174 protein-coding genes, 1 tRNA gene, 5 pseudogenes and 1 riboswitch (1 of these 181 running past the window's edge) are annotated in these 202,020 nt (G+C 72.2%); of the genes and pseudogenes, 94 read left to right on the forward strand and 86 right to left on the reverse strand.

Annotated features, from left to right (window positions below; translation table 11 throughout):
- Positions 1-1,036, reverse strand: the 5' portion of a protein-coding gene (locus ACF09C_RS29310; protein WP_392095797.1) for a GAF domain-containing protein. 245 nt of this gene lie to the left of the window's left edge; the window shows 1,036 of its 1,281 coding nt (coding positions 1-1,036); the start codon lies at positions 1,034-1,036; the stop codon falls past the left edge of the window.
- A 188-nt stretch (positions 1,037-1,224) separates the two neighbouring features.
- Positions 1,225-1,330: riboswitch (ZMP/ZTP riboswitch) on the forward strand.
- A 29-nt stretch (positions 1,331-1,359) separates the two neighbouring features.
- Between ACF09C_RS29310 and ACF09C_RS29315 the strand changes: the two genes are divergently transcribed.
- Positions 1,360-2,214: a bifunctional 5,10-methylenetetrahydrofolate dehydrogenase/5,10-methenyltetrahydrofolate cyclohydrolase gene (locus ACF09C_RS29315; RefSeq protein ID WP_392095798.1), complete on the forward strand. Its 855-nt coding sequence runs from the start codon at positions 1,360-1,362 to the stop codon at positions 2,212-2,214.
- A 137-nt stretch (positions 2,215-2,351) separates the two neighbouring features.
- Positions 2,352-2,948, forward strand: a complete 597-nt coding sequence (locus ACF09C_RS29320) for a hypothetical protein (protein ID WP_392095799.1) — start codon at positions 2,352-2,354, stop codon at positions 2,946-2,948.
- Between the two features lie 90 nt (positions 2,949-3,038).
- Here ACF09C_RS29320 and ACF09C_RS29325 read toward each other — a convergent pair whose 3' ends face one another.
- Both ACF09C_RS29325 and ACF09C_RS29330 read right to left on the reverse strand, forming a co-directional pair.
- The gene (locus tag ACF09C_RS29325; protein ID WP_392095801.1) at positions 3,039-4,382 is read right to left on the reverse strand and encodes an SWF or SNF family helicase; all 1,344 of its coding nucleotides are present in this window, start codon (positions 4,380-4,382) and stop codon (positions 3,039-3,041) included.
- Entirely contained in the window at positions 4,379-7,360 is a 2,982-nt protein-coding gene (locus tag ACF09C_RS29330; RefSeq protein ID WP_392095803.1) for a DEAD/DEAH box helicase, read from the reverse strand. The genes ACF09C_RS29325 and ACF09C_RS29330 overlap by 4 nt, the downstream gene beginning before the upstream one ends.
- A gap of 263 nt (positions 7,361-7,623) precedes the next feature.
- Between ACF09C_RS29330 and ACF09C_RS29335 the strand changes: the two genes are divergently transcribed.
- The 3 genes from ACF09C_RS29335 (at position 7,624) to ACF09C_RS29345 (ending at position 9,570) form a co-directional block, all read left to right on the forward strand.
- On the forward strand, positions 7,624-8,694 hold the full coding sequence (locus ACF09C_RS29335; protein WP_392095805.1) for a fatty acid desaturase family protein: 1,071 nt from the start codon (positions 7,624-7,626) through the stop codon (positions 8,692-8,694).
- A 16-nt stretch (positions 8,695-8,710) separates the two neighbouring features.
- The gene (locus ACF09C_RS29340; protein ID WP_362429302.1) at positions 8,711-8,893 is read left to right on the forward strand and encodes a hypothetical protein; all 183 of its coding nucleotides are present in this window, start codon (positions 8,711-8,713) and stop codon (positions 8,891-8,893) included.
- A 131-nt stretch (positions 8,894-9,024) separates the two neighbouring features.
- Positions 9,025-9,570 (forward strand): MOSC domain-containing protein, encoded by a 546-nt coding sequence (locus tag ACF09C_RS29345; protein WP_392095807.1) that lies wholly within the window; start codon positions 9,025-9,027, stop codon positions 9,568-9,570.
- A 48-nt stretch (positions 9,571-9,618) separates the two neighbouring features.
- Here the strand turns inward: ACF09C_RS29345 and ACF09C_RS29350 are convergent, their stop codons facing one another.
- From ACF09C_RS29350 to ACF09C_RS29360, 3 genes are all read right to left on the reverse strand, one after another.
- The gene (locus tag ACF09C_RS29350; RefSeq protein WP_392095809.1) at positions 9,619-10,458 is read right to left on the reverse strand and encodes a hypothetical protein; all 840 of its coding nucleotides are present in this window, start codon (positions 10,456-10,458) and stop codon (positions 9,619-9,621) included.
- Between the two features lie 100 nt (positions 10,459-10,558).
- Positions 10,559-10,864, reverse strand: coding sequence for a hypothetical protein (locus ACF09C_RS29355; RefSeq protein WP_392095811.1), 306 nt, complete (start codon positions 10,862-10,864; stop codon positions 10,559-10,561).
- A gap of 180 nt (positions 10,865-11,044) precedes the next feature.
- Positions 11,045-11,683 carry a class I SAM-dependent methyltransferase gene (locus ACF09C_RS29360; RefSeq protein ID WP_392095812.1) on the reverse strand — a complete coding sequence of 213 codons (639 nt, stop codon included), beginning with the start codon at positions 11,681-11,683 and terminating at the stop codon, positions 11,045-11,047.
- A gap of 151 nt (positions 11,684-11,834) precedes the next feature.
- Here ACF09C_RS29360 and ACF09C_RS29365 point away from each other — a divergent pair, with 151 nt between their 5' ends.
- From ACF09C_RS29365 to ACF09C_RS29385, 5 genes are all read left to right on the forward strand, one after another.
- A complete protein-coding gene (locus tag ACF09C_RS29365; RefSeq protein WP_392095814.1) occupies positions 11,835-12,770 on the forward strand; it encodes an MHYT domain-containing protein in 936 nt (311 codons plus the stop codon).
- Positions 12,771-12,907: 137 nt separating this feature from the next.
- Positions 12,908-15,760, forward strand: coding sequence for a nitrate- and nitrite sensing domain-containing protein (locus ACF09C_RS29370; RefSeq protein ID WP_392095816.1), 2,853 nt, complete (start codon positions 12,908-12,910; stop codon positions 15,758-15,760).
- Complete coding sequence (locus ACF09C_RS29375; protein ID WP_392095818.1) at positions 15,757-16,191, forward strand: roadblock/LC7 domain-containing protein; 435 nt, start codon at positions 15,757-15,759, stop codon at positions 16,189-16,191. Before ACF09C_RS29370 ends, ACF09C_RS29375 begins: the two co-directional genes overlap by 4 nt.
- A gap of 13 nt (positions 16,192-16,204) precedes the next feature.
- Positions 16,205-16,621 carry a DUF742 domain-containing protein gene (locus ACF09C_RS29380; protein ID WP_392095820.1) on the forward strand — a complete coding sequence of 139 codons (417 nt, stop codon included), beginning with the start codon at positions 16,205-16,207 and terminating at the stop codon, positions 16,619-16,621.
- A complete protein-coding gene (locus ACF09C_RS29385; protein ID WP_362429275.1) occupies positions 16,602-17,219 on the forward strand; it encodes an ATP/GTP-binding protein in 618 nt (205 codons plus the stop codon). Before ACF09C_RS29380 ends, ACF09C_RS29385 begins: the two co-directional genes overlap by 20 nt.
- A gap of 106 nt (positions 17,220-17,325) precedes the next feature.
- Here ACF09C_RS29385 and ACF09C_RS29390 read toward each other — a convergent pair whose 3' ends face one another.
- Positions 17,326-17,751 carry a PPOX class F420-dependent oxidoreductase gene (locus tag ACF09C_RS29390; RefSeq protein WP_362429272.1) on the reverse strand — a complete coding sequence of 142 codons (426 nt, stop codon included), beginning with the start codon at positions 17,749-17,751 and terminating at the stop codon, positions 17,326-17,328.
- Between the two features lie 185 nt (positions 17,752-17,936).
- Between ACF09C_RS29390 and ACF09C_RS29395 the strand changes: the two genes are divergently transcribed.
- The 3 genes from ACF09C_RS29395 to ACF09C_RS29405 all read left to right on the forward strand — a co-directional run bounded on the left by ACF09C_RS29395 (position 17,937) and on the right by ACF09C_RS29405 (position 21,128).
- Positions 17,937-18,341, forward strand: a complete 405-nt coding sequence (locus ACF09C_RS29395; RefSeq protein WP_392095822.1) for a roadblock/LC7 domain-containing protein — start codon at positions 17,937-17,939, stop codon at positions 18,339-18,341.
- An 85-nt stretch (positions 18,342-18,426) separates the two neighbouring features.
- The gene (locus ACF09C_RS29400; RefSeq protein ID WP_392095823.1) at positions 18,427-19,440 is read left to right on the forward strand and encodes a DUF6397 family protein; all 1,014 of its coding nucleotides are present in this window, start codon (positions 18,427-18,429) and stop codon (positions 19,438-19,440) included.
- 140 nt (positions 19,441-19,580) lie between these two features.
- The gene (locus ACF09C_RS29405) at positions 19,581-21,128 is read left to right on the forward strand and encodes an ATP-dependent DNA ligase (protein WP_392095824.1); all 1,548 of its coding nucleotides are present in this window, start codon (positions 19,581-19,583) and stop codon (positions 21,126-21,128) included.
- Between the two features lie 2 nt (positions 21,129-21,130).
- Here ACF09C_RS29405 and ACF09C_RS29410 read toward each other — a convergent pair whose 3' ends face one another.
- A complete protein-coding gene (locus ACF09C_RS29410; RefSeq protein ID WP_392095825.1) occupies positions 21,131-21,658 on the reverse strand; it encodes a DUF6328 family protein in 528 nt (175 codons plus the stop codon).
- Positions 21,659-21,724: 66 nt separating this feature from the next.
- Between ACF09C_RS29410 and ACF09C_RS29415 the strand changes: the two genes are divergently transcribed.
- From ACF09C_RS29415 to ACF09C_RS29430, 4 genes are all read left to right on the forward strand, one after another.
- Positions 21,725-22,168, forward strand: a complete 444-nt coding sequence (locus tag ACF09C_RS29415) for a hypothetical protein (RefSeq protein ID WP_392095827.1) — start codon at positions 21,725-21,727, stop codon at positions 22,166-22,168.
- Positions 22,169-22,448: 280 nt separating this feature from the next.
- Entirely contained in the window at positions 22,449-23,225 is a 777-nt protein-coding gene (locus ACF09C_RS29420; RefSeq protein ID WP_392095829.1) for a polysaccharide deacetylase family protein, read from the forward strand.
- Positions 23,226-23,629: 404 nt separating this feature from the next.
- Positions 23,630-24,340: a hypothetical protein gene (locus ACF09C_RS29425; protein ID WP_392095831.1), complete on the forward strand. Its 711-nt coding sequence runs from the start codon at positions 23,630-23,632 to the stop codon at positions 24,338-24,340.
- Entirely contained in the window at positions 24,337-24,708 is a 372-nt protein-coding gene (locus ACF09C_RS29430; RefSeq protein ID WP_392095832.1) for a peptidase inhibitor family I36 protein, read from the forward strand. The genes ACF09C_RS29425 and ACF09C_RS29430 overlap by 4 nt, the downstream gene beginning before the upstream one ends.
- Before the next feature lie 79 nt (positions 24,709-24,787).
- On the opposite strand, the gene ACF09C_RS29435 is transcribed toward ACF09C_RS29430, so the two are convergent.
- The 7 genes from ACF09C_RS29435 to ACF09C_RS29465 form a co-directional block, all read right to left on the reverse strand.
- Complete coding sequence (locus tag ACF09C_RS29435; RefSeq protein WP_392095834.1) at positions 24,788-25,963, reverse strand: globin domain-containing protein; 1,176 nt, start codon at positions 25,961-25,963, stop codon at positions 24,788-24,790.
- Positions 25,964-26,063: 100 nt separating this feature from the next.
- On the reverse strand, positions 26,064-26,516 hold the full coding sequence (locus ACF09C_RS29440; protein WP_392095836.1) for an RrF2 family transcriptional regulator: 453 nt from the start codon (positions 26,514-26,516) through the stop codon (positions 26,064-26,066).
- A 63-nt stretch (positions 26,517-26,579) separates the two neighbouring features.
- Positions 26,580-27,416, reverse strand: coding sequence for a hypothetical protein (locus ACF09C_RS29445; protein WP_392095838.1), 837 nt, complete (start codon positions 27,414-27,416; stop codon positions 26,580-26,582).
- 116 nt (positions 27,417-27,532) lie between these two features.
- Positions 27,533-27,928 carry an SHOCT domain-containing protein gene (locus tag ACF09C_RS29450; RefSeq protein ID WP_392095839.1) on the reverse strand — a complete coding sequence of 132 codons (396 nt, stop codon included), beginning with the start codon at positions 27,926-27,928 and terminating at the stop codon, positions 27,533-27,535.
- Positions 27,929-28,203: 275 nt separating this feature from the next.
- Complete coding sequence (locus ACF09C_RS29455; protein ID WP_392095841.1) at positions 28,204-28,659, reverse strand: peroxiredoxin; 456 nt, start codon at positions 28,657-28,659, stop codon at positions 28,204-28,206.
- A 96-nt stretch (positions 28,660-28,755) separates the two neighbouring features.
- Complete coding sequence (locus tag ACF09C_RS29460) at positions 28,756-29,325, reverse strand: PadR family transcriptional regulator (RefSeq protein ID WP_392095843.1); 570 nt, start codon at positions 29,323-29,325, stop codon at positions 28,756-28,758.
- A 41-nt stretch (positions 29,326-29,366) separates the two neighbouring features.
- A complete protein-coding gene (locus ACF09C_RS29465) occupies positions 29,367-30,569 on the reverse strand; it encodes an FAD-dependent monooxygenase (protein ID WP_392095844.1) in 1,203 nt (400 codons plus the stop codon).
- A gap of 197 nt (positions 30,570-30,766) precedes the next feature.
- Between ACF09C_RS29465 and ACF09C_RS29470 the strand changes: the two genes are divergently transcribed.
- The 4 genes from ACF09C_RS29470 (at position 30,767) to ACF09C_RS29485 (ending at position 34,012) form a co-directional block, all read left to right on the forward strand.
- Positions 30,767-31,294: a TetR/AcrR family transcriptional regulator gene (locus tag ACF09C_RS29470; protein ID WP_392096063.1), complete on the forward strand. Its 528-nt coding sequence runs from the start codon at positions 30,767-30,769 to the stop codon at positions 31,292-31,294.
- A 62-nt stretch (positions 31,295-31,356) separates the two neighbouring features.
- Entirely contained in the window at positions 31,357-32,151 is a 795-nt protein-coding gene (locus tag ACF09C_RS29475; RefSeq protein ID WP_392095845.1) for an ArsR/SmtB family transcription factor, read from the forward strand.
- Positions 32,152-32,295: 144 nt separating this feature from the next.
- A complete protein-coding gene (locus tag ACF09C_RS29480) occupies positions 32,296-33,651 on the forward strand; it encodes an Ig-like domain-containing protein (RefSeq protein ID WP_392095846.1) in 1,356 nt (451 codons plus the stop codon).
- A 55-nt stretch (positions 33,652-33,706) separates the two neighbouring features.
- Positions 33,707-34,012, forward strand: a complete 306-nt coding sequence (locus ACF09C_RS29485; RefSeq protein WP_392095847.1) for a CU044_2847 family protein — start codon at positions 33,707-33,709, stop codon at positions 34,010-34,012.
- 106 nt (positions 34,013-34,118) lie between these two features.
- Here ACF09C_RS29485 and ACF09C_RS29490 read toward each other — a convergent pair whose 3' ends face one another.
- The 4 genes from ACF09C_RS29490 to ACF09C_RS29505 form a co-directional block, all read right to left on the reverse strand.
- On the reverse strand, positions 34,119-36,620 hold the full coding sequence (locus ACF09C_RS29490) for an ATP-dependent Clp protease ATP-binding subunit (RefSeq protein ID WP_392095848.1): 2,502 nt from the start codon (positions 36,618-36,620) through the stop codon (positions 34,119-34,121).
- 168 nt (positions 36,621-36,788) lie between these two features.
- Entirely contained in the window at positions 36,789-38,240 is a 1,452-nt protein-coding gene (locus ACF09C_RS29495; protein ID WP_392095849.1) for a threonine/serine exporter ThrE family protein, read from the reverse strand.
- A gap of 104 nt (positions 38,241-38,344) precedes the next feature.
- A complete protein-coding gene (locus ACF09C_RS29500) occupies positions 38,345-39,007 on the reverse strand; it encodes a response regulator (RefSeq protein WP_392095851.1) in 663 nt (220 codons plus the stop codon).
- Complete coding sequence (locus ACF09C_RS29505) at positions 38,982-40,154, reverse strand: sensor histidine kinase (protein WP_392095852.1); 1,173 nt, start codon at positions 40,152-40,154, stop codon at positions 38,982-38,984. Before ACF09C_RS29505 ends, ACF09C_RS29500 begins: the two co-directional genes overlap by 26 nt.
- Before the next feature lie 174 nt (positions 40,155-40,328).
- Between ACF09C_RS29505 and ACF09C_RS29510 the strand changes: the two genes are divergently transcribed.
- A complete protein-coding gene (locus ACF09C_RS29510) occupies positions 40,329-42,617 on the forward strand; it encodes an MMPL family transporter (protein WP_392095853.1) in 2,289 nt (762 codons plus the stop codon).
- Positions 42,618-42,728: 111 nt separating this feature from the next.
- Here the strand turns inward: ACF09C_RS29510 and ACF09C_RS29515 are convergent, their stop codons facing one another.
- Positions 42,729-44,396 (reverse strand): PHB depolymerase family esterase, encoded by a 1,668-nt coding sequence (locus ACF09C_RS29515; protein WP_392095855.1) that lies wholly within the window; start codon positions 44,394-44,396, stop codon positions 42,729-42,731.
- 194 nt (positions 44,397-44,590) lie between these two features.
- Here ACF09C_RS29515 and ACF09C_RS29520 point away from each other — a divergent pair, with 194 nt between their 5' ends.
- A complete protein-coding gene (locus ACF09C_RS29520) occupies positions 44,591-45,100 on the forward strand; it encodes a tetratricopeptide repeat protein (protein ID WP_392096065.1) in 510 nt (169 codons plus the stop codon).
- Between the two features lie 31 nt (positions 45,101-45,131).
- Here ACF09C_RS29520 and ACF09C_RS29525 read toward each other — a convergent pair whose 3' ends face one another.
- Together ACF09C_RS29525 and ACF09C_RS29530 are read right to left on the reverse strand one after the other, a co-directional pair.
- Positions 45,132-45,449 (reverse strand): cupin, encoded by a 318-nt coding sequence (locus ACF09C_RS29525; RefSeq protein WP_392095856.1) that lies wholly within the window; start codon positions 45,447-45,449, stop codon positions 45,132-45,134.
- 143 nt (positions 45,450-45,592) lie between these two features.
- A complete protein-coding gene (locus tag ACF09C_RS29530) occupies positions 45,593-46,882 on the reverse strand; it encodes an amidohydrolase (protein WP_392095858.1) in 1,290 nt (429 codons plus the stop codon).
- Between the two features lie 124 nt (positions 46,883-47,006).
- Here ACF09C_RS29530 and ACF09C_RS29535 point away from each other — a divergent pair, with 124 nt between their 5' ends.
- The 3 genes from ACF09C_RS29535 to ACF09C_RS29545 all read left to right on the forward strand — a co-directional run bounded on the left by ACF09C_RS29535 (position 47,007) and on the right by ACF09C_RS29545 (position 48,571).
- The gene (locus ACF09C_RS29535) at positions 47,007-47,348 is read left to right on the forward strand and encodes a DUF5713 family protein (protein WP_362427973.1); all 342 of its coding nucleotides are present in this window, start codon (positions 47,007-47,009) and stop codon (positions 47,346-47,348) included.
- A 349-nt stretch (positions 47,349-47,697) separates the two neighbouring features.
- Complete coding sequence (locus ACF09C_RS29540) at positions 47,698-48,288, forward strand: RNA polymerase sigma factor (RefSeq protein WP_392095860.1); 591 nt, start codon at positions 47,698-47,700, stop codon at positions 48,286-48,288.
- On the forward strand, positions 48,260-48,571 hold the full coding sequence (locus tag ACF09C_RS29545; RefSeq protein WP_392095862.1) for a hypothetical protein: 312 nt from the start codon (positions 48,260-48,262) through the stop codon (positions 48,569-48,571). The genes ACF09C_RS29540 and ACF09C_RS29545 overlap by 29 nt, the downstream gene beginning before the upstream one ends.
- Before the next feature lie 95 nt (positions 48,572-48,666).
- Here the strand turns inward: ACF09C_RS29545 and ACF09C_RS29550 are convergent, their stop codons facing one another.
- The 3 genes from ACF09C_RS29550 to ACF09C_RS29560 form a co-directional block, all read right to left on the reverse strand.
- Positions 48,667-50,316 (reverse strand): acyl-CoA dehydrogenase family protein, encoded by a 1,650-nt coding sequence (locus ACF09C_RS29550; RefSeq protein WP_392095864.1) that lies wholly within the window; start codon positions 50,314-50,316, stop codon positions 48,667-48,669.
- Positions 50,300-50,917: a TetR/AcrR family transcriptional regulator gene (locus tag ACF09C_RS29555; RefSeq protein WP_392095865.1), complete on the reverse strand. Its 618-nt coding sequence runs from the start codon at positions 50,915-50,917 to the stop codon at positions 50,300-50,302. The genes ACF09C_RS29550 and ACF09C_RS29555 overlap by 17 nt, the downstream gene beginning before the upstream one ends.
- Positions 50,918-51,021: 104 nt before the next feature.
- The gene (locus ACF09C_RS29560) at positions 51,022-51,606 is read right to left on the reverse strand and encodes a TMEM165/GDT1 family protein (protein ID WP_392095867.1); all 585 of its coding nucleotides are present in this window, start codon (positions 51,604-51,606) and stop codon (positions 51,022-51,024) included.
- A 301-nt stretch (positions 51,607-51,907) separates the two neighbouring features.
- Here ACF09C_RS29560 and ACF09C_RS29565 point away from each other — a divergent pair, with 301 nt between their 5' ends.
- From ACF09C_RS29565 to ACF09C_RS29575, 3 genes are read left to right on the forward strand one after another with little or no spacing between them, the layout of a single operon-like run.
- On the forward strand, positions 51,908-52,546 hold the full coding sequence (locus ACF09C_RS29565) for a TetR/AcrR family transcriptional regulator (protein ID WP_392095868.1): 639 nt from the start codon (positions 51,908-51,910) through the stop codon (positions 52,544-52,546).
- The gene (locus ACF09C_RS29570) at positions 52,543-53,973 is read left to right on the forward strand and encodes an MFS transporter (protein ID WP_392095870.1); all 1,431 of its coding nucleotides are present in this window, start codon (positions 52,543-52,545) and stop codon (positions 53,971-53,973) included. The genes ACF09C_RS29565 and ACF09C_RS29570 overlap by 4 nt, the downstream gene beginning before the upstream one ends.
- 58 nt (positions 53,974-54,031) lie before the next feature.
- Positions 54,032-55,135 carry a PP2C family protein-serine/threonine phosphatase gene (locus ACF09C_RS29575; RefSeq protein ID WP_392095872.1) on the forward strand — a complete coding sequence of 368 codons (1,104 nt, stop codon included), beginning with the start codon at positions 54,032-54,034 and terminating at the stop codon, positions 55,133-55,135.
- Positions 55,136-55,180: 45 nt separating this feature from the next.
- On the opposite strand, the gene ACF09C_RS29580 is transcribed toward ACF09C_RS29575, so the two are convergent.
- Both ACF09C_RS29580 and ACF09C_RS29585 read right to left on the reverse strand, forming a co-directional pair.
- Positions 55,181-56,029, reverse strand: a complete 849-nt coding sequence (locus tag ACF09C_RS29580) for a hypothetical protein (RefSeq protein ID WP_392095874.1) — start codon at positions 56,027-56,029, stop codon at positions 55,181-55,183.
- A gap of 293 nt (positions 56,030-56,322) precedes the next feature.
- Positions 56,323-56,746, reverse strand: a pseudogene (locus ACF09C_RS29585) (cupin domain-containing protein).
- 52 nt (positions 56,747-56,798) lie between these two features.
- On the opposite strand from ACF09C_RS29585, the gene ACF09C_RS29590 reads away from it, so the two are divergent.
- Positions 56,799-57,800, forward strand: coding sequence for a GlxA family transcriptional regulator (locus tag ACF09C_RS29590; protein ID WP_392095875.1), 1,002 nt, complete (start codon positions 56,799-56,801; stop codon positions 57,798-57,800).
- Between the two features lie 14 nt (positions 57,801-57,814).
- On the opposite strand, the gene ACF09C_RS29595 is transcribed toward ACF09C_RS29590, so the two are convergent.
- The gene (locus ACF09C_RS29595; protein WP_392095877.1) at positions 57,815-58,399 is read right to left on the reverse strand and encodes a nucleosidase; all 585 of its coding nucleotides are present in this window, start codon (positions 58,397-58,399) and stop codon (positions 57,815-57,817) included.
- Positions 58,400-58,478: 79 nt separating this feature from the next.
- Between ACF09C_RS29595 and ACF09C_RS29600 the strand changes: the two genes are divergently transcribed.
- Complete coding sequence (locus ACF09C_RS29600) at positions 58,479-58,682, forward strand: cold-shock protein (protein WP_362008885.1); 204 nt, start codon at positions 58,479-58,481, stop codon at positions 58,680-58,682.
- A gap of 24 nt (positions 58,683-58,706) precedes the next feature.
- Here the strand turns inward: ACF09C_RS29600 and ACF09C_RS29605 are convergent, their stop codons facing one another.
- From ACF09C_RS29605 to ACF09C_RS29615, 3 genes are all read right to left on the reverse strand, one after another.
- Positions 58,707-59,075, reverse strand: a complete 369-nt coding sequence (locus ACF09C_RS29605) for a hypothetical protein (protein ID WP_392095878.1) — start codon at positions 59,073-59,075, stop codon at positions 58,707-58,709.
- 81 nt (positions 59,076-59,156) lie between these two features.
- On the reverse strand, positions 59,157-60,566 hold the full coding sequence (locus ACF09C_RS29610; RefSeq protein ID WP_392095880.1) for a VWA domain-containing protein: 1,410 nt from the start codon (positions 60,564-60,566) through the stop codon (positions 59,157-59,159).
- Positions 60,563-61,432, reverse strand: a complete 870-nt coding sequence (locus ACF09C_RS29615; protein WP_392095882.1) for an AAA family ATPase — start codon at positions 61,430-61,432, stop codon at positions 60,563-60,565. The genes ACF09C_RS29610 and ACF09C_RS29615 overlap by 4 nt, the downstream gene beginning before the upstream one ends.
- 296 nt (positions 61,433-61,728) lie before the next feature.
- Between ACF09C_RS29615 and ACF09C_RS29620 the strand changes: the two genes are divergently transcribed.
- Both ACF09C_RS29620 and ACF09C_RS29625 read left to right on the forward strand, forming a co-directional pair.
- A complete protein-coding gene (locus tag ACF09C_RS29620) occupies positions 61,729-62,928 on the forward strand; it encodes a PP2C family protein-serine/threonine phosphatase (RefSeq protein ID WP_392095883.1) in 1,200 nt (399 codons plus the stop codon).
- A 194-nt stretch (positions 62,929-63,122) separates the two neighbouring features.
- A complete protein-coding gene (locus tag ACF09C_RS29625; RefSeq protein WP_392095885.1) occupies positions 63,123-63,491 on the forward strand; it encodes a luciferase family protein in 369 nt (122 codons plus the stop codon).
- 7 nt (positions 63,492-63,498) lie between these two features.
- Here ACF09C_RS29625 and ACF09C_RS29630 read toward each other — a convergent pair whose 3' ends face one another.
- On the reverse strand, positions 63,499-63,987 hold the full coding sequence (locus ACF09C_RS29630; protein ID WP_392095887.1) for a PaaI family thioesterase: 489 nt from the start codon (positions 63,985-63,987) through the stop codon (positions 63,499-63,501).
- A 225-nt stretch (positions 63,988-64,212) separates the two neighbouring features.
- On the opposite strand from ACF09C_RS29630, the gene ACF09C_RS29635 reads away from it, so the two are divergent.
- The 4 genes from ACF09C_RS29635 to ACF09C_RS29650 all read left to right on the forward strand — a co-directional run bounded on the left by ACF09C_RS29635 (position 64,213) and on the right by ACF09C_RS29650 (position 66,672).
- A complete protein-coding gene (locus ACF09C_RS29635) occupies positions 64,213-65,118 on the forward strand; it encodes a YhjD/YihY/BrkB family envelope integrity protein (RefSeq protein ID WP_392095888.1) in 906 nt (301 codons plus the stop codon).
- 106 nt (positions 65,119-65,224) lie between these two features.
- Positions 65,225-65,725, forward strand: coding sequence for an NUDIX domain-containing protein (locus ACF09C_RS29640; RefSeq protein WP_392095889.1), 501 nt, complete (start codon positions 65,225-65,227; stop codon positions 65,723-65,725).
- 173 nt (positions 65,726-65,898) lie between these two features.
- Entirely contained in the window at positions 65,899-66,117 is a 219-nt protein-coding gene (locus ACF09C_RS29645) for a hypothetical protein (protein ID WP_392095890.1), read from the forward strand.
- 57 nt (positions 66,118-66,174) lie between these two features.
- Positions 66,175-66,672, forward strand: a complete 498-nt coding sequence (locus ACF09C_RS29650) for a peptidylprolyl isomerase (RefSeq protein WP_392095892.1) — start codon at positions 66,175-66,177, stop codon at positions 66,670-66,672.
- Positions 66,673-66,729: 57 nt separating this feature from the next.
- Here the strand turns inward: ACF09C_RS29650 and ACF09C_RS29655 are convergent, their stop codons facing one another.
- Both ACF09C_RS29655 and ACF09C_RS29660 read right to left on the reverse strand, forming a co-directional pair.
- Complete coding sequence (locus ACF09C_RS29655) at positions 66,730-66,984, reverse strand: type B 50S ribosomal protein L31 (RefSeq protein ID WP_362008853.1); 255 nt, start codon at positions 66,982-66,984, stop codon at positions 66,730-66,732.
- A 91-nt stretch (positions 66,985-67,075) separates the two neighbouring features.
- Positions 67,076-69,571 carry a SpoIIE family protein phosphatase gene (locus ACF09C_RS29660; protein WP_392095894.1) on the reverse strand — a complete coding sequence of 832 codons (2,496 nt, stop codon included), beginning with the start codon at positions 69,569-69,571 and terminating at the stop codon, positions 67,076-67,078.
- A gap of 137 nt (positions 69,572-69,708) precedes the next feature.
- On the opposite strand from ACF09C_RS29660, the gene ACF09C_RS29665 reads away from it, so the two are divergent.
- From ACF09C_RS29665 to ACF09C_RS29675, 3 genes are read left to right on the forward strand one after another with little or no spacing between them, the layout of a single operon-like run.
- A complete protein-coding gene (locus ACF09C_RS29665; protein WP_392095896.1) occupies positions 69,709-69,996 on the forward strand; it encodes a hypothetical protein in 288 nt (95 codons plus the stop codon).
- Between the two features lie 40 nt (positions 69,997-70,036).
- Positions 70,037-70,546: a DinB family protein gene (locus ACF09C_RS29670; protein ID WP_392095898.1), complete on the forward strand. Its 510-nt coding sequence runs from the start codon at positions 70,037-70,039 to the stop codon at positions 70,544-70,546.
- 52 nt (positions 70,547-70,598) lie between these two features.
- A complete protein-coding gene (locus ACF09C_RS29675; RefSeq protein WP_392095900.1) occupies positions 70,599-70,865 on the forward strand; it encodes a hypothetical protein in 267 nt (88 codons plus the stop codon).
- A gap of 7 nt (positions 70,866-70,872) precedes the next feature.
- On the opposite strand, the gene ACF09C_RS29680 is transcribed toward ACF09C_RS29675, so the two are convergent.
- Both ACF09C_RS29680 and xylA read right to left on the reverse strand, forming a co-directional pair.
- Positions 70,873-71,085 (reverse strand): DUF4287 domain-containing protein, encoded by a 213-nt coding sequence (locus tag ACF09C_RS29680; protein ID WP_392095901.1) that lies wholly within the window; start codon positions 71,083-71,085, stop codon positions 70,873-70,875.
- Between the two features lie 126 nt (positions 71,086-71,211).
- The gene (gene xylA / locus ACF09C_RS29685; protein ID WP_392095903.1) at positions 71,212-72,384 is read right to left on the reverse strand and encodes a xylose isomerase; all 1,173 of its coding nucleotides are present in this window, start codon (positions 72,382-72,384) and stop codon (positions 71,212-71,214) included.
- 145 nt (positions 72,385-72,529) lie between these two features.
- Here xylA and xylB point away from each other — a divergent pair, with 145 nt between their 5' ends.
- Positions 72,530-74,017, forward strand: coding sequence for a xylulokinase (gene xylB, locus ACF09C_RS29690; protein WP_392095905.1), 1,488 nt, complete (start codon positions 72,530-72,532; stop codon positions 74,015-74,017).
- A 66-nt stretch (positions 74,018-74,083) separates the two neighbouring features.
- Here the strand turns inward: xylB and ACF09C_RS29695 are convergent, their stop codons facing one another.
- Together ACF09C_RS29695 and ACF09C_RS29700 are read right to left on the reverse strand one after the other, a co-directional pair.
- Complete coding sequence (locus ACF09C_RS29695; RefSeq protein WP_392095907.1) at positions 74,084-75,013, reverse strand: universal stress protein; 930 nt, start codon at positions 75,011-75,013, stop codon at positions 74,084-74,086.
- 70 nt (positions 75,014-75,083) lie between these two features.
- Positions 75,084-75,713 (reverse strand): hypothetical protein, encoded by a 630-nt coding sequence (locus tag ACF09C_RS29700; protein ID WP_392095908.1) that lies wholly within the window; start codon positions 75,711-75,713, stop codon positions 75,084-75,086.
- A 136-nt stretch (positions 75,714-75,849) separates the two neighbouring features.
- Here ACF09C_RS29700 and ACF09C_RS29705 point away from each other — a divergent pair, with 136 nt between their 5' ends.
- From ACF09C_RS29705 to ACF09C_RS29715, 3 genes are all read left to right on the forward strand, one after another.
- Positions 75,850-76,806, forward strand: coding sequence for a carbohydrate kinase family protein (locus tag ACF09C_RS29705; RefSeq protein WP_392095909.1), 957 nt, complete (start codon positions 75,850-75,852; stop codon positions 76,804-76,806).
- A gap of 86 nt (positions 76,807-76,892) precedes the next feature.
- Positions 76,893-77,870, forward strand: coding sequence for a tellurite resistance/C4-dicarboxylate transporter family protein (locus ACF09C_RS29710; protein WP_392095910.1), 978 nt, complete (start codon positions 76,893-76,895; stop codon positions 77,868-77,870).
- 64 nt (positions 77,871-77,934) lie between these two features.
- The gene (locus tag ACF09C_RS29715) at positions 77,935-78,531 is read left to right on the forward strand and encodes a hypothetical protein (RefSeq protein WP_392096067.1); all 597 of its coding nucleotides are present in this window, start codon (positions 77,935-77,937) and stop codon (positions 78,529-78,531) included.
- Positions 78,532-78,591: 60 nt separating this feature from the next.
- Here the strand turns inward: ACF09C_RS29715 and ACF09C_RS29720 are convergent, their stop codons facing one another.
- Complete coding sequence (locus ACF09C_RS29720; RefSeq protein ID WP_392095912.1) at positions 78,592-79,986, reverse strand: serine hydrolase domain-containing protein; 1,395 nt, start codon at positions 79,984-79,986, stop codon at positions 78,592-78,594.
- 178 nt (positions 79,987-80,164) lie between these two features.
- On the opposite strand from ACF09C_RS29720, the gene corA reads away from it, so the two are divergent.
- Both corA and ACF09C_RS29730 read left to right on the forward strand, forming a co-directional pair.
- Positions 80,165-81,250 (forward strand): magnesium/cobalt transporter CorA, encoded by a 1,086-nt coding sequence (gene corA, locus ACF09C_RS29725; protein WP_392096069.1) that lies wholly within the window; start codon positions 80,165-80,167, stop codon positions 81,248-81,250.
- A gap of 295 nt (positions 81,251-81,545) precedes the next feature.
- Positions 81,546-82,727, forward strand: a complete 1,182-nt coding sequence (locus ACF09C_RS29730; RefSeq protein ID WP_392095914.1) for a Cmx/CmrA family chloramphenicol efflux MFS transporter — start codon at positions 81,546-81,548, stop codon at positions 82,725-82,727.
- Here the strand turns inward: ACF09C_RS29730 and ACF09C_RS29735 are convergent.
- A complete protein-coding gene (locus ACF09C_RS29735; RefSeq protein ID WP_392095915.1) occupies positions 82,663-84,039 on the reverse strand; it encodes an NAD(P)/FAD-dependent oxidoreductase in 1,377 nt (458 codons plus the stop codon). The genes ACF09C_RS29730 and ACF09C_RS29735 overlap by 65 nt on opposite strands.
- 175 nt (positions 84,040-84,214) lie before the next feature.
- Between ACF09C_RS29735 and ACF09C_RS29740 the strand changes: the two genes are divergently transcribed.
- The 9 genes and pseudogenes from ACF09C_RS29740 to ACF09C_RS29780 all read left to right on the forward strand — a co-directional run bounded on the left by ACF09C_RS29740 (position 84,215) and on the right by ACF09C_RS29780 (position 94,606).
- A complete protein-coding gene (locus ACF09C_RS29740; protein WP_392095916.1) occupies positions 84,215-86,728 on the forward strand; it encodes a SpoIIE family protein phosphatase in 2,514 nt (837 codons plus the stop codon).
- 80 nt (positions 86,729-86,808) lie between these two features.
- Positions 86,809-88,326 (forward strand): carboxylesterase/lipase family protein, encoded by a 1,518-nt coding sequence (locus ACF09C_RS29745; protein ID WP_392095917.1) that lies wholly within the window; start codon positions 86,809-86,811, stop codon positions 88,324-88,326.
- A gap of 99 nt (positions 88,327-88,425) precedes the next feature.
- Positions 88,426-88,770, forward strand: coding sequence for a hypothetical protein (locus tag ACF09C_RS29750; protein WP_392095918.1), 345 nt, complete (start codon positions 88,426-88,428; stop codon positions 88,768-88,770).
- A 157-nt stretch (positions 88,771-88,927) separates the two neighbouring features.
- Positions 88,928-89,719: a hypothetical protein gene (locus ACF09C_RS29755; protein WP_392095919.1), complete on the forward strand. Its 792-nt coding sequence runs from the start codon at positions 88,928-88,930 to the stop codon at positions 89,717-89,719.
- Positions 89,720-89,867: 148 nt separating this feature from the next.
- On the forward strand, positions 89,868-91,274 hold the full coding sequence (locus tag ACF09C_RS29760) for a serine hydrolase domain-containing protein (RefSeq protein ID WP_392095921.1): 1,407 nt from the start codon (positions 89,868-89,870) through the stop codon (positions 91,272-91,274).
- 238 nt (positions 91,275-91,512) lie between these two features.
- Complete coding sequence (locus ACF09C_RS29765; RefSeq protein ID WP_392095922.1) at positions 91,513-92,223, forward strand: tRNA-dependent cyclodipeptide synthase; 711 nt, start codon at positions 91,513-91,515, stop codon at positions 92,221-92,223.
- Positions 92,213-93,397: a cytochrome P450 gene (locus ACF09C_RS29770; protein ID WP_392095924.1), complete on the forward strand. Its 1,185-nt coding sequence runs from the start codon at positions 92,213-92,215 to the stop codon at positions 93,395-93,397. The genes ACF09C_RS29765 and ACF09C_RS29770 overlap by 11 nt, the downstream gene beginning before the upstream one ends.
- A gap of 352 nt (positions 93,398-93,749) precedes the next feature.
- Positions 93,750-94,022 (forward strand): annotated as a pseudogene (locus ACF09C_RS29775) (alkaline phosphatase family protein); the annotation flags it as partial.
- Positions 94,023-94,087: 65 nt separating this feature from the next.
- Positions 94,088-94,606, forward strand: coding sequence for a hypothetical protein (locus tag ACF09C_RS29780; protein WP_392095926.1), 519 nt, complete (start codon positions 94,088-94,090; stop codon positions 94,604-94,606).
- Positions 94,607-94,611: 5 nt separating this feature from the next.
- Here ACF09C_RS29780 and ACF09C_RS29785 read toward each other — a convergent pair whose 3' ends face one another.
- Together ACF09C_RS29785 and ACF09C_RS29790 are read right to left on the reverse strand one after the other, a co-directional pair.
- Complete coding sequence (locus tag ACF09C_RS29785; RefSeq protein WP_392095927.1) at positions 94,612-95,601, reverse strand: MBL fold metallo-hydrolase; 990 nt, start codon at positions 95,599-95,601, stop codon at positions 94,612-94,614.
- 103 nt (positions 95,602-95,704) lie between these two features.
- A complete protein-coding gene (locus ACF09C_RS29790) occupies positions 95,705-96,490 on the reverse strand; it encodes a LysR family substrate-binding domain-containing protein (protein ID WP_392095929.1) in 786 nt (261 codons plus the stop codon).
- A gap of 79 nt (positions 96,491-96,569) precedes the next feature.
- Here ACF09C_RS29790 and ACF09C_RS29795 point away from each other — a divergent pair, with 79 nt between their 5' ends.
- Positions 96,570-96,974 carry a DUF5997 family protein gene (locus tag ACF09C_RS29795; protein ID WP_392095931.1) on the forward strand — a complete coding sequence of 135 codons (405 nt, stop codon included), beginning with the start codon at positions 96,570-96,572 and terminating at the stop codon, positions 96,972-96,974.
- On the opposite strand, the gene ACF09C_RS29800 is transcribed toward ACF09C_RS29795, so the two are convergent.
- The 6 genes from ACF09C_RS29800 to ACF09C_RS29825 all read right to left on the reverse strand — a co-directional run bounded on the left by ACF09C_RS29800 (position 96,922) and on the right by ACF09C_RS29825 (position 100,663).
- On the reverse strand, positions 96,922-97,761 hold the full coding sequence (locus tag ACF09C_RS29800) for an SGNH/GDSL hydrolase family protein (RefSeq protein WP_392095932.1): 840 nt from the start codon (positions 97,759-97,761) through the stop codon (positions 96,922-96,924). The two genes, ACF09C_RS29795 and ACF09C_RS29800, sit on opposite strands and share 53 nt — an antisense overlap.
- Before the next feature lie 69 nt (positions 97,762-97,830).
- Entirely contained in the window at positions 97,831-98,367 is a 537-nt protein-coding gene (locus tag ACF09C_RS29805; RefSeq protein ID WP_392095933.1) for an NUDIX hydrolase, read from the reverse strand.
- Between the two features lie 120 nt (positions 98,368-98,487).
- Positions 98,488-99,318: a DUF5995 family protein gene (locus ACF09C_RS29810; protein ID WP_392095934.1), complete on the reverse strand. Its 831-nt coding sequence runs from the start codon at positions 99,316-99,318 to the stop codon at positions 98,488-98,490.
- Positions 99,319-99,341: 23 nt separating this feature from the next.
- Entirely contained in the window at positions 99,342-99,920 is a 579-nt protein-coding gene (locus ACF09C_RS29815; RefSeq protein ID WP_392095935.1) for a hypothetical protein, read from the reverse strand.
- A gap of 63 nt (positions 99,921-99,983) precedes the next feature.
- Positions 99,984-100,235 (reverse strand): DUF3817 domain-containing protein, encoded by a 252-nt coding sequence (locus ACF09C_RS29820; protein WP_392095936.1) that lies wholly within the window; start codon positions 100,233-100,235, stop codon positions 99,984-99,986.
- Complete coding sequence (locus tag ACF09C_RS29825; protein WP_392095937.1) at positions 100,232-100,663, reverse strand: hypothetical protein; 432 nt, start codon at positions 100,661-100,663, stop codon at positions 100,232-100,234. Before ACF09C_RS29825 ends, ACF09C_RS29820 begins: the two co-directional genes overlap by 4 nt.
- 85 nt (positions 100,664-100,748) lie before the next feature.
- Between ACF09C_RS29825 and ACF09C_RS29830 the strand changes: the two genes are divergently transcribed.
- On the forward strand, positions 100,749-101,090 hold the full coding sequence (locus ACF09C_RS29830; protein ID WP_392095938.1) for a PadR family transcriptional regulator: 342 nt from the start codon (positions 100,749-100,751) through the stop codon (positions 101,088-101,090).
- Entirely contained in the window at positions 101,087-101,797 is a 711-nt protein-coding gene (locus ACF09C_RS29835; RefSeq protein ID WP_392095940.1) for a permease prefix domain 1-containing protein, read from the forward strand. The genes ACF09C_RS29830 and ACF09C_RS29835 overlap by 4 nt, the downstream gene beginning before the upstream one ends.
- A 30-nt stretch (positions 101,798-101,827) precedes the next feature.
- Here the strand turns inward: ACF09C_RS29835 and ACF09C_RS29840 are convergent, their stop codons facing one another.
- Entirely contained in the window at positions 101,828-103,162 is a 1,335-nt protein-coding gene (locus ACF09C_RS29840) for a cytochrome P450 (protein ID WP_392095942.1), read from the reverse strand.
- Between the two features lie 121 nt (positions 103,163-103,283).
- Between ACF09C_RS29840 and ACF09C_RS29845 the strand changes: the two genes are divergently transcribed.
- From ACF09C_RS29845 to ACF09C_RS29865, 5 genes are all read left to right on the forward strand, one after another.
- Complete coding sequence (locus ACF09C_RS29845; protein WP_392095944.1) at positions 103,284-103,877, forward strand: cysteine hydrolase family protein; 594 nt, start codon at positions 103,284-103,286, stop codon at positions 103,875-103,877.
- Positions 103,878-103,899: 22 nt separating this feature from the next.
- Positions 103,900-104,229 (forward strand): ArsR/SmtB family transcription factor, encoded by a 330-nt coding sequence (locus ACF09C_RS29850; RefSeq protein WP_392095945.1) that lies wholly within the window; start codon positions 103,900-103,902, stop codon positions 104,227-104,229.
- Complete coding sequence (locus ACF09C_RS29855) at positions 104,226-104,663, forward strand: DUF5990 family protein (RefSeq protein WP_392095947.1); 438 nt, start codon at positions 104,226-104,228, stop codon at positions 104,661-104,663. Before ACF09C_RS29850 ends, ACF09C_RS29855 begins: the two co-directional genes overlap by 4 nt.
- A 115-nt stretch (positions 104,664-104,778) precedes the next feature.
- Positions 104,779-105,225, forward strand: a complete 447-nt coding sequence (locus ACF09C_RS29860) for an SRPBCC family protein (RefSeq protein ID WP_392095948.1) — start codon at positions 104,779-104,781, stop codon at positions 105,223-105,225.
- Positions 105,226-105,465: 240 nt separating this feature from the next.
- Positions 105,466-106,341 (forward strand): endo alpha-1,4 polygalactosaminidase, encoded by an 876-nt coding sequence (locus tag ACF09C_RS29865; protein ID WP_392095950.1) that lies wholly within the window; start codon positions 105,466-105,468, stop codon positions 106,339-106,341.
- Here the strand turns inward: ACF09C_RS29865 and ACF09C_RS29870 are convergent.
- Entirely contained in the window at positions 106,320-106,973 is a 654-nt protein-coding gene (locus ACF09C_RS29870; RefSeq protein ID WP_392095951.1) for a flavodoxin family protein, read from the reverse strand. The two genes, ACF09C_RS29865 and ACF09C_RS29870, sit on opposite strands and share 22 nt — an antisense overlap.
- Before the next feature lie 100 nt (positions 106,974-107,073).
- On the opposite strand from ACF09C_RS29870, the gene ACF09C_RS29875 reads away from it, so the two are divergent.
- Positions 107,074-107,418 carry a MerR family transcriptional regulator gene (locus ACF09C_RS29875; protein WP_392095953.1) on the forward strand — a complete coding sequence of 115 codons (345 nt, stop codon included), beginning with the start codon at positions 107,074-107,076 and terminating at the stop codon, positions 107,416-107,418.
- Here the strand turns inward: ACF09C_RS29875 and ACF09C_RS29880 are convergent.
- The gene (locus ACF09C_RS29880) at positions 107,400-108,341 is read right to left on the reverse strand and encodes an AraC family transcriptional regulator (protein ID WP_392095954.1); all 942 of its coding nucleotides are present in this window, start codon (positions 108,339-108,341) and stop codon (positions 107,400-107,402) included. The two genes, ACF09C_RS29875 and ACF09C_RS29880, sit on opposite strands and share 19 nt — an antisense overlap.
- Before the next feature lie 101 nt (positions 108,342-108,442).
- Between ACF09C_RS29880 and ACF09C_RS29885 the strand changes: the two genes are divergently transcribed.
- The gene (locus ACF09C_RS29885) at positions 108,443-109,342 is read left to right on the forward strand and encodes an MBL fold metallo-hydrolase (protein ID WP_392095955.1); all 900 of its coding nucleotides are present in this window, start codon (positions 108,443-108,445) and stop codon (positions 109,340-109,342) included.
- On the opposite strand, the gene ACF09C_RS29890 is transcribed toward ACF09C_RS29885, so the two are convergent.
- Both ACF09C_RS29890 and ACF09C_RS29895 read right to left on the reverse strand, forming a co-directional pair.
- The gene (locus ACF09C_RS29890; RefSeq protein ID WP_392095956.1) at positions 109,339-112,476 is read right to left on the reverse strand and encodes a glycoside hydrolase family 3 N-terminal domain-containing protein; all 3,138 of its coding nucleotides are present in this window, start codon (positions 112,474-112,476) and stop codon (positions 109,339-109,341) included. The two genes, ACF09C_RS29885 and ACF09C_RS29890, sit on opposite strands and share 4 nt — an antisense overlap.
- 97 nt (positions 112,477-112,573) lie before the next feature.
- Positions 112,574-113,557 carry a LacI family DNA-binding transcriptional regulator gene (locus ACF09C_RS29895; RefSeq protein ID WP_392095957.1) on the reverse strand — a complete coding sequence of 328 codons (984 nt, stop codon included), beginning with the start codon at positions 113,555-113,557 and terminating at the stop codon, positions 112,574-112,576.
- Positions 113,558-113,916: 359 nt separating this feature from the next.
- Here ACF09C_RS29895 and ACF09C_RS29900 point away from each other — a divergent pair, with 359 nt between their 5' ends.
- Complete coding sequence (locus tag ACF09C_RS29900) at positions 113,917-115,827, forward strand: ricin-type beta-trefoil lectin domain protein (protein ID WP_392095959.1); 1,911 nt, start codon at positions 113,917-113,919, stop codon at positions 115,825-115,827.
- An 86-nt stretch (positions 115,828-115,913) separates the two neighbouring features.
- Here ACF09C_RS29900 and ACF09C_RS29905 read toward each other — a convergent pair whose 3' ends face one another.
- The gene (locus ACF09C_RS29905; protein WP_392095961.1) at positions 115,914-116,579 is read right to left on the reverse strand and encodes a Tat pathway signal sequence domain protein; all 666 of its coding nucleotides are present in this window, start codon (positions 116,577-116,579) and stop codon (positions 115,914-115,916) included.
- A gap of 294 nt (positions 116,580-116,873) precedes the next feature.
- Between ACF09C_RS29905 and ACF09C_RS29910 the strand changes: the two genes are divergently transcribed.
- From ACF09C_RS29910 to ACF09C_RS29920, 3 genes are all read left to right on the forward strand, one after another.
- Entirely contained in the window at positions 116,874-117,545 is a 672-nt protein-coding gene (locus tag ACF09C_RS29910) for a TetR/AcrR family transcriptional regulator (protein ID WP_392095962.1), read from the forward strand.
- Between the two features lie 306 nt (positions 117,546-117,851).
- Positions 117,852-118,520 carry a DUF6230 family protein gene (locus ACF09C_RS29915; RefSeq protein WP_392095964.1) on the forward strand — a complete coding sequence of 223 codons (669 nt, stop codon included), beginning with the start codon at positions 117,852-117,854 and terminating at the stop codon, positions 118,518-118,520.
- A gap of 2 nt (positions 118,521-118,522) precedes the next feature.
- Entirely contained in the window at positions 118,523-118,939 is a 417-nt protein-coding gene (locus ACF09C_RS29920) for a DUF6114 domain-containing protein (protein WP_392095965.1), read from the forward strand.
- Between the two features lie 78 nt (positions 118,940-119,017).
- On the opposite strand, the gene argG is transcribed toward ACF09C_RS29920, so the two are convergent.
- Genes argG through ACF09C_RS29935 form a run of 3 tightly spaced genes read right to left on the reverse strand, consistent with a single transcriptional unit; the run spans position 119,018 to position 122,373 of the window.
- On the reverse strand, positions 119,018-120,463 hold the full coding sequence (gene argG / locus ACF09C_RS29925; protein WP_362413424.1) for an argininosuccinate synthase: 1,446 nt from the start codon (positions 120,461-120,463) through the stop codon (positions 119,018-119,020).
- 51 nt (positions 120,464-120,514) lie between these two features.
- Positions 120,515-121,108 (reverse strand): phosphatase PAP2 family protein, encoded by a 594-nt coding sequence (locus tag ACF09C_RS29930; protein WP_392095967.1) that lies wholly within the window; start codon positions 121,106-121,108, stop codon positions 120,515-120,517.
- The gene (locus tag ACF09C_RS29935; RefSeq protein WP_392095969.1) at positions 121,105-122,373 is read right to left on the reverse strand and encodes a diacylglycerol kinase family protein; all 1,269 of its coding nucleotides are present in this window, start codon (positions 122,371-122,373) and stop codon (positions 121,105-121,107) included. Before ACF09C_RS29935 ends, ACF09C_RS29930 begins: the two co-directional genes overlap by 4 nt.
- A 235-nt stretch (positions 122,374-122,608) precedes the next feature.
- Between ACF09C_RS29935 and ACF09C_RS29940 the strand changes: the two genes are divergently transcribed.
- The gene (locus ACF09C_RS29940) at positions 122,609-123,115 is read left to right on the forward strand and encodes a MarR family winged helix-turn-helix transcriptional regulator (protein WP_392095970.1); all 507 of its coding nucleotides are present in this window, start codon (positions 122,609-122,611) and stop codon (positions 123,113-123,115) included.
- A complete protein-coding gene (locus ACF09C_RS29945) occupies positions 123,112-123,615 on the forward strand; it encodes a MarR family transcriptional regulator (RefSeq protein WP_392095972.1) in 504 nt (167 codons plus the stop codon). Before ACF09C_RS29940 ends, ACF09C_RS29945 begins: the two co-directional genes overlap by 4 nt.
- Here ACF09C_RS29945 and ACF09C_RS29950 read toward each other — a convergent pair.
- Together ACF09C_RS29950 and ACF09C_RS29955 are read right to left on the reverse strand one after the other, a co-directional pair.
- Positions 123,587-124,966 carry a glycerophosphodiester phosphodiesterase gene (locus ACF09C_RS29950; protein ID WP_392095974.1) on the reverse strand — a complete coding sequence of 460 codons (1,380 nt, stop codon included), beginning with the start codon at positions 124,964-124,966 and terminating at the stop codon, positions 123,587-123,589. The genes ACF09C_RS29945 and ACF09C_RS29950 overlap by 29 nt on opposite strands.
- An 87-nt stretch (positions 124,967-125,053) precedes the next feature.
- Positions 125,054-125,797 (reverse strand): VOC family protein, encoded by a 744-nt coding sequence (locus ACF09C_RS29955; RefSeq protein ID WP_392095976.1) that lies wholly within the window; start codon positions 125,795-125,797, stop codon positions 125,054-125,056.
- A 95-nt stretch (positions 125,798-125,892) separates the two neighbouring features.
- Here ACF09C_RS29955 and ACF09C_RS29960 point away from each other — a divergent pair, with 95 nt between their 5' ends.
- From ACF09C_RS29960 to ACF09C_RS29970, 3 genes are all read left to right on the forward strand, one after another.
- Positions 125,893-126,333, forward strand: a complete 441-nt coding sequence (locus ACF09C_RS29960) for a hydrolase (protein ID WP_392095978.1) — start codon at positions 125,893-125,895, stop codon at positions 126,331-126,333.
- 107 nt (positions 126,334-126,440) lie between these two features.
- On the forward strand, positions 126,441-126,848 hold the full coding sequence (locus ACF09C_RS29965; protein ID WP_392095980.1) for a YciI family protein: 408 nt from the start codon (positions 126,441-126,443) through the stop codon (positions 126,846-126,848).
- 8 nt (positions 126,849-126,856) lie between these two features.
- Entirely contained in the window at positions 126,857-127,999 is a 1,143-nt protein-coding gene (locus ACF09C_RS29970; RefSeq protein WP_392096071.1) for an RNA polymerase sigma factor, read from the forward strand.
- Between the two features lie 29 nt (positions 128,000-128,028).
- On the opposite strand, the gene ACF09C_RS29975 is transcribed toward ACF09C_RS29970, so the two are convergent.
- Positions 128,029-128,724 carry an MOSC domain-containing protein gene (locus ACF09C_RS29975; protein WP_392095982.1) on the reverse strand — a complete coding sequence of 232 codons (696 nt, stop codon included), beginning with the start codon at positions 128,722-128,724 and terminating at the stop codon, positions 128,029-128,031.
- Between the two features lie 273 nt (positions 128,725-128,997).
- Here ACF09C_RS29975 and ACF09C_RS29980 point away from each other — a divergent pair, with 273 nt between their 5' ends.
- Positions 128,998-129,294 (forward strand): antibiotic biosynthesis monooxygenase, encoded by a 297-nt coding sequence (locus ACF09C_RS29980; RefSeq protein ID WP_392095983.1) that lies wholly within the window; start codon positions 128,998-129,000, stop codon positions 129,292-129,294.
- 66 nt (positions 129,295-129,360) lie between these two features.
- Here the strand turns inward: ACF09C_RS29980 and ACF09C_RS29985 are convergent, their stop codons facing one another.
- The gene (locus ACF09C_RS29985) at positions 129,361-130,401 is read right to left on the reverse strand and encodes a VWA domain-containing protein (protein WP_392095985.1); all 1,041 of its coding nucleotides are present in this window, start codon (positions 130,399-130,401) and stop codon (positions 129,361-129,363) included.
- A gap of 201 nt (positions 130,402-130,602) precedes the next feature.
- Here ACF09C_RS29985 and ACF09C_RS29990 point away from each other — a divergent pair, with 201 nt between their 5' ends.
- Positions 130,603-131,835 (forward strand): serine hydrolase domain-containing protein, encoded by a 1,233-nt coding sequence (locus tag ACF09C_RS29990; protein WP_392095986.1) that lies wholly within the window; start codon positions 130,603-130,605, stop codon positions 131,833-131,835.
- A gap of 55 nt (positions 131,836-131,890) precedes the next feature.
- Here ACF09C_RS29990 and ACF09C_RS29995 read toward each other — a convergent pair whose 3' ends face one another.
- From ACF09C_RS29995 to ACF09C_RS30005, 3 genes are all read right to left on the reverse strand, one after another.
- The gene (locus tag ACF09C_RS29995; protein ID WP_392095987.1) at positions 131,891-132,454 is read right to left on the reverse strand and encodes a hypothetical protein; all 564 of its coding nucleotides are present in this window, start codon (positions 132,452-132,454) and stop codon (positions 131,891-131,893) included.
- A 36-nt stretch (positions 132,455-132,490) separates the two neighbouring features.
- Positions 132,491-132,943, reverse strand: a complete 453-nt coding sequence (locus tag ACF09C_RS30000) for a hypothetical protein (protein WP_392095989.1) — start codon at positions 132,941-132,943, stop codon at positions 132,491-132,493.
- Positions 132,944-133,153: 210 nt separating this feature from the next.
- Positions 133,154-133,804: a DUF4360 domain-containing protein gene (locus tag ACF09C_RS30005; protein ID WP_392095991.1), complete on the reverse strand. Its 651-nt coding sequence runs from the start codon at positions 133,802-133,804 to the stop codon at positions 133,154-133,156.
- A gap of 471 nt (positions 133,805-134,275) precedes the next feature.
- Between ACF09C_RS30005 and ACF09C_RS30010 the strand changes: the two genes are divergently transcribed.
- Complete coding sequence (locus ACF09C_RS30010) at positions 134,276-135,385, forward strand: PP2C family protein-serine/threonine phosphatase (protein ID WP_392095993.1); 1,110 nt, start codon at positions 134,276-134,278, stop codon at positions 135,383-135,385.
- A gap of 7 nt (positions 135,386-135,392) precedes the next feature.
- On the opposite strand, the gene ACF09C_RS30015 is transcribed toward ACF09C_RS30010, so the two are convergent.
- The 3 genes from ACF09C_RS30015 to ACF09C_RS30025 all read right to left on the reverse strand — a co-directional run bounded on the left by ACF09C_RS30015 (position 135,393) and on the right by ACF09C_RS30025 (position 141,665).
- A complete protein-coding gene (locus ACF09C_RS30015; RefSeq protein WP_392095995.1) occupies positions 135,393-137,909 on the reverse strand; it encodes a SpoIIE family protein phosphatase in 2,517 nt (838 codons plus the stop codon).
- Positions 137,906-140,080, reverse strand: coding sequence for a SpoIIE family protein phosphatase (locus ACF09C_RS30020; protein ID WP_392095996.1), 2,175 nt, complete (start codon positions 140,078-140,080; stop codon positions 137,906-137,908). Before ACF09C_RS30020 ends, ACF09C_RS30015 begins: the two co-directional genes overlap by 4 nt.
- 106 nt (positions 140,081-140,186) lie before the next feature.
- A complete protein-coding gene (locus ACF09C_RS30025) occupies positions 140,187-141,665 on the reverse strand; it encodes a glutamate--cysteine ligase (RefSeq protein ID WP_392095998.1) in 1,479 nt (492 codons plus the stop codon).
- Between the two features lie 312 nt (positions 141,666-141,977).
- On the opposite strand from ACF09C_RS30025, the gene ACF09C_RS30030 reads away from it, so the two are divergent.
- The gene (locus ACF09C_RS30030) at positions 141,978-144,995 is read left to right on the forward strand and encodes a BTAD domain-containing putative transcriptional regulator (RefSeq protein ID WP_392096000.1); all 3,018 of its coding nucleotides are present in this window, start codon (positions 141,978-141,980) and stop codon (positions 144,993-144,995) included.
- A 66-nt stretch (positions 144,996-145,061) separates the two neighbouring features.
- On the opposite strand, the gene ACF09C_RS30035 is transcribed toward ACF09C_RS30030, so the two are convergent.
- The 10 genes from ACF09C_RS30035 to eccD all read right to left on the reverse strand — a co-directional run bounded on the left by ACF09C_RS30035 (position 145,062) and on the right by eccD (position 170,791).
- On the reverse strand, positions 145,062-146,546 hold the full coding sequence (locus ACF09C_RS30035; RefSeq protein WP_392096002.1) for a hypothetical protein: 1,485 nt from the start codon (positions 146,544-146,546) through the stop codon (positions 145,062-145,064).
- A 52-nt stretch (positions 146,547-146,598) separates the two neighbouring features.
- Positions 146,599-162,510 carry a hypothetical protein gene (locus ACF09C_RS30040; RefSeq protein WP_392096004.1) on the reverse strand — a complete coding sequence of 5,304 codons (15,912 nt, stop codon included), beginning with the start codon at positions 162,508-162,510 and terminating at the stop codon, positions 146,599-146,601.
- 9 nt (positions 162,511-162,519) lie between these two features.
- Positions 162,520-162,837 (reverse strand): WXG100 family type VII secretion target, encoded by a 318-nt coding sequence (locus ACF09C_RS30045; protein WP_392096006.1) that lies wholly within the window; start codon positions 162,835-162,837, stop codon positions 162,520-162,522.
- Complete coding sequence (locus tag ACF09C_RS30050; protein WP_392096007.1) at positions 162,834-163,337, reverse strand: YbaB/EbfC family nucleoid-associated protein; 504 nt, start codon at positions 163,335-163,337, stop codon at positions 162,834-162,836. The genes ACF09C_RS30045 and ACF09C_RS30050 overlap by 4 nt, the downstream gene beginning before the upstream one ends.
- 93 nt (positions 163,338-163,430) lie before the next feature.
- The gene (locus ACF09C_RS30055; protein WP_392096009.1) at positions 163,431-166,346 is read right to left on the reverse strand and encodes an AAWKG family protein; all 2,916 of its coding nucleotides are present in this window, start codon (positions 166,344-166,346) and stop codon (positions 163,431-163,433) included.
- Positions 166,347-166,409: 63 nt separating this feature from the next.
- Positions 166,410-166,934 (reverse strand): type VII secretion system-associated protein, encoded by a 525-nt coding sequence (locus ACF09C_RS30060; RefSeq protein WP_392096011.1) that lies wholly within the window; start codon positions 166,932-166,934, stop codon positions 166,410-166,412.
- 51 nt (positions 166,935-166,985) lie between these two features.
- Positions 166,986-167,330, reverse strand: coding sequence for a WXG100 family type VII secretion target (locus ACF09C_RS30065; protein ID WP_362413369.1), 345 nt, complete (start codon positions 167,328-167,330; stop codon positions 166,986-166,988).
- 52 nt (positions 167,331-167,382) lie between these two features.
- Positions 167,383-167,727: a hypothetical protein gene (locus tag ACF09C_RS30070; RefSeq protein ID WP_362413367.1), complete on the reverse strand. Its 345-nt coding sequence runs from the start codon at positions 167,725-167,727 to the stop codon at positions 167,383-167,385.
- A gap of 205 nt (positions 167,728-167,932) precedes the next feature.
- Positions 167,933-169,390: a type VII secretion protein EccB gene (gene eccB / locus ACF09C_RS30075; protein WP_392096013.1), complete on the reverse strand. Its 1,458-nt coding sequence runs from the start codon at positions 169,388-169,390 to the stop codon at positions 167,933-167,935.
- Positions 169,391-169,399: 9 nt separating this feature from the next.
- The gene (eccD, locus tag ACF09C_RS30080) at positions 169,400-170,791 is read right to left on the reverse strand and encodes a type VII secretion integral membrane protein EccD (RefSeq protein WP_392096015.1); all 1,392 of its coding nucleotides are present in this window, start codon (positions 170,789-170,791) and stop codon (positions 169,400-169,402) included.
- 240 nt (positions 170,792-171,031) lie between these two features.
- Here eccD and eccCa point away from each other — a divergent pair, with 240 nt between their 5' ends.
- A complete protein-coding gene (gene eccCa, locus ACF09C_RS30085; protein ID WP_392096017.1) occupies positions 171,032-174,988 on the forward strand; it encodes a type VII secretion protein EccCa in 3,957 nt (1,318 codons plus the stop codon).
- Positions 174,989-175,277: 289 nt separating this feature from the next.
- Here the strand turns inward: eccCa and ACF09C_RS30090 are convergent, their stop codons facing one another.
- A complete protein-coding gene (locus tag ACF09C_RS30090; RefSeq protein ID WP_392096019.1) occupies positions 175,278-176,474 on the reverse strand; it encodes a S8 family serine peptidase in 1,197 nt (398 codons plus the stop codon).
- Positions 176,475-176,593: 119 nt separating this feature from the next.
- On the reverse strand, positions 176,594-179,878 hold the full coding sequence (locus tag ACF09C_RS30095) for a right-handed parallel beta-helix repeat-containing protein (RefSeq protein WP_392096073.1): 3,285 nt from the start codon (positions 179,876-179,878) through the stop codon (positions 176,594-176,596).
- Between the two features lie 305 nt (positions 179,879-180,183).
- Here ACF09C_RS30095 and ACF09C_RS30100 point away from each other — a divergent pair, with 305 nt between their 5' ends.
- The 3 genes from ACF09C_RS30100 to ACF09C_RS30110 all read left to right on the forward strand — a co-directional run bounded on the left by ACF09C_RS30100 (position 180,184) and on the right by ACF09C_RS30110 (position 183,335).
- Positions 180,184-180,588 (forward strand): hypothetical protein, encoded by a 405-nt coding sequence (locus ACF09C_RS30100; protein ID WP_392096021.1) that lies wholly within the window; start codon positions 180,184-180,186, stop codon positions 180,586-180,588.
- 201 nt (positions 180,589-180,789) lie between these two features.
- A complete protein-coding gene (locus ACF09C_RS30105) occupies positions 180,790-182,535 on the forward strand; it encodes an aminotransferase class I/II-fold pyridoxal phosphate-dependent enzyme (RefSeq protein WP_392096023.1) in 1,746 nt (581 codons plus the stop codon).
- Complete coding sequence (locus ACF09C_RS30110) at positions 182,532-183,335, forward strand: phosphatidate cytidylyltransferase (RefSeq protein ID WP_392096024.1); 804 nt, start codon at positions 182,532-182,534, stop codon at positions 183,333-183,335. The genes ACF09C_RS30105 and ACF09C_RS30110 overlap by 4 nt, the downstream gene beginning before the upstream one ends.
- A gap of 33 nt (positions 183,336-183,368) precedes the next feature.
- On the opposite strand, the pseudogene ACF09C_RS30115 reads toward ACF09C_RS30110, so the two are convergent.
- Positions 183,369-183,556 (reverse strand): annotated as a pseudogene (locus ACF09C_RS30115) (SAM-dependent methyltransferase); the annotation flags it as partial.
- Between the two features lie 198 nt (positions 183,557-183,754).
- Entirely contained in the window at positions 183,755-184,540 is a 786-nt protein-coding gene (locus ACF09C_RS30120; protein WP_392096025.1) for an alpha/beta fold hydrolase, read from the reverse strand.
- A gap of 313 nt (positions 184,541-184,853) precedes the next feature.
- On the opposite strand from ACF09C_RS30120, the gene ACF09C_RS30125 reads away from it, so the two are divergent.
- The 4 genes from ACF09C_RS30125 to ACF09C_RS30140 all read left to right on the forward strand — a co-directional run bounded on the left by ACF09C_RS30125 (position 184,854) and on the right by ACF09C_RS30140 (position 189,975).
- The gene (locus ACF09C_RS30125; protein ID WP_392096075.1) at positions 184,854-185,387 is read left to right on the forward strand and encodes an AAA family ATPase; all 534 of its coding nucleotides are present in this window, start codon (positions 184,854-184,856) and stop codon (positions 185,385-185,387) included.
- A gap of 893 nt (positions 185,388-186,280) precedes the next feature.
- Positions 186,281-186,967 (forward strand): NAD(P)H-binding protein, encoded by a 687-nt coding sequence (locus tag ACF09C_RS30130; protein WP_392096026.1) that lies wholly within the window; start codon positions 186,281-186,283, stop codon positions 186,965-186,967.
- Between the two features lie 579 nt (positions 186,968-187,546).
- Positions 187,547-187,620: transfer RNA gene (locus ACF09C_RS30135), tRNA-Met, on the forward strand.
- 1,212 nt (positions 187,621-188,832) lie between these two features.
- Positions 188,833-189,975 (forward strand): hypothetical protein, encoded by a 1,143-nt coding sequence (locus ACF09C_RS30140; RefSeq protein ID WP_392096027.1) that lies wholly within the window; start codon positions 188,833-188,835, stop codon positions 189,973-189,975.
- Positions 189,976-190,278: 303 nt separating this feature from the next.
- Here the strand turns inward: ACF09C_RS30140 and ACF09C_RS30145 are convergent, their stop codons facing one another.
- The gene (locus ACF09C_RS30145) at positions 190,279-190,830 is read right to left on the reverse strand and encodes a hypothetical protein (RefSeq protein WP_392096029.1); all 552 of its coding nucleotides are present in this window, start codon (positions 190,828-190,830) and stop codon (positions 190,279-190,281) included.
- 518 nt (positions 190,831-191,348) lie between these two features.
- On the reverse strand, positions 191,349-192,152 hold the full coding sequence (locus ACF09C_RS30150; RefSeq protein WP_392096031.1) for a tetratricopeptide repeat protein: 804 nt from the start codon (positions 192,150-192,152) through the stop codon (positions 191,349-191,351).
- A gap of 849 nt (positions 192,153-193,001) precedes the next feature.
- Between ACF09C_RS30150 and ACF09C_RS30155 the strand changes: the two genes are divergently transcribed.
- Complete coding sequence (locus ACF09C_RS30155) at positions 193,002-193,742, forward strand: 2OG-Fe(II) oxygenase (RefSeq protein WP_392096077.1); 741 nt, start codon at positions 193,002-193,004, stop codon at positions 193,740-193,742.
- A 48-nt stretch (positions 193,743-193,790) separates the two neighbouring features.
- On the opposite strand, the pseudogene ACF09C_RS30160 reads toward ACF09C_RS30155, so the two are convergent.
- A pseudogene (locus tag ACF09C_RS30160) lies at positions 193,791-194,135 on the reverse strand (transposase family protein); the annotation flags it as partial.
- A 142-nt stretch (positions 194,136-194,277) separates the two neighbouring features.
- Entirely contained in the window at positions 194,278-195,102 is an 825-nt protein-coding gene (locus ACF09C_RS30165; protein WP_392096033.1) for an MBL fold metallo-hydrolase, read from the reverse strand.
- 276 nt (positions 195,103-195,378) lie between these two features.
- Here ACF09C_RS30165 and ACF09C_RS30170 point away from each other — a divergent pair, with 276 nt between their 5' ends.
- From ACF09C_RS30170 to ACF09C_RS30180, 3 genes and pseudogenes are all read left to right on the forward strand, one after another.
- Positions 195,379-195,606 carry a hypothetical protein gene (locus ACF09C_RS30170; RefSeq protein WP_392096034.1) on the forward strand — a complete coding sequence of 76 codons (228 nt, stop codon included), beginning with the start codon at positions 195,379-195,381 and terminating at the stop codon, positions 195,604-195,606.
- 242 nt (positions 195,607-195,848) lie between these two features.
- Positions 195,849-196,616, forward strand: a pseudogene (locus ACF09C_RS30175) (transposase).
- Positions 196,617-197,028: 412 nt separating this feature from the next.
- Complete coding sequence (locus ACF09C_RS30180) at positions 197,029-197,526, forward strand: YfbM family protein (RefSeq protein WP_392096036.1); 498 nt, start codon at positions 197,029-197,031, stop codon at positions 197,524-197,526.
- A 257-nt stretch (positions 197,527-197,783) separates the two neighbouring features.
- Here the strand turns inward: ACF09C_RS30180 and ACF09C_RS30185 are convergent, their stop codons facing one another.
- Entirely contained in the window at positions 197,784-198,230 is a 447-nt protein-coding gene (locus ACF09C_RS30185) for a winged helix-turn-helix transcriptional regulator (protein ID WP_392096038.1), read from the reverse strand.
- A 111-nt stretch (positions 198,231-198,341) separates the two neighbouring features.
- Between ACF09C_RS30185 and ACF09C_RS30190 the strand changes: the two genes are divergently transcribed.
- The 4 genes from ACF09C_RS30190 to ACF09C_RS30205 all read left to right on the forward strand — a co-directional run bounded on the left by ACF09C_RS30190 (position 198,342) and on the right by ACF09C_RS30205 (position 201,459).
- The gene (locus ACF09C_RS30190; protein ID WP_392096039.1) at positions 198,342-199,052 is read left to right on the forward strand and encodes a DsbA family protein; all 711 of its coding nucleotides are present in this window, start codon (positions 198,342-198,344) and stop codon (positions 199,050-199,052) included.
- Positions 199,053-199,092: 40 nt separating this feature from the next.
- On the forward strand, positions 199,093-199,464 hold the full coding sequence (locus ACF09C_RS30195; RefSeq protein WP_392096041.1) for a DoxX family protein: 372 nt from the start codon (positions 199,093-199,095) through the stop codon (positions 199,462-199,464).
- A 69-nt stretch (positions 199,465-199,533) separates the two neighbouring features.
- Positions 199,534-200,196: an NAD(P)-dependent oxidoreductase gene (locus tag ACF09C_RS30200; RefSeq protein WP_392096043.1), complete on the forward strand. Its 663-nt coding sequence runs from the start codon at positions 199,534-199,536 to the stop codon at positions 200,194-200,196.
- A 54-nt stretch (positions 200,197-200,250) separates the two neighbouring features.
- Positions 200,251-201,459 carry an ISAs1 family transposase gene (locus ACF09C_RS30205; RefSeq protein ID WP_392096045.1) on the forward strand — a complete coding sequence of 403 codons (1,209 nt, stop codon included), beginning with the start codon at positions 200,251-200,253 and terminating at the stop codon, positions 201,457-201,459.
- Positions 201,460-202,020 lie beyond the last annotated feature (561 nt).

Consider the following 202,020-nt stretch of genomic DNA (forward strand, 5'->3'; position numbering starts at 1 on the left):
GTACCACGCCGGGGGCGCGGGATGCGGGCAACAGCGGCCCCGCGTAGTCGGCGAGGGCCGCCGACACCGCCCCTGAGCCCAGGCGCCGGTCCACCGCCGCGAAGTCCGCGTCGACCTCACCCGCAAGGCGGTACGGGCGCGAGCGCAGCAACTCGGGCCCCAAGAGCCCGCGCAACCGGGACATCTCCGCCCGCAGCGTGACCGGGGTGACCGACTCGTCCTCGTACAGCAGCGTGAGCAGTTCCTCGCCGCCCACCCCCTCCGGGCGATGGGCAAGGACCACCAGGATCTCGCTGTGGCGCCGGCTCAGCCGCAGCCGGCGGCCCGCCACGACCAGCGCCGCCTCGTCCCGGCCGAGAGCCGCCAGGCGCGGCCGCTCCGCCGCGGCCGGCGGAGCGAGCAGGGCCAGCTGCGACTCCGCCGCCCGCGCCACGGCCTGGACGAAGGCCAGACTGTGCGGATGGGCCAACCGGTCCCCGCCGGTGATGTCGACCGCGCCGAGCAGCCGCCCGGTCCGCGGATCGTGTACGGGAGCGGCGGCACAGGTCCACGCCTGCACCGGCCGCTGGAAATGCTCGGCGCTGAACACCTGCACCGGGCGGTCCACCGCGATCGCCGTCCCCGGAGCGTTCGTCCCGGCCACCGACTCCGACCAGCGCGCCCCGGCGACGAAGTTCATGGCCCGTGCCCGCCGCAGCGTCCCGGGGTGGCCCTCCACCCACAACATCCGGCCCGCCGCGTCGCAGACCGCCAGGAGATGTTCGCCGTCCGCCGCGTACGTGCCCATCAGCTCCCGGATCACCGGCATCGCGGCCGACAGCGGATGCCCCGCGCGGTGGTCGGCGAGCTCGTCGTCCGCGAGCTCCACACAGGCCGCGCCGTCCGGACTCACCCGGGCCCGCGCGGAGCGCCGCCACGACTCCGCGACCAGCGGCCGCACCGGCGGGAGGCGGACCTGGCCGCCGCTGGTGAACACCTCGTGCGCCCGCCGCAGCGCCCCGGCGTCCGGCTCGGCCGCCACCCACGCATCGCTCAACTCGGCCTCCACGTCGAGGTCCCCTGGACCGGACGGGTCCGCCGCCCCGAGGGTCCGCCGGTCCCGTCCGCCGTCATCGTGGTCATCGTCGTGCGCGCCGGGGCCGCCGACAAGCGTCCCGGCACCCTGGCATATGCGCCGTGTCCGAACACCGCTCTGGGGCCCCGCCCGGGCCTCACGTAGAGTAGGGCTCGGGCCGTGACTGGCGCTTGAGGTGGATCACCACCGGGGAGCGGCCCGCGGACCCCGCGCACCCGCGCGGATCCGACACTGCCGTGCGCCTGGGCGATCACCCTGTCCTCGACGACGCCCAGGAGTGGCCCATGTCCACCAGCACCGCCTCCCTCATGGACGGCACCGCCCTCGCCCGCCGCACGGTCGAGGAGACCGCCGCCCGCGCCGCCGAGATCACCCGCCGCACCGGCGTCACGCCCTGTCTCGCCACGGTCCTCGTCGGCGCGGACCCCGCCTCCGTGACGTACGTGAAGATGAAGCAGAACCGCTGCGCGAAGGCCGGAATCCGCTCCCGCCACGTCGAACTGCCCGCCGAGACGACGACCGAGGAACTCGTCGCCGCGATCACCGCGCTCTCCCAGGACCCCGACGTCCACGGCATCCTGCTCCAGCACCCGGTCGGCCCGCACATCGACGAGCGGGCCGCCTTCGAGGCGATCGACCCGGCCAAGGACGTCGACGGCGTCACCATGTCCTCGTTCGCCGCCATGGGCTTCGGGCTGCCCGGCTTCGTCTCCTGCACGCCGGGCGGCATCATGCGGCTGCTCGACGCCTACGACGTCGATCCGCGCGGCAAGCGCGCCGTCGTCGTCGGCCGCTCGGCCATCCTCGGCAAGCCCGCCGGCCTGCTGCTCCTCGGCCGCGACGCCACCGTCACCTACTGCCACTCGCGCACCACCGACCTGTCCGCCGCCGTCCGCGAGGCGGACATCCTCGTCGCGGCCGTCGGCAAGCCCCGGTTCATCCGGGGCGAGGACATCAAGCCCGGCGCCGTCGTGATCGACGCCGGCTACAACCCGGGCAACGTCGGTGACGTCGACTTCGACACCGCCGCCGAGCGGGCCTCCCTCATCACCCCCGTGCCGGGCGGTGTCGGCCCCATGACGATCGCCGTGCTCCTCGCCCAGACCGTCGAGGGAGCCGAGCGCCAGCTGGGCCTGTAGGCGGAGAACCCCATAGCACGCCAGTGGGTTCCCAATGGCCCGTACAGGCAAGGGAAGTGTCACGGTTCTGTACGGGCCACGCTTCAACTCGGAATCGAAGCAACCCTGTTGAGGGTTCCCGGGTGACCCTGGTCACCATGTCCCCGTACTCCGGCGAGAATGCGCCGTCGTTCACCCGGTACCTCGTCGTGCCGCTCCTCGTCCTGGTCGCGGCCGTCGCCTTCGTGGTCCGCCAGGAGGGCCAGAGCCACTGGGACGCGACCACGCGGGAGGGGGCCGGCGCGACCGTCGGCACGCGCGTGGGCCCGACCGCCGACGGCGGGTCGGCCGCCGGCGACCAGCTCGCCGCGCAGGGCGGAACGGCCGGGAGTGCCGCCGCCGTCGCGTACCACCACCTCAAGCCGGGGGAGTGCTTCGACATCGACCGGGCCGCCCCCGGCTCCGTCGTGCGGCGCGGTTGCGACCGGCCGCACGACGCCCAGCTCGTCGCCGTGGTCCGGCTGACCGGCGAGCACCGCACCGACCGGCAGATACGGGACGCGGCGGCCGCCCTGTGCCGCGAGCCGCTCCGTCGCAAGGCCTCCGCCCAGCCACGCGGCACCCGCTGGACCACCTTCGTCCAGTACCCGTACCGCTCCGGCTACCTCCTCGGTGCCGACACCGTGGCGTGCAGTCTCACCGCGCACGCCGCCCCCGGCGCAGCCGCCCGCCCGCTCACCGCCCGCCTGCGCTGACGCCCGCCGTGCGGAGGCCCGTCGTGCGGAGGCCCGCCGTGCGGAGGCCCGCCGCGGGGAGGTCCTCAGTCGCTCCGGGCGTGCGTTGGGTCAGGCCTCCCGCGCCGCCAGGCCCGCGAGCGCCGCGGCGGGGTCCTGGTCGGCGGGACCCGCCGGGACCCAGGCGCCGCGCTCCTTGCGGAAGGGCCACCAACGGCCGTCCTCGCCGAGGCGCAGCTGCGCCTCCTCGCCGACCACGGTCCAGCGCGCCGCCCCGGACTGCCGGAGAACGGGCCTCTCGGCGTCCTCCCAGGCCTCCGCGAGCACCGCCCGCGCACGGTCCAGCACCTCCGGACCGGGCGTCCACTCCTCGTCCAGTACGGAGAGGGCGGCGGCGCCCCCGAAGCGCCACGCGCGCGTGGCCGGGCCGAGCCCCGCCGTGCGCCGCCCCGCGCCCTCCGCCAGCCGTGCCGCGACCCAGGACGGGGGAGTTCCGAGGGCCGCCATCCGCACGGCGTCCTGAGCGGGCGTCAAGGACGGTTCCGGCCGCCACGATCGACCATGACCTGGCCCGAGCGCCTCCGCCAGCATCCGGTGGGCGCGCGCGGCCGCGTCCGCCGCGAGGAACTCCAGCGCCGCCGGATCGAGCCCCGGCGCCGGCTCCGCCTCGGTGTCCAGCGAGGGCGGCCCGCCCGGGGCGGCGGGGAGCACCGGGGGAGCGGGCAGCGGCGGCAGGATGTCCCGCGCGGCGAACGCCTCCTCGGCCGGAACGCCCTCGGCGGCCGCTTCTTCGGCGGAGCTCCGGGTGCCCGGAGCCGTGGCCGTCGCCGCCCGCGCCGCGCTCCGCTCCTGCAACGCGTCCACGAGCGCCCGCTCCCCGCGCCCCCGCATCAGGAGCAGCACGAACGGGTCCTCGTCCAGCAGCCGCGCCACCTGGTAGCAGAGCGCGGTCGTGTGCGGGCAGTGGTCCCACGCCTCGCAGCCGCACTCGGGCTCCAGATCGCCGATGCCCGGCAGGAGTTCGAGCCCTGCGGCCGCCGCGTCCTCCACCAGGTGCGGCGGCATCTCGTGGTCGAGCAGCGCCGCGATGTGCCCAGCGCTCTCCACCGCGAGATCGAGCAGCCGGTCCCAGTCGTCCTCCGAGAGCTCCTGGAGGAGGACGTCGCTGCGGTAGGAGGAACCGTCACGGTCCTTGACGACCGTGGTGATCCGGCCGGGCCGCACCGACACCGCGCCCACGGCGCCGGCGCGTGCCTGCCGCCGCCCCTGCTTGAGCTGCTGTCCGTCGAGCGCCGTGTCCTCCAGGGCCTTGAGCCAGGCTAGGCCCCACCAGGTGCGGGCGAAGGCGGACCCCCGGGCGGGCGGCAGCGCGGCGAACGTCCGCTCCTCCTCCTGCCGGCCGTGGGCCTCGCGGTCACCGTCGTGTCCGTCGCCGAATCCGTAGTCGTCGCTCATCGACCGTCCTCCCCGTTCGCGTCCTTGCCCCCGTGGCCGCCCTCGTCCCCGTTCCCGGTGTCATCCCCGCGCAGCCTGACGAGGTCGGCCAGCTCGGCGTCGGTCAGTTCGGTCAGCGCCGCCTCGCCCGAGCCCAGCACCGAGTCGGCCAGCGCCCGCTTGCGCAGCAGCATCTCCGCGATCCGGTCCTCGACCGTGCCCTCGGCGATCAGCCGGTGGACCTGCACCGGCTGGGTCTGCCCGATCCGGTACGCACGGTCGGTGGCCTGGGCCTCGACGGCCGGGTTCCACCAGCGGTCGTAGTGCACGACGTGCCCGGCCCTGGTGAGGTTGAGGCCGGTGCCCGCCGCCTTCAGCGACAGTAGGAAGACCGGCACCTCGCCGGACTGGAAACGGGCGACCATCGCCTCGCGCTCGGCGACCGGCGTGCCGCCGTGCAGGAACTGGGTGCGCACGCCCCGCGCCGCCAGATGGCGCTCCAACAGCCGTGCCATCTGGACGTACTGAGTGAAGACCAGCACGCTCGCGTCCTCGGCGAGGATCGTGTCGAGCAGTTCGTCGAGCAGCTCCAGCTTGCCGGAGCGGCCCTGGATCCGGGGGTCCTCCTCCTTGAGGTACTGCGCCGGGTGGTTGCAGATCTGCTTGAGCCCCGTCAGCAGCTTCACCACAAGGCCGCGCCGCTCCATCCCGTCCGCCTCGGCGATCGCGGCGAGCGTCTCGCGCACCACGGCCTCGTAGAGCCCCGTCTGCTCCCCGGTCAGGGAGACCGCACGGTCGGTCTCGGTCTTCGGCGGCAGCTCGGGCGCGATGCCCGGGTCGGACTTCCGGCGCCGCAGCAGGAACGGCCGGACCAGCGCGGCCAGGCGCTCCGCAGCGGCCGGGTCCTCGCCGCCCTCGACGGCCGAGGCGTAGCGGGACCGGAAGGTGCCGAGCCGGCCGAGGAGACCGGGGGTCGTCCAGTCGAGGATGGCCCACAGCTCGGAGAGGTTGTTCTCGACCGGGGTGCCCGACAGGGCGACGCGCGCCTTCCCACGGAGCGTGCGGAGCTGCCGGGCGGTGGCCGAGTACGGATTCTTGACGTGCTGGGCCTCGTCGGCGACGACCATGCCCCACGTGCGGGCGACCAGCGGTTCGGTGTCGAGCCGCATCGTGCCGTACGTCGTGAGCACGAACTCGTCGTCCGCCAGGCCCTCCAGAGCGCGAGCGGGGCCGTGGAAGCGGCGCACGGGCGTGCCGGGCGCGAACTTCTCGATCTCCCGTTGCCAGTTGCCCATGAGCGAGGTCGGGCAGACGACGAGCGTGGGGCCGGCCGCCGACGGGTCGGTCCGCCGGTGCAGATGAAGTGCGATGAGCGTGATGGTCTTGCCCAGGCCCATGTCGTCGGCGAGACAGCCGCCGAGCCCGAGCGAGGTCATCCGGTGCAGCCAGTTGAGCCCGCGCAGCTGGTAGTCGCGGAGCGTCGCGGCGAGCGCGGCCGGCTGGGGAACCTCCTGCGGGCCGCCCTCCGGGTCGTCGAGACGGGCGCGCAGCTGCTCCAGCCATCCGGTCGCCCGGACCTCGACGCGCCTGCCGTCCACCTCGGTGGTCCCGGTGAGCACGGCTCCGAGCGCGTCGACCGGGGTGACCTTGCGGTCCTGCGAAGCGCGGGCGCGGCGTACCTCCGCGGGGTCGACGAGGACCCACTGGTCGCGCAGCCGGACGACCGGCCGGGCGGCCTCGGCGAGCAGGTCGAGTTCGGCACGGGTGAGGTCCTGGTCGCCGAGGGCGAAGCGCCAGTTGAAGGCGAGGAGGGCGTCGGCGGAGAGGAAGGAGGGGAGCCCGGAGGAGCGCCCGGTTTCCGCGCCCGCACCGGCATCGGTCCCGGCGTACGGCTCGGTCCCGGCGTACGGGTCCGTGGCGGCGTGAGGACCGGTCTCGGCGTACGAGTCGTCGGCGCTGTGCCGGCCGGCCTCGGCGGGGTCGTCCGCCGGGCCGATCTCCGCGTGGGCGGTGAGCCGGTGAGCCAGGTCGCGCGGCCAGTGGAGCTGCACGCCGGTCGCGGCGAGCGCCCGGGCCGCAGGACCGAGAAGCTCCGTGACCTCGTCGTCGGCCAGCTCGACCGCGTCCGGCACGGCCGCCGAGAGCAGCGGCGCCAGCGGTGGCCAGGCCCGCGCGGCGCGGCGCAGCGCGAGCAGCGCGTCCATCCGGGCGCGGGGCCCGAACGCCGCGGCCGCGGGGCCGGAGCCGGCCCAGACCTCCGCCGCGTCCGCGACCAGCGCCGGGTCGGCGACGCCGTGCATCTGGAGCACGGCGCGGAAGGCCGGGGCTTCCTGCTCGCTCAGCCCGGGCAGCTCGAGACGCAAGGAGAGCCGTACGCCCGCGTCGTGACCGGCCGCCACGTCCGCCGCCCAGACCCGCTGCGCGGGCAGCTCCTGAGGCTCGTCGGCCGCGAAGGCGGGCCCGCCCGCGGCCAGTGGGGCTGCCGGGGTGCGCGGCAGCCCGTCCACGACCGCGTCCACGAAGGCACGCAGCAGCCCCTCGGGCTCGGGGAGCCGCAGCGGCCCGTCACCGGGAAGCGGTACGGCATGGGCGGCCGGCGGCATCGACGCGGCGAGGGACCGGAGGTCGGCCAGCTCGTCGGCGCCCAGCGGTCCCGCCCGCCACGCGTCGCGGTCGGTGCCGGTGAGGCCGGGCAGCAGCAGCCCCTGCGCCGCGAGGCGCAGCGCGAGGAGGGAGGCGGCGCCCCAGAACGCCGCCGCGGGCGAGGCCTCGTCGGAGAACCGGGCGCGGGTGAGGAGCGGCAGGGCGTCCCGTACGGGTACGAGTACGGCCGGAACCGTCCGGGGCCGTACGTCGTCGGCCACCACGGTCAGGTGATCGGCCGACGTCGGCGGGTGCTCGGGGGACCAGAAGGCGATGCGGCCGGCGCGCGGCGGGTCGGCGGGCAGGAAGACGGTGGAACAGCGGACGAGTTCATCGAGCCTCAGGGACGGCGACAACACATTCCTCAAATTTGACTACTGGGCCGAGCGGCCGAGGGTACAGGAACCCCGGGCCCACCCGGGAGCGGAAACGCGGTGACCTGGCTCACGTTCCGGGCGCCCGCGCCAGACGGTGGAGCCAGCCCTACCTTCGGCCCCCGGGAATCCCCCCGGGATCTCGGGGGGTGACGCCATGGCTGCGGAGGATCACCGATCCGTACGTTCGAGGGAGTCCGGGCGGCACGTGCCCGGGCCTCCGCCCACGGACCCCGGAGCCCGTCATGCCCCAGGCCACCGCAACGCTCCCCACCCCTCGTACCGCGACCGCCGGCCGTGGCAGCGAGTTCGGGCCACTGCTGCGCACCATCAAGGAACAGGGGCTCCTGGAACGGAGGACCGGCTGGTACGCGCGCGGCATGGCGGTCAACTTCCTGGGACTCGCCGCCGTGGCCGCGGGCCTCGTCCTGCTCGGACCCTCCTGGTGGGCCCTCCTCCTCGCCGTACCCCTCGCCCTGCTCTCCGCCCGCGTGGCCTTCGTCGGCCATGACGCGGGCCACGCGCAGATCAGCGCGGACCGGCGCCGGAACCGGATCATCCAGCTCGTCCACGCCAACCTGCTGCTCGGGATGAGCCAGGAGTGGTGGAACGACAAGCACAACCGCCACCACGCCAACCCCAACCACCTCGACAAGGACCCGGACGTCGCGGCCGACGTCCTCGTCTTCGCGCAGGCCCAGACCACCGACCGCACCGGATTCCGTCGCTGGCTCACCCGCCACCAGGCCTGGCTCTTCTTCCCCCTGACCACCCTTGAGGGCATCGCCCTCAAGGTGTACGGCTTCCAGGCGCTGTTCTCCCAGGACGGGCCCTTCCGCACCCGGCGCGAGCGCCTCGTCGAAGGCGCCCTCCTCCTCGCCCACGTCGTCGGCTACACGACCCTCCTGCTGCTCACCCTCACGCCCGTCCAGGCCCTCGTCTTCGCCCTGGTCCACCAGATGCTCCTCGGCCTCCACCTCGGGATGGCCTTCGCGCCGAACCACAAGGGCATGGAGATGCCCGACGCCCACCCCGACGGCGACAGCTGGGGCCACCTGCGCCGCCAGGTGCTCACCTCGCGCAACATCAGGGGCGGGTTCCTGACCGACTGGTTCCTCGGCGGGCTCAACTACCAGATCGAGCACCACCTCTTCCCCAGCATGCCGCGCCCGCACCTTCGACTCGCCCAGCCCGCCGTGCGTGCGCACTGCCGTACGGTGGGTATCCCCTACACAGAGACCGGTTTCGTCGAGTCCTACCGACAGGCGCTCGGACATCTGCACGAGGTCGGCGAGCCGCTGCGCTCGGCAGCGTGAGAAGGAGGCGTCGCACATGTCGACACGGACGAAGGTCGTCATCGGGGGAGTGGCCGTGGGCCTCCTCCTGATGCCCCTCATCGGGTTCTGGCTGTCCCTGCTGGTGGTCCTCGGCGTACCCGCCGTGGCCTACCTGGCCCTCGACCCCGGTCAGCGGCGCCGGCTCCGCCGGATCTCCCGCAAGGAACTCCACCGCTGACCCGGGCCGCGATCCTCGGAGCGCGTCTGGCGTAGCCTCGTGGATGATCATCCGCACGCGGTCACCCGCGTGCGGTCCGCCGCATGCCTGTCTGCGTGCGGTCATCGCATCGGAGGAGGGGGCTCCATCTCATGAGCGACGCCGGCGTCACGACGGTCAGCAGCAACGGTGTCTACGCGTTCACCAAGCCGAACCGCGACAGCATCACGCTGCTCGCGGGCCTCGGTGTCGAGGGGGATGTGCACGCCGGCGTGACGGTCAAGCACCGCTCCCGGGTGGCCCAGGACCCGACCGCGCCGAACCTGCGCCAGGTCCACCTGATCCACGCCGAACTCTTCGACGAGGTCGCCCGAGCCGGGTTCGACGTCGTCCCCGGAGCCCTCGGCGAGAACATCACGACCCGGGGCATCGATCTCCTCGCGCTCCCGACCGGGACGCTGCTGCACCTCGGTGCCGAGGCCGTCGTCGAGGTCACCGGCCTGCGCAACCCCTGCGCCCAGATCGACACCTACCGGCACGGTCTGCTCAAGCAGGTCCTAGGCCGCGACGAGGACGGACGGCTCGTCCGCAAGGCCGGGATCATGAGCGTCGTGCTGGCGGGCGGCGAAGTCCGTCCCGGCGACCCGATCCGGGTCGAGCTGCCCGCCGAGCCGCATCGCCCCCTGGAAAGGGTCTGATCGGGCAGGCTGCTCTCAGGGGCGGGGCGGGGCGGGGCGGGCGGGGCGTCAGGAAGGACGGACCGCCATCGCGTCGAGGGCCTCCAGGAGCGCGGGCAGCTTGGTGCCCCGGGCGACCGGGAGGACCTCGCGCGGCTCGTCGTCCAGGAGGACGAAGGCCATGTCGTCGGTCCGGGCCACCAACGACCAGCCGGGCCCGTCGGCCCGGAGCATCCGCGCCTCGCCGGTGGCGAAGGCGGAGCGGACCCGGCCCACCGGCGGCGCCTCCTCGAGATAGCCGCGCAGCTCGGCGAGCGCGCGACGCACACCGTCGTAGGGGTCGCGTACGGAAGCGGTCTCCTCGGCGGCGTCCGCGGGAGCCGCTGAATCGCTGCTCTCACCATCGCCCCCGCCCGACTCCGCGGGTGAGGCGTCCTCGTCCAGCTGCGCCCGCCAGTCCGCCCACTGCAGCGCGACCTCGTCGGCGCCGAGCCGCCGCTGCGCGGGGCCCCAGCCCTCGCCGTCCGGCGGTGACAGCGGAGCGCGGTCGCCCTCCTCGCGCTCCGGGTCGTGCGGGGCCGGAAGACCGGGCGCGGCCGTGGCCACGTCCAGCGGCCAGCCGGGGAGCGCCGCCACGACCGTGCGCTCGTCGGGGGAGAGGTCGTACTCCATGCCGCAGTCCCAGGAGGCGATGGCCACGGCGACCAGCGACACGTCGTCGATGACGACCGTCCAGCGGGCGCCCGCGCCGTCCTGTCCGAGGACGAGGCCGTACCCCTCGGCGTACGGTTCGAGGCCGAGCGCCGTGCACGCGGCCGGGTAGTCGTCGCCGAGCACGCTCGGGAACTGCGCGGGCGTCAGCAGCACGGCGGTCAGCACATACAGCGCGTCGTCGTCGGCGGTAGCCACGGCAGCCTCCCCATCTGGTCGTCGGCGCACCTTAACCAGTGGGTAACCCGCGCGTCGAGAGTCTTCGGAAGGAAAGTGACCAGGCCCGTTCCGCGCGAGGTCAGGCGGGTGGCAGCCCCAGCAGGTGCCGGGCGACGGTCTCCGGCGACTCGTCCCGCTCGCGGGCGAGCGCGATCACCGCCCGGCAGGCGAGTTCGTTGATGCCGAAGGTGAGGGCCTCGGGCGACACCCAGGTGACGGCGTCGTCGATCCGGTCCTGGTCGTCCTCCACGCATCCCGTGACGTAGGTCGCCGCGGCCTCGAAGATGTTGTGCTGCCTGCGCGGCCGGACCCGCTCGCGCCGTTCGCCCGTGGTGCGGCGCGCGGAGGGGAGGAGGGAGTTCAGAATCGTTCGCACACGGGCCATGGCCTGCCGCCTCTCCCGGACACGGCTGCCCGGCACCTCCACCGTAGACAGCGGGGTGCCGCGACAGAAGGGCGCGGATTCGGTCGGCGTGACCAGGTCCGCCTCACACGCGGTTCATGCCCCGGTCACCGCGGGCTCACACTCCGCTCACACGAGACTCACGTCCGGCGTACGCACGGCTCAGGCCCCGCTCACGGCCGACGACCCGCGCGCCCCCTCCGGGTCCTGGCGCACGGCGACCACCAGATAACGGTCGTCCTCGTCCACATAACTGACCATGCGCCAGTCCGAACCGGACAGAAGCGGGCGGAGGTTGTGCTCGGCGCGCAGGTCGTCCTCGGTGAGTTGGCGGCCATGACGGGCGGCGAGCGCGGCCCGGCCCACCGGGTGGAAGAGGGCGAGCCGTCCGCCGGGTCGCACGACCCGGGCGAGTTCGCGCAGGTTCGGGCCCGGATCCGCCAGGTGGGAGACGAGCCCGGCCCCGAACACCGCGTCGAGCGCCCCGGTGCGCAGCGGCAGCCGGGCGACATCCGTCAGGAGCAGGACGCCGGACTCGTCGCGCCCGGCGCGTACGGCCGCGGCGAGCATCTCGGGGGTCAGATCCGCGCCGAGTACGGTCCCCTTCGGGCCGACGGCCGCGCGCAGCGGGGGCAGTGCCCGGCCGGTCCCGCACCCCGCGTCCAGTACGGCGTCGCCGGGGCGCAGCCCGAGCTCGGCCACGGCGGCGGCGTACGCGGGGGTGTCGTCGGGGAAGCGGGCGTCCCAGCCGGCGGCGCGGGGGCCGAAGAACTCCTGGACATGGGTGGGGTCATCGCTCATGCGTGCATGATGCCTCAGTCCCTGGGGTGAACGTCCTGTGTCCACGTTCGAGCGCGGCACGATCGTTCTGGAACATCTCTGCGTCATATTCCATCAGCTTTCGAAATGCGCCCCTGATGCGCCCCCTTGTCCGGACTAGCGTCCCTGAGTCATGGGACACCTGGACCACGCCGCCTTCGGCTGGCTGACACCTGTGCTGTCGTACGCGATGGCCTGCATAGGCGCCGCCCTCGGGCTCCGCTGCACCGTACGAGCGCTCGACGCGACCGGCCGCTCGCGCCGCAACTGGCTCCTCACCGCCGCCTCCGCCATCGGCACCGGCATCTGGACGATGCACTTCGTCGCGATGCTCGGCTTCGGCGTCACCGGAACGGACATCCGCTACAACGTTCCGCTGACCATCCTCAGCCTGCTCATCGCCATGGCCGTCGTCGGAGTCGGCGTCTTCGCCGTCGGCTACGGCCGCGAGCGCGGCCGCTCCCTGTTGATCGGCGGTCTGACGACCGGCATCGGTGTCGCCAGCATGCACTACATGGGCATGGCCGCCCTGCGCCTGCACGGCAGGGTGACGTACGACCCGGTGCTCGTCGCGCTCTCCGTCGCCATCGCCGTCGTCGCCGCGACGGCCGCGCTGTGGGCCGCGCTCAACATCCACGCGCCCGCCGCCGTGGCGCTCGCCTCCCTTGTCATGGGCGTGGCGGTCAGCAGCATGCACTACACCGGCATGTTCGCGGTCGAGGTGGTGGTGGAGCCCTCCTCCGCGCGGCTTCCCGGCGCCACCGCGATGCAGTTCATCTTCCCGCTCGCCGTGGGCCTCGGTTCCTATCTGTTCATCACCTCGGCCTTCGTGGCGCTCTCCCCGACCGCCAGGGAACGTGCCGCCTACGCCTCCGCCGAGCTGGTCACCGAGCCGGACGAGCGCGCCGTCGACGTGGCGCCGCCCGGATTCCGCGCGGCGGGCCGTGTACCGGCCGCCGGCCGACCGGAGAGGGCGGCCGCGGGGTCCTCCGACGGCCCGTCCGCGGGCGCCGCGCCCTCGTACGCCTACCCGGCGGGGCCCGTGGACGCCGGTCCGCCCGGCCCGTAGAGCCCCCCGGTCCCGCGAAACGTTTCCGCTCCCGCAGGACCGCCGCGACACCGCTCCACCGGATCACGGCGCTGGAAGCGCCCGCCCCGCACGCGAAGCACACCGCACCTGACAGACGCAGCCGGAACGAGGAGGCCATGCGAACTCCCCGCAACACCCAGGACGCCGGGACACCGGCGCCGCAGCAGGCGGCGCGGGGACGGCGCGCGCACGCGGGGCCGCCCGCCGACGAACCGTCCGAGCGCGCCCCCGAAGCCCCGCCCGGGGCCGCCGACCCGCTCGACCTGCTCGACCCGAGCGACCGGACCGCGACGCAGCTCGGCGCTCCGTCGACCGCTGTCCGGCTCCGCGGACTGCGCCCCCGTACGGTCCGCGCGAAGATCGTCTCGCTGCTCATGGTTCCCGTGGTCTCGCTCCTCGCCCTGTGGGGGTTCGCCACCGTCACCACCGCCCAGGACATCGCCCGACTGCGCCAACTCCAGCGGGTCGACGCCGAGATCCGCGAACCCGTCGCCGCCGCGATCACCGCGCTCCAGGCCGAGCGCAGGGCCGCCGTCCGCCAGGTCACCTCGCCCGGCACCGGGCGCGCCACGGAACTCAAGGACCAGGCGCGGCGCACCGACGCGGCCGTGGCCCGGCTCCGCCTCGACGACCGGCACACCGTCGGCACCACGGGCGACCTCCCCCGCGAGGTCGCCGACCGGGTCGGCCGCTTCGTCGCCGATGTCGAGGGGCTGGCCGCGCTGCGCACCGAGGCCGCGGCCGGCAAGGGCGAGTGGAACGACGTGTACACCCGGTACACCACCACGATCACCGCCGCCTTCGCCGTCGGCGGCGCCCTGGCAGGCATCCAGGACGCCGAAGTCGGTGCCCACGCGCGTGTGCTCCTCGAGTTCGGCCGGGTCGGCGAGATGCTGGCCCGCGAGGACGCCCTGCTCGGCTCCGCGTACCTCGGGGGCGAGCTGAGCGCGGAGAGGCAGCGGCTGTTCACCGGCGCCGTCGAGACCCGGCGCACCCTCACCGAGTCCGCCACCGCCGACCTGCGCGGCCCCGAGCGGGCCGCCTGGGAAAAGCTCGCCGACGAGCGGGGCTACCGCCAGCTCACCACCGCGGAGGACCGGATCGTCGCCGTCGCCGCGGGCCGCCAGGCGCTCCAGGCCGTGCCCGCCTCCACCTGGGACGACGCGATGGCCGTCGTACGCGGCGGCCTGACGACCATCGAGACCGACGCCCGGCGCGCGGCCGCCGACCGCGCGGCCCCCTTCGGCGGGGGCGTCCTCACCGCCGGCGGCGCCGCGGTCCTGCTCGGCCTCGCCGCCGTCGCGGCCTCCCTCGTGATCTCCGTACGCATCGGCCGGGGCCTGGTCATCGAGCTGATCAGCCTCCGCAACACGGCCCTCGGCATCGCCCGGCGCAAACTGCCGTCCGCCATGCGGCGGCTGCGGGCCGGCGAGGAGATCGACGTCCAGGCCGAGGCGCCCCCCGGGCCGGCCCCCCAGGACGAGATCGGCCAGGTCGGCGAGGCGCTGACCACCGTCCACCGCGCCGCGCTCTCCGCCGCCGTGGAACGCGCCGAACTCGCCAGCGGCATCTCCGGCGTCTTCGTCAACCTCGCCCGGCGCAGCCAGGTCCTGGTCCACCGTCAGCTCAACCTGCTCGACAGCATGGAACGCCGGGCGGACGACCCCTCCGAGCTCGGCGACCTCTTCCGGCTCGACCACCTGACCACCCGTATGCGGCGCCACGCCGAGAGCCTGATCATCCTGTCCGGCGCGGCACCCGGACGTGCCTGGCGGATGCCCGTTCCCCTGACCAACGTCGTACGCGCCGCCGTCTCCGAGATCGAGGACTACGCGCGCGTGGAGATGCGACAGCTCCCCGAGACGTCCGTCGTCGGCGGTGCCGTCGCCGACCTCACCCACCTGCTGGCCGAACTCATCGAGAACGCGGCCCAGTTCTCCCCGCCCCACACCAAGGTGCGGATCAGCGGCGAACCCGTCGGCAACGGGTACGCCCTGGAGATCGAGGACCGCGGCCTCGGCATGGGCAAGGAAACCCTCGCCGAGGCCAACACGAGGATCGCGCAGTCCGAGGCCCTCGACCTCTTCGACAGCGACCGGCTCGGTCTGTTCGTCGTCAGCCGGCTCTCCTCCCGGCACGACATCAAGGTCCACCTGCGCACCTCGCCCTACGGCGGCACGACGGCCGTCGTCCTGCTGCCCATCGACGTGCTGCAGGGCGCGCTCCCGCCCGGGAAGGGCGCACCGAACGGCCGGACGCCCGAGCCGTCCTTCGGGGACGGACCGTACGGGCACACCGTCCACCGGGAACGCCCTGGCGGCGCGGAGGCCGGGTTCCCGCGCCACCAACGCCCCCAGCAGTCCGTCACCGCCGGTTCCGTGCCCGCCCAGTCCCTGCCCCCGTCCCGTCCCCAGTCCCCGACGACGCCCCCGTCCCCGCCGCAGTCCCTGCCCCGCCCGCCCCGCATCCCCGCTCTCGCGGGGCAGCCGGACGCGCCGGACCAAGGGGTGCCCGAACAGCCTCCGGCCGGGGTGACCAGCCTCCGCGGGCGCGGCCGCCCCTCCTCGCAGGGCCAGCAGGGCCCGCGCACGCCGCAGCCCCCACAGGCTCACTCGGCGCCCCGGACCCCGCCCGTCCCGGCCCAGGCGGGCGCTCCCACCGACGACTCCGGCGACCTGCCCCGGCGGATCCGTCAGGCCAGCCTCGTACCGCAGTTGCGCGAGGCCCCGCCGGCCGACTTCCCGCCCACGCCGACCGTCCAGGGCGCGGGCGAACGCACCCCCGAACAGGTCAGGGACCGGATGACCGCCTACCGCGACGGCTGGACCCGGGGCGGCGGCACGGCCCCCGGCAGCAGACGCCCCCTCGGAACCGGCTCCGGCCACCACCACGGCAACGCCCCCGACCACGGACCCGACGTCGGCCCCGACCAGGGCCGCGCCCCCGGCAGTGAAGGAGACCACGCATGATCGACCACGAGAGGATGTCCCACCACCGCTCCGGTGAACTCGACTGGCTCCTCGACGACCTCGTCGTGAGGGTCCGCGAAGTCCGGCACACGGTCGTGCTGTCCAACGACGGCCTCGCCGTCGGCTCGTCCAGCGGACTCAGTCGTGAGGACGCCGAGCACCTGGCCGCCATCGCCTCCGGATTCAACAGCCTCGCCAAGGGCGCGGGCCGCCACTTCCACACCGGCGGGGTGCGCCAGACGATGGTCGAGATGGACGACGGGTTCCTGTTCGTCGCCGCCGCGGGGGACGGCTCCTGCCTCGCCGTCCTCAGCTTGGCCAGTGCCGACATCGGACTCATCGCCTACGAGATGGCCCGACTGGTGAAGCGGGTCGGTGAGCATCTGCACACCCCGCCGCGGCTCACCGCGACCCCGCCGGCCGCCGGCTGACCGGAGACACCCCATGAACGTGGACAGCACCGGCGACGGCCAGCCCGCGCCGGGCAGTCAGTGGTACGACGCGGACGCCGGTCCGCTCGTCCGGCCGTACGCCATGACCGGTGGCCGTACGAAGCCCGGCCCCAGCAACGTGCGGTTCGACCTCATCGCGCTCGTCGTCGTCGACGACGACCCGCCCGGCCGGGCCGAGGAGTCGCTCCTCGGCCCGGAGCACCGGGCCCTGCTCACCCTGTGCCGGGCGGAGACGCAGTCGGTGGCCGAACTGGCCGCCGATGCCGATCTGCCCATCGGAGTCGTCCGGGTCCTCCTCGGCGACCTCCTCGAAGCGGGCTTCGTCAGGGTCAGCCGACCCGTGCCGCCCGCGCAGCTGCCCGACGAACGGATCCTGAGGGAAGTCATCGATGGCCTACGAGCGCTCTGAGAGCACCGGTGCGGGCGGTGGCGTGGACTCCACGGCCCTCGCGCTGAAGATCCTGGTCGCCGGCGGATTCGGCGTCGGCAAGACCACGCTGGTCGGCGCGGTCAGCGAGATCCGGCCGCTGCGGACGGAGGAACAGCTCAGCCGGGCGGGGGAGTCGGTCGACGACACCGGGGGCGTCGACCAGAAGACGACCACGACGGTCGCCATGGACTTCGGCCGGATCACCATCCGGTCCGGGCTCTCCCTGTACCTCTTCGGCACACCCGGGCAGGACCGGTTCTGGTTCCTCTGGGACGAGCTGTCCCAGGGGGCACTGGGAGCCGTCGTCCTCGCCGACACACGACGTCTGGAGGACTGCTTCCCCGCGGTCGACTACTTCGAGCACCGCAAGATCCCGTTCGTCGTCGCCGTCAACTGCTTCGCCGGCGCGCGCAATTACGGTGCGCACGAGGTGTCCCGGGCGCTGGACCTGGACCGGGGCACGCCGGTGGTGCTCTGCGACGCGCGGGACCGCGACTCGGGCAAGGAAGTGCTGATCCGGCTGGTCGAGTACGCGGGCCGGATGCACGCGGCACGGCTGCTGGACTCGGTCGGGTGACCCGGCCCCGCCGCGCGGCGGCCCGTCGGGACGGGGCCTGTGCGGGACGGGGCCGGCGCGGGCGGGCGGAGCCGGGCGCGCGCCGTGCCGGCTCCGGAGCGCGGACTCAGTCGGCGACGCCGTTCTCGGCGGTCACCCTCTCCACCCGTACACGGACGACGAGTTCCCCCGGAACGCCGTTGCGCGCGCCGAACTCCTCGGCGCGGTCCTCGCCCATGTACCGGCCGCCGATGCGCGCGGCCCAGCGGCGCAGCTCCGCGGGGTCCTCGCTGATCTCGGCGCGGCCCCGCAGCGAGACGTACGCGAACGGTGGCCGGTCGTCGTCGACGCACAGCGCCACGCGCGCGTCGCGGGCGAGGTTGCGGCCCTTCACGGTCGCCTTGCCGGTGTTGAAGACGATGTCGTCGCCGTCGAGCACGAACCAGATCGGGACCACGTGCGGACTGCCGTCGTCGCGGACGGTGGCCAGCTTGGCGGTGCGGGTGCCCTCGGACACGAAGGCCCGCCACTGTTCCTCGGTCATCTTTGCCATGCCCCCATGCTCCGCCACCGGCGGTGTCCCGGGCGCTCATCGGCGCTCCGTCGTGCCCCGGAGGACACCGGGCGGCCAGGGGTGCTTGCCCTGTTCACGACAGTGCGTAAGGCTTGTTCGCGACACGCGGACCGCGGGGACTTCGGGTCGACGGGGACGCCACACACAGGGGGAAGGACCGACGCATGGCGCTGGACACGGAACTGGACTGGCTCCTGGACGACTTGACCCGCAGGGTCGAGTACATACGGCACGCTCTGGTGCTGTCCAACGACGGCTTGGTCACGGGCGCGAGCAGCGGACTGGCCCGCGAGGACGCCGAGCACCTCGCCGCCGTCTCCTCCGGGCTGCACAGCCTCGCGCGCGGCTCGGGCCGGCACTTCCAGGCCGGGCGCGCCCGGCAGACGATGGTCGAGTTCGACGAGGCGCTGCTCTTCGTCACGGCGGCGGGCGAGGGCAGTTGCCTGTGTGTCCTGAGTGGCGCGGAGGCGGATGTCGGCCAGGTCGCGTACGAGATGACGCTGCTGGTCAACCGGGTGGGCGAGCACCTCGGCGTGGCGGCGCGTCAGCCGGGCGGCACCGACCTCTGAGTTATCCACAGGGTGAGCGGGGGTGAGCCACCCCGCGCTACGGTCGTCACCGAGAGTAGTCATCGCACTCACGGGGGAGACCGTCATGGCAGGAGAAGAGGACGTCCGCACGCTGGCGCAGACGCGAGCCGCGCAGGAACTGGAACTGCGGCGCGACGAGTTCCAGCTCGCCGTCCAGTTGGGCCTGGTGCGGACCGTGCCGGGCGCCGCACCCGGCGTGCCCCGGGCCCCGGGCAGCGCGTCGGGGGTCGCCGGAGCGCGGGGTGGGCGGCGCAGGGTCGCGCAGGCCGAGGTCGACCGGCTCAAAGCCGCACCGGACTTCCCGTCCGGGCTGAGGGAGCGGGTCCGGACGGTCGGTACGACGGAGGCGGCGGCACTGCTGTCCGTGCCGCCCGAGCGCTTCACGCGGCTCGCCAGGACGGGACACCTGAGTCCGGTGCGGTTCTACCTCAACCGCTACCGCGCGGTGGTCTGGCTCTATCTCGCTGCCGAGGTGGGCGAGTTCGCCCTCACCCAGCCGGCCCTGCTGGCCGGCCGGCTGCCGGTCGAGATCAGGGAGCGCGTCGACGGCGGAGAGGACTGCCGCCCGCGCAACTGGCGCGCCCGGCGGCTGGGACTGCTCCTCAGGGCGACCGAGGACCCCTGGATCAGGGCGGCGGCCATCGCCTCGCTCCTCGACCCGGCGCAGCTGGCGGAGGTCGTCGACGATCCGTACGAACGCACCCATCTCCACCGGCTGCGCCCGGAACACCCCTCGGGGCTGCCGGAGTCCGCGGCCTCCCGCGAGATCGCGGAGCGGCTGACGGTGGCCGACGACCCGGACGAGATCCTCTGGCACCGCATGAGCCTCGCCATCGCCCTGGAAGAGGCGCGCGCCCACCGCCCGGACCCGCGCCCGGAAGGCGCTGTCGGGGCGGCGGCCGACCGCTTCGCGGCGGGATCGCCGCCGCCGGTCGACGGCCTGGGCGCGGCACGGCCGCCCCGTGCCGCGACGCTCGTCCGCCCACCCGCGCGCCGCACCCGGCGCGGACTCCTCGACCGCCTGCGACGCCGCAGGCCGGTGGTCGGGGCCGAGGAGGAGGCGACGCGCGGGGGCTAGGGCCTGTCGCCGGTGCTGCTCGGGATCGCTCAGGGCCGCTCGGGGATCGGTCGGGGATCGGTCGGGATCCGTCGCGATCCGTCGGGATCCGTCCGTCACCCGACGTGCGGCTTCGCTCCCGTGAGGGAGAGGATGGTCGCATGCTGCTGGCCCGACTCGCGGACGCGTCCCACCAGGTGGCGGCGGTCTCCGCCCGCTCGCGGAAGATCGCGGTCCTGGCCGAGCTGTTCTCGGAGGCCGCGCCCGAGGAGAGCCCGCTCGTCATCGCCTACCTCTCCGGCCGGCTCCCGCAAGGACGTATCGGGGTCGGATGGAGCGTTCTCAAGAACGCGATCCCGCCCGCGGTGCCTCCCGCCACACACCCCACGCTCACCCTGGCCGGCACCGACGCCGCCATGACCGTACTTGCCGCGGTCTCCGGGGCCGGGTCGCAGGCCGAGCGGGCCCGGCTGGTCCACGAACTGATGGAGGCCGCCACGCTGGAGGAACAGGAGTTCCTGATCCGGCTGCTCTCCGGCGAGGTGCGGCAGGGCGCCCTCGACGCGATCGCCCTCGAAGGCGTCGCGCGAGCCGCGACGGTGCCCTCCGCCGAGCTCCGCCGGGCCGTCATGCTCGAAGGCTCACTGCCGCGTGTCGCGCGGGCCGTCCTCGCCGACGGGCCCGCCGCGCTCGACACCTTCGCGCTGCGCGTCGGCAGTCCCGTCCTGCCCATGCTCGCCCACACGGCCGGCTCGGTCACCGAGGCCGTCGCGGTCCTGGGGGCCTGCGCCGTCGAGGAGAAGCTCGACGGCATCCGCATCCAGGTGCACCGGAGAGGAGAGGACGTGCGGGTGTTCACCCGCTCCCTCGACGACATCACCGGCCGGCTCCCCGAAGTCGTCGCCGTGGCGCGGGAGACGGCCGGTGACCCGTTCATCCTCGACGGCGAGGTCATCGCGCTCGATCCCGACACAGGTCGGCCGATGGCGTTCCAGGACATCGCGTCCCGGGTCGGCTCCCGGGTCGACGTCGAGAGTGCCAGCGCCGCGCTGCCCCTCTCGCCCGTCTTCTTCGACGTGCTCGCGGCGGACGGCGACGTCCTCATCGACCGGCCGGGGCGGGAGCGCCACGCGGCGCTGGTCCGGCTGCTCCCCGAGGAGCGCCGGGTGCGCCGGTTCGAGGTGGCCACGGCGGAGGAGGAGGCACAGGTCGGGGAAGCCGAGCAATTCTTCGCCGACACCCTGGCCCGGGGCCATGAAGGGGTCCTCGTCAAAGCCCTGGACGCGCCCTACGTGGCGGGCCGCCGGGGCCGCAGCTGGCTGAAGGTCAAGCCGGTGCACACCCTCGACCTCGTCGTCCTCGCCGTCGAATGGGGCCACGGCCGGCGCACCGGGCTGCTCTCCAACCTCCATCTCGGCGCCCGCGCCGAGGACGGCACCTTCCTGATGCTGGGCAAGACCTTCAAGGGCCTGACGGACGAGATGCTGCGCTGGCAGACCGAGAGGCTCGGCGAACTCGCCGTGGACGACGACGGTTTCACCGTACGTGTACGGCCCGAACTCGTCGTGGAGATCGCCTACGACGGTCTGCAGCGCTCCACCCGCTACCCGGCCGGCGTCACGCTCCGCTTCGCCCGCGTCGTACGGCACCGTCCCGACAAGCCCGCCTCCCAGGCCGACACCGTGGAGCGGGTCGTCGGCGGCGCGTGACGTCAGGACTCGGGTTCCCGCAGGTCGGTGTAGCGGTAGCGGACCCAGAGGGGCAGCACGTACCAGCAGATCAGGTACCAGGCGACCAGGCCCGTCACCAGCCACGGAACGAACGTGTCGTCCGTCGCCACCCGCAGGACCAGCAGCAGAGCCGAGGTCAGCGTCGCCAGCAACAGGACGAGTCCGACGAACGTCAATCGGGACGCCCAGACCACGGTCTCGGGTTTGAGCCGGCGTCCCGCCACGATCCGGTGGAAGGACACCGGCCCGATGAGCGCCCCGGTGGCCGCGGCGGCCAGCGACACCGTCACGACGTAGAGGGTCCGGTTGGTGTCCGACAGCTCGGTGAACCGGGGTGCGAACACGACCGTCAGCAGGAAGCCGAACAGGATCTGCACGCCGGTCTGGGCGACCCTGATCTCCTGCATCAGCTCGCTCCACCGGCGGTCCGCCCGCTCCTCCGGAGTCTCGCGTCGTCCCTGGACGAGGCTGTCGCCCGCCGCGCGGTCATGGTTCGGTCGACTGGACACGGAACCTCCCGTGGTCGTCCCATGCGCGGGTAACCGCGTGCGGCGACTTCAATCCCCGGACATCGCGTGACCCCCCGACGCGAGGGATGCTGGAAGCGTGGCGGGGCGATCCGTACGCCCGGCAGCGAGGAGATGAGCGCCGTGTACGACAGGCACATCGACACCGACGTCACCGTGCAGCTGAGCGACTGCGACCGTAAGGACGCCCAGGCCGTCTTCGACGTCCTCGACCACGTCTACCGGCTCGAGGACATGACCGCGCCCGGGCCCCGGGCTGCCACCGCGCCCGCCCCCACCGTCTGGATGGCGACCTTCGACACGGCCGAGGGGCGTCGCGAGGAGACCGGACCCGTTCATCTGACAGGCATGGTCGGAGCGCTGCTCACCGGTGGCTACCGCGCGGTCGACGAGGTCGAGAAGACCCTCGCGGCCACGTTCGAGATCCAGTCGCTGCAGTCCGTGTCGGGGGATCAGGAGACCGAGGCCCGGCTGCTGCTCGCCTCCCGCTGACCGGCCGCCGTGCCGGATCGCCGACCCGCTGAACCACTGAACCGCTGATCCACTGTCTCGCTGATCAGCTGACCCGCTGACCTGCCGGTTTCCACCGGCACACAGACGCCCCGGGCGGAGCGGACGGGCGCCGCTCGGGGCACAGCTCTGCCCCGACCCCCCTATGCATCGTGTGTATACACCGTGTGTAGAGTGCTTGGTGTGCCACGCGGAGACGCCACTGACCAGGCGTGCGTGGCATTTCCGATGCCATCGACGGGGAAAGCGGGTCTGCAGCACCATGTTCCGAACCACAACGGGGAAGCGTCGCGGTCCGGCCGTCGCCCTTCTGGCGGCGGCCTCTCTCATGCTCGCGCTCAGCGGCTGCGGGGTCGACCCGATCAGCCCGGGCGACGCCAGGGGCAAGGCGGCGGCCTCGGACGACAAGGCCGGCGCGGCCGGCGCGGTCGACTGCGCGAAGGCCAAGTGCATCGCGCTGACCTTCGACGCCGGTCCCGGCAAGGACACTCCGCACCTCCTCGACGTACTCAAGGAGAAGCAGGTCCCCGCCACGTTCTTCCTGCTCGGCAGCAAGCACGTCGACCGCTACCCCAAGGTCGTCAAGCGCATATCCGACGAGGGGCACGAGGTCGCCAACCACACCTGGACCCACCAGATCCTCACCGATCTGGAGCCGGACGAGGTGCGCCAGGAGCTCTCCCGCACCCAGGACGCGATAGAGAAGATCACCGGCAAGCGGCCCACGCTGATGCGGCCGCCGCAGGGGCGCACCGACGACACGGTCTCCGAGGTGAGCCGGGACCTCGGTCTCGCGCAGGTGCTGTGGAGCGTGACGGCCAAGGACTACGCCACGACCGATTCGGAGCTGATACGGAAGCGGGTGCTCGACGCCTCGGAGGGGGACGGCATCATCCTGCTGCACGACATCTACGACGGCACCGTTCCTGCCGTGCCCGGCATCATCGACGAACTGATGAAGCGGGGCTTCACCTTCGTGACGGTTCCCCAGCTCCTCGCGCCCGGCAAGGCCGAACCGGGGGCCGTCTACCGTCCGTGACCCTGACCGCACGAACGGTGAAAATGGGGTGAGGTGTCTCACATCGGTCACCTCGGGCACGTCGGAACGTCTCGTGAAGGTTTATCGTTCATCAATGTGTGACGGTGAAGGGGCCCGGTCCCCAGGTCCCCCCCTTGAGGTGACTGCTCTTCGTCGTCGCGGCATTCGGCCCCGGTTGGAATCCCCCGTCCAACCGGGGCTTTGTCGTTCCCGTGGCCGAGCCCCGGGACGTGTCCCGCTGCGTGACCAGGCGCGGGCCGCTCGCGAGCGGCGCGCACCCCGGCGCGTTCGACCCCTTCGAGTGACCTCGCGCATTGCCCCCTCACGTCGCGGGCAGTGATCGTCACGGGCTGTGACGATCATGTCGGTGGCCCGTCGAGCGGGGACGTCACGAGGGGGCCGCCATGCAGGACACCACCGCGCGCATCCGCATCCGGCGCGCCGCCGCGGCCGTGCTGGTCGCCGCGGTCCTGCTCACCGGCTGTGGCACCACCGCCCCCGGACCGACCGTGCCCCCGACGCCCGAGGCGCAGGACGCCCTGCTCAAGTCGGTCGAGCGCACCCTCGTCGACCGTTGTCTCGAAGCGCGCGGACTCACCCTCGCCCGTCGGCCCGACACCTCCGAGGACGACCGGCGCCTCCAGGCGGCGCTCTTCGGCTCCGGCCCCCGGGAGCTGTCGCTCACCCTCGCCACCGGGCACACCGTCACCGCCCACACCGACGGCTGCCTCGCCTCCGCCAGAGAGGCCCTCTACGGCGACCAGACGCGGTGGTTCCGCGCCGAGGTGACCGTGAACAACCTGCGCTCCGAAGCCCAGGACCGGATGAAGGACGACCCCGCGCACCGGGCCGCCCTCGCCCGCTGGAACCGGTGCGCGACACCGCCGGGCACAGCGGGCGCCGCCCGCCCCGACCCCGCTGTCGTCGTCCGCTGCGACAAGGAGAGCGGACTCGCCGGGGTGCGGGCACGGCTCGAACCCGTCGAGCTGGCGCACGTGCGCGCCCTGCGCGGCGACCAGCTCACCACGTACCAGCAGCTGCGCACCCGCGCGCTGCGGCGGGCAGTCGAACTGTCCGCACCCGCCACCGCACAGGAAGGCACCAACACCCTATGAAGCGCATCCTCACCACTGCCGCCGCCGCGCTCCTCGCCCTCACCGGCGGCCTCGCCCTGGCAGGCCCCGTCCAGGCGGCCGAGTGCCCGAGCGGCGAGTTCTGTGTGTGGCCGGAGGCCAACTTCGGTGGCCAGCGGGCCAACTGGAGCGGCGACGACGGCTGGTGGGAGAGCTGGATCGCCGACACCGACTCCTCCTGGGCCAACCACGGCATCTCGGGACCAGGGATCAAGGACCACGTCCGCGTCTACGCCAGCGCCCACCAGGGTGGCGGCATGACGATCTGTCTGGCCCCCGGTCAGGAGGTCGGGTACAACGGAGCCGCCAACGACCGGGGTGACTCCCACACCTGGGCGACGGGCTGCTGACCCGCCCCGTCCCCGTGGGCCCGCACCCGGGTGGGTGCGGGCCCACGGGGCCTCGGCCTCCGCCCGTGCGGTGAGGACGTCAGTTCCGGCCCGCGAGCCACAGGTCGGGGCCGAAGACCTCGTAGTGGACGGCCGAGGCGGCGACACCGGACGTCAGCAGGTCGCCGCGCACCTGGCGCATGAAGGGCAGCGGGCCGCAGAGGTACGCCGTCACCCCCTGGGGCAGGTCGAGCGCGGTGACGTCCGCGCGGCCGGCCCGCGCCTCCGAATCGCCCGGCTGCTCGTACCAGAGGTGCAGCGAGGCGTTCGGGAGGGCGGCGACCAGATCGCGCAGTTCGTCGCGGTGCGCATGGCCCGCGGGGGAGCGGTCGGCGTGGACCACGGTCACCCGGCGGCGTGAACCGGTGGCCACGAGGTGGTCGAGCATCGCCAGCATCGGCGTGCTGCCGATTCCCGCCGAGGCGAGGAGCAGCGGCCCCTCTCCCTCGGGCAGGACGAGATCGCCGAAGGGTGCGGACACCTCGACCGTGTCGCCCACGCGCGCGTGCTCGTGCAGCCAGGTCGACACCTCGCCCGCCGGGTCGCCGTCCACACGCTTCACCGTGATCCGCCAGTCCGGCCGGCCCGGCGCGGCGGAGAGGCTGTACTGACGGACCTGCCGCGCTCCGTCGGGGAGTTCGACGCGGACGCTCACGTACTGTCCCGGTCGGAAGGGATCCGTCGCACGTCCGTCGGTGTTCCGCAGCGTGAACGAGACCGTGTCCGCCGTCTGCCGCTGCCGCTCGACGATCTCCATCGGCCGGCGGACCTCGCCCGCCTCCTCGTAGAGCCGGGCCTCCAGGGCGATCAGCGCGTTGGCCATCAGCCAGTAGACCTCGTCCCAGGCCCGCGCGACCTCGGGAGTGACGGCCTCGCCCAGCACGTCGACGATCGCGGCGAAGAGATGCTCGTGGACGACTTTGTACTGCTCGGACGTGACGCCCAGCGAGGCGTGCTTGTGCGCGATCCGGCCGAGCATCACGTCCGGCCGGCTCTCCGGGTGCTCCAGGAGCGCCCCGGCGAAGGCCGCTATCGAGCCGGCCAGTGCGCGCCGCTGGTCGCCGCGGGCCTGATTGCCTCTGTTGAACAGGTCGCGGAGCAGCTCGGGGCGGGCCGCGAACATGCCCGCGTAGAAGCGCTCGGTGATCTCACCGAGCGCGGCTCCGACGACGGGGAGGGTGGCTCGCACGACGGGGGTGGCCTGCGCGGACAGCATCCGGACTCCTAATGTGGTAGATGATCTACGTATTTAAGCGCATGGCTTGAGTGGCTCAGTGACTCGATCGCGAGTGAGCCCGACAGGGCGGGGGTGGGGGTCAGTCGTCGTGGCGTGCGCTCAGCGACAGGAGCACGGGCCCGGTGGGTGACTCGACCAGATCCGCCACCGTGAGTGGATCCAGCGTGCGGTAGAACGCCTCCTGGGCCTGGCGCAGCGCGCCGCGCAGGCGGCAGGCCGCCCGCAGGGGGCATGGAGTCTCGCCCTCGCAGGCGACGACCTCCTCCTCGCCCTCCAGCGTCCGGACCAGCCAGCCCACGGAAGCGCGCCGTCCGGTCTCGGTCAGGACCAGACCGCCGCCGCGACCGCGCCGCGCCTCGACGACGCCGAGGTGCTGGAGGCGCGTGACGACTTTCGCCATGTGGGCGTAGGGGACGGCCATCACCTCGGCCACCTCGCGTGTCGTGGCCGAGGGCTCCTGTCCGTGGGCACCGGGAACCGCCAGGCGCATCACGGCACGCAGCGCCAGGTCGGTGAATTTCGTCAACCGCACGCCACGACCGTATCAAATAAGCATTTTGGAAGCCTATTAAGGGTGGGTGCCTGTGAAGGGCGCCTAGGGACGGCGGGCGCGGCGCGACGAGCGGTGGTGTCTGAGCCACAGGCCGCCGACGATCAGGGGAGTGGCGACGAGCAGGAGGGCCAGCAGCGGCCAGCGCGCCCCGGAGAGCCGCAGGTCGGTGAAGACGATCAGGGTCACCCCGACGACCGGGACCAGGATCGACATCAGCGCCCGCAGGCCGGCCACCACCATGTCCGGCTGGAGTCGGCCGGTGCGGGGTGCCCGCTGGTCGCGGACGCCGAAGTAGAAGACGGTTGCCCGGTCCAGCAGGACGGTGGTGGCCCGGTGGTACGAGACCGCCATGTAGGGCAGCCACACCAGCGGCGCCACGAGTCCGGTCAGGAACACCGCGATCAGGAGCACCCACGAACCGATCCGGGCCACGCGGCCCCTTCCGCCGTCGTCCGGCGTCACGATGCCGAGGAGCCGGGCCATCCGCAGGACCAGGGTCCACAGTGCGGCAAGACGGCCGGGGCGGGGGCGGTCCTCGTCAGTGGTGTCGGTGGGCTCGGCCCTGGCCAGCAGACCGGTCAGGGCCGCCTCCGGGTCCGCGTACACCCCTTGCAGGACCAGTAGTTCGGCGGCGCGCTCGGGGGCGGTGGTGTCCCGGCCGTCGAGGCCCGCCAGTACGAGGATCGTCCGTGCCTGGAGCAGGAGCGCCCCGCAGAACGCGACGGGGATGAGCACCATGAACGGCCCGCCGACGAACGCCCCTTCGGCCGTGACCGCACGGCGTCCGCGCTCCGTGACCAGGGCCCTCAGCTCCTCGGGGGTCGCGTCCGGGCGCTCCGCGCGCAGCCGTTCCACGCTCCGGCCCGCCGACGGGCCCATGTGCCGCAGCGCGAAGGCGGCGAGCAGTTCGGGGAACCGGCCCGGTTCGGCCCGCGCGTCCCGCAGGAGCGAGCGAGAGAGCCCCGAGGCCGGTTCGTCCGGTGTGCCGTTCGTCGTCAGGACAGGACCTTGGCCTTCGCCTTCTCGAACTCCTCGTCCGTGATGGCGCCCTTGTCCTTGAGTTCGGCCAGTCTCGCCAGTTCGTCGGCGTGGCCCGTGCCTTCGCCCGTACCCGCCGTCTTGCGGATGTACGACTGGAACGCGGCCTCGTTCTCCTTGGCCTGCTTTAGGTCCCGCTGGGTCATGCTCTTGCCGCGCGCGATCACGTAGATCAGGACGCCGAGGTAGGGGATCAGAATGCACATGATCAGCCAGCCCGCCTTGGCCCAGCCGTTCAGCTCGTGGTCCCGGAAGATGTCCGTGATGACCTTGAACAGCAGGAACAGCCACATGATCCAGAGGAAGAACCAGAGCATGGTCCAGAAGACGTTGAGGAGAGGGTAGTCGTCCATTCCTGCACTCCGTTCCGGCCACGGCCACCGGAGGACCGGGCATACGAGCGAGTGTTGCCCAACCCTCGTCCGCCCGCATGTCGGCGAGCCCGCCGGCTCTCCGCGTGCGGGCCCGGCGGCCCCGTGGTCCGATGGGCGGGCGCCTACCCGCACGAAAGGGGTCCTCATGGGGCCGGTGGAATGTCTCGGACTCGCCCTCCCTGGGAGCGGCTGAAGGTCGCGGCCGTGACCGTGACCGCGATCGCCGACGCGTGATGCCGGATCGGTGCCCCGGATCAGGCGATGCGGGCCTTCAGCGCGGCGAGGGCGCGATCCGCGTGGACGCTCATGCGCAGCTCGCTGCGGACGACCTCCACGACCCGCCGGTCCTCGTCGATGACGAACGTGACCCGCTTCGTCGGTGCGAGCGAGAAGCCCCGCGTGACGCCGAAGCGGTCGCGGATCGTGCCCTCCGGGTCGGACAGCAGCGGATAGCCGAGCGAATGACGGTCGGCGAACTCCTGCTGCCGCGCGACACTGTCCGAGCTGATGCCGACCGGCTGCGCCCCGGCGGCCCGGAACTCGGCGGCCAGGTCACGGAAGTGGCAGGCCTCGGCCGTGCATCCGGCGGTCATGGCCGCCGGATAGAAGAAGAGCACGAGCGGCCCGTCCGCGAGGAGGCCGGCCAGCGAACGGGGCGTCCCCGTCTCGTCCGGAAGAGTGAAGTCCTCGACGATGTCACCGACGTTCATCAGTCCCGCCCCTTGTCTCCGACCGGCTCCTCCGGTCGACGACGGGTGACGCTACCGCAGGGTAGGGAGGGCCGTCACCGGCAGGGCCGCCGGACGTCAGGCCTGCTGGCGCGCTGCCTGTCGACTGTCCAGGATCGCGAGGACCTGCTCGCCCCAGCGCAGGTTCTCCTCCTCCAGGGAGCGGCCGCGCATCAGCGTCAGATACGGGCCGATCCGCTCCGCCTCGCGCAGGTACGTGGCCTCGTCGCGCCCGGCGAGCATCCACTCCCGGAGCCTCTCCCAGCGCGCGAGCTTGCCCCGAGCCCACTCCATCCGCTCCTGGACGAAGCCCCGTACGGCCTCGGTGTCGCCCGCGTCGCAGGCCTGCACCTGGACCATCAACTCGTCGCGGATCGCACTCGGACGCGGCGGCTTCGCCGTGTACGCCGTGAGGTCACGCCGGCCCGCTTCGGTGAGCGAGAACATCCGCTTGTTGGGGCGCCGTTCCTGCTCCACGACGCGGGCGGCGATCAGACCGGCCTCGGAGAGCCGGTCGAGCTCGCGGTAGAGCTGCTGCGGCGTGGCGGCCCAGAAGTTGGCCACGGACACGTCGAAGATCTTGGCCAGGTCGTATCCGGACGCCTCGCCCTCCAGGAGGGCCGCGAGGACAGCGTGCTTCAGGGACATCCGGACACGCTAGCAGCACCCTTGATCAGGCGGTTTCGCACCTATTCGGCAGCGCCCGACACCCGCGCGGACGGCGGCTCCGGCAGGCGCGGCGCCGTCCAGTCCGCGTGCCGCAGGATCATCCGGAGCGTGGCTCCCGACGGCGCGAGGCGCATGGCCGTGTTGCGCAGGGCCACGGCTCCTGGCGCGGAGAGCTGCTGGCCCATCCGGCCCGCCTTGCGGGCGGCGACCGTGACGGCCTGGGACCGCGGGCGCCGCGCGGCGTCGTACGCGCCCAGGGCGGTGTCGACGTCAGGGTTCCGCGCCAGCTCGGAGGCGAGGACGACGGCGTCCTCCAGGGCCTGGCAGGCGCCCTGCCCCAGGTTGGGAGTCATCGCGTGGGCGGCGTCGCCGAGCAGGGCGACCCGGCCGGAGACGAACGAGGGCAGCGGGGCCGCCAACTCGTGGATGTCGTGGTGGAGGACGGCCTCCGGGCGGGTGGCGTCGAGCAGTTCGGGGATCGGCCGGTGCCAGCCGGCGAACCGCTCCCGGAGCACCCGGAGCGGGTCGGGGTACCGGACCCCGGCGGGCGAGTTGAGGACCGCGTGCCACTCCGCGCGCCCGTCGGTGAAGGCGATGTGCCCGAACTCGGCGCCGTGCCCCCAGGTGATCTCGAAGTCCGAGGCGAGGTCGAGCGGCCGGTGGGTGAGGGCACGGAGCACGGTCGATCCGCTGTAGGCGGGTCCGGGATGGCCGGGGAAGAGCGCGGCCCGGGTGCGGCTGTTGACGCCGTCGGCGGCCACGACCAGATCGGCGCGGAACTCTCGGTCCGGGGCGCCCGCCGCCCGGACGTGGACCCGCCCCGGTTCCGTACGGTCCAGGTCCGTCACCTCGGCGCCGACGAGCAGGCACGCGGCCGGCAGGGCCTCGCGCAGGGAGCGGTGGAGCGTGGCACGCGGGATGCCGACGATGGGCGTCCCGAGGGCGCGTTCGAGGGCGGCACCGTCCATGCGGGCGAGCCAGGTCCCGTCCGGTGTGCGGGTGCCGCCGGTGTACTGGCCCCGCGCGGCGGCGCGCACGGCCGCGCCGACACCGAGGGCGTCGAGGGCGCGGATGCCGTTGGCGGCCAGTGAGATGCCGGCGCCCGCGTCCTCGCGGACGGGGGCGCGCTCCACGACCGTCACCTCCCAGCCGACGCGCCGCAGCCCGATGGCCGCGGCGAGCCCGCCGATGCCCGCGCCGACGACGACTGCGGTCTTCCCCATGGTGATCGTCCTCTCCGGTCCGTCCCACCGTCTTCTGCCGTCTTCTACAGGTGTAGAAGAATAGCGTGCCGTCTCTACAGGTGTAGAAAGAGGGGGTGACTGTCGACTCTCCCGATCCCTCCGCCCCGAGGCGTCCGGCCTCCGAGCGCCGCACCCTTCTCGCCGACGCCGCGCTCGGTGTGCTGGCCGACGCCGGGATGCGCGGGCTGACGCACCGCGCCGTGGACGCCGCCGCGGGTCTCCCGGCCGGCACCACCTCCGCGTACTACCGCACCCGTTCGGCCCTGCTCACCGCACTCGTCCGCAGGCTCGTCGATCTCGACCAGGCGGAACTGCGCGCCGCCGGGGAGCGCCTGCCCGAGCCGCGCTCGGCGGCCGAACTGGTCGATGCCGTGCTCGGGCTCGTCGCCGGGCGGCTCGCCGGGGAGGGGCGACGCCGCTCCCTCGCCCGGTACGCCTGTGCCGTCGAGAGCGTGCGCGACCCCGAACTCCGCGAAATCCTGGTTCCGAGGGAGAACCCGGGGCGCGACGCGGTCCGCCGCTTCCTCGCCGCTCAAGGGGTCGAGGATCCCGAGGGGCGCACCCTCGCGCTCCTCGCGTGCGTGGACGGCCTCGTGCTCGACCGGGTGGTCAGGGGCGGGAGCGTCTCGCTGGAGGAGGTGGAAGGCCTGGTGGTGGCGGCCCTGCGGCCCGCCCGGGGTGAGGGCGCGGCGGACGGTCGTTGACATGCAGCCGGAAGGCTGCCTATCGTAGAGGCAGCTAAAAGGCTGCATGTTGAGGTGGGGCGATGGACGAGGTGTTCAAGGCACTGGCCGATGCCAGTCGGCGACGGCTGCTCGACAGCCTGAACGCCCACAACGGTCAGACCCTGCGCGAACTCTGCGCCGGTCTCGACATGGCACGGCAGTCCGTCAGCAAGCACCTGGCGCTCCTGGAGGCGGCGGGGCTGGTGGTCACGGTGCGGCGGGGACGGGAGAAGCTGCACTACCTGAACGCCGCTCCGATCCACGCCATCGGGGACCGCTGGATGAGCCGGTACGCCCGCGAGCGCGTCAGCGCGCTCGCCGACCTGAAGTCAGCATTGGAGCAGAACCCGATGGACAGCAACGCGTTCGTCTACACCACCTACATCCGCACCACCCCCGAGGAGCTCTGGCAGGCCCTGACCGACCCGGCCTTCACCCGGCGCTACTGGGGCGTGGCCTTCGAGACGACCTGGACCGCCGGGTCCCCGATGGTCTGGGACGAGGGCGGTCGCAGAACGAGCGACCCCGAGCAGGTCGTCCTCGCCGCCGAGCCCGGCCGTCGGCTCTCGTACACCTGGCACACCTTCACGCCCGAGTGGGCGGAGGCGGTCGGCATCGGCGACGACGTGTACGCGAAGCTGGCCACGGAGCGCCGCTCCAAGGTGACCTTCGAGATCGAACCGGCAGGGGACACGGTCAAGCTCACCGTCGTGCACGACGACCTGGAGCCCGACGGCACCATGCGCGGCATGATCGGTGAGGGCTGGCCGGCCCTGCTCTCCAGCCTCAAGTCCCTGCTGGAGACGGGTGAGGAGTTGCCGGAACCCCCGCGCTGATCCGACCCGATTGGTTCATTCGAGTCGTCTCCCGGCCCTCTCCCGCGCCACGCCCGGTCGCTTGATCATCTTTTCTTCCCTTGATCGGATTTGATGCCCGGTATCCCGGTATCGCCACGGATCTGACGGGGAGGATGTCGCGTCGTGCCGTCACGCAGGAACATCAAGGGCTGGGGCGCGCTGTCGCTGGCCGTCGGGGCCGTTCTCGTCACGACCGCGGGCCACTGCCCGGCCGCACCGGGCCGACCGGGCCCCGCCACGGGTGCGACGGCCTCCCCGGGCTCGGCGCTCGTCACCGTCAGCGGCTGTGGGACGGGCGGCCCGTGCGCCCCCGCCCGCCACATCCTGCTGCTCTCCGGGACGTCGGCCCTGACGGGCCGGGCCTTCGCGCTCGACCGCCGCGAGACGGCCGGACCGGTCGGGATCACGCTCAGGACCCCCGGCAGGCTGACCGACGTCACGGTGACCGACCAGCGTGGACTCGGGGTCGCCGGCAGCGCGAGCCCGGACGGCACGCGCTGGACCATCGAGGGCGCGCTGCGCGCCGACGCCCGTTACACGGCGCGCCTGACCGTCGAGGAGCCCCGCCCGGGCGGTTCCGTACGGAGGGCGGCGCGGCTGGACTTCCGTACCGCCCGGGCACCGGCGGGGGAGCGGCTCACCGCGAGCTTCGGACCGTCGTCCGGACGGACGTACGGCGTCGGACAGCCGGTCACCGCCGAACTGAGCCACCCGGTGCCGGAGTCCGCCCCCGACGCCCGCCGCACCGTGGAACGCGCCCTCGTCGTCCGCTCCGAGCCCGCCGTCGAAGGTGCCTGGCACTGGGTGGGACCCACCACCCTGCACTACCGGCCGCGTGCCTACTGGCCCGCTCACGCCACCGTCCGGGTCCGCAGCGGACTCGACTCCGTACGGGTCGACGACCGGCTCCAGGGAGGCCCCTCGACGCCCCTCACCTTCACCACCGGAGACCGCCTGGAGGCCGTCACCGACGTGGCCTCCCTCCGGATGACCGTCCGGCGCAACGGCCGTGTCGTCCGCACCATCCCCGTCACCACCGGCAAGGCCGGCTACCGCACCCGCGGCGGCGTCAAGGTCGTCCTCGGCAAGGAGCCCCTGGTCCGGATGCGCGGCGACTCCATCGGCATCGCGCGCGGCAGCAGCGACTTCTACGACCTCAAGGTCCGCTGGGCGACCCGGGTCACCTGGAGCGGCGAGTACCTGCACGCGGCCCCCTGGTCAACGGACGTGCAGGGCAGCGAGAACGTCAGCCACGGCTGCACCGGCATGAGCACCGAGGACGCAGCCTGGTTCTTCCGCACCGTCCGTGAGGGCGACCTCGTCGAGGTGGTCAACGGCCACGGCGAACCGATGACCCCGTTCGGGAACGGGTACGGCGACTGGAACCTCACCTGGCCGGACTGGGAGCGCGGCAGCGCCCTCGCCGCGGGCCCCGGCCGCACCCGCCACGCCTCGGGAAGCCTGCTGCCCGCCCTGTGACCCCTCCTCGGTGATACTGGCGCTCTGTTCGCCAGCCACTGCGGAGGGGTCCGTGATGCGGGACATCACCAGGGTCGAGGTCGACGACGCCGTTCTCTACGTGGAGGCCGAGCGGCTCGGCCCGGACTCGGACCTCGAGGGCCTGGGCGACCGTGTCCCCGACCTCTCCGGGGTCACACGCGCCCTGTCCTCGTTCGCCGGCCAGCTCGGTCAGGCCCTGCACCAGGCGGCGCCCGACCGGGCCACCGTGGAGTTCGGCTGCGAACTCGGCCTGGACGCGGGCGGCCTGACCGCACTCATCGTCAAGGGCAGCAGCCACGCCAACCTGCGCGTGACCCTCGAATGGACCAAGTCCTCCTGATCCGGGCATGGCCGCAGGGCCTGAAGCGGGGGACAACACCCTTCAGGCCCCGCGGCGTTCGAGGGGCGGGCCGAGACGGCCCCGCGGCGGACCGGGACGGCCCGGATCAGGCCGAGGCGGTCTCGGCGGACCTCACCCGGCACACCAGGGCGTCGTTCTGGACGTCCGCCACGATCGTGTCGCCGGGATCGGCCTCACCGCCGAGGAGCAGGTCCGCGATCCGGTTGTCCAGCTCCGCCTGGATCGTCCGGCGCAGCGGACGGGCGCCGAACTCCGGCTGGTGACCGTGGGCGACGAGCAGCTTCTTCGCCGCCTCCGTCACTTCCAGTTCCAGCCCCTGGGCACGGACCCGGCGTTCGCTCTGCCGCAGCAGCAGATCGAGGATGTCGCCGAGATCGTCCTCGCCCAGACCGTGGAAGATGATCGTCTCGTCGATGCGGTTGAGGAACTCCGGAGTGAAGTAGCCGCGCAGATCCTGCTTCAGGTCCTCGCGGATCTCCGAGACGTCACCGTGGTGGGCCAGGATCCGCTGCGCGCCGATGTTCGACGTCATGATGACCACGCAGTGCCGGAAGTCGACCGTCCGGCCCTGCGCGTCCGTCAGCCGACCGTCGTCCAGGACCTGGAGCAGCGTGTTGAAGACGTCCGGGTGGGCCTTCTCCACCTCGTCGAAGAGCAGCACGCTGTACGGCTGACGGCGCACCTTCTCCGTGAGCTGGCCCGCCTCCTCGTGACCGACGTATCCGGGCGGGGCGCCGACAAGACGCGAGACGGTGTGTTTCTCCTGGAACTCGCCCATGTCGAAGCGGATCATCCGGCCCTCGTCGCCGAAGAGCAGCTCCGCCAGCGCCTTCGCCAGCTCGGTCTTGCCGACACCCGTCGGACCGAGGAAGAGGAAGGAGCCCACCGGGCGGTTCGGGTCGCCCATGCCCGCCCGGTTGCGGCGCACGGCCTGGGCGATGGCCGTGACGGCCTCGTCCTGGCCCACCACCCGGCTGTGCAGGGCGTCCTCCAGCTTGAGCAGTTTCTCCTTCTCGCTCTGCGTCATCTGTGCCACGGGGATTCCGGTACGGCGCGACAACACCTCCGCGATGTCGTCGACCGTCACCTCCATCACGCCCTCGCGCCGCTCCACGAGCCCGGCCAGCTCACCCTCGAGCCGGGCGATGTCCTGCTTGTACTCGTTCGCCTTCTCGAAGTCCTCGGCCGCGACCGCCTCGTCCTTCTCGCGGCGCAGCTTCGCCAGCCGGTCCTCGCGGTCGACCACCTCGGTCGACTTGCCCAGCGAGCGCAGCCGCACCCGGGCTCCGGTCTGGTCCATCAGGTCGATGGCCTTGTCGGGCAGGAAACGGTCGGAGACGTAACGGTCGGACAGCTCCGCGGCCGCCGCCAGCGCGGCGTCGCTGTAGCGGACCTGGTGGTGGGCCTCGTAGGAGTCCCGCAGCCCCTCCAGGATCTGGACGGTCTCCGGGACCGAGGGCTCAGGGATCAGCACGGGCTGGAAGCGCCGTTCCAGCGCCGCGTCCTTCTCCACGTACCGCCGGTACTCGTCGATCGTGGTCGCGCCGACCAATTGCAGCTCGCCGCGGGCGAGAGCCGGCTTGAGCATGTTGCCCGCGTCCATCGCGCCCTCACCGGTCGCGCCCGCGCCGACCACGGTGTGCAGTTCGTCGATGAAGAGCACGGTCGACTCCGCGTCGGCCTTGACCTCGTCGATGACGTTCTTCAGCCGTTCCTCGAACTGGCCGCGGTACTGGGCTCCGGCGACGAGCCCGGACAGGTCCAGGGCGATGACCCGCTTGCCCTCGAGGGTCTTGGGCACCTCACCCGCCACGATCCGCTGGGCAAGGCCCTCGACGATGGCGGTCTTGCCCACGCCCGGCTCACCGATGAGCACCGGGTTGTTCTTCGCGCGGCGGGAGAGGATCTCGACGGTCTGCTCGATCTCCTCGGCCCGCCCCACCACCGGGTCGAGCTTCCCGGCCTTCGCCTCCTCCGTCAGGTCCCGGCCGTACTCGTCGAGCGTCGGCGTCCTGCTCTCCGGCTTCGCCGCCGGGGCACCGTCCGCCCGCGCCGCCCGGTCGGCCGTGGACCGCAGGCCCCCGACGTCCGTCCCGTACGCCGTCAGCAGCTTCGCCGCGGCCGAGTGGGGGTCGTCGAGCAGGGCGCCGAGGACGTGCTCGGGTCCGATGTACGAGACCCCTGACTCCTGCGAGCGCTCGTACGCCCGGAGCAGCACGCGCTTGGCCGCCGGGGTGAGCCCCGGCTCCGCCGAAGGCATGCCGCTCTCACCCGGGAGCACCTCGGCGATCGAGGCGGCCAGCCGGTCGGGGTCGGCGCCGGACTGGGCGAGCAGGGCACGGGCCGGGTCGATCTGGGTGCAGGCCCACAGCAGGTGCTCGGTGTCCAGGTCGGCGCTGCCGTCCTCGGCGGCGCGGGCGGAGGCCCGGCCGATCAGCTCCCGTGCGGAGTCCGTCAGGAGCCGGCCGATCGGCACGCGCTGGACCGCCGGGGGCGAGGCGGCGGGCGACATCCCGAAGAAGCGGTTGAGCAGGTCGTTGAAGGGGTCCGGTCCGCCGTACGAGGAGCCGAAGGGAGACATGGTCATGTGGGGCCGTCCAGGTGCGTCGACGTCCGGGCAGGGCCGTGCATCCTCACTGGACCAGATACCGGCTGCCCCCACCCGGCGAGGCCCGGCTACGGAGCGTGGCCCCGAGCGGCCGCGACGCGTCGGCGTGCGGCTTCAGCGCGCTTCGGGCGCCCGGACGTCCACGCCCTAGGGCCCGCCGATCGGGTGAGCGACGGAGCCGGGATCCTGCCGGTCGCCGCTCGGCTCTTGGCTTCCCCCGCTCGGCTCGTGGCTTCCGCCGCTCGGCGCCGGCTCGCCGATCGCCGGTTCGCCCACCAGGAGTCGGGGGCGGCGCTGCAGGCCCGCGCCGACGAGGACGCCGAGCGCGATGGCCGCGACGGTGATCACGGTCTCCACGAGATTGGAGAGCCCGGCCGTGCCGCGCTCCACGATGAGCTCCGAGACGCTCGTGAGACCGACGGCGCCGGGCACGAGCAGCCAGAAGCAGGGCAGGAACACCACCTGGTCCGGGGTGCGTGAGCGGCGCTCGATCCAGCCCGCCATCGGTGGCAGCAGCATCCCCGCGGCGAACGCCCCGAACGTCGACCCGGCCAGGTCCGTCGCCGCCGACTGCACGAACCGCTCGAGGAGCAGCGCGCCGAGGAGCCACCCGGCGACCCGGGGCGGCGCGGAGAAGTACAGCAGGAACCCGAGACCGAGGAGCAGCACCCCCACCCAGGGCGCCCACGCGCCGAGCGTCTCCGACGGCGGGCCGCCGCGCGGCCGGGGCCGCACCAGCTCGGTGCCGACCAGGATGCCGAGCGCGAGGAGCAGCAGCACGTTGACCGCGCCCGCGAGCCGGGCGATGCCCGACAGGGCGGCTCCGGTGGCGAGTTCGATCGCGCCGAGCGTCAGGGCGGCGCCCGGCAGGAACGCGATCAGCGGCGGCACGTAGAGCACGGTCGGCACCTCGTGCAGCAGCGGCCCCGCCCAGCGCAGCGAGACCGTGGTCACCAGGATGGCGGCGACGACCGGCAGGGCGGTGCGCGCGGCGGGCAGCCGGTCCCCGAAGAGCCGCAGCAGACCGACCCCGGCGCCGAGCACCGCGTAGCCCACGACCGCCGCCACCGTGGCGTGCCTCATCACCCCGAGTCCCACGGTGAGCAGGACGTAACCGAGCACGGTGGCGGCCGGGCTGAACCGTTCCGGCTGCTCCCGCTCCGCGCGCAGCGCCCTCCGGACGTCCGCGAAGGGCATCGCCTCCCCGCGCATCCGGTCCACCAGGGAGTGCAGCGTCTGCACCTGGTCCAGGCGCAGGGCGGGCCCTTCGACCGGGGCGAAGTCCAGCTCCCCGCCCCGCCCGTCGGGCCCGCCGCCGACCCGGACGAAGAGACCGGTCGGTACGACGAAGCAGCGGGCCCGCATGCCGTACCGGGCCGAGATGTCACGCAGCACGCGCTCCACCTCCGCCGTCCGCTCGCCGGCCCGCAGCAGCTCGGACCCCAGCTCGCACAGGAGCGCGGCCAGGTCGCGCAGCCGCTCCCGCTCGACGTCGTCCGCCTCCGGCAGGGTGACCGTGGCCGTGCGCCCTCTCCGCCAGGGCAGGAGCGCCGCCACCCGGCGGAGGAGCCCGCGCACGTCGAGGCGCGGTGCCGTCATCGGGCCTCGCCCTTGCCGCCGATCCGTCCCATTCGCGCAACGTAACAGCGGGACCGCAGCCGTGCCCCGAGCGGCACGCGCGCGTGCCGCCGACGCCACCCGGCTCAGGTTCCGGGGAGGATACGGCGCGTTTCGTAGGCCCACATGGCGATCTCGACCCGGTTGCGGGCGCCGAGTTTGGCCATCAGGCTGGCCAGATGCGTCTTCACCGTGCTGAGGCTGATGTGGAGTGCATCGGCGATCTCGGTGTTGGTCAGCCCGCGAGCGACGGCGAGGAGCACCTGCTCCTCGCGCGCGGTGACGGGGGAGACCGGCTGGGCGGCGGGCCGGCCGGCGGGCAGGTCCGCGAAGGCCTGGAGCAGACGGACGGTGACACTGGGCGCGATGAGCGCCTGACCGTCGGACGCGGATCGTACGGCCTGGGCCAGAAGGTCGGGTCCCGTGTCCTTGAGGAGGAATCCGCGGGCGCCGGCCCGCAGCGCGCCGTAGACGTACTCGTCGAGGTCGAACGTGGTGATGACGACCACGGCCAGCGGGTCGGCGACGCCGGGGCCGGCGACCAGCCGGGTGGCCTCGAGTCCGTCGAGTACGGGCATGCGGATGTCGAACAGGCAGACGTCGGGGCGTAGTTCGCGGGCCAGACGTACCGCCTCCCGCCCGTCGGCGGCCTCGCCGACCACCTCGATGCCGGGCTGGGCGTTCAGCATGATCCGCAACCCGGTGCGGATGATCGTCTGGTCGTCAGCGACGAGGATGCGAATGGACACCGCTCTCGCTCCTCGCTGTCGGCAGTTCGGCTTCGACATGCCAGCCCCGGTCGGAACCCGGGCCGGCTCGTAGTGTGCCGCCGAGCAGGGTCGCGCGCTCGCGCAGTCCGGTGAGGCCGTATCCGTCGCGACCCCGGCCGGTGCGCCGGCCGTTGTCGCGCACGCTCACCCGTACCGTGTGCCGTTCGGCGGCGACCCGGACGACGACCTCGGTCGCGTCGACCGCGTGACGCAGCGCGTTGGTCACCGACTCCTGCACGATCCGGTAGACGGCCGCGTCCACGGCCGGGGACAGCGCGTCCAGCTCGCCGTCGAGCCCCAGGTCGACCCTGAGGCGACCACCCGGGGTGCGCACCAGGCGCTCCAGATCCGCGACCCCGGCAGGGGGCGCCAGCTCGGCGCCGACCCCGCGGTCGCGCAGCGCGGCGACCATGGCGCGCATCTCCTCCAGCGTGCGCGCTCCTTCCTCCTCGACCCCCTCCAGGGCTTCGACGGCGGCGGACGGGTCGGTGCCCGCGAGCACCCGGCCCGCTTGGGCGGTGATCACCATGGCCGACACGTGATGGGCCACCGTGTCGTGCAGTTCCCGGGCGAGCTGCTCGCGCTCGCGGGAGCGCACCTGCTCCAACTGCCGCTCGCCGGCGGTCACCCGGAACCGCACGGCAGCTCCGACCACGCCGGGCAGCAGCAGGAAGACGTAGCCCACGACCTTCTCGACGACCGGGGCCGGGTCCACGACGACACACACCGCGCCGACCACGAGGATCACCGCGCCGCCCAGCACGATCTCCCGTCCCGATCCCCACCGGGGCAGCGCGTACACCAGCACGAGCACGACCACGCCGGTGTACAGGCCGACGGACTCGCGCGGTGCGGCGACGAGCGAGGCCACCGGAAGCAGGACCACCGAGCCGAACGCCAGCGTCACCACCGCCAGCGGGTGGGTCCGGCGCCACAGGGGCAGCAGGCACAGCCATACGGCGAGCACCACCGCCACCGGCCGCCACACGACGTCCTCGCGCAGGGTGGCCTCCAGCGCCACACCGGCAAGGCCCGCCGCGAGCAGTGCCCAGTCCCGCCGCACCCGGGCGGGCGCGCCGGGCGGCCGGGGTTCGGTCCACAGGGTTCGCAGGTCGTCTCGGAGCACGTTCTCAGCCTACGGACCGCGGCGTGTCGCGCATCGGCCGAAAGGACGGGTCGCCACTCCGCCCCGGGGCCGACGGATCCGCGGCCCGCGGGCCGATGCCGCCGAGCGCCGTGGCGACGAGCCTCGGTATCGGCGGCCGTACAAGGACGGCCGGCGAGGTGGTTGGAGGACCCGATGCTCTCGAAAGCCCTGTTGCGCCTGGGCGCAAGCGCCGCCCGCCATCCCTGGCGGGTGATCGCGGCATGGCTGATCGCCGCCACGCTCGCCGTGCTCGCCGCCGTCGCCGTCGGCGGGCGGACCGCGGACTCGATGACCGCTCCGGGACTGGACTCCCAGCGGGCCGCGGAACTGATCGAGCGGGCCGGCACCGGCCAGGAGGGGATGACCGCCCAAGTGGTCGTCACCCCCGGCGACAACGGTGCGACGTTCTTCGCCGACGACGGCGCTCGCACCGCTCTCACGCGGCTGCAGACCGAGGTGAGGCGGCTGCCGCACGTGCTCGGCACGAGCGACCCGGCGCGGGCACTCGACGCGGGCGGGGACACCGCTGTGCGCGACGGCCTCGTCTCGGCCGACGGGCGGATCGCGGTCGTCCGGGTCCAGTACCCCGACCAGAGCCTGCTGTCGGCCGAAGACCTCGACGCCCTGGTCGATCTCGGCGACCGGCTGCGCGCCGAACTGCCCCTGCGCATCGAGATGGGCGGGAACCTCTTCTACGCCTTCTCCGACCCCGACGGCGGCACGAGCGAGCTGATCGGCCTCCTCGCCGCGGCCGCGATCCTGTTCCTGGCGTTCGGTTCGCTCGTCGCCGCCGCGCTGCCGATCGGCATGGCGGTCTTCGGGCTGACCGTCGGGGTCGCCACGATGACGGTAGTGGCGGGGGTGACGGAGGTCCCCACCTTCGCACCGGTCCTGGGCAGCATGGTCGGGCTCGGAGTGGGCATCGACTACGCGCTGTTCGTGCTCGCCAGGCACCGGGAGTACCTCGCGCGCGGGCTCGATCCGCAGGCGGCGGCCGGACGAGCGGTGGCCACGGCGGGGCGGCCGGTGGTCTTCGCGGGCGGCACCGTCGTCGTGTCGATCCTCGGCCTGGCGGTCGCGAACGTGCCGTTCATGACGGTGGGAGGGTTTGCCGTCTCGATCGTCGTCCTGACGATGGTGCTCGCGTCGGTGACGCTGCTGCCGGCCTTCCTCGGTGTGGCCGGCCCGCGGCTGGGCCGGGCCGGCCGGATCGGCCGGGCTCTTCGGGCCGGGCGGTCGGGCCGCCCCGGCCGACGGCGGGACACTGCGGCGGACGCCGTCGCCGCCGCCGGGTGGCGGCGCTGGCTCGGGCACGTCGGCCGGCACCCCGTGCCGTACGCGGTCGGCGCGGCGGCGCTGCTGCTGACGGCGGCGCTGCCCGTGCTCGGCCTGCGCGTCGGCCTGCCGGACGACGGCTCACTGCCGCAGAGCCGTACCGAGCGCCGGGCCTACGACCTCGTCGCCGAGGGCTTCGGGCCGGGCACCAACGGTCCCCTCGTCATCGCCGCGGACCCCGCCGGTGATCCGGGAGTGCTGGACCGGCTCGGCGCGACGGTCGCGGCGGATCCGGGCATCGCGTCCGTCGCGCCGACGCGCATCGACCGGGCCACCGGCATCGCGACCCTCGTGGTGTTCCCGACGACCAGCCCCCAGGACAAGGCCACGGCCGACACCATCGCCCGCCTGCGCGCCGACGTGCTGCCCACGGCGATCGGGAACAGCCCGGCCAGGGCCCACGTCGGCGGCGCCGCCGCGAGCCTGTCCGACGTGGGCCAACGCACCAGCCAACGCCTGCCGGCGCTCGTCGCCGCCGTGCTCGCGATGTCGTTCCTGCTGCTGATGCTGGTCTTCCGCTCGGTCGTCGTACCGCTCAAGGCGGTACTGCTGAATCTGCTGAGCATCGGCGCGGCCTACGGCATCATGGTCGCGGTCTTCCAATGGGGCTGGGGAGGCGCACTCATCGGGCTGGAAGCGACGGTTCCGATCGTGTCGTTCATCCCGATGTTCCTCTTCGCCATCCTGTTCGGCCTCTCGATGGACTACGAGGTGTTCCTCCTCTCCCGCGTACGCGAGGAGTACCTGCGCACCGGCGACAACCGCACGGCGATCGTCGAGGGCGTCTCGGGCACCGCCCGGATCATCACCTCGGCCGCCCTCATCATGGTGGCGGTCTTCCTGTCCTTCGCCGTCGCCGAGGACCCCTCCACCAAGATGTTCGGGCTCGGCCTGGCCACCGCGATCTTCATCGACGCCACGGTCGTACGCATGGTGCTGGTCCCCGCGACCATGACCCTCCTCGGCCGGACCAACTGGTGGCTGCCGAAGTGGCTGGACCGGACGCTTCCCCGCGGCCCGGTCGGCACCGACGACACCGACGCCGAATCCACGGGTGAGACCCCGCGTCCGCGGCCGGTGGACCGGTCGACGGGCATGGCCCGGTGAACTCTCCATCCGCGTCGATCAGTTGCACTCGGGTCAGGTAGGACCGTCCATCGGACCGGACCGTGCCACGAAGGCACAACCCGGTCCGATGACCACGACTCGACACGCGCCCTAGCGGTACTCCACCGTCAGCGTCACCGGGGTGTCCTTGTTCACGAAGAGGTACGCGGTCGAGACCGGAGCCGCCTCGAAGGCAAGCCGCACCTGGGTCGTGCCACCGCGGTTGAGCGCCGCGAGGGCGGTCCCGGACAGGTCCGTCGAGGTGGCCGAACCGGAGGAGAAGGCAGCGATCGACGCCCCGCCCGCCACGGTCGGCGGCGCCGACCAGTCGGAGGACTCGACGGCGCACCCGCCGAAGCAGCCCGTCGTCACGTCCACCAGCAGCCTGTTGCCCGCGGGGGACGCCCACGGGTCGCCCGAGCCGCTGCTGCGCGCCACCGTCAGATAGGCGCGAGTGACCTCCTTGCCCGCCGGGATCGCGGACGTGTCGAAGGAGAGCAGCGTCCGGTTCACCTTGCCGTCCGTGCCCCGGCCGAGGGCGAGCCCGTAGGTGTCCTCCAGCGTGCCCACCGCAGCGCCCGAACCGTCGGCCGCGGCCTTCACATAGCCGTCCTGCGCGTCCACGCTCGACAGCGTCACCCGGTCGCCCGCGGGCGGGGGAGTGGAACCGCGCAGCGCCCGCACCATCCCCATGATCGCCTCGATCTGCTTGCCGCCGTGCCGGGCGTACGCGGAGTCGCCGAGATAACCCCACCAGTTCCAGCAGCCGTTGGGGTTCTCCAGCGTGCCCGTCGCCGCCGCCTGCGGGTACAGCACGATCATGTCGTTGGTGTCGGCGTACTCGTTGAGGTACGCCCGGTCGACGAACTGGGTCCCGAAGCCCTGGTAGCCGTACCCCTGCTTGCAGCCGTGCAGTGCCACCATCAGCGAGCAGGTCGCGCCGTCGGAGCAGGACTTCGGGACGTAGACGAAGCCCTCGGCGCCGAGCGACAGCGCCGCCGCGGAGCCGCCCGGAGCGTAGCCGTTCTGGTCGAAGCGGATCAGCGAGCCGCCGGGGGCGGTGCTCGGCGCGGCGACGGACCCCCGCAGATGGCCGAGGAGGTCCCGCTCCGCGTCGAAGCCGCAGTTGTTGATGTACGGACTCTGCGTGACCGTGCAGGAATTGGGGCCGAGCGGGCTGATCCAGGCATGGCCGGCCGCCGTGGAGCGGTCGTAGCGCACCTGGGCGCCGAACCGGCCGTAGTAGTCGGCCAGCGCGTCCGCGACCGGCCGCTTCACCGTCGCGTCGCCCGAGCCGCTGAAGACGTACACCGGATCGCCCGCCAGGTTCGCCACCGGGTCGACGAGTCCCTGTGAGGACCAGGTCCTGGTCGTCTGCTCCAGCTGCGCGAGCTGAAGGTCCTGCGTGGTGTTCATACAGGCGTTGAGGGCGGTGGAGAGCGTGTTCTGCGCGCAGTTGTACGGACCGGAGGCGAACACCGCCGAGCCGCTGAACGTGCCCGAGTACGCCACGTGGAGCTGTGTGGCCATGTAGCCGCCCGAGGAGATCCCGGAGCTGTAGACGGCGTCGACGGCGTACGGCGTGAGCTGCCCGGGCACGGGCGCGAGGGCGGCGGGCGCGGCGGGTGCGGCGACCGACGTGCCGGAGGGGCCGGCGGGTCCGGCGGCCACCGCCGGAGTCGCGGCCGGGAACAGGGCGGTGGCGGCGAACAGCAGCAGGGCTGTCAGCCTGCGGGTCCCCCGTGGCCCGCGTGGACGGAGGGGGCGGACGGTACGCATGGGATCTCCCGGCGGCTCGGGCCAGGCCAACGGCATGGCGGGTGGTTGCCGGGAGAGTAGGGGCGGGCCGCGCGGGTGCCCTATGGGCCGGGCAGCCACAACCGGCCGCATGGAGTATGGCGTTCCGTCACCTGGCAGCCCCCGCCCGCCACTCCACGGCGACCTGCGAGGATGCGTGCATGAACACCACCCCCATGAGCGACGACGAGCGGAACGTCCTGCTGGCGGCTGCGGTCGGACTGCGCGAGCAGGGCCGCCCCGAGGACGCGAGGGAGCGGCTGCTGGAGCTCGCCGTGCGGCGTCCCGACGACGCCGAGGTGGCGTACCAGACGGCCTGGGCGCACGACGTGCTCGGCCTTGAGGCCGAGGCCGTCCCCCACTACCGGCGCGCCCTGGCGGCGACCGGCGCCGCCGGCCTCACCGAGGAGGACCGCCGGGGCGCGCTCCTCGGCCTCGGCAGTACCTTCCGCACCCTCGGCCGGTACGAGGAGGCTGTCGCCACCCTGCGCGGCGCGGTCGAGGAGTTCCCCGCCGACGGCGCCCTGCGCACCTTCCTTGCGATGGCCCTGTACAACACCGGTGACCACCACGAGTCGACGCGGCTGCTCCTGACGCTCCTCGCGACGACCAGCGACGATCCGTCCGTACAGCGGTACCGACGGGCCATCGAGCACTACGCCGAGGACCTCGACGCGACCGAGTGAACCTGGCCGCACGCGGCGACCGCCCGGCGGCTCAGTCGTTGACGGCGGTCAGCAGGACGACGGCGTCCTCGAGGGCTACCAGGCCGTGCCGTTCCTTGGGGATCATCTTCAGCTCGCCCGCCGACAGCTCGTCGGACCACCCCGCGGTCGTCAGCCTCACCCGACCCCGCAGCACCATCAGGCTCGCCGCCGGGGGCGCGTTGTGCTCGTCGAGCGCGGTTCCGGACAGCAGGGCGATCACGCTCTGCCGGAGCACCCCGTCGTGCATCACCACCTGGGCGCTGCGGCCGTGCGGGGCGTCGCGCGCGGCGGCCAGATGCTCGTCGGCGAGGACTGCGAGATCCTTCATCGTCTCTCCCTGCGGGGTACGCGGGTGTGAGTCCCAGCCTCGCGCCTGTCCCGCGCGCCGCAACTCGGAGCGGCCGTCCGCCGCCCGACCGTCGCCACTCCCGCGAACGCCGACAGCAGCGCCCCGGGCAGGCCCGGTACCCGTCACGCCCAGCCGGTCACGCTGCCCGTCAGATGGTCGTACGCCATGTGCGCGTGCAGCCGGACGCCGGTCACCAGGGTGTCGTCGTCCGCGTAGAAGTGCGGATTGTGGTTGGTGACCAGGCCCCGGCCTCCCGGCACCGGAACGGGGAGGCCGGCCGCGTCCAGCGAGGCGTCCTGGACGCCCAGCATCACGTACAGACCGCCGAAGCGGGCGATGAACTCGGACACGTCGTCGTATCCGAGCGTCGCCCCGGTCTCCACCGTCCGCTCCTCGCCGACCACCCGCCGGATCGTCGGCAGGCCCGCCGCGACCCACGCGGCGCTGTTGTGCACGGGAGGCACCGGCTGGAGGAACTCGACCGTCGCCGAGGCGTTGTACGCGGCCGCCGAGTGCTCCGCCAGCGTGGTCAGCCGGCCCGTCACCTCCGCCATGTCCGACTCGACCGCGCAACGGACGGTGCCCCACAGGGTGACGGTCTGGCCGACGATGTTGAAGCGTCCGACATCCTCGATGTGGCCGATGGAGACCGTGATCGGGTCGAAGGCGGAGACCTGGCGGTACACCTGCCCGATGCCGGTCAGGATCGCCCCCACGGCCGGCATCGGATCGACGCCCTGCCACGGCGTGGAGCCGTGCGTCTGCCGGCCGGTGACGACGATCCGCACGAGGCAGGAGGCGCCGTACTGATTGCCCACCCGGTAGCCCACGTACCCCTTGGGGTACGGCGTGACATGCATGCCGAACGTCATGGTCGGCACCGGATCGGCGCACGCGCCCTCGTCGAGCATGGCAAGGGCCCCGCCCCGCTCGGTGACCGGAGGCCCCTCCTCGGCGGGCGGGAAGACGAAGAGCACCGTCCCCGGCAGCCGTTCGCGCACCCTCGCGAGCACGCTCGCCGCGCCCATCAGCATGGCGGTGTGACAGTCGTGGCCGCACGCGTGCGAGACGGGGAACGGGCCACCGGGGTAGTCGGCGTCCACGGCCCGCGAGGCGAAGTCCGCGCCGCACAAGTCCTCGACGGGCAGTGCGTCGGTGTCCGCCCGCAGCGCCATCACGCGCCCGCCCGGTGCCCCGCCGCGCAGCACGCCCACCACGCCGTGTCCGGCGATCCCGGTGCGGACCTCGTCCAGGCCGAGGGAGCGGAGGTGATCCGCGATCAGCAGGGCGGTTCCTGCCTCCCGATTGGACAGCTCCGGGTGCTGGTGCAGATGCCGCCGCCAGGCGATGACCTGGGCGGCCGTCCCCTCGGCGAGCCGGTCCAGTTCCCGGTGGATCGGATCGGTGCTCACGGGCCACCCCTCGTCGTCGTCGGACAGTCCCACCAGAGTGTCATCCCGACCCGGTCCGGGGGGCGTTGTCAGTGGCGTGCTGCACGATGGACCCGTCCGGTGATCACCAGGGGAAGGGGCCAGGATGCCGATCACGAACGAGCAGGTGACGGGGTACGCGTTTCTCAAGGCGCTCTACGAGGACGGGTACTACCCGGACCACGTGGTCGACAAGGGCCGGGCGATCCTGCTGCGGCTCTGCGAGCGGATCGAGGCGGAGCGCCCGGCCGACCTGACCGCGCTCTACGCGCTGACGGAGGTCGCCACCGAGGAGTTCAACGCGCTGGAGGCGGACTTCGACGAGGCCGGCAGCGAGATCGAGACCGTCGCCCGGGAGGAGATCGCCGAGAACTTCTGGTTCGTCGCCACGGCCTACGGCTTCGCCGACGCCGACGTGGAGGAGTTGATAGCCGCCCGCGAGTGGTGACGGACGGGGCCGGTGGGGGCACGGACACGCGCCCGGGGGAACGGGCGCGGGCGCGGGACGGAAGCACGGCAGCGGGACGGAAACACGGTCGGGCGCCGGAGGACCGCGCCGCCGACGCGCCGCTCGACGACTGCCGGACGCCCGCGTGCGTCCGGCAGCCGCACCGCAGTGCCGAGGTTTTCGGGCGCGGCCCGAATCCTTTCCGGGGGACCGCGCCTCCTATACACGTGCCGACGATCGTCGGCACGTGACGAGGAGGTCTTCATGATCGTGGGTATCGCCATCGCCGCCGGAGCCGTGCTCCTCTGCACCTGCGGGTACGTCGCCGTGCGTAAGTGGAAGCAAGCCCGTGGCTGACTCCACCTGGCCCGGTGAGCGGCTGATCGTCGCCGCCCAGCGCGGCGACGTAGACGCGATCACCGCGCTGGTGTCGGGTTCGCACCCGAACGTGCGGCGGTTCGCCCGTTCGCTCTGCGCCTCGCCCGAGGACGCCGAGGACGCGGCACAGGAAGCCCTGATCATCCTGTACCGCAAGATCGGGATGCTGCGGGCGTCCGGTGCGCTGGCGTCGTGGATGTTCCGGATCGTCCGCAACGAGTGCCTGCGGCGCGCGCGGACGATGCGGAGCCACGCGCCCCTGCCCGACGTCGATCCGGACGGAGCCGTCCGCTCGGCCGAGGAGGTGGTGCTGCAGCGCATCGAGGAGGGCAGAGTGGCGGCCGCCGTCGCCGCGCTCCCCGCCGAGCAGCGACAGGTGCTGATCATGCGGGACATCCAGGGCTACAGCGGACGCATGGTCGCCGACGCGCTGGGTCTCAGTACCGCCGCGATGAAGTCGCGACTCCACCGTGCCCGCACCGCGGTCCAGCGGTCCCTCCGTGCCACACCCGCCCCCGAGCCTGGAGACACCCATGACGACCAAGCATGCCGACGGCCCTGATTTCGCCAGTTCGTCCCTGCTCAGGCACCTGGTGCGGGGCGTGATCGGCTTCGGTGGCCTGGTCGGTGCGCTCGCGCTGCTCCCGGTCACCGGCCCGGTCAGCCTGCTGCTCCTGCCCGTCGGCGTCCTGGCCCTGCGCGGCTGCCCGATGTGCTGGACCATCGGCCTGCTGCAGACCGTGTCGCGGGGCAGGCTGCGGCGCTCGTGTCAGGACGGGCAGTGCACGCTGACCGTCGCGGACCGGGACCCGGCCAAGCACCCGACCCCGACGGCCTCCCGGTAGCGCGGAGGTGAGACACAGAGGGGTGTGCTCCCGAGGAGCCGGCCGTGGCTCGGCAAGCCACGGCCGGATCGCCCCCCCCGCTTCGCTCCCGGTCCTCAGGCCGGCCGCGGCGCGGCGCGGTCGATGATCGACGCCGTGTCCAGGCCGGGGGGCAGGGTGCCGAACGCGATGCCCCAGTCGCTGTCCAGGCGCGAGGCGCAGAAGGCGTCGGCCACCGCCGGGTGGCCGTGCCGGACGAGCAGCGAGCCCTGGAGGACCAGGGCCATGCGCTCGACCACGCGCCGCGCGCGGTACTGCACGGCCGCCGGGTCGTCGCCGAGGTCGGCGAGGTCCTTCCGCAGCCGGGCGGTGGCCGCGTCGAGACGGTGGTCGGCGCCCGAGGCGCGGTCGACCTCTGCGAAGAAGGCGTCGACCGCCTGCGGCTGCCGCCCCATCGCGCGCAGCACGTCGAGCGCGGCCACATTGCCCGAGCCCTCCCAGATCGAGGGCAGCGGCGACTCGCGGTACAGCCGGGGCAGGCCCGAGTCCTCGACGTAGCCGTTGCCGCCCAAGCACTCCAGCGCCTCGGCCGCGTGCGCGGGAGCACGCTTGCACACCCAGTACTTGGTCACCGCGAGCCCGATCCGGCGCAGCAGCTCCTCGTCCGCGTCACCGGCCGCCGCCCGGTCCACCGCGCCGGCGAGCCGCAGCCCGGCGATCGTCGCCGCCTCCGCCTCCACCGCCAGGTCGGCGAGGACGTTGGTCATGAGGGGTTGGTCGATCAGCCGCGCCCCGAACGCGCTGCGGTGCGTCGCGTGGTGCACCGCCTGGACGAGCCCCTGCCGCATCCCGGACGCCGAACTGACCGCACAGTCGAGCCGGGTCATGTTGACCATCCGGATGATGGTCGCGACGCCCCGGCCCTCCTCGCCGACGAGACGGCCGAGCGCGCCCTCGTACTCGATCTCCGACGAGGCGTTGGAGCGGTTGCCGAGCTTGTCCTTCAGCCGCTGCAGCCGGATCGCGTTGCGCGTGCCGTCGGGCAGCACCCGGGGCACGAGGAAGCAGGACAGTCCCCCCGGTGCCTGGGCCAGCGTGAGGAAGACGTCCGACATCGGCGCCGACGTGAACCACTTGTGGCCGGTGAGCGCGTAGAAGCCGTCCTCACCGGTCGGCACGGCCCGCGTCGTGTTCGCGCGGACGTCCGAGCCGCCCTGCTTCTCGGTCATCGACATCCCGGCGATGATCCCGGCCTTCGACGTCGGTTCGCGCAGCCCGAAGTCGTAGACGGGGGAGGACAGCAGCGGTTCGTACACCTCCGCGAGGCCCGGCTCGGCGCGCAGGGCGGGCACGGCGGCGTACGTCATCGAGATCGGACACAGGTGCCCGGGGTCGGCCTGGCCCCACACGAACACCTTCGCCGCCCGCGCGACGTGCGCGCCGGGGCGCCCGTCGCGCCAGGGCGCCCCGTGCAGCCCGTGCCGTACGGCGACGGTCATCAGCTCGTGCCAGTACGGGTGGAACTCGACCTCGTCGACGCGGTGGCCGTACCGGTCGTGCGTGTGCAGCACGGGGGAGTGCCGCTCGGCGAGCCGCCCCCACTCCTGGGCCTCCTCGCCACCCGCCCGTACACCCAGTTCGCGCACCTCGCCCTCGGCCCAGCCCGCGCCCTCGTGACGGAGCGCCTCCAGCAGGGCCGGGTCGGCCGACACGTCGTAACCGGTCAGCGGCGGGACTTGGTTGGTGACCTCATGCGTGGGTGGCATCGGGAACTCCCAGGGCTCTCAGGGTGAAGGTGACCAGGGCGGGTACGGTCTCGGGCCCCACCGTGCCCTCCGCGAGCGGACCGACGAGCGCCTCCGCACCCGCCCCGACCAGCGCGGACGCGGTGAGCAGGGCGTCCTGCGGCGGAAGCCGGCCGGACCGCACGCCCTCGGCGATCCGCTCGGCGAAGACATCGCGGAACGCCCGCCGGAAGACCAGCCGTTCCGCGTCCACGGCAGGGTCCACCGGCTCGGCCAGCAGGGCGTAGGCGAGCCGGGGGGACTTGAGGGCGCGTTGGGCGAACGTCTCGATGACGGCGACGACCCGCTCCGCCGGCCCCGCGTGCTCGGGGCGGCCGGCCGCCTCGGCCACGGCGGCCACCTCGCGCGAGACGACGGTGCGGAAGAGTTCCACGGCCAACTCGGCCTTGCTCGGGAAGTGGTGGTAGACGCTGCCGGTCGCGATCCCGGCGCGGGCGGCGACGGCGGCCATCGTGCAGCCCGCGTAGCCGTGCTCGGCGAGCAGCCCGAGCGCCGCGTCCACGACGGTGGCACGCCGGTCGTCGAGCCGGGCCTGGACCGCGGGGGTGCGTCGGTAGGGCATGGAAGAAGTGAAGCAGCGATTCATTGCTTCAACAAGGGGTCGGAGGGAACGCGAAGCGCCCCCGGATCCGGTGGTCCGGGGGCGCTTCGCAGGGGCGTCAGCGGTCAGCCGACGAAGATCTCCGTCAGCGACCAGACGGCCAGGGCCGCCATGCACAGGCCGCCGATGCGCTGGACGGTCTTCAGCGGGACGCGCTTGGCGATGAACCGGCCCGCGACCAGCGCGAGGGCCGAGACGCTCATCAGGGCGGCGGCGGAGCCGATCGCCGTGGACCAGGTGCCGTTGGTGGCGGCGAGGTTGGCCGTGGTGATCTGCGTCAGGTCGCCCCACTCGCTGATGAACACGGCCATGAAAGCGGTCGAGTAGACCGGCCAGAAGCCGGTCACGGTCCCGCCGCCGGCCTCGTCCGCCTCGTCGGCGTCCCCACCGCGCAGCAGCATGAACGCGCCGAAGCCGAACATCAGGGCCGAGACGAGCTTGACGGTCCAGTCGGGCAGCAGCCCGATGAGGCTGCCGGCGCCCACGGCGATGGCCACGTGCACGACGAACGCGGTCGAGGTGCCGAACCAGACGTACAGCGGACGCATGCGCGTACCCATGGCGAGGGACGCGAACATCGTCTTGTCGGGCAGCTCGGCGAGGAAGATCAGGCCGAAGGCCGTGAGAATCGCCAAGAAGTCGAGGTGCATCTACCGGGGGCTCTCTGCTTGGTCCGGGCCCGGGATCCGCACGGCACCACGGTGGGCGACGGGAAGAACCACTCGGCCCGGCATGACGGACCACGCCCACGGAACGCGGACACGGCGAATGCCTGGCCGAAGGTCTCGCCCGTCCGTGCTGTTCGCAGGGACCCGGTCACCGGGAACCCGAGGGCTCCAGTGTGTCGACGACCGGTTCGCAGGGCTACTCCCCTTCGCTGTCGAACAGTGTAGCGGGGAGTCGTGTCGATCTTCGTAGACAGTGTCTACGTCTGCCTGGTAGACAGTGTCCATGGCGGAGCAGACGCAGGGGATGCCGGAGACGGAGACGGAGAGCGGGCACGAGGCCGGGGTGCGCGACCGGCTGGTCGACGCCGGGGTCGAGCTGGTGCACGCGGAAGGCGCGCAGGCGCTGTCCCTGCGGGAGATCGCCCGGCGCGCCGGGGTCTCCCACGGAGCCCCGCGCCGGTACTTCCCGGCCCACCTCGACCTGCTGTCGGCCATCGCTCGCGAGGGCTTCGGGGAGCTCGCGGACCGGGTGGCGGCCGCGGTGGGGGAGGAGGCGGAGGGGCGGGCCGGCGCGCGGGCTCAGCTCGACGCCCTCGCCCGGGTCCACCTCGACTTCGCGTCGAGGCGGCGCGGGATGTACGAGCTGATGTTCCGGCACGACCTGCTGGAGAGTGGCCGGCTCGGGCTGCGCGAGTCGAGCCTGCCGCTCTTCGAGCTCCTGGCCCGGCTCGCCGCCCGCGCCCGCCCGGAGGCCGAGGAGGAACCGGCCGTCGTCGCTGCCGCCCTCTGGGCGAACCTGCACGGCATCGCCCAGCTCCGGGCCTGGGGGAGCCTGCGGCTCGCCCTGCGCACGGACGACGTGGAACCGCTCCTGCGGGCCGTCCTCGACGCGCACCTCGGCCCGGCGGAGGGCGCACGGTGATAGGGCGACGGCGGGCGACCCTCGCCTGCAGCGTTCTGGGCGCGGCCGTCGTGGCCCTCGACGGGACGGTCCTGACGATGGCCCTCCCCACGCTCCAGCGCGATCTGGGCGCGGACTTCGGCCAGGTCCAGTGGACCAGCACCGGGTATCTCGTCGCGGTGGCGAGCCTCCTCGTCTTCGCCGGCCGGCTGGGCGACACGTACGGGCACCGCCGGCTCTTCGTCGTCGGCACCCTCGGCTTCGCGGCGACCTCGGCCGCGATCGCCCTCGCCCCGGGGATCGGCTGGGTGATCGCCCTACGGGTCCTCCAGGGGGTGGCGGGGGCGCTCCTCCAGCCGGCCACCCTGGGCATGCTCCGCGCGGCCTTCCCGCCCGACCGCCTCGCCATGCCGATCGCCGTCCGCATGAGCGCGATCGGCCTCGCGGCAGCCGCGGGCCCGCTCGTGGGCGGCGCCCTCGTCACAACCTGGGGCTGGCGCTCGGTCTTCGTCCTGACGGCCGTGCCCGCCCTCGCCGTCGCCGTCCTGGCCGCCGTCACCGCGACCCCGCGGACCACGGAGGACGCGGCCGCCCCCGACGATCCGCCGCATCCCCGCTCGGTGGCCTCCGGCGTCCCTTCGCTCGACCTGCCCGGGGCCCTGCTCCTCGCCGCCACGCTCGCCGGCCTGGTCCATGTGCTCGTCGCGGTCCCCGAGTCGGGCCTGAGTCCGACCACCACCCTCGTCCTCGCCGCCGCCGTGACGGCCGGGGCGGTCCTCGCGCGGCACGAGCGGCGCGCCGCCCGTCCGCTGCTCCCGCCCGCGCTCCTGCGGTCCCGGCCCGTCCTGGCGGGACTCGCGACCCTGCTGGCCTCGTCGGCCGCGCTGTTCGGCGCCCTGTTCGTGGCGACGTATCTGCTGCAGGACGTCCGCGGCCTCGACCCGCTGACCTGCGGCCTGTGGGTACTGCCGCTGGCCGTGCTGATGGTGCTCGGCGCGCCCGCCGCCGCCGTGCTGCAGCGTCGCTTCGGGCCGCGCCGCACGACGGTCGCGGGAGCCGCCCTGCTCGCCCTCGGCGTGCTCCTGCTCTCCCGTCTCGGCGAGACGGTCGGGGCGCTGCCGACCGGTGTCTGCTTCGCCCTGCTCGGCGCCGGCTTCGGCACGGTCATGACCACGGCGACCGCCGTCGTCGTGCACCGCGCACCGGTGGCCGACGCGGGCGTGGCCGGCGGGCTCCAGCAGACCGCCATGAACGTGGGCCCCGCGCTCGGTGTCGCCGCCGCGACCCTGCTGATGACCGTCGCCGCGCCCGCCGGCCTCGTCCCCGCGACGGGCGCCACGTTCCTGGCCCTGGCCGCCGTCGCCGCCCTCGGCGCCGGCGCGGCGCTCGGCCTGCCCGGCCGCGAGCCGGCCGCGACGTCCCCCGAGGTACCCGCTCCCGTGTCCTGACACGCCAGCGCGGCGGCGCCACCGAGGCAGCGCCGTTGTGTCCTCGTACGATCGCGCAATGACCTCCCGTGAGCCCGGCGGCCCCACCCTGCGCCGCTCGCGCGCGCAGATCGGCGTCGGCCGGGCGCTGCCGATCCTGGTCATGGTCCTGACGGTGGTAGCCGACCTCGTGTCCGCGAACGAGGAGCGCTACGACCGGCTCCTGGCCGCCGCGCCGGCCCTCGCCGCCGTCACCTGGAGCGTCCGGGGGACCGTCGTCATCGGCGTGGTCGCCATGGTGCTCGCCGCGCTCCTGGGGACGGCCAGCGGCGATCCCTTCGTCCCCGACATCACCACGAACGAGTCGGCGCTCGGGGTGGTGACCGCGGTCGCCGCCTGGGTCAGCAGGGCCAGGACGCGCTACGAACGCGACCTGCGCGAGGTCACCGCCGTCGCGGAGGTCGTCCAGCGCGTCGTGCTGCGCCCCCTCGCGCCCCGGCTCGGCCCCGTCGACCTCCATCTGCTCTATGTCGCGGCCGCCGCCAAGGCCCGCATCGGCGGCGACTTCTACGAGGCCGTGCAGGTGCCCGGAGCCGTACGTCTGATGCTCGGCGACGTCCAGGGCAAGGGGCTCGGTGCCGTGGAGACCGCGTCCGTCCTGCTCGGCTCCTTCCGGGCTGCCGTCAACGACGCCCCCGACCTGCCCGCCCTGGCGGACCGCCTGGAGGAGGGCCTCGGCCGCTACGGCGCCTGGGACCCCGACACGGACGCGGCCGAACGCTTCGCCACCGTCGTGCTCGTCGAGATCCCCGACGACGGAGCCGTCGCCCGCCTCCTCAGCTGCGGGCATCCGGCGCCGCTGCTCCAGCACGGCGGCCGGGTGCGGTTCGTCCCCTTCGCCGACCCGTCCCTGCCGGTCAACCTCTCGGGGCTCCTCGTCGCCCGCCACCACGTCGAGGAGATTCCCTTCGTGCCGGGGGACCGGCTGCTCCTGTACACCGACGGGGTGAGCGAGACCCGCGACCGGAACGGCACCTTCTACCCGCTGGAGGAGCGGATGAGCCGGTGGGTGGACGAGCCCGGCGAGCGCGTCCCCACCCTGCTCCACCGCGAACTGGACGCCTACGGCGCCCATGGCGTCGACGACGACGTAGCCGCCATGCTCGTCGTACGCCGCTCCTAAGGGCCCGTCCGATCCTGATCCGCCGGACAGGCCCTGTCCGCCGGCTCAGTCCGCCGGGACCGACTCGTAGAGCACCGTGTGGAAGCGGCCCGCCGCCTCACGGCCCGTCGGGTCCGCGCCGAGGGCCCGCACGGCCTCCACCGCGAAGCCCTGCTCGCCCGGGTCGGTGAACAGCCGCTGCGGGTAGGTCCGTGAAGGATCGTGGTCGGTGCGCAGACCGTGCGTGGCCAGGCAGTCGGCGATCGGGCGGTACGACACCGTCCGCAGCACGAACGCGCTCACCCGCAGCGGTCGCCCCGCCCAGCCGAGGAGCGCGTCGAAGGTGCGCCGGGTGAGATAGCTGCCGCCCCCGGTCAGCGTGATCAGGCCTACGTCGGCCATGGCCGCGCGCAGCCTCGGGCTCGGTTGCGCGCCCTCCTCCAGGTTCTCCGCGAAGGCGTCGTCCAGGAGCCCGACCGCGCGTGCGTACCGCACGGCGTTGTCCGCGACGTCGAGCCCGATGACCGGGGCGGCGTCGCGCCGGCGCCGCGAGGCGTAGAACTCCTTGTCCCGCACGGCGAGTTCGGCCGACGTCAGGGAGCTCACCGCGGGGTCGGTGTACCGCGCGTACAGCTCGGCCAGCGTGACGTCGTGGTTCAGCAGGGCCGCGTTGATCCCGTACGAGCAGCACAGGTCGAGCACCGTCCCGCCGTCCCGCTCGGCCGCCGCGCGCCGGAAGGCCGGCCGGGCCCGCTGCGGGATCTCGTACTCCAGCGGCGCGAGCCGCCGGAAGTACGCCCGCGGGTCGGGCCGGTCGTAGATGTCCTCGAAGCGGGTCTTTCCCCCCGTGCCGTCTCCGCCCCCGGTGCGGTCCCCGCCTCCCGTGCCGGACCACCCTGTGCCGGACTCGCTCATGCGTCCCGCCTCCCTCCAAGGCCCCAGGTGGGCATCGTGCGCGGAACGCGACCCGGCGCTCATGTCCTCATCGGGGGCGCACGGGCGCACCACCCGAGCCGTGGAGCGGCCGCTGGACGGTGCCCATGCCTCCAGGATGGTCCCGGCATCGGCCAAGCGGCGAGGACGGCCGGCGGCCACGCGCGCGTGGGCACGGGAGCCACCGGTCCGAAACGTGGAAATCAGGGCAAGGAGTGTCGTCCGCGACGGCCAAGGCGCGGCGTGCGCCCGCGCCGCGCACCGGCGGCTCGGGCTCACACCTCCAGCGCGTGGCCCGTCGTCGCGTCCACGTGGTCGGGGACGGCGTCGTGCCGGTCGCCGACCGTGAGCGTGCCCGTCGGCTCGAAGAGGAGCAGGGACGCACCGGAGGGGGCGTACGGGCGGTGCTCCACGCCCTTGGGGACGGTGAAGGCCGAGCCCCGGGGGGAGCGACACCGTCCGTTCCGTGCCGTCCTCGCGCAGCGCGATCCGCAGCTCGCCCTCGATCACCAGGAAGAACTCGTCCGTGTCGTCATGGGCGTGCCACACGTGCTCGCCCGCGACCTTCGCCACGCGCACGTCGTAGTCGTTCACGCGCGTCAGGATGCGCGGGCTCCACAGGTCGTCGAAGGACGCGAACGCGGTGGCGAGGGCGACAGGGACGGAGGAAGCGCTGGTCACAGCGGGGTTCTGGGTCATGCGGCCATCGTGCGTCGTGCCCGCCCCCCGGCGTGAGTGCTAGAAATAGCATATGTCGCAAGGATCCTCGCAGCAGGGAGCGCACCGCGTCGTCGTCATCGTCGACGAGAACTCCAACCCCTTCGAACTGGGCTGTGCCACCGAGGTCTTCGGCCTGCGCCGGCCCGAGCTCGGACGCGACCTGTACGACTTCCGGCTCTGCTCGCCCGAGCCCCGCACCCTCATGCGCGACGGTTTCTTCACCCTCACCGGCGTCGCCGGACTCGACGCGGCCGACACCGCCGACACCCTCATCGTCCCCAACCGGCCGGACGTCGAGGTGCCCCGCCGCCGCGCCGTGCTCGACGCCGTCCGCCGAGCCCACGCACGCGGAGCACGGCTGATCGGCTTCTGCAGCGGCGCCTTCACCCTGGCCGAGGCCGGCGTGCTCGACGGGCGGCGCGCCACCGCCCACTGGCAGTGGGCCGACGCCTTCCGCGCCCGCTTCCCCTCCGTACACCTCGAACCGGACGTCCTGTTCGTCGACGACGGAGACATCCTCACCGCCGCCGGCAGCGCCGCGGCGCTGGACCTCGGGCTCCACGTCGTCCGCCGCGACCACGGCGCCGAGGCCGCCAACGCCGTGAGCCGACGCCTCGTCTTCGCCGCCCACCGGGACGGCGGGCAGCGGCAGTTCGTCGAGCGGCCGGTCCCCGAGATCCCTGACGAGTCCCTCGCCCCGCTGCTCGCCTGGGCCCAGGAACGCCTCGGCTCGCCGCTCACCGTGGCCGACCTCGCGGCCCGGGCGGCCGTCAGCCCGGCCACGCTGCACCGCCGCTTCCGCGCCCAGCTCGGCACCACGCCACTGGCCTGGCTCACCGGCGAGCGGGTGACGCTCGCCTGCCGGCTGATCGAACGCGGCGAGACCCGCTTCGACGTCGTCGCCCGCGCCAGCGGCCTCGGCACCGCCGCCCATCTGCGCGCCTTGATGAACCGCGAGACCGGCCTCTCCCCGTCCGCCTACCGCCGGCGCTTCGGCCCGGCGGCGTCACCCACGGCCGCGCCTCGCCCCTGACCGCTCCGTACCGTTCACGAGCGGTACGGAGTGTTCTCCTGCGCCCATTCCGCGAGCGCCCGCGCGCACTCCGCCACGGACTCCCGCCAGGTCCTGGCCGCGCCGTCGCCCGCCTCGTCGCTCACATGCTTGACGATCCGGATCGGCACCCCGGCCAGTCCGGCCGCGGTCGCGAGGGCGTAGCCCTCCATGTCGACCAGCGCGGCGCGCGTGGCGAGCCGGGCCCGGGCGGCCTCGTCGGAGATGAAGGCGTCGCCGGTGGCCAGGGTCACCTCGCCGCCGTCCGGCAGGAAGACCGGCGCCCCGTACGTCTCGCCCGTCAGCGTGGCGAGCAGTTCGCCGTCCAGATCGTGCTGGATGACCGTGCCGACCACATGGGTCCCGGTCCAGCCCGGACGCAGCGCACCCGCGGTCCCCAGGTTGACGACACCGGACGGGCGCGGGCCGCGCCCCAGCGCGGTGGCGAGCGCGGTCGCCGCGTTGACCTTCCCCATGCCGGTCAGCAGGACCGGCAGATCCGTGTCGAGGAACTGCGCCTCCTCCTTGACGGCGAGGACGAGCAGGGGCCGGTCGGCGGCGATGTCTCCGATGAGTTCCATGGCCGCCACGCTACCCGCCGGGACTTCCCGCCCGAGCCGAGAGACCATGGAGGTGTAGTCCAGAGCCGAGGAGCTCGTCATGGCAACCGGAACAGTCAAGTGGTTCAACGCGGAGAAGGGCTTCGGCTTCATCGAGCAGGACGGCGGAGGCCCGGACGTGTTCGTCCACTACTCGGCCATCGCCAGCACCGGCTACCGCGAGCTCGCCGAGGGCCAGAAGGTCGCGTTCGACGTCGTGCAGGGCCCGAAGGGCCCCCAGGCCGAGAACGTCACCCCCAGCTGATCGGCGGGAGCAGTCACCAGCGCCTCACCCCAGCAGATCCGTGGGGACGTGCGGGCGCAGATCCTTGAGCACCCGTTCCGGATCGGGGTCGGAAACGGCCAGCCGACGGAAGGGCGCGTCACCGCGGAGTTCGACGCAGACCACGGGCGTGCCGGGCTTCACCACGGCGAAGTCCCGGCCGTCCGGCAAGACGCGGACGCCCACGCACAGCCGGTCGGGGATCCACAACCCCCGTCCGCGCCGCCCGCGCAGCGCCCGCCACCAGTCCGGCTCGACCCGCACCTCGCGCAGGGCGCTCACCGGCACACGGACGGGCCCACGGCGCGCGGCGAGCCGCTCGCGCGCGGTCAGCCGGACCACGATGTCGGCGCCGTCCACCGTCACCCGTGCCATCACGCCTCACCGCCCGTCTCCCTGCCGCCCGCGCGCACTGCCTCCATGGTCGGGCCGGCACCGGGGAGCCGCCAGGCGGCGTCACACGGGCAGCAGGCGGCCGATCAGCGCGCCGAGCTGCCGCGCGTCGCGGCAGGGGCGCATGTCGACCAGTTCGGCGTAGGCGAGGGCGACCGAGTCACCCGTCGACCACAGAGCGGGCTGCTCGGGGTTGAGCCAGTGGACGCGGCGGGCCCGGTCGGCGATCGCCTTGAGCGCCGGAAGGTTGGGGTCGCTCATGTTCGTCCGCGCGTCGCCCAGGACGAACACGGCCGTGCGCGGGCCGACGGCGTCCGCGTACCGCTCCACGAACTCGCCCAGGGCCGTTCCGTAGTCGCTCTGCCCGTGCCAGCCCGTCACCACCGCCTCCTCGAGGATGCGCGCGCCGAGACCGGTCGGGTCCGCCGCGCCCCGCGCGATCAGGTCCGTCACCTCGTCGACCCGGTTGACGAAGGCGAACACCCGCACCCGGCTGAACTGGTCGTGCAGCGCCTGCACCAGGAGCATCGTGAAGCTCGCGAACCCCGCGACCGAACCCGACACGTCACACAGCAGGACGAGTTCGGGGCGGGCGGGTCGCCGGCGCCGCAGCACCGGCCGCATCGGGACGCCACCGGTGGACAGCGAGCCCCGCAGCGTGCGCCGCAGATCGATCCGCCCGCGCGCGGCGCGCCGACGCCGGGCCGCGAGCCGGGTCGCGAGCTTGCGCGCCAGCGGCCGTACCGTCGTGCGCAGCTCGTCGAGCTGGGCCCGGCCCGCGAGCAGGAAGTCGACCGTGTCGGCTGTGCCGGCCACCGCGCGCCGGGCGACCCGGTCCCGGCCCTGCCGCTCGGCGACCCGGCGCCTGGCATCCGTCCGTACCCGTTCGCGGAAGGCCTCGATACGCCGCCGGATCTCGTCGTCCGTCAGCCGGTCGGTGAACGCCTCTTCCCCGCCACCGGCCTCCCGGAGCATGACTCGCACCCGGGCGAGCAGCGTCTCGGGGCGCAGCCGGGCGAGCGTCTGGTACGAGGACCAGCCGTCCGAGCCCGGCGCGGTGCCGTAGCCGCCGAGACCGCCGACCGCCTCGCCAGCGAGCCGCGTCAGCGCCGAGCCGTCGTCGGCGGCCAGGGCCGCCGCGAGCCGCTCCCGCAAGGAGCCCGTGTCGAACGCCCCCGCGCTGTCCGGTGTGGACGGATCGCCGTCCGGGGAGTGCGCATCGCCGTCGAGGTGCGCCGGGGTCAGCGGGAAGTACAGGTCGAAGACCCGGTCGAAGAGCGGCCGGTGCCCCGCCGCGTGGAGCAGCGTCGCCGCGAGCGCCTCGCGGATCCGCTCCCGGTCCGCGAACCCCACCGCCTCCAGGGCGTGCCCGGCGTCCACGCTCTCGCCGGTGCCGATCGACAGACCGTGCGCGCGCAGCGCGCGCACCAGACCGGTGAGCCGGTCCGCCACCCCGTCCGCGGGCGTGGTCACACCGCGTCCAGGTCGAGCTTGGCGGCCGCCTTCTGGATGTCGTCCTGATGCTTGAGGATCACGCCCAGACTGTCGCGGACCACCGTCTCGTCCAGTGCGTCCGCGCCGAGCGCGAGCAGGGTACGGGCCCAGTCGACGGTCTCCGCCACCGAGGGCGCCTTGCGCAGGTCCATCGCGCGCAGCGCGCCGACCACCCGGACGACCGACGCCGTCAGCGCCGCGCCGAGCCCCGGAACCTTCGAGGACACGATCCGGCGCTCCAGCTCCTCCTCGGGGAAGCCGATGTGCAGGAAGAGGCAGCGGCGGCGCAGGGCCTCGGACAGCTCGCGGCCCGCGTTGGAAGTGAGGACGACGAAGGGGCGCCGGGTCGCGGTGATCGTGCCCAGCTCGGGGACGGAGATCTGGAAGTCGCTCAGCACCTCCAGCAGGAGCCCCTCCACCTCGATGTCCGCCTTGTCCATCTCGTCGACGAGCAGCACGGTCGGCTCGGCGGAGCGGATGGCGGTGAGGAGCGGCCGGGGGAGCAGGAACTCCTCGCTGAAGATGTCCGTGCGGGTCTCGTCCCAGGTCTCGTCGCGCCCCGCCGTGATCCGCAGCAGTTGCTTGGCGTGGTTCCACTCGTACAGGGCACGGGACTCGTCCACGCCCTCGTAGCACTGGAGCCGAACGAGCCGGGCGCCGGCGACCTCGGCGACGGCCTTCGCCAGCTGGGTCTTGCCGACCCCGGCCGGGCCCTCCACGAGCAGCGGCTTGCCCAGCCGGTCGGCGAGGAAGACGGTGGTCGCGACGGCGGGCGAGGCCAGGTAGCCGGTGGCGGCAAGCCGCTCCGCCACGTCCTCGACGGAGCTGAAGTACCCGGTCGTCATCGTTGTCTCCCCCGGAGCCTCGACATCCTGTACTGGCTAGTAGCCATGTACGTACTGGATCAGCTCCCGTCTCGCTCCACAACCGTCCGGACCGCGAGTGCGGCCAAGCTCACGGGGGATTTCGTGAAGATCGGACGGGAGTGTCGTCGCGGCGTAGCGTGGGGCGCAAAGATCTGGCTACGGGGTGACGGAATGTGATGGGCTCCTGGTCCGGCCGGTGTGGCGGGCGGACCGGGCGCCCCGCTGGTCCAATGGATGTGTGCGCTGCTCGGGGCCGAGGCGGCGGTGGAGGTGTCTTGTCGGAGCGAGCGGGGGAACAGGCCTCCCTGGTCGAAGAGCACGTGGCGGTCCAGGCCCGGCTGAGAGCCGTGACGGACGCGATCCAGGAGATCGGAGCGCACCCCGACGAGCAGGGCGTCTGTGAGGACCTGGCCCGGTTCCTCTGCCGACACGGCTTCGACGCCGCGGCCGTGGACGTCCGCCCCGAGGACGGGCCCGGCCGGGTGCGCGTAGCGGTGGCCGGCGACCCGAAGCTGGTCGACCCGGCCGATCCCGCCCACGAGGCCGCCGCGCCCCTCACGTACGCCGACATGGCCCCCGGCGGCATCCCCGTCCAGGTGGTGGTCGCGCCCCTGGAGTCCCAGGGGCGGGCGATCGGGCACGTGCGCGCCGTGAGCGCCCGGGCCGACCCCCTCGGCGAGCACGCGACCGCCACGGTCCGCGACGCGGCGCGGCTCGCCGCCGCCCACCTGAGCCACGCCCGCCGCCTCGCCGCCACCGAGCGGACCGCCTTCCATCTCCAGCAGGCCCTGGTCGCCGAGCCGGGCCGCCCGCACCCGAACCTGGAGGTCGCCGGCCGCTATCTGCCGGTCGGCGCACGAACCCTGGTGGGCGGCGACTGGTTCGAGAGCGTACGGCTCCACTTCGGCCGCAGCCTGCTCGTCGTCGGCGACGTGATGGGCCACGGCCTCGACGCCGCCGTCGACATGAACGCGTACCGGACCGCGCTGCGCGACGTGGCCTCCACCGACCTGCCGCCGCACCGCGTGCTCCGACAGCTCGACTCCGTCGTCGCCGACGACGGCGGGCTGCGCCCCGCCACCTGCCTGCTCGTCCAGGTCGATCCGGCGCGCGGCTCCGCCACCTTCGCCAGCGCCGGCCATCTGCCGCCCGCCGTCTTCTCGGCGGACGGCTCCGCCGAACTCGTCGAACTCCCCGTAGGCCCGCCCCTGGGCACCGGTGTCGGCGGCTACGAACCCGTCACCCGGGCGCTCGCCCCCGCCGACACGCTCGTCCTGTTCACCGACGGCCTGGTCGAGCGGCGCGGCGAGGACATCGACGTCTCCCTCGCCCGGCTGTCCTCCCTTCGGGTGCACCCGGGATCCGGACCCGAGGAACTCGTCGAGGAGGTCCTGCAGCGGCTCGACGCCCACCACGCCGAGGACGACGTCGCCGTCCTCGCCGCCCGGATCCGCGAACGCCCCGTCGACCGGTGAACGCCCGGTGAACCGGTCAACGGCCCGCGCTCCGGCCGCTCGTGGCGCCGGGACCCCCACCCTCCGTCGCGCAAGGGGCTTTTGGGGCGGTGTAGGCGCCCCGCGTCACCGCGGGCGGGCCTGTTTCGCGCCTCGGAGCGATTAATCGCGCAAGGCGCTTGTGCACGGCGCGCACTCCCGGCACGCTCCTGGGTATGAACACCGCCCGGCACGCCAGTGAACGTCTGATGAGCTGGCCCTCGCTGGCCCCCGGCCGCGCCCAGTGCGGCGCCGAGCTCGGTCTGCGTACCGCGACGCACGACATCGTGCACTTCCACGGCGAGCACGAGGCGGACGTCCACCTCACCCGCGCCATGATCGCCAAGCTGCGCCCGGCGCTCCTCGGGTCGAGCGCCGTCCGCCTGCGCGCGGGCTCCGGCTGGGTGACCGTCCGGCTCGACATGGGCTCCGACATCGACCTGCTCGCGACGCTCGTGAGCGCCGCGCTGCAGGCCTCCACCGGCCACCCGGACACGGCGCCGGACGGCTGCACGCGCTCCTGCCTCGCCTCCGCTCGGATCTGAGCGCCCGTCACTCCGTAGGGAACAGCATGCACGTGCTCGTGGCATGCCCCAGGAGCCGGTCCGAGGAGTCGTAGAGCCCCGCCTCTGCGAGCGCCGTGCGCCGCCCCCGGCTGATGACCGTGCCGATCGCGCGGACCTTGCCCGTGTCCACCGTGATCGGGCGCAGGAAGCGGGTCGACAGGTCGAGCGAGGTGTATGCCATGCCGTGCGGGAGCGTCGAGTGCACGGCGCACCCGGCGGCCGAGTCGAGCAGCGTGGCGTACACGCCGCCGTGCACGCTGCCGATCGGGTTGTAGTGCTGCTCGGCCGGTTCGAAACCGAAGACCGCCCGGCCGTCCTCGACCTCCTCCAACGCGAAGCCAAGCAGGGAGCCGAGCGGGGCGGGCGGCAGCTGCCCGGCCACGATCTCCCGCAGGAAGTCGAGCCCCGCCATCGTCCCCGCCGCCTTCGCGGTGGCGGAGGCGTCCTCCCACTCGACCGTGCGTGACCGCTTCATGCCCACTCCACTCCTCGCAACGAAGCCCTCGCCGGGCCGACCCTCGACCTCCACACGAGCCTCACCCTGAGGCTGAGCCTGAGGTTCACTCCCGACACCCGCGCCGCGCACCGACGCGAAGATCGACGCTAGACCTCCCCGGCACACCCTGTCCACGACGGCCGGCGCCCCCGTTCGGCGGCATGCGGGAGGTGTCCCACCGCCTGGGCGGGTACTCCCCGTGGCATGCCCCCCACTTCCGGTGCGCCCCACGACGGTGCCCCCGCCGAGCACGGCCACTGGTTCCAGAGGCTCCACCGGGCCGTCCTCACGTCCGTCGTCGGACTCGCCTGGAACCGAGGCCGCGAGGTGGAGCTCATGCACCGCGCGATGGGCTTCGCGGCGCTCAGCCTCCTCACCCTCGTGCCGCTGCTGATCGTCGTCGCCGCCGCCGACCTCGCCAGCGGCGCCGGCTTCGCCCGCTGGCTCATCCAGGGGCTCGGTGTCTCGGAGGTGTCGCAGGAGGAGGTCGAGATGCTCTTCGGCACGCCGGGGGAGGCGCTGCAGCGCACCACCGCCTTCGGCCTGGCCGCCCTCGCCGCGTTCGGCGTCACCTTCGGGTCCGCCGTCCAGACCGGCTACGAACGGGTCTGGGACCTGCCCACCGCCCGCTGGCACACCATGTGGCGCCACGTCGTCTGGCTCGCCGTCCTGGTCGCCGCCCTCCTCCTCTTCGTCGCTGCCCCCGTCCCCTCCGAGACCTCGACCGTCGTGACCTTCGCCGTGGCCGTCGCCGACGTCGCCGGCGCCTTCCTCTTCTTCTGGTGGTCGCAGCGCTTCCTCCTCTGCGGCCGGATCCGCTGGCGCGCGCTGGCCCCGGGGGCGCTGTGCACGGCCCTGGGCCTGTTCGGGCTGCGCATCTTCTCCCAGTTCGTGTTCTCCCCGCTGATCGCCTCCAACGCGGTCACCTACGGCCCGTTCGGCACCGTCCTCGTCCTCCAGTCCTGGCTCGTCGGCGTCGGCTTCGTGGTCTACGGCGGCGCCCTCGTCGGGCGCCTGATCCACGAGCACCTGGTCCTGCGCCGCATCGACCGGCTCCCGGCCGAACTGCCCGGCGACGGCCCGCGATCCGGGGCGGCTTCGGATTCGTGACCCCGTGATCACACGATCCGGTGGACATGATCGTCGCGGGCGGGGCCGGGCACGCCCGCCCGGTTGGATGGAGGCTCCAACCGCCCCGTCGAAGGAGAGCCGACCCATGGCGAACACCTGGCTGCCGCCCGCCGAGTACATCGCGACGCTGCCGAGGGCGACGGCGTACGCCTGCCTGTACTTCACCGACACCGCGGGCCGGCCCTTCCAGCTGCGCGCCACCTACTCCACCGAGCTCTGGCAGTGGCCCGGCGGCAACATGGACCCGGGGGAGACCCCCTGGCAGACGGCCGTCCGCGAGTGCCACGAGGAGACCGGGATCGTCTTCCGGGGCGAACCGAAGCTCCTCGGCACCCACTTCGTCTCCGACCGGGGCCACGACTGGCCGGCCAACCACATCGGCTTCGTCTTCGACGGCGGTGTCCTGACGGACGAGCAGCTCGCCGGCGTCGTCCTCGACCCCGAGGAGCACAGCGAGTTCCGCGTGCGGACCATGGCCGAGTGGGAGCGGGAGATGACACCGAGGAACTTCGCCCGGCTCGCCGAGATCGACGGCGCCCGGCGGTCCGGCACGACGGTGTACGTGGAGACGGGCATCGACCTCTGAGCGTGCCCGGCGAGCGGCCGCGCGCGGGGGCGTCCTGGGACGGCCCGTGTACGGGCCCCACGCGCGCGGTGGACCGCTCCGGGGCGCACGCGCGTGTGGCCCGCGCTCCCGGCGAATCCGATCACCCGACGCGGAGGCCGTAACCCCGGAGCGTCTCAACAGTTGACCAGGGCATGAAGAAGCGCAGCATGCTCGCCATCGCCTCCCTCGCCGCCGGTGTCGTCACGGCCCTCGTGACCCCGCCGCCCCACGCCTCGGCCGCCGACCACAGCGCGGCAGGACCCACCGGGCTCCTGCAGAACGACAACCCGATCACTCCGCTCGTGGACGGGGCCGTGCCGCTGGTCGGCGAGGCGCTCCCCCAGACGCCGGACATCGGCGGGGTGGCCTGACCCCCGGACGGGCAGCCCGTGCGCGCGCGGTCTGAGGGGGAATGACAGGATGTCCTCATGAGCAACAACGTGTACTTCGACATCACGATCAACGACGAGCCCGCAGGTCGGATCGTCTTCCAGCTGTTCGACGAGGTCGTTCCCAAGACGGCCACGAACTTCCGTGAGCTTGCCACCGGCAAGCACGGCTTCGGCTACGCCGGTTCCTCGTTCCACCGCGTCATCCCGGCGTTCATGCTCCAGGGCGGCGACTTCACCCGGGGCGACGGCACCGGTGGCAAGAGCATCTACGGCGAGAAGTTCGAGGACGAGAACTTCAAGCTGAAGCACGACCGGCCGTACCTGCTGTCCATGGCCAACGCGGGCCGCAACACCAACGGCTCCCAGTTCTTCATCACGACCATCGTGACCGACTGGCTGGACGGCAAGCACGTCGTCTTCGGCGAGGTCGTCGAGGGCCAGGACCTGGTCAAGAAGATCGAGGGCCTCGGCTCGGCCTCCGGCCGCACCAGCGCCAAGATCTCCATCGCCGAGTCCGGCGTCATCGAGGGCTGAGCAGCACCCCTCCGCACGACCGCCCCCGTCGCCACGGCACGGGGGCGGTCGGCCGTTTCAGGAGGGCGACTCCTCCCCGAAGCGCCGCTCGAACTTCGCGATCCGGCCCTCGGCGTCCACCGTCCGTGCCTTGCCCGTGTAGAACGGGTGGCTCTCGGAGGAGATCTCGACGTCGACCACCGGATACGTGTTGCCGTCGTCCCACTCGATGGTCTGCTCGCTCGTCGCCGTCGACCGGGTCAGGAAGGCGAACCCGGCCGAGCGGTCACGGAAGACCACGGGACCGTACTCCGGCTGCTTGTCCTGCTGCACACGTCCTCCTCGGGATGCCTGTCCGATGGCCCCAGCCTCCCCGGGCGCGGCCCCGCCGACCAGCGCCACGCGGCCGACCGGGTGAGCGCGGTCACTCCGTCCAACGGGCCGCGAGCAGCAGGGCGATGTCGTCCGGCCGGTCACTGGCCTGCCGGGCGTCCCGGATCAGCCGGTCCGCGGTCTCCGTCAGCGGGATCGACCCCGTCCCGGAGAACGTACGGCGCAGCCACTCGACCCCCTCGTCGATGTCCCGCCCGGGCCGCTCCACCAGACCGTCCGTGTACAGCGCGAGCACCGCGCCGGGATCCAGCCGCAGCTCGGTCACCGGATACGTGGCGTCCGCGTCGATCCCGAGTACCAGGCCTCCCGGCAGCTCCAGGATCTCCGCCGTCCCGTCCGGGCGCCGCAGCAGCGGCTGCGGATGGCCCGCGCGCACGGCCTCGGCGATGCCCGTCGCCGGGTCGAGCACCACGTAGCAGCAGCTCGCGAACTGGCCGGGGTCGAGATCGATCAGCAGCCGGTTCGTGCCCTTCAGCACCTCCTCCGGAGCATGGCCGCCGAGCGCGAAGGCCCGTACCGCGCTGCGCAGTTGCCCCATCGTCGCCGCCGCCGCGACCCCGTGGCCCTGGACGTCGCCGCACACCAGCGCCAGCAGCCCCCGCTTGGTCTCGACGACGTCGTACCAGTCGCCGCCCACGTCCATGCCCTGCGTACCCGGCAGATAGCGCGCCACTGTGTCGACGTGGTCGCGCACCGGCAGCCGGGCGGGCAGCAGCGCGTCCTGGAGCCCGCGGGCGAGCGCGGCCTCGCTGTCGTACCGGCGGGCCCGCTCCAGTGCCTGGGCGATCAGCCCGGCGAGCGCCGTCAGGACGGTGCGCTCCTCCGGGCTGAAACCGCGCGGCCGGTCGAAACCGAGGATGCACGAACCGACCGGCCGGCCCGAGGCGATCAGCGGCAGGAAGGCCCGCGCTCCGGACACCGCGTCCAGCGGGAGCCCCGGGTACGCCCGGCTCATCTGCTCCATCGACTCGTAGAAGAGCGGGCGACCGGTGGTGAGCGCCTCGACGCCCGGCATCCGGGCATCGAGCCCCACCCCGTCGAACGGCTCCAGGAACCCGGGCGGGAACCCGGTCTCCCACGCCAGATACAGATGCCGGTCGCTCAACAGGTAGATCGCCAGCTGCCGGCCGCCGAAGGCGGGCAGGAGCTCGTCGGTGACCACCGCCGACACCTGGCGGGCCGTGACGGCCTCGGTGAGGGCGATGGCGAGCGCCACCGGCCGGTAGAGCGCCGACGCCTTGTCCGCGGGAGAACCGAGTCCGACGTCCGGCAGGGACACCGAGGCCGGCTCGTAGGCGGGGTCCCCCTCCGGGACGAGCACCAGGGTCACCCCGTCGTGCCCGGGGTAGAGCGAGACCGACAGCCACTCCTTCTCGCCCGCGTGCACCAGGAAGTGCACCGGCTCGTCGGAGAGCAGCACGGACCGCAGATGTTCCTCGTGCGCCGGCTGCGCGAGCCACGGCAGCACGTCCCAGACGCTCTGCCCGGCGAGGGAGGCACGCGGGACGCCCAGGAGCGCCTCGGTCAGATGGTTCACATAGGTGACCCGGCCCAGCCGGTCGATCGCCAGGATCGCCCGGGGCAGCCGGTCGACGGCGTCGGAGCCGACCAGGCCCGTGCCCAGGTCGACCAGGGAGCCGGTCAGCCGGCCCGACCGACCGCCCGGCGTCGCGCGGGCCGACACCTCCAGCAGGTGCAGCCCGCCGTCGGGGCCCTTGAGCCGGATGCGGCGCGCGACCCGGGAACCCGACTCGGCCGCGCGGCGCGCCATCGTCCACAGCGCGTAGGCGTCCTCGGGGGCGAGCCGCGCCGTCAGCGCCTCGATCGTGCCGGGGACGGTGTCGTCGTCCCCGAGGATCGCCCGCAACCCCTCGTCGGCGAGGACCTCGCCGGTGTTCAGGTCCCAGTCGAAGGTGCCGATCCGCACCGGCTTCGTGCCGCCCGACGGGAGCTGCACGCAGACCGGCTCCTCGGGCCACTCCACGGTCGTACCGGCGTCCGCGAGGTCCTTCAGGGCCGCCGCGAGCCGCTGGGCCTCCCGCGCGAGACGGCTCCGGTCCCGGGTGTTCACCGGCACGCCCGGGGTGGGCGTCCGCAGCACCACGAGCACCCCGAACCGCTCCCGACCGCTCACGATCGGCGCGTACAGGGACGCGAAGGGGAACGGCAGGCTGGCCACGAGCTGCGGAAACTTCCGCATGGCCTCCTCGACGTCGGCCAGGTGCACCGGCTGGCCTGACCGGTGGGCCTCCGCGACCGGGAACGGCCGGTTCACATGCATCCGCCACCACGGGCGGAACAGGGAGCCGGGCAGCCCGGCGAGCACCGCCATCCGCAGCAGCCCCGGTGTCCCGGAGCGCAGGTAGACACATCCCGCGTAGCCGCCGACCGCCTCGATGGTCCGCAGCGTGGCCTCGGCGACGACCAGCGGCAGCGCGTCGAGCAGCCTCCCGTCGGTGTCCGCGCTCCCGGGCGCGTCTTCGTTCTCGGCCGACGGGTCCTGTCCGGCCACGCCGTGCGGGGTCACAATGCCAGGATGCTCCCCGGCGAAGGGGCCGCGCATCTCGGGACGGGGGAGTGGCCGAGGGCGCGTGGTGCCGTGCGTCGCGCGGGGGCGCGCGGTGCGAGGGGCTCTGCGCGACGATGGTCGGGGAGGGAGAGTGCATGGACCCGTCCGTGATGACCGCGGTGCTCGCCGCCCTGGCGCTGGTGTGCCGCGCGGCCGTGCTGGAGCTGCGCACGCCCGGAGCGGGGCGTCGGGCCTGGGCCTTCGCCACCGACCGGCGGGCCCTGGGCACAGGGCTCGGGGTGGCTGCCGTGCTCGGCGTCGTCGGCTGGGCGACCACCGGCGGTGGCGCGGCGGTGGTGTGGGCGGGTCTGGCAGGGGTTCTGGTCGCCTCCCTCACGGCAGAGCGCGGGCGCGCGGGGCGCGACCGCGGGGAACCGAGGTAAGTTCGGGGCCCCTGACGGATCGTGACGAGGAGACCTGCCCGTGAGCGCCGACCCGCGCGTCCCGCCGCCCCGTTCCGGCGATGAGCGCGAGACCCTCCGCGCCTTTCTCGACTACCACCGGGCGACGCTCGCGAGGAAGTGCGAGGGGCTCGACGACGAACAACTGCGCGAGCGGTCGATGCCCCCGTCCACGCTGACGCTGCTCGGCCTCGTCCGGCACATGGCGGAGGTGGAGCGAGCCTGGTTCCGTCGGGTCTTCGAGGACGGCGAGGCCCCGATGGTCTGGTCGGACCGGGTCGACTTCCAGGCCGCGTACGACGCGAGCCGCTCGACGCGCGCGGAGGCCTTCACTGCCTGGGAGGCGGAGGTGGAGCACTCCCGACGGATCGAACGCGAGGCCGACTCCCTCGACCGGGCCGGGTACCAGCCCCGCTGGGGCGAGGAGGTGTCGCTCCGGATGGTCATGGTGCACGTGCTGCTCGAGTACGGACGCCACAACGGCCACGCGGACCTCCTGCGCGAGGGCGTGGACGGGGCCGTCGGCGCCTGATCGGACCTCCGTGACGGGGCGAGTGTCAGTGCCCGGTGCGATGCTGCGGAGTATGGACGAGCTGATGCGAGGCCGCGTGTACGGCGCCGACCACGACGACCCCAGTCCCGGCCCCCGCCCCGGCCGCGACTACCGCGAGCTGGTGGCCGGCCCCTTGGACGGGTTGCTCCTCGACGTCACCGGCTGGACGCGCGCCGAGTTGGGCGAGGGCGCCGCCCTCGCCACGGAGATAGGCGCGTACGGCCCCGGGGGCCACGCCCGTTACGGCCCCCGGGAGGGCGACGACCTCCGCTGGGACTGGGAGGGCGACACCCGCTAGTCGCGCGTCAGCCGTCCTTGGACTCGGCGAGCGTGTGGGCGACGAGGGCGTTGGCATGGCCGTGACCCAGGCCGTGCTCGGTCTTGAGCCAGCCGACCAACTCCATGTGCTTGGTGAGCGGCGAGGCGTGGATGAGTTCCTTCCACTCCGCGATGGGACGGCCGTACTTCTTCTCGATCGAGGGGAAGTAGCTCGCGGGGCCCTTGACGGTCTCGGTCATGGCGGTGGTGTCCCTTCCGGTGCGGTGTGTTCTCGTGGACAAGACCGTAGGCGGACCGGGAACTCATCGGCGCGGCCTCGTGATGTGGATCACCCCGAGGGCGTGGGGCGGTCGTCGGCCGAGGGGTCAGCGGCGTACGCCCAGCAGGTGCTCCAGGGCGAGTTGGTCGAGGCGCTCGAAGGCCATCGACCGTTCGGCCGCCGCCGTGACGTCGAACTCCTCGAACGCGCCGGTGTCCGCGAGCAGGCCGGCGAGGCCGTCGGGGACCGTGGGCAGGGCGAGTTCGGGGAGACGGGACGCGGCGAGCGCCTCCTGGACCTCGGGGTCGGCGCGGAAGGCGGCGGCGCGCTCCTTCAGGATCAGGTAGTTGCGCATGCAGTTCCTCGCCGACTCCCACACCCCGTCGAAGCCGTCCGTGCGCACCGGCTTGAAGTCGAAGTGCCGAGGACCCTGGTATCCGGCCGTCTCCAACAGGTCCACCAGCCAGAAGGCCTGGCGCAGATCACCGGCCCCGAAACGGAAGTCCTGGTCGTACTTGATGCCGGACTGTCCGTTGAGATCGAGGTGGAAGAGCTTGCCCGCCCACAGCGCCTGCGCGATCCCGTGCGGGAAGTTGAGCCCGGCCATCTGCTCGTGGCCGGTCTCCGGGTTCACGCCCACCAGTTCGGGTCGCTCCAGGCGCTCGATGAACGCCAGCGCGTGCCCGATCGTCGGCAGCAGGATGTCGCCGCGCGGCTCGTTCGGCTTCGGCTCGATCGCGAAACGCAGCGGATAGCCCTGCTCGGTGACGTACTGACAGAGGAGGTCGAAGGCCTCCTTCATCCGGTCCAGAGCCACCCGGACGTCCTTGGCGGCACCCGACTCGGCGCCTTCGCGGCCACCCCAGGCGACGTAGGTGGTCGCGCCCAGCTCGACCGCGAGATCGATGTTGCGGAGCGTCTTGCGCAGGGCGTAGCGCCGCACGTCACGGTCGTTGGCGGTGAAGGCGCCGTCCTTGAAGACGGGGTGCGTGAAGAGATTGGTGGTGGCCATCGGCACGGTCAGGCCGGTGCGCTCCAGGGCGGCGCGGAAGCGCTTGACCACGGCCTCGCGCTCGCCCTCCGAGGCGCCGAAGGGGACGAGGTCGTCGTCGTGGAAGGTGACGCCGTAGGCCCCGAGGTCCGCGAGCCGCTCTACCGACTCGACGGGGTCGAGGGCCGGACGGGTGGCCTCGCCGAAGGGGTCGCGGCCCTGCCAGCCGACGGTCCACAGGCCGAAGGTGAACCGGTCGCCGGGGGTGGGGGAGAACTGTTCCGTCATGGTCTGTCCCTCTTCTGCGCGTCCACGGGGGAGAAGAGGGGCGTGGCGAGGCCTGGCCCCTCTATTTGTTTTCTGAGATAACTAATACGGCACGGGGCAATCCCGCGCCAGAGTGGTCACGCGGTTTCGACGAAAGGTGACACCCATGGCGGCGACACGCACCGCACCCCCGGTCGTGATCGGCGTGGACAGCTCCACGCAGTCGACCAAGGCGGCCGTCGTGGACCTGGCCACCGGTTCCGTGCGCGCCGTCGGACGGGCCGCGCACACGGTCACAGGGGAGGACGGCGCACGCGAGAGCGAGCCCGAGCAGTGGTGGTCCGCGCTCCGCGCCGCGGTCGCGGAGGCCCTCGCCACCGCGGCCGCGCCCCCGAGCAGCGTCATCGGCATCGCCGTGGCTGGTCAGCAGCACGGCCTCGTCGTCCTCGACCGCTCCGGCCGCCCGCTCCGCCCGGCCGTGCTCTGGAACGACACCCGGTCGGCGCCGCAGGCCGCCGGGCTCGCCGTGGCGCTCGGCGGGCCCGGACAGTGGCTCGCCCGCACCGGCTCGGTGCCGGTCGCGTCCATGACCGCCACCACCTGGCAGTGGCTGCGCGCCCACGAGCCGTCCGTCGCCGAGTCCGCCGCGGCCGTCCGGCTGCCCCACGACTATCTGACCGAGCGCCTCTGCGGCGTCGCCGTGACCGACCCCGGAGACGCCTCCGGCACCTGCTGGTACGACACCGCGAACCACGCCTACGACCCGGAGATCCTCCGCCTCATCGGCCTCGACACGGCTCTGCTGCCCACCGTCGCCGCGAGCGGAGCCACACCCGTCGGCACGCTCACCCCGCAGGCCGCCGGTGCGCTCGGACTCCCGTCCGGCGTCGCCGTCGCCGCCGGAACGGGCGACAACATGGCCGCGGCCGTCGGCCTGGGCCTCGGCGGCGCGGGACTCCTCGACCATCCGGTCGTCAGCCTCGGCACCTCGGGCACCGTCTTCGCCGCCACCCGGACCCGCCCCGCCGCCCCCGGTCTCGCCGGTTTCGCCGCCGCCGACGGCACCCACCTCCCCCTCGGCTGCACCCTCAACTGCGCACAGGCCGTGGACCGGTTCGCGGGCCTGCTCGGCCTCGACCGCGAGGACTCCGTCCCCGGTGACGGCGTGGTCGTCCTGCCCTACCTCGACGGCGAACGCACCCCCGACCTGCCGCACGCCACCGGCCTTGTGACCGGCCTGCGCCACACCACCACCCCGCGTGCGATCCTCGGCGCGGCCTACGAGGGCGCCGCGTTCACCGTGCTGCGCGCCCTCGACGACCTCCTCACCGCCTGCGGACTCGACCCCTCCGATCCGGCCGTCCGGGACCGCCCGCTGCGCCTGATCGGCGGCGGTGCCCAGGGCCGCGCCTGGCGGGAGACGATCGGCCGCCTCTCCGGCCGGCCCCTGGTGATCCCCGCCGAGACCGAACTCGTCGCCCTCGGCGCGGCCGCCCTCGCCGCCTCCGCCGCTACCGGCGAGGACCCGGTCGGCCTCGCCGCGACGTGGGGCGCGGGCCGCGGCGAGACCCTCCCGGCGGTGGCCCGCGACGAGGAGACCTGGCACCGGATCGACTCCGTCCTGGCCCGCGCGGCCCCGAGCCTGCTGAGCTGAGGCCGGAGCGAGCGGTTCGAGCCTGCTGAGCTGAGGCGTGGCGCGGGCGGGTTCGCGGCGGCGGCCTCAGGACCCGTCGGTGGTGCGCGCCGGAACGACCGCGACCGGGCAGTGGGCGTGATGCAGGACGGCATGGGCGACCGAGCCCATCAGGAGCGAGGCCACGCGGTGCCTCCGGTGGCGGCCCACCACCACGAGATCCGCGCTGCGGGAGTCCTCCACGAGCCGCCCGGCCGCGTCAGCCGGTACGACCGCGGGGGAGACGGTGACGTCCGGGTAGCGGTCCGTGAAGGGCCGCAGCCGCTCCTCCTGGAGGCGCGCGGTGTCCCGGACGAGTTCGGGCGTCTCGTCGTCCAGGGGGAGCGGGGGCGGCACCTGCAGGGCGGGGGCCGGCGGGCTCACCATCAGGACCGGTGAGGGCGGCAGCCGATAGGCGGTCACCACCTCCAGGACCACGCCCCGTTGCGCGGCGGCGTGGAACGCGAAGTCGAGGACCTCGTCCGCGGTCTCGTCCGGGTGGAGCCCCACGAGCACCCGGCCCGTCTCCGCCCCGTCCTGCGCCGGCACCGTGCGCTCCTCGTGCGGCACCACGACGACCGGGCACGCCGCGGACGTGGCCAGGGACCGGCTCACCGAGCCGAGCAGCAGGCTCGCGAAGCCGCCGCGCCCACGGGAGCCGACCACCAGCAGCCGCGCCGAGCGGGCCTGGTCGAGGAGGGCGTCGGGCACCGTGCCGTCCAGGGACTCGTAGCGCACGGGCACGCGCGCGTCCTGCCCCTCGATCCAGGCGCCCACGCCGTTGAGGACCGTGTCGGGGATGGCGGCGCTCGGACCCAGGGAGGCGATCCGCGCCGCCCCGAGCTGGAGCGCCTCGGAGCGCACATGGGCGACGACCAGGGGCGCGTCGAGCCGCTGCGCGGCGCCCAGAGCCCAGGTCAGGGCCAGTCGGCTGTGCTCCGACCCGTCCACACCGACGACGACCGGCTTTTCATCCATAGGGGAATGATCACCCCTGCGCAGGATCCTCGCGCCCGGGGCAGGCGCGCGTGCCAAGGCTCCAGGGGTCCTAGCGCAGCCCGGAGACCTTGAAGACGGTCTCGGCCGTCTCCCGGTCGATGCGCCGGGCGAGCTGGTCCAGTGCGGTCGCGCCGCACAGGAGGGTGCCCTGGGCCGCGGAGAGCCGGGCGTCCGCCGCCACCCGGTGCCAGAGCGCCGGGTTGGCGATGAGGACACGCGGGTCGAGTTCAGCCCTGTTGTCCTCCGCGTCGCGGAGCACCAGCCGCTGGGACACGCCGTTCGACCAGCGGACGGACCGCAGCCGGTCGGTGCGCACGGTGTGCCGGGTCCACAGGCCGCGGACCGTGAGCCGGCCAGGGGCTGCGGAGACGCGAGAGGGCATGAGTATCACGAACAACAGGGCGGCGACCCCGATCCAGAGCACCGCGCGAGCCGTGCTCAGGGATCCCGTACCAGCGTCGATGGTCATGGACAGGGCCAGCAGCAGAGCCGCGCAGCCGGCGGCGGCCCGGGTCTCGCCCGCCCACGCGTCGTCCTGCACCTCACCCGCCTCGGGCATCGGGTGTGCGTCGCGGGCCGCAGGCGTGCTGTGCGCCGCGTACGCGCCGTGCGGGACCGGGGCGCCGTGCGCGATCGGGGTATGTCCGTCGACGGGCGACGAGGGTTCAGGAGGTTCCATGGACGCACGGTAGGCCCGGCGCCCCACCCCGCCCGACCTCTTTGACGACCCGTATACGTGCTCCTGACGAGCCCCTTGCTCCGCCCCATGGCCGCCGCCGCATACTGGGCGCGGCGGGACCCGAGAGGCGGCAGAGTTGAGTCCACAGAACGACCGATACGACATCGTGGTGGTCGGCGGAAGCGGGGTGGACACGGTCATCCGTGTCGACGCCCTGCCCGTCCCCCTCGCCGACTCGGTCCACGTCGGGCCGATCGAGGAGTGGCCCGGGCACACCGGCGGCAACGTGGCCCTCGGTGCCCGGGCCCTCGGCCTGCGCGTCGCCCTGCTCGACTGCGTGGGCGACGACTGGATCGGCACGCTCGTACGGCGGCGGATGGCCGACGGGGACGTCGAGTTCCACCCGGTGATCTCGCCCGCCGGAACCCGGCGCGCGGTGAACCTCGTCGACGCCACCGGACGCCGGATGTCCTTCTACGACAGCCGCGACCCGGTGGACCTGCGCATGCCCAGGGACCACTACCTGCCCCGGCTGCGCGGCGCGCGTCACGTCCACGTCTCGATCATGAACTTCGCACGCTTCCTCTACGACGACATCGAGGAGCTCGGCGTGCCCGTCTCCACGGACCTGCACGACTGGGACGGCCTGGCGGAGCACCACCGGGAGTTCGCCCTCCGCTCCGACCTCGTCTTCCTGAGCGCGGCGGGGGCGGGCGACGGCACGCCCGCGCTGATGCGGGAGATCCTGCGCGAGGGCCGCGCGCGGACCGTGGTGGCGACGGCGGGCGCGGAGGGCTCGTACGTCCTCAGCCGGGACGGTGGCGGGACCCCGCACCACGTCCCGGCCGTCGCCCCACACGCGCCGGTCGTGGACACCAACGGCGCCGGAGACGCGTACGTCAGCGGCTTCCTCTACGGCCACCTCGCCGGCGAGCCCGTCCTGACCTGCGCCCGTCTGGGGGCGATCTCCGGAGCCCACGCCTGCACAGCACCCGGATCCACGGCCCTGATCACGCCGGAAGCGCTCCTCGCGACCACCGGAGGCCGGCCCGACGAGCTGACCGCACGAGCTGCCCCGACGACAGGGGGCTGACCCGCCGCGCCCACCGGGTCCGCCCGGCGCCCGGCTGCCCGACGTCCGAGTGGCGGGGACGGCGGGCAGCCGGTGCGATAGGGGGCATGAAGGAGCGCGTCGCCCGCTGGTGGGCCGAATTGCCGCCCGCAGCGGGCTCCGCCGTGATGGCCACCGGCATCCTCTCGGTCGGCTCCCATCTGACCGGCCGTGAAACGGTCTCCCGCGTGCTGTTCGGCCTCGCGTGCGCGGTGTGGGTGTTGCTGGCGGGCGACTTCGCCCATCGGCTGCTGCGCAGCCGGCCCCGCTGGGTCGCCGAGGCCGACACCCCGCCGGCCCTGACCGCCGTCGCCGCCACGACGGTGCTCGGGGTGCGCGTGGCCCTCCTCGGCTGGACCACGACGGCCGCCGCCCTCCTGGCGCTGTCCGCCGTGCTGTGGGCGCCGCTGCTCACGGCGGTCCTGCGGCACGTGGGACGCAGGATGCCCGGCGGTGTGTTCCTGATCTGCGTCGCCACCCAGGGGCTCGTGGTCCTCGCGGCCACCCTCGCCGTCCCGGCGGGGGACCGGGACTGGCTCGCCCGGACGGCCCTGGTCTTCTTCGTCCTCGGGCTGCTGCTCTACGCGGCCGCCCTGTCCCGCTTCGACTTCCGCCAGGTCACCGCGGGCGCCGGCGACCAATGGGTGGCCGGTGGCGCCCTGGCCATCTCCGCGCTCGCCGGATCGAAGCTCCTCGCCACCGGCGTGTGGGCGGGTACCGGCGCCCACACCGTACTGCGGACCGTCACCCTCATCCTGCTGGCCGGCGATCTCGCCTGGTACGTCGCCCTGCTCGCGGCCGAGCTGCTGCGCCGCCGCCCGGGCTACGACCTCAGACGCTGGGCCACCGTCTTCCCCATGGGGATGACGGCGGTCGCCTGTCTGTCGACCTCGGCGGCGACCGCCATCGGGTGGCTCGACGGGCTCGGGCAGGTGCTCCTGTGGATCGCCACGGCCGCCTGGCTCGTCACCCTGGTCCTGATGGTCCGCACGCTGCCCGGGCGGACCCGCGATCCGTTCGTATCCCCGGGAAGCGACTTTCGATGACTGCGCCGGGTGCTCACCGAGGGCGACCATCGTCGAGAAGGAATCGACGAGCGTGGAGCGCACCATGGGTCTCGAGCAGTCGCAGCACCACTTCCACATCAACCAGAAGATCACGCCCATGGCGAATCGCTACGCGGTCCACACGGCCGGACCGGACGGCGCCGAGGGCGAGATGGTCGCGTTCGCGCACCAGAAGCGGATGGCCCTGAAGGAACGGATCACGTTCTACACGGACGAGTCCCAGAAGCAGGTCCTCTTCACCTTCCAGGCCCGGCAGGTGATCGACCTCGGTGCGACCTACGACGTCCGCGCGGCCTCGGGCAGCCAGGTCGGCACCTTCCGGAAGAACTTCCGCGCCTCCCTGCTGCGCAGCACCTGGCACATGAGCGAGGACGGGGCGACGGCCGAGACGACGGGCGTCGAGCGCAACATGACCGTGGCCGTCCTGCGCCGGGCCTGGGACGTCATTCCCTTCGTCGACATCCTTCCGTTCGCCTGGCCGTACCACTTCGACTTCGCCCGGTCCGACCGCCCCGTCATGTCGGTGCAGAAGCGGTTCGGCCTGCGCGACCGATACGTCCTGACGATCCACGACGAACACCTCGACCGCCGCCTGGCCATAGCCCAGGCCGTCGCCCTGGACGCCCTGCAGTCCAGATGACGGCCCGTCGCGCCACACCCCCGGCGGGGGCGTGGCGCGACATGAAACGGTGTGGCGCGGCTACCGCAGGGACGCGTGGTGGAGCGCGTCCGGGCCGATCGGCAGGGCGGGCAGCGTCTGCGCCCGACGCTCACCCGGCGTGCCCTGCGGCGTCGCCGCGCGCGGGGGAGCCGTGGTGGTGCCGGCGAGCGCGCCGTCCACGTGGGCGTACAGCGCCTCGGTGATCGGGTCCGGCAGCGGACGCCCCTCGGAGTCGAACCGCTGGTACTTCATCAGGTTGTAGCCGATGGCGACCTGTCGACGACCGTCCTCGGTCGACAGGGCCCAGGTGCCCGCGCCGAAGACAGCGCCGTCATGGCCCCAGTACCAGCCGCCGCTGGGCATCCGCAGGGTGTAGATGCCCAGGCCGTAGCGCATCAGCGCCTCCTCGCCCGGCTTGGTCTCGTACGCCGGGACGGTGGTCTTCATCTCGCGCAGCTGCGCGGCGCCGAGCAGCCGGCCGCTGAGCAGCTTGCGGTAGAAGTCGTTGAGGTCGCTCGTCGTCGAGACCAGGGCTCCGGCCGTGCCCGCCCACGACATGTCGTAGACGCTGTAGTCGCGCGCCGGGTCGATCATCCCCAGGAACGACTCGTACATCCGCGCGTGCGGGCCCTTGATGGCCGGTGAGCTCGGGAAGTAGGTGTGGCGCAGCCCGGCCTTGCGGATCACGTTGCGGGTGATGTACGCCTCGGCCTTCTGTCCCGTCACCCGCTCCAGGATCAGCCCGGCCAGGATGTAGTTGGTGTTCGCGTACGAGTGGGTTCCGCGCTGGACGACGGGCGGGGCGGCGAGACCGAGGCGGGCGAGTTCCTCGGGGGCGATCGTGCGGAGCCGGTTGTCGTCGAGGGTCTTGCCGGGGTTCTCCAGAAGGCCGGGGAAGGCGGGCAGGACGTAGTCGGCTATGCCGCTGGTGTGGTTGAGCAGCATGCGGACGGTCACCAGCCGCCCCCGTTCGTCGGAGACGACGTCGGGGATGTAGCGGCCGACCGGGGCGTCGAGGTCGATGCGCCCTGCGCCGGCCTGCTGGAGCACGGCGACGGCCGTGAAGGTCTTGGTGATGCTGCCGACCCGGTGCTCGAGGTCCGGCCGGGTGGGGCGGCGCGTGTCGATGTCGGCGAAGCCGGTGGCTCCCCGCCACTGCGCCGAGCCGTCGCGCACCGCCGAATAGGCGCCGTACATGCCCGCCTTGTGGAAGGCGTCGAGCGAGCCGCGCAGCGCGGGGCGGTCGAGCCCTTGGCCGGTGACCCCCGCCGGCACGGTGGGATCGGCGGCGACGGCGGGACTCCCCAGGACGGTGGCCGTGGGGGAGACGGGCTCGGCGGTGACGGCCGCCTGTGCCGGTAACGCCGTGGCGGAGAGCGCCACCAGCGTGGCGGCGGCGACGACGGAAAGCTGGGCCCTGCGGGACGCGTTCATGGATGGATCCTGTTTCGCTCGATCGGCAGTGGTTCCATCCTGGTCGCGGCAGTCTCGCCCGCCCTCAGCCCTCGGGAGGATCTCGCGCACAGGAACCTGTGACATTTGTCAGGAGTCCCGTCCACGCTGCGTCGATGGCACACTGGCCGCTGATCGTTCCAAGGAGCCACGCGTGCCCATAATCCGCAATCTGAGGCGCACCGTCCGCCGTGCCTATCGTCGGACCGTCGACCTGAGCCACCCGGCCCGTTCTCCCCTGGGCAGCTCGGTGGTCAACTGCGTGCTGTACGAGGACGGGGCGCGGCAGCGCGGGTCCTGCCCCGCGGACGAGGCGGTGCGAAGGGTCCGCAAGTCGGGCGACGGATTCGTCTGGATCGGTCTGCACGAGCCGTCCGTGGAGGAGTTCGCCGGCCTCGCCGAACTGTTCGGGCTCCATCCGCTGGCCGTCGAGGACGCCGTCCACGCCCACCAGCGGCCCAAGCTGGAGCGGTACGACGACACGCTGTTCGCCGTCTTCAAGACGGTCCGTTACGTGGAGCACGAGGAGCTCACGGCGACCAGCGAGGTCGTCGACACCGGTGAGCTCATGGTCTTCACCGGGCCCGACTTCGTCATCACCGTCCGGCACGGCAGCCACGGTTCGCTCGGCCCGCTGCGGGAGGCCCTGGAGGCCGAGCCCGACCAGCTCGCCAAGGGTCCTGCGGCCGTGCTGCACGCCATCGCCGACCATGTCGTGGACGACTACCTCGCCGTCGCCGACGCCGTGCAGAACGACATCGACGCCGTCGAGACGGCCGTCTTCAGCGAGCAGGTCTCCCGCGGCGACGCCGGCCGGGTCTACCAGCTCAAGCGCGAACTGCTCGAACTGAAACGAGCGGTGACCCCACTCGACCGTCCCTTGCAGGCGCTGGCGACCGCGCATCCGCACTCCCTGGTGTCGGGGGAGATCCAGCCCTACTTCCGCGACGTCGCCGACCATCTCTCGCGGGTGACGGAACAGATCACCTCCTTCGACGCCCTCCTCGACTCGATCCTCCAGGCCCATCTGGCCCAGGTGACCGTCGCCCAGAACGAGGACATGCGGAAGATCACCGCCTGGGCCGCGATCATCGCCGTCCCCACGATGGTCTGCGGCGTCTACGGCATGAACTTCGACCACATGCCCGAACTCCGCTGGACCTTCGGCTACCCGCTCGTCGTCGGCGTGATGGTCACGGCCTGTTTCCTGCTGCACCGCAGCTTCCGCCGCAACGGCTGGTTGTGACGGCGGGCCCGCCGAAATCGGGTGGTCCCGTCGACGACGGGACCCGTACGGTGGCCCCATGTCGAGCCCCGAGTCGGACAGACTCCGGCCACCGGCCCTCCGGTGGCCTCCCGAGTCGACTCGCTGAAGCACCGCGGCCCCTGAGGGGCCGTTCGTCGTGCTGGGCGTGAGCGTGACCGAAGCCCACGGATCGGCCGTCTCCCCAGCCCGCGCGCGACCGCGCGCCGGCCCACCGCACCCCCCTGCTCAGGCGCCGGGTGCGGCTCACGCCGCTGCTCGACCGTGGAGACTCTCGATGCCCTTCGCCCTCTATCTGCTCGGCCTGGCCGTCTTCGCCCAGGGAACCTCCGAGTTCATGCTCTCCGGCCTGCTGCCGGACATCGCCGCGGAGTTGGGGGTGTCGATCCCGCTCGCCGGGACGCTCACCTCCGCCTTCGCGGTCGGAATGATCGTCGGCGCGCCCGCCACGGCGCTCCTGGCCAGGCGCTGGTCGCGACGGTCCGCGCTGACCGTCCTGCTCGGCACCTTCCTGCTCGCGCACGTGATCGGCGCTCTCACCCCGCACTTCGGGATCCTGCTCGCCACGCGGGTGATCGGCGCCCTCGCCAACGCCGGGTTCCTCGCGGTGGCGCTGGTCGCCGCGAGCGCCATGGTCGGACCGGAGTCCAGGGGCCGGGCGACCGCCGTGCTGCTCGGCGGCACGACGCTCGCCTGTGTCGTGGGCGTGCCCGCCGGGGCGATGCTCGGCCAACTGTGGGGCTGGCGCTCCGCCTTCTGGGCCGTCGCCCTGCTCTGCGTACCCGCGCTCCTGGCCATCGCCCGGTCCGTGCCCGCCGAAGGCGGCGACACCACCACCCGGCCGCGCAACGCGTGGTCCGAAGCACGGGCGCTGCGCGGGCCGCGGCTGCTGGTCACGCTCCTGGTCTGCGCCCTCGCGAACGGCGCCATGTTCTGCGGCTTCACCTACCTGGCACCCGTCGTCACCGACGTGACCGGCCTCGCCCCCGCCGCGATCCCCATTCTCCTCGCCCTGTTCGGGGTCGGCTCCTTCGCGGGCGTGGTCCTCGCGGGCCGTCTCTCCGACACGCGCCCCGGCCCGGTCGTGGCCGTGTGCGGCACGGGCGCGGCGACCGGCTGGTCCCTGCTGGCGCTCACCGCGGGGAGCGCGCCGGCGACGGTCGTCCTCGTCCTCGCCCTGGGCACGCTCTCGTTCGCCGTCGGCTCCACCCTGATCACCCGCGCGCTGCGCACGGCCGGCGGCGAAGCCCCCACCCTGGCCGGGGCGTTCGCCGTGGCCGCGCTCAACGTGGGCGCGGCCCTCGGCCCGTGGCTGGGCGGCACCGTCCTCACGGCCGGGTACGGCTACCGCGCGCCGCTGTGGACGAGCGCCCTCCTCACCGCCCTGGCCCTGCTCACGGCCCTGGCGACACCCGAGCCCGCAGCGCGGCGGTGTGCTCCCGCACCTGATCGGGCGTGAGGTACGCGTCCGTGTACTCGAAGTCGGCCAGCGTCCCCGACCGGGACGACAGGAATCCCGTACGGACGAAGTCGTCCCCGGCCACGGCGTTGAGCAGCCAGTTCGTCATCACCCGGGTCTTGGCGACATTGGTCCGCAGCGCCGCCCAGTGATACGCCCTGGCCACCGCCTGGGCGGGCGTCCCGTGCAGTTCGATCCCGAGCGGTTTCGAGACGGCGTCCCGCCCGCCCAGGTCCACCACCAGACCGAGATCCTTGTGGTGGTACGGGTACGTCCGCTGGCCCCGCAGCATCGCGACGAGGTTGTCGGCGACCTGCTTGCCCTGGCGCATGGCGTGCTGCGCCGTGGGCGGGCAGATCGCGTCGGGCTCGTCCTTCGCCAGGTCCGGTACGGCCGCGGCGTCACCGAGCGCGTGCACCCCGTCCAGACCGGGCACCACCATGTCGGGTCCGACCACCAGACGGCCCCGGTTCGTCTCGGCCTCCAGCGTGCCGATCAGCGGGCTGGCGGCGACCCCGGCCGTCCAGATCAGCGTGCGGCTCGGGAGCACCCGCCCGTCGGTGAGCGTCACCGCCTCGGCGTCCACCGAGGCCACCGACACACCGAGCGAGACCTCGATCCCGCGCCGCCGCAGGATGGCCAGCGCGGCGGCGCCCAGCTTGTCGCCCAGCTCGGGCATGAGCTTGGGTGCGAGGTCCACCAGGTGCCACCTGATGAGCGCCGGGTCGAGGCGGGGATAGCGCTGGACCGCGTTGTGCGTCAGCCGCTGCAGGCAGGCCGCCGTCTCGGTACCCGCGTAGCCGCCGCCGACCACCACGAAGCAGAGCCGCGCCGCGCGCTCCGCGTCGTCCTCGGCCGCGTCCGCCAGATCGAGCTGGGCGATGACGTGGTCGCGGATGTAGGCCGCCTCGGCGAGCGTCTTCATGCCCCGCGCGTGCTCGCTCAGGCCCGGGATGTCGAAGGTGCGGGTCACACTGCCGGGCGCGAGCACCAGGTGGTCGTACGGCTCGTCGATCAGCTCGCCCGAGATCGTCCGTACCAGACAGACCTTCGCCGCGGTGTCCACGCCGACCGCGCCGCCGGGGATGATCCGGGTCCGGTGCCGTTTGCTGCGCCGCAGCGACAGGGCGACCGACTGCGGGGTCAGCACTCCGGCCGCGACCTGGGGGAGGAGCGGCAGATAGAGCTGGTACGAGAAGGGCGACAGGAGCGAGATCCGCGCCTCCCGCTCGGTGAGCCGCCGCTCCAGACGCCGTACGCAGCCGACCCCGGCGAAGCCGGCGCCCACCACCAGAATCCTCGGTCGAGTCACGGTGCCCGCCTCCCGGGTCGTCGGTCCTTGAGACCTCACTAACCTCTCCAGCCGGTCGGGAACCCGGACCGTCCTCCGAACGAGTGATGTCAAAACGGGATCTAACCGCAGTAACCAGGGCATGCTGTGATAGAAGGGACAGGCAGGGTGGGCTGTGAGAACGGAGCCGACGGCCGTGGGGAGACCCGAGGACCCAGACACCAGCGCGCACGAGGCCGTGTTCGGTGTCGCCGATTCCGTCGTTCTCCTCTTCGACGAGGCCGGGACGGTCGTAGGCCGCCCGTACGCCGCGGAGCGGCTGCTCGGCTATCCCGCGGCGGAGCTCAGCGGCCGCCGCGTCGACTCCCTCCTCGCGGGCGACGAGGCCGACCGGCTTCCCGGCATCCGCGCGACCGCGGACCGTGACGGCGGCTGGTCGGGAGTGCTGCTCGCGCGTCACCGGGACGGCCGTACCGTCGCCGTCGACGTCACCGTGCTGCCGCTGCCGGGGGAGGCCGGTCCGGCCCGCTGGCTCGTCGTCGCCGTGGGCGCCGCGCCGTCCCGGCAGTGGACCATGGGCCCCGCCCTCCTGGAGCACATGGTTACCGAGATGCCCATCGGGCTCTGCTTCGTCGACTCCGACCTGCGGTGCGTGTGGTCGAACACGGCCCTGGAACACTTCGGCGGCGGCACCGTCGAACAGCGACGCGGCAAGCGTCTCGCCGAGATCCAGCCCGGGATGAACGCCGACATCGTCGAGGCCAAGATGCGCGAGGTCCTCGCGACCGGCGTACCCGTCCTCGGCTACGAGCACGTGGGTCGCCCGCGCTCCCGGCCCGAGCGGGACCACGCCCACGCCATGTCCTTCGTCCGGCTCGACGACGGCAACGGACGCGCGCTGGGGGTCTGCTACGCGGTCGTCGACATCACCGAGCGTTACCGGGCGCGACAGCGCCTCGACCTCATGGCCCGGGCCAGCGAGCGCATCGGCCGCAGCCTCGACGTCATGGACACCGCCCAGGGCCTCGCCGACGTGGCGGTGCCGGGACTGGCCGACTTCGTCGCCGTCGACCTCCTGGACGCCGTCCTGAGGGGCGCCGAGCCCTCCCCGGGCCCGACGACCGCCGCCACCGCCCTGCGCCTGGTGCGGGGCGGCGCACGGAACGTGCGCACCGGCGGGGTCATGGAGGTACTGGAGCCGGGGCGGCCCTCCACCTATCTGCCGGCCTCACCCCAGATGGACGCCGTGGCGCACGGCCGCTCCTGGCGGGCGGCCCGGCTGGACGCCTCGACCCGCGAAGCGGCGATCCCGACCGCCCTGACGGCCACAGCGGAGGCCGAGGCGGCCGGCGTCGTCGACGACCTACCGCACACGGCGATGGTCGTACCGATCCTGGCCCGGGGCATCACCCTCGGCGTGGCCACCTTCCTGCGCACACGGCAGGACGAGGCGTTCGACGAGGACGACCTGCGGCTCGCCGAGGAACTCGTCGCCCGCGCCGCCGTCTGCCTCGACAACGCCCGCCGCTACGCCCGCGAGCGGGCCGCCGCGCTCGTGCTCCAGCGCAGCCTCCTCCCGCACGGCGTCCCCGAGCAGGAAGCCGTCGAAGCCGCCTCCTTCTACCGGCCCGCCGACGAACTCAGCGGGCTCGGCGGAGACTGGTTCGACGTCTTCCCGCTCTCCGGTGCCCGGGTCGCCCTGGTCGTCGGCGAGGTCCTCGGCCACGGCATCGAGGCGGCCGCCACCATGGGCCAGCTCCGTACCGCCGTCCGCACCCTCGCCGACCTCGACCTGGGGCCCGAGGAACTCCTCGCCCACCTCGACGACCTCGTCGTCCAGGTGACCCGCGAGGGCACCGCGACGGACCTGAGCGGCGCGCCCAACCCCGCCGGCGTCGGCGCCAGCTGCCTCTACGCGGTTTACGACCCCGTCAGCCTCCGCTGCGACCTGGCGAGCGCCGGACACCTGGCGCCGGCCGTCCGCGCACCCGACGGCACCGTCACCTTCCCCGAACTCCCGCCCGGACCGGCGCTCGGCATCGGCGGGCTCCCCTTCGAATCCGTCGAACTTCCCCTAGCCGAGGGCAGCGTCCTCGCCTTCTACACCGACGGACTGATCGCCGCGCCGGGCGCGGGCAGGGACGGACTGCGCCACGTCCTGACCACCGCCTCCCGCGACCTGCCGCTCGACGCGCTCTGCCGCGGCATCGTCGACGAACTCGCGCCCAGCAGGCCGTACACCGACGACGCGGCCCTCCTCCTCGTCCGCACCCGCCGCCTCGCGGCCGGACAGGTCGCCGTGTGGGACCTGCCCGCGGACCCGGCCGTCGTCGCCCGCGCCCGGGTGATGGCCGCCCGCCAACTCGCCGCATGGGACCTGGAGGAACTCGCCTTCACCACAGAACTCGTCGTCAGCGAACTCGTCACCAACGCCATCCGGCACGCCTCCGGACCCATCCGGCTCCGCCTCATCCTCGAACGCGCCCTGATCTGCGAGGTCTTCGACGCGAGCAGCACCTCGCCGCACCTGCGCCACGCCCGCACCACCGACGAGGGAGGCCGAGGACTCTTCCTGATCTCCCAGTTCACGCGGCGCTGGGGCACCCGCTACACCACCGAGGGCAAGGTCATCTGGGCCGAACAACCCCTGGAGTTCGACGAATCCGCTCCGGCGGCGGCCTTCGACCCGGCCGCCATCGAAGATCTTTAATCGATTGTCCGGCCCGCGCGGCCCGTGCCAGGGTGTGCTGCCGCGCGGATGGGCCGCCGGCGTCGAAAGGGGTTCCACCTGTGCGTACGGGCGTCGCCGGCCACATCGTCGAGACGGACAAGGGACCGGTTCGCGGCACCCGCGCCGACGGCCTGCTGATCACACGGGGCATTCCGTACGCCGCGCCGCCCTTCGGTGCCGGGCGCTTCCGGGCGCCGCGCCCGGCCGAGGCCTGGGCGGAGGTGCGGGACTGCACCCGCTTCGGCCCGGTGGCCCCGCAGTCGGCGGAGCTGCCCGGGGCCCCGGCCTGGAACCCTGACGACGAGGGCGTTCTCACGCTCAACGTCTGGGCACCCGAGGAGAGTTCCGGACCGCTGCCCGTGCTGTTCTGGATCCACGGCGGCGCCTACACCTTCGGCTCCTCCGCCCAGCCCGACTACGACGGCTCCGCCCTCGCCCGGGCCGGCACGGTGGTCGTGACCTGCAATTACCGACTCGGCTTCGAGGGCTTCGGCCACGTGCCCGGCTTCCCCGAGAACCGGGGGCTGCTCGACCAGATCGCCGCCCTGGAGTGGGTGCGCGACAACATCGCGGCCTTCGGCGGCGACCCGGACCGCGTGACCGTCGCGGGGCAGTCGGCGGGCGCCGGCTCGATCGCCTGCCTGATGAGCAGCGCGCGGGCCGACGGGCTCTTCCGCCGCGCCATCGCGCACAGCGTCCCCGACGCCTTCTTCCGGCCCGGGTTCGCCGAGCGCCTGGCCCGCGAGGTGGCCGAGGCCGCAGGAGTGGAGCCGACCGCCCACGGCCTGCTCTCCGCGTCCCCACGCGCCCTCGTGGCGGCCTCGGACCGGGTGGGCGCACGGTACGCGGGCGATCCGTCGGCCGGGTTCCTCCACTACGACACCGTCCTCTACGGCCCGGTCGTCGACGGCGTGCTGCTCGCCGGCGACCCGCTCGACGCCCCGGCCGTCGGTGGCCACGTCGATCTCCTCGTCTGCCACACCACCGAGGAGTACCGGCTCATGCACCAGGTGGGCACCATGCCGTCCGTCACCACGGACGACGGTCTCGACCTCTTCGCCGCCGCCTACGGTCTCGCCCCGGACCTGGTCGCCGCGTACCGGGCGCTCATGCCCGGCGCGCCGGTCCTCGACGTCTTCCTCGCGCTCGCGGGCGACGCGGTCTTCACCCTGCCCACCGTCCGTCTCGCCGAGGCGCATGCCCGAGCGGGAGGCGGACGCACGTTCCTGTCGCGGTTCGACCGGCGCCGTACCCGGCCCGACGGCAGCCCGGTGCGCGCCTGGCACGCCGCCGACGTGCCCTTCGCCTTCGGCACCCTCGACGCCACCGGCGTCGACTTCCTGACCGGCGGCCCCGTCGACGCCGACGACCGGGCCCTGGCCCGCCGGATCGTCGACGCCTGGGCGTCCTTCGCCGCCACCGGTGACCAGGGCTGGGCACCGTTCGTCGGCCCCGCCGAGCCGGACGGGACGCCGACGGTGCGCGTCTGGGACGTCCCCCGGGACCGCACAGAGGGGCCGAGCCCCGCCCACGCGCTCTGGCGCGGCGCGCGGATGGCCCCGCCGTCGTTCCCCTGACGAGCACGGGATAATGACGGCGCAGACGCCAACCGCCGATGCGCGCACCCCGTCGCGGAACCCCCGACGCGCAACCCCGACGCAGGAGATGAGACCCCGATGGACGTACGGCACTTCGAGCGGATCACCGCTTTCATCGAGGACCGTCTCCGGCCGCTGTTCGACCCGGAGAACGGCAAGGACCACGGCTTTGGCATGGACGACACCTCCCGCGCCCTGCGGGCCCTCCTGGGCACGGTGAAGGCAGCCGCGGCCGTCAAGGGCCTCGCCGACCAGCGGGCGGCGGCCGACCAGGCGCTCCGCCACATCATCGACCAGGCCCTGGAGCACAACTGGGACGTCCTGCGGGGCGTCGCCCGCAACTGGGAGGACCACCCCGACTTCGCCCGCGAGTTCAAGCGCCACGCCTGGGAGCTCGACGAGACTCCCACCGCCACCGCCTGACACGTCCTGACGGGGTTTCAGCGGGGCGCCGCCGGCCGGGCGATCGTCCTCCGCTCTGCCCCGGTCGGGTGAGTGCGCCGCTCCGCCGACAGGCGTGGGCGCGGACCGGGTACGTATCGCGGCATTGCCGTCCGTGAGCGTCGGAGGATGCCGCCCCATGCATGTCAGGAACGCCCGCCCCGGCCCGCGCGTGGTGACCGCCGCGCTCTGCGCGACCCTCGCGCTCGTCGGCTACCTGAAGGTGTACGACCAGCCTCCCGGCCCGGAAGCGGCGCCCGGTTCCCGGGCCTCCGCCGCCAAGAACACCGGGGCGGATGCTCCGCCCCTCCCGGCGCGGACCCCCGAGGCGCAGGTGCCCTCCGTGCTGCCCGGGGTCGGGCCGGTGACCCGGACCCGGATCCCGGACGGCACGAGCCAGGTGTTCGTGGTGACCGGCCGGACCCAGGACACCAACGTCGCCACGGCCGCGCTCTACGAGCGGGACGCGGCGGGCAGGTGGAGCCGCACGGCCGGTCCGTGGAGCGCGCACAACGCCCTGCGCGGCTGGACCGACGACCACTGGGCCGGTGATCTGCGCAGCCCGACCGGTGTGTTCCGGCTCGGCGACGCGGGCGGACGGCTGCCCGACCCCGGCTCGAAGCTGCCCTACGACGAGGACGAGGAGTTCGTCTCGCCGGGCGTCGGGTTTCTCGGCGAACCCCTGGAGGGCTCCTTCGACTACGTCGTCGCCATCGACTACAACCGCGTCCCGGGCACGACCCCGCTGAACAAGGAGCGGCCGCTCGGCCTGGAGAAGGGCGGCGGAGTCTGGGTCCACGTCGACCACGGCGGCCCCACCCAGGCCTGCATCTCCCTCACCACGGACGCCATGCGCGAGCTCCTGCTGGCTCTGGACCCGGCCAAGGAACCCGTCATCGTCATGGGACCGGCCGGCAAGGTCGGACGGTGAGGGTGACGGTGGGTCGGTGAGCGCGCGCCGCTGACCGCGCCCGCCGCGGCAGGTCAGCCGCTGTCAGCGCACGGTCGGCACGCTGTCAGCGCGCCCGGGCATCGTCGTGGTCATCGAGAACGACGACACCCGATACGGAGTACCCACCATGAGCGCCCACAGCGTCGAGCAGTCCCAGTACCAGCTGGCCGAGTTCGTCGAGCAGACGGCCGTCAAGCACAGCATCCCCGGCGGCATCGTGGGGGTGTGGGCCGATGGCCGGGAGGCCTTCGCGGCCCACGGTGTCACGAGCCTGGACAACCCGCTGCCGGTCGACGAGGACACCCTCTTCCAGCTGGGTTCCACCAGCAAGACCTTCACGGCGACCGCCCTGATGCGCCTGGTCGCCGAAGGCCGGATCGAGCTGGACGCGCCGGTGCGCCGGTACGTTCCCGAGCTGGTCCTCCCCGACGAGAAGGCGGCGGCCGAGATCACCGTCCTCAACCTGCTCAACCACACCTCGGGCCTCGACTGGAACATCATCGTCGACACCGGTGACGGTGACGACGCCCTGGCCGGCTTCGTCGCGAAGATGGCCGACCTGCAGCTCATCGGCGCGCCCGGAGAGCGCGCCTCGTACAGCCAGGCGGCGTTCAACCTGCTCGGCCGGGTCCTGGAGAAGGTCACGGGGCAGACGTACGAGCAGGCCATCGCCTCGCTCCTGCTCGAACCGCTGGGGCTCACCGAGAGCTTCTTCGGGACGGCGGACGTCATGACCCGACGGTTCGCGGTGGGCCACAACCCCGACGAGGACGGCGACCTGGCCGTGGCGCGGGAGTGGCGGCTCACCCGCGGCAACAACCCCGGCGGCGGTCTCGCCTCCTCCGCGGCGGACGTCCTGCGCTGGGCGCGGTTCCAGATCGGCGACGGCCGTGCGGAGGGCGGCGAGCGGCTGATGCCGGCCGAGGTGCTGCACTCGATGCGTGAGCAGACGGTCGAGCTGCGCGGCAGCAACCTCGGTGACGGCTTCGGCATCTGCTGGTTCCTGCGCGAGGTCGACGGTGTGCGGACGATCGAGCACGGCGGTTCGACCAACGGCCAGTTCGCCGAGCTGCTGATCGTCCCCGAGCGGAACTTCGCCGTCGTCGCCCTGTCCAACTCGGGCGCGGAGGGGATCCCGTTCAACCGCGCCGCGATCCGCTGGGCCCTGGAGCACTACCTGGGCGTCGTCGACCGGGACCCGGAGCCGCTGCCGTACGACGCGGCGCGCGCCCAGGAGCTCCTCGGGGCGTACGACAACGACGGCATGATCCTGACCGTCGGCACGGACGCGGCCGGGCTCACCCTCGGGGCCGTGATCAAGCCGGAGATCCGGGCGTCGGCCGACTTCGAGATGCCCGCCGACTACGAGCCGGCCGCGATGGGTCTCCTGCCGGGCGACGGCGACGAGTTCATCGTGACCGCCGGTGGGCTGGCGGGGCAGCGCGGCTTCTTCTCGCGGGACGGGCAGGGCGCCGTCGTCGGCATCGATCTCGGCGGCCGGGTCTTCACCCGGGTCCCCGGCGCCTCCGCGTGACGCACGCACCGCTGACCGGGCTTTCGTCCGGTCAGCGGTGCGTGCTGTCCGGAGTGACCGGAATTCATCGCTCCTTGGCTCGACGATGCGTCAAATCACGTCACGTACCGAAAATATTCGGCCACCTCAGGCGCAGAATCGTCACTCTGTGGAGATCGCCGGTAACTTCATGCCGTCGCCGCCACACCAGGGGCACAAGGCCCCGACGGGACTAGCGGCCCGAAGGACATCTCTTCACTTGTCGACGACAGCGACCGACAGCTTCAAGGTCCAGCCGTACACGCAGCACTGCCAAGTGATCCACACCGAAGGCGCCCACGCGGTCATCGGCATCTCCCCGGGTAACGGCTACTTCTCCGCCCAGCGGGTGGCCGAGCTCGCCGCCTGGGGACTCCGCGGCTTCGACCAGGTCGACCTCATCTACACCGACCTGCACGTCGCCGACATGTACGAGGCTCTCGGCTACCCGCCGGACGAAGCCCGCCGCAAAGCGGTCAAGAACCTCCGCGGCGTCCGCGCCAAGGTGAACAACGCCGTCGCCGCCATCGACCCCGGTGGCGAACGGCTCCGAGGGCGCCCCATGTCCGCGCTCCTCGACATCCCGGCCTACCGGCATCTGCGCAAACACCTGGACGATCTGCTCGCCACCGACAGCGAGTTCCTCGCCACCTGCGACCGGCTCGTCGCGGCGTTCCTCTCCTCCAAGGTCCTCGAAGGACAGACCCCCACCGCCCGCCAGCGGGAGGTCTGCCTCCAGTACATCTGCGCCGAGGCACCGCTCTTCCTGGACACCCCCGCGATCCTCGGTGTCCCCTCCTCCCTGAACTGCTACCACCAGCTCCTGCCGATGGCCGAACTCCTCTACTCCCGGGGCTCCGGACTGCGTGCCTCCCGCAACCAGGGCCACGCCATCGTCACCCCGATGCTCGGAGACCACGATGACCACTGACACGCTCCTCGACTTCCCGTTCTCGGCGCGGGGCGACCGCCTGCCGCCCGAGATCGAGTCCCTGCGCGCCGAACCGGTCAAGCGGGTCCGCACGATCGCCGGCGACGAGGCCTGGCTGGTCTCGTCGTACGAGTTCTGCAAGCAGGTCCTCGAAGACCCGAGGTTCTCGCTCAAGGACACCTCGGCGCCCGGCGCGCCCCGGCAGTACGCCCTGACCATCCCGCCCGAGGTGGTCAACAACATGGGCAACATCACCGGGGCCGGGCTGCGCAAGGCCGTCCTCAAGGCCATCAACCCCAAGACGGACGGCCTGACCGACTGGATGCGTGACCACGCCACCGCGCTGGTCGACGACCTCCTCGCCTACGGACCGCCGGTCGACCTCCGCTCCCGGTTCGCCAGCCCGTACGCCGAGCACCTGCACTGCCGGATCCTCGGCATCCCCGAGTCCGACGCGCCGCGCCTGGCCGCCAGCCTGGACATCGCCTTCATGAACTCGGCCTGCCCGATCACCGGCGCCCGGCTCAACTGGGACCGGGACATCGCGTACATGGTCGAGCGCCTGGACGACCCGGCCACCACCGGGCTCATGGCCGAACTCGCCGCCCTGCGAGGGAATCCGGACTACGCCCACCTGACCGACGAGATGCTCGCCACGGTCGGCGTCACCTTCTTCGGCGCGGGCGTGATCTCCACCATGGGCTTCCTCACCATGGCCCTCTTCTCCCTGCTCCAGAACCCGGACGTGTGGGAGCGGCTGCGCAAGGAGCCGGAACTGATCCCGGCCGCCGTGGACGAACTGCTGAGGGTCAACCTCTCCATCGCCGACGGGCTGCCGCGCATCGCCCTCGAAGACGTCACCCTCGGCGACGTCGAGGTGCGCAAGGGGGAACTCCTCCTCGTCCTCGTGGAGGCGGCCAACACCGACCCGGCCGTCTACCCCGACCCGCACACCCTGGACATCACCCGGCCGAACGCCGGCACCCACCTCTCCTTCGGCGGCGGCGGTCACTACTGCCCGGCCACGGCCCTCGGCAAGAAGCACACCGAGATCGCCCTGGAGGTCCTGCTCGACCGGATGCCCGACCTGCACCTCGCGGTCCCGGTCGACCAACTGGTCTGGCGCACCCGCTTCATGAAGCGGATCCCCGAACGCCTCCCGGTCGCCTGGTGACCACCGTCTGACCGACCTCCGCCCCACCGTCGCCCCCGGCCACCGCCGGGGGGCGACGGTGTGTCCGGATCCGTGGAGGCGGTGCGGAGGAGTTCGTCCGCCGTTCACCGGAGACGCGGAATCCCGACCCTCACATCACCTAAACATAACGGGTCTGGACCGAAGTGAGGTCCCGAAGCGACACCGAAGGAGCACCTGCCATGCCCCCGTCCCCCGGCGGCACCGCCGCACCCTGCTCGGCGGTGCCGCCGGCGCGGCCGTCCTCGGCGCCCTGCCGCTCAGCGTCCGCGAGGCGCTCGCCGCCCCCGCCCGGCCCGGCCGGCTGAAGGACATCGAGCACGTCGTCGTCCTCATGCAGGAGAACCGTTCCTTCGACCACTACTTCGGCACCCTTCCCGGCGTCCGAGGACTCGGCGACCGTACCGCCATCCGCGGCACCAACGGCCGGTCCGTCTTCCACCAGCCGGACCCCTCGCGCGCCGAAGGCCATCTGCTGCCCTTCGCCATGAACGCGGCGCACACCAACGCCTACCGGCAGGGCGCGCCCGCCTTCGGCTTCATCGACTCCTTCCCGCTCTGGAACGACGGCCGCGCCGACGGATTCGTCACCGGGCGGGCCGGCGGCTGGCTCGGCCACGGCTTCTACGAGCCCGCCGACATGCCGTTCTACAACGCCCTGGCCAGCACCAGGTGCTCGGCTGGACGGCGACCGCCCCCGAGGGCTGGTCGGTCGTCAACGCCGCCGCGATGCCGCAGGGCACGCCCATGTTCCAGGGCTGGACCTTCCACACCCGGCGCGCCTGGTCGGGCGGCGCCCAGAACCGCCCCCACTTCACCCGGGGCCTCGGCGTCGTCGCCGACCCGGACGACTGGGACGACACCGGAGCGCCCGCGGCCAAGGGCCGGTTCGACTCGACGCTGGTCTCCCCAGCCGTCCCCGTCCCGGCCGGAACCACCACGCTGCGGCTCGACCTCGACTCGCACTACCGCCAGGAGGGCAACCAGAAGGCGGAGGTCCGCGCCGTCTTCGACACCGGCCAGGAGCAGGTCCTGCTGAGCTACGGCCCCGGCTCGCCGGACGCCGAGAACACGGCCGTCTCCCAGGAGTTCCCCGTCCCCGCGGGCGCCGGCGCGGTGACCCTCCGCTTCCGGATGTACGACGCCGGAAACAACTGGTACTGGGCGGTGGACCACATCCGCCTCGGCTGAACCGGTCAGCGGCGCGGGCGCAGGTCCGCGCCGTAGACCGTGCGGTAGTCCGGGACGACGACGCGCGTCCCGGGCGATTCGCGGTGGACCTGACCGATCAGTCCGGCCAGGTCCATCGTCGGGTCGGCCCGCACGGGCTCGCGCAGGGGCGTCTCGAAGTTGTCCCAGTGCACGGGCACGACGACCTCCGGACCGCCGAGGGCCCGCAGCAGCCGGGGCACGTACCGGTGGGTGGCGGAGCTGGAGGGCACGGCGACCATCGCCGCATCCGGGCGGAGCCCCTCGGCGGCCCGCTGGTCGAAGTCGCTGGCGCCCATGAGGAACAGCGTCGGCCCCTCGGGTCCGGCCGTCACCTGGAAGGCGAGGGTGTCGCCCTCCGGCAGGTCGGAGATGGTGGCCGGCACGGTGGCCGGCGGCCCGTGGAGGGTGCCCGGAGCGAAGTAGGAGTGCCGCTTGTTGCGGCTGTGCAGGCTCGCCACCACCTCGACCACGAGCCCCCTGCCGAAGTCCAGCACCTCGCCGCCCTTGACCACGGAGATCTGCCCCGGATCGACGCCGAGGGCGACCAGCAGGTGGTAGGTCGTCTCGGTCCCCAGGACGCGGGCACCCGTGGTCCTGGCCAGGTGGGGAACGTCGGCGATGTGGTCCCAGTGGGAGTGACTGACCAGGATCAGCTCGGGATGCCCGGCGTACTCCCGCACCAGCCCCGCGTCGGTCTGCGCGATCGGTGTGGCCGGGTCGAAGGACGCGTCGAAGAGACCCGTCCTGAAGCGGGTCAGATACGGGTCGAAGAGCACCGTCCGCCCGCCGGTGTCGATCCGCCAGCCCGCCGTCCCCAGCCAGCGCAGCGACACCGAACCGGGGGAGGGGGCGGGTGCGGAGGCGGCGGCGGGGCTGGCGTGGGCGGCGGCGGCCGGCAGGAGCGGTAAGGCCGAACCGGCGGCGGCGCCTCGCGGGACGGTCCGCCGCGGGAAGGTGCGCGTGTCGTCGTTCATGCCGCCAGAAGATCAGCCGGCACGCGGGCCTGTCCAAGACCGGATCGCCGTGGCCCCCATAGGCAGATGGCTATGGAGGGCCCGGGGTGGCCCGGGGAACAGGTCAGGACCTGCGGCGCGGCTTCCCGGGCTTGGCCCCCCGCTTCACGGCCTTCGTCCCCTTGGCGCCGCCCTTGGCCGCAGGCCTGCCTCCGGTGTTCCGCTCCGGACGCTTGCCCTTGTCACCCGTCTTCGCCTTGGCCTTGGCACCGGCCTTCGGCTGTGGGGGAGTCTGCGGGCGGCCCCGCGTGCTGTTCACGGTCCGGCCCCTGACGATCCCGATGAACTGCTCCACCAGGTCCGGAGTCGGCTCCGCCCGCGGCCAGGACAGGGCGACCCGGGACTCGGGGGCGTCCCGCAGGGTCCGGTAGGTGAGGTCCTTGCGGTGGTGCAGCCGCGCCAGCGACTGCGGGACCACGAGCAGCCCCACGCCCGCCGCCACGAGCTCGATCGCGTCCGCCGTCGTCGCCGGGCGTTCCAGCGCCGGCAGCCCCGGCGGGCGCTCCCAGTCCAGGGTGTCGTCCAGCGGATGCAGCACGATCTCCTCGGCCAGCTCCTCCGGCGACACCTCCTCGACGGCCGCCGCCACATGGTCCTTCGGTACGACGACGACGGTCGTCTCGACGTACAGCGGAATCGCGCTGAGATCCGGGTCGTCGACGGGGAGCCGGACGAAGCCGGCGTCCGCGCCGCCGTCCCGCAGCAGCTCGAGGGCCTCGGCGGCGGGCACCGGGACGAGGGTCAACGGGACGTCCGGGAGCCGCTCGTTCCAGATCCGCACCCACTTCGTGGGCGTCACTCCCGGGACGTACGCGAGCCGGAACGAGGAGGGTTCTTCCTGGCCAGTCACCCCGCCAGGTTACCCGCCGTGGTCCCGAGTGGATCAGCCGTGGTCAGCGGTGGTTCATACGCTCGATACCCTTGAGACCATGACGTCGCACCAGACCGCCCAGACGATGAAGCCCGCGACCGCGGCGAAGAAGCTGGGCGTGTACCTCGAGGCCACCCCCGCGGAGTTCCGGGAGGGTGTCGTCTCGCGCACCGAGCTGAACGCCCTGCAGACCGATCCGCCCGAGTGGCTGCGCGAGCTCCGCGCCAACGGCCCCCACCCTCGCCCGGTGGTCGCGGCGAAGCTCGGCATCTCCATCTCCGGCCTCGCCCGGGGCGGCATCACCGAGGCCCTCACCACCGAGCAGATCGAGGCCCTGAAGCAGGAAGCCCCAGAGTGGCTCCAGAAGGAGCGCGCCACCCAGGCCGACGTCCGCAAGGAAGCGGTCCGGATCAAGGAGCAGCAGGCGGAGAAGGCCGCGAAGGCCGACCGCTCGCACTCCTGACCTCCCCGGTCCCGACCGGCACCAGGTCGGGACGCTTCGCCGCGCGGCCGTCTCCCGAGGAGCGGCCGCGCAGTCGTCTGCCGATCCACGGGCCGAGGAAGCCCGCCACCCACCGCGCCTCGTCGAGCGCCTTGCGCGGGCCCGATGCGGGCGCGCCGGGCGCCGCCGGCAGCGGGCGCGTCCAGGAGTCGTCGCTGCCCGGCAGTCCGAGCGCCTCGGCGACGGCGGCGGCGATCCGCGCGTGACCCAGCGGACTGGCGTGCAGCCGGTCCGGGCTCCACAGCCGGGCGTCCGTCACCACCGGGTGGAGGTCGGTCTCGGCCACCCTCACCCCGTGCCGCGCCGCCGCCGCGCGGATCCCCGCGTTGAGCGTGACGACCCGGGAAGCGACCGGCCGCGCCACCGGGACCAGCCGCCCGAGGTCGGGGAACGTCACCGTCGCCACCCGCGCGCCCGCGGCCGTGAGCTCGGCGAACATCGCCTCCAGGTGACCGACCACCTCGGCCGCGTCGAAACGGGGCCTGAGCAGGTCGTTCATCCCCGCGACCACGGTGGCCACATCGGGCCGCAGCGCGAGCGCGGGGCCGAGCTGCTCCGCGCGCACCTGGCCGGCGAGCCTGCCCCGCACGGCCAGGTTGGCGTAGGAGAGCCCCGGACTGCCGACCGCCATCAGCTCCGCGAGCCGATCGGCACAGCCGCGCAGCCCGGTGCTGTCGTCGCCGTCCCCGAGGCCTTCGGTCTGACTGTCGCCCAGGGCGACATAACGCTCGTACGGGCCGGTGTGCATACGCGTGGCGCTCCTCCGTGCGGCGACGCGCCCCGTGCGACGCGCCCTCGGAGGTATTCAACACCCCACCTATTCAACTACGCGACTAGGGTCCCGGTCGCCATGCGACTCCGGGGCCATGGCGTACCGGTGGAACGGCCCCTCCTCGATGGGCAGTTCCGGATTCCACATCCGGAGCGCCTGGGCGGAGGGCGTGAACAGGGGCTGGGGGAGACGGTCGAGCGGGGTCCACTCCCAGCGCTCGATCTTGTCCGGCTCCGCGACCACCGGGGTGCCGCTGAAGGTGCGTACCACCGCCACCGCCGTCAGCCGGGTGACCCGCGTCGAGGTCATCGCGTCCAGCAGGATTCCGATGACGTCGACATCGGCGGCTTCGGCCACGAGGCAGGTCTCCTCGGCGAGCTCGCGGACGGCCGCCCGCTCGATGGACTCGCCCGGGTCGACCTTGCCGCCGGGAAGCTCCCATGTGCCGCTCGGATGGAGCCCGAGCAGCACCCGCCCCGCCCCGTCGGTCACCACGACACCGGCCCCGAGCGAGGCCTGCGCGGTCGGCGGTTGGGCGTTGCGGTGCGGTGGGGGCGTGGTGGGCCGGTCGGCCGGACGCATGTCGACTCCTCGTACGAACCATGGGTGCGTGTCGCCCACCAGCCAACACCATGCCCTCCGAGGGCCTGTCGCGAAAGGCGATCCTGTTCGTTGAAGATCACCTCTCGTGGGGCGTGGTGACTACGTGAGGGGCGTACCTGCCGCGGGCCAGTGCCGGCGGTCGGGAATCAATCTGCGCAGGATCCACAAGCCGGCGCGCAGCTTCCGGTTGCCGGGGGAGCGGATTTCGGAGATGAGCGCGGCGGTGCTTCTGGCGATCGACCGGGACGCTTCCTCGGCCGAATCCGGGTCCAGGAGTCTGTCGCAGTTGAACCAGGCCAAGCCCCGTGCGACGCGGATCCCGTAGTTGGTCAACAGTTCGTCGCTACGGGTGAACAGCTTGTCCAGAGAGCTGAGTCCGCGCATGTACCTGGACGACAGGTCGTCCTGGACCTCGTCGATACAGGACGCCAGTACGGCGTTCATGCGGTGGAAGTCGGCGATATGACGGCGGTCGCCCGTGGACGTCGCCATGCGCCGCAAGGCCTCCGGCAGGTCGTAGGACATGTGCGCCATCATGGAAAAGAGCACGTCTTCCAGCAGGTAGCAGCGCCGGACGCTCGAGGCGGCGAAGACGTCTCGCCATGGTTGGGGGATGGAATCCGGCAGTTCGCCGGGCTGGATTTCGTCTGCCGAGCCACCGGGTCGTCCTGCCAGCCACGCGTCGATGCTGTCCATGGCGCTGAAGTAGGCCGATGCGAGCGTCTCGCACAGCTCGGCGACCCAGGGCGGGTCCTTGAACGCGGGGCTGCCGGTGTCCAAGGCTGTGGCGAGCGTCGTCGTGAGGCGGTAGTAGGTGTAGGCGAAGGCGGCCCGGCGATCGCGTGTGGTGTCGTACTGCCTGACTCGGTCGGCAAGCAGTCCGGCGACCCGGGTGACCTTTTCGGCAGGGAGCATGGACTCGGCTGTCATCGGGAGTCTGTGCCGGCCGCTGGCTAAGCCGGCGCGCTGATCAGGCGGGTTTCCTCGGTCACCCTGCCCCAGTCGCACAACAACTCCGCGAAGAGGCTCTGCCGGTCGGCCGCGACTTGATAGTCCGCGGTCCAAGGGGTTCCGAGCAACGGCATGAGGTAGGTCGCGGCCATCCCTTCGTCGCGGATTTCCGCGGAGTAGGTGAAGGTCCGCGTGAGCAGGCGCGGCACAGGGCCGAGCCTCTCGTTCCCGTTCACCGTGACTCCGGTTCCGTCGCTGTGCAGTACGTACTCTTCTTCCAGGAGGTACAGGGTCATGCCGAACTTGGAGATCCTGACCACGTTGTCGGCCACACCGAACTCGCCCTCGTTCGGCTTCGCCACGATCGTCGACTCCTGCCGTGGGGCACCCGTGAGCCGCTCGACGGTGTGCATGGCGGTCGCGAGCAGCTTGTTCATCAACCCGATGTCGCTGCGCAGGAGGCGACGCCAGGAGGTGACGCGGAAGGTAGCGATTCCGTGCCAGGTGCCGGTCCCGATGTCGAAGTAGTAGACGTGATTGGGCGCGTTCGTGCGGGTGCGAGGGATGCCCTCGGGCTCCATTGTCACGTTGAGTAGCATATCATCACTCCCCGTGAGCGGTGAGGGGGGTGTGGCTCGGTCGCTCTAGGCGGCTTGATGGCTGCCCTTGAGTCGGCGCAGGGCCAGGAGCCCGCCGACGCCGGGGACGACGGAGAGCCACCGTGCGCCCGGCGCCGGCCAGGTGGCCGCGATGGTGACGAGGTACGCCGTGCCGTGCAGCGGCCCGACGAGCGACGAGACCGCGGGCGTGTGCGTGGTGAGCAGGTTGACCAGGAGGGCCACCAGGGAGAGCGCCTCCACGCCGGCCGCGATACGAAGGGTGCGCACGGTCGTCACGCTCCCGTGGTGGAGCCGGGGCGGACGATCATGAGGACGACGACGACCGCCCAGAGGACGTTGAAGACCCCGGTGAGCATGGCCAGTCGCGGAGAACCGGCCGCGCCCCCGGCGCCGTCTGCCGTGCTCAGAAGGGCCCGCTGGCCGGGCAGTATCGCCAGAGTGAGGACGGCCGCGGCGATCGCCGTGAGGGCCATGGACGTGAGCAGCCAGGCGTCGGTGAGGACGCCGAGCTGGAGCGCGGTCGCGAGCCCGAAGACCGGGACGGCGACGCCCGCGACCGCGTACCCCCGGCAGATCCGGTGCAGCAGCGCGGCGACCGGCGAGGCCTGGCGTGCGTAGCGGGGGAACAGTGACGCGGCCACGGTGATCGGTCCGACCGCCAGGATCGCCGCGAGGACGTGCACGGACAGCAGCAGCTTGGTCACTGTGGACCCCTCCAGCCGAGGAAGCGTATGTGTTGGCTGCCAATAGATAGCATGTCTACTCGTCGAGTGTGTAGGCTGCCTACTCATGAGGGCGGATGCGGTGCGAGGGCACCTCGACGGACTGCTGCTGGCCGTACTGGAGCAGGGGCCGCTGCACGGATACGCGATCATCACCGCGGTCCAGGAGCGCAGCGGGGGCGTGCTCGACCTGCGCACGGGCACGATCTACCCGGCGCTCAACAGGCTGGAGCGGATCGGGCTGCTGAGCAGCAGCTGGGACGCGGTCGGCGAACGCCGTCGACGCTGCTACGAACTCACCGACGCGGGCCGAGAGGGCCTCGCGGGGGAGCGGGCGGCCTGGCGCGCGTTCACGACGGCCATCGGCTCGGTCCTCGACCCGGCCGTCCGGCCCGGGCCCGCGACATGAGCCCCCTCGCGATGCCGAAGGACCCGAGCGAACCGGCGGGCCCGAGCGAACCGGCGGGCCCGAGTGACCCGGCCGACCCCGTCGACGCGTACGTCGCCGAACTCCGGAGCGCCCTGCACGGCCCGCCCAGGGTCACCGATCGCCTCGTCGAGGAAGTGCGTGGCGGGCTCGTCGACACCGCCGAGGCCCACCTCCGGGAGGGCGCGTCCTACCAGGACGCGGTCCGGCGCGCGGTGCGGGAGTTCGGCACCCCCGCCGAGCTCGCCCCCGCCTGCCAGCGGGAACTGACGACCGCCCAGGCCCGTCACACCGCCCGCTCCGTCGTCCTCGCCGCTCCGCTGCTCCTCGCCTGCTGGTACGCGCTCCTCGTGACGGGTACCGGCCAGGACGGGCTGCTCGCCGGTACGGCCCAGTCGCTGGCCGCCGTCGCGGGCGTCGCCGCGCTGCTCGCCGCGACCGCCCTGGCGGCCACCGGTCCCCTCGCGCGCCATGTGCCCGTCCCCCACCGGCTGCCGCTCCTGATCGCCTGGACGGGCACCACCGCCAGCGTGTCGATGGCCGTCGCGGCCCTCTCACTGGCCGTCGCCGCCTTCACGACCGCAGCCTGGCCGCTGATCGCGACCGCCTGCACCCTCGCGGCCGCCTCGCACGCGCTCACAGCCCCGTCCGCGCGCGCCTGTCGCCGCTGCGCCCGCCTGCCCGTCTGAACGGGACCGCCGGGCGAGTGACCACGCGCCCTACGGAGCGACGCTCACCCGCACTTCGAGGGGTGCCCGGAACGAGAGCAGGTCCAGGACCGGCGGGAGCGGCGCGCCCGGGGTCAGGTGGAGGCCGGGGAGTCGGCGCGCCGCCGCGCGCAGCGCGACGGCGGCCTCCGTACGCGCCAGGGACGCGCCCGGGCAGCGGTGGCGGCCGACCCCGAAGGACAGATGGTGGCGGATGTTCTCGCGCGAGGGGCGCATCCGTTCCGGGTCGTCGAAGACCTCCCGGTCGGAACCACTCCCCATCAGCATGAGCAGCAGCCCGGCGCCCGCGGGGAGCTGTACGCCGCCCAGTTCCACCTCGGCCGCCGTCACCCGGCGCCACGTCGTCACCGGCGGTTCACGGCGCAGCACCTCCTCGACCCAGGCCTCGGCCAGGCCCTCCTCGTGCGCCACCCGCTGCCACAGGCCGGGTTCGGCCAGGGCGCCTCGCAGGACGGTGGCGATGAGCTGGCCGGTCGTGGACTGACCGGCGATGAAGACGAAGAAGCACGCCCCGACCGCCGTCGCCACGTCCAACGGCTCGCCGTCCGGCAGCCGGTGGCGCGCCAGCGCCCCGACGAAGCTGTCGGGCGCCGCGGTCCTGTCGGTCACGACCGACGTCAGCCACTCGTGGAACTCGCCCACCAGCGCGGCCAGTTCGACCTGCCGCTCGGGCGTCGGCCGGCCGTAGAACAGCTCCAGGGACGCGTCGCTCCACCGCACCAGGGTCGCGGGGGCGAGACCGTCGATCCCCAGCAGCTCCATCATGACCCGGCAGGGCAGCGTGTGCGCGAAGGTGCCGAAGAGGTCGCTGCCGCCCCGCTCGTCGAGCTCCGCCCGTACGGCGTCCAGGAGTTCGCCCGCGACCCGCTCGACGACGGGCACCGCCGCAGCGACCCGCTGCGCGTTGAAGAACCGCGTGACGACCCGGCGCAGCCCCGCGTGGCTCTCGGTCGCGTTGTTGGCCAGGGCGGGCCGCAGCCGGAAGCCCGCGCGGGCGAGCAGCCGCAGCGCGGGAACGCCCAGCGGGGTGATCGCGTGCTGGGCGTTGTCCGGCCGGAACACCTCGGGGTCGAGCAACACCCGGCGGACGTCCTCGTACCGGCTGACCAGCCACAGCCCGGTGGCGGCGTCACGATGGACGGGGGCCCGGTCCCGCAGGACGTCGAGCCACGGGTACGGGTCGCGGACGAATTCCTCCCCGAACACGTCGAGCCGGTCGAGGAGCGGGAGCGGCGAGCCCTCGGCGCCGGTCGTCCCACCGTACGGACAGGAGCCGACGGGAGCCGTCGCGGAAGCGGGCCCCGGCCCGCCGGGGGCGGATGTCACGCTCGCGGACGCTAGCACGCGCCGCCGCGCCTACCGGCCGGTCTGTGCGCCGGATCACGCCTGGTCGGGCACGTCGCGAAATCCTGTGGAGGCGCCCAGGGCGGCCGGACAGGATGACGCCATGACCCTTCCCGCGCACCCCGCAGAAGCCCTGCTCGTCGTGGACGTCCAGACGGCCTTCGTCACCGGCCCCGGCGCCGTCCCGGACGCCCGCCGCCTCCTGGACCGTACGGCCGCCCTGATCGCCCGGGCGCGCGAGAGCGGCGCGCTCGTGGTCCACGTACAGAACGACGGGCCGCCCGGCGCGGACTGCGCACCCCACACCCCCGGCTGGCAGCTCCACCACCCCGTCGAACCCGGCCCCACCGAGGTGGTCGTCCGCAAGGTCCGCGACGACGGCTTCGCCGGCACCCCGCTGAGCGACCTGCTGACCGGCGCGGGCGTCCGCGCGCTCGCCGTCTGCGGAATGATGTCCGAGATGTGTGTCCAGGCCACCGCCCGCACGGCCCTCGCACTCGGCTACCACGTCGTCCTCCCCTACGACGCCCACGCCACTCACGACATCCCGGCCGCCCCCGGAATCGCCGACGCGGTCCCCGCCGCCACGGTCTCCCGCGTCGCCGCCTGGGCCCTCAGCCGCGAGGCCGACACCACCACCCCCGCGTCCGCCGTCACCTTCACCGCACCGGCCCGTGCGGCGGGTGCCCTACGATGAGCGTGGGAGGTCGACAGAGCCGATGGTGACACCACAACGCAGCGGGCAGGAGCGGATCCCGCCCCACCCGGACCTCCGCACGATCGGCCTCCAGCAGGTCCTCGAAGCGCTCGTCGACCCGGTCCGCCGCCAGATCGTCAGCGTGCTGCACGCCTCGGACCAGGACCTCAACTGCGGTGCCATCGAACTGCCCGTCAGCAAGTCCACCGCCACCCACCACTTCCACGTGCTCCGCGAAGCCGGGCTCATCCGGCAGCACTACGTGGGCACCTCCCGGATGAACGGGCTGCGCCGCGAGGAGTTCGACGAGGCCTTCCCCGGCCTCCTCCAGGCCGTGGTGGGCAGGCAGTGAGCACCCAGGCGACCCCGCTGGCCCTGCGCATCGTCGGCACCGAGCTGCCCGGGCGCTCCTGCGGCACCTTCACGGACGTCCATGTCGCCGTGCAGCGCGGGCGCGAACCCGACGGCGCGGTGGCGGGCGACGTGGCCGAAGCGGTGTGGGAGTTCACCGTCGACACCGTGCTCGCACCGGACGGCAGCCGGGAGTTCCGGGGGCCGTACGTCCACGGCAAACGAGGCGCGCGGTTCCTCTACCTCACCTGGGGCGAGTGGCCCCAGGGCGGCGCGTTCACCATGTTCCGCCGGGCCAAGCTCTTCCTCGACGACCTTCCCGCGTCCGCCCTCGACCGGGGCGCCGCCGAGGGGCGGCTCGGCCTGACCGACCTCCACGGCCTGCCACTCTGCGCCGCCGTGCGCCCACCCCGCATCCGGTGGACGGCCGGCTGAGCCGGCCGTCGCGTTGCTGAGCCCCCGTCACCCGAGCGGCGCCGCCGGGACGCGGCGCGGGACTTGCCTGCGTACGATCGCCGTCACGGCAGCGCAGACTTCAGGGAGTGGGTTCATGTCCGGACAGTTCGAGGCGACGACGGACGTCGACCGCCCCATCGACGAGGTCTTCGCGTTCCTCGCCGACGGCCGCAACGACCCTAAGTTCAGCCCGCGCGTGCAGAAGATCGAACGCGTCCCGGACACCCCGACGGCCGTCGGCACCGTCTTCCGCAGCACGGTGAAGGACGCCGGGATGACGACCTCCCGCGAGTTCCGCATCACCGAGTTCGACGCGCCGCACCGGATCCGCTGGGCCGAGATCTCGAAGAACATCGTCACGGCGAGCGAGGGCGGCTACGACCTCGAACCCCTGCCGAACGGCGGCACCAGAGTCAGGATCCACAACGTCCTGGAGGGCCACGGCATCGGCAAGCTCCTCGTCGGGCTCGCCCTCTCCGCCGCCCGCAAGGACGCCGACGCGTTCGGCCGCCGCATCAAGGCGGCGGCCGAAGCGTCCTGACTCCCGCGGCGGGCGTCAGGGCGTGACGGGGACGTCGCCGGTTGTGGGTCCTGTACCCGTTCGCGAACGGGTACGGGCGAGGAGAACGTCCGGTGTTGCCCCCTCCCGTCGCCCCACTGACGGGCCGTGCCCGAAGGCCGCGGGCGGGGCCGTACGGTAGGTCCGCACGTACAGCCCGCGCCCTCCGCCGAGCCGAGAGGCCGAAGCGGACCGGCGCTCGACGACCTGGAGCCCCGTACCGTGGCAGCCCGCCCCCCTCGCCCCCTCCGCGTCGTCCTCTCGACCCTGGCCCTGGCCGGTGTCCTCGCCGCCGCGGCGGTCGGATGCGGGGCGCCCGGTGACGGTGAGGGCGGTGGCGACTCGGCCCCGCCTTCCCCGTCGCCCTCCTCCGCGCGCGCGGTCGTCCCGCCCGAGCCTCACGTCGGCTTCGACTACCAGATCGGCGGTGCCTACCCGCCGCCCCCCGGAGTCGGCGCGGTCTCCCGCGACCGGACGGCGAAGCCGACGGAGGGGCTGTACAACATCTGCTACGTCAACGCCTTCCAGGCCCAGCCGGACGCCACCGACTGGTGGCAGAAGAACCACCCCGACCTCCTCCTGAAGGACGCGGCCGGAGCGCCGGTCATGGACCAGGACTGGGACGAAGCCCTCTTCGACATCTCCACACCCGACAAGCGCGAGCGGCTCGCCGCCGTCGTCGGCGAGTGGATCGACGGCTGCGCGACCGCCGGCTTCCAGGCCGTGGAAGCCGACAACCTCGACTCCCACGAACGCTCCGGAGGACGCCTCACCGCCGAACACGACCTGGCCTTCGCCCGCCTGCTCGTCGCCCGGGCCCACGCGGCCGGACTCGCGATCGGGCAGAAGAACGCCGCCGAACTCGCCCAGCGGGGCCGCGCCCTCGGCTTCGACTTCGCGGTCGCGGAGGAGTGCGGCCAGTACGACGAGTGCGAGCCCTACGCGACGGCCTTCGACAACCGCGTCCTCGTCATCGAGTACGAACCCGAAGGCCTCCGGCGCGCCTGCGCGCGCTGGGGCGCCACCCTCTCCGTCGTCCTGCGCGACACCGACGTGCGCCCGGCCGGCGAGACCGGCTACGTCCGCGCGACCTGCTGACCGGCACCGGGCACGTCCCGCTCGTCCCGCTCGTAGGGGAACCGCGCGAACGGGGCGTCCCGGGCGAAGAAGGTCTTCGCGCGAGCCAGCGCCGGGCTGTCGTCGCGCACCTGCCCCGGCCGCGAAGCACTCCCGCACAGCAGGCCGCCGAACCGCATCCCCAGATACGCGGCCGAGTGGTGGAGCGTCGTCTCCAGCCCGCCCGCGACGACGGTGTCATGATTGGCCATCACGGACACGCCCCACAGCGTCCGGCCCGCCATCCGCTCCTTGAAGTCGGAGCCGGGCGCGTTCAGCCAGCCCGACCAGTAGTCGAGGTACCGCTTGGTCTGGGCGGACAGGGTGTACCAGTACAGCGGCGACGCGAGGACGATGTCCGTCGCCGCGACCGTGGCCCGCCGCAACATCTCCTCGTTCTCGCCGACCGGCCAGCCCTCGGTCTCGTGCCGGCCGTCCTGGAAGTCGGGGAGCGGAAGTCGTGACAGGTCCACCCAGTTCCGTGTGACGCCCTCCGGCAACTGCTCGGCCGCGGCGCGCGCGAGTATCTCCGTGTTGCCGCCGGGCCGGGAACTCCCGAGTACGAAGAGGAACGAGCGGTCACGGTCCTGATCGACCGGGGGCAGAGAGGTCATGGCGGTCTCCTGTGGTGCGGTGCGGAATGTCCTTCCGGGAAGGGACGTTAAGCCTTCACACCGATGCGAAGGTCAAGCACGACATGAACGGGCAGGTCACATGCTGATCGGAGAACTGTCGAGACATACGGGCGTCAGCACGCGACTCCTGCGCTACTACGAGGAGCAAGGCCTGCTCGAAGCCGCCCGTGGTCCGAACGGCTACCGCACCTACTCCGACGACGCCGTGACCACCGTCCGGCAGGTCCGCGCCCTGCTGGGCGCGGGCCTGTCGACGGACGTGATCAGGGAGATCCTGCCCTGCGCCCGGGGCGAACTGCCCGAGTTCGACTGGTGCGTCGACGTCCGCGCGATCCTGGACCGCGAACTGGCCGCGGCCGACGTCCGCATCGAGGACCTCCGCCGAGGCCGCGAGGCCCTCGCGGGCTATCTGCCGAGCCCCTGATCCGCCCTACCGGCCGCCTCCCGCTGCCGGCGGCCGTCCCGGTACCGCCCCGGTGTCGTCCCGAACTCGCGGCTGAAGGCGTGCGACAGGGCGTACGGCGTCCCGTAGCCGACGCGGCGGGCGATCACGGCCAGGGAGTCCTCGGTGTCACGCAGCCGCGCGGCGGCCAGGGTCAGCCGCCACCAGGTGAGGTACGCCATCGGTGGCCGCCCGACCAGGGACCCGAACCGGCGCGCGAGCGTCGGCCGCGAGACGCCGGCCCGCTCGGCCAGTCGGTCGTTGGTCCACGCGGCGGCCGGGTCGGCGTGCAGTGCCCCCAGGGCCGCAGCCGTCACCGGGTCCCCGAGGACGGCCGGCCACGCCCCGCCGCCGTCCTGGGCCACCCAGGCCCTGATCATGTAGACGAGCAGCAGGTCGACGAGGCCCGGGACGGCGATCCCCGCCCCGGGCCGCTGCGCGTTCAGCTCGCCCCCCAACAGATCGATGGCCGACCGCAGTTCGGCCTGGTCGCCCACCCGGTTCGGCAGATGGACGACGGTCGGCAGCTCGGCGAGCAGCGGGTGGACGCGGCTGTGATCGAGACGGTACTTGCCGCACAACAGCTCCGTGGTGGGCGCTGACGAATCCGGTGGCCCGCCGCTCCAGGCGTCGAACGGCACCGCCCGCGCGACGGTCTCCGCGTCGGCGGGCGAGTCCGCGATCACATGCCCGGTCCCGTGCGGCAGGAGCACCACGTCACCGGCTCCCAGCGACACGGCCGAGCCGCCGTCCGGCAGCAGCCAGCAACCGCCCTCCAGCACCACGTGAAACCCGGCGCCGTCGTACGGCGCGAGGCGCGCACACCAACGCCCGCCCACCCGCACGCGGTTGGACGAAGCCCGCCCCGTGCGCACGGTCGCGATCGCATCGCTCACCACATCCATGGCCGTAGCGTATCCAGCGCCTCGTGGGTGAGACGATCACGTATCCAGTGGAGCGGCTCAGGCATTGAGCGGCTCAACCGCCGCTTCCTAAAGTCGACGCCATGGACACCGCACCGAACACGCAGCGCATGACGCTGGGAGACGTCGAGGTCATCCGGGTCGTCGAATGGCAGGGTGCCTTCGCACCCGCCCGGGGGCTGGTCCCGGACGTCGAACCCGACCTGTGGCGCGCCCACGCGCAGTGGCTGGCGCCCGACCACTGGGATCCGCACACGGACCACGCCGTGATGGCGCTCCAGACCTGGGTCCTCCGCAGCGCCGGACGCACCGTCCTCGTCGACACCGGCGTGGGCGACGGCCGCGAACGGCCCGGCACACCGTTCCACCACTGGCGGGGAGACTTCCTCGGCGCACTCGGGCGGGCCGGTATCCGCCCCGAGGACGTCGACGTCGTCGTCAACACCCACATCCACGCCGACCACGTCGGCTGGAACACGACCCGGACCGACGGCGAGTGGGTCCCGACCTTCCGGCACGCCCAGTACCTCGTCCCCGCGGCCGACGACGCCTTCTTCGGTCCCGGAAACACCGAGGGGCGCGGACGGCAGGAGCACGACCGGCTCGTGTACGAGGACAGCGTCGCGCCCGTCCACCGAGCCGGCCAGTCGCTGCTCTGGGACGGCGCGCACCGCATCGACGAGCACCTCACCCTGGAGTCCGCGCCCGGCCACACGCCCGGCTCCGCCGTACTGCGGCTGGCCTCGGGAGGCGAGCGCGCGGTCTTCGTCGGAGATCTCCTGCACAGCCCCGTGCAGCTCCTGCGGACCTCGTGCAACAGCTGCTTCTGCCTGGACGCGGCGGCGGCCGTCACCAGCCGCCGCCGCGTCCTCGAACGAGCGGCCGACGAACGGGAACTCGTCGTCCCCGCCCACTTCGGCGGCACCGGCATCGCGGACGTACGCCGCGAGGCCGGCACCCTCACCGTCGCCCGGTGGCCCTAGGGCGCGCTGGGCGGCGTCGCCGCCGCGTAAGCGGTCCGCAGCTTCGCCACGGCGCCCGCCAGGTCCCCGGTGAGCAGCAGGTGGTCCGCCTCGGCGAACGGCTTCGCCGTCGCCTCCGTGACGTTCCCGCCGATCCTCTGCTGGACGATCACGCGGGCCCGCGCCACCAGCTCACGGCCCTCCGCCGACGTACCGCGCCCGAGCGCCTGCAGGACCCTGGCCGCGACGCCGATGGCCCGCAGAGCCGGGTCCCCGCCGGCCGGGGCCGGGGTGAGTGTGGTCAGACCCCAGCCGTACGGGAACTGCGGATCGTAGGCCGCGTCCCCGACGTTCACCGGCAGCTGCTCCGCCGACTTCGGCCAGGTGACCGGCAGCTGCCCGGTGAACGGACGGGCGCCGTACAGCACGTCGGCGACCCCGTCGCCCTCCGTGCCCGGCAGCCACGACGCGACGAGCGCGTCGATCGCGCCCAGTCGGTCGCCGATGAGCTGCGGGCGCCCGGACACCACCAGGACGACGCACTTCATCGCGGCGCAGACCTTGTCGACAGCGGCCTTGTCGGCGGCGGTGAGCTCCAGGTCGTGTCCGTTGCCCACGTCGCCGATGCCCTCCGCGTACGGAGTCTCGCCGACGACGACCACACCGACGTCGTGCCCGTCCAGGGCGGCCGAGGCGTCCTTGGAGTACGTGATGTCCGCGTCCGGCGCCGCCTTCCGCATGCCCTCCAGGATCGTCGTCCCCGTGGTCGTCCGGCCCGACGAACCCTGCCAGCTGATGGTCCAGCCGCCCGCCTGGTTGCCGAGGTCATCGGCGTTGGACCCGGCGACGTACACCTTCCGGTCCTTCTTCAGCGGCAGCAGGCCGCCCTCGTTCTTCAGCAGCACCTGGGACTTGGCGACCGCCTCGCGCGCCACCGCGCGGTGCGCGGGCGAGCCGACCTCGGCCAGGTGGGAGGTGTCCGCGTAGGGCCGCTCGAACAGGCCGAGGCGGAACTTCTGCGTCAGGATCCGCGCGACCGCGTCGTCGATCCGCGCCTGGCCGATCCGACCGGCCGTCACCTCGTCCTTCAAGGTCCGCGTGAACCCCTGGTAGTTCGTCGGCACCATGATCATGTCGAGCCCGGCGTTGACGGAGGTCCGTACATCGCTCGGGTAGTCCCCGGGGATCTGGTCGATCGCCTGCCAGTCGCTGATCACGAACCCCTCGAAGCCCATGCGCTCCTTCAGGACGCCGTTGATCATCTCCGCGTTGGCGTGCATCTTCACCGGCCCCTGGTCGTCGCCGATGACGTCCAGCGAGGAGTACGACGGCATGACCGTGCCCGCCCCGCGCTTCACCGCCTCGGCGAACGGCGCGAGGTGCACCGCCTCCAGCTCCTCCCGGGTGACCTTCGTGACGCCCTGGTCGATCGTGTACGAGCCGGTCGTCGACGAGCCGAACTCCGTCCCGCCGTCGCCCACGAAGTGCTTGGCACTGGTCAGCACCTTGTCGGCCCGGTCCAGGTCCCGGCCGTCCGACGCGCCCTGCATCCCGTTGATCACGGTCTCCATCGCGGTCACCAGGGCGGGGTCCTCGCCGAACGCCTCGTAGGAGCGCCCCCAGCGCTCGTCGCGCGTGACGCAGAGGCACGGCGCGAAGTCCCACGGGATGCCGGTCGCCCGCACCTCCTTCGCGGTCACGGCGCCCGTCCGCTCGGCGAGCTTCGGATCACGCGCCGCGCCGATGCCGATGTTGTGCGGCATGATCGTCGAGCCGACGACGTTGTTGTGGCCGTGGACCGCGTCCACCCCGTAGATCAGCGGGATCTGGAAGCGCGTGGCCTGCGCCCGCAGCTGGTAGCCGTCGATCATCTTCGCCCACGCGGCCGGCGTGTTGGGGGAGGGAACCGACCCGCCGCCGGAGAGCAGCGAACCGAGGTCGTAGGCGGCGATGTCGCCCGGCGACCGCAGCGCGTTGCGTTCGGCCTGCGTCATCTGACCGGCCTTCTCCGCGAGCGACATCCGCCCGAGCAGGTCCGCCACCCGCTTCTTCACCGGGAGCTTCGCGTTCAGATACGGCAGCCCGTGCGCGTTCACGACGACCACCGGCTGCTCCGCCGGGGCCTTGGCACCCGTGACGCCCAGGGTGAGCGGGATCGTCTCGGCCGATTCGGCGGAACGGTCCTTCTTAGTCGCCACGGCGATCGACCGGCTCGTACCCGAGGCCGTGCCGGCCGGGAACGTCACGGAGCCGCTCACCGGCGCGTAGTCCGCGCCGGACTCGGCGCTGCCGCCCGTGCCGTCGGTCGTGTACGTGACGGTGACGGGCTCGGCGAGCGGGGTCGACCCCGTCGTGGCGACCGACACCTTCACCTCGGCGGTGCCGCCCTCGTCGACCGGGTGCACGGCGGCGTCGGTGACGACCTTGGTGTTCAGGGCCGGCTCGGCCGTCCCGTACAGCTCGACGCTGTCCATGGCGAACGCGCCCGGTGAGCCGGGCGGCAGCGTGAGCGCGTACCCCCACATCTCGTTCAGGCCGAGCACCTGGTCGATACCGCCGACCGGCTGGTAGTCGGCGCGGTACTGGAACTCGGAGAACGGGATCTCGACGAGGTGCCAGCCCTCCCAGTCGTCCGTGAACGAGGTGGTCCACAGCTCGGACGCCTCGCCGTTCGCTCCGCCGTCCTTGATCTCGAAGTTCAGCCGCCTGCCGGAACCGGGCGGCAGGGGAGCGGTGTTCTGGCCGTACCACCAGAAGCGGATGCCCTTGTGCGCGGTCCAGTCGTGGGCGGGCTTGTCGAACGCGAAGTCGTGGCTGAACCCGCCCCAGCCGCTGATGTCGTAGTCGCCTTCGAGGACCTTCCCGCCCTCGGGCGCGTCACCCCGCTCGGCGATCCGCAGCTTCGGCGGGTCGTCCGCGTCACTGCCCCAGGTGAAGATGCCCTCCGCGGGCGGTCCTGCGAACGGGATCTCCCCCTCGAAACGGTCGACGGCCACCGGAGCGGGCGCGTTCGCGGGCTCCTCGGCTGCGGCGCTCGGCAGGGTCGCTCCGGAGAGGAGGGTGCCGAGCAGAGCGGCGACGGCGATCACCGCCGTTGTTCGTGGCATTGCGGCTCCTTGTACGGGACAGAGGGACGTACGGGTACCGGGTGGCATGCGGCAAGGCGCGGCGGGATACGGAGTCACGGGGCGTCCGGAGGGAGGACCGGAGCGGGGGCGGGGACGGCGACGGGGACGGAGCGGCCGGTCCGGGTCATCCGCCGCCGGGCGCGGAGCGCCGCACGACGAGTTCGGTGGGCAGCACCACCGGTTCACGGGGGATCGGCTCGCCGCCGAGCCCGGCCAGGAGCATCCGCGCGGCGGTCTCGCCCATCCGGCGCATGGGCTGGCGGACGGTGGTCAGCGGGGGTTCGGTGTGCCGGGCCATGGGAATGTCGTCGAAGCCGACGACGGCCACGTCGTCGGGGACGCTCCGCCCGGCCTCGCGCAGCGCGCCGAGCACACCTGCCGCGATCAGGTCGTTGTGCGCGAAGACGGCGTCGAAGTCGCGGCCTTCGGCGAGTGCCCGCCGTACGGCCGAGCGACCGGTGTCCTCGGTGAACTCGCCCTCCACGACGAGCTCGGTCGCCAGGACGTCGCGGAACCCTTCGAGCCGTTCGCGTACGCAGCCGAAGTCGCGACGACCGGTGACGACCAGCGGACGCGTACGGCCCGAGGCGAGCAGATGGCGTGCGGCGGCCTCGCCACCGGCGCGATTGGTCGTGGCGACCGACGGGAACGCGGGATGCCGGCCGCGGTCGTCGATGAGCACGACGGGCAGGCCGCGCCGGTGCATCGCCGCGATCGTGTCGAGCGTGTTCTCCGGTTCGACGACGAGGAGGCCGTCGAAGGCACGGGCGGACACCTGACCGGCGAAATGCCGGACGGAGTCGGCTCCCCGGTTGCACGTGAAGAGCAGCAGCCCGTACCCGGCCGCCTCGACGGTGTCGACGACACCCTGGAGCACCTCGCCCATCCACGGCCAGGTGAGCGACGGTGTCAGCATGCCGATCGTCCGGCTGGAGCCGCGCGCCAGACCGACAGCCCCCGAGCTGGGGACATAGCCCAGCACATCGATCACTTCACGAACGCGGGCGGCGGTCGCCGAGTCCACCTCCGCCCCCGTGTTCAGGACCCGGGACACCGTCGTCTTGCTGACACCCGCCTGACGTGCGACGTCGGCGATCGTGACACGCATCGGGGCCTCCGGGTCGAGGGGACTGACATCGCTGTCGGTACCGCTTCCGGAACCGGTTCCGACGCGGTGCGGCGAGTCAACCGCCACCCCGCCGCGCCGTCAAGAGTTCACGCCGTGAACGCCTCGATCTCCCCGGTGGCGGCCTCAACCCGGCCCAAGCGTTCAGGATATGAATGCGCGACACCTTGACGACGGACCCGAAGACCAGTTCACTCTCGACGCGAACCGGCCCCACGCGTCCTCGTCCCGCACGGCCTCGTCCCCTACGGCCTCGCCTGTCCCCACGGGCTCGCCCGTCCCCACGCCCGCCGGACCTGACGCCCGGGCTTCCCCCACACGCCGCCGAGAAGGGCACCCACATGCTCCGTTCGACGCATCGCCGCACCTCCCGAAGGCCCCACGACCGTCTGCTGAGAACCCTCCTCGCCGGCGCGCTCGCCGCGTCGGGCCTCACGGGCCTGGCCGGCCTCACCGGTCTCTCCGCCGGCACCGCGCACGCCGCGGGCGAGCAGGTGAACGTCTGGCTGACCACCACCGACGACGCGGGCGGCCGCCACGTCACGCGCGGTCTCCAGCCGCAGACCCCGCTCGCCTTCCAGAGCGGCAACGGCGGCGCGGGCACCACGCTCACCGTCGACGAGAACACCCGCTATCAGACCTTCACCGGCGGTGGCGCCTCGTTCACCGACACCGCCGCCTGGCTGATGAAGGGCTCCGGTGCGCTGTCCCAGGAGACCCGGGACGCGACGATGCGCAAGCTGTTCTCACCCACCGAGGGCATCGGTCTCTCCTTCGTCCGCAACCCCATGGGCGGCTCGGACCTGGCCCGCTTCGGCTACACCTACAACGACCTGCCGGCCGGTCAGACCGACCCCACCCTCGCGCGCTTCTCCCTCGCCCACGACCTGCAGGACGTCCTGCCGCTCACCAAGCAGGCCAAGCAGCTGAACCCGGCGCTCACCCTCGTCGCCTCGCCCTGGACCGCCCCCGCCTGGATGAAGGACAGCGGACAGCTGAACGGCGGCTGGCTGAAGGCCGAGAACTACGGCACGTACGCCGACTACTTCGTCAAGTACCTCCAGGGCTGGCGCGACCAGGGCGTCCCGGTCGACTACGTCACCGCCCAGAACGAGCCGACCTGCTGCTCCGGCTACCCGTCGATGAGCTGGAACGCCTCCGGACTCGCCTACTTCACCAAGAGCGAGCTGCTGCCGGGGCTCCAGTCCGCCGGCCTGTCCACCAAGGTCCTCGCCCACGACTGGAACTGGGACACGTACGACGCGTACGCCGCCCAGACGGTGGACGACCCCGCCGTCCGCAGCCACCCGAACTTCGGCGGCGTCGCCTGGCACGGCTACGGTGGCGACATCGCCAAGCAGACCCAGATCCACGACCGCTACCCGCAGCTGGACGCCTTCCAGACCGAGCACTCCGGTGGCACGTGGATCGCCAACCAGCAGCGCGAAGACATGATGAACATCATCGACTACACCAGGAACTGGGCGAAGTCGGTCACCAAGTGGTCCCTCGCGGTCGATCAGAACCGGGGCCCGCACAACGGCGGTTGCGGTGTCTGTGACGGCCTGATCACCGTCCACAACGGCGACTCCCGGCACGGCCAGGTCGACTACACGATCGAGTACTACACGATGGGCCACCTCACGAAGTTCGTCCGGCCGGGTGCCCACCGGATCGCCTCGACCGCCGCCTCCGACGTCCCGAACGTCGCCTGGCGCAACCCCGACGGCTCGAAGGCCCTCATCGCCTACAACGACGCGACGACCCCGCGCCAGATGACCGTGAACTGGGGCGCGAGCCACTACACGTACACGCTCCCCGGCAAGACCTCCGCCACCTTCACCTGGGCGGGCGCCCAGTCCGCCGGCCAGACCCTGGTCGGTCTCGGCGGCGCCTGCCTCGACGTCGCGGGCGGTTCCTCCGCCGACGGCACGCCCGTCCAGCTCTACCAGTGCAACGGCTCGGCGGCCCAGAACTGGACCCTCCACCCCGACGGCACGGTCCGCGCCCTCGGCAAGTGCCTGGACGTGACCGGGGGTTCGACGGCGGACGGGGCCAAGGTCCAGCTCTACACCTGCAACGGCACCGGCGCCCAACGCTGGCGCCACGAACCGGCAGCCGCCGACCTCGTGAACACCGCCGCCGACAAGTGCCTGGACGCCACGGCCCACTCCTCGGCCAACGGCACCCGCGCCCAGATCTGGGCCTGCACGGGAGCGGCGAACCAGAAGTGGTACCCGACCACCCGATAGCGGCCCTTTCGTAACCGTCCGGGAGCGCGTGACCTGCGCTCCCGGACGGACCTGTCTGCCGTGCGTGGCGGGCGGGCCGCCGGCCGTCAGTTGACGAACACCGGGGCGCCGCCCTGGGTCGAGTCCGACACCGGGGCGTACTTGGCCGTGAAGAAGCCGTTGGCGGGGCAGGTGGCCGGCCCGCTGGCCTTCGTGAACTGCTGGTTGGCGAAGGCGAGCGAGTTGTCCGCGTTGGACGGGGTCGCCGTCAGACCGCCTGCCCGGTAGACGCAGGTCGTCAGCCCCAGGATCGTGTTGATCTTCAGGGTGGTCTGGATCGGTCCCGCGCTCCCCGCGGTCACGGTCAGCGAGCCGCCCGAGGTGACGGCCGTCGTGTACGGGAGGTTGTTGACCGTGATGCTCTGCACGCCGGTCGCGCCCGGGATGTTGGTCGTACAGCTGCTCAGGGTGTGCGCGTTGAGCGTCTCGGTCGCGGTGCCCGGCGCCGCCGGGTTGCCGGTGACCGTCGCGTTGAAGGCCGAGGAGTTGCAGGTGATGCCGCTGCTGCCACCGGACGTGGTGGCGATCTTCGCCGTACTGCCCGAGGCGAGGGAGGCGACGAGGACGTCGCCGACCGCGACGGCCGGGCCGCTCGGGCTGCCGGTCGTCAGGACCTCGCCCGCGGCGGCGGCCGTGGCGGTGGCCGGGTGGGTGACGGCCAGGACGGCGGCGACGGCGGCTCCTAAGGAGGCCAAGAAGACACGCTTGTTCATGGTGGGGGTTCCTTTCGTCCCAGGGTGGGGGTGCTCGAAGAGAGCAGGACGGAGCGAAGGGGGGATCCTGGGTCGGGCCGATCCGGCGCCACGGATCGGCCCAGCGGTGTCGCGGGAGGCGACGAGAGCGTGATACACGATGTGCGGTGCGGTGGTGCCGCGTGTGTGCGGTGCACGGTGCGCGGGTGCGGAATCCGGGCCCGTCGCCGACCGCACACACGAGAGGAAAACCCATCAGGGTTGTAAACCTGTCGAGTATGTGACGTCAACAGCCCCGAGGGGATGTGGCCGGTGATGGGCGCTCGTCCGACCGAGGAGTGGCAGGCGCTGCCCGGCGCCCGCACGGGCCGCGACCCGGAGCGTTCCCTGCGCCCCGGCCCCCGTCGGCTGACCCCGGAGCAGGTCGCTTCGCGGCAGCGCGAGCGGCTGCTCGACGGGGTGGCCCGGATGGTCGCGGCGCACGGCTACGGCGGTGCCCGGATCAGCGACATCTGCCGGGCCGCCGGAGTGACCCGCCCGGTGTTCTACGCCCTGTTCACGGGCAAGGAGGACGCGGTCCTCGCCGCGTACCGGAGCGGTACGCAGCTGGTCGTACGGGCCATGGAACGGGCCTACGCGGAGGCGGGCGGAGCGGAGTCGTGGCCGTCGGCCGTGCGGGCGGGGCTGCGGACGATGCTGGCCCTCCTCGCGCAGACCCCCGCGTTCGCGCGGATGGTGGTGGAGATCGAGTCGGCGGGCCCCGCGGGGCGCTGCGCCCGCGCCGAACTTCTGGCCAGTTTCCGCCGGTTCTTCGTGCAGGCCCCGCCCGCGCCGCCGGGAGTGGCGCGCGAGGAGCTCGTGGACACCGTCGTCGGCGCCGTCCACGCGGCGGTCCACCGAGCGGTGGACGAGGACCGGACGGACCGCCTCCCTCTCCTGCTCGACACGCTCGTCCATGTCGTGGTGTCCCCGTTCAGGGCGCCGTGAGCACCCCCTGAGCACCGACTGAGCCGCCCTTGAGCCAGCCCTTGGACAGCCCCTGAGCAGTCCCCGAGCAGCCCCTGGGGCGTCCCTGTGCGGCCACGATCCGATCGATCAACGCCCTTGTTTCGCACGCTAGTTGACTGGGCGGTAACGACGGGTCTACGGTCCAGGCGGTTCCCTGCCACGCGGCCGCCTCCGCACGAGTACGCGAGGAAGACCCGGGCGGGCAGGGGAGACCCGCACACCGCCGTCCGCGCCAGGACACCGCCGCCACAAGGTCTGATTCCTCACGCCTGTCAGGAGCGCCTCATGGCACCGTCCGAAGAGCCCACCCCCACCTCCTCCTTATCCGAGGCGGCCTCACCCGCGACCGAGCAGCCCGGCCGCAGAGGCCGCGTCCGCTTCCGCCGCGCGGGACTGATGGCCCTCCCCGCCTGCGCGATCGCCGGCACCCTCGTGGTGCTGACCGCCCAGGGCGCGCTCGCCGCCCAGTTCGCGATCTCCGGCATGCCGTTCACCGTCAAGGCCGACACCCTCAAGGGCACCGGCTTCGGCCAGTTCGGGGGGATGGACACCATGCCCGAGGGCAGCCCCAACGCCGGGGACACCGGCGGTCAGGTCCTGGTCATCGTCACCGCCATCCGCCAGGCCGAGCTCACCAACCTCTGCCAGAGCGTGGAACTCGGCGGCACCCACCTGCGCATCACGGCCGGCAACAGGGGAACCCCCGTCAAGGCCGCCGGCCTGACCACGGACTCCACGGAGATCTCCGGCAAGGTCGCCGCGTTCGACAACATCGAGATCGGCGGCGACGCCAGCACCTTCGACAAGCCCCCGATCAAGGGGCCGCTCGGCTCCTTCGGCCAGCAGGCCGATACGGTCACGATCACCGACGTGTACCAGAAGAACTACGCCACCACGGCGACCCGTTTCACCCTGCCCGACCTGCATATGAGCTTCGCGTCGGAGGGCTGCTGACCATGGCACCGCCGGCCACCGACGGCGGTCGTCGTCCCTGGCGGGCCTTCGCCCGATGGCGACACCGCCGCCCGTTCGCCCCGGGCCTGATGGTCCTGCTCGGCGGCGTCGAGATCCTCCTCACCCAACGGGCGAGCGTCACCGTGATCCTCACGGCGGGGGCGGACAGCCTGGCCGGCTACGTGCTCCCGGTCATCATGATCGTCTGCGGGGCGCTCATCGTCCTCAACCCGCGCCAGCGCCTCTTCTACGCGATCGTCGGCGTCCTGGCCTCGCTCGCCACCTGGGTCACCTCGAACCTCGGCGGCTTCTTCATCGGCATGCTCCTCGGCCTCGTCGGCAGCTCGCTCGCCTTCGGCTGGCTACCGGACCAGCCGCCGCGCCGCCGGCTGCGGGCGCTCCGCCGAAAACGGGCCTGACGCGCCGAGGGCGCCGCCGTCGGCACCGATCGGTGCCGACGGCAGCGCCCGTCGACGATGCCCCGGAGGCGTGTCCGCTCAGTCGGTGCCGGACTCCATCGCGGCGCGGTCGAGCAGCTCGTCCTCGGCCGAGACCTCGCCACGCGAGGCGATCGCCTCGGCGCCGCCGTGCGGCATCGTGCCGATCAGCCCGGTCGCGGCGGCCTGGGCCGCGCCGATCGCCGGGTTGGCGGTGCCGATGAGGCCGAGGTCCGCGTACTGCTCCAGCTTGGCCCGCGAGTCGGCGATGTCGAGGTTGCGCATCGTCAGCTGACCGATCCGGTCGACCGGACCGAACGCGGAGTCCTCGGTGCGCTCCATCGACAGCTTGTCCGGGTGGTAACTGAACGCCGGGCCCGTGGTGTCGAGGATCGAGTAGTCCTCGCCGCGCCGCAGCCGCAGGGTCACCTCACCTGTGACGGCCGCGCCGACCCAGCGCTGCAGCGACTCGCGGATCATCAGCGCCTGCGGGTCGAGCCAGCGGCCCTCGTACATCAGCCGGCCGAGCCTGCGGCCCTCGCTGTGGTACTGGGCGAGCGTGTCCTCGTTGTGGATGGCGTTGACAAGACGCTCGTACGCCGCGTGCAGCAGCGCCATGCCGGGCGCCTCGTAGATCCCGCGGCTCTTCGCCTCGATGATCCGGTTCTCGATCTGGTCGGACATGCCCATGCCGTGGCGCCCGCCGATGGCGTTCGCCTCCATCACGAGGGCGACGGGGGAGGGGAACTCCTTGCCGTTGATGGTCACAGGACGGCCCTGGTCGAACCCGATCGTCACGTCCTCCGTGGCGATCTCGACCGACGGGTCCCAGAACCGCACACCCATGATCGGCTGCACGGTCTCCACGCCCGTGTCGAGGTGCTCCAGGATCTTCGCCTCGTGGGTGGCGCCCCAGATGTTGGCGTCGGTGGAGTAGGCCTTCTCGGTGCTGTCCCGGTAGGGCAGGCCGTGGGCGAGCAGCCACTCGGACATCTCGGTACGGCCGCCGAGCTCGGTCACGAAGTCCGCGTCGAGCCAGGGCTTGTAGATCCGCAGGTGCGGGTTGGCGAGCAGCCCGTACCGGTAGAACCGCTCGATGTCGTTGCCCTTGAACGTCGATCCGTCGCCCCAGATCTGGACGTCGTCCTCCAGCATCGCCCGCACCAGGAGCGTGCCCGTGACGGCGCGGCCGAGCGGCGTGGTGTTGAAGTACGCGCGACCGCCCGAGCGGATGTGGAACGCCCCGCAGGTGAGCGCGGCCAGGCCCTCCTCGACCAGCGCGGCGCGGCAGTCGACCAGCCGGGCGATCTCGGCGCCGTACGTCTTGGCGCGACCGGGCACGGAGGCGATGTCGGGCTCGTCGTACTGGCCGATGTCGGCAGTGTAGGTGCACGGGACGGCGCCCTTGTCGCGCATCCACGCGACCGCGACCGAGGTGTCGAGTCCGCCGGAGAAGGCGATTCCGACGCGCTCGCCGGAAGGAAGGGAGGTGAGGACCTTAGACATAGAAAGAGTATGCATCAGAACGCATGACCATGCAAAGTGCTTGGGTCATGGTCATGAGGCCGATCGGGTCGCCCGTACCCCGGCCAGGGCGAGGACAGCGGTGGCGGACGTGGCTCCGAGGACGGCCCCGGCCAGGACGTCGCCCGGATAGTGCACGCCGGTGTGGATGCGGGAGTACCCGACGGCGCAGGCCAGCGCGGTGAGGGGCAGCGCGGCCGGCGGCAGGACGGCGCTCACGGTCGTGGCGAAGGCGACGGCGGAGGCCGTGTGCCCGGAGGGGAAGGAGGCGGAGGTGGGCATCGTTACGTGACGGTCCACGATCACCCGCGCCGCTTCCCGGTCCGGCCGGGGCCGGCGCACGAGACGCTTGCCGAGCAGGTTCGCGGTGGCCGAGGCCATCGCGATCGCGCCGACGCCCAGGGCGGCGGCGCGCCGGGGCCGGCCCGGGAAGAGGGCCAGCGCGGCGGCCACGCCGAAGGAGATCTTGGAATGGTCGGCCGCGTGTGACAGCCTCCGCAGGCCACGGTCGAGGGTGGGCGTGGGCGTCGCGGCGACGGCGGCGTAGAGGGCGCCGTCGACCGCCCGGAGGTCGCTGAGGACGGCTGCGATCCCGCCGGGCTCGTCCTCGTGCGGAGTGTTCGTCATCGCCCGGCCCTCTCTCGGAAGGCCAGCGTGACGATGCGCCGCCAGTCGACGGCGGGCGCGGCGGGTGGCGCTCCCGGGCGGTCGCGAGGCACCCGTACGCGCAGTGCGTGCGGGCGGATGGTGCAGGTCACGGGCGTCGGCAGCGTGAGCGCCTCGCCGTCGACGGCGACCGGCACGGTGTCGCCGCCGCCCCCTGTCACGTCGACCCGGTGCGCGGTCATGACGTGCAGGCTGTCCGACCCCGACCCGCGCAGCGCGAGGTCGGCGGCCCCGGCCGCACCCTCGACGCGGACACCGATGACACCGAGTTCGCCCCGGTCGAGCCGGAGGCGGCGGCCGGTGAACGGGTCGGGCCGCGTGTAGGGGTTGTTGCTGACGAGCAGCGCCTGCTGGGACGGAAGGAAGGTCCCGTCGACGGTGGCGTCGAGGCGTGGCCCGCTCTCGTGGAGGAGGTCGGGCATGGCGTCGAGCGCCGTCTCGGCCTTGGCGTCGCGGTACTCGGGGCGCTGTACCACCTGCGCGTACACCCCGAACGACACGGTGTTGACGAACGCCCGCCCGTTGACGTCCCCGAGATCGACCCGGAGCTCCTCGCCGTCGGTGAGGGCGCTCAGGCTGACAGAGGGATCGTCACGGTCGAGCCCCAGGTCCATGGCGAAGTGGTTCCGGGTGCCCGCGGGGACGACGAGGAACGGCAGATCGTGCTGGACGGCGACCGCGGCGACCTCCGCCTGCGTACCGTCGCCACCGGCGACGCCCAGCAGGTCGGCCCCCTCGGAGACGGCCCGGCGGGCCAGGTCGAGGACCTGGTCGCTGCCGGAGGGGTCGAGGACGATCACGCGCGCCCCGAGCCGCTCGGCCCGCTCGACGAGTTCGAACCGGCCGACCTTGCCGCCGCCGGAGTTGGGGTTCATCAGGATCACAGGGCGGCGGGGAGTCGGCCGGGGCTCGGCGCGCACGAGCTGGCCGGCCTGGTGCGAGGGCCGCAGTGCCATCCGCCCGCAGCCCAGGGCCACCAGCCACAGGGCGAGGACGACGAGAGCGATCACCCAGAGCCCGCTGTGCACGTAGAACAGGAGCAGGCCGACGGGCGCGCCGACCATGAGGAGCGCTCCGAGCCACCGCAGCGGCCCGCGCCGGGCCACCAGCCACCAGACGCCCACGGCGGAGACGACGAGCCCCGCGAGCCCGCTGACCAGGACTGCCGCCCCGCCTTCGCCGAACGCCACCAGCACCACGGCGACGGCGGCCAGAACCGCGAGCACGGCCCCTCGCGCCCACAGCCGGGACCCTCTGCCGCTATGCGTACGCCCACCACTCACGTTGTCCGTCGTCATGCTCCACGTCTAACCGGCCACCGAGGCCTTTATGCGCAGGGTCGTCCCGCCCACCTTTCCCACAGACGTGCCGTGGCGGCGCCCGGAGGGGCCCGTCCGGGTGAGCGGTCCGACCGCCCGAAAATAGTAGCCATGGCGATAGTGGCCATGTACTGTATCTGGCATGAGCAAGGCATCACCGGGTCCCACGCCCGGCTTCCTGGTATGGCGGCTCGCCAACAAATGGCGCGTCGCGGTCGACCGCGCACTGGCTCCGCTGGGCCTCACCCACGCGCAGTACGTGCTCGTCGCCTCGCTGTACGGCATGCAGCGCACCGGCGAACGGCCAAGCCAGCGCCGACTCGCCGACCACACCGGCCTGGAGGCGCTGTACGTCTCGAAGCTGGCGCGCGCCCTGGAGTCGGCCGGTCTGATCGAGCGCGCCCGCGACCCCCGCGACCCGCGCGCCGTCCAGCTCGCCCTCACCGAGGACGGCCGGACCGTCGCACAGAAGGCCATCGTCCTGGTCCAGGACCTGCTGCAGATCCTGCTCGAACCGCTCGGCGGGCTCGACGCCCCCAGGACCCACACGTTCACAGCCGAGCTCACGGCCCTGCTCGACGCACCGCTCGCGCCACCCGTACCGAAGGCCCCACCGAACGACGAGAACCCGGAGAGGCACGCACCATGACCACCACGGCATCCACCGCCACCCCGACCGCCGGTACCGCCGCGGACGCCCGCGCCCTCGGCCTGGCCCACTACGCCGCTCGCGGCGTCCTGGAGCACGTCCTGGCCCTGCACGGCGTCACGTTCCCGCAGCAGATCGCCCTGCGCGCCGCCGTCACCGCCGACGCGCCGCAGACCCCCGAGGCCCTGGTCGCCCAGGTCGTCGCCTCGGTCAAGTCCACCCCGGCCGACACCCGCGCCACCCTCGACGAACTTCTCGCCCAGGGCCTGCTCGTCGTCGACGGCCCGCACCTGCGCCCCACGGACGACGGACGCGAACTGCTCGCCACCGTGGCCGCGCAGACCGCCCCGATCTCCGCCCGCATCTGGGCCGACATCCCCACCGAAGACCTGCTCGCCGCCGGTCGCGTCCTCCGCCAGGTGACCGCACGCGCGAACGCGGAACTGGCGGCGCTGACGTCACCTCCGGCACCTACCGGCCCGACGAGCCCCGCCCACTGAGCCACCCGGAGAACTCCCCGGCCCGGTTGGTGATGACCCCGTCCACGCCGTAGCCGTCGTACCGGTCCCACCGCTCGGCCGTGTCCACCGTCCACACCCACACGCCGAGGCCCGCGGCGTGCAGTTCGTCCACGACGCCGGGCCGGGCCTCCAGGGCCACGCCACTGGGGTTGTACAGCGAAAGACCCAACTCCCGGCTCACGGCCACCGGGTCGGCGTCCAGCTTGTCGCGCAGCAGACCGAGCGGAACCTCGGGGGCCAGCGCGCGCACCCAGCGCAGATGCCGCGGGTCGAAGCTCTGGACCACGACCCGACCGGTCATCTGCTCCGCCTTCACGACGTCGATCACCGCGGCGACGTCCTCGACGCTGTCGGCCTGCTTGATCTCCAGGAGCAGGCTGCCACCGCGGGTCCGTAGATCGGCCAACTGCTCGGCGAGCGTGGGAACCCGTGCTCCGGCGTAGACCGGCGCGCGCCAGGACCCCGCGTCGAGCCCACGAAGCTGCGCGGCAGTCAGCTCGGAGACCCTTCCCACGCCGTCGGTCGTGCGGTCCACGGTCGGGTCGTGCATCAGAAAGGGCACGCGGTCACGACTCAGGCGAACGTCGTTCTCGATGAACACCGCGCCGGAACGCCGCCCCACCTCCTGGGCGAGCAGGGTGTTCTCAGGGGCGACCGCGGACGCCCCCCGGTGCGCCACGACCGTCATCGGGGCCGCGGCCGCACGCTGGAACGCGGACGCGCTCACCCGGGTGACCCGCACGTCGTCGAACGACACGGTCCCGCCCCCCACCGCGAGCGCGACCCCACCACCGGCCCCGGAACGGCCGGTCACCAAGACCTGGCGATCGTCGAGGAACCACACCGCCCGCGGCCCCCGAGCCTCGACCCGTACGCGGACCTCCCCGTCCGCGGCCCGTACGAACGGAACGGGCGCCGCCGCCCCGCCTTCCTCCCCGAACGAGACACCGTCGGCGCCGACCCGCACGACCCCGACGGACCCCGGCTCGCGCCCGGAAGCGGGTACGTCGACGCCCAACCCGAACCAGCCCTTCGCGCCGTCCTCCCGCTCGATTCGGGCCCGGGCCTCGAACCGGAAGTCGGCCGAGCCGGCCCCGAAGGTCACCAGACCCTTCCCCGGCCCGGCATCGCCGACCAGCCGCCCCTCCGTGACCCGCCACGCGCCGCCGACCACCCGCCACTGCCCGGGCACCCCACCGGAGGAGAAGTCCTCCCGCACGACGTCCCCGGCGCCGTTCGACCGAGCGCCGCCGACATGGGCACCGCTCAGACAACTCAGAGCCACACACGAGCCCAGGACAACCACGGAACGAAAGAGGTCACGACGCATGCACGGAGGTTATCCGGCTCCCACGGGACCACCTTCCCCACCACGCTCGCACGGGTCGTCCGGAGGGGCGGCCTCCGCCCGGGCGCGTCAGGGCAGGGCGAGGACGCAGAACTCGTGACCCTCCGGATCGGCCAGACACGTCCACGGCACGTCGCCCTGGCCGATGTCGAGGTCGGTGGCACCGAGCGCCCGCAGCCGGTCCACCTCCGCCGCCCCGTTGTCACCGGGATACGGCAGCAGGTCGAGATGGACCCGGTCCGGCACGGTCTTCCCGCCGGGAGTGCGGAGAAACTCGAGGAACGGGCGGCCGGCCCCCTGGGCGGACCGCAGCGTGGCGCCCCCGTCCGTGACCTCACGCACCTCCCAGTCGACCGCCTCACCCCAGAACCGGGCCATGGCCCGCGGATCCGCGCAGTCGACCACCACGGCCGCGATCGGCCCGGTGTCCTCGTAGACCTCCCTAGGCTCCAGCACACAGAACTCGTTGCCCTCGGGATCGGCGAGCACCGTCCACGGCACCGTCCCCTGGCCGATGTCGACGGGCGTCGCGCCGAGTCCCATGAGACGCGCGACCAACTCGGTCTGATGGGCCGCGGAGGTGGTGGCGAGATCGAGATGGACCCGATTCTTCACCGCGCCCTTGGGCTCGGGCACGGGAACGACATCGATACCGACGACGACCGGATCGGGCCATACGAGACCCCCGGCGGGCCCGACGTACGTCGTCACCCCGGGGCTGTACGCGGCCCACCCCAGCGCCTCCGCCCAGAACCGCCCGACCGCCAAGGGGTCACGAGCCTTGATGTTCACCTGCACAGGTCGCAGCGCCATGCCGGCGATCCTATGCGCGTACGAAGGAGACCACCGGGACCGGACCGGCGCACGACCTGCGCACGACGGGCCGCCGACCGCGCCATGATGCGGCCATGGAATCCTTCCTCTCCCGGCTGCCGACCGACTTCTGGACCGTCCCGCACGTCGGTGCGCGCTTCCCCGGATCGACGGCGGTGACCGACCGGCCCGGCCTCGCGGCAGGCGCCAACTGCCAACTGTTCGCCTACGAGGTCCTCGGCCACTTCGGGCTGCCCGTGCCGCCCCTGCGCTCCAGCGACCTGTGGCACGACACCACGGCCACGGTCCACGTGCCGACCCCGCTCCCCCTCGACCTGCTCCTTTTCAACGCGACAGCGGACCCGTACGGCGCCCACGTCGGCATCGCGGCCGGTCCGGACGAGGTCCTCCATCTCAGCGCGGAGGTGGGTCATCCGGTGGTCTGGAAGCTGGCCGAATTCGCGACACGGCCGCGCTACCGCGTCCTGATCGGCGCGAAGAGGGTCATCGCTCCGGCCGCGTCCGCGACCGCCTGAGGAAAACCCGAGAAAAGTCGGACGGTCATGTCGAGAACCCGAGTCCGGCTCCGTCCCCGGTGTGAACGCGACCACAATGGGCCGCACGCACACCAAGGAGAACCACCATGGCGAAGTACCTGCTGCTGAAGCACTACCGCGGCGCCCCGGCGGCGGTCAACGACGTGCCGATGGACCAGTGGAGCCCGGCGGAGATCACCGCACACGTGGAGTACATGAACGACTTCGCCGCCCGCCTGGAGAAGACCGGCGAGTACGTCGACGGCCAGGCGCTCGCGCCGGACGGAGCGTGGGTCCGCTACGACGGCGAGGGGCGCCCGCCGGTCACCGACGGACCGTTCGCGGAGACCAAGGACCTCATCGCAGGCTGGATGATCATCGACGTCGACAGCTACGAGCGCGCTGTCGAGCTGGCCGGGGAACTGTCGGCCGCCCCCGGCGCGGGCGGCAAGCCGATCCACGAGTGGCTGGAGGTGCGCCCGTTCCTGGCCGCGCCGCCCACCATCACGGAGTGACCTCACCGATGGACGAGCTCCTGCTCAGGAGCCTCACACCGAGCGTGCTCACCGTCCTCGTCCGCCGCGGAGCAGATTTCGCGGCGGCCGAGGACGCCGTTCAGGACGCCCTGGTGGAGGCGCTCCGCGTCTGGCCGGCCGATCCTCCGCGTGATCCGAAGGGCTGGCTGGTCACCGTGGCCTGGCGCAAGTTCCTCGACGCGACGCGCGCCGACACGGCCCGCCGCCGGCGCGAGGACCGCGTCGAGGAGGAACCGCGACCCGGGCCGACGCCCGCGGTGGACGACACCCTCCAGCTCTACTTCCTCTGCGCGCACCCCTCGCTCACCCCGGCGTCGGCGGTCGCCCTCACCCTGCGCGCCGTCGGTGGGCTGACCACCCGCCAGATCGCCGAGGCCTATCTCGTACCCGAAGCGACCATGGCGCAGCGCATCAGCCGGGCCAAGCGCACCGTCTCCGGCGTGCGCCTCGACCGGCCCGGCGACGTCGCCACCGTGCTGCGCGTCCTCTACCTGGTCTTCAACGAGGGATACTCCGGCGACGTCGACCTGGCCGCCGAGGCCATCCGCCTCACCCGGCAGCTCGCGGCCCGCATCGACCACCCCGAGGTGGCCGGCCTGCTCGCTCTCATGCTCCTCCACCACGCCCGGCGCGCCGCCAGGACCGCACCCGACGGCAGCCTGGTGCCGCTCGCCGAACAGGACCGCGGCCGGTGGGACACAGCGCTGATCGCCGAGGGCGTCGTGATCCTCCAGGCGGCCCTGGCCCGCGACCGCCTGGGCGAGTTCCAGGCCCAGGCGGCCATCGCGGCCCTGCACGCCGACGCGCCCACCGCCGAGGAGACCGACTGGGTGCAGATCGTCGAGTGGTACGACGAGCTCGCGCTGCTGACCGACAACCCGGTGGTCCGGCTCAACCGGGCCGTCGCCGTCGGCGAAGCCGACGGACCGCGCCCCGGCCTTGCGGCGCTCGCCGCACTGGACACCTCCCTGCCCCGCCACGCCGCGGTGGCGGCCTACCTCCACGAGCGGGCCGGCGACCTGGCGACGGCGGCACGGCTCTACGCCGAGGCGGCCCACAAGGCCTCCAACCTCGCCGAGCGCGACCACCTCACACGCCAGGCGGCCAGGCTCAACGCCCGCCGGAGGTGACGACGGGAACCCCGCTGCCTGAAGAAACCTCAGGCCACGACGTAGGGCGCCCCGACGATCCAGCCGCCGCGCACCGGCTCCGGCCACTCCTCGTCGGTCAGGCGGACTTCGTCGCCCTGGGTGACGGTGCCGGGGGACGCCACCCAGCAGTCCAGCGCGAAGGTGCCGTCGTACAACCGGTGGATGTCGCGCAGGACGGTGTGGTCACGTTCGCCCGTGTCGGGATCGACCGTCGTCATGACACAGCGGGAGCGCAGCTTCAGCACACCGATGACGGCGTCGCCCATGCGCAGCGTACGGCCGGGCCAGTCGCGCTCGGCGAGGCCGGGTACGCCGCCGATGACCAGGTTGGACCGCAGCCGGCGCGGGTCGTGACCGAGGGCGTCGGCGGCCCCGTCGGTGATGACCGTCAGGTTGAGGACGTCGAAACGCTCCCTGCCGGTGTAGTACACCGCCTCCGCGTCGGGACCGGCCGCGCCGCGAACCAGCTCGCCCGCCTCGGGGCTGTCCCACGGGTGCCCGTCGACGAGCACACTGCCGTCCGCCGCCGTGGTCGCCGACAGGCCGAGCAGCCGGGAGCGCACCCGGGCGGTCAGCAGACCGCGGGAGTCCCGGACATGGATGTGGCGATCGCCGGTGAGACCGTTGTCCGTCAGCTCGACGCTCTTGAGCTGTTCCCCGCGCATGGACTTGACGGGGAACCGCCAGATTTCTCGAAGGTACACGTGAGTCTCTCTCAGGCCCCGGACCGGAGCCGTCGGACGGAGCGGGGGAGTGTATGGGGTGCGTGGTGCGACACGCGGTCATTGTCGTCGTGGCCGGAGGCCGGACCCAGTACGTCCCAGGTCATCGATGGACAACTTCTGGCCAAGCCCGGGTGAGGTGGGAGGTGGGAGGTGGGAGGTGACAGCGGAACCCTGATCTCGGGGCGGGGCGGGGCGGGGCGGGAGGGCCGGAGAGCAGGACATCCCGTAGGACCGTATGACACTCTGACGGTCATGATTGTGAGGGTGAGTGAGGCGCGTGTGCGTCCTGAACGCTTCGACGCGTTCCGGGACATGATCGTTTCGGCGGTGCGGGAGTTTCCCGACCGGTATCCGGGTCTGGTGGACCACGAGGTGCTGCTCGCGCCGCCCCACTCACTTCTGTACGTGAGCCGTTGGCGCGGTGAGGAGGACTTGGTCCACTACGCCGGCGAGAAGTGGCGTGAGCAGCCGGTGGTTCTGCCGGGTGAGGACGAGTATCTGCTCGAACCCCTTCGCGTACGGCACTTCGAGCAGGATTCACTGTCCTGACCCGCCCGTCCGCCCGTCCGGCTCGGTCTCTGTATGGACGGGGGACGGGCGGACCGTGCCCGGCTGTCAGATCATCAGCAGGAGCCGCGTCCGGGCCACGAGCTTCCGGTTGACGCTCGTGCTCTGCACGAAGATGGTGAAGTCGTCGTTGTGGTCCGGCTTGACGCGTACCTCGGTGTTCGGCAGGCCGAGCAGCGCCCGTGCCTGCGGCCCCGTGTAGACCCGGTCCGTCTTCTTCTCCAGCACGGCTATCTGCTTCCCCGCCTGGACCTTCTCCGGCTTGCTCAACTGATAGAACGCACCGCCCGTGCGATAGGTGTGCCCGCATTCGACGACCCACTCACGGATACCCGCGTCCCGTGCCACCGGGATCAGCTGGTACGCCGACGGCTTCACCGGCGTCAGGCCGGCCGCCTTGATGGTCTCCTTGTTGACGGCGTCCGCGCCCGTGGAGAACACCGCCCGAGATCCCCGGATGCCCTTGGCCCGGCCCACCATGAACTTCTCGGTGGCCTCCCGGATGACCTGCCCGGCCTCCTCGAGACCCTGAGTGCTCGTGGCGTCCCAGATCGCGATGTTCTCCTTGGGGAACCCGCACTGCATGGCCTCGCGCTTGCCCATCTGGTCGGGCACGAGGACGGCCAGCGTCCAGTTGTCCTCCTGCGTACCGATCATCTCGGACACGGCCCTGACCAGCTCGCGCGGATCCTTGGAGGGAACGCCCGGGCTGCGGTGGCTCGCGTTCTCCTGGCCGTCGGTCAGGACGAAGGTGAGGAAGCTGTGGTCGCCGTACAGCTGGGCGGTCTGTGCCAGCTCTCGCTGCGACTTCAGGGCCGCCGCCAGCAGAGCCGTCATCCCACCGGCTCGGTAGAGCTGCTTCAGGGACGGCATCCGCAGCACGTCCTTGTCGTAGATGACACAGTCGACCGTGTCCGCGAAGACGTAGACCGTGACGCGGGTCTCCTGCTCCAGCTCCCTGGACCGCCGGGCGAGGTAGGCGATCTGCTGGTCGGCGACCTCGACGACCTTACGGCTCAGGTGTGACATGGACGAACTGGCGTCCAGCACCAGAGCGACGTGATTGATGTAGTTCTGACTTCCCGACATGGCAGCTCCCCGTGCAGCGGCTTGATGTCCTCACGGTCTCACCCACCACTGACAATCGATCTCGGCTCCGGTACCCGAGCCCCGTCCCCGCGGGCCCACCGAAGCCACCGCGGCGGGGCGGGAGGCTGCGCCGTATGGACCATCGGGCGGGCACGCCGCGACGGCTCGTCCGATGCTGGGTCGGACCCCCCGACCGGGTGCATGACCACCCGGCATCGCCGTGAAGGAGCCCCCGTGCCGGCACATGCTCGAGACCGATCACGCTCGCACGTACGACGGCGCCTGTCGGCGGCCGCCCTGGCCGCGTCCGCAGTCGCCGCCCTGGTCCAGCCCGCGCACGCGCAGGCCACGGGCACGCCGCCGCCACACCCGGACAGCGCCCTGCAGAAGCAGCTGGACGACCTCGTCCGTACGGCCGGAGGCCCGCCCGGAGTGATTGCCGTGCTGCGCCGGGACGACCGGACGGCGGTCTACCGTGCGGGTGTCGGCGACACAGAGACCGGCCGACCGCCCCGTGCCACCGACCACATGCGGATCGCGAGCGTCGCCAAGGCCTTCAGCGGAGCGGTCGCCCTGCGCCTGGTGGACCGCGGCAAACTGCGCCTCGACGACACGATCGGCGAACTCCTGCCCTCGCAGCCCACTGCCTGGCACCAGGTGACGCTGCGCCAGCTGCTCAACCACACCAGCGGGCTGCCCGACTTCTCGACGGCCCCGGCGTTCGTCGAAATCCTGCAGGAGGACCCCCGGCACCACTTCGACTCCCGCCGGCTGCTCGACTTCGTCGCAGGTCAGGACCTCAATTTCCCGCCAGGATCGCGGTACGAGTACTCGAACTCCGACAACATCGCCGTCGCTCTGATGGCGGAGGCGGTCACGGGCGAGCGCTACGAGCGGCTGCTCGACAAGCTCGTGTACCGGCCCCTCGACCTGCGGCGCACCAGCCTGCCCCAGGGCTACCGCATGCCCAGGCCGTACCTGCACGGCTACGACGTGACGCCGCCCGCCCCGCCGGAAGACATCAGCGAGGTCCTCAGCGCGTCGGGCGTCTGGGCCTCCGGCGGCATCATCTCGACACCGAACGACCTCAACGCCTTCATCCGCGCCTGGTCCGGCGGCCCCGGCTTCCTGTCCAGGAAGACCCGCGGCGAGCAGCGGACCTTCCTCCCCGGCGCCGCCTCGGAGCCGGCCGGACCCGGCGTCAACGCCGGCGGACTGGCCATCTTCCGCTACCAGACACGGTGCGGCACGGTCTACGGCCACACCGGCAACTTCCCCGGCTACACCCAGTTCGCGGCCGGCACGGCGGACGGCAAGCGGTCGATCACCTTCTCGATCAACACCCAGACCAGCAAGACCATCAAGCCGGAACTCCTCGCCAAGGTCCGCGCGATCCAGGAGGACTTCGTCTGCGCCCTGCTCCGACGCCACTGATCGCAGCACAGCTCGCCTTCCCCCTCGTCCTGGCGGGCGAGGGGGAAGGCGACGCTCAGGGCTTCTTCGGGACGTCCTTCACCGAGGTCGGGCCGAGCTGTGTGGCGCTGGCGTACTCCGGCATCGTCATGGGCTGGTCGAAGAGGAAGAACGACTGGTTCGTACCGACCGTGAACTCCATGTACACGCCGGTGGTGGCATCGAATCCGTAGTACGCGTTGCAGGTGGAACCCGTCGAGTACGTACCGTCCATCCCGGGCTGCGGCAGCACCGCCTTGCCCTCATTGGTGTCCTCGAGCCGCTCGGTCGGTGTGAGCATCTTGCAGCGCGGAACGGGCAGGCCCTTCATGACGAAGTACCCGTACTCGCCCCTGGCGTTCTGGATGTAGACGTACGACAGCTTGCCCCGCTTGCCCCAGGTCTTGACCCACTGGTTGATCGCCTCACGCGTCGGCGAGTACTCCATGTGGCCCGCCGGCTGCTGCGCCACGAGGTGGTTGTAGCCGTCCTGCTTGGCCTTGGTCTCCCTGTCCTGACTGGAGTCGGAGCAGGCGGCGAGTCCGAGCCCGAGGGCGAGCGCCGAGAACGCGGCCGCGGCGGCGCGCGCGATCCTGTGCATGGTGGTGGTCTCCTTCCCGGTGTCGGTTTCCCGAGGTCAGTGGGTGGCCGTGCAGGTCGTCTTCTCGGCGCCGGCGTCGAGCCGAGGGGGCAGGTTCCTGTCGAGGAACGGGGCGCGATGCTCTTGGGCGGCCTTGGAGTTGTACTCGTTGACCGACTCGAGGCGGGAGGCCCGCAGGGCGGTGACCGACTGGTCGATCTGGCTCTTGCGCGCGGTCGACGCCGTGCCCCGCTCCTGCTGGAGGACCTGGATCGTCCCCTCGGCGTTCTGTACGGCCTCGCACAGCCCGAAGAACTCCTCGTAGGTCGTCAGACGGAACGCGCCGGACCCGACCGTGTCCTCCCGTTCCTCGAGCTCACCGCGGAACGGTGCGGTGATCCACCCGGCGCCCCCGAACACGAACACACCGATCACATAGACGACCGCAAGCCCGAGGACCCCACCGACGGCCCACACACCGAATCGGACGCCCTCTCGCGCATCTCCCATGACCTTGCCCCTCTTCTCCGGTGACCGCCGGGAACCTGGAACTGTCGCTCGGTAACTCGCGTGCTGTAGAGGATTGTTGAACGATCCCCCGAAGGGTGCAACCCTTCGCGCACGCCCAATGTCCGGCGGACGGCCCGTCAGGAGCGGTCGGCGCAGAGAGGCGCCCCGGACGAACAGAAGGAATGTCCGTCCGGGGCGCCGGGGTGTCAGCTACTTCGTGGGGCAGGGCTTCCACGCGAGGTGGTAGACGGTGCTGATGTCGCCGTCGGTGGAGTCCATGGTCATGTAGCTGGTGTGGGCCGGATTCGAGGTGCCGGGGTTCACCCGGATCTCGGTGTTGATGTTGAAGTTCCGCTGCACGCCGCAGGGGGCCCAGACGAGCTGCGCCCAGTCGGTGGTGTCGGTGGCCTGCCAGTTGTCCTCGTAGGGTCCTCGGAAGGTGTGGGTCCGCGACGCGGTGTTCGGTGATCCCTGGAAGTAGTACGAGGCCTTCTCGGTGCCGCTCGCGCCGGGCCGCAGGGAGGCGTAGCCGCGGTAGTCGGCGCTGGCGATGGCGTAGGTGAAGCCCTGGGGCACGTGGACCAGCAGGTTGAGCTGGCAGTTCTGGCGGGCGGCGGTGGGGGAGGAGTTGCCGCCGGCCTGCGCGATGTACTGGCTGTAGGTGACGGTGAAGGCGGTGTTGTCCTCGGAGACGGCGATGGCGGCGGTGCCCAGGGGACAGCCGGAGCCGTTGACCGTGGCGATGTCGATGACGATCTTGTCAGGGGGCGGGTCGGTGATCGACGCAGGACCTGCCTGCGCGGGCAGTGCCGAGGCGAACAGAGCGGCGACCGCTCCGCTCACGAGCAGGGGGACTCGCATGGTTTCTCCCATCCGGTGCTTCGGGTACCGGGCGCGGACGGACGCGTGAACGCGTCCCGCTCGCCCGGCCGGGGGGTGCGGCGCGCCACGGAGTCGGGCGGGCCGTCACGGACCTGCTGCGGTGGATCGAGGAGCTGGTGTCGGGGGAGGCGGGCGCGCGGCCTCCCGGGGCGCCCCACCGGTGTGGGCGGGGGTGGTCGAATGCTAGAAGCCCCGCCACCCGAGGACAGGACAGCGCCCGGCCAACAACCACCACTCGAACGCACCCCTCTTTGGCGCGGAACGGCGGGTGCCGCCTCCTGCACCCCGCACGTCGCATGAGCCCCACATGTCCACGAGGGGCGGGGTGTGCGGACCGTCCCTACGCGGCTCAGTGATCGGCCTGTGGGGCGTCGGGCTCGGCCCGGTTAGGCGCGCGGGGCACTGCTCACCAGAGCGCTACGTCCCCTTTGTGTGGATATTCTGACTCTTGTGAGCGAGTCTGGACGGTTGCGGCTCCGTCGGCGCTTGGGCCGGGGGTGGTTCGTGCGGCTGTCGCCGGTCTTCCTGACCGTCGTGATCGCCAGCCTGGCGTACGCCACCCCGCCGGAGATGGCCTTCAGCCGCCTCCTGCCGGCGGCACCGGCCCTGGCCGCCTCCATGTGGCCGGTCCTGCCGACCGTCCTGCTCGGCACCGTCTGCCTGCTGCTGATGATCGGTCTCAGCCTTGTCTTCCCCGACCTGGGGACATGGTGGACCGCGGCGGGAATCATCGCGGTCACGGTCGCCGCCGCGTACGGGAGCCACGTACGGCTCCAGCGCGAGCGGACGCTCTTCCAGGTACGGCTCGTCGCCGACGCGGCGCAACAGGTGGTGCTGAGCCCCATGCCGCGTCGCTTCGGCAGGGTCGAGATCGAGTCGCTGTACCTCGCAGCCGCCGCGGAGGCCCGCATCGGCGGTGACTTCTACGAGGTGGCCGAGACGCCGTACGGGGTCAGGCTCCTCATCGGTGACGTCCGAGGCAAGGGCCTGCCGGCCGTCGGGGCGGCCGCCGCGATCGTCAACGCCTTCCGGGAGGCGGCCTACGGTGAGGCCGACATGGTCGACGTGGCGCGCAGAATGGACGCCAGCAGCACCCGCTACAACGCCTCCTTCCCCCCTGAGGGGCCGATGGAGCGCTTCGCCACCGCCCTCCTGGTCGAGATCCCCCACGAGGGCGGACGGATCAGCATCCTCAACTGCGGACATCCTCCGCCCCTCCTCCTCAACCGGGGCGAACTCCGTTCCCTCGAGTCCACCGACCCCTCACCCCTGCTCAGCCTCGCGGGGCTGATCGGTGACCACTACACTGTCGACACCTTCGACGTCGCCCCCGACGACCTGCTGCTCCTCTACACCGACGGGATCGTCGAGACACGGGCCCGCGACGGCGAGTTCTTCCCCCTGACGGCCTGGATGCGTCGACAGCCCCCGACACCGCCCCGCGCCCTGCTCAGGGCCCTCCACCGCGACCTCCTCCGACACAGCAGGGGACGCCTCGACGACGACATCGCCGCCCTCGCCGTACGGCTGGGCGGGTCCGGGGGTACGGCGCCCCGCTGAGCGCATGTCAGCCGGCGTCGGGCGGCGGCAGTTCCTGTTCGGTCCAGATCGTCTTGCCGTGGTGGTCGTAGCGACTGCCCCAGCGGGTGGTGAGTTGGGCGACGAGGTAGAGGCCGCGCCCCCCTTCGTCGGTGAGGTGTGCTCGGCGCATCCGTGGGTGAGTGGCGCTGGGGTCGGACACTTCGCAGATCAGTCGGTCGGTGTGGATGAGTCGTATGTGGACAGGTCCGGTGGTGTAGCGGATGGCGTTGGTGACGAGTTCGCTGAGGATGAGTTCGGTGGTGAAGGCGAGCTCTTGGAGTCCACATGTGTGGAGGTGTGTTGTCGCGGCCTGTCGGACGGTGGCCACGGCTGCGGGGTCGGCTTCGATGGTGAGGTCGGCCGTGTGGTGGGCCGGTATGGCTCGGGTACGGGCGAGGAGGAGGGTGAGGTCGTCCCCGAGCCCGGGGGCGGGATGGTCGGTGACGATGTCGCGGCCGACGTCGCGCAGGGGGCGTGTGAGGGTGCCGGGTCGGCGCAGGTGGTTGGCGAGTTCGGCCATGCCCGTGTCGAGGTTGCCGTGGTCGTATTCGATGAGTCCGTCGGTGTAGAGGGCGATGACGCTGCCAGGGGCCAGCTCGACCTCGGTCGCCTCGAAGGGAAGGCCTCCGATTCCCAGCGGTGGTCCGGGGTCGATCGGCAGGTAGGACACGTTCCCTTCCGGATCCGTCACCGCGGGTGGGGGGTGGCCGGCGGACGCCACGACGCATCGGCGGGTGACGGGGTCGTAGACGGCGTAGGCGCAGGTCGCGCCAGTGGCGGAGGAGATGGGGTGGTCGTGCCACGCCCCGTCGGGGTCGTCGTCGGATGAAGGGTCGGCGGACTGGCCGGGTGTCTGCTCGGGTTCGGCGGACAGTTGGGCGACGAGGTCGTCGAGGTGGGTGAGGAGTTCGTCGGGTTCGAGGTCGAGGTCGGCGAGGGTGCGTACGGCGGTGCGGAGTCTGCCCATGGTGGCGGCCGCCGCGAGGCCGTGGCCGACGACGTCCCCGACGACGAGTGCGATGCGTGCGGAGGAGAGGGGGATGACGTCGAACCAGTCGCCGCCGACGCCCGTGGCCGTGTCGGCGGGGAGGTAGACGCCGGCTGTGGTGGCCGCTGGGGTGTCGGTCTGGGCGGGGGGCAGCATGCTGCGCTGGAGTCCGACGGCGGCTCGGTGTTCGCGTGTGAAGCGGCGGGCGTTGTCCAGAGCGAGAGCGGCGCGGTCGGTGATCTCGCGCAGGAGGTCCTGTTCGGCCGGTTGATAGGGGCCGCGCTCGGCTCGGCGGCCGACGGAGACCCGGCCGAGGACCGTGCCGCGGGCGCGGAGCGGGGCCGTCAAGGTGAACGGGTGCCCGCCGGACTGCGCGTCGGCGCCGCCGCTGTGGTCGCTTTCGGTGCCGGTGCCGGTGCCGGTGCCGGTGCCCGTGTCCGTGTCGGGGTGGGGTGAGGCGAGGTCGGTCGTGGGCACGGTGGTGAGGACGGCCGTGGGTGCGGGGAGGCTGCTGCCGGTGGCGGGGTGTCCGGCGACGGCGGTGCGGCGCAGCAGGAGTCGGCCGTCGCGGTCGGGCAGGGGCTCCTCGCCGAGTGATACGGCGTCGGCGATGTCGACGATCGCGATGTCGCCGAGGCCGGGTACGAGTGCGGCGGCGAGTTCTCTGCCGGTGTCGGCGACGGAGAGTGAGCGGCCGACCGAGGCCGTGGCGTGGTGGAGCAGCGCGAGGCGTTCGCTGGAGCGGCGGAGCTCGGTGACGTCGGTGAACAGCGCGGTGACTCCGAGGACCTGCCCGTCGGGCGCCTGCAGCCGGAAGGCGGAGATGGTGATGATCACTCCCGCGGAGGGGTCCTCGACGGTCCGCAGGATCTGCTCCGTGCCGATGAGTGGCCGGCCGGTCCGCAGGACCTGGCGCAGGTGTTCCTCGACGGCCGCCGCGTCCTGAGGCCACAGGAAGTCGGCGAGGCGTCGGCCCTGCAGGTCGGAGGGGACTCCGGTGTAGGGCAGTAGGTGGGTGTTGGTTCGCATGAGGTGGAGTTCGGGGTCGAGGACGGCGAAACCGACCCTGTCCTGGAGGAAGAGCTCCGCGACGAATGCCTGGTCCTGGTGCCAGCGGGTCGCCAGTGAGGCCGGGGCGGCCAGGAGGAGGCACTCGGCCATGGTGCCGGTCTCGCCGGTCTCGTCGGGGACGTGGGGAGCCTGGGCGTCCTCGGGGCCGTTGTGGAGGCGGAATGCCTGGAGGATGACAGGCAGGTCCTCGCCGTGGCCCGTGCGCAGTACCGCTTCGCCGCGCCGTCGACCGCGGGCGTACGCCTGGGCCAGTGCGGTCCAGGACGCCGGGTCGGCCAGCAGGGTGCGGGCCGGGCGGCCGATGACGTCCTCGGCGGAACGGCCGAGCAGCGCGTGGGCCTCGTGGGTCCAGCCGCTGATTCTTCCTTCGGTGTCGAGCACGGCGCCGGCGGTGTCGTGGGTGAAGGGCGGGAGGCTGTCGTCGGCCGGGCGGGTGTCGTTCACGGGGCCGCCTCCGTCCCACTGTCCCGGGTTGCTCGGTTCGCCGTGTGCGCTGTGGCTGTGCTCGCCGGTCTGTCGGTCCGGGCGCGGGCGATCAACAGGGCGACGTCGTCGTGGTCACCGGGGTGTCTGAGCGAGCCGAGGAGCAGGTCGCAGGTCTCCTCCAGGGGGAGGTGACCGGAAGCGGTGAGGAGGTCGGTCAGGGCGGTCAGGCGGACGTCGATGTCCTGGTCACGGGTCTCGACCAGCCCGTCGGTGTAGAGCAGGAGTTCGTCGCCCGGGGTGAAGGGGATCTCCTGGGTTTCGAAGGGAACGCCACCGACGCCGAGGGGCGCGCCGGTGGGCAGGGCGAGGAGGCGGGGCGGCTGGTCCGCGGGTATGTGGACGGGCGGAGGGTGGCCGGCGGCGGCGAGGCGGCAGTGGTGGCGGTGTGGGTCGTACACGGCGTACACGCAGGTGGCCATGGCGTCGTCGAGATCGGTGGCGGTGCGGTCCAGGTGGTGCAGGACGGTGGCGGGCGGGAGCCCGAGGCGGGCGAGGGTACGGGCCGCGGTGCGCAGTTGCCCCATGGTGGCGGCGGCGTTGATGCCGCTGCCCATGACGTCGCCGACGACGAGGGCGGTGGTGCGGTCGGGCAGGGGGATGGCGTCGAACCAGTCGCCGCCGACTTCGATGGCGGCGGAGGCCGGCTGGTAGCGGTAGGCCACGTCGAGACGGTGGAGGTGGGGCGGGCTGTGGGGGAGCAGGTGGCGTTGGAGGGCGAGGGCGGCCTGGCTCTGGTGGCGGTACCAGCGGGCGTTGTCGATGGCGACGGCCGCACGGGCCGCGAGTTCGCTGGCGAGCTGGACGTCGTCGTCGTCGAAGGGGGCGGGGTTGCGAGTGCGTTTGAGGTCGAGGACGCCGAGTACGGCGCCGCGGGCGCGGAGGGGGACCGCGAGGTAGGAGTGGATGCCGGCGTGGCGCAGAAGGGCTGTGGCGGGGGCGTCGCGGGCGATGCGGGGCAGGTCGCTTTCCGTGACGTGGGCGACGAGGACGGGCCGGCCGGTGCGTGCGCAGTGGGTGACGAGTCGTTCCGTCTCGTAGCGGGCGGGCGTGCCGACGGGGTCGGCCGCCTCCAGGGCGGGGGTGGCGTAGGCGGCCTTGACGGCGAGGGCGCGGAAGACCGCGGGCCCTGGGGTGGCGGTCTTCGCCCGGGGACGTGGGCCGGTGAGGATGTCTTCGAGGACGTCGACGGCGGCGATGTCGGCGAGGCCGGGGACGACCAGGTCGGCGAGTTCGCGGGCGGTGAGGTCGAGGTCCAGGGTGGTGCCGACGCGTTCGGAGGCGTTGGCGATGACGGTGAGGCGGCCCTTGGCGCGGGCCGCGGCCTGGGCGGCGTGGTACTGGTCGGTGATGTCGACGATCGAGGCCGCGACGCCGATGACGAGCTGGCCGGGGGTCTGCAGCCGGTAGAGGGACACCGACCACACCGGCGCTCGCCCGTCGGGACGGGCGGGCCCGCGCAGGGTGTGGGACAGGACGGACTCCCCGGTCGCCAGGACCTCGCGAAGGGCCCGCTCGAGCGTGTCGATGTCCGGTGAGGCCAGGGTCTGGCGCGGGGTGCGGCCCAGGTGGGCGCCGGCGGGTCGGCCGTCGATGTGCTCCAGGGCGGGATTAACGAGGACGAAGCGCAGATGGGGGTCGAGGACGGCGAGCCCGAGGGGGGAGTGGGTGACCAGGTGTGCGGAGAGGGACAGGTCGCGTTCGACGCGCCGTACGGTGTCGCGGTCGGAGGCGAGCATGAGGGCGTAGAGCCGGTTCTCGTCGTCCTGGAGGCGGGTGTTGCGGAATTCGACCAGGAGGGTGTGTCCGTCTCTGTGGCGTACGGGGAAGACCCCCGCCCAGGGTCCGCCGCCGGCCATGACGTGCTCGAAGAGGGTCTGTACATGGTGTCGGTGACGGTCGGAGACCAGGAGGTGGGCGGCCGGGCGGCCCAGTGCGTCGGCGGCGCGATATCCGAAGACGGTTTCGGCGTGGGGGCTCCACAGGACGATGCGACCGGTCGCGTCGAGTACGACGGCGGCTACGCCGAGTGTGTCGAGGAGGCCGCCGCTGTCCAGGGCCGTGCCAGATCCTCTGCCCGTGGGGTCCGGGCCCGTGGGGCCCGGGCCCGGGGAAAACGCCGACGCGCTCATCCGGACCGTGTCCCTCCTCCGCCCCGCGGCCGCCGCCCCGCTTCTCCATCATCCCGCCGTGGCAGCGGCCCGCCAGTCGTCGGCCGACGGGTCCACTTCCCGGGGGTCAGTCGACGGGCCAGGTGTGTGCGGGCGCGTTGAGGTGCATGTAGTCGATGTACTGCTGGGTCATGCGCCGGAGCGCCTCGTGCCGGCCGGCATGGTGGATGTCGTGCAGGTGGTGGAACATCTCGGCCTGCCACACCGCCCCGTTACGGCCGCTGACGCAGCGTTGTTCGATGATCCCGAGGAGTGGCTCGCGCCAGTCCGCGTCGAGACCGAGCCGCTCCAGTCCGCGGTCGGCCAGCGGGAGCAGCCGGCGCAGGACCAGCTCGGTGGCGGGTACCTCGCCCATGCCGGGCCAGTACAGGGGGGCGTCGATGCCGTGCCGGGCCGCTGAGTGCAGGTTGTCTTCGGCGGCGGCGAACGACATGCGTGTCCATACGGGCCGGTCCTCGTCGACGAGGGCGCGGACGAGCCCGTAGTAGAAGGCGCCGTTGGACAGGACGTCGGTGACGGTGGGCCCGGCGGGCAGGACGCGGTTCTCGACGCGCAGGTGGGGGACGCCGTCGACGACGGCGTAGACGGGCCGGTTCCAGCGGTAGACGGTCCCGTTGTGGAGGGTGAGCTCGGCCAGGTTGGGGATGTCACCGCGCTCGAGTGTGTCCTCGGGGTCTTCGTCGTCGCAGAGCGGGAGGAGGGCGGGGAAGTAGCGGGTGTTCTCCTCGAAGAGGTCGAAGACGGAGGTGATCCACCGTTCGCCGAACCACACCCGGGGCCGTACGCCCTGCACCTTGATCTCGTCCGGGCGGGTGTCGGTGGCCTGTTCGAACAGGGGGATACGGGTCTCGCGCCAGAGTTCTTTGGAGAACAGGAAGGGCGAGTTCGCGGCGAGGGCGACCTGCACGCCCGCGATGGCCTGTGCGGCGTTCCAGTGGTCGGCGAACTCGTCGGGGGAGACCTGCAGGTGGAACTGGGTGCTGGTGCAGGCGGCCTCGGGTGCGATGGTGTCGGCGTGGGTGCGCAGATGTTCCACGCCGTCGACGGAGATCAGCAGGTCCTCGCCGCGTGCCGAGAAGATCTGTTCGTTGAGCAGGCGGTATCGGGGGTCCTCCGACAGCGAGGTGAGCCCGGTGTCCTCGAGTTCCAGGGTGGGCAGGATCCCGATCATGACCAGGTGCGCGCCGATCGCCGCCGCTCTGTCCTCGGCGTGGTTGAGGGCGTCACGGATCTCCTGCTCCCAGGAGTCGGGACCGCCCTCGGTCAGCCGCCTCGGGTCGATGTTGATCTCCAGGTTGAACTGTCCCAGCTCCGTCGACCAGGAGGGATCGGCGATCGCGTCCAGCACGTCGGTGCTGCGCATGGTGGGTTCGGCGGAGGTGTCGACGAGGTTCAGTTCGATCTCAATGCCGACCTGCGGCCGCTCGAAGTCGAACCGCGACTCGCGCAGCATGCGTGCGAACACGTCGAGGCAGGTGTGCATCTTGTTCCGGAACTGACGGCGGTCGTCACGGGTGAATGTCAGCTCCGGCACGTCACGTCCCATAAGGCCCTCCCGAATCCCTCGGCACGACCCCTCACCCCTTCAGCGTCCCACTTCCCCCACGCCCCAACCAGTCGCGGACCGGTGCGCGACTCCCGCGCGTACGGCATGCGGCGGGGTGCTGGGGTGCCGGGGAATCGGCAGTGGACCGGAACGGTCCTCACGGACCGCGTTCCTTCCTCATTCTTTCCTCACAAGTGGAACGGGCGTGGTGGCGTCCGCATCCTCCAAGTCGCCGGTCCGGCCCGGAGGCGCACGCCCCGGGTCGGGCCGCTGAGTCTGATGTCGACCATTGGCGCGAGATGGGGAGACCGCGTGGAATTTCGGCTGCTCGGTGGGGTCGGAGTGGCGACCCGCATGGGGGAGATGGCGCTCGGGCCCGCCAAGAGGCGCAGTGTGCTGGCCACGCTCCTGCTGCGGTCCAACACGGCTGTGCCCATGGCACAGTTGATCGACGCGGTCTGGGAGGAGGCGCCCCCGGCCCACGCCCGCACCGTCGTCCAGGGCCACGTCTCGCGGCTGCGCGTGCTGTTCGCCGAGGCATGTGCGGAGGAGTACGACGTACGGCTGGCCACCCGCGGGTCGGCCTACGTGATGGAGATACCGGACGGCCTCCTCGACGTGCACCGCTTCGAGGAGCTGGTCCGGCGCGGCCAGCAGGGGGAGCGGCCCGAGGAGACGGCGGCCCTCTTGAGGGACGCCCTCGGTCTGTGGCGCGGGCCGGCCCTGACCGGGACCGTCCCGAGCGCGTCGCTGGCCGCCGCCGCCCAGGCCCTGGAGGAGACCCGGCTGTCCACCGTGGAGCAGCTCGCAGAGCTGTACGGCCTGCTCGGCGACCTTGCGAAGGCCGTCGCGCTGCTGAAGGCGGAGGTGGGGGCCTATCCGCTGCGCGAGTCCCTGACGACCGCGTTGATGGTCACGCTGTACCGAGCGGGTCGTCAGTCCGACGCCCTCGACCGGTACCACCGCACCCGGGGGCTGCTCGCCGAGGAGCTCGGCGTCAGCCCCGGTCCCGCCATGCGCGCGGCGTACGAGGGGATACTCCGCGGAGATCTGCTCGGCGACCGGCCGTCGGCCGCGATGCCCCGGGGCCTCGTCGTCGAGTCCTCGCGTGGGGAGACGAGCCGGAGCGGGCCGACACGCGTGAGGACGAGCGGTCACGACTTCCGGAGCACGGGCGGCAGCGGGGCCGAGCCCCGGGTCCCGCAGGCCGTGCGGACCGCTCGGGCGGTCCCGCCGCAGGGAGCACCCGCCCGCCCGGACGGTCCCGGTCGCCCCCGCCTGGCTGCGCCGCACGACCCACCGACCCGGCCGGGCGACGCGCCGACGGACGGGCCCACCGGGAGGGCGGCCACGCCGCACGACGAACCGGCCCCGCGGCCCGAGGCGCCGACGGACGGGCCGACCGGGCGGCCCGCGCCGCCCCGCCCCGCGTACGCGGCCGACCCAGCCGCCCGCCCGGTGCCGCGCCTGCTGACCCGTGGCGCGCGGGGCTTCCACGGCCGGGCCGAGGAACTGGCCGGAATCGACGCGGCCACGGGCGAGGGCACCATCGCGCTGGTCACCGGCGCCGCCGGCGTCGGCAAGACCGCACTGGCCCTGCACTGGGCCCACCAGCACCAGCACGGCTTCCCGGGCGGAACGCTCTTCGCCGACCTGCGCGGCTTCGGCGACGACCCCGTCCAACCGGACGAGGTGATACGGGAGTTCCTGATGGCCCTGGGCGTCAAGCCCCGAGCCCTGCCCGAGTCCGCCCCCGGCGCGGCCGCGCTGTACCGGGAACTGACGGCGGACCGGGAGCTGTTGGTCGTCCTCGACAACGTCCGCACCGCCGATCAGGTCCGCCGGCTGCTGCCCTCGGGGCCCCGGTCGGTCGTCCTGGTGACCTCGCGGCTGAGGCTGAGTGGGCTGATCGCCGAGGGCCTCGCCCGGCCCGTACCGGTCGACCTCCTCGACCTGGACGACGCCGTTGAACTGCTGGCCTCGGCGGTCGGCAGGGCGCGGGTCGCGGCGGAGCCCGAGGCGGCCGTCAGCCTCGGGAAGCTCTGCGACGGGCTGCCGCTCGCGCTGCGCATCACCGCCGCCCAGCTCGTCACCCGGCCGAACTGGAGGCTCGCCGACCTTGCCGCCGAACTCGCCGACGAGCAGCGAAGGCTGTCGCTGCTCTCCCTGGACGACAGCGGCGACGCGGGCGTGGCGGCGGCACTGGGGCTCACCGTGCAGGGCCTGCCGCCCGAGACGGCACGGCTCTTCGCCCTCCTCGGCAGGCTGCCGGGCACCGACCTGGACCGGTACACGGCGGCCGCGCTGTCCGACTGCGACCCGGTCGCGGCGGGCGAGGCACTCGACCGGCTGGCCGGCGCGCACCTGGTCACCGAGTACGTTCCGGGCCGGTACTCGCTGCACGAGCTGGTCCGCCTCTACGCACGCGGACTGTCCCGCGACCGCCACGCCCTGCTGCGCGTGCTCGACCACCAGATAGCGACGGCGCTCAGGGCCACGGCCGCTTCGGTGCCGGAGGACCAGCCGTGCTGCACGCTGCCCGACGGGGCGTACGTACCGCATTCAGGGCGCGAGTTCGCGGACCGTCAGGATTCCCTGCGGTGGTACGCGGCGGAGCGGGAGAACCTCGCCGCAGCCGTCGCCGCGGCCCGCGCCGCCGGTCACGACGACCGGGCATGGCGCCTCGTCGTTCTGCAGTGGCCCCACATCACCTGGAACGTACGCGACGGCTGGGTGCCCCTGCTCGAACAAGCCCTTGAGTCGGCCGTGCTCCTGGACGACCCGGACGCCGAGACGCGCGTACGGGCCCTCCTCGGCTGGGTTCTTCTGGAGGAGGGGCATCTGTCGGAGGCACTCCGCCGACTGGAGCCGGCTCCCGCACTGGCGGCACGGACCGGAGACCCGTCGAGCGAGGCCACGGCCCTCGTCAACCTGGGCCTCGCGCTGGAACGCGGCGGCGACGTGTGTACGGCACTCGCGCATGCCACGCGCGCCGTCGAACTGACGCGCAAGGCGGACGACCCCCTGACGGAACTGCTCGCACTCGAACTCAAGGCGCGCCTGTACCTGACCAACGGCGACCTGGAGGACGTGCTGGAGTGCACGGCGCAGGCGCTCACCGTGCTGGCCGACCGCCCGGGTCTGCCCGCGATGCGCCATGTGATGATCCGCCTGACCCGAGGCGAGGCGCTGCACGTCCAGGGGGACCGGGACGAGGCCGCGGTCTGCGTCCGGGTGGCCCTGGCGGACGCGGAACGCCTCGGCTACAAGGAGGGCGTCACCCGCGGGAGGGAGCAACGGGCCCGGTGGGCGGGGCGCGCGGTGGTGTGACCGTCGCCCGGCCACACCCCGACGGGCAGATCCTTCCCTGCCTGTCGGGGGCGCGCGTCCCGGACCCTACGCGGAACAGCTGATCCTGACCGGGGCCGCCGCGGCGTGCCGGTTGCCGGAGGTCGTGCCCCGGTTGTCGAGGATGACGGACAGACGGCCCTGGTCCACGCGGTAGCTGCCGGCAGCCACCCACTGCCCGAGTCGCGCCGCCTGGTTGATCTCGAAGGTGCCGACCTTCGTGCTCGACTGCGGCTGGAACGAGCGGTACACGGTGTAGTGGGCGGGGCTGCCGCCGACGTAGGCGAGGTCCTTGACATTCGGGATGTAGACCTCGACCGCGCAACTCCCCTTCGTGACCTTGCCGGTGGGGAAGCGCCAATGGGCGTAGGCGCCGGTCGACTTGGACGTGCTGTTGGACAGGGGGAGGCTGTAGAAGAGGCCGCTGCAGCCGTAGCCCTTCTGACTGCCCCAACTCCCGAGCCAGCCCTTCGTGCCGTCGGTGTACCGGTCCGAAGTGGCGAAGCCGGGGGTGTCGCAGCCGGGGCCTATGAAGTGCGTGTACGTGACGGGGGCAGGCTGCTGGACCGTGTCCTTCCCCTGCGGTACGGCGCCCCCCGATGTCCCGCCGCTGTCGGTCGGATTCTGCGTGGGGGTGGTCCCGCCGCCCGCGGGCTGACCGCCGTTGCCCTGGGCTCCTGTCCCGCCCGGGAGGGGCCGGGTGTTGCCGGAGCCGTCGTGCGAGGCCGTGCCGCCTTCGTGCAACCCGCCGGCCGGACCGCCCTTCGGAGCAGCGCTGCCCCCTGCGGCGCCCCCGTTCGGTTTGCCGGGAGCGGAGCTGCCGACGCGACCGCTGTCGGGTGCGTTCTGCTGCCCGGGCACCACGCCCGGCCCTGAACCGTCCGGTCCGATGAGGCTCCCCGAGGGCCCCTGGCCGGAGGCGGAGGGCGGCGTGCCGTCCGGTCCGGACGGGCCGGAGAAGAGGAAGGGGATGCCGATGAGGAGGAGTCCACCGACGACGGCAGCGGCCATCATCGGCTTGGTGGGGCGGCCGAGGGGCCGCGGAGCGGTGTGCCCGGCGCGCTCGCCCGTGCCCGTCGACGGCTTGCCCGTGGCCTCTGCCCCCGCCTTCGCCTCCGCCTTCGCCTCTGCCTTCGCCCCCGCCTCGGACTCGGCTTCCGCCTCGGACTCGGTCTCCGTCTCCGCCTGCGCCTTGGACTCCACCTCCGCTTCCGCCTTGGACGCGGCTTCCGTCTCCACCCGTGCCTCCGAGCCGGAGGTGACGCCGGCGGCCCCCGGCGCGAAAGCCTCGCCGGTGCTCGTGGCCGGGGACCCGGTGGGCACGGCGGCCGCACGCCTCGTTCGCGTTCCTTCGGCCTCCTCCGACTCGCCCCGCAGCCCTGTCGCCCGGGCCTCTCCCTCAGCCTGCGGGAGCAGCTCGGACGTGGCTTCCTCGGCGAGGGTCGCGACCGCGACCGTTTGCGCGCCCGCGGCCTCCGATGCCGGGCCCGAGGGGGTGCCGGATGCCGTGCCGTTCGCCTTGTTGGTTGCCATGGGTGACCTTCCGGGGGTGATGAGACAGAGGGGGGTGGAGGAGGGCGCGGGTCTACGCGCCCAGGTCCTTCTTCCAGTTGCTGATGGTCTTGGCGGGCACGTTCAGCCATTCGGCGAGATCCTTGAGCGGCCAGCCCTGAGCGATGGCAAGAAGGAAGACAGCCTTGATGTCGGGGGTCCAGAACCTGTCGCCGGCACTCGCCTTCGGCCCGGGAAGCCGGGCCGTCTGCTCGCCCTCCGTGGCGGGCGCTCCCGTCCTGCGCTTTTTCGGCGCGGGGTGCTCTTCGAGGCTGCGCAGGAACGCTGCTCGCGCTTCGACGAGTACGGTCTTGACATCGCGTTCATCGGTGGAAGGGACCGGGGCAGCGGCCTCCTCGTCGTCGTTGCCGCGCTTCCTGTACTTCCCGACGGCGACCTCGCTGATCACCAGGAAACGGGCGACCGCTGCCTGGCTGGCCTCGCCGGAGTTGATGAGCCGCAAGGCGTGGTTCACGACGAACTGGCTGTAACCGGCGTTCCCCTCCCTTCTCTCGGCGCGGTCCGCCCTGATTCCCCTGTCCCGCTCGGACATCGCCTCGAGGAAGGCGTGTTGCTGGTCGGCAGTGAGCTCCCGGGGCAGGGCCTCCCTGCCACCACCCGCGGGCTCGTCGGACAGCCCGCCCGCAGGGTCCGCTTCCGGCCGCCTCGGCTCCCTCAGCGTGATCTTCGCCATGGGCGAGGTGAGTTCGTCACCGCTGCCGGCGTCGCTGTCCGACCCGGTCTCCCAGCCGGACATGGTCATCGGGCGTCGGCTCGTGTCGTTCGACGTTTCGCCGGGCGGCAGCGCGGTGAAGGGCGCGGTCGCGTACATCTTGTCCGCGAGTTTGTCCGTGATGCTGTCAAGGAGCACAGGAGTACCGGTGTTGACGGGGTAGATGTCGTGGAAGAGGTGGGGCAGATGCCTGGCGATGGTTTCGGTCGGTTCCTTCCAGAACCGTCCGGGGTGGTCGTTGTACGACAGCGGGACGGCGCGGAAGGTGTGGAGGGCCGTCCAGCAGGAGAAGCAGGGGCGCTTCTTCCCGCGAATGACGACAGGCCCGTCGACGAGGTCGGAGGGACGCAGGTCCGCCCTGTGGAGCAGCTGGAGAATCTTCTGCTCGGCATGGATGGGCCGGTCCAGCGAAGGGTTGTCGCCCTCCGTGTTCTGCAGCAGGATCACCGACCCCCGCCCGTCGGGTGAAGCGAGCAGGGTCTTGAGGTCGTCGGACGACGTGGTTCTCAGATCCACCTTGATGACGGGCGTGTTCCGTTCGAGGTGGTCGGCCAGCGCAAGGAGCGTACGGTTGTCCGGATCCTGTTCGGCAAGCCTGTTCTTCGTCTTGATGCGGGCGTTCTCGTTTCGGTACAGACGTTCCTTGTCGGAACCGAGGCCGTCGGCGAGGTTCTCGTAAGGGATCTTGTCGATGGTCCGCAGGTTCACTATGTCGTCGAGGTTGCGCGGCTTTCCTTGTTCGTCGACGCCGTCGATGAACTGCATGAGCAGCTCGACGGACCGGTTGTGGTTCGTGGCGAGGACCAGCCGGTTGTTCAACACGGCCGCCTGCACCTCTTGCTCACGCTTCTGCGACTTCCGCTGCGATGACGAGCCGGCGACTTCGTCGTCCGCCTCGTTCCCCCTCTCGCTCTCTTCCACCGGGTCGGCCGGGAGCAGGGGCGTCTGCTCACTCTGCTCGGTGAGTTGTCCTTGCAGATGCTCGATGCAGTTCATGACGCGGATGGAGAGATGCCGGAGCGACTGCTGCGTGCGCTCGTCGGCGTGGGACCGGCTGAAGCTGACGTTCACCTCCTCGGTCACGCGCCCGGACTGTCGTACCTGGCCCGGGACGGTCCTCGCCTCGACGGTCCTCGTGAGGTCGTCCGCCAGCACACCGACATCGGAGCCGCCGAGGAGCTGGCGCACGACGTCGTCGGCGACGGAGGACGTGGGCGACGCGCTGCTCGGCCCCGCGAAGGAGCTGCTGCTGGAGAGGTGGCCCTCCTGCGCCCCTCCGGTGACATCGTCCGGTGGGGTCAGGAAATGCGCGACGGGCTGCGCGTACAGATTCCGGGCCCGCATGATCTGTTCGTGCGTGTATCCCTCGGTGGAGTTGAACAGCCTTCGGAATTCGGTTCGTGCTTCGGTGAGGGCCCTGGCGGGTGTCTTGGTGTCGCCCAGGGTGTGCAGGTGCGGGAACGTCTTCGCGTCGAGGCCGGTCATCTTCGCCACCAGCTCCCGGGGAAGAGAGACCCCCGGGTCGCCGGTGTTCAGGAAATCCGTGATGGAGGCGAGATCCTCCGGCCCGAACCCCTTTTCGCGCGGTGGGCTGTTCTTGACGTCCTTGGCGCCCCTGTGCCAGGCAGCGTGCTTCTGCTCGCCCCTCCTTTCGCCGGCCGGGAGGGACTTCTGATGCTGACCCGACCGGGTGGGCGGGCGACTGGAAATGATCCGTTCGTATCCGGGAGTGAGCCAGCTCTTCGGCCGTGAATCCCGTGTGTACGCGGTGTCGTGCCAGGTCGCCATCCGGTCGGCCGCTCCGCTGTCGGGCTCCTCGAGGTATCTGACGTCGAATCCCATCAGGGCCATCGCTTCCAGATTGCCGCTGCGAAATCCGATGTGGCGGGCGGTGGAAGCGCGGTGCAGGTACTCGAAGAGACGGAACTGCGCGAGGCGCCCGTCGCCCCCGAGCTGTACCACCGTTTCGTCGCGCCAGAACTCGGTGAGATTCAGGACCCGCGCGGAGAATCCATCGGGCCTCCGTTCCATGCCGTATCGCGAAAGGTCCCCCTCTCCCTTGTCGAAGAACCTGGCGATCGTCTCGAATTTCTCGTTCGGGAGATCCTGCCCCGCTCTGCGGTACCCGGAGTCGCCGACGATCACCACGGCCTTGAAGTCCCCGAGTCTTTCGATGATCTGGGATATGCCGAAGTAGCTGGTGTCGTGTTCGATGTGGACCTCGCCGTTCTTGCCGCTGAAACGCGTCCAGAGAACCGCGACCTTGTCGTCCTGGCGCAGCGTCAGGTCCCGGGAGGCAAGCCAATCCTCGATCTGGCGGAGCCCCCAGGTCGCGGTCTCCGGAGGTCCGTCGCTCGCTGACGTCTCCCCGGGTGAAGCGTCCTCGTTCACCCCCCAGTTGTCGCGGATGCTCTCGCGAAGCTGCGGGGTGAAACTCCGGGCCACGAAGAAGGTCGCGTCGTTCAGGCCCAGGAGATGCCTCTTGCCCACCCCCTTCTCCACGCAGAACGCGTCGTGCCGATCCTTGAACTCGGCCGAGGGGACGACCGGCACACGGTCCTCCGCAATTCCCGCGTCCCTGTAGAACCGCTGGATGTTCCTCGCGTGCGACAAGGTCCTGCCCTCGTCGTCGTGGGTGATGAAGACGGTCAGGTCCGGATCGCCGATCAGGAACGCGGCGACCGAGAACATGTCACCGGAAGCGTGGCTCGGGTGCTTGAGCAGCTTCGGTCCGTCCTGCGGGGGCTTCGCCCACTTGGGCTTGGACTCACCGGCGGCGCTGGTCCGGACCTGACGCTCCTCACCGTCGCTCGACGGAAGCCCGCCATCCCTGGAAGGAGTCGAAGGAGTGGAAAGAGTCGAAGGAGCGGAAGGACCGCGCGAGCCCGCGTGCGACGCCGCCGCGGAATCCGGGGCCCTGTGCAGGGGAACGACCGCGTTCTCACTCACCCTCTCGATGAGGGCCAGGTGGTCCTTCGGCAGGTGTGCCAGGTCGTTCAGCCGCGCGTCGACCATCAGGCCGTCGGTGCGGACCCCGCTCGCGGTGTCGTGGCGGCGGAACAGATGCCGGTCGTCCTCGTTCTTCCTCGCGTCGGAGTACTCGTCCGGAAGCCCCAGATAGTGCAGGACCTCGTGGACCAGAACGCCGTCGTCGTCCCCGGCGCCCCAGTGGTCCTGGTCCGTACCGTCCGTCGGCGCCGCACGCGTGAGCGTGACCTTCTCGCCGTGGTCGGGGCGCTCCAGGAACTCGACCGTGACGTGCAACTGGTCACCGGAGTCGGGAAGTCGGTAGCCGACGTTGACATGGGTGTCCAGGGCCTTCTGGACCCGCTCCTGGAGCCGGGCGAGGTCGGCCGCCGACAGACCGTCCATCAGCCTGAACGGCAGTGTGACGAAGAACTGGCGCACGGTGCGCCCATCGGCCAGGCGGCCTCGGCGCACATGGTGGCGGATCTGCGTCCACGAACCGTTCAGCTTCCCCCCGGCACCCGCCGGCCGCCCACCGCGCCACTCCTGAACCGTCTTCGGATCGAAGCGTTCGGTGTTCACCTCGGCCGTGCGCGTGCCGCGGAACGCGCGCAGCTCGTCGGGGCGCACGGGCTTCGGCACCCGCTCGCCCGGGGTACGCGGCGGGGCCACGGCGCTGCCGGGGTTCGGGCCGCCGGGAGCACGGGATCCGGGCCGGGGCGATGCCAGGGACGCGAGGGACTGGGTGACGGGAGCCGTCGCCCCGACGGCCACGCGGCGGGACTGCTCCTCGGCGTCGCGGAGCCGGTCCTGCGCACTCACGTGCCCGAAGAGCAACTGGGCGCCGTCGCCTCGCCTTTCGGCCACGACCAGCTCCAGGGCACGCTCGTCGCGGGCCTCCCGCAGAGTCGAGTGCGTCCCTTCCTCCTCGCCCAACACCTCCTGCTTTTCAGCCAGGCGCCCCTGAGCAGTGACGAACGTCTCCTCCGCCTTGCGCACGTCACGCAGACGGCCTTCATTGTTCAGGGCCTTCGCCTCGTGCGCGCGGGAGAGCCGGGCCTGCACGTCGAAGAGCGACAGCGCCTCGTTGTACCTCGCGATGTCCCGGGCCGCCTGGGTGCGTTCCTCCTCGGTCTCCGCGTTCGTGTGCGTGACCTCCGCCGCCGCTTTCTCCTCGGTGAGCTGCTCGCTCGTCCGCCCCAGCTCCGCCACACGGTCGTTCTGCCGGGCAAGGGCCTCCGCGGCTTCGCGGAGCAGGCTTTCGGACTCGGTTGCGCGTTGCCGCGCCGTCGTCAGGTCACGCTCGGTATCGGCCTTGTACTGCTCGGCATCCTCGACCCCTCGCTCGGCGGTTTCGACACGGATCCGGGCCGCCTCGACGCCCTCGTCCGCCTCGGCAAGACGCCGCTGCGCCTCGTCATGGTCGTTCCGCGCCGCGTCGGCCCTGGCCGCCGCCTCGGCGACGCCGAGGTCCGGTCCCGTGCCGGCTCTGACGTCCAGGTCGGGGTGGGCCGCCTCGAACGTCGCCAGCTCGTCCGCTGCCCGAGCAGCCCGCGTGCCGGCCGCGTCGCGTGCCGGTCCACGCAGGGAAGGCGGGGTCTCGCCCGGGCCCAGAACGATCAGGCGCACGCCGCGGACGTCGCTCAGCGCGAGTTCGACCGGGACACCGAGACGGTCGGCCACCTCGGCGACCTTGTCCATCACGTCCTGGTCGGTGACGACCGCGTCGGCGCCGGCCACCCGGGCGTTCACCGTGTCCAGGTCCACCCAGAGCCTCGGTACGACCGTCACGGGAGTCGTACGGATCGTGTCGGCGACGACCTGGCTGTCGCGCTCGTACAAGCCCCCTGCCGAGAGGTCCCACACCCCGCCGCCCCGATCGGGCTCGGTGAACACACCCAGCCCGAGCAGGTCACGTTCCGGCACCCGCATCAGCGCGGTGCCGCCCCGCACGGACACCCGTGCGGCGCCCTCGCGGCTCACCGTGACGACGGTGTCGACCTCGACCTCGTACGTCCGCAGCCCCTCCGTGGCCGTCGGGACGCCGGGCTTGCCGTCCTTGCCCCAGAGCCTGCCCACTTCGGAGATCCCGCCGCCCTGTCCGCCGGGGGTCGCCTGGTGGGCGAACACGGTCGGGGTTCCGCCGGTCGTGAACCGCCCGTCCTGGCCGTAGGAGCGCGAGACGCCGAAGGTGGCGGCCGAACTCCGGGACGCCGAGGAGCTGGAGGACGTGCCGGATCCCGTGATCCGGAGCCGGTCGACGGTCACGCCCCTGCTGGCACTGATCAGCCGTGGGTTGAACACCTCGGTGGACACCCGCACCGGAGGCCGGGCCGAAGGAGACCCCACCGTGCCGCCCATTCCGGCGCCCAGACGGGTGGAGTCCAGGACCATCGACCCGCCGAGGAACTGCTCCATGAACCGGACGGACGCCGCGTCGGCGGACCTGCCGGTGACCGGGCCCCGGCCGTTCAGTTCGGGGGCGACCCGGTGGACGGTATCCAGGATCTCCCGCTGGTTGGAGATCTGGTAGACGACCTCCTGCCCGGTGACGCGGATCCCGCGTCGCCCGGCCGGGGGCTCCGCCGCCGGACCCTGCGCCGGCGGCGCCTGGGGGGTGTCCCGCAGGTCACCGTCGCCGGCGAAGCGGAGGGTCACCCGCCCGGGCACCGGCTCTTCCAGCCGGTAGGTGCCCCTGCCCTCCACCTCGATCCGCGCATGGAACTCGTACGCGAGCGTGAACTCGTTCCCGCCCTCCGTGCGCTGCCAGGTCCTGTCCTCAGCCGTGCGCGACACGGTGACTGTCTCGGTACGGGTGGTGGCGCCCGTCGCCGTGGGGCCGAGCGTCCACTTGCCCGGCGTCCCGTCGTTCGCCGGGACGGTCACGTTGCCGGGCACAGTGAGGGCCGACCGCGTCGTACGGCTCAACGACTCCGAGACGTTGGCGGGAGCGTGCGCGGAGTAGTTCTCCACCCCGCCGCCCGCCGGAGTGGGGCGGCCCTCCACACGCCGCATCTCCTCGGTGGTCCAGGGGAAGCTGCCGTGCAGGCTCACGGTGACGGTCCTGGTCCGCAGCCCCTCCATGGCGGCGAAGGAGAAGGTCACGGGGTTGCCGGCCGCCTCGTCGTCCTCCGCGCTCCCGCCGCGCGCGGGGAGCGTGGCGAGCGCGGTGGGGGAGGTGAGGTCGGCGAGGCGCTGGCGCAGCCCCGGCACGTAGGACGCGTGGCCCGGAGTGAGGCTCCCGGGCAGGTGCCGCGTCACCAGGTCGACGAGCCTCTCGTGCAGGACGCGCGAGCCCTGCGCGTCCGGGACCACCTGCTCCTGGATGCCCTCTCCCGCCTGTTGGCCCGTGGGGGCCTCTCCCGGAGGCACGAGGGCCTCGGTGACCGGGGTCGCCTCGAGGACCGCTGCCAGGCCCAGGGCGCGGTGCTCCACGAACCGGTAGGGCAACGCGGGGGGCGGGGTCGAGGACGCCGGAGCGGGGACCGGCGCGAAGGCCTGCCCGTCGGCCAGAGCGGTGAGCGCCCCGCCCGCCCGCCGCAGCTGGTCCTGCGTGGCGAGGAAGACCATGCCGTCCGGGACGGTGAAGGTGGCGGTCCGGGACCCGCCGGGGCGGTTGAGCGCCGCGACACTGCGCAGGCCGTGATGGACCGTCACGTGGTACGTCACGTCCGCCCGGACCCGGAGCTGCTCGCCGCTCTCCGTCGCCACGCGGGTGAGGCTGGTCGTCGAGGTGGTCGCCGTCGTACGGACCTCCCCTCGGCCCCGTGTCCCCTTGATTCCGGCGCCACCCGTGACGGGACCGGCCGCCTTCCGCTCGGGGGACGCCTGCTGCAGCGTCTGCGCCGCTTCGGCCTCCGCCCGGCTCTGCCCGTACTTCGCGGCCGGTCCGCCCCCGCCCTCGTAGGTGTGGGAGGCCGCCTGCTGGTACGAGGCGCTGTCGGCCGAGGCGATGTCCGTCTCGCTGTACTGCGCCGTGGGCGTACCGAGAGCCCGGGGGTTGCCGAGCTCGACGCGCACTTCCACGACGAGATCCGTACCGCCGAACGCGCCCGGCACGAACAGGCCGTCGACCACGTACGTGCCCTTGGACATCTGGTGCGCCCGCGACTGCAGGGCACCCGGCGAGAACTGGGCGTGGATCACCTCGTGCAGCAGCGTTCCCCGGTCGGACTCGTCCTCGAAGCGGGTGGCCCGCTCCACCTTCGACCAGGCTCCCAGCACCGACGACGACCAGGTCCCCAGGGCCGCCGCGGACGACGACCAGGCTCCCTGGACCGACGACGCGAGCCCGCTCAGGCCCGAGCCGCGTGGCGGCGCCACGGGCCCCGCCGTGGCGGGACGGGGGAGGCCCCCCAGGTCGTCGAGGGCGATGTCCTCCGCGTCGTTCGGGACGCCGTGGTCCCGCTCACCGTGCCGCGTGCCCTCGTCCCCCAGCTCCTCGGAGATCTCCGACAGGAGGCGGTCGAGCGTGTCACTGAGCCGGCCACTGCCCTGCATGACGTCGACCAGCGAGCTGTCCGGCAGGAGGAACGTGCCCGGGCCGTCGTCGTCCCCGCCGGCGGCCGGCGGGACGGACGGCACGTCCGTACGGCTCTGGGGCACCGCGAGCTCCACGTGCACGACCGCGGAATTCTCCGGACGCGCGGGGTCCGCGGCCCCACGGCCGGGGGCGTCCGGCACCGCGTCCGTCAACAGCTGCGCACGGAGCCGGACGGGGATCCGGTAGACCTCCGTCGGCTGACGCCCGGCGGCGAGCAGCTGACTGTAGGACTGCCCCGCGCCCACCGTCCTGGTCTCGGTCGTCTGCCAGGTTCCCTTGACCTCACCGCCCAGACTCACGTGCGCGTGCCCGAGCACGAGTCCCCCCAGCTCTCCGCCGAGCGCACCGCTGCGCGTGGTCCCGGACGACTGCTGGGTGGTACCGGGAATGTGGAAGCCGCTCAGGTTGGGCATGTGGACGTTGGTCAGCGTCTCCACATGCTCGACCGGCTCGGCGTCCTCCCGGTCGAGGGTGAGACGGAGCTGGACGCGGTCCACGCCGCCCAGCGCGCCCGGCTTGGCGAAGAACAGCCTCAGACCGCCGTCCGCCAGCTCGTCCATGGTGGTGAGCAGTCCGTTGCGCGACCGGTACGTCTCGAACTTGCGCAGGTTCTCGAACTGCATCCGGACCGTGCGCCTGTCACTGGGCGTCGGGTCGCCGGGGCGCGGCAGGTATCCCTCGGTGACCAGCTGCTCGCGTGCCCGGGAGAGGACCGTGTCGACGCCCGCGCCCTGGACGCTCAGGGGCGTGGTGGACAGACCGACGCTCCGGAAGCCCGCGAGTTCCTCCGGGGCGCTCCGCCCGGGCGCGTCCGGCGCGGCGGGCGCGTTCGGCGCCGGAGGTTCCAGTGCCCGGATCCGGATGGGGGAGGGAAGCGTGGACACCGGCGCGGGTCGGGTCGTTCCGTCCGTTCCGACGAACTCCACGTGGTACGTGACCGTGGCGGGGACCAGGACGTGCGCGCCGGCGCGCAGGTTGTGCATGAGGTTGTGTGTCGCCCCGGCACTCAGCGTGCGGTCGGACTGCTTGCCGTAAGCCCCCTTGGGAGTCAGCGAGCCGTTGAGGTTGAAGGCACGGAAGGCCTTGTCGACGACCGCCGGCATCCGGTTGAACACCACCGCGCCGGACACGTCGGCGCCGGACGACCGCGAGACCTTCGAGGTCGCGTCGACCTTCAGGACCCGGTCCCGGAAGCGCTCGAGGAGGTAGTTCGCGCCGACCCTGGTCTCCTCCGCGGCCGCGTCGCCCGGCCGCGGGGCGACGTCCGCCGTCACCCGGAACATGCCGACGGGGTTCCCGTCGTCGTCGAGGAGCACGGGGGACCAGGTGCCGGCATCGGTGTCCCGGAGGCGGGCGCCGAGCCCGGTGCCCGGGTCCGGGCCCGGAATGCGCTGGAGCGGCAGGGCACCGAGCAGGTACTCACCGCTGAAGAACCGCCGCAGGGACTCCTGTGACTGCGCCGAGAGGGTGGCGAGCGGGCCGGAGAACCGCGGGAGCGCCTCGCGGAGCAGCACCCCGGGATCCGCCATCGAATCCATGCCCCAGACACGGGAGCGGTCGAGGTTGTCGTGGAAGGCCGAGGAGAAGGTCGCGGCCCCAGGTTCCCCGGTCGTGGCCGGCGGTCGCCCCAGGTGCTCGGGGAACCACGCGGTGACCGTGCCCAGGGGTTCGTCCGGTCGGGTCCACGCCGGCCTCGCCTCCCCGTCGGTGGCCGCCGCGCGGACGTCACCATGGGCGACGTAGTCGTACGGCGTGGCCGGCTCGGAACTGCGCAGCAGGGTCGTGGAGTTCCCGCCACCGGTCACCGTCGTCGCCAGCGTGCGCTGCTGGCGCGCGCCGGTCACGTTGAGCGAGAAGGACATGTTCGTCAGGTGACCCCGGACGAGGTCGAAGACACCGGAGAAGGGCTGGACGGAGACGGTCCGCACCGTCGACGTGGAGGCCTGGGACGTGTTGTCGAACGCGGCCGTCTGGCGCTGCTCGTTGTTGTGCGGTGCGGCGTGGCCGCCGGTCTCGAACGTGCTGGACGGCGTCGGCCGCTCCAGGCGGATCCGGACGTCGAGGGAGTGCGTGTCCTTCCCGTGCCCCACCGTGATGGTGTGGCCGTCGGGGCCGAACAGCATCAGGCGGTTGTCGAACAGGACCTGGGGATCGAGGAGGGCGGTGAGCTGATCCCGTACCTCGGGCCGCTGGAATCGGGCGGGCAGTTGTCCGTACGCGTGGTCCTGGAGCCTGGTGGCGACGTCGGGGGCGATGGGTGTCAGGTGGATGCCTCCGAAGCCCTCGTGGCCGTCGGTTCCGAAGCCCTGCACGTGCCGGGAGGCCGCCGGCGCGGGCGCGGAGTGGGAGCCGGAGGGCGCACCGGTCGTCGGGGTGAGGTGGGGCGCCCTGCTGGACGGGCCGGTGGCCGAGCCGCCGTCGTCGCGGGGCAGCCGCGTCTCGGCTCCGTCGTCGGCGGTGTTCTCGGGGGTGTTCTCGCCGGTGTTCTGGGGGGTGTTCTCCGCAGCGCTTTCGGCGGTGTTCCCGGGGGCGGTGGTGACGCCCCAGCGGGCGAAGACGGATTCGAGGTCGTCCCACACGCTGGGCTGCGGTTCCTGGACCGGGCCGTGCTCCTGGGTGGAGCCGAGTGCCCGGTGTTCGGCCGAGAGGAGGGCGACCTGGTCCGGCGTCCGTTCGTGGGCTTCGAGCCCCAGGGCCACCTCGTCCGGGAACCTCCCCTCGGGCATGACCTCCCGCAGCGTGTTCTCGGTGAGCGGCGCGAGCGAGCGGAACCTTCCCCAGTCGTCGGTGTACGACAGGACTTCGGTGTACGGGGTGGCGCCGGCGGGCCGGGGCTGCCGGGCCGGCACGTCCTTCTCGAACGCCTCGGACGCCGTCATGATCTCGTGGAAGGTGTGATGGCCGACCGGGAGCATGTCGGCCATCAGGGCGAGCCGCACGAGCTGGAAGTCGACGGGAACTCTCCACTTCCTGGCCATGGCGTGGACGACCGTCAGAGTGAAGTACGTCGTGTTGGACGTGCCCGCGCTCATCAGGCCGCCGGTCGACTCGGCCGTCAGCTGGCTCACGGTCTTCAGGGCGATCTGACGGTGCCGCTCGCCGGGTTCCCAGGTCAGCCGGTCGTCCTTCACCGCGTGGGCGTTCTCGCGCTCGCTGAGAGGCGGCACGGCGTCCTCGGGCCGCAACCGGGTACGCCTGTCGTGCTCTTGGGCGGCCACCAGCGCCTCCAGGTCGGGGTTGTCCGCCTGCTCCGTCCGCAACCGGTCCTGTGCCCGCCTGATGTTCTGGACGACGTCGGCGTCCTGCTGGATCCGCTTCTCCGCCGGCGTGTCCTCCGGGCTCCGCTCGCGCGTGAGGATGATCGGTGTGGGCTTCGCCCCCACCAGCTCCTTCATGAGGGGACCGTGGACCCCGGTGACGAGCAGGTGCATCTGCTCGCGGATGTTCCCCTTCTCGACGACCTCCCGCAGCGTCTCCAGGTCGTTGCCGACGGACCCGCTGCCGGTGTTCTGCGCGGTGCCGAGCTCGACGCGCTTTTCCGGCGGCAGCCTGTCCCAGGCCGCCTTGACCAGCGTCCGTACCTGCTGTTGGACGTCCTCGCGCCGGGTGAGGTACTCACCGAGGGCGCGCTCGGCGTCGCGCGACGCCTCCGCGTACGCCAGACGGACCGCTGCCCGGACGACGCGGTCGTGTTCGGACCGGCCCGGATTGGCGTACAGCGCCTGCCCGACGCGGCTCAGCACGGTGAGCGGGAGGGGCCGCCGCGGGCTGTCCGGGCCTTGTAGACCCGTTTCGAAACGCTGGAGGGCTTCGATCGTGCCGGCCGGGCCGGTGACCGTGACCGTCGCCAGCAGGTCCTTGCCGACCAGCAGGCGGCCGGGCTCGGTGGCGACGGCGTGCCCGGCGGGGACCCGTACCTCCAGCCAGTGTTCCGCACCGGGCGGGAGCTGCGTGACGAGGGTGGTGTACGGCTTCCCTTCGGTGCGCAGCAGCCGGTCGGCCCGGCCCACCAGTCCGAGGGGAGCCTCGGGGAGCACCAGATAGGCGGTCGTCTCCTCCTGCGTGCGCGGGCCGAGGGCGTCCAGCTCCCCCCGCCAGTCCCTCGGCTCGGGAGTCTCGTCCCCGTCCCTTCCGAGCGTGGCGCCGTCCTGCGGCGCGGAGGGCGGCACGGCGACGGGCACGGTGGAGGTCGTCGGGATGCCGGAGGTCGTGGGCGGGCCGTCGCCGGTGTCGGTCGCGCGGTCGCCTGACTGCGTGACGGGGGGTGTGTCGGCTGCCACGGAGGCTGGGGCAGGCGGGCCGGACCAGGAAGGATGGGCGTCCACGACGGCATGGGCGACGGAGGTCGCGAAGTTCAGGACGCGCGTGTTCCGCATCGCGGCGATCCTGGGCGCCTGCCAGGCCGCCTTTTCGTGGAGCTTGGGCGGCAGGGGTACCGGAGCGATGCCGAGGTCCAGGAGCATCCGGGGGACCAGGAACCGGGAGTGGAACGTCAGCGCGCTCTCCGGCGACCCGGTGAGTCCGCCGGTCGCATGGAGCTTCAGGACCGTGTCGGCGACGGCCTTGAGTTGGTCCACCCGGGTGGTGGCCGCCTCCAGGGCTCTCCCGTGCGCCCGGAAGATGTCGTCGAGGTTGCTCCGCACGTCCGGGGTGACCTCGCTGCCCTCACCGACCTGGCTGCCGTCGGCCCGAGCGCGCAGGTCGAGGTACGCCTCGCTGCCCAGGACGTGCCAGGGGCTCTCCGGGCGGTGCGCGCTGTCGAGGAGCTCGCGGAGCAGGGCCTTCTGGTTGTCGTCCGCGTCCGGGAGGAGTTCCGACAGGGTCGCGTCGGACGGTGTCGCCGCCGGTGCGACCATGAGCCTGCCCGTGAGGTGGGCGTTGTCCGCGTCCGTGAGGTCGGCCATGCCGAGGGCCAGTTCGGCCGCCAGGGCGCCCGGCTTGTTCTCCTTCCAGAACGACGTGGTGCGGGCCGCGTCGAGCAGCCGGGCCGGGGGGAAGCCCTGGTCCAGGAGCAGGCGCTGCAGCAGGACCTGGACGTCGGACGTCAGCGGCCCCTCCTGCGCCTCGGCGTGCAGGTCCTGAATGAGGGTCACGACGGATTCCAGGCGGCTACGGGAGTCGTCGGCGGATCGGGACGAGTAGTCCGAGAAGGCGTCCTCGACGGTTTCGTCCGGTACGCCGTTCCGCTCCTGCTCGGGCAACCGGTTCCGAAGTTCTCCGTAGGCCCTGGCGTCCATGGTGCGCCAGGTGTCACCGGGGGAATGCCGGTGATCGGTCACTTCGGCGAGCAGGTCGGCCGCGACGTCGGGCTCGGACAGCAGGGCCGTCCACCGGTCCCGTGGCAGGTGCCGGGAGAGAGGACCGGCTGCGGAGGACGTGTCGGACGACCCGGGCGTGACGGGAGGCGCCTTGCTCGACGGGCCGACGAGGGGGGCGTCGGCCGCCAGCCGCGTCTCGGCCCCCGGTTCGTCGCGCGGGGCCGTGTCCTGTCCCAGGGGCGATGCCGTCGGCTCATCGGCGGTCCACGGCTCCAGGTACTGAAGCTCTCCGTCCTCGTCGTCGTCGACGCCCTGCTCGACGACGACGTCCTGCCCGACCGTGGCGAGGGCCTCCCGGTCCGGTGCCGGGGAGGTGAGCCCGTCCCCCTCGGGGCCCGTGGGGGCCTCCGACACGGTGCTCTCCGACGTCTGGACCGACGTGGAGGAGCCGGTGGAAGGAGAAGGCACGCCCTCCGCACCGCTGGTGGTGGGGATGCTCTGGGCGGGCGAGCCGGCCGAGGCCGGGGCTTCGGAAGCGGTGGGTTCCTCACGCGAGCCGGACGGCTGGTCGGCGGTCGTCTGGCCCGAGTTCGCCGAGTTCGCCGAGTTCGCCGAGTTCGCCGAGTTCGCCGAGTTCGCCGAGTTCGCGGAGCTCGCGGAGTTCGCCGAGCTCGGGGCGTTCGCCTGGTTCTGCGGGGACGAATGCGCCGACGAGGAGGTCGAGGCCGAGGAGGAGGAACCCGACGGGGTGGTCGTTCCGGCGGGTTGCGGGGTGGGCGCCACCTGCGGCGGCCCGACGGTGACCGGGGTCTCCGTACGGCTGTCGGACGAGGGGTCGTCCGACTCCGTCCGTGGACGCGTGACGGTCGGTGCGTCCTCCGAGTCGCTGCCGGCCGGTTCGTCGCGCTCGTCGACGTCCCCGACATTCCCGACGCCCCCGGCGTCCGATCCGTCCTCGGAAGGGGAATCCGCCTCCGGTACCTGCGTACCACCGGACTCGCCGGCCGGTGCCGACCCGCCGGACCCGCCGGTCGCGGTGGACCCCGAGGGGGCGTCCGCGCCGCCGGACACCAGTCCGCCCGACGTGTCCATGCCGCCGTTCAGGAGCTGTTGGCGCATGTTGTTGCCCAGGCGCTCGCCCGCCAGCTCCATGCCGTTGCTGACGCGGCCCTCGACCATGCCGGAGGCGAAGGTGAGACCGGAGGTCTTGAAGGTGTGCTCGTCGGAGAAGATCAGGTTGTACATGCCCTCGGACACGGCCGCGTGCGCACCTTCGAACAGGCCCTTGCCCAGCTGGTTGGCGCCGAACTGCGACATGTGGCGCAGCAGGCTCTGGCCCATGGCGTCGGCGGTGCCGCGGGTGAGCACCTTGGTGACCTCGGGACTCAGTTCCTTGCCCAGCGGCTTGAGGCTGTTCTCCAGGTTGAGCGGCAGGTCCTTCTTGCCGGTGTCCCTGAGCAGGGTCCGCGCCCAGTTCTCGCCCGCCTCCCGTGCGGCGTCCCGCTTGAGGTGCTTGTCGAACGTGTCACCGACGGACTTGACGAAGTCCTTGGCCGCCTTGTCCGAGACCACCTTCGGTCCCGCGGTCTTCGGGATGTGGTCGCCGAAGTTCTTCGCGAGGTCGCCGCCGAAGGACCTGGGTGCGTCCGGACCGGGTACGTCCGGCTTCTTCGGACCGGGAAGGTCCGGCTTCTTGGGTCCGAACGCCTTGTCGAGCTGGTTGCCGATGTCCTTGCCGCTGTTCTTGCCGAACAGGTTGGCGAGCCCCCGGCCGAACTTGTTGCCGAGGAACTGGAACGGGCCGGCGAGCAGGCCCTGGATCATGCCGGAGAGCGCCGCCTGCTTGGTGAGTTCCGTGTCGAACTCGTCACGGGTGCCCTGGTTGAGCTGGGCCCATTGGACGAGGACGTCCATGGCGACGCCCATCCCGACGTTGATGATCTGATGGGAGATCAGCATCAGCACGAGCCGGCCGAGCCGGAACTTGATGAGCCACCGGACGAAGGCCACCCTGGCGAAGTACGCCTGGAGCGAGGCCCCGAAGAAGAAGAACGTGGCGGCCGCGATGATCGCCTCGACCAGCAGCTCCACCAGCTGGGCGATGATCATGTACTTGGTGTACTGGAGCTGCGTCCCGCCCTTGCGGCTGAACTCGGCGAGGAGCTTGGCCTGGTCGGCCACCGCGTCGAAGTAGTTCAGCCCCTCTTCGCCGATGAAGCTCTTCATCGCCGCCTGGTACATCTCGGCGGCGTTGCCCTTGAAGGCTTCATGGGTGTAGCCCAGCGCCTCCGAGATCTGCTGCTTGAGGTCGTTCGTCAGCTTGCCGTAGAGGTCCTTGTGCACCTCGGCCAGCGCGAACAGCTTGTCCTCGTCGCCGTTCGGGGGCACTTCTCCGGTGAGGGCCGCGAACAGCCAGGCGCACTCGGGCGGGAACTCCAGGGACACCGTGCGGTTCTACCTTCCGTGCCGAAGATGGGTGTCGATGTCGTCCGACAGCCCCCGGAACTTCTTGCCGGCGTCCTGCTGGCTCTGGCCGCTCCCCGACAGGCCGTCGGCCAGTCCGGTCACGCCCGTCTTGAGGTCCTTCTCGGCGGGCACGTACTTCTTCGCGAACGCCTCCCCGAACTCCCCGTCGCCCCAGCACCCGTGGTACGACGTGAGCTTGTCCAGGTACTCGTCACGGATCAGTTTGATCTTGTCGGCCACGTCACCCATGTTCTGGCCGCTCTTGTCCAGGCTGTCCGGGTCGACGTCGAGGCTGTCGTCACTCACCGTCGATCGTCCGCCTGTCGTACGGCGGCGGCCGACGCGTCCTCGTCCTCCAGGAGTTCGTCGAGGAGCGCGCCCGACGAGCCCCGGGGCGGTGCCTTGGCCGGTGGCGTGGGGATGCCTTCCTCACGGGCCGAGGCGAACATCGCCTCCCAGTCCATCTCCGTGACGCCGTCCGGAGCGTCCGGCGACAGGACCGGTATCGGGCCGAACGGCCGGTAGATCTCCGCGAGTTGCTCCGCGGCCTGCTTGCGGGCCAGGCCGATCGTGGCCATCAGGGCGGCGGCGAGCTGGGCCGGCGGCATGCTGCGGTAGGCGTTCGTGGGGAACCGGATCTGCGTCAGCTCGCCCTGCGGGCCCATGGTCACCGCCACCGAGCGGTCCTTCGCCGTCACCGTCGCGGAGACGCGCGAGGCCGCCGCCGCCGCGTCGGCCAGCTTGGCGCGTGTCTCCTCGAACTCGGCCAGCGCCTCGGCGAGTCGCTCTTCCATGCCCATGCCCATGCCCTGTGTCCTGCCGTCCTCGTACGTGATCGTGTGTGGCCGAATGTGGTGGTCGTGATCGTGGTGGTCGTGCGTGGTGCCGGGGGGGACGACTCAGCGGCCGATGGCGCCGGACACGCCCGCACCGTCCGTGCCCCAGGTCTCCTCGTCCTCGCTCACCCAGGTCGAACGTTCGCGCTCGTCGCTCTGGGTGCTGCCGCCCGTGCCGCCGCCCGCGCCGCCCATGCCGCTCCCCATGAACGGCATCATCGGCATTCCGCTGGACATGGTGTTGGGCTGCCGCGTCGTCACCGAGGCCTCGACGGGCGTGAGGGCCCTCGTACGAGCCGCCGACACCTCGGTCATGGCGAGGGAACGACGCTCGTTGCCCGGGGCGACGCCGGGGTTCCCCGTGGCGCCGGCGCCGAAGCCGGGCCCGCCCACCTGGTTCAGCGGAAGGGGCGGCATCCGGCCACCGGCACCCGCACCGCCCGCGCCCGTGTTGTTGCCGGTGAGGAACGAGTCGCCGCCCCGCTTGCGGTCCGGGAAGTCGTAGTAGCTGTAATCGGGGGTGAGGGAACCGGACTTGTTGGGCGGCAGCGCGCCACTGCCGCCGGTGGTGCGCCCGTACGCGTCGGTGGTCACCGTGCGCCCGTCCGGGTACGTGATCTGGTGGCCGCCGTCCTTGAGCCGCTTGTCGACCGTGCCGTCCGGATACTTCGTCGTCGTCGACCCGTCGGCGTGGTGCGTGGTCTGCGGTCCGCCCCCGCCGCCCGTCACGTTCAGGTGCTCGGTCGTCCTGTGCCCGCTCGCGTCCACCTTGGTGTAGGTGCCGTCCGGGCCCAGCTTGGTGGTGCTGCCGTCCTTGTACGTGGTCGAAACGGTGCCGTCGCGCTCCACCTGGGCCACGGATCCGTCCGCGTACTGGATCGTGGACGTGCCCTTGCCGAGGTGCGAGACGGTCTTGGTGCCGTCCGGGTCGAGGGTGGTCACGGTGCCGTTGGCGGTGACGGTGGTCTTCGTACCGTTGGGGTACGTCGTCGTGCTGGCGCCGTCCGTGCCGTAGACCGTGCTGGAGCCGTCGGGGTTGCGCACGGTCTGGCCGGGCTGCGGGTGACTGGTGGTGCTGCGGCCCTCGGCGTCGGTGGTGGTGAGCTTGCCGTCGGGCGCGTGCACGGTGACGGTGCCGTCGGTGTAGCGGGTGGTGGTCGTGCCGTCGGGCTTGACCGTGGTCTTCGTGCCGTCCTGGTAGGTGGTCGTCTGGCTGCCGTCCTTGTTGAGGACGGTCCTGGAACCGTCGGGGTTGCTCGTCTCCGTGGTCCCGTCGGGACGGACCGTGGTGGTCGTCCCGTCCTTGTGGGTGGTCGTGCGGGACCCGTCGCTGTTGTACGAGGTGGTGGACCCGTCGGGTCCCTTCGTGGTCTTGACGACGGTGGGTGAGCCGCCGGGGGTGAGGCCGCCGCCGATGCCGTTCGGAGGGAGCGGCGGGGGGATCACGCCGGGCGGGTACGTGGTCTGCCGGCCGTCCGGGTTCGTGACGGTGGTCGAGCCGTCGGGGTTGCGGACGACGCTGCCGGGGCCCGAGCCGGTGAGTCCACCGGAGCCGTTGCCGCCGGTGGGGTTGGGCCCGAGCGGCGGGATCGTGACGGGAGGAGGTCCTCCCTTCCCGTCGCCGAGGCCGGGACCGCCCTTGCCGTCGCCGAGGCCCGGTCCGCCCTTGCCGTCGCCGAGGCCGCCCCCGGTGGGGTTCGGACCCAGCGGGGGAACGTCGCCGCCCTGCTTGTACTTCTCCAGCTCCTTCTCGGCGTCCGCCTTCTCCTTCTCCGCGTCGGCCTTCGCCTTGTCGGCGTCCGCCTTCGCCTTGTCGGCGGCGTTGGCTTCCTTGAGGCTCGTGATGCCCGCCTTGAAAGCGAACGGGGTGCGCCGCTCGAAGCCGCGCATCTTGCTGTTGAAGTCGATGACCACGACTCTGGCGGGTTCGTCGAGATGGGTCCTGATCGTGGCGATCCACTCGGCGCACGCCTGCCTGGACACGCCCTTCCAGCCGGCTTCCTGGGCGAGGTCTCCGTACAGCGGATGCTTGGTACTGAAGCCCTCCCCGACCTGGGACACCTCGTACTTCGACTGCCGCATCTTCGCGATGTTGTTCTCGTTCAGCCAGGTCGCCGCGGCGTCGATGTGCTTGTCCAGGAGCGCTGTCCCCAGCCACAGGTTGGTGGCGATCCACCCCTCGTGGATCTCCTTCAACCGCTTCGCCGTGGACAGGAAGGTCTCCTCGGCCTCCATGACGCGGTCTGCCACCACGGAGTCGGCGCGAAAGCCCGGGTCGATCTGCGAAGACCTTCCCGACCGGGGTGCGGGAAGCGCGAAAAGGCTCAGGAAGTCCTTGTAACCGGTGCTCGTCCCGCCGATGAGGTCACGGAAGACGTCCGCCCCCGACCCGCGGTAGGCGGCGTCCTCCCCACCGAGGTCCTTCACCCACCGCTCCAGCTTGGGGCTGTGGTCCCGGAAGAACTGGCTGACGCGGTCGAAGGCCATGGCTATGGGCGGGAGCGTGCGGAGATCGGGCGCGTCCGCGAACGCCACCACCCTCGGAGGGTCGTATCCTCCGCCGAATCCGTCGGTCGTGTACGTCGTGAGCAGATGGTCCAGGGCCTCCCGGTATCCCCAGTCGAAGGCGCCCGCGACTCCGTGGTTGTGCCAGTGCGAACCGTCCGGCCCGGACCAGGGCACGCTCAGCGTCACCGTGTACACGGCGACGCTCGCGCCGATCGTCTCCCCACCCGCGTAGAGCTTGATCACCCGCCCGTCGACGTCACCGTCCTCGATCGTCGGTGTGGTGGCCCGGTAGTTCTGCCCGTCCTCGATCTTGATGCGCATCCACTCGCTGCCGTCCCCCTGCTTGGTGTCGGCCCCTCCGATGGCTGCCACCTGGGCCCGGGTTCCTCCGTCGAAGCCCGTGAACTGCTTGATGATGGCTTCCCAGTCCGGCTGGGTGGAGACGTTTCCGTTCTTGGGGGCTTCGGCCATGGAGCGAGCGACTCCTTCGTCGGTGGGGTGGGGCCGGGCGGGTGCGCGCCCCGGAGGCGGGCGTCAGGTCTTGCGGGACTGGGTGAGATCCGCTTCCACGTCCCGGAAGAGATCGAGGAACTTCTGACTGTCGATCTCGTCCAGGTTCTTGTGCTGGGCGCCGGTCATGGTGGTGAGCACGCTCTCGAGGTTCCTCTTCACGTCCTCGAAGAAGTCCTTCTGGTCGTCCACGACGACGGCGAGCTCGGACGCCGCGCCCTTCACGAAGGCGAGGAAGTCGTGGGCCGACATCGGCCCGTCGTCCTTGCCCGGAGCGGTGAGCTTCCCGAGGAGCAGCGTCACCTTGCTGTTGTACAGCGTGGGACTCTCGAGCTGGGCGGACAGACCGCTCATGGAGGGCACACCCGAGAAGTCCAGGTCGTAGCCCTCCCCGTTCTTGACGTAGCGTCCGCCCGCCTCCTGCAGAGCCCCCAGCCACAGGACAAAGGAGGCGACGTCGTGGTCGATGAATCGGCGCAGCGTCTGCACGTCGAGGCGCGTGAGCTTGGTGTCACCAGTGGGGGGCTTCGATCCGGGGTCGTCGGCCACGGTCTCTCGCAATCATCCGGGAGCGGTCGGGCGGGGGAGTGCTGGTACCGCTCACCGGCCGATCCGCACGCCCTCCCAGTTGTCCTTCGTCTGCGCCTCGTGCCGGCGGTACTGGTCCGTGATGTCGTTCAGGGTCGCGCTGTGGCTCTGCAGGATCGTGCCCAACGCGTTCGCCGCGCCGTTCCACTGGGTCTGGATCGAGGTGTACGCCGCCGCGTCCGCGCCCTGCCAGGCGCCGAACAGGCCCATCAGCTCCTCGTTGAGCGCGGTCACCAACTTCTTGATGCGCTCCGTCTGCAGGCGCATGTCGTCGGCGGCCTGGTCGACGGACTTGTACTCGACGTAGATCTGGCCGTCGGTCTTGTTGCTGTGGTCGTAGCCGGGGGGAGTGGACATCGGTCCTCCTTCGGTGGAATGGGCGAGGAAACGGGGACGGCGGGGACGCCGATCAGCCCATCAGCTGGTTGAACGCGTTGTTGTTGAGCCCCGCGTTCCTGATCTGGTCGCCGGTGTTCGTCTGCACGGTGGTCTGGTGCGCGCTCGTCTCCTGGAGCTTCTGGATCATCTGGTCGATGTTGCGGACGATGACGTCCACCTGGCCGCTCCAGTCGGAGAGCAACTGCCGGTAGGCCTGGCCGTCCGCACCGCCGTAGGTCCGCGTCAGCGAACCCATCGTGGTCTTCACGTGGTCCTGCGACTGCAGGATCTGCGACCTGGCCTGGGTGAGGGCGGTGTTGCCCTTCTGGTTCTCGGACTGGGACGAACTCTGGACGTTCCCGGGCGGGGTGGCCATGACCGAGGTCCTTCCTGCGGAGACGAAAGGGAGAGAGGACGCGCGCGGCGCTCACCGGCGCGCGCCCTCGACGTGAGGTCATCGAGTCTCGACGGTCGGCCTAACGCCCGGCTAACGAAGCGCTGTCGGCCCCGCCGGGCACGACCCCGCGCGACGGTGCCGTGACGAAGGCCACACCTCGCGCGGTCGTCCCGGGGGCGAGCCCTCAGCGACACGTCGACGGGTCGTGCCGCGCCGCCACCTCACCCCGCGCCACCCGCGCGTCCAGCGGGGGACCCGTCGGCAGCATGTCGAGCAGCCGCGACGGCACGGCCTGGGCGCGACCGCCCTTCAGCCCCAGCCGCTGCATCGAAGTGGCGTCCGGCAGGCGGTACTTCACACCCACGTCCGTCACCAGATACGTGGTGGTGCCGATCGACGACCCGCCGGCCCCGAGCACTTGGACGAGCGCGCCGCCGCCCGGCCGCACCGACAGCCCGTCCACCACCAGGCACGCCGGTGCGAAGTCCGGGCCCTCCGGCGGCGCCGGGAGGGCCGGTCCGGTCGGCATGAGGGCGATGCCCACCCTGGGCTGCGTGCCCTCGGGCTGGATCCGCGCGCACACCGACGTGCCCGGTCCCGGAGCGCGTACGGTCGGCACCCGGGGCGGCCAGTTCGCCGGATCCCTGTCGGCCCGCGCCGACTGGTGGCGCGTCAACTCCGACGCCGCCAGCGGAAGCACGGTCGGCGTGGCGCCGGGGTAGGCCAGCTTCGCCGTACGGTCGTCCCCCAGGACCAGAGCCGCGGCGAGTTCGCTCAGCGGGCGCAGACCGGTGCTTTCGAGCACGTAGTGCTGGGTTGCCGCGCCCGGCGACGTCAGGGCGTAGACCTGACCGGTGCGGCTCGGGCCGGGGCCGATCGCGGGCCCGGGGGCGCCGCGCCCGGACACCTCGGGGGGCGTCAGATCGGGACCCGCCGGGACGCTGTCCAGGAACGCGGCGGACACGGGCAGCGGCGTCGCGTCCGCGTACCCGAGCGACTGCGCCGCGCCGTGCTCACCCAGACGCAGCCGGCGGTCGCCCCACAGCAGGTACCGCCGGCCGTCCGGCGCCTGGACCAGCACGCCCCGGTCGACCGCGGGCGACCGGCCCTGCGACTCCAGACCCAGGCGCAGGGACGTCACAGGGCGACGCCCGGAGCCGTCGGCACCGGTGCGCACCGGCTCGCTCGCGCACACCTGCCAGGCACCCTGCTCCAGGCCGGAGGCGGACGGCAGAGCGTCGGGCGCGCCGGGAATGCCGACCGGGGGGCCGTGGCGTTCGCCCGCGAGCGAGGCGGCGGACACCTGGACCGGCTTGAGCCGGTCGGCGGCGATCAGCCTCGCCGAGGCGTAGTTGCGGATGGGGCGCAGGGTCCCGTCCAGGTACAGATAGCGGGTTCCAGTGTCCTTCTGGACGATCAGAGCCGACTCCTGGCGCCACGTCTTCGTACCGGACGGGGAGATCATCCCGAACAGCAGGAACCCGACGACCAGCACGACACCCAGGGCGATCCCCCACACCAGACCGCGGTTGGTGCGCCCCACGGGCGACTCGGGCGCGTCCGGATCGCCACGCAGCATGCCACTGGTCAACCGCCCCATCAGGAACATGTGGGCCTGGACCTGGTCTCGCTTCGACTGCATGCCCCGCCCCTATCCGCCGACGCCGCGAAGCGTCGCGTACAGCCCGAGCACCCACAGGGACAGCGGGATCAGCGCGACGGCGCACAGCGTGTGCAGGATGTCGGCCGCCCTGCCCCAGTGCGGCAGCACGCGCCGGCCCGGCACCGTCCAGGAGGCGATCGCCGCCGACGCGGCGAGCGCGAGCAGCACGGCGACGAGCCCAGGACGCTGCTCCACGGCGAGCCCGATCCCCAGCCGCACGGACAGCAGCACCAGCCCGTAGAGGCCCGGCAGGAGCAGCGCCGGGCGCTGCCACGCGTGGCCGACGCCCCGTGCGTGCAGCAGCAACAGGAGGCTGAGCACGGCCGCGGCCATCAGCGAGGCCGTCGTCGGACGGTCGACGACCAGCCCGGTCACGACTGCCGCGCACACCAGGCCGGTCGCCGCGTACAGGGCCGTCATCCACTCCTCGGCGAGCGCCGTGCGGTCCACGACCTGCTGGTTCGGGTGGGGCTCGATGCCCTCCTGCAACTGCTCGGCGTTGGTGGGCAGGGCAGGGAGCTTGAGGCCGGACAGCCGGAACGCCATGCCGGGGACCAGACCGCCGAACGCCACCGCCACCACCGCGACGATGCTCGCCGCGTGCGCGGCCGGCACGTCCAGGAGCAGCATCAGGCAGCCCCAGACGACGCCCATGAGCGCGACGACGGCGCAGCCGACCAGCAGGGGTACGAAGGCGGCGACCGCGACCACCGCGAGGACCGCGCCCCCGGCGGCGGCCGCCGAACCGGCGAGCAGGCGCGCCCCGATCACCTGCGGGCTCGGCTCTCCCACCGGCAGCAGAGCACCCGCCAGGGCCAGATAGGGCGGTGCGAGGGCGCCGAGCGCCGCACCGGCGGCGGCGTCGCCGACAGCGCGGCTGGCCGAGGCGGCCGCGAACAGCACGAGCACCGCGGTGGCCGCGGCCACCGCCGCCCGGAGCGGCGCCGCGCCACCGGGCAGGGCCAGCACCACCAGACCGGCGGCCAGCAGGACGACGGCGACGGTGCGCAGCAACCGGCGGCTCGTGCGCTCGGCCCAGCCGTGCGGGCGTTCGCGCATCGTGGAGGCGACCGCGTCGACCAGGTCGTCGAAGTGCAGCGGCGGCAGCGTCTGCGAGCGGGGCCGCAGATGCAGCGTCTCGCCGTCCCGCAGCGCGAGCGCCTCCAGCGTGGACTCGTCGTCCAGCGGATGGCCGCCCAGTCGCTGCAGGACCCAGCCGTCGTGCTCGATGCCCTCCTCCGCGAGGCCTTCGCCGGCGTGGTCGAGGAGGATGGGGAGCAGGTCGGCGACCGGTACGTCCGCGGGCACGGCGAGCTCGACGAGCCGTCGGGGGGTGTGGACCGTGAGCCGGCACAGGCCGGAGGTCGATGTGTCAGTCATGGCAGGGGCCAGCACCTCTTTGCCGGGGTCGGGAGGCCGAAGTAGAGCAGGCGTGGCTAACGTCGGACTGCCGTCGGCGCTTTAGCGAGCTCTGGTACGTATGACCTGTGCGCCCTCCGGCGCAGCGGCCACCCCTGCGCCCACCGGCGCAGCGGCCAACCCGCCCCTGCTTCCCGTGCGCGCCGTTCCGCGCGCGCCCCGCGCGCGGATCCCACGCGCGAGCGACCGAGGAGATTCCGGTTGAGCACTGTCCTGTTCCGCCGCCCCGCCCGCCGGCGCGGCCCCGACATGCCGGACGGCGAGCTGAGTCTCCAGGAGCCGCCCACCCTGCCCGAGGCCGAACCGAACTCCTCGGCCGTGTGGATGTACCTGCCGATGGGCCTCACCTCCCTCGCGATGCTGATGATGTTCATCAGACCCGGACAGGTCACCGCCTTCAGCTACTTCGCCATCGGCATGATGCTGCTGTCGTCCGTGGTGATGATCGTCGGACAGTTCATGCGCAGCGCGGGGGAGCGCAAACGCAAGCTCAAGGGAGAGCGCCGCGACTACCTGCGCTACCTGGCGCAGACCCGGCGCAGGATCCGGCGCACCGTGGCCGAGCAGCAGAAGGCGCTCGCCTGGCGCCACCCCGGACCCTCCGCCCTGTGGGCGCTGGTGGGCACCAGCCGGCAATGGGAACGCCGTTGCTCCGACGAGGACTTCGCGGAGGTGCGCGTCGCGGTGGGCGACCAGAAGCTCGGCACCCGCCTCGCCCCGCTGTCCACCAAGCCCGTCGAGGACCTCGAACCGCTGTCCGCGCACGCTCTGCGCAGCTTCATCCGGGCGTACGGCACGCTGCCCGAGCAGCCGATCGCGCTGTACCTGCGCGCCTGGTCGAAGGTGCTCGTCCAGGGTGATGAGGAGCGCGGCCGCGCGATGGTGCGCGCGCTCGTGGCGCAGCTCGCCACGTTCCACGCCCCCGAGGAGCTGACCGTGGCGCTCTGCCTGTCCGACGAGCGGCGCGCCGACTGGGAGTGGGCCAAGTGGCTGCCGCACGTCCAGCACAGCTACCAGCGTGACGGCGCGGGAGCGGCCCGCACCGTCGCGGCCGGCCTCGCCGAGCTGGAGGAGCTGCTCGGCGCCGACTTCACCGAACGGCCGCCGTTCGACCCGGACACCGCACCGAGCCGTGACGAGCCGTTCACGGTCATCGTGGTGGACGGCGGCGCCGTCCCCGGCGGACACCGGCTCTCCGGGCCCGGCTACCGCAACACCGTCGTGCTCGACCTCTCCGGGAACTTCGCCTGGAAGCCCGCGCGCGGCACGCTGCGCCTGCGGCTCGGCGAAGAAGGACTCCACCTGGTACGCACCGACCGCGACCGTCAGGAGCAGTCCCAACTCCTCGGTCGCCCGGACACACTGGGCCCGCTCGCCGCACGCTCGCTGGCGACACGGCTCTCCCCGTACCGTCTGGGCGGCGGCGCGGTCGCCGCGGAGCCCTTCGCCGCCGACACCGAACTGACGTCTCTGCTGGGCATATCCGACCTGCGCCGACATGTCCCGGCCAAGCTCTTCGGCCGTCCGCTGGAGAGCCGGGAGCGACTTCGGGTGCCCATCGCCGTCGGCGAGGACGGTCTGCCCGTCGAACTGGACATCAAGGAGTCCGCGCAGGGCGGCATGGGCCCACACGGCATGCTCATCGGAGCCACCGGCTCGGGCAAGTCCGAACTCCTGCGCACCCTCGTCCTCGGTCTCGCCCTCACCCACTCCTCCGAGACCCTCAACTTCGTTCTCGTCGACTTCAAGGGCGGCGCCACCTTCCTCGGCATGGACGGGCTGCCGCACACCTCCGCCGTCATCACCAACCTCGCCGACGAGATCCCGCTCGTCGCGCGCATGCAGGACGCCCTGCACGGCGAGCTGATCAGACGTCAGGAGCTGCTGCGCCGCGCCGGGAACTACTCCTCGGTCCTCGAGTACGAGAAGGCCCGCGCGGCCGGGACCCCGCTGGACCCGCTGCCGTCGCTGTTCGTCGTCGTCGACGAGTTCTCCGAACTCCTGGCCGCGCACCGGGACTTCATGGACCTGTTCGTGATGATCGGCCGCCTCGGCCGCTCCCTCGGCGTCCATCTGCTGCTCGCCTCCCAGCGGCTGGAGGAGGGCCGCATGCACCAGCTGGAGTCCCACCTGTCGTACCGCATCGGGCTGCGCACCTTCTCCGCGATGGAGTCACGCGGCGTCCTCGGCGTGCCCGACGCCTACCACCTGCCTCCCACGCCCGGCAGCGGCTACCTCAAGAGCGGGGTCGAGGCGCTGACCCGGTTCCGTGCCGCGTACGTGTCCGGCACCTACAAGGTCAAGCGCCGAAGCGCCCAGCAGGCCCGGATCGCCCGCCAGGTGGTGCCCTGGGCCACCACCTGGGTCGTTCCCCGCACCCTGCCCGCCGCGCCCGACCCGGTCGCGCCCGAGCCCGACGGCGACGAGACCCTCCTCGCCCTCGCCCTCGACAGCCTCCAGGACAGCGGGCCGCCGGCGCACCAGGTGTGGCTGCCACCGCTGGAGTCGGCACCCACGCTGGACGCCCTCCTGCCACCGCTGGAGGCCGACCCCCGCCTCGGTCTGACCACGGCCGGCTCGCCCGACCGGGGCCGCCTGCGGGTGCCGGTGGGTATCGTCGACAAACCCTTCGAGCAGGTACGCGAGCCGCTCACGGTCGACTTCTCCGGCGCGGGCGGGCACTTCGCCGTCGCCGGCGGCCCGCAGAGCGGCAAGTCGACCGTCCTGCGCACCCTCATCACCGCGCTCGCCCTCACCCACACTCCGCGCGAGGTCCAGTTCTACTGTCTGGACTTCGGCGGTGGCGCCCTCCTCGGCCTGGCCGGCCTGCCGCACGTCGGCGGGGTCGCCGGCCGCCTGGACGCCGAGAAGATCTCCCGCACCCTGGCCGAGGTCACGACTCTGCTCGACCGTCGCGAGGTCTTCTTCCAGGAGGAGGGCATCGACTCCATGGCCACGTACCGCAAGCGGCGCGCGGCCGGACAGTACCCCGACGAGCCCTTCGGGGACGTGTTCCTGGTCGTGGACGGCTGGTCGACGGTGCGCAGCGACATGTTCGACGACATCGCCGTCGTCAACGGCCTGGCCACCCGTGGCCTCAACTACGGCGTCCACCTGATGGTCAGCACCGCCCGCTGGCTGGAGCTGTCCAACGCCCTGCGCGACCAGGTCGGCAACCGTCTCGAACTGCGCATGGGCGACCCCATGGACTCGGCGGTCGACACCCGGAAGGCCGCCACCGTGCCCGTGCGGCCCGGGCGCGGCCTGAGCCCCGACAAGCTGCACTTCCTCACGGCCCTGCCGCGGATCGACGGGTGCGAGGACGTCGAGGACCTCAGCGAAGCGCTGACCGCGCTCGTCGAGCGGATCGCCGAGCACTGGGACGCGCCGGCCGCGCCCCCGGTACGCATGCTGCCCACCTGCTTCGGAGTCCGGGAACTCAGCCCCGCCGAAACTCCGTTGCGCCTGCCCGTCGGTGTCGACGAAGCGGCGCTCGCGCCCGTCGTCCACGACTTCACGCAGAGCCCGCACCTGCTGATCGTCGGCGACACCGAGAGCGGCAAGACCAGCGCCCTGCGCCTGCTCGCCGAGCAGATCGTCGCGCACCACACCCCTGAAGAGGCGCGCATCCTGGTCGTCGACTACCGGCGCGAGCTGGTGGAGGCCGTGCCCGCGGAGTACCGCCTCGGACACGCCGTCGCCGTCAACCCCCTGCGCGAGCTCGTCGAAGGTGTCACCCGCGCCATGGTCGCCCGCACACCGTCCGAGGAGATCTCGCCGGCCCGGATGCGCCGCGCGGACTGGTGGACGGGACCGCGGCTGTTCGTCCTGGTCGACGACTACGAGATGGTCGGCTCGCCGTTCGACGGGCCCTTCGACCCGCTGATCCCGCACCTGCCGCTCGGCTACGAGATCGGCCTCCACCTGGTACTGGCCCGGGCGGCGACCGGCGCATCCCGTCAGGACCCGCTCACCCGGAAGCTCCAGGAGGTCAACGCGGCCGGTCTGCTCATGTCCTGCCCGACCTCCGAAGGCTTCGTCTTCGACGGCGTCCGCCCGCGCATCCTGCCGCCCGGCCGTGCCCTGCGGATCGCCCGGCGCAAGGCCGCGCTGGTGCAACTCGCCCTGCCCACGCAGACGGAGACGGAGACGGACTAGACCCGGACGGGGAGACCGAGTCCGGCCGGCCCGAAGGCTCGGCGTCGGCCGGGCCCCGCCGGCGCCGCTTCGGCCGAGGGCTGGGACGGTACCGCCTCGGCGCCGAGCGGTCTGGCCGAGCCCGCGCCGAGTCGGCCCGGACCGAAGCAGCCCTCGTCCTGCGCAAGGCCGGCGGGGTTCAGGTCCGCCCGTCCTGCGCCGGGCCGGTGGGATTCACGCCCGCCCGTCCTGCTCCGGGCCGGTGGGGCGGGGACTCGCACCCCGCCTTCCCCACTCCGCGCCGACGGGCTCAGGCCCCGCCCGGCCCGTGGTCCCCGATCCGCCCGGTGCGCCAGCCCCGCCGCCGCCCGCGCGGCACGACCGCCGCCAGGAACGCCACCACGACCACCGTCCCCAGCGATCCGCCCGTGACGAGCAGCGCCATGGTCCGGGCGCCGCCGGTGTCGTCGGCCTCCCGCAGGCGTATCGCGCCGGCCCCCGTCGCCTGCGCCTCCGGCGCCTGCAAGGGCTCCGGAGCGGTGCCCGCGACCGCCCCGTACGGATCCAGGGCGGGCAGGTCACCGGGGTACGTCGTCCTCAGCAACCGCTCCCGTACCTGCTGCGCGTCGAGTTGAGGGTGGTACGCACGCACCAGCGCAGCCGTTCCCGCCGTGACCGCCGCCGCCAGCGAGGCACCCGAGCCGGTCCACTTGCCGTCGCCGTGCGGCCCAGGGCCGACCAGCGCGGTGCCGGGGGCGGTCAGGTCGGCCCGGGTGAACCGGGGCGCATGGTCGGCGAGGCCGCCGTCGGGACCGCTGGCCACGACAGCCAGGGCCTGCTGCGGCGGTGCGGGAGCGGGCGGAGCCGCCCCGCCGTCGGCCGTGGGCGTGCTGTCGGCAGCCGCCGGTACGACGACGAGCGCGTCCGCCCGTGTGGCGGCGGCCATTGCCGACCGTACCCGCGGATCGGCGCCGTCGAGGGGCGCGCCGACGGCGATGACGTCCGCGCCGCCCTGCGCCGCTTCCCGGATCCCGTCGGCCATGCGGACGGGATCCGCCTCACCCCGGGTGCCCGTGCCCCGCACGGCCAGGATCTCCGCGCGGGGCGCGACGCCCGAGAAGCCCTGCCCCGGCGCGGTGGCCCCGGCCGCGATGCCCGCGAGGAAGGACCCTCTGCCCACGCAGTCGCCGTGGGCGTCTCCCAGCGCCCGTACCCGCCCCTTGAGCACGGACGTCACCCCGCTGACTCCGGTCGAGACCACGGCGACCGTCACGCCCTGCCCTTGCGACAGCTGCCACACCTGGTCGAGCCCCAGCGCGCGCCGTGTCCACGGCGCGTCCGCGAGCGGACGGCCGGCGAACGACGTGCACTTCTGGTCGGGAGCCAGCCGCTCGGGCATGCCCGGCAGCGCCACCGGCGGGTCCGCGGCCCCGGCGGCGTGTGCGGGCAGGACGGTGGCCGCGGCCAATGCCAGCGTGCAGAGGATGAGGGGTGTACGGCGGCGCATGGACGGCGTACCTCGTTCCATGAGAGGGGCGGGGACACCGGCCGCAACCGGCCGGTCGCAGAGGACGGACCGCGATCCAGGACCCCGGAACCGGCGCGCGCCGGTTCCGGGGCCTCGGATCAGACGGACAGGTCCTGCGGCAGCAGCCGCCGCAGGTCGTCGAGGCCCGGCGCGGCCATCGTGCTCAGCCGGCCGGCCTGCCGGGTCATCATCCGCTCCAGGGTCTGGCGGGCCAGGCGGGCGTTGCCGAACGCGCGGCCGCGCGGCAGCGAGTCGAAGTACGCCGCGAGCGCCTCCTCGGTGCCTGCGGCACAGTCGTACCCGTTGTCGGCGGCATGCCGACGGACGATGGTGACCAGCTCGCCGGAGGAGTAGTCGGGGAACTCGACGTGCCGGGTGAAGCGGGACTCCAGGCCTGGGTTGGACCCGAGGAACCGGGCCATCTCGTCGGTGTAGCCGGCGGCGATCACCACCACCTCGTCGCGGTGGTCCTCCATCAGCTTCAGCAGCGTGTCCACCGCTTCCTGCCCGAAGTCGGACGACGCACCGCCACCCGGAGGCGTGAGGGTGTAGGCCTCGTCGATGAACAGCACGCCACCCAGAGCACGCTCGAAGACCTCCTTCGTCAGCCGCGCCGTGTGACCGATGTAGCGGCCCACCAGATCGGCGCGTGAGACCTCCACCAGCTGACCGCGCGGCAGCACTCCGAGCGAGACCAGCAGCTCCCCGTACAAGCGGGCCACGGTCGTCTTGCCCGTGCCGGGCGGGCCGGCGAAGACGAGGTGGTTGCTCAGCCGCGGGGCGGGCAGTCCCGCCGCGGCCCTGCGGCGGGCGGCCGCCAGCAGGTTGACGAGATCACCCACCTCGCGTTTGACGTTCGCCAGGCCCACCAGCGACTCCAGGCGCTGGAGCGGGTCTCCGGCCGGGTCATCGCCGGAGGCCGCGGTCGGGGCGCCGACATCCTCGGGGACGAAGAGGGCCAGGTCCTGCTCGCTCACGTCCGTGAGCGTGGACAGGCGGGAGGCCTGCCGGTCGACCATCTCCTCGAAGACCTTGCGTGCGGTACGGCCGTTGCCGAACACCGCGTCGCGGGGAATGGCCTCGAAGCGTGCGCGCAGCGCGGTGCGGGCGGCCGGGTCCAGCTCGTAGTGGTGACCGGCGCACATCCGCTCGACGATGGTGACCAGTTCCTCGGACGTGTAGTCGGTGAACTCGACGGTCCGGGTGAATCGGGAGGCGAGTCCCGGGTTGGAGGCGAGGAAGCCGTCCATCTCGGCGGGATAGCCGGCCGCGATGACCACGACGTCCTCGCGGTGGTCCTCCATCAGCTTCACCAGGGTGTCGATGGCCTCACGGCCGAAGTCGGCGCCCGAACCGCCACCGTCCGATAGGAGCGTGTACGCCTCGTCGACGAACAGCACGCCGCCGAGCGCCTTGGTGAACGTCTCCGTGGTCTTGATGGCGGTTCCGCCGACGATCTGAGCCACCAGATCGGCACGCGAGACCTCCACCAGGTGGCCCGAACGCAGCACCCCGAGCTGGGCCAGGATCGAGCCGTACAGGCGGGCCACGGTCGTCTTGCCGGTGCCCGGAGGGCCCGCGAAGACCAGATGGCGGCTGGTGGGCGGGGCGGGCATGCCGAGTCTGGCGCGCCGCTGGGCGAGCCGGTTGAGGTTGATCAGGGTCAGCACCTGCTGCTTCACGTCTTCCAGGCCGATCAAGGACCGCAGTTCGTCGACCGGGCCGCTGTTCTCGGCGGGCTGCGGCACCGCGCCCGCCGGCAGTCGTCCGCCGCCCGCTTCCTCGGCGGCTGCGGCGCTTCCCCACGCGTCCGCGGCGCCGTTGCCCGTACTCGTCAGAGCCTCGACGGCCAGCCGCTCACCGGGCACCGTCTGGCGCAGCCCACTGCCCTGGTTGTCCTGGAGGACGCAGCCGGCCAGCGAGACGGGGTCGGTGCCCTCGACACGGACACCGTCACCACCCGAGCCGGTGACCTCGCAGGCGCTCAGCGCGGCCTTGGCCCCCGGCGCGAGGAGTACGCCGTGCTCGGCGGCACCGGTGACCCTGGCGCGAGTGGCGGACAGCTCACCGTCCGCCTCGACGTGAATGCCCGCGCCGCCCGACCCCTCCACCACGGTGTCACGCAGCGTGAGCGTGCCCAGGGACCCGATCCGGGCGGCCGCGCCACCGGTGGAGCGCAGCCGCCCACCGCCCACGTACAGGGTGCCGTGGCCGGACACATGCACCGCGGACCCGCCGGTCTCCTCGACGACACAGTCCTCCAGGCGCCCCCGCGCGTCCTTGGCGACCTCGACCCCGTGCCCACCGGTACGGGTCACGGTCGCGCGTCGCAGCAGCGGATTGGCTCCCGCGCGCACCACGATGCCGGTGCCCGTGGTGTCGAGGACCCGCAGCCGGTCGAACTCCGCCGTGGAATCCTCCTCCACGAGCACGCCGACGCTCTGCGCGTCCCGGACCAGGCTCCCGGCGAGGGAAGGCGACGCGTAGCCGGTGACGCGGATCGCGGCGTCCTTCGCCCCGGTGAACTCACAGTCGCTGAACGTACCCCGGCCCCGATCCGTCACCAACAGGCCGTGTCCGGCGGTCCGTTCGGTGCGGCACCGGGTCAGCGTGGGCGCGCTGCCCGCGCCCACGACGAATCCGTGACCGCTGGTCTCCACGACGGTCACCTCCTCCAGAACGGCGGCCCTGGTGCTGTGCACGAGCACGCCCACCACCGCTTCGCGCACGGTGCCACGCGTGAAGGTGACCGCACTGTCCTCCTCGACGGCCACACCGGGTTTGTCGGTCCCGGTGATGTCGCAGTCCTCCAGATGCACGGAGGCCTGTCCGTTCGTCAGCACGCCGTTGCCGCGCGCGTCACGCAACCGGCAGCCGCGCAGGGTGACGCGGCCCTGCTCACCGGCCACCACCGCCGAGGTGCCCACGTGCTCGACCGTGCAGTCCTCCAGGAAGCTCTCCGCGGCGGAGGTGGACACCACACCTGCCCCCGCCGGATTGCCGACGTGGCACTGGCGCAGTGCCAGCGAACCACTGCCACGCGCGAACAGAGCCGTCCAGGCCGAGCCGCGCACGTCGCACCGGTCCATGGCGACCTGCCCGCGCGGAGCGTCCACCACGGGCAGGTCGTCGTCGTGGCCGCGGAGCACGAGATCGCTCACCATCAGCGCGTCCCCGGTGAAGGTCAGCGCCACGCCGCGCCGCGGGGCGACCTCGACCGTCCCGCGCCCCTCCGCGGCGACGAGGGTGATGGCGGCCGACACGACCAGGGCTTCCTCGTACCGGCCGGGCTGGATGCTGACGACGGCTCCGGTACGGGCGCGGGCGACGGCCTCCGCGATGGTGCGGCAGTCGCCTGCGCCGTCGGCGCGGACGGTGAGCATCTGACGTGACACGCGGCTGACCTCCCGGCCCCGCCCGTGGAAGCGGGACCGGGCACGTGACAAGTGGGTTGCTGGTTGAGGCCAGCGACCGTAGCAATCCCCGCTAAGGGCAACGGCGTTAGCGAAACGTGAGCGACACGTAAGCGCCGCGCGCCCCGGCCGCCGCGCCGGTGGGTCCCTTGTGCGCCGGGAGCGTCCCGCCCGATCTTCGGCGGCACACGCCGTGTCCGTGAGCGCGCGCTCGAAACACGGCGGGGAGCGGGCGGATAATGGGCTCCCCTCGAACGACCGGAGACGAAGGATCCATGACGCTCACAGAAGGCCGGCGGGTCACGCTGGCGGAGGACCTGCGACTGACCGGGCACGTCACCCGGGCCGACGGAGCCCGGCAGGACGCGGACTCGGCGGCAGGGTTCCTCGCCCTGGGCGCGGGACTCGAGGGCATCGTCGAGCGGGTGACCGAGCACGGGCGCGTCAAGAACCACGAGGTCCGCGAGTACGAACGGCTCACGTCGCTCTTCGACGACTTCGGCCACCAGATGCCCCCGGGCAGCAGGCAACAGCTGCAGGAGCAGATCGCCTCGCTGGTCCCCGCGTGGAACGCCTATCGGGACCAGGCGCAGCGAGTGACGGTCCGGGTCCGTCTCGACAACGGCTTCGTCCTGGACGAAGCACCCGTGGATGCCTTCACCCTCCTCTGTTCACCCTGACACCCTTCATCGGGGGGGTGCCCGGGCCCACCGGTCCACCGGGACCAGGGCGTCGAGCGCGCGCAGGGCCTCCTTGGCCGAGTCGGGGCGGTCCGCCACTGATCAACTCCCGGTATCCGGTGAGTACGCGTACTCAGGTGGCTTCGGCCGGTCTCCTCGATGCTGATGCGCGAACGCCGGACCGCCTCAAGGGGACAATGCATGGACCACGCCCAAGCCCTTCAGCTGCGCACTGCCACGACTGGCGATCGCGACTGGATCCACGAGCTGCGACATCGTGTGTACGCGGAGGAGCTGGGACAGCATCCGGTGGATCCGACCGGACGGCTGAGCGACGGACTCGACGACGACAACGTGTACCTCGTGGCCGCGCGCGGTGAGACCCGGATCGGCTTCGTCAGTCTCACCCCACCGTGGGTCGGGCGCTACTCCCTCGACAAGTACCTGACGCGTGAAGAGCTCCCCGTCCTGGCCGAGGAAGCGCCGTTCGAGATCAGGGTCCTGACCGTCGAGGAGCGCTGGCGGTCCACGACCGCGGCCCCGCTCCTCATGTACGCGGCGCTGCGCTGGGTCGCGGCGCGCGGCGGCCGCCAGGTCGTGGCGATGGGGCGCACGGATCTGCTCGCCATGTACCTCGCCACAGGGCTGCGGCCGACGGGACACACGGTCCGCTCGGGTGCGGTCTCCTTCGAGGTGCTGAGCGGCTCCGTGGCCGAGCTGACGAAGACGGTGGGGGAGCGCCACGGCCGGACCCTGGAGCGTCTGCGGGCGGGGCTCGACTGGCAGTTGGACGTGCCGTTCGCGCCGCGCGCGGACGGCTGCGAGCACGGCGGAGCCTTCTTCTCGGCGATCGGTACGGACTTCCGTACGCTGACCCGCCGTCACGAGGTCGTCCCCGCCGATGTGCTGGACGCCTGGTTCCCGCCGTCCCCGGAGGTCCGCGCGGTCATGGCGGAGGATCCGGAGTGGGCGGCGCGTACCTCGCCGCCCACGGGCGCGGAGGGACTGCTCGCGGAGATCGCCAGGGCCCGAGGGCTGCCGGTGCGGTCACTTGTCGTCGGGGCGGGCTCGTCCGACCTGATCTTCCGGGCCTTCGGCCGGTGGCTCACCCCGGAGAGCCGAGTCCTCCTCCTGGACCCGGGCTACGGCGAGTACGCCCACGTCACCGAGCGCGTGATCGGCTGCCACGTCGACCGGCTCCCCCTGCGCCGTGAGGACGGCTGGCGGCTCGACCCGGCCCGGCTCGCCGCCGCGACCCGCGGCGGACGGTACGACCTCGTCGTGGTGGTCAACCCGAACAACCCGACCGGCCGCCACGCTCCCGCCGACGCGCTGCGCGCGGTCATCGAGACCTCGCCCGCGCGGACCCGGTGGTGGATCGACGAGGCGTACCTGGGCTATGTCGACCTGACGGACTCGCTGGTCGGACTCGCCACGGCCGACCCGAGGGTCGTGGTCTGCACCTCGCTGTCCAAGATGTACGCGCTGTCGGGAATGCGCGCCGCGTACCTGGTGGCCGACGAGGACACCGCCGCGGAGCTGCGCCGCTGGACTCCGCCGTGGCCCGTGAGCCTCCCTGCCCAGCTGGCAGCCGTGACGGCTCTGCGCAGCCCCGCGCACTACGCGGAACAGTGGTCGCGCACGCACGTCCTGCGCCGAGAACTGGCCCACGCCCTCAGCGAGTTGGACGGGTTCTCCGAGGTCGACGAGGGAGTGGCGAACTTCCTCACGGTGACCCTGCCGGCGGACGGACCGAGCGCGGCTCAACTGGTGCGCGAGTGCCGGCGGCACGACGTGTACCTGCGGGACCTGTCACCGATGTCCCTGGCGTACGAGGGGCGGACCGTCCGGATCGCCGTCCGCGACACGGAGGAGAACGCGCGGATCGTGGCGGCGTGCCGGAGTTCCCTGCACGCCCTGAGCACGCGGGTACGGGTCTCCCGGTGACCATGGTCGCGGGTCTCGTGCCCTACGTCGGCGGAGCGCTGGCCGCCGGAGGGGTCGCGGTGGCGGCGAAGCGGCAGCGTGAGCTGATGCTCCGGTGGTGCGTGTGGGCGATCGGAGTACCGCTGCTCACCGCAGCGTTCTGGCTCGGGGCACCCGGCATTGCGGTCCTCGCGTCCGTGGTCGGGGCGGTCGCGGTGGCGGAGTACGGCGCGCTGCTGAAACTGGGGCCCGTGGACCGCGTCGTGCTCGGCGCGGCGGTCCTCGGGCTCGTCCTGACCGCCTGGCTCGCCCCCGGGGAGGTGCTCCGCGCAGCGGCGGTCGGGGCGCTCGCGATCGCCGGCGTGCCCCTGCTCTCGGGCGACGCGGAGCACGGACTCCGGCGCCTGGGGACAGGCTTGCTGGGGCTCGTGTGGCTGGGCGTTCTGGCCGGTCTCGTACCACTGGGCACCCTCGGCCTCGTCCTGTTCGTGGCCGTGTCGATCGCCGACATCGTCGCCTACGCGGCGGGCCGCCGCGTAGGCGGCCCCCATCTGTCCCCCCTGTCACCGGCCAAGCGCTGGAGCGGAACGGTGGCGGGCGCGGCCGCCGGCCTCGGCGCGCTGGCCGTGCTGTCGTGCCTGACGTGGCAGACGGCAGTGGCCGTGGCCGTCGGCGGCCCCTTGGGTGACCTCTTGGAGTCGATGATCAAGCGCGGCTCCCACGCGAAGGACTCCGGCAGCTGGCTCGCCGGCTCGGGCGGCCTGCTGGACAGGATCGACTCCCTTCTGGTCGCTCTGGCGGTGCTGTGGGTGCTGACGTGAACGAACACCGCCGTTGACTCTCGTCCTCGCCCGTCATCGGAGGCGTGAAGGCTTGCGTGCCTCGATCAGGAAGCGTGCCGTGTGGGCGACGAACGGACCTCCTCCGTGATGAGCCCATGCAGCTCGCCCAGGCGGTCGCGGTAGGCGTCGACGGTGAAGCCGGGAACCATCCAGATCACCTTGCGCAGGAAGTAGACCACCGCGCCGACATCGTGGAACTGCCAGGACTTCACTGCCGCCCGTCTGGATGTCGAGCGCGGCCGTGGCCGCCTGGCTGGCCGCTGGCCTGGGACGGAGCACGGCCGTGGCCGCCTGGCTGGCCGCTGGCTTGGGACGGAGCACGGCCCTCGATCGGACACCGTCCCGGGCGCCGCTCGTGCCCCGCGTTGGCGGTACGCGAGCGGTACGCCGCTGGGGCCTCAGTGTGCTTCGGCGTGCAGCTTCTCGATCAGCTGGGCGCATGCCTGCGGTTCCCGCAGCGTCGGGTAGTGGTCGGAAGCGGTGAGGCGGGCCAGGCGGCAGTGGGGGATCCGCTCGGCCATCTCTTCGTTGCAGCGGATCACTTCGGGCCGGTCGAGTTCGCCGAGCGCTAGCACGGTGGGCGTGGTGATCTCGCTCAGGCGGTCGAAGGCCGGGGGGTCCGTCATCTGGTGGTTGATGTTGCCGAACCATGCGGGCAGTACGGCCCTGAGGTGGGCGGCCGCCACAGGGTCGGTTTCGGGGCTGCCGCCGGCGGCCCGGCCCCACCGGCTGAGGCCGAATCGGACGATGCCTTCGATGTCTCCGGCGGTCGCGAGCTTCCCGATCTCCTGGTAGAGCTCCGTGTCGGCCGGGCTGTCGTAGCCGGTGACGCTCGGGACGAGGAGTGCGAGGCCCGCGACCCGCTCGGGCTCGTTGAGGGTCAGTGTGATGGAGGCGGCTCCGCCCATGCTGGAGGCCACGAGGACCGCCCGCGCGAGCCCGAAGTGATCGAGCACCGCGCCGAGGTCGGCAGCCGGCGAGTACGCCACGCCAGGGGCGGGTGAACGCCCGTAGCCGCGGGCGTCATAGCGGATGACCCGTTGCCGCGCGTCGAGCCCGGGCAGGACCGGGTCCCAGATCGTCGAGTCGCCGACGCCGGGGTGGACCAGGACCATCGGTAGCCCTTCCCCTCCTGTGTCTTCCGCCCAGAGTTCGCCACCGTCCACTCGCACCATGGTCTCCATGGGATCAGTCTGAGCAGGCGACTGGCGCCGTGCCAGCAGGAGCCCGGCCATGTCGGCGACGCGCCAAGCACCAAGGAGAGCGCCCAGGCTGCTGAGTGACTGATCAGGGGGCACCGAAGCAGTGGGGCTGGAAGCCGGGATCGCCCGCGAATCGAGGGGCAGTCGTTGCTGAGCACATGCTGCGCGGCAACTCACCGAAGTGCGCACACCGGCACGCCGGAACAGTCACCCGTCCGGCGTGATGGCGACGCTGGTGGTGCCGTGAGAGCGCTTCGGGCACCGTGTAGTCGGTCACCGCTAGGGTGCGGCTGTGATGGTGGGCAGCGCAGAGTCCCGGCTGGTGGTGCTGCGCGGTAACAGCGCGTCGGGGAAGTCGTCGGTCGCGGCCGGTCTCCGGGAGAGATTCGGCCGAGGTCTGGCGCTGGTCGAGCAGGACAATCTGCGCCGCGTCGTGCTCCGCGAGCGGGACCGGCCAGGCGCGGCGAACATTGGCCTGATCGATCTGACGGCCCGCTACGCCTTGGATGCCGGGTTTCATGTAGTGGTCGAAGGCATTCTCTACGCCGACCATTACGGTGAGATGCTCGCCGGGCTCCGTGCCGACCACAGGGGCGCGACCCACGGGTACTACCTGGACGTGCCCTTCGAGGAAACTCTGGTCCGGCACGCGACCAAGCCGATCGCCGACGACGTGGACGAGACGCAGCTGCGTGACTGGTACCGCCCCCGCGACCTCCTGAACTGCGAACCCGAGACGGTCATCGGCGCCGACAGCTCACTGGAGGAGACGATCGACCGCATCATGGCCGAAACCGGCCTCGCCCACCTGCCCGCACTGGACCGCTGACCAGGAATCCACATCAACGCGTGGCGGAGTGCGTTGCCCTGAGGCTCTCGCAGGGGGAACGCCCTGACCTGGATCCACCGCGGGGGACACGCCGAGCTGGGAGGGCCCGTCCCGTTTCCCTCGCGCTCGACGGTGGGGTCCTGACCGTGGAGGCGCGGAAGGGGACGCGGCGCGTGCGCCGCTGGATCCGCCTGTCGGCGCCTGGCCGTTCTCGGCCAGCGCAGGATGTCTGGACCAAACTCAACTTCGAGCATTCGCCCGACGGCCGGCCGGCGCTGTACTAGGTCGTCGCGCGGGGGTTCTCGGGCGACGCGGTGGGGTGGCCCATCGCCCTCGGTGGGACATGGCTGTGTGTCAGTTGTGTCGGTGCCGTCCACCACACGCCACACGCTACAGACCCCCGGTCTTTTGTTAACGGACCGGGGGTCTGCTATCTTGAATGCAAGAGACCGGTAGTCTCTTAAATGTGATCGAGGAGTCCCCATGGGCGACCGCGGCGACGAATGCGACGTTCCCGACCAGGCCGGCAAGCACGTCGTCACCGGCGCCGACAGTGGCAAGGATGCGACGCACCGCCTGGCCACTGCTGGCTCCCGCGCCGCTCAGCGTTCGAGGCCGTCTGCCTCCTGCCCTCCCAGGGCGTCGAATACAGCGAGCCGAGCCACTGCCGCCGCGACCAGCCCCCACGCCGAAGCCGTCGGCTACGACGGCCCGAGCGAGTGCTTCGGTCTCGTCGGGCCGACCGCCGTGGACAGGACCCCTGATCGGACCCACGACGCTGAGACCACATCACGACTCTGGCCCCGCGCCGAACACCTCACTGGCGTAAGCCTCCCCGTCCAAGCCGCGTAACGCCCCCGATCCCCCTCCGCCCCACCTTGGAGAGACCCCTGATGAACGTGCTTCTCTTCGGCGCGACCGGCATGGTCGGCCAGGGAGTCCTGCGCGCGTGCCTGCTCGACGACCGGGTCACGAGCGTGACCGCCGTGGTCCGGGGACCGCTCGCGACCGAACACCCCAAGCTGCGCACGCTCATCCGCGAGGACTTCACCGATTTCACCGACGTGGCCGACGAGTTCGCCGACATCGACGCGTGCTTCTTCTGCCTGGGCGTCACCTCCGCGGGCAAAGGCGAGGACGAGTACCGCAGGATCACCCACGACTACACCCTCGCCGCCGCCCGGGCACTACCCGCCGATCCGCGACTGACCTTCGTCTACGTCTCCGGTGAGGGCACCGACAGCACCGAGCGCGGCCGCCGGATGTGGGCCCGCGTCAAGGGCCGTACCGAGAACGAACTCCTGGCGATGCCGTTCCACGCCTACATGTTCCGGCCCGGCTTCATCCTCGCCTCCCACGGCGAACAGTCCCGAACCCCCGCCTACCGCCGCCTGTACCCGCTGCTGTCCCACCTCTACCCGCTCCTGCGCCGCGTCGCCCCGCGATACATCACTACCACCGAGAACATCGGCCTCGCCATGCTCACCGTCACCACCCGAGCCGGAGCGGGCCCCCGCATCCTGCACAGCCCCGACATCAACCAAACGGCACGGCAGGGACCTCATGGAGCACCGCGCTGACCACGGGCAGGAGTTCCTCGCTCGGGCAGCCGGCCCGCCCCCGCCGTGAGCCACGCGCGGACCCAGGGCACCTGCCGGACATCGCGCAGGCCTACGCCGACCTCGCCGCCCGGGTGAACACACCGGAGACACGGACTGAACTGCCGGCGGTCTCGGCGACGATGTGCAGCCTGGCCGGCTGCCAGGCCAACGCCACCGCCATCGCCCGCACCTTCCAGGGAAAAGTCGGCCAGTTGTTCTCCTACGGGGACACCCCCGACACCAACACTCTGCCGCAGCCGCAGCCGCAGCCGCAGCCGCCGCATACCGAATCGCCGAAGCCGCCGGCGCGCTTCTGCGCTGCGACATCGACACCGTCTCCCCGCTTGGCGCCGCCGCAGCAAGCGAAACGCCACGCCTGGACCGCGAGGTCACCGCCCAACTCGCCGCATGCAATGCCGAGCAGGCGCACCTCGTCGTGCCGGCCGCGTACGTCCTGGTCGGCCGCTCGGTACGCTCCCTGGTCACCGGCTGACCTGAAGGACCCCACCACCGGATATTCACTCGCGACGCGAGGTCTTGGCCTCCTACAGTGAAGGTCGCCGGGTGGAGCAGGTCGGTAGCTCGCTGGGCTCATAACCCAGAGGTCGCGGGTTCGAATCCCGCCTCGGCCACTGAGTGTTGGGACCGTCGCACAAGGTGCGGCGGTCCCAACTGTCTGATGAAGTCGGGAGCAGACACCGACGTTCACGTGGCGCGACGTGGCTGGACAGTTCCCGTTTCCGAGGGGCGCCGGGAGCTGTTTTCGCTGCGCGTCCTCGGCGAGTGGCGGGTGTGGCGCCCCGAGAGGCCTCGCAGGGTTCGGTCGGCCTGCGAGCTTCCATTCCGCGCTGCCGGCCGGCTCGCCTGGGCGCGGGTCAACGCTGGCGTGGGCGTCAAAGCAATCGCTATGTGACGATATGTCAAGAATGCCGAGAGGGATAAGAGTTGGCCGAATCGGGCTGGTCACTTCCCAGCGGCTCGACCGCGGCTCTACGCTCGTCCGGTGTCCGGATACTCGCAGCCAAGCCATAGAGCCGTCGCCCGGGGGAGACCGTGGACATCCCGACGTTGACTCTGTTGGGGGCGGCGGGTGGTTTGCTGCGTGGTGTTCTGGACCTTTACTCCCGGTTCGTATCCTGGCAGGCCGATCGCCGCATCCATCGGCAGTTGACTGCCGAAGGGATGGCACAAGGGGTGCCCCCGCAGTTCCGAACGTATTTCGACCCTGCCGTCGACATCGCCGCGGCGGTCCTGCACAGCGTGATGGGTTCTGGGGCCGCGGCGTTGTTCGGCACGACGGGACAGATCAGCGGTGAGTACGCCGCGCTCGTTGTCGGAATGTCGGCACCCATACTGCTCACCCAACTCAGCCGTATCCAGAACGTCAACGAGGCACTGACAGGAGGCCAGCAGTCGGCTGGGCAGGCGGAGGGGGTCCCTGATGCCGGGGCAGCTTCGACTGCCGGTGCTGCGGATGGCCGCGGCGCAGCGGAAGGCAACAGCACTGCAGCGACTTCCGCCGTTCCTCTCCGAGCGGATCCCACGACCTCCATGCCCCCCGCCGTCCCGGCTCAGCAACCCCATTCCACGGAAGGCCGTCTCCGTGGGCGACCGACACCTTCGCCCGGGCCTGCTGCCGCGACCGCGGCCGCGGCCGAGGCGGATCGGTCGTCGAATCCTGCAGCCGGCGAGAATCCCGCGGGCCGGACAGAGATTCCAGGTCTTACGCGCTCCGGGGATATGCGGCACGTGTCCACGGACCCTGCCGACGGGCCGGGAGCCGGCTTGGACGGTCGGGGCGCGCCACGATGGCGGCCGGGGCCGGCGATGGGTGAGGAGGGGCTGTGAACGGCGCTCCGCACCTGCTTGGAGAGGACTTCTCGGAGTACGAGCGCATCCTTGACGATGCCTTGCGTACTCTCCCCGACCGCCCGGGACTGGCTGGCGTAGCCGGACGCCTCAACGCGGAGCAACTGCGCACCATGGCGCTCAGCGCCAGGGCAGTCATCACGGCGGGCGCAGCGGTCGAGTACGAACACTATGTGCGGGTGCGCGAAGAGGTGCGTGGTTCGGCGAGGTCCCCGCGCAAGTCCTGGGACAAGGTGTACTCGTCGTCGCGTTCGGAGGTCCCCGCGCCGTCTGCCCGTCCCCACCCGGGCACCCGGTCGGCTGCCACTGACGACGATGCACGGACAGGTTTGGGTCGGCGGTTGGGCGCGGCCGTCCTGGGTGCCGGGCAGCCGGGCGGCCGTCGGATCAGCGACGGAGTCGCTCCGTCACAGTGGGCCGGGATGTCTTACCGCCGTCGTCTTCTTGCGGCGCTGCTGGGCTTGCGCGTGCGCCCAGCGGCTCCGTCGGCGTCGGGGGCGAGCTCACCTGCTCCGCCCGAGCGGCCGGTGCCCGCCCGGGCGCGAGCAGCCGACGGTGAAGCACCGTTCCTGGAATCGCCGACAGAGCCCCAGGCCGGTCTGCTCACTGTTCTCTCAGTTCTCGCCGTCCTCTTCTCGGGAGCGGCCACCGCGTTGTCCTTCCTGGTCGGCCTCGTCCTCAAGCTGTTCAGCGCCACGTCGGGGGTCGGCCGGACCATGATCGGTGCTGGATGGATCTTCGGAATCGTGACCGTCGTCGCACTCGCCGTCTGTACGGTCGGCCTGCTCGTCACTGCACTACGAATCCGCCACCCCACGTCGGAGGCCGCGGACTACCACGAAGGCGGTGATGATGACGAGGTGGCCCGGGCCAGAGAAGCCTGGCGGCACGCACTGCTGGAACGGGGCATCCTGCCCTTTCTCAACGATGCCCTCGCACATGAAGGCGCGGCCTTGCCGCGCCCGGACGCCTCTTCCCCCGCCCGCCGCGTACCGATAATCGGCTATACCGGGCCGGACTTCACCTCCCCCGGAGAAGGCCGCGCCCCCCGCCCGACCTTCACCAGTCCCGACCTCACCAGTCCCGACTTCGGAGGCCCAGAGCACCAGCCGGAGTGAGGCGCCCAAGTCATGTCATGCTGACGGGATTTTGGGCGTGCGGTGAGGTCGACCAGAAAGGCGTCTTCGCGTGACGTCCCTGGAGAGCGGGTTGGGCTCCTTGGCCATCCCGGACAAGCCTGACCACCGTGAGTTGCGATCGGCTCGGCAGAATCGGGCCGCTTGCGAACCGCTCTGACTCGTGGCCACTGAGCCCACCGTTCCCCGGCACACACTCGCTTCGGCAGGAGATGTGGGCCCTTGAAAGGTCGGTGGTAGCGGGGAGGGTCAGGACGGGCAGCGGGTTGTTTCCCTACGGAGCGCTCAGCCCTGTCGCCGCTTCTTGAGCACCCGGTCGTCCTGGGTCTGCTGCCACAGCTCGTAGGTTCGCAGGTACGACGTATCGGGCTCGGGGATGGGGTCTTCGCGCTGCCAGGCGCCGAGCCATTCCAGGGCGTGGTTGATCATCTCGCGCATCGAGCGCTTGGTCATGGCGCCGGGGTTGACGGTGTTGAGGGCCCACCAGTTGTCGAGCATGGTGAGCACGTGGAGGAGCCGTTCGCGCAGTATCGGGTTCCGAAGGGTGCGAGCGGCTGCTTCTGCCGGTGCGAAGATCTCCTCGAAGCCCCGGTGCCACTCGCTTTCCCTGGCGCTCGTCATGAGTCCCACCCATGCGATCCGGTCTCTGGCCTGTCCGCGGTCGTACTCGGCGGGCATCGCAGCCAGGTGCTGCCGCATCCGAATGAGCTCACCGACCAGAGCCGCGGCCGCGGTACCCTCCGCCTCCTGTCGCCGCTCACCGGCGAGCTTCTTCTGTTGGTAGACGGTGCCCTGGAAGGACAGGGCCGCACCGACAAGGGCTCCACCGAGCCCCACGACAGCTGTGATCCACTCACACTTTCTCAGCCTCTCCGAGACACCCCGCGACGGGTACCGCCGAACGGTGCGCGATCGTGCTCGGTGGCAGATGCCGCCGAGCAGGACCGATTGCCGAGTCTGCCTGGCCCGCGGGGTGCCCAGGGATCGTGTCCGTGAGCCGCAAGGACCACATCCCGTCGGCCTGCCACAGCCCGCTACACATTCGCTCCTGCCGCTTACTGCTCCCTGATCGACCTCTGATGCGGCTGCAAAAGGGAGAACCTTCGAAGCGCGAACACTATCGGCCAAGCCACCGTGCTTGGCCAGCGCGACGTGGACCACGACGGTGACCACTGACCTGACCACCTCGGGCCAGTGGTCCGGCGCCGCGCGAAAGGCCGGGGGCGAGGCGAAGAGCTCGCGGCCGGTGCCGGCGAGCGCGGGGGTGTGGGTCGTGGTTTCGGCCAGGGTGCGGGTGCGGCTGGTTGTGGTGGCGGTCGGGTGTAGGTGACGTTGAGTGAGCTCGCGACGGAATATCAGAGGTCATGGCGCCGACGGCGCAGGAGGACGAGGTTCTCGGCGGCATCGCGATCGCCTGCTGCGGCGGCCTGGCCGTACCAGTGTTCTGCGCCGTCGAAGTCTCCGCGCTCGCGCAGAAGGTTGGCGAGGTTGAACGCGGCGTTGGCGTGGTGTGCTTCTGCTGCCTTCCGGTACCAGGTCTCTGCCTCCTCCAGATCACCGTTCTCGTAGGCGAGGAGGCCCAGGGAGAACGCCCCGTGAGGGTGTCCGGCTTCGGCGCTGGCCCTGGCCCATCGTTCCTTCTCGGCCAGGTCACCGCGTTCAGCCGCCATGGAGGCGAGGTTGTACATGGCCAACGCATCACCTTCGGCGGCGGCACGCAGCAGCAATCCATGACCGGCGTCGTCGCCTTGATTGATCAGGAACAGTGCGTAGTCGTTGGCGGCTCCAGGCACTCCGGCCTCGATGGCGTGGCGGAAATGGAGCGAGGCTGTCTCTGAGTCACCGAGTGTCTGGTGGAGATCGGCAAGTCGGTAGGCAGCCAGATCGTCACCTGCCTCCAGGGCCTTCGTCCACCATGCCAGCGCCTCGGGCGCGTCTCGCTTGAGGGCGCTCAGGTCGCCGAGTTCGAGCATGGCCCGTGCCTCCCCCTGCGCCGCTGCTGCGCGCAGTAAGGGCTCGGGGCGGTCAGGTGCGGGAAAGGGCGGATCAGCGGTCACCTCTCCCGTGAGCTTGCGTACCTGTTGCCGTATCAACCACTGCCGGCCTGCCCACAGGGCGATCACCAGAAGCAGACCCAGGTACACCGGCCATCCCTGCATGTCACGGCCTTCCTCTCATCAGCGGCTTCCCTGACGCCACTCATCGCTTGCCCTCATGCTTCCCTCGGCCTACGGACGACACGACATGTAGTAGCGCCATGTTTCGCGCCGGAGCGCCCGGTCTCCGTTCGCGGTCGCCAGCGGGAGGCAAGTTCCGAGTCGGTGGCGGACCAGGTCGGTGAAGGCTCAGGTGAGATCACAGGCCCGGGCGATGTCCGCGCAGGCGAATCGGACTCGCCATCAGACGTCGGTTGATGTCGTGGCCCTGAGGTCGCAACGCGGTTCTGACGGTTGGATCTTCAGCGCCTTACACTTTCTATGCGATGAAGGGTCTGATCATGCGCAGTCCCGGGTGTACCTGGGCTCCTTGAAAGGAACCCACGTTGGTCGATGCTCGCCCGGCCCGTCGGCGCTCGCCATCGCCGTCGTATCCGTCCTTGCCGTCACCGCTGGTGCGGGCGCGCTGACAGGCGCTGCAAGCGCAGCCCCAGCTCTGGGGCCCCCCGCTACGCAGCGGCCCGGCGCCGCATGGGACTACCGCGCATCGGAAGTCCCATGAGCCCGTCCCCGCCCCGTCACCTGGCGCCTTCCGCCGCGTCGGGTACGTCCTGCTTGCTTTGCGGGTTCACCCCGACCTAATATCGTCACTGTGACGATAATCGTTCCGTGGTCCCCGCTCCCCGCGCGAACTGCCTCGAGCGGCCTCGAGTCTCTCCATGGCTTCAACGTGCACAAGTGCGCGGCCGGCAGTCCCGCCAGTCACCTCAAAGCGCTGCCCGCGGCTGTTCCGGGCGGTTGGCGCCACGGCCACGATGGCATCGGCGATGATCTCGAGACGGAGAAGTGAGCATGTTCGTAAAGCCGGTAAATCCCTTCGAGCTCCCCGAAGCGCTGAACCGAATATCTGCCGATGACTCATGGACTCCGGTCGAGTCGGAGATCCCACACGTCGATGCCAGGGTGATTCGCCATTTTCTCACTCCGGCCGAAGTAGAGGTATTCGCGACCGAACTGTCTGCCCAGCGCTTTGTGCCGGTGGGCCGAGACGGCATCGCCGAAAACTATGCAGAGGGAGAACCGGTCGGCCATCTCCGTGCCACGGCCGAGTCCAAAGCCTTGGCGGAAGAGTTCTACCGCAGGCTGCGAACATTCCTGTCGATCGAAGTGGGATCGGACGATCCGACGGATTCAGGCGGAAGACCCTGGAAGCCGTCGGCCGTCAATCCGCGCATGCGCTTCATCACGTACGAACACGGCGGACTTCTTGTCCCACACTACGATTCACCCTACTTCGCCCCCGACGGAAGGCGAACTCTCCTGACGGTCGTCGTCTACCTGTCGTACGAGGCAGTGGGCGGAGAAACACGGTTCATCGCCGACAAGCAGAACGAACTTCCCTTTGCGCAACGCGACTTCTCCGACTGGCCCCGGCTCGCAAAGCCTGAGGAAATATTGAGCACCCATCGCCCCGAACCGGGCGATGCGCTGCTCTTCTGGCATCGGACGCTTCACGACTCGGCCCCGATTGTCGAGGGCACGAAGACAATTCTCAGAACCGATGTCCTCTACGAGCCCATAGATGTGCCGTGAGCAACAGCAAAGAAGGGCCCACGCGGTACTCGCATCATCCATGGCCGTGTCGGCGGAGATGCGGTCGATGGGCAGCAGGGTGCCGTCGAGGATGACGAACGCCTTTGTCTGGATGGTCTTCATCGCCTCGGTCAAGGTCGGGGCGAGGGTGGCCAGAACCTCGATGGCTTCACGTATGTAGCGGTAGACGGTGGCGATCCCGATGCCGAACCCCGCTGCGAGCTGGGCGTAGGTGTCACCGCACCGCAGGTGGGCCAGGGCGAGCAGGGTCTGACGTGCCACGGGAAGCCGCCGCCACCGCGTCCCGATGTCCCGGCGCCTGGCCGTCAGTTCTCCGGCCAAGAACCGCAAGGTGCGGGTGGACAAGTCGGTAGAGGACGGATGGACAAGCACGCGAAGCTCCTGGCGGACACGGGTGATCTTGGTCGAGAATCCGTCTACCGGGAGCTTCGTCGTTGCGCAGTACAGTCGCGTTCAGCGTAGCCAGCTCTGAAGAGGCTCACTGGCAGGGGAGTCTTGTGGCGGAAGCAGCTTGCTAGCCGGGCGCCCCGTCGCGCTTGCTTCGTCGGGCGAGGTTTCGGGCCTGCCCTTCGTGGATGTTCCTTGCCCACTCCCAGCCGGGTTTGGGCGATACGACCCGGGGGTCGCTGGACACCCGGGCGTCACGTAGGTCCTCCACGTACGCTCGATCCAGTTTGATCCTTGCGCTTACCTCCTCACCTCTGGCGAGGGACCCATGTCCGGGGATGAGGACATCGACGTCGTCCGCTACGCCCTCGAGCAGCCCCAGCCCGACCAGGTAGTCCTCAATCGGGTCAACGGTGTCGTCGAGCATGGGAACGAAGACGTCGGAGAGCATGTCGCCGGCGATGAGAACTCGGCGTTCTTCGATCAACAGGGCCGCATGGCCCGGGGCATGCGCCGGGTGCTCGATGATCCGCACCTTGGGGCCGTCCCAGGGAAGCTGCGCGGTTTCAGCAGGCAGACCAGTGATCAGGCCGTACAGGTCGAGGGGTGTGTCCTCGGTGATTTCCGGCGGCAGCCCTTCGGCGACGCCGGCCTTCCAGTCCGCGTTCGACAACACATCCTGCATGAAGTCCGCGCAGCGGGCTGTGCCGTAACGAGGCACTTCACCGAGTTCGGCGTGCCAGAGCACGTGATCCCAATCAGGATGCGTCGAGAACCCTGCCACCACAGGCCGGCCCAGCTGTCGAAGGTCGTTCGCCAGGCAGGTCATTTCGGCACCGGTAATCCCAGCGTCTACGAGTAGCACGCCGTCCCGGCCCTGCACGACAACGGTGTTGTTCTCGAGCAACTCACTCTGGTGGATCAGCACACCCTCGGCGGCTTGCTTCAGCATGGGTCCCTCCCGTTTGATGTCCGCACCCTGCCAGAGGGTCTGGCGCACATCAACACAACCGGACGGGGGGCGCGTGATGGCGACTCTGCGGCGAGACCGTCCACGGAGGCTTCTTCAGGGGCCAACCCGCGTCAGCTGAATACCCGGAGATGGCACTTCAGGTTGGAAGAGGCTCACGTTCTTGTGCACCGCGGGAGCGTCGCGTGAGTTCCCCCGGGTGTGACTGATCGGATACTGCTACGACGAGACCGTCGACGTGGGCTGAGGCTGATCATCTTGAGCGAATACGACATCTACGCCGGCTTCCGGGGGCCGCAGGCCCCTGGGGCCACCCTCGCGGAGGCACTACGGGCCGACCTCGAGGCGGCCTTCGGTATCGAGTTCTTCTGTGACACCGACGGGCGATCCCCCTCTTTCACCTGGGGAGACAACGAGCACTGGCTGAGCTGCTGGGTCGCCGTGCCGCCAGACCTGGACGAGCCGCACCATTCCCACCCGGCCTGAGTCACTGCCAATCAGCCGGACTCGGACGCCTGGGCCCACCGGGTCTTCGACGCCCTGGACGCAACGGGCCGGTACTCGCTGTTCATGATCGAGGACGACGAGGACCTGGTCCGGACGAACATGGAGCTCGCCCGCACCCAGTGGGAAGAGCGCTGATCCCCTGACCCGCAGCCAAGAATCTGTGGCTGGCTAGGAAGTGATCAGCGCGGCAGTACCGGCGGGAACCGTGTGAGGATCTCGCCGTGACTTGTGTGATCACGGCGTCGCAGCCGTCCTGGATAGCCCCGTTCACCGGGCTGAGCGCGCGGCAGTTCGGCAAGCTGATCACCGCGCTGCGGAGCCTGGGCGCTGATCCGGTCCTCCAGGGGCCGGCCTGGAGCCTGCCCCGGGAGGACCAGATCCTGCTGGTCGCCGCGTACTGGCGCACCAACCTCACCCTGAGCCACCTCGCCCGCTGTTCGGTGTGTCGAAGTCGGCGCCGACGCATCATCGACCATCTCGGGCCGTTGCTCGCGCTGCAACAGCGCCGGCGGTTCCGCAAGGGCACCGTCCTGATCGTGGACGGCATCCTGGTCCCCACCCGCGACCACAGCGTCGCCGAGCAGTCGAAGAACTACCGGTACTCCACCAACCACCAAATCGTGATCGACGCGGACACGCGGCTCGTCGTCGTGGTCGGCCGGCCGCTGCCGGGCAACCGCAGCGACTGCAAGGCGTGGGAGTTGTCCGGCGCGAAGGGCTCCGTGGGCAGGACGACCGTGATCGCGGACGGCGGCAACCGGGGCACCGGCCCGGTCATCCCACACTGCCGCGAACGCGGCCAGGCCGAGCTCCTGGCCTGGAAAGAGGAACACAACGCTTCCCACAGCAAGGTTCGAGCCCGCGTCGAGCACACCTTCGCCCGCGTGAAGACCTGGAAGACTCTCCGCGACTGCCGCCTCAAAGGCGACGGCGTCCACCACGCCATGCTCGGCATCGCCCGCCCGCACAACATCGCCCTCGCTGGGTGACGGACGAAGGCGCAGGCCATCCGGCACGCCGTAGATCATTTACGGGACAACGCTTAGGGCGGCGGTGGGGTCGTTCCCCGGCCACGGCACGCCGGACCGCCGTCATCCAGCCAGCCAGGCCTCCGCCCGGCGCCGGTCCGCGCCCGCGTCACGGCGGTGGGGTCGACATGACACGCACGTCCCGCCGCGCTTGGGCGGGACGATCACCACCGTCGAAGAGATCCGGTACGACATCATCACCGGCCACGACTACGCAGCCCTCCGCCTACGCCTGCTCCATCGACATCGGAGCCCGTAACCTCACTCTGCCGCACGCACCCGCCCGTTGCGGCCCCCGATGGCAGGCCTTGCCGAGCGGTTCGCCCCACCGGGCACCGATGCGCTGTCAGTGCTTCCTTCTACGGTGTGCTCCATGAGCATGATCGGACAGTACCTCCGCCTCACCCCGGCCGAATTCGAGCGCGCGTTGCACGACCCCGACTGGGCGGCCCAGTACGCGCACGAGCCCCACGACCGCCAAGACGCGACCGCCGACGCGCGCGTGCATGAGACCGACAAGGCATGGCACGCCCTCGACTTCCTGCTGAAGCGGCGCGGCTTTCCGGTGGACGTGGTCTTCGGAGAGGCGGACATGCCCTGGCCGGAAGGCGAGGACTGGGGTTACGGCCCGCCCCGGCTCCTCACCGCAGACCGGGTACGCGCCGCTGCGGATGCCCTTGACGCCCACACTCCCGACACCCTGACCGACGGTGTCACCCCGGCCGACCTGGCCGCCGCGAACATCTACCCACAGATCATCTGGGAGCGCGGCGAGGAACCGGACTGGGTCGCCGCCCACTGGTCCGACCTCGCGAAGTACCTGCGCGAAGCATCCCGGCAGGGCGACGCGATCCTCCTCTGGATCTCCTGAACCGGGCCGGCCGCCCCCTTCCCAGGGCGGCGTCGTTCAGGCGATGTGTCCCTCTTGCTGCCGATTCAGGCAGCTGACGTGACTGAGGGGTTCACGGACCGGGCTGGAACGGAGGCAGGCACGGCCTCCGAGTGATCATGAGGTGTCGAGTCCCTGATCACCATGTCGGTGGCCAGTGGGAATCCTCCACCCGCGGCCACCGATGGGGAGTCGGGTGGCCGCGTGTTTCGCTACCGTCGGTGACGGTCTCCGGTAGCTCAGGCGCGTGCACCCGTACTCGGCTGCGCTGAGGTCGTGCGGGCCCGGTTCTCACGGATCTCGTCGTGGTGGGCGGCGGCCCAGCCGACCAGGGACGTGGCGATCTCATGGAGGCCGCGGCCGAGCGGTGTCAGTGCGTACTCGACGCGCGGGGGAACTTCGGCGTAGGCGGTGCGGGAGATCAGGCCGTCCTGCTGGAGTTGGCGCAGGGTGAGGGTGAGCATGCGCTGGGAGATCCCGGGGACTTGGCGCTGCAGGTCGGTGTAGCGCAGCGGGCCCGGCTCCAGGACGGCGATCAGCAGCAGGCTCCATTTGTCGCCGACGCGGTCCAGGACCTCGCGGATGAAGGCCATGTGCTCGGCGGGGATCGCCGCGCACGGCCCGATCGCCGCCGCCCCGACCGCCTTCGCTTCACCGGTCGTCGCCACTTCGCTTGCCCGTTCCATCACGCACATTCCTCTCCGGCACGCACACGGATGTGCCTTTTGTACCTCCTTCCATACTGGTCCACCATGGCGTTACGAACAAGTCGTAAGAATTGGAGGTGCGCGGTGAAGGTGGACATCTGGTCCGAGGTGACGTGCCCCTGGTGCGGGCTGGGCCATCACCGCCTGGAGCAGGCCGTGGAGCGGTTCGAGCACGCCGGCGAGGTGGAGGTGGTCCACCACTCGTTCCCGCTCAGCAGCAGCTTCCCCGAGGACCGCACTTTCTCCGTCCGCGAGGCTCTGCTGCGACGGCACGGTGTCGGCGGCAGTCAGGCCGAGATGTCGACCCGGCGGATCGAGGCACTGGCCGCGGCCGAGGGACTGAGCCCCTACCGGGTGCTGGACAACCAGGTCGGCAACACCGACCTGGCCCACGAGTTCCTCGCCCACGCCTCCGCCCAGGGCAAGAACCGCGAAGCGTGGGACGCGATCTTCGACACCTACTTCGGCAAGGCCGAGCCCGTCTTCTCCCCGGACGACCTGCTGGCGCTGTCCGACACCCTAAGCCTGGACCGCGAGCAGACCCGACAGGCCCTCGCCCAGCGCCGCTACCGCGAACAGGTCCGCGACGACGCGACCCACGCTCAGCGCCTCGGCGCGACCGGCGCCCCGTTCATCGTCGTCGACGGCCGCTACGGCGTCACCGGCGCCCAGGACAGCGACACCCTGCTCGACCTGCTCCGCACCGCTTGGGGGGACACCCACCCTCTCACCCCCGTCGCCGGTGGGGGTGACGCCCCGGTCTGCGGCCCGGACGGCTGTGCCGTCCCCGTACAGGGCTGAATCCCCCCATAGCCCCCGTGATCCAGAACCGAGGAGTCCGATGAACGTCCTGCTGTGGGTCCTGCAGGGACTGCTGGCCGCGGTGTTCGCGATGGCCGGCGTCATGAAGACGACCCAGCCGATCGACAGGCTCGTCGGCACTCTTCCTTACGCCAAGGACCTCGCGCCGGGCACGGTCCGGCTGATCGGCGCGGTCGAACTGGCCGCCGTGCTCGGCCTCGTCCTGCCCGCCGCTACCGGCGTCGCGGTGGTCCTCACCCCGCTCGCCGCCGTCGGCCTCGCGGTGGTGATGGTGCTGGCCGACACCTTCCACGTCCGCCGCCGGGAGTACAGCGCGATCGGTATGAACGCCGTACTGCTGGCCCTGGCCGTCGTGGTGGCCTGGGGCCGCTTCGGCCCGTACTCCTTCTGATCCTTCCGAATCCGTCCCCGGCCGGCTCCCGCCGCCCGGCCCTCCGCCCATGAAAGGCGATGACTTCCCATGACCGACCTGCTCGTCCTTGGCGGCAGTGGCCGCACCGGCACCCACGTCCTGGCGCAGGCCGCCGAACGCGGCCACCGCGTCCGCGCCCTCGTCCGCGACCCCTCCGCCGTCCACGCCCCGACCGGTGTCGAGCTGATCCAGGGCACGCCCGCGAACATCGACGACATCCGCAAGGCCGCCCGCGGCACCCGGGCGGTGATCAGCGTGCTGAACAACGCCCGCGTCTCCGACAACCCTTGGGCCAAGCCGGTCAGCCCGCCGATGTTCATGACCGACGCCGCCCGCAACACCCTGACCGTGATGGCCGAACAGGGCATCCGCCGGATCGTCCTGACCTCCTCACAGGGCGCCGGCGACGACTGGGCCCGCCTCAACCCGCTGGTGAAGGCATTCATCAACCTGTCGAACATCAAGGTCGGCTTCACCGACCACACCGGCGTCGACCAGGTCGTGCGCGCCTCCGACACCGACTGGACCCTCGCCCGCGCCGTCGCCCTCAGCGACAGGCCCGCCACCGGCCCCCTGCGCGCCGGCGACGCCAACGTCACCACGCCCGGACGCTGGATCAACCGGGCCGACCTCGCCCGTTTCCTCCTCGACTCCGTCGACGAGGAGACCTGGATCCGCCGCGCCCCGCTGGTGTGGAACGCCCGCGGCTAACTGGCCGTCCGCGGGGAGAGGATCTTGGCCGCTGTCATCACAAGGCGGAAGACCGTGCCTGCCCGATCATCGTCGCCCATCCCCGTCGGCCTGGGCCGGCTCGCCACCGGCCGCCCTGCCGAGCCCGGGGAACACCCGCAGCTGCTGGACCGCCTCGCGACCGTGCCCGATCCACGTAGGGCCAAGGGGCGCCGCCACCCCCTCGCCTTCGTCCTCGCACTCGCCGCGTGCGCGGTACTGGCCGGCGCGAAATCCCTGACCGCGATCGCGGAATGGGCAGCCGACGCCCCGGCCGCCGTGCTCACCGCCCTCGGCGGCCCGAGCCGCGAACCCGCCGGGCCCACCGCCCCGACCGAAGCTACTGTGCGCCGAATCCTGCAGCGCGTGGACGGCGACGCCCTCGACGACGCGATCGGCGCCTGGCTCGCCGCCCGCGACCCCGACCGCCCGCCACCCAACCATGACCTGGGCAGACGCGCCCGCCGCTCGCTGGCCGTGGACGGCAAGACCGTTCGCGGCGCGCGCCGCGCCGACGGCACACAGGTCCACCTTCTGGCCGCGATGACCGGGACCGGCCTGGTCGCAGCCCAGCGTGAGGTCGGCGCCAAGACCAACGAGATCACCGTCTTCCGGCCGATGCTCGTCGACCTCGACCTGGCCGACACCGTGGTCACCTTCGACGCCCTGCACTCCCAGACAGCCCATGCCCGCTTCCTGGTGGAGGAGAAGAAGGCCCACTACATCGCCGTGATCAAGGGGAATCAGCCGCTGCTGCACCAGCACCTGAAGCAGCTGCCCTGGCGGGAGGTTCCGCTGCTGGACAAGACCCGCGTCACGGAGCACGGCCGTGACGAGATCCGCCGCGTCAAGACCTGCACCGTCACCTGCGGCCTCGACTTCCCCTACGCCGCCCAGGCCGTGCAGATCGTCCGCCGCCGCCGGACGGTCACCACCGGGAAGGTCACCCTGGAACGCGTCTACGCGGTCACCGACCTGACGGCGGAACAGGCCGATGCTCCCGAGATCGCGCACCGTGTACGCGAACACTGGGGCATCGAGAACAAGATCCACCACGTGTGCGACACCACCTTCACCGAAGACACCTCCCGTGTGCGGACCGGGACCGCGCCCCGGGCCATGGCGGCACTGCGCAACCTTGCCATCGGCGCTCTCCGCCTGACCGGCTGCGACAACATCGCCGCCGGCCTGCGCAAACACAGCCGAGATGCCACCCGACCGCTGGCCACCCTCGGCATCACGTGATCAAACCGGACAGAACCCCTGAACGACGCCGCCCTGGCCCCCTTCCCACGAGGGCGATTTCGAATACCCAGCCGCTTCGTCCGTCACCCGAGCCCGGGACATCCGTGTCAGTGCCGGCGGATCCTGAGGACGATGCCGAGCGCCGCGTCGGCGACGGCCGGAGCTGAGAAGTCGGCAAGTGGCGCCTCAGCCCCACAGGCACGGAGCATCCGTATACCTGATCGAATTTCGCCGCGGCATTGGGAACGCTGCAATGCCCGGCGTTCCGCCCCGGCCTGCTTGCCAGTGGGCGGCTCTACCCTGCCGCCATGACTCCGCCCGCATTTCCTGCGGCCCGTGGTGTCGGCATCACTGATGGCCGGCATATTTGCCGAGACCGGTAATTGCGCGTGGTGGCGTGGGTGTTCGGGTTGGGGGCCGGGACCAGGGTGCCGTCCGCGGTCCGTGGTGGCTCGAGTGTGTCTGTGGGCGGGGGAGGTCGGCTCGTTGGCGGGCTGGGAATGCGGTGGCGGGATGGTGCGGCAGGCTGTTGCGGGGTGGGGGTGCCGGGCAGTGGCGCGG

Source organism: Streptomyces sp. NPDC014870 (genome assembly GCF_043081505.1).
Lineage (GTDB): Bacteria > Actinomycetota > Actinomycetes > Streptomycetales > Streptomycetaceae > Streptomyces.

Bases quoted from the DNA above. Each gene is read 5' to 3' on its own strand.
- ACF09C_RS29315 (WP_392095798.1), top strand. From the start codon at position 1,360: ATGTCCACCAGCACCGCCTCCCTCATGGACGGCACCGCCCTCGCCCGC.
- ACF09C_RS29320 (WP_392095799.1), top strand. From the start codon at position 2,352: ATGTCCCCGTACTCCGGCGAGAATGCGCCGTCGTTCACCCGGTACCTC.
- ACF09C_RS29325 (WP_392095801.1), bottom strand. From the start codon at position 4,382: ATGAGCGACGACTACGGATTCGGCGACGGACACGACGGTGACCGCGAG.
- ACF09C_RS29335 (WP_392095805.1), top strand. From the start codon at position 7,624: ATGCCCCAGGCCACCGCAACGCTCCCCACCCCTCGTACCGCGACCGCC.
- ACF09C_RS29340 (WP_362429302.1), top strand. From the start codon at position 8,711: ATGTCGACACGGACGAAGGTCGTCATCGGGGGAGTGGCCGTGGGCCTC.
- ACF09C_RS29345 (WP_392095807.1), top strand. From the start codon at position 9,025: ATGAGCGACGCCGGCGTCACGACGGTCAGCAGCAACGGTGTCTACGCG.
- ACF09C_RS29355 (WP_392095811.1), bottom strand. From the start codon at position 10,864: ATGGCCCGTGTGCGAACGATTCTGAACTCCCTCCTCCCCTCCGCGCGC.
- ACF09C_RS29360 (WP_392095812.1), bottom strand. From the start codon at position 11,683: ATGAGCGATGACCCCACCCATGTCCAGGAGTTCTTCGGCCCCCGCGCC.
- ACF09C_RS29365 (WP_392095814.1), top strand. From the start codon at position 11,835: ATGGGACACCTGGACCACGCCGCCTTCGGCTGGCTGACACCTGTGCTG.
- ACF09C_RS29370 (WP_392095816.1), top strand. From the start codon at position 12,908: ATGCGAACTCCCCGCAACACCCAGGACGCCGGGACACCGGCGCCGCAG.
- ACF09C_RS29375 (WP_392095818.1), top strand. From the start codon at position 15,757: ATGATCGACCACGAGAGGATGTCCCACCACCGCTCCGGTGAACTCGAC.
- ACF09C_RS29380 (WP_392095820.1), top strand. From the start codon at position 16,205: ATGAACGTGGACAGCACCGGCGACGGCCAGCCCGCGCCGGGCAGTCAG.
- ACF09C_RS29385 (WP_362429275.1), top strand. From the start codon at position 16,602: ATGGCCTACGAGCGCTCTGAGAGCACCGGTGCGGGCGGTGGCGTGGAC.
- ACF09C_RS29390 (WP_362429272.1), bottom strand. From the start codon at position 17,751: ATGGCAAAGATGACCGAGGAACAGTGGCGGGCCTTCGTGTCCGAGGGC.
- ACF09C_RS29395 (WP_392095822.1), top strand. From the start codon at position 17,937: ATGGCGCTGGACACGGAACTGGACTGGCTCCTGGACGACTTGACCCGC.
- ACF09C_RS29400 (WP_392095823.1), top strand. From the start codon at position 18,427: ATGGCAGGAGAAGAGGACGTCCGCACGCTGGCGCAGACGCGAGCCGCG.
- ACF09C_RS29405 (WP_392095824.1), top strand. From the start codon at position 19,581: ATGCTGCTGGCCCGACTCGCGGACGCGTCCCACCAGGTGGCGGCGGTC.
- ACF09C_RS29420 (WP_392095829.1), top strand. From the start codon at position 22,449: ATGTTCCGAACCACAACGGGGAAGCGTCGCGGTCCGGCCGTCGCCCTT.
- ACF09C_RS29425 (WP_392095831.1), top strand. From the start codon at position 23,630: ATGCAGGACACCACCGCGCGCATCCGCATCCGGCGCGCCGCCGCGGCC.
- ACF09C_RS29430 (WP_392095832.1), top strand. From the start codon at position 24,337: ATGAAGCGCATCCTCACCACTGCCGCCGCCGCGCTCCTCGCCCTCACC.
- ACF09C_RS29435 (WP_392095834.1), bottom strand. From the start codon at position 25,963: ATGCTGTCCGCGCAGGCCACCCCCGTCGTGCGAGCCACCCTCCCCGTC.
- ACF09C_RS29445 (WP_392095838.1), bottom strand. From the start codon at position 27,416: ATGGGCCCGTCGGCGGGCCGGAGCGTGGAACGGCTGCGCGCGGAGCGC.
- ACF09C_RS29450 (WP_392095839.1), bottom strand. From the start codon at position 27,928: ATGGACGACTACCCTCTCCTCAACGTCTTCTGGACCATGCTCTGGTTC.
- ACF09C_RS29455 (WP_392095841.1), bottom strand. From the start codon at position 28,659: ATGAACGTCGGTGACATCGTCGAGGACTTCACTCTTCCGGACGAGACG.
- ACF09C_RS29460 (WP_392095843.1), bottom strand. From the start codon at position 29,325: ATGTCCCTGAAGCACGCTGTCCTCGCGGCCCTCCTGGAGGGCGAGGCG.
- ACF09C_RS29465 (WP_392095844.1), bottom strand. From the start codon at position 30,569: ATGGGGAAGACCGCAGTCGTCGTCGGCGCGGGCATCGGCGGGCTCGCC.
- ACF09C_RS29470 (WP_392096063.1), top strand. From the start codon at position 30,767: ATGCGCGGGCTGACGCACCGCGCCGTGGACGCCGCCGCGGGTCTCCCG.
- ACF09C_RS29475 (WP_392095845.1), top strand. From the start codon at position 31,357: ATGGACGAGGTGTTCAAGGCACTGGCCGATGCCAGTCGGCGACGGCTG.
- ACF09C_RS29485 (WP_392095847.1), top strand. From the start codon at position 33,707: ATGCGGGACATCACCAGGGTCGAGGTCGACGACGCCGTTCTCTACGTG.
- ACF09C_RS29490 (WP_392095848.1), bottom strand. From the start codon at position 36,620: ATGACCATGTCTCCCTTCGGCTCCTCGTACGGCGGACCGGACCCCTTC.
- ACF09C_RS29495 (WP_392095849.1), bottom strand. From the start codon at position 38,240: ATGACGGCACCGCGCCTCGACGTGCGCGGGCTCCTCCGCCGGGTGGCG.
- ACF09C_RS29510 (WP_392095853.1), top strand. From the start codon at position 40,329: ATGCTCTCGAAAGCCCTGTTGCGCCTGGGCGCAAGCGCCGCCCGCCAT.
- ACF09C_RS29515 (WP_392095855.1), bottom strand. From the start codon at position 44,396: ATGCGTACCGTCCGCCCCCTCCGTCCACGCGGGCCACGGGGGACCCGC.
- ACF09C_RS29520 (WP_392096065.1), top strand. From the start codon at position 44,591: ATGAGCGACGACGAGCGGAACGTCCTGCTGGCGGCTGCGGTCGGACTG.
- ACF09C_RS29525 (WP_392095856.1), bottom strand. From the start codon at position 45,449: ATGAAGGATCTCGCAGTCCTCGCCGACGAGCATCTGGCCGCCGCGCGC.
- ACF09C_RS29535 (WP_362427973.1), top strand. From the start codon at position 47,007: ATGCCGATCACGAACGAGCAGGTGACGGGGTACGCGTTTCTCAAGGCG.
- ACF09C_RS29545 (WP_392095862.1), top strand. From the start codon at position 48,260: ATGACGACCAAGCATGCCGACGGCCCTGATTTCGCCAGTTCGTCCCTG.
- ACF09C_RS29550 (WP_392095864.1), bottom strand. From the start codon at position 50,316: ATGCCACCCACGCATGAGGTCACCAACCAAGTCCCGCCGCTGACCGGT.
- ACF09C_RS29555 (WP_392095865.1), bottom strand. From the start codon at position 50,917: ATGCCCTACCGACGCACCCCCGCGGTCCAGGCCCGGCTCGACGACCGG.
- ACF09C_RS29560 (WP_392095867.1), bottom strand. From the start codon at position 51,606: ATGCACCTCGACTTCTTGGCGATTCTCACGGCCTTCGGCCTGATCTTC.
- ACF09C_RS29565 (WP_392095868.1), top strand. From the start codon at position 51,908: ATGGCGGAGCAGACGCAGGGGATGCCGGAGACGGAGACGGAGAGCGGG.
- ACF09C_RS29575 (WP_392095872.1), top strand. From the start codon at position 54,032: ATGACCTCCCGTGAGCCCGGCGGCCCCACCCTGCGCCGCTCGCGCGCG.
- ACF09C_RS29580 (WP_392095874.1), bottom strand. From the start codon at position 56,029: ATGAGCGAGTCCGGCACAGGGTGGTCCGGCACGGGAGGCGGGGACCGC.
- ACF09C_RS29590 (WP_392095875.1), top strand. From the start codon at position 56,799: ATGTCGCAAGGATCCTCGCAGCAGGGAGCGCACCGCGTCGTCGTCATC.
- ACF09C_RS29595 (WP_392095877.1), bottom strand. From the start codon at position 58,399: ATGGAACTCATCGGAGACATCGCCGCCGACCGGCCCCTGCTCGTCCTC.
- ACF09C_RS29600 (WP_362008885.1), top strand. From the start codon at position 58,479: ATGGCAACCGGAACAGTCAAGTGGTTCAACGCGGAGAAGGGCTTCGGC.
- ACF09C_RS29605 (WP_392095878.1), bottom strand. From the start codon at position 59,075: ATGGCACGGGTGACGGTGGACGGCGCCGACATCGTGGTCCGGCTGACC.
- ACF09C_RS29615 (WP_392095882.1), bottom strand. From the start codon at position 61,432: ATGACGACCGGGTACTTCAGCTCCGTCGAGGACGTGGCGGAGCGGCTT.
- ACF09C_RS29625 (WP_392095885.1), top strand. From the start codon at position 63,123: ATGAACACCGCCCGGCACGCCAGTGAACGTCTGATGAGCTGGCCCTCG.
- ACF09C_RS29630 (WP_392095887.1), bottom strand. From the start codon at position 63,987: ATGAAGCGGTCACGCACGGTCGAGTGGGAGGACGCCTCCGCCACCGCG.
- ACF09C_RS29635 (WP_392095888.1), top strand. From the start codon at position 64,213: ATGCCCCCCACTTCCGGTGCGCCCCACGACGGTGCCCCCGCCGAGCAC.
- ACF09C_RS29640 (WP_392095889.1), top strand. From the start codon at position 65,225: ATGGCGAACACCTGGCTGCCGCCCGCCGAGTACATCGCGACGCTGCCG.
- ACF09C_RS29645 (WP_392095890.1), top strand. From the start codon at position 65,899: ATGAAGAAGCGCAGCATGCTCGCCATCGCCTCCCTCGCCGCCGGTGTC.
- ACF09C_RS29650 (WP_392095892.1), top strand. From the start codon at position 66,175: ATGAGCAACAACGTGTACTTCGACATCACGATCAACGACGAGCCCGCA.
- ACF09C_RS29665 (WP_392095896.1), top strand. From the start codon at position 69,709: ATGGACCCGTCCGTGATGACCGCGGTGCTCGCCGCCCTGGCGCTGGTG.
- ACF09C_RS29675 (WP_392095900.1), top strand. From the start codon at position 70,599: ATGGACGAGCTGATGCGAGGCCGCGTGTACGGCGCCGACCACGACGAC.
- ACF09C_RS29680 (WP_392095901.1), bottom strand. From the start codon at position 71,085: ATGACCGAGACCGTCAAGGGCCCCGCGAGCTACTTCCCCTCGATCGAG.
- xylA (WP_392095903.1), bottom strand. From the start codon at position 72,384: ATGACGGAACAGTTCTCCCCCACCCCCGGCGACCGGTTCACCTTCGGC.
- xylB (WP_392095905.1), top strand. From the start codon at position 72,530: ATGGCGGCGACACGCACCGCACCCCCGGTCGTGATCGGCGTGGACAGC.
- ACF09C_RS29695 (WP_392095907.1), bottom strand. From the start codon at position 75,013: ATGGATGAAAAGCCGGTCGTCGTCGGTGTGGACGGGTCGGAGCACAGC.
- ACF09C_RS29700 (WP_392095908.1), bottom strand. From the start codon at position 75,713: ATGGAACCTCCTGAACCCTCGTCGCCCGTCGACGGACATACCCCGATC.
- ACF09C_RS29710 (WP_392095910.1), top strand. From the start codon at position 76,893: ATGAAGGAGCGCGTCGCCCGCTGGTGGGCCGAATTGCCGCCCGCAGCG.
- ACF09C_RS29715 (WP_392096067.1), top strand. From the start codon at position 77,935: ATGGGTCTCGAGCAGTCGCAGCACCACTTCCACATCAACCAGAAGATC.
- ACF09C_RS29720 (WP_392095912.1), bottom strand. From the start codon at position 79,986: ATGAACGCGTCCCGCAGGGCCCAGCTTTCCGTCGTCGCCGCCGCCACG.
- ACF09C_RS29730 (WP_392095914.1), top strand. From the start codon at position 81,546: ATGCCCTTCGCCCTCTATCTGCTCGGCCTGGCCGTCTTCGCCCAGGGA.
- ACF09C_RS29750 (WP_392095918.1), top strand. From the start codon at position 88,426: ATGGACGTACGGCACTTCGAGCGGATCACCGCTTTCATCGAGGACCGT.
- ACF09C_RS29755 (WP_392095919.1), top strand. From the start codon at position 88,928: ATGCATGTCAGGAACGCCCGCCCCGGCCCGCGCGTGGTGACCGCCGCG.
- ACF09C_RS29760 (WP_392095921.1), top strand. From the start codon at position 89,868: ATGAGCGCCCACAGCGTCGAGCAGTCCCAGTACCAGCTGGCCGAGTTC.
- ACF09C_RS29770 (WP_392095924.1), top strand. From the start codon at position 92,213: ATGACCACTGACACGCTCCTCGACTTCCCGTTCTCGGCGCGGGGCGAC.
- ACF09C_RS29785 (WP_392095927.1), bottom strand. From the start codon at position 95,601: ATGAACGACGACACGCGCACCTTCCCGCGGCGGACCGTCCCGCGAGGC.
- ACF09C_RS29795 (WP_392095931.1), top strand. From the start codon at position 96,570: ATGACGTCGCACCAGACCGCCCAGACGATGAAGCCCGCGACCGCGGCG.
- ACF09C_RS29800 (WP_392095932.1), bottom strand. From the start codon at position 97,761: ATGCACACCGGCCCGTACGAGCGTTATGTCGCCCTGGGCGACAGTCAG.
- ACF09C_RS29805 (WP_392095933.1), bottom strand. From the start codon at position 98,367: ATGCGTCCGGCCGACCGGCCCACCACGCCCCCACCGCACCGCAACGCC.
- ACF09C_RS29810 (WP_392095934.1), bottom strand. From the start codon at position 99,318: ATGACAGCCGAGTCCATGCTCCCTGCCGAAAAGGTCACCCGGGTCGCC.
- ACF09C_RS29815 (WP_392095935.1), bottom strand. From the start codon at position 99,920: ATGGAGCCCGAGGGCATCCCTCGCACCCGCACGAACGCGCCCAATCAC.
- ACF09C_RS29830 (WP_392095938.1), top strand. From the start codon at position 100,749: ATGAGGGCGGATGCGGTGCGAGGGCACCTCGACGGACTGCTGCTGGCC.
- ACF09C_RS29835 (WP_392095940.1), top strand. From the start codon at position 101,087: ATGAGCCCCCTCGCGATGCCGAAGGACCCGAGCGAACCGGCGGGCCCG.
- ACF09C_RS29845 (WP_392095944.1), top strand. From the start codon at position 103,284: ATGACCCTTCCCGCGCACCCCGCAGAAGCCCTGCTCGTCGTGGACGTC.
- ACF09C_RS29850 (WP_392095945.1), top strand. From the start codon at position 103,900: ATGGTGACACCACAACGCAGCGGGCAGGAGCGGATCCCGCCCCACCCG.
- ACF09C_RS29860 (WP_392095948.1), top strand. From the start codon at position 104,779: ATGTCCGGACAGTTCGAGGCGACGACGGACGTCGACCGCCCCATCGAC.
- ACF09C_RS29870 (WP_392095951.1), bottom strand. From the start codon at position 106,973: ATGACCTCTCTGCCCCCGGTCGATCAGGACCGTGACCGCTCGTTCCTC.
- ACF09C_RS29875 (WP_392095953.1), top strand. From the start codon at position 107,074: ATGCTGATCGGAGAACTGTCGAGACATACGGGCGTCAGCACGCGACTC.
- ACF09C_RS29880 (WP_392095954.1), bottom strand. From the start codon at position 108,341: ATGGATGTGGTGAGCGATGCGATCGCGACCGTGCGCACGGGGCGGGCT.
- ACF09C_RS29885 (WP_392095955.1), top strand. From the start codon at position 108,443: ATGGACACCGCACCGAACACGCAGCGCATGACGCTGGGAGACGTCGAG.
- ACF09C_RS29890 (WP_392095956.1), bottom strand. From the start codon at position 112,476: ATGCCACCCGGTACCCGTACGTCCCTCTGTCCCGTACAAGGAGCCGCA.
- ACF09C_RS29895 (WP_392095957.1), bottom strand. From the start codon at position 113,557: ATGCGTGTCACGATCGCCGACGTCGCACGTCAGGCGGGTGTCAGCAAG.
- ACF09C_RS29900 (WP_392095959.1), top strand. From the start codon at position 113,917: ATGCTCCGTTCGACGCATCGCCGCACCTCCCGAAGGCCCCACGACCGT.
- ACF09C_RS29905 (WP_392095961.1), bottom strand. From the start codon at position 116,579: ATGAACAAGCGTGTCTTCTTGGCCTCCTTAGGAGCCGCCGTCGCCGCC.
- ACF09C_RS29910 (WP_392095962.1), top strand. From the start codon at position 116,874: ATGGGCGCTCGTCCGACCGAGGAGTGGCAGGCGCTGCCCGGCGCCCGC.
- ACF09C_RS29915 (WP_392095964.1), top strand. From the start codon at position 117,852: ATGGCACCGTCCGAAGAGCCCACCCCCACCTCCTCCTTATCCGAGGCG.
- ACF09C_RS29920 (WP_392095965.1), top strand. From the start codon at position 118,523: ATGGCACCGCCGGCCACCGACGGCGGTCGTCGTCCCTGGCGGGCCTTC.
- argG (WP_362413424.1), bottom strand. From the start codon at position 120,463: ATGTCTAAGGTCCTCACCTCCCTTCCTTCCGGCGAGCGCGTCGGAATC.
- ACF09C_RS29930 (WP_392095967.1), bottom strand. From the start codon at position 121,108: ATGACGAACACTCCGCACGAGGACGAGCCCGGCGGGATCGCAGCCGTC.
- ACF09C_RS29940 (WP_392095970.1), top strand. From the start codon at position 122,609: ATGAGCAAGGCATCACCGGGTCCCACGCCCGGCTTCCTGGTATGGCGG.
- ACF09C_RS29945 (WP_392095972.1), top strand. From the start codon at position 123,112: ATGACCACCACGGCATCCACCGCCACCCCGACCGCCGGTACCGCCGCG.
- ACF09C_RS29950 (WP_392095974.1), bottom strand. From the start codon at position 124,966: ATGCGTCGTGACCTCTTTCGTTCCGTGGTTGTCCTGGGCTCGTGTGTG.
- ACF09C_RS29955 (WP_392095976.1), bottom strand. From the start codon at position 125,797: ATGGCGCTGCGACCTGTGCAGGTGAACATCAAGGCTCGTGACCCCTTG.
- ACF09C_RS29960 (WP_392095978.1), top strand. From the start codon at position 125,893: ATGGAATCCTTCCTCTCCCGGCTGCCGACCGACTTCTGGACCGTCCCG.
- ACF09C_RS29965 (WP_392095980.1), top strand. From the start codon at position 126,441: ATGGCGAAGTACCTGCTGCTGAAGCACTACCGCGGCGCCCCGGCGGCG.
- ACF09C_RS29970 (WP_392096071.1), top strand. From the start codon at position 126,857: ATGGACGAGCTCCTGCTCAGGAGCCTCACACCGAGCGTGCTCACCGTC.
- ACF09C_RS29980 (WP_392095983.1), top strand. From the start codon at position 128,998: ATGATTGTGAGGGTGAGTGAGGCGCGTGTGCGTCCTGAACGCTTCGAC.
- ACF09C_RS29985 (WP_392095985.1), bottom strand. From the start codon at position 130,401: ATGTCGGGAAGTCAGAACTACATCAATCACGTCGCTCTGGTGCTGGAC.
- ACF09C_RS29990 (WP_392095986.1), top strand. From the start codon at position 130,603: ATGACCACCCGGCATCGCCGTGAAGGAGCCCCCGTGCCGGCACATGCT.
- ACF09C_RS29995 (WP_392095987.1), bottom strand. From the start codon at position 132,454: ATGCACAGGATCGCGCGCGCCGCCGCGGCCGCGTTCTCGGCGCTCGCC.
- ACF09C_RS30000 (WP_392095989.1), bottom strand. From the start codon at position 132,943: ATGGGAGATGCGCGAGAGGGCGTCCGATTCGGTGTGTGGGCCGTCGGT.
- ACF09C_RS30005 (WP_392095991.1), bottom strand. From the start codon at position 133,804: ATGCGAGTCCCCCTGCTCGTGAGCGGAGCGGTCGCCGCTCTGTTCGCC.
- ACF09C_RS30020 (WP_392095996.1), bottom strand. From the start codon at position 140,080: ATGAGCGCGTCGGCGTTTTCCCCGGGCCCGGGCCCCACGGGCCCGGAC.
- ACF09C_RS30025 (WP_392095998.1), bottom strand. From the start codon at position 141,665: ATGGGACGTGACGTGCCGGAGCTGACATTCACCCGTGACGACCGCCGT.
- ACF09C_RS30035 (WP_392096002.1), bottom strand. From the start codon at position 146,546: ATGGCAACCAACAAGGCGAACGGCACGGCATCCGGCACCCCCTCGGGC.
- ACF09C_RS30050 (WP_392096007.1), bottom strand. From the start codon at position 163,337: ATGGGCATGGGCATGGAAGAGCGACTCGCCGAGGCGCTGGCCGAGTTC.
- ACF09C_RS30055 (WP_392096009.1), bottom strand. From the start codon at position 166,346: ATGGCCGAAGCCCCCAAGAACGGAAACGTCTCCACCCAGCCGGACTGG.
- ACF09C_RS30065 (WP_362413369.1), bottom strand. From the start codon at position 167,330: ATGTCCACTCCCCCCGGCTACGACCACAGCAACAAGACCGACGGCCAG.
- ACF09C_RS30070 (WP_362413367.1), bottom strand. From the start codon at position 167,727: ATGGCCACCCCGCCCGGGAACGTCCAGAGTTCGTCCCAGTCCGAGAAC.
- eccB (WP_392096013.1), bottom strand. From the start codon at position 169,390: ATGCAGTCGAAGCGAGACCAGGTCCAGGCCCACATGTTCCTGATGGGG.
- eccD (WP_392096015.1), bottom strand. From the start codon at position 170,791: ATGACTGACACATCGACCTCCGGCCTGTGCCGGCTCACGGTCCACACC.
- ACF09C_RS30090 (WP_392096019.1), bottom strand. From the start codon at position 176,474: ATGCGCCGCCGTACACCCCTCATCCTCTGCACGCTGGCATTGGCCGCG.
- ACF09C_RS30095 (WP_392096073.1), bottom strand. From the start codon at position 179,878: ATGCTCACCGTCCGCGCCGACGGCGCAGGCGACTGCCGCACCATCGCG.
- ACF09C_RS30100 (WP_392096021.1), top strand. From the start codon at position 180,184: ATGACGCTCACAGAAGGCCGGCGGGTCACGCTGGCGGAGGACCTGCGA.
- ACF09C_RS30105 (WP_392096023.1), top strand. From the start codon at position 180,790: ATGGACCACGCCCAAGCCCTTCAGCTGCGCACTGCCACGACTGGCGAT.
- ACF09C_RS30120 (WP_392096025.1), bottom strand. From the start codon at position 184,540: ATGGAGACCATGGTGCGAGTGGACGGTGGCGAACTCTGGGCGGAAGAC.
- ACF09C_RS30125 (WP_392096075.1), top strand. From the start codon at position 184,854: ATGGTGGGCAGCGCAGAGTCCCGGCTGGTGGTGCTGCGCGGTAACAGC.
- ACF09C_RS30130 (WP_392096026.1), top strand. From the start codon at position 186,281: ATGAACGTGCTTCTCTTCGGCGCGACCGGCATGGTCGGCCAGGGAGTC.
- ACF09C_RS30150 (WP_392096031.1), bottom strand. From the start codon at position 192,152: ATGCAGGGATGGCCGGTGTACCTGGGTCTGCTTCTGGTGATCGCCCTG.
- ACF09C_RS30155 (WP_392096077.1), top strand. From the start codon at position 193,002: ATGTTCGTAAAGCCGGTAAATCCCTTCGAGCTCCCCGAAGCGCTGAAC.
- ACF09C_RS30165 (WP_392096033.1), bottom strand. From the start codon at position 195,102: ATGCTGAAGCAAGCCGCCGAGGGTGTGCTGATCCACCAGAGTGAGTTG.
- ACF09C_RS30180 (WP_392096036.1), top strand. From the start codon at position 197,029: ATGAGCATGATCGGACAGTACCTCCGCCTCACCCCGGCCGAATTCGAG.
- ACF09C_RS30185 (WP_392096038.1), bottom strand. From the start codon at position 198,230: ATGGAACGGGCAAGCGAAGTGGCGACGACCGGTGAAGCGAAGGCGGTC.
- ACF09C_RS30195 (WP_392096041.1), top strand. From the start codon at position 199,093: ATGAACGTCCTGCTGTGGGTCCTGCAGGGACTGCTGGCCGCGGTGTTC.
- ACF09C_RS30200 (WP_392096043.1), top strand. From the start codon at position 199,534: ATGACCGACCTGCTCGTCCTTGGCGGCAGTGGCCGCACCGGCACCCAC.